General features: G+C 55.3%; 217 protein-coding genes, 3 tRNA genes, 4 pseudogenes and 1 riboswitch (2 of these 225 only partly in view). Of the genes and pseudogenes, 147 read left to right on the top strand and 77 right to left on the bottom strand.

All coding sequences use genetic code 11. The annotated features are described in order from the left end of the window. The 9 genes from fliN to fliF form a co-directional block, all read right to left on the bottom strand. Positions 1-315: the 5' portion of a flagellar motor switch protein FliN gene (gene fliN / locus KGP25_RS14875; protein ID WP_008500318.1), read on the bottom strand. Its footprint begins 99 nt before the window's first position; only the first 315 of its 414 coding nucleotides appear in the window; the start codon lies at positions 313-315; its stop codon lies beyond the left edge, outside the window. After that, positions 312-1,316, bottom strand: coding sequence for a flagellar motor switch protein FliM (fliM, locus tag KGP25_RS14870; RefSeq protein ID WP_008500320.1), 1,005 nt, complete (start codon positions 1,314-1,316; stop codon positions 312-314). The genes fliN and fliM overlap by 4 nt, the downstream gene beginning before the upstream one ends. A gap of 4 nt (positions 1,317-1,320) precedes the next feature. Then, entirely contained in the window at positions 1,321-1,791 is a 471-nt protein-coding gene (gene fliL, locus KGP25_RS14865; protein ID WP_021241388.1) for a flagellar basal body-associated protein FliL, read from the bottom strand. Positions 1,792-1,897: 106 nt separating this feature from the next. After that, positions 1,898-3,130 carry a flagellar hook length control protein FliK gene (fliK, locus tag KGP25_RS14860; protein ID WP_223539204.1) on the bottom strand — a complete coding sequence of 411 codons (1,233 nt, stop codon included), beginning with the start codon at positions 3,128-3,130 and terminating at the stop codon, positions 1,898-1,900. Next, on the bottom strand, positions 3,127-3,570 hold the full coding sequence (gene fliJ / locus KGP25_RS14855; protein ID WP_021241386.1) for a flagellar export protein FliJ: 444 nt from the start codon (positions 3,568-3,570) through the stop codon (positions 3,127-3,129). Before fliJ ends, fliK begins: the two co-directional genes overlap by 4 nt. Before the next feature lie 21 nt (positions 3,571-3,591). Continuing rightward, complete coding sequence (gene fliI, locus KGP25_RS14850; protein ID WP_045908161.1) at positions 3,592-4,962, bottom strand: flagellar protein export ATPase FliI; 1,371 nt, start codon at positions 4,960-4,962, stop codon at positions 3,592-3,594. Continuing rightward, entirely contained in the window at positions 4,962-5,669 is a 708-nt protein-coding gene (gene fliH / locus KGP25_RS14845) for a flagellar assembly protein FliH (RefSeq protein WP_045908162.1), read from the bottom strand. The genes fliI and fliH overlap by 1 nt, the downstream gene beginning before the upstream one ends. Further along, positions 5,662-6,660: a flagellar motor switch protein FliG gene (fliG, locus tag KGP25_RS14840; RefSeq protein WP_008500327.1), complete on the bottom strand. Its 999-nt coding sequence runs from the start codon at positions 6,658-6,660 to the stop codon at positions 5,662-5,664. Before fliG ends, fliH begins: the two co-directional genes overlap by 8 nt. After that, the gene (gene fliF, locus KGP25_RS14835; RefSeq protein ID WP_048029395.1) at positions 6,653-8,332 is read right to left on the bottom strand and encodes a flagellar basal-body MS-ring/collar protein FliF; all 1,680 of its coding nucleotides are present in this window, start codon (positions 8,330-8,332) and stop codon (positions 6,653-6,655) included. The genes fliG and fliF overlap by 8 nt, the downstream gene beginning before the upstream one ends. Before the next feature lie 228 nt (positions 8,333-8,560). Between fliF and fliE the strand changes: the two genes are divergently transcribed. Further along, on the top strand, positions 8,561-8,875 hold the full coding sequence (gene fliE / locus KGP25_RS14830; protein WP_008500329.1) for a flagellar hook-basal body complex protein FliE: 315 nt from the start codon (positions 8,561-8,563) through the stop codon (positions 8,873-8,875). A gap of 74 nt (positions 8,876-8,949) precedes the next feature. Beyond that, positions 8,950-9,363: a lipoprotein YedD gene (gene yedD, locus KGP25_RS14825; protein ID WP_223539203.1), complete on the top strand. Its 414-nt coding sequence runs from the start codon at positions 8,950-8,952 to the stop codon at positions 9,361-9,363. A gap of 94 nt (positions 9,364-9,457) precedes the next feature. Here the strand turns inward: yedD and amyA are convergent, their stop codons facing one another. The 4 genes from amyA to fliD are packed head-to-tail and all read right to left on the bottom strand — an operon-like array spanning position 9,458 to position 13,227. After that, entirely contained in the window at positions 9,458-10,945 is a 1,488-nt protein-coding gene (gene amyA / locus KGP25_RS14820; protein WP_223540570.1) for an alpha-amylase, read from the bottom strand. Between the two features lie 51 nt (positions 10,946-10,996). Then, a complete protein-coding gene (gene fliT / locus KGP25_RS14815; RefSeq protein WP_045908165.1) occupies positions 10,997-11,371 on the bottom strand; it encodes a flagella biosynthesis regulatory protein FliT in 375 nt (124 codons plus the stop codon). 5 nt (positions 11,372-11,376) lie between these two features. Then, positions 11,377-11,781: a flagellar export chaperone FliS gene (fliS, locus tag KGP25_RS14810; protein ID WP_023312296.1), complete on the bottom strand. Its 405-nt coding sequence runs from the start codon at positions 11,779-11,781 to the stop codon at positions 11,377-11,379. Between the two features lie 21 nt (positions 11,782-11,802). Beyond that, positions 11,803-13,227 (bottom strand): flagellar filament capping protein FliD, encoded by a 1,425-nt coding sequence (gene fliD, locus KGP25_RS14805; protein WP_045908166.1) that lies wholly within the window; start codon positions 13,225-13,227, stop codon positions 11,803-11,805. A 401-nt stretch (positions 13,228-13,628) separates the two neighbouring features. Between fliD and KGP25_RS14800 the strand changes: the two genes are divergently transcribed. From KGP25_RS14800 to sdiA, 9 genes are all read left to right on the top strand, one after another. Next, positions 13,629-14,453 (top strand): flagellin, encoded by an 825-nt coding sequence (locus tag KGP25_RS14800; protein ID WP_045908167.1) that lies wholly within the window; start codon positions 13,629-13,631, stop codon positions 14,451-14,453. Positions 14,454-14,515: 62 nt separating this feature from the next. Next, complete coding sequence (gene fliB / locus KGP25_RS14795; protein WP_223539202.1) at positions 14,516-15,721, top strand: flagellin lysine-N-methylase; 1,206 nt, start codon at positions 14,516-14,518, stop codon at positions 15,719-15,721. Between the two features lie 129 nt (positions 15,722-15,850). Beyond that, a complete protein-coding gene (locus KGP25_RS14790) occupies positions 15,851-16,570 on the top strand; it encodes an RNA polymerase sigma factor FliA (protein WP_008500338.1) in 720 nt (239 codons plus the stop codon). A gap of 54 nt (positions 16,571-16,624) precedes the next feature. Next, positions 16,625-17,176: a flagella biosynthesis regulatory protein FliZ gene (fliZ, locus tag KGP25_RS14785; RefSeq protein ID WP_008500339.1), complete on the top strand. Its 552-nt coding sequence runs from the start codon at positions 16,625-16,627 to the stop codon at positions 17,174-17,176. An 86-nt stretch (positions 17,177-17,262) separates the two neighbouring features. Beyond that, on the top strand, positions 17,263-18,063 hold the full coding sequence (tcyJ, locus tag KGP25_RS14780; protein ID WP_045908169.1) for a cystine ABC transporter substrate-binding protein: 801 nt from the start codon (positions 17,263-17,265) through the stop codon (positions 18,061-18,063). Between the two features lie 106 nt (positions 18,064-18,169). Further along, positions 18,170-19,156: a D-cysteine desulfhydrase gene (dcyD, locus tag KGP25_RS14775; protein WP_045326856.1), complete on the top strand. Its 987-nt coding sequence runs from the start codon at positions 18,170-18,172 to the stop codon at positions 19,154-19,156. A 21-nt stretch (positions 19,157-19,177) separates the two neighbouring features. Further along, on the top strand, positions 19,178-19,846 hold the full coding sequence (tcyL, locus tag KGP25_RS14770) for a cystine ABC transporter permease (RefSeq protein ID WP_014884380.1): 669 nt from the start codon (positions 19,178-19,180) through the stop codon (positions 19,844-19,846). Further along, a complete protein-coding gene (gene tcyN / locus KGP25_RS14765; RefSeq protein ID WP_008500343.1) occupies positions 19,843-20,595 on the top strand; it encodes an L-cystine ABC transporter ATP-binding protein TcyN in 753 nt (250 codons plus the stop codon). The genes tcyL and tcyN overlap by 4 nt, the downstream gene beginning before the upstream one ends. Before the next feature lie 221 nt (positions 20,596-20,816). After that, positions 20,817-21,539 (top strand): transcriptional regulator SdiA, encoded by a 723-nt coding sequence (sdiA, locus tag KGP25_RS14760; protein WP_045908171.1) that lies wholly within the window; start codon positions 20,817-20,819, stop codon positions 21,537-21,539. A gap of 66 nt (positions 21,540-21,605) precedes the next feature. On the opposite strand, the gene KGP25_RS14755 is transcribed toward sdiA, so the two are convergent. After that, a complete protein-coding gene (locus tag KGP25_RS14755; protein WP_008500345.1) occupies positions 21,606-21,830 on the bottom strand; it encodes a DUF2594 family protein in 225 nt (74 codons plus the stop codon). 466 nt (positions 21,831-22,296) lie between these two features. Between KGP25_RS14755 and uvrY the strand changes: the two genes are divergently transcribed. The 17 genes from uvrY to KGP25_RS14670 all read left to right on the top strand — a co-directional run bounded on the left by uvrY (position 22,297) and on the right by KGP25_RS14670 (position 40,774). Then, positions 22,297-22,953 (top strand): UvrY/SirA/GacA family response regulator transcription factor, encoded by a 657-nt coding sequence (gene uvrY / locus KGP25_RS14750; RefSeq protein ID WP_126533631.1) that lies wholly within the window; start codon positions 22,297-22,299, stop codon positions 22,951-22,953. Then, positions 22,950-24,782 (top strand): excinuclease ABC subunit UvrC, encoded by a 1,833-nt coding sequence (uvrC, locus tag KGP25_RS14745; RefSeq protein ID WP_223539201.1) that lies wholly within the window; start codon positions 22,950-22,952, stop codon positions 24,780-24,782. Before uvrY ends, uvrC begins: the two co-directional genes overlap by 4 nt. Before the next feature lie 56 nt (positions 24,783-24,838). Further along, complete coding sequence (gene pgsA, locus KGP25_RS14740) at positions 24,839-25,387, top strand: CDP-diacylglycerol--glycerol-3-phosphate 3-phosphatidyltransferase (RefSeq protein ID WP_008500348.1); 549 nt, start codon at positions 24,839-24,841, stop codon at positions 25,385-25,387. A gap of 152 nt (positions 25,388-25,539) precedes the next feature. Next, positions 25,540-25,615, top strand: a tRNA-Gly gene (locus tag KGP25_RS14735). A gap of 46 nt (positions 25,616-25,661) precedes the next feature. Further along, positions 25,662-25,735 (top strand) — tRNA-Cys (locus KGP25_RS14730). Positions 25,736-25,746: 11 nt separating this feature from the next. After that, a tRNA-Leu gene (locus KGP25_RS14725) sits at positions 25,747-25,833 on the top strand. A 260-nt stretch (positions 25,834-26,093) separates the two neighbouring features. Continuing rightward, complete coding sequence (locus KGP25_RS14720; RefSeq protein ID WP_223539200.1) at positions 26,094-27,617, top strand: type I restriction-modification system subunit M; 1,524 nt, start codon at positions 26,094-26,096, stop codon at positions 27,615-27,617. Beyond that, the gene (locus KGP25_RS14715) at positions 27,607-28,791 is read left to right on the top strand and encodes a restriction endonuclease subunit S (protein ID WP_223539199.1); all 1,185 of its coding nucleotides are present in this window, start codon (positions 27,607-27,609) and stop codon (positions 28,789-28,791) included. The genes KGP25_RS14720 and KGP25_RS14715 overlap by 11 nt, the downstream gene beginning before the upstream one ends. Beyond that, complete coding sequence (locus tag KGP25_RS14710; RefSeq protein WP_223539198.1) at positions 28,788-29,471, top strand: YecA family protein; 684 nt, start codon at positions 28,788-28,790, stop codon at positions 29,469-29,471. Before KGP25_RS14715 ends, KGP25_RS14710 begins: the two co-directional genes overlap by 4 nt. Positions 29,472-29,493: 22 nt before the next feature. Continuing rightward, the gene (locus tag KGP25_RS14705) at positions 29,494-31,278 is read left to right on the top strand and encodes a cold shock domain-containing protein (protein ID WP_223539197.1); all 1,785 of its coding nucleotides are present in this window, start codon (positions 29,494-29,496) and stop codon (positions 31,276-31,278) included. A gap of 70 nt (positions 31,279-31,348) precedes the next feature. Beyond that, positions 31,349-34,633, top strand: a complete 3,285-nt coding sequence (locus KGP25_RS14700) for a type I restriction endonuclease subunit R (RefSeq protein ID WP_223539196.1) — start codon at positions 31,349-31,351, stop codon at positions 34,631-34,633. After that, the gene (locus KGP25_RS14695) at positions 34,630-35,385 is read left to right on the top strand and encodes a SprT family zinc-dependent metalloprotease (RefSeq protein WP_223539195.1); all 756 of its coding nucleotides are present in this window, start codon (positions 34,630-34,632) and stop codon (positions 35,383-35,385) included. Before KGP25_RS14700 ends, KGP25_RS14695 begins: the two co-directional genes overlap by 4 nt. A gap of 41 nt (positions 35,386-35,426) precedes the next feature. Beyond that, positions 35,427-35,810, top strand: coding sequence for a hypothetical protein (locus KGP25_RS14690; RefSeq protein WP_223539194.1), 384 nt, complete (start codon positions 35,427-35,429; stop codon positions 35,808-35,810). Positions 35,811-36,022: 212 nt separating this feature from the next. Then, complete coding sequence (locus KGP25_RS14685; protein ID WP_223539193.1) at positions 36,023-37,168, top strand: PD-(D/E)XK nuclease family protein; 1,146 nt, start codon at positions 36,023-36,025, stop codon at positions 37,166-37,168. Positions 37,169-37,253: 85 nt separating this feature from the next. Beyond that, positions 37,254-38,435, top strand: a complete 1,182-nt coding sequence (locus tag KGP25_RS14680) for a restriction endonuclease (protein ID WP_223539192.1) — start codon at positions 37,254-37,256, stop codon at positions 38,433-38,435. A 48-nt stretch (positions 38,436-38,483) separates the two neighbouring features. Further along, positions 38,484-39,344 (top strand): HNH endonuclease signature motif containing protein, encoded by an 861-nt coding sequence (locus KGP25_RS14675; protein ID WP_223539191.1) that lies wholly within the window; start codon positions 38,484-38,486, stop codon positions 39,342-39,344. A 275-nt stretch (positions 39,345-39,619) separates the two neighbouring features. After that, a complete protein-coding gene (locus tag KGP25_RS14670) occupies positions 39,620-40,774 on the top strand; it encodes a hypothetical protein (RefSeq protein WP_223539190.1) in 1,155 nt (384 codons plus the stop codon). A gap of 737 nt (positions 40,775-41,511) precedes the next feature. On the opposite strand, the pseudogene KGP25_RS26730 reads toward KGP25_RS14670, so the two are convergent. From KGP25_RS26730 to KGP25_RS14640, 6 genes and pseudogenes are all read right to left on the bottom strand, one after another. After that, a pseudogene (locus KGP25_RS26730) lies at positions 41,512-41,613 on the bottom strand (hypothetical protein); the annotation flags it as partial. 202 nt (positions 41,614-41,815) lie between these two features. Beyond that, positions 41,816-42,532 carry an ABC transporter ATP-binding protein gene (locus tag KGP25_RS14660; protein WP_223539189.1) on the bottom strand — a complete coding sequence of 239 codons (717 nt, stop codon included), beginning with the start codon at positions 42,530-42,532 and terminating at the stop codon, positions 41,816-41,818. Next, on the bottom strand, positions 42,529-43,404 hold the full coding sequence (locus KGP25_RS14655) for an ATP-binding cassette domain-containing protein (protein WP_223539188.1): 876 nt from the start codon (positions 43,402-43,404) through the stop codon (positions 42,529-42,531). The genes KGP25_RS14660 and KGP25_RS14655 overlap by 4 nt, the downstream gene beginning before the upstream one ends. Next, positions 43,401-44,675 (bottom strand): high-affinity branched-chain amino acid ABC transporter permease LivM, encoded by a 1,275-nt coding sequence (livM, locus tag KGP25_RS14650; RefSeq protein WP_063622006.1) that lies wholly within the window; start codon positions 44,673-44,675, stop codon positions 43,401-43,403. The genes KGP25_RS14655 and livM overlap by 4 nt, the downstream gene beginning before the upstream one ends. 11 nt (positions 44,676-44,686) lie before the next feature. Then, a complete protein-coding gene (locus KGP25_RS14645) occupies positions 44,687-45,601 on the bottom strand; it encodes a branched-chain amino acid ABC transporter permease (RefSeq protein ID WP_032646250.1) in 915 nt (304 codons plus the stop codon). A 99-nt stretch (positions 45,602-45,700) separates the two neighbouring features. Then, entirely contained in the window at positions 45,701-46,822 is a 1,122-nt protein-coding gene (locus tag KGP25_RS14640) for a branched-chain amino acid ABC transporter substrate-binding protein (protein WP_023312277.1), read from the bottom strand. A gap of 423 nt (positions 46,823-47,245) precedes the next feature. Here KGP25_RS14640 and KGP25_RS14635 point away from each other — a divergent pair, with 423 nt between their 5' ends. Further along, the gene (locus KGP25_RS14635; RefSeq protein WP_069718972.1) at positions 47,246-47,914 is read left to right on the top strand and encodes a YecA family protein; all 669 of its coding nucleotides are present in this window, start codon (positions 47,246-47,248) and stop codon (positions 47,912-47,914) included. 180 nt (positions 47,915-48,094) lie between these two features. Here the strand turns inward: KGP25_RS14635 and tyrP are convergent, their stop codons facing one another. After that, positions 48,095-49,306, bottom strand: a complete 1,212-nt coding sequence (tyrP, locus tag KGP25_RS14630; protein WP_223539187.1) for a tyrosine transporter TyrP — start codon at positions 49,304-49,306, stop codon at positions 48,095-48,097. Between the two features lie 228 nt (positions 49,307-49,534). Here tyrP and KGP25_RS14625 point away from each other — a divergent pair, with 228 nt between their 5' ends. Then, entirely contained in the window at positions 49,535-49,876 is a 342-nt protein-coding gene (locus tag KGP25_RS14625; RefSeq protein WP_045908177.1) for a hypothetical protein, read from the top strand. 36 nt (positions 49,877-49,912) lie between these two features. On the opposite strand, the gene ftnA is transcribed toward KGP25_RS14625, so the two are convergent. Both ftnA and yecR read right to left on the bottom strand, forming a co-directional pair. Further along, a complete protein-coding gene (gene ftnA, locus KGP25_RS14620) occupies positions 49,913-50,410 on the bottom strand; it encodes a non-heme ferritin (RefSeq protein WP_014884366.1) in 498 nt (165 codons plus the stop codon). A 202-nt stretch (positions 50,411-50,612) separates the two neighbouring features. Then, positions 50,613-50,951: a YecR family lipoprotein gene (yecR, locus tag KGP25_RS14615; protein ID WP_045908178.1), complete on the bottom strand. Its 339-nt coding sequence runs from the start codon at positions 50,949-50,951 to the stop codon at positions 50,613-50,615. 234 nt (positions 50,952-51,185) lie between these two features. Between yecR and azuC the strand changes: the two genes are divergently transcribed. Continuing rightward, on the top strand, positions 51,186-51,269 hold the full coding sequence (gene azuC / locus KGP25_RS14610) for a stress response protein AzuC (RefSeq protein WP_014884364.1): 84 nt from the start codon (positions 51,186-51,188) through the stop codon (positions 51,267-51,269). Positions 51,270-51,378: 109 nt separating this feature from the next. Then, a complete protein-coding gene (locus KGP25_RS14605; RefSeq protein ID WP_008500405.1) occupies positions 51,379-51,630 on the top strand; it encodes a DUF2766 family protein in 252 nt (83 codons plus the stop codon). Positions 51,631-51,672: 42 nt separating this feature from the next. On the opposite strand, the gene KGP25_RS14600 is transcribed toward KGP25_RS14605, so the two are convergent. Further along, positions 51,673-53,016: an anaerobic C4-dicarboxylate transporter gene (locus KGP25_RS14600; protein WP_223539186.1), complete on the bottom strand. Its 1,344-nt coding sequence runs from the start codon at positions 53,014-53,016 to the stop codon at positions 51,673-51,675. Positions 53,017-53,172: 156 nt separating this feature from the next. Continuing rightward, positions 53,173-53,676 (bottom strand): non-heme ferritin-like protein, encoded by a 504-nt coding sequence (locus KGP25_RS14595; RefSeq protein ID WP_045908180.1) that lies wholly within the window; start codon positions 53,674-53,676, stop codon positions 53,173-53,175. Between the two features lie 788 nt (positions 53,677-54,464). Here KGP25_RS14595 and araF point away from each other — a divergent pair. The 5 genes from araF (at position 54,465) to otsA (ending at position 60,420) form a co-directional block, all read left to right on the top strand. Then, positions 54,465-55,454, top strand: a complete 990-nt coding sequence (araF, locus tag KGP25_RS14590; protein WP_008500409.1) for an arabinose ABC transporter substrate-binding protein AraF — start codon at positions 54,465-54,467, stop codon at positions 55,452-55,454. 71 nt (positions 55,455-55,525) lie between these two features. Next, complete coding sequence (gene araG / locus KGP25_RS14585) at positions 55,526-57,040, top strand: L-arabinose ABC transporter ATP-binding protein AraG (RefSeq protein ID WP_045908182.1); 1,515 nt, start codon at positions 55,526-55,528, stop codon at positions 57,038-57,040. A gap of 11 nt (positions 57,041-57,051) precedes the next feature. Further along, a complete protein-coding gene (gene araH, locus KGP25_RS14580; RefSeq protein ID WP_175430159.1) occupies positions 57,052-58,041 on the top strand; it encodes an L-arabinose ABC transporter permease AraH in 990 nt (329 codons plus the stop codon). Between the two features lie 176 nt (positions 58,042-58,217). Then, positions 58,218-59,021, top strand: coding sequence for a trehalose-phosphatase (gene otsB, locus KGP25_RS14575; protein WP_126533662.1), 804 nt, complete (start codon positions 58,218-58,220; stop codon positions 59,019-59,021). Continuing rightward, positions 58,996-60,420 carry an alpha,alpha-trehalose-phosphate synthase gene (gene otsA, locus KGP25_RS14570; protein ID WP_223539185.1) on the top strand — a complete coding sequence of 475 codons (1,425 nt, stop codon included), beginning with the start codon at positions 58,996-58,998 and terminating at the stop codon, positions 60,418-60,420. Before otsB ends, otsA begins: the two co-directional genes overlap by 26 nt. Positions 60,421-60,435: 15 nt before the next feature. On the opposite strand, the gene uspC is transcribed toward otsA, so the two are convergent. Beyond that, positions 60,436-60,864: a universal stress protein UspC gene (gene uspC, locus KGP25_RS14565; protein ID WP_045908186.1), complete on the bottom strand. Its 429-nt coding sequence runs from the start codon at positions 60,862-60,864 to the stop codon at positions 60,436-60,438. Positions 60,865-61,659: 795 nt separating this feature from the next. On the opposite strand from uspC, the gene flhD reads away from it, so the two are divergent. The 6 genes from flhD (at position 61,660) to cheW (ending at position 67,092) form a co-directional block, all read left to right on the top strand. Further along, a complete protein-coding gene (flhD, locus tag KGP25_RS14560) occupies positions 61,660-62,010 on the top strand; it encodes a flagellar transcriptional regulator FlhD (RefSeq protein WP_008500415.1) in 351 nt (116 codons plus the stop codon). 2 nt (positions 62,011-62,012) lie between these two features. Then, positions 62,013-62,591, top strand: coding sequence for a flagellar transcriptional regulator FlhC (gene flhC, locus KGP25_RS14555; protein WP_008500416.1), 579 nt, complete (start codon positions 62,013-62,015; stop codon positions 62,589-62,591). Positions 62,592-62,714: 123 nt separating this feature from the next. Further along, positions 62,715-63,602, top strand: a complete 888-nt coding sequence (gene motA / locus KGP25_RS14550; protein WP_008500417.1) for a flagellar motor stator protein MotA — start codon at positions 62,715-62,717, stop codon at positions 63,600-63,602. Continuing rightward, positions 63,599-64,528 carry a flagellar motor protein MotB gene (motB, locus tag KGP25_RS14545; RefSeq protein ID WP_032658606.1) on the top strand — a complete coding sequence of 310 codons (930 nt, stop codon included), beginning with the start codon at positions 63,599-63,601 and terminating at the stop codon, positions 64,526-64,528. Before motA ends, motB begins: the two co-directional genes overlap by 4 nt. 4 nt (positions 64,529-64,532) lie before the next feature. After that, positions 64,533-66,569, top strand: a complete 2,037-nt coding sequence (cheA, locus tag KGP25_RS14540; RefSeq protein ID WP_069718977.1) for a chemotaxis protein CheA — start codon at positions 64,533-64,535, stop codon at positions 66,567-66,569. Between the two features lie 19 nt (positions 66,570-66,588). Further along, entirely contained in the window at positions 66,589-67,092 is a 504-nt protein-coding gene (cheW, locus tag KGP25_RS14535; protein ID WP_008500420.1) for a chemotaxis protein CheW, read from the top strand. A 96-nt stretch (positions 67,093-67,188) separates the two neighbouring features. Here cheW and KGP25_RS14530 read toward each other — a convergent pair whose 3' ends face one another. After that, positions 67,189-68,454 (bottom strand): dicarboxylate/amino acid:cation symporter, encoded by a 1,266-nt coding sequence (locus KGP25_RS14530; protein ID WP_111964836.1) that lies wholly within the window; start codon positions 68,452-68,454, stop codon positions 67,189-67,191. A gap of 430 nt (positions 68,455-68,884) precedes the next feature. On the opposite strand from KGP25_RS14530, the gene KGP25_RS14525 reads away from it, so the two are divergent. From KGP25_RS14525 to KGP25_RS14450, 16 genes are all read left to right on the top strand, one after another. Further along, a complete protein-coding gene (locus KGP25_RS14525) occupies positions 68,885-69,457 on the top strand; it encodes a spore coat protein U domain-containing protein (RefSeq protein ID WP_008500422.1) in 573 nt (190 codons plus the stop codon). A gap of 12 nt (positions 69,458-69,469) precedes the next feature. Continuing rightward, positions 69,470-70,018: a spore coat U domain-containing protein gene (locus KGP25_RS14520; RefSeq protein ID WP_045908190.1), complete on the top strand. Its 549-nt coding sequence runs from the start codon at positions 69,470-69,472 to the stop codon at positions 70,016-70,018. Between the two features lie 16 nt (positions 70,019-70,034). After that, positions 70,035-70,793 (top strand): molecular chaperone, encoded by a 759-nt coding sequence (locus KGP25_RS14515; RefSeq protein WP_196347193.1) that lies wholly within the window; start codon positions 70,035-70,037, stop codon positions 70,791-70,793. Further along, the gene (locus KGP25_RS14510) at positions 70,769-73,153 is read left to right on the top strand and encodes a fimbria/pilus outer membrane usher protein (protein WP_223539184.1); all 2,385 of its coding nucleotides are present in this window, start codon (positions 70,769-70,771) and stop codon (positions 73,151-73,153) included. Before KGP25_RS14515 ends, KGP25_RS14510 begins: the two co-directional genes overlap by 25 nt. Then, a complete protein-coding gene (locus KGP25_RS14505) occupies positions 73,150-74,112 on the top strand; it encodes a spore coat U domain-containing protein (RefSeq protein ID WP_045372554.1) in 963 nt (320 codons plus the stop codon). Before KGP25_RS14510 ends, KGP25_RS14505 begins: the two co-directional genes overlap by 4 nt. A gap of 84 nt (positions 74,113-74,196) precedes the next feature. Next, positions 74,197-75,864, top strand: coding sequence for a methyl-accepting chemotaxis protein II (gene tar / locus KGP25_RS14500; protein WP_063621994.1), 1,668 nt, complete (start codon positions 74,197-74,199; stop codon positions 75,862-75,864). A 44-nt stretch (positions 75,865-75,908) separates the two neighbouring features. Continuing rightward, complete coding sequence (tap, locus tag KGP25_RS14495) at positions 75,909-77,510, top strand: methyl-accepting chemotaxis protein IV (protein ID WP_223539183.1); 1,602 nt, start codon at positions 75,909-75,911, stop codon at positions 77,508-77,510. Between the two features lie 19 nt (positions 77,511-77,529). Then, on the top strand, positions 77,530-78,396 hold the full coding sequence (gene cheR, locus KGP25_RS14490) for a protein-glutamate O-methyltransferase CheR (RefSeq protein ID WP_008500429.1): 867 nt from the start codon (positions 77,530-77,532) through the stop codon (positions 78,394-78,396). Further along, the gene (locus KGP25_RS14485; protein ID WP_090392328.1) at positions 78,393-79,442 is read left to right on the top strand and encodes a chemotaxis response regulator protein-glutamate methylesterase; all 1,050 of its coding nucleotides are present in this window, start codon (positions 78,393-78,395) and stop codon (positions 79,440-79,442) included. Before cheR ends, KGP25_RS14485 begins: the two co-directional genes overlap by 4 nt. 17 nt (positions 79,443-79,459) lie before the next feature. Next, complete coding sequence (gene cheY, locus KGP25_RS14480; protein ID WP_008500431.1) at positions 79,460-79,849, top strand: chemotaxis response regulator CheY; 390 nt, start codon at positions 79,460-79,462, stop codon at positions 79,847-79,849. 10 nt (positions 79,850-79,859) lie between these two features. Then, a complete protein-coding gene (gene cheZ / locus KGP25_RS14475; protein WP_008500432.1) occupies positions 79,860-80,504 on the top strand; it encodes a protein phosphatase CheZ in 645 nt (214 codons plus the stop codon). 148 nt (positions 80,505-80,652) lie between these two features. Beyond that, positions 80,653-81,801, top strand: a complete 1,149-nt coding sequence (gene flhB / locus KGP25_RS14470; protein ID WP_021240449.1) for a flagellar biosynthesis protein FlhB — start codon at positions 80,653-80,655, stop codon at positions 81,799-81,801. Continuing rightward, on the top strand, positions 81,794-83,872 hold the full coding sequence (gene flhA, locus KGP25_RS14465) for a flagellar biosynthesis protein FlhA (protein WP_045908197.1): 2,079 nt from the start codon (positions 81,794-81,796) through the stop codon (positions 83,870-83,872). The genes flhB and flhA overlap by 8 nt, the downstream gene beginning before the upstream one ends. Further along, on the top strand, positions 83,872-84,264 hold the full coding sequence (locus tag KGP25_RS14460) for a flagellar protein FlhE (RefSeq protein WP_045908198.1): 393 nt from the start codon (positions 83,872-83,874) through the stop codon (positions 84,262-84,264). The genes flhA and KGP25_RS14460 overlap by 1 nt, the downstream gene beginning before the upstream one ends. A 262-nt stretch (positions 84,265-84,526) precedes the next feature. Continuing rightward, complete coding sequence (locus KGP25_RS14455; RefSeq protein WP_223539182.1) at positions 84,527-86,110, top strand: MFS transporter; 1,584 nt, start codon at positions 84,527-84,529, stop codon at positions 86,108-86,110. A gap of 4 nt (positions 86,111-86,114) precedes the next feature. Beyond that, complete coding sequence (locus KGP25_RS14450; protein WP_223540569.1) at positions 86,115-87,254, top strand: glycoside hydrolase family 88 protein; 1,140 nt, start codon at positions 86,115-86,117, stop codon at positions 87,252-87,254. A 76-nt stretch (positions 87,255-87,330) separates the two neighbouring features. On the opposite strand, the gene argS is transcribed toward KGP25_RS14450, so the two are convergent. Continuing rightward, positions 87,331-89,064 (bottom strand): arginine--tRNA ligase, encoded by a 1,734-nt coding sequence (gene argS / locus KGP25_RS14445; RefSeq protein WP_008500436.1) that lies wholly within the window; start codon positions 89,062-89,064, stop codon positions 87,331-87,333. Positions 89,065-89,303: 239 nt separating this feature from the next. Between argS and KGP25_RS14440 the strand changes: the two genes are divergently transcribed. Further along, a complete protein-coding gene (locus KGP25_RS14440; protein WP_223539181.1) occupies positions 89,304-89,873 on the top strand; it encodes a VOC family protein in 570 nt (189 codons plus the stop codon). 69 nt (positions 89,874-89,942) lie between these two features. Continuing rightward, positions 89,943-90,686, top strand: a complete 744-nt coding sequence (gene cutC / locus KGP25_RS14435) for a copper homeostasis protein CutC (RefSeq protein ID WP_045908202.1) — start codon at positions 89,943-89,945, stop codon at positions 90,684-90,686. A gap of 262 nt (positions 90,687-90,948) precedes the next feature. On the opposite strand, the gene cmoB is transcribed toward cutC, so the two are convergent. Genes cmoB through KGP25_RS14410 form a run of 5 tightly spaced genes read right to left on the bottom strand, consistent with a single transcriptional unit; the run spans position 90,949 to position 94,529 of the window. Beyond that, the gene (gene cmoB / locus KGP25_RS14430; RefSeq protein WP_045908203.1) at positions 90,949-91,920 is read right to left on the bottom strand and encodes a tRNA 5-methoxyuridine(34)/uridine 5-oxyacetic acid(34) synthase CmoB; all 972 of its coding nucleotides are present in this window, start codon (positions 91,918-91,920) and stop codon (positions 90,949-90,951) included. Further along, positions 91,917-92,660, bottom strand: a complete 744-nt coding sequence (gene cmoA, locus KGP25_RS14425) for a carboxy-S-adenosyl-L-methionine synthase CmoA (RefSeq protein ID WP_045908204.1) — start codon at positions 92,658-92,660, stop codon at positions 91,917-91,919. Before cmoA ends, cmoB begins: the two co-directional genes overlap by 4 nt. A gap of 40 nt (positions 92,661-92,700) precedes the next feature. Beyond that, positions 92,701-93,096 carry an MAPEG family protein gene (locus KGP25_RS14420; RefSeq protein WP_021240443.1) on the bottom strand — a complete coding sequence of 132 codons (396 nt, stop codon included), beginning with the start codon at positions 93,094-93,096 and terminating at the stop codon, positions 92,701-92,703. Positions 93,097-93,147: 51 nt separating this feature from the next. Beyond that, a complete protein-coding gene (locus tag KGP25_RS14415) occupies positions 93,148-93,966 on the bottom strand; it encodes a DUF72 domain-containing protein (protein ID WP_045908205.1) in 819 nt (272 codons plus the stop codon). After that, a complete protein-coding gene (locus KGP25_RS14410) occupies positions 93,963-94,529 on the bottom strand; it encodes a hydrolase (protein ID WP_045908206.1) in 567 nt (188 codons plus the stop codon). Before KGP25_RS14410 ends, KGP25_RS14415 begins: the two co-directional genes overlap by 4 nt. Positions 94,530-94,792: 263 nt before the next feature. On the opposite strand from KGP25_RS14410, the gene aspS reads away from it, so the two are divergent. From aspS to ruvB, 6 genes are all read left to right on the top strand, one after another. Beyond that, positions 94,793-96,565 (top strand): aspartate--tRNA ligase, encoded by a 1,773-nt coding sequence (gene aspS / locus KGP25_RS14405; protein WP_032675040.1) that lies wholly within the window; start codon positions 94,793-94,795, stop codon positions 96,563-96,565. A 1-nt stretch (position 96,566) separates the two neighbouring features. Next, positions 96,567-97,010: a dihydroneopterin triphosphate diphosphatase gene (gene nudB / locus KGP25_RS14400; RefSeq protein ID WP_008500446.1), complete on the top strand. Its 444-nt coding sequence runs from the start codon at positions 96,567-96,569 to the stop codon at positions 97,008-97,010. Positions 97,011-97,037: 27 nt separating this feature from the next. Then, the gene (locus KGP25_RS14395) at positions 97,038-97,778 is read left to right on the top strand and encodes a YebC/PmpR family DNA-binding transcriptional regulator (RefSeq protein ID WP_008500447.1); all 741 of its coding nucleotides are present in this window, start codon (positions 97,038-97,040) and stop codon (positions 97,776-97,778) included. 34 nt (positions 97,779-97,812) lie between these two features. Continuing rightward, a complete protein-coding gene (gene ruvC / locus KGP25_RS14390; protein ID WP_003859749.1) occupies positions 97,813-98,334 on the top strand; it encodes a crossover junction endodeoxyribonuclease RuvC in 522 nt (173 codons plus the stop codon). A gap of 80 nt (positions 98,335-98,414) precedes the next feature. After that, positions 98,415-99,029 carry a Holliday junction branch migration protein RuvA gene (gene ruvA / locus KGP25_RS14385; RefSeq protein ID WP_023617042.1) on the top strand — a complete coding sequence of 205 codons (615 nt, stop codon included), beginning with the start codon at positions 98,415-98,417 and terminating at the stop codon, positions 99,027-99,029. 8 nt (positions 99,030-99,037) lie between these two features. Then, positions 99,038-100,048, top strand: coding sequence for a Holliday junction branch migration DNA helicase RuvB (ruvB, locus tag KGP25_RS14380; RefSeq protein WP_223539180.1), 1,011 nt, complete (start codon positions 99,038-99,040; stop codon positions 100,046-100,048). A gap of 52 nt (positions 100,049-100,100) precedes the next feature. Here the strand turns inward: ruvB and znuB are convergent, their stop codons facing one another. Beyond that, positions 100,101-100,886, bottom strand: coding sequence for a zinc ABC transporter permease subunit ZnuB (gene znuB / locus KGP25_RS14375; protein ID WP_223539179.1), 786 nt, complete (start codon positions 100,884-100,886; stop codon positions 100,101-100,103). Continuing rightward, complete coding sequence (znuC, locus tag KGP25_RS14370) at positions 100,883-101,638, bottom strand: zinc ABC transporter ATP-binding protein ZnuC (protein ID WP_048029425.1); 756 nt, start codon at positions 101,636-101,638, stop codon at positions 100,883-100,885. The genes znuB and znuC overlap by 4 nt, the downstream gene beginning before the upstream one ends. 77 nt (positions 101,639-101,715) lie before the next feature. Between znuC and znuA the strand changes: the two genes are divergently transcribed. From znuA to lpxM, 3 genes are all read left to right on the top strand, one after another. Beyond that, the gene (gene znuA, locus KGP25_RS14365; RefSeq protein WP_223540568.1) at positions 101,716-102,660 is read left to right on the top strand and encodes a zinc ABC transporter substrate-binding protein ZnuA; all 945 of its coding nucleotides are present in this window, start codon (positions 101,716-101,718) and stop codon (positions 102,658-102,660) included. Between the two features lie 15 nt (positions 102,661-102,675). Further along, complete coding sequence (gene mepM, locus KGP25_RS14360; RefSeq protein ID WP_048029426.1) at positions 102,676-103,995, top strand: murein DD-endopeptidase MepM; 1,320 nt, start codon at positions 102,676-102,678, stop codon at positions 103,993-103,995. A 121-nt stretch (positions 103,996-104,116) separates the two neighbouring features. Further along, positions 104,117-105,088: a lauroyl-Kdo(2)-lipid IV(A) myristoyltransferase gene (gene lpxM, locus KGP25_RS14355; RefSeq protein WP_045908211.1), complete on the top strand. Its 972-nt coding sequence runs from the start codon at positions 104,117-104,119 to the stop codon at positions 105,086-105,088. 45 nt (positions 105,089-105,133) lie between these two features. On the opposite strand, the gene pyk is transcribed toward lpxM, so the two are convergent. Together pyk and KGP25_RS14345 are read right to left on the bottom strand one after the other, a co-directional pair. Continuing rightward, complete coding sequence (pyk, locus tag KGP25_RS14350) at positions 105,134-106,576, bottom strand: pyruvate kinase (RefSeq protein WP_008500455.1); 1,443 nt, start codon at positions 106,574-106,576, stop codon at positions 105,134-105,136. A 140-nt stretch (positions 106,577-106,716) separates the two neighbouring features. After that, positions 106,717-107,586, bottom strand: coding sequence for a MurR/RpiR family transcriptional regulator (locus KGP25_RS14345; RefSeq protein WP_023312229.1), 870 nt, complete (start codon positions 107,584-107,586; stop codon positions 106,717-106,719). A gap of 356 nt (positions 107,587-107,942) precedes the next feature. Here KGP25_RS14345 and zwf point away from each other — a divergent pair, with 356 nt between their 5' ends. The 3 genes from zwf to kdgA all read left to right on the top strand — a co-directional run bounded on the left by zwf (position 107,943) and on the right by kdgA (position 112,144). Beyond that, the gene (gene zwf, locus KGP25_RS14340; protein ID WP_023312228.1) at positions 107,943-109,418 is read left to right on the top strand and encodes a glucose-6-phosphate dehydrogenase; all 1,476 of its coding nucleotides are present in this window, start codon (positions 107,943-107,945) and stop codon (positions 109,416-109,418) included. Between the two features lie 233 nt (positions 109,419-109,651). Next, complete coding sequence (gene edd / locus KGP25_RS14335) at positions 109,652-111,463, top strand: phosphogluconate dehydratase (protein ID WP_223539178.1); 1,812 nt, start codon at positions 109,652-109,654, stop codon at positions 111,461-111,463. 39 nt (positions 111,464-111,502) lie between these two features. Further along, the gene (gene kdgA, locus KGP25_RS14330) at positions 111,503-112,144 is read left to right on the top strand and encodes a bifunctional 4-hydroxy-2-oxoglutarate aldolase/2-dehydro-3-deoxy-phosphogluconate aldolase (RefSeq protein WP_008500459.1); all 642 of its coding nucleotides are present in this window, start codon (positions 111,503-111,505) and stop codon (positions 112,142-112,144) included. Positions 112,145-112,185: 41 nt separating this feature from the next. On the opposite strand, the gene purT is transcribed toward kdgA, so the two are convergent. Continuing rightward, positions 112,186-113,364 (bottom strand): formate-dependent phosphoribosylglycinamide formyltransferase, encoded by a 1,179-nt coding sequence (gene purT, locus KGP25_RS14325; RefSeq protein WP_223539177.1) that lies wholly within the window; start codon positions 113,362-113,364, stop codon positions 112,186-112,188. 171 nt (positions 113,365-113,535) lie between these two features. Between purT and KGP25_RS14320 the strand changes: the two genes are divergently transcribed. Both KGP25_RS14320 and ptrB read left to right on the top strand, forming a co-directional pair. Further along, positions 113,536-114,186, top strand: coding sequence for a DUF533 domain-containing protein (locus KGP25_RS14320; protein WP_008500461.1), 651 nt, complete (start codon positions 113,536-113,538; stop codon positions 114,184-114,186). 85 nt (positions 114,187-114,271) lie between these two features. Beyond that, complete coding sequence (gene ptrB, locus KGP25_RS14315) at positions 114,272-116,332, top strand: oligopeptidase B (RefSeq protein WP_045908214.1); 2,061 nt, start codon at positions 114,272-114,274, stop codon at positions 116,330-116,332. Here ptrB and exoX read toward each other — a convergent pair. From exoX to KGP25_RS14300, 3 genes are all read right to left on the bottom strand, one after another. Beyond that, entirely contained in the window at positions 116,329-116,991 is a 663-nt protein-coding gene (gene exoX, locus KGP25_RS14310; protein WP_008500463.1) for an exodeoxyribonuclease X, read from the bottom strand. The genes ptrB and exoX overlap by 4 nt on opposite strands. A gap of 24 nt (positions 116,992-117,015) precedes the next feature. Beyond that, positions 117,016-117,666 carry a carbon-nitrogen hydrolase family protein gene (locus KGP25_RS14305; protein ID WP_223539176.1) on the bottom strand — a complete coding sequence of 217 codons (651 nt, stop codon included), beginning with the start codon at positions 117,664-117,666 and terminating at the stop codon, positions 117,016-117,018. A 110-nt stretch (positions 117,667-117,776) separates the two neighbouring features. After that, positions 117,777-118,007 (bottom strand): DNA polymerase III subunit theta, encoded by a 231-nt coding sequence (locus tag KGP25_RS14300; RefSeq protein WP_008500465.1) that lies wholly within the window; start codon positions 118,005-118,007, stop codon positions 117,777-117,779. Between the two features lie 137 nt (positions 118,008-118,144). Here KGP25_RS14300 and yobA point away from each other — a divergent pair, with 137 nt between their 5' ends. Genes yobA through KGP25_RS14285 form a run of 3 tightly spaced genes read left to right on the top strand, consistent with a single transcriptional unit; the run spans position 118,145 to position 119,742 of the window. Then, the gene (yobA, locus tag KGP25_RS14295) at positions 118,145-118,516 is read left to right on the top strand and encodes a CopC domain-containing protein YobA (RefSeq protein WP_048029432.1); all 372 of its coding nucleotides are present in this window, start codon (positions 118,145-118,147) and stop codon (positions 118,514-118,516) included. A gap of 1 nt (position 118,517) precedes the next feature. Further along, positions 118,518-119,387 (top strand): copper homeostasis membrane protein CopD, encoded by an 870-nt coding sequence (copD, locus tag KGP25_RS14290; RefSeq protein WP_223539175.1) that lies wholly within the window; start codon positions 118,518-118,520, stop codon positions 119,385-119,387. 16 nt (positions 119,388-119,403) lie between these two features. Beyond that, positions 119,404-119,742, top strand: a complete 339-nt coding sequence (locus KGP25_RS14285) for a YebY family protein (protein ID WP_048029434.1) — start codon at positions 119,404-119,406, stop codon at positions 119,740-119,742. Between the two features lie 376 nt (positions 119,743-120,118). Here the strand turns inward: KGP25_RS14285 and KGP25_RS14280 are convergent. From KGP25_RS14280 to KGP25_RS14270, 3 genes and pseudogenes are all read right to left on the bottom strand, one after another. Next, positions 120,119-120,436: pseudogene (locus KGP25_RS14280) on the bottom strand (integrase); the annotation flags it as partial. Positions 120,437-120,507: 71 nt separating this feature from the next. Then, positions 120,508-120,960, bottom strand: a complete 453-nt coding sequence (locus KGP25_RS14275) for a DUF3828 domain-containing protein (RefSeq protein ID WP_045908220.1) — start codon at positions 120,958-120,960, stop codon at positions 120,508-120,510. Position 120,961: 1 nt separating this feature from the next. Beyond that, positions 120,962-121,321, bottom strand: coding sequence for a hypothetical protein (locus KGP25_RS14270; protein WP_048223729.1), 360 nt, complete (start codon positions 121,319-121,321; stop codon positions 120,962-120,964). Between the two features lie 181 nt (positions 121,322-121,502). Between KGP25_RS14270 and KGP25_RS14265 the strand changes: the two genes are divergently transcribed. Together KGP25_RS14265 and KGP25_RS14260 are read left to right on the top strand one after the other, a co-directional pair. After that, positions 121,503-121,757, top strand: coding sequence for a hypothetical protein (locus KGP25_RS14265; protein ID WP_223539174.1), 255 nt, complete (start codon positions 121,503-121,505; stop codon positions 121,755-121,757). After that, positions 121,758-122,078 (top strand): hypothetical protein, encoded by a 321-nt coding sequence (locus KGP25_RS14260; RefSeq protein WP_223539173.1) that lies wholly within the window; start codon positions 121,758-121,760, stop codon positions 122,076-122,078. 76 nt (positions 122,079-122,154) lie between these two features. Here the strand turns inward: KGP25_RS14260 and KGP25_RS14255 are convergent, their stop codons facing one another. Further along, on the bottom strand, positions 122,155-123,096 hold the full coding sequence (locus KGP25_RS14255) for a VirK/YbjX family protein (protein WP_223539172.1): 942 nt from the start codon (positions 123,094-123,096) through the stop codon (positions 122,155-122,157). A 166-nt stretch (positions 123,097-123,262) separates the two neighbouring features. On the opposite strand from KGP25_RS14255, the pseudogene pphA reads away from it, so the two are divergent. From pphA to KGP25_RS14230, 5 genes and pseudogenes are all read left to right on the top strand, one after another. Then, a pseudogene (gene pphA, locus KGP25_RS14250) lies at positions 123,263-123,904 on the top strand (protein-serine/threonine phosphatase); the annotation flags it as partial. Positions 123,905-123,981: 77 nt separating this feature from the next. Next, a complete protein-coding gene (locus tag KGP25_RS14245) occupies positions 123,982-124,563 on the top strand; it encodes an adhesin (protein ID WP_223539170.1) in 582 nt (193 codons plus the stop codon). Then, the gene (locus KGP25_RS14240) at positions 124,553-124,816 is read left to right on the top strand and encodes a hypothetical protein (protein WP_223539169.1); all 264 of its coding nucleotides are present in this window, start codon (positions 124,553-124,555) and stop codon (positions 124,814-124,816) included. The genes KGP25_RS14245 and KGP25_RS14240 overlap by 11 nt, the downstream gene beginning before the upstream one ends. Continuing rightward, positions 124,813-125,484, top strand: a complete 672-nt coding sequence (locus KGP25_RS14235; RefSeq protein ID WP_223539168.1) for an adhesin — start codon at positions 124,813-124,815, stop codon at positions 125,482-125,484. The genes KGP25_RS14240 and KGP25_RS14235 overlap by 4 nt, the downstream gene beginning before the upstream one ends. Further along, positions 125,481-125,735 carry a hypothetical protein gene (locus KGP25_RS14230; protein WP_223539167.1) on the top strand — a complete coding sequence of 85 codons (255 nt, stop codon included), beginning with the start codon at positions 125,481-125,483 and terminating at the stop codon, positions 125,733-125,735. The genes KGP25_RS14235 and KGP25_RS14230 overlap by 4 nt, the downstream gene beginning before the upstream one ends. A gap of 1,002 nt (positions 125,736-126,737) precedes the next feature. Here KGP25_RS14230 and KGP25_RS14225 read toward each other — a convergent pair. Further along, entirely contained in the window at positions 126,738-127,079 is a 342-nt protein-coding gene (locus KGP25_RS14225; RefSeq protein ID WP_345790654.1) for a helix-turn-helix transcriptional regulator, read from the bottom strand. A gap of 132 nt (positions 127,080-127,211) precedes the next feature. Here KGP25_RS14225 and KGP25_RS14220 point away from each other — a divergent pair, with 132 nt between their 5' ends. Genes KGP25_RS14220 through KGP25_RS14205 form a run of 4 tightly spaced genes read left to right on the top strand, consistent with a single transcriptional unit; the run spans position 127,212 to position 131,976 of the window. After that, entirely contained in the window at positions 127,212-130,316 is a 3,105-nt protein-coding gene (locus KGP25_RS14220) for a CHC2 zinc finger domain-containing protein (RefSeq protein WP_223539165.1), read from the top strand. Next, the gene (gene xerC, locus KGP25_RS14215) at positions 130,309-131,376 is read left to right on the top strand and encodes a site-specific tyrosine recombinase XerC (RefSeq protein ID WP_223539164.1); all 1,068 of its coding nucleotides are present in this window, start codon (positions 130,309-130,311) and stop codon (positions 131,374-131,376) included. The genes KGP25_RS14220 and xerC overlap by 8 nt, the downstream gene beginning before the upstream one ends. 10 nt (positions 131,377-131,386) lie before the next feature. Further along, complete coding sequence (locus KGP25_RS14210; RefSeq protein WP_223540567.1) at positions 131,387-131,674, top strand: damage-inducible protein J; 288 nt, start codon at positions 131,387-131,389, stop codon at positions 131,672-131,674. Continuing rightward, positions 131,671-131,976, top strand: coding sequence for a type II toxin-antitoxin system RelE/ParE family toxin (locus KGP25_RS14205; RefSeq protein WP_223539163.1), 306 nt, complete (start codon positions 131,671-131,673; stop codon positions 131,974-131,976). The genes KGP25_RS14210 and KGP25_RS14205 overlap by 4 nt, the downstream gene beginning before the upstream one ends. 359 nt (positions 131,977-132,335) lie before the next feature. Here the strand turns inward: KGP25_RS14205 and KGP25_RS14200 are convergent, their stop codons facing one another. From KGP25_RS14200 to yebS, 4 genes are all read right to left on the bottom strand, one after another. Continuing rightward, positions 132,336-132,575 carry a YebV family protein gene (locus KGP25_RS14200; protein ID WP_008500472.1) on the bottom strand — a complete coding sequence of 80 codons (240 nt, stop codon included), beginning with the start codon at positions 132,573-132,575 and terminating at the stop codon, positions 132,336-132,338. A gap of 106 nt (positions 132,576-132,681) precedes the next feature. Continuing rightward, positions 132,682-134,124 (bottom strand): 16S rRNA (cytosine(1407)-C(5))-methyltransferase RsmF, encoded by a 1,443-nt coding sequence (gene rsmF / locus KGP25_RS14195; protein WP_223539162.1) that lies wholly within the window; start codon positions 134,122-134,124, stop codon positions 132,682-132,684. Between the two features lie 77 nt (positions 134,125-134,201). Further along, positions 134,202-136,835 carry a PqiB family protein gene (locus KGP25_RS14190; protein ID WP_069718998.1) on the bottom strand — a complete coding sequence of 878 codons (2,634 nt, stop codon included), beginning with the start codon at positions 136,833-136,835 and terminating at the stop codon, positions 134,202-134,204. After that, entirely contained in the window at positions 136,804-138,087 is a 1,284-nt protein-coding gene (gene yebS, locus KGP25_RS14185; protein WP_045908227.1) for a membrane integrity lipid transport subunit YebS, read from the bottom strand. The genes KGP25_RS14190 and yebS overlap by 32 nt, the downstream gene beginning before the upstream one ends. 132 nt (positions 138,088-138,219) lie before the next feature. Between yebS and KGP25_RS14180 the strand changes: the two genes are divergently transcribed. The 4 genes from KGP25_RS14180 (at position 138,220) to htpX (ending at position 142,643) form a co-directional block, all read left to right on the top strand. Next, positions 138,220-138,717, top strand: coding sequence for a GAF domain-containing protein (locus KGP25_RS14180; RefSeq protein ID WP_008500476.1), 498 nt, complete (start codon positions 138,220-138,222; stop codon positions 138,715-138,717). Between the two features lie 96 nt (positions 138,718-138,813). Next, a complete protein-coding gene (gene proQ, locus KGP25_RS14175) occupies positions 138,814-139,500 on the top strand; it encodes an RNA chaperone ProQ (RefSeq protein WP_223539161.1) in 687 nt (228 codons plus the stop codon). 19 nt (positions 139,501-139,519) lie between these two features. Continuing rightward, positions 139,520-141,568, top strand: a complete 2,049-nt coding sequence (prc, locus tag KGP25_RS14170; RefSeq protein WP_025910096.1) for a carboxy terminal-processing peptidase — start codon at positions 139,520-139,522, stop codon at positions 141,566-141,568. 193 nt (positions 141,569-141,761) lie between these two features. Next, positions 141,762-142,643, top strand: coding sequence for a protease HtpX (gene htpX, locus KGP25_RS14165; RefSeq protein WP_014884290.1), 882 nt, complete (start codon positions 141,762-141,764; stop codon positions 142,641-142,643). A gap of 50 nt (positions 142,644-142,693) precedes the next feature. On the opposite strand, the gene KGP25_RS14160 is transcribed toward htpX, so the two are convergent. Next, on the bottom strand, positions 142,694-144,067 hold the full coding sequence (locus KGP25_RS14160) for an MFS transporter (RefSeq protein ID WP_223539160.1): 1,374 nt from the start codon (positions 144,065-144,067) through the stop codon (positions 142,694-142,696). Between the two features lie 178 nt (positions 144,068-144,245). Here KGP25_RS14160 and kdgR point away from each other — a divergent pair, with 178 nt between their 5' ends. Next, positions 144,246-145,037, top strand: coding sequence for a DNA-binding transcriptional regulator KdgR (kdgR, locus tag KGP25_RS14155; protein ID WP_023312208.1), 792 nt, complete (start codon positions 144,246-144,248; stop codon positions 145,035-145,037). A gap of 66 nt (positions 145,038-145,103) precedes the next feature. On the opposite strand, the gene KGP25_RS14150 is transcribed toward kdgR, so the two are convergent. Beyond that, a complete protein-coding gene (locus KGP25_RS14150) occupies positions 145,104-145,343 on the bottom strand; it encodes a YobH family protein (protein WP_045908230.1) in 240 nt (79 codons plus the stop codon). A 161-nt stretch (positions 145,344-145,504) separates the two neighbouring features. On the opposite strand from KGP25_RS14150, the gene mgrB reads away from it, so the two are divergent. The 7 genes and pseudogenes from mgrB (at position 145,505) to rlmA (ending at position 150,738) form a co-directional block, all read left to right on the top strand. Beyond that, complete coding sequence (gene mgrB, locus KGP25_RS14145) at positions 145,505-145,648, top strand: PhoP/PhoQ regulator MgrB (protein WP_006175995.1); 144 nt, start codon at positions 145,505-145,507, stop codon at positions 145,646-145,648. A gap of 74 nt (positions 145,649-145,722) precedes the next feature. Beyond that, on the top strand, positions 145,723-146,013 hold the full coding sequence (locus tag KGP25_RS14140; RefSeq protein WP_024909723.1) for a YebO family protein: 291 nt from the start codon (positions 145,723-145,725) through the stop codon (positions 146,011-146,013). Between the two features lie 23 nt (positions 146,014-146,036). After that, positions 146,037-147,026 carry an MBL fold metallo-hydrolase gene (locus KGP25_RS14135; RefSeq protein WP_045908231.1) on the top strand — a complete coding sequence of 330 codons (990 nt, stop codon included), beginning with the start codon at positions 146,037-146,039 and terminating at the stop codon, positions 147,024-147,026. Positions 147,027-147,551: 525 nt separating this feature from the next. Continuing rightward, positions 147,552-147,696: pseudogene (locus KGP25_RS14130) on the top strand (DUF2627 domain-containing protein). Positions 147,697-147,709: 13 nt separating this feature from the next. Beyond that, a complete protein-coding gene (cspE, locus tag KGP25_RS14125; protein WP_001062678.1) occupies positions 147,710-147,919 on the top strand; it encodes a transcription antiterminator/RNA stability regulator CspE in 210 nt (69 codons plus the stop codon). A 219-nt stretch (positions 147,920-148,138) separates the two neighbouring features. Beyond that, positions 148,139-149,857, top strand: a complete 1,719-nt coding sequence (ftsI, locus tag KGP25_RS14120; RefSeq protein ID WP_223539159.1) for a peptidoglycan glycosyltransferase FtsI — start codon at positions 148,139-148,141, stop codon at positions 149,855-149,857. A 65-nt stretch (positions 149,858-149,922) separates the two neighbouring features. After that, entirely contained in the window at positions 149,923-150,738 is an 816-nt protein-coding gene (gene rlmA, locus KGP25_RS14115) for a 23S rRNA (guanine(745)-N(1))-methyltransferase (RefSeq protein WP_045908233.1), read from the top strand. Here the strand turns inward: rlmA and mntP are convergent. The 5 genes from mntP to manX form a co-directional block, all read right to left on the bottom strand. Then, complete coding sequence (gene mntP / locus KGP25_RS14110) at positions 150,735-151,301, bottom strand: manganese efflux pump MntP (protein ID WP_045908281.1); 567 nt, start codon at positions 151,299-151,301, stop codon at positions 150,735-150,737. The genes rlmA and mntP overlap by 4 nt on opposite strands. Positions 151,302-151,311: 10 nt before the next feature. Next, positions 151,312-151,501, bottom strand: a riboswitch (yybP-ykoY riboswitch). 198 nt (positions 151,502-151,699) lie between these two features. Beyond that, on the bottom strand, positions 151,700-152,158 hold the full coding sequence (locus tag KGP25_RS14105; RefSeq protein WP_048029444.1) for a DUF986 family protein: 459 nt from the start codon (positions 152,156-152,158) through the stop codon (positions 151,700-151,702). A 54-nt stretch (positions 152,159-152,212) separates the two neighbouring features. Beyond that, positions 152,213-153,064 (bottom strand): PTS mannose transporter subunit IID, encoded by an 852-nt coding sequence (locus KGP25_RS14100; protein ID WP_006810994.1) that lies wholly within the window; start codon positions 153,062-153,064, stop codon positions 152,213-152,215. 12 nt (positions 153,065-153,076) lie between these two features. After that, on the bottom strand, positions 153,077-153,877 hold the full coding sequence (gene manY, locus KGP25_RS14095) for a PTS mannose transporter subunit IIC (protein ID WP_024909729.1): 801 nt from the start codon (positions 153,875-153,877) through the stop codon (positions 153,077-153,079). 47 nt (positions 153,878-153,924) lie between these two features. After that, entirely contained in the window at positions 153,925-154,890 is a 966-nt protein-coding gene (gene manX / locus KGP25_RS14090) for a PTS mannose transporter subunit IIAB (RefSeq protein ID WP_045908235.1), read from the bottom strand. Between the two features lie 462 nt (positions 154,891-155,352). Between manX and yoaE the strand changes: the two genes are divergently transcribed. Continuing rightward, positions 155,353-156,912, top strand: coding sequence for a CNNM family cation transport protein YoaE (gene yoaE, locus KGP25_RS14085; protein WP_223539158.1), 1,560 nt, complete (start codon positions 155,353-155,355; stop codon positions 156,910-156,912). A gap of 6 nt (positions 156,913-156,918) precedes the next feature. On the opposite strand, the gene KGP25_RS14080 is transcribed toward yoaE, so the two are convergent. The 4 genes from KGP25_RS14080 to pabB form a co-directional block, all read right to left on the bottom strand. Then, on the bottom strand, positions 156,919-158,517 hold the full coding sequence (locus KGP25_RS14080) for a cyclic diguanylate phosphodiesterase (RefSeq protein WP_048029448.1): 1,599 nt from the start codon (positions 158,515-158,517) through the stop codon (positions 156,919-156,921). A gap of 130 nt (positions 158,518-158,647) precedes the next feature. Further along, positions 158,648-160,012, bottom strand: coding sequence for an L-serine ammonia-lyase (gene sdaA / locus KGP25_RS14075; RefSeq protein ID WP_008500494.1), 1,365 nt, complete (start codon positions 160,010-160,012; stop codon positions 158,648-158,650). Between the two features lie 185 nt (positions 160,013-160,197). Further along, positions 160,198-160,776 carry a CoA pyrophosphatase gene (locus KGP25_RS14070; protein WP_223539157.1) on the bottom strand — a complete coding sequence of 193 codons (579 nt, stop codon included), beginning with the start codon at positions 160,774-160,776 and terminating at the stop codon, positions 160,198-160,200. A 6-nt stretch (positions 160,777-160,782) separates the two neighbouring features. After that, complete coding sequence (gene pabB / locus KGP25_RS14065; protein WP_223540566.1) at positions 160,783-162,108, bottom strand: aminodeoxychorismate synthase component 1; 1,326 nt, start codon at positions 162,106-162,108, stop codon at positions 160,783-160,785. Between the two features lie 61 nt (positions 162,109-162,169). Here pabB and KGP25_RS14060 point away from each other — a divergent pair, with 61 nt between their 5' ends. Then, a complete protein-coding gene (locus tag KGP25_RS14060) occupies positions 162,170-162,352 on the top strand; it encodes a YoaH family protein (RefSeq protein ID WP_008500497.1) in 183 nt (60 codons plus the stop codon). A 6-nt stretch (positions 162,353-162,358) separates the two neighbouring features. On the opposite strand, the gene KGP25_RS14055 is transcribed toward KGP25_RS14060, so the two are convergent. Continuing rightward, entirely contained in the window at positions 162,359-162,703 is a 345-nt protein-coding gene (locus tag KGP25_RS14055; protein ID WP_008500498.1) for a RidA family protein, read from the bottom strand. Positions 162,704-162,836: 133 nt separating this feature from the next. Here KGP25_RS14055 and KGP25_RS14050 point away from each other — a divergent pair, with 133 nt between their 5' ends. From KGP25_RS14050 to rnd, 5 genes are all read left to right on the top strand, one after another. Beyond that, positions 162,837-164,747, top strand: a complete 1,911-nt coding sequence (locus tag KGP25_RS14050) for an ATP-dependent DNA helicase (RefSeq protein ID WP_023325496.1) — start codon at positions 162,837-162,839, stop codon at positions 164,745-164,747. A gap of 66 nt (positions 164,748-164,813) precedes the next feature. After that, positions 164,814-165,509, top strand: a complete 696-nt coding sequence (gene tsaB / locus KGP25_RS14045; RefSeq protein WP_045908240.1) for a tRNA (adenosine(37)-N6)-threonylcarbamoyltransferase complex dimerization subunit type 1 TsaB — start codon at positions 164,814-164,816, stop codon at positions 165,507-165,509. A gap of 37 nt (positions 165,510-165,546) precedes the next feature. Beyond that, entirely contained in the window at positions 165,547-166,128 is a 582-nt protein-coding gene (locus KGP25_RS14040; protein WP_028018678.1) for a Slp family lipoprotein, read from the top strand. Between the two features lie 203 nt (positions 166,129-166,331). Continuing rightward, a complete protein-coding gene (gene fadD / locus KGP25_RS14035; RefSeq protein ID WP_074180385.1) occupies positions 166,332-168,017 on the top strand; it encodes a long-chain-fatty-acid--CoA ligase FadD in 1,686 nt (561 codons plus the stop codon). A gap of 71 nt (positions 168,018-168,088) precedes the next feature. Beyond that, positions 168,089-169,216: a ribonuclease D gene (rnd, locus tag KGP25_RS14030; protein ID WP_111967062.1), complete on the top strand. Its 1,128-nt coding sequence runs from the start codon at positions 168,089-168,091 to the stop codon at positions 169,214-169,216. Between the two features lie 73 nt (positions 169,217-169,289). Here the strand turns inward: rnd and minE are convergent, their stop codons facing one another. From minE to minC, 3 genes are read right to left on the bottom strand one after another with little or no spacing between them, the layout of a single operon-like run. Beyond that, entirely contained in the window at positions 169,290-169,559 is a 270-nt protein-coding gene (gene minE / locus KGP25_RS14025) for a cell division topological specificity factor MinE (protein WP_008500504.1), read from the bottom strand. 3 nt (positions 169,560-169,562) lie between these two features. Continuing rightward, positions 169,563-170,375 carry a septum site-determining protein MinD gene (gene minD, locus KGP25_RS14020; protein ID WP_008500505.1) on the bottom strand — a complete coding sequence of 271 codons (813 nt, stop codon included), beginning with the start codon at positions 170,373-170,375 and terminating at the stop codon, positions 169,563-169,565. A gap of 23 nt (positions 170,376-170,398) precedes the next feature. Beyond that, a complete protein-coding gene (gene minC, locus KGP25_RS14015; RefSeq protein WP_045908243.1) occupies positions 170,399-171,106 on the bottom strand; it encodes a septum site-determining protein MinC in 708 nt (235 codons plus the stop codon). A 123-nt stretch (positions 171,107-171,229) separates the two neighbouring features. Here minC and KGP25_RS14010 point away from each other — a divergent pair, with 123 nt between their 5' ends. The 3 genes from KGP25_RS14010 (at position 171,230) to KGP25_RS14000 (ending at position 172,746) form a co-directional block, all read left to right on the top strand. Beyond that, positions 171,230-171,505: a YcgL domain-containing protein gene (locus KGP25_RS14010; protein ID WP_008500507.1), complete on the top strand. Its 276-nt coding sequence runs from the start codon at positions 171,230-171,232 to the stop codon at positions 171,503-171,505. Positions 171,506-171,552: 47 nt separating this feature from the next. Beyond that, positions 171,553-172,212, top strand: coding sequence for a fumarylacetoacetate hydrolase family protein (locus KGP25_RS14005; protein WP_024909871.1), 660 nt, complete (start codon positions 171,553-171,555; stop codon positions 172,210-172,212). A gap of 93 nt (positions 172,213-172,305) precedes the next feature. Beyond that, positions 172,306-172,746, top strand: a complete 441-nt coding sequence (locus KGP25_RS14000) for a YcgN family cysteine cluster protein (RefSeq protein WP_045908282.1) — start codon at positions 172,306-172,308, stop codon at positions 172,744-172,746. Between the two features lie 105 nt (positions 172,747-172,851). Here the strand turns inward: KGP25_RS14000 and dsbB are convergent, their stop codons facing one another. Further along, entirely contained in the window at positions 172,852-173,382 is a 531-nt protein-coding gene (dsbB, locus tag KGP25_RS13995; RefSeq protein WP_045908244.1) for a disulfide bond formation protein DsbB, read from the bottom strand. A 143-nt stretch (positions 173,383-173,525) separates the two neighbouring features. Next, positions 173,526-175,064 carry a Na(+)/H(+) antiporter NhaB gene (gene nhaB, locus KGP25_RS13990; protein WP_223539156.1) on the bottom strand — a complete coding sequence of 513 codons (1,539 nt, stop codon included), beginning with the start codon at positions 175,062-175,064 and terminating at the stop codon, positions 173,526-173,528. 201 nt (positions 175,065-175,265) lie between these two features. Here nhaB and fadR point away from each other — a divergent pair, with 201 nt between their 5' ends. Then, a complete protein-coding gene (fadR, locus tag KGP25_RS13985; RefSeq protein ID WP_008500512.1) occupies positions 175,266-175,985 on the top strand; it encodes a fatty acid metabolism transcriptional regulator FadR in 720 nt (239 codons plus the stop codon). Positions 175,986-176,101: 116 nt separating this feature from the next. On the opposite strand, the gene KGP25_RS13980 is transcribed toward fadR, so the two are convergent. Continuing rightward, complete coding sequence (locus tag KGP25_RS13980; RefSeq protein WP_023293929.1) at positions 176,102-177,634, bottom strand: SpoVR family protein; 1,533 nt, start codon at positions 177,632-177,634, stop codon at positions 176,102-176,104. A 321-nt stretch (positions 177,635-177,955) separates the two neighbouring features. Between KGP25_RS13980 and KGP25_RS13975 the strand changes: the two genes are divergently transcribed. Continuing rightward, complete coding sequence (locus KGP25_RS13975) at positions 177,956-179,254, top strand: D-amino acid dehydrogenase (protein WP_223539155.1); 1,299 nt, start codon at positions 177,956-177,958, stop codon at positions 179,252-179,254. Positions 179,255-179,263: 9 nt separating this feature from the next. Next, entirely contained in the window at positions 179,264-180,334 is a 1,071-nt protein-coding gene (gene dadX / locus KGP25_RS13970) for a catabolic alanine racemase DadX (RefSeq protein WP_223539154.1), read from the top strand. 97 nt (positions 180,335-180,431) lie between these two features. Here the strand turns inward: dadX and KGP25_RS13965 are convergent, their stop codons facing one another. Then, a complete protein-coding gene (locus tag KGP25_RS13965) occupies positions 180,432-182,165 on the bottom strand; it encodes a potassium/proton antiporter (protein WP_223539153.1) in 1,734 nt (577 codons plus the stop codon). A 97-nt stretch (positions 182,166-182,262) separates the two neighbouring features. Beyond that, the gene (gene ldcA, locus KGP25_RS13960; protein WP_223539152.1) at positions 182,263-183,177 is read right to left on the bottom strand and encodes a muramoyltetrapeptide carboxypeptidase; all 915 of its coding nucleotides are present in this window, start codon (positions 183,175-183,177) and stop codon (positions 182,263-182,265) included. A 106-nt stretch (positions 183,178-183,283) separates the two neighbouring features. On the opposite strand from ldcA, the gene emtA reads away from it, so the two are divergent. Then, on the top strand, positions 183,284-183,895 hold the full coding sequence (gene emtA / locus KGP25_RS13955; protein ID WP_024909815.1) for a membrane-bound lytic murein transglycosylase EmtA: 612 nt from the start codon (positions 183,284-183,286) through the stop codon (positions 183,893-183,895). A 38-nt stretch (positions 183,896-183,933) separates the two neighbouring features. Here the strand turns inward: emtA and KGP25_RS13950 are convergent, their stop codons facing one another. Further along, entirely contained in the window at positions 183,934-184,665 is a 732-nt protein-coding gene (locus tag KGP25_RS13950; RefSeq protein ID WP_048029456.1) for a flagellar brake protein, read from the bottom strand. A gap of 208 nt (positions 184,666-184,873) precedes the next feature. On the opposite strand from KGP25_RS13950, the gene KGP25_RS13945 reads away from it, so the two are divergent. Together KGP25_RS13945 and KGP25_RS13940 are read left to right on the top strand one after the other, a co-directional pair. After that, positions 184,874-185,128: a GlsB/YeaQ/YmgE family stress response membrane protein gene (locus KGP25_RS13945; protein WP_008502662.1), complete on the top strand. Its 255-nt coding sequence runs from the start codon at positions 184,874-184,876 to the stop codon at positions 185,126-185,128. Positions 185,129-185,240: 112 nt separating this feature from the next. After that, positions 185,241-187,343, top strand: a complete 2,103-nt coding sequence (locus KGP25_RS13940) for a TonB-dependent siderophore receptor (RefSeq protein ID WP_223539151.1) — start codon at positions 185,241-185,243, stop codon at positions 187,341-187,343. Between the two features lie 64 nt (positions 187,344-187,407). Here the strand turns inward: KGP25_RS13940 and KGP25_RS13935 are convergent, their stop codons facing one another. Next, positions 187,408-189,093, bottom strand: a complete 1,686-nt coding sequence (locus tag KGP25_RS13935; protein ID WP_223539150.1) for an alpha,alpha-trehalase — start codon at positions 189,091-189,093, stop codon at positions 187,408-187,410. A gap of 425 nt (positions 189,094-189,518) precedes the next feature. Between KGP25_RS13935 and KGP25_RS13930 the strand changes: the two genes are divergently transcribed. Next, positions 189,519-190,856, top strand: coding sequence for a carbohydrate porin (locus tag KGP25_RS13930; RefSeq protein ID WP_223539149.1), 1,338 nt, complete (start codon positions 189,519-189,521; stop codon positions 190,854-190,856). Between the two features lie 13 nt (positions 190,857-190,869). Here the strand turns inward: KGP25_RS13930 and KGP25_RS13925 are convergent, their stop codons facing one another. Further along, complete coding sequence (locus KGP25_RS13925; protein ID WP_048029460.1) at positions 190,870-191,826, bottom strand: AraC family transcriptional regulator; 957 nt, start codon at positions 191,824-191,826, stop codon at positions 190,870-190,872. Between the two features lie 115 nt (positions 191,827-191,941). Between KGP25_RS13925 and KGP25_RS13920 the strand changes: the two genes are divergently transcribed. Next, positions 191,942-193,129, top strand: coding sequence for an MFS transporter (locus KGP25_RS13920; RefSeq protein WP_032675011.1), 1,188 nt, complete (start codon positions 191,942-191,944; stop codon positions 193,127-193,129). Positions 193,130-193,169: 40 nt separating this feature from the next. Here the strand turns inward: KGP25_RS13920 and gap are convergent, their stop codons facing one another. Beyond that, complete coding sequence (gene gap, locus KGP25_RS13915) at positions 193,170-194,180, bottom strand: type I glyceraldehyde-3-phosphate dehydrogenase (protein WP_045908256.1); 1,011 nt, start codon at positions 194,178-194,180, stop codon at positions 193,170-193,172. A gap of 79 nt (positions 194,181-194,259) precedes the next feature. Continuing rightward, positions 194,260-195,240, bottom strand: coding sequence for a GlxA family transcriptional regulator (locus KGP25_RS13910; RefSeq protein WP_223539148.1), 981 nt, complete (start codon positions 195,238-195,240; stop codon positions 194,260-194,262). 149 nt (positions 195,241-195,389) lie between these two features. Here KGP25_RS13910 and KGP25_RS13905 point away from each other — a divergent pair, with 149 nt between their 5' ends. Both KGP25_RS13905 and KGP25_RS13900 read left to right on the top strand, forming a co-directional pair. Continuing rightward, a complete protein-coding gene (locus KGP25_RS13905) occupies positions 195,390-196,361 on the top strand; it encodes a fatty acid desaturase (RefSeq protein ID WP_223539147.1) in 972 nt (323 codons plus the stop codon). Then, on the top strand, positions 196,354-197,112 hold the full coding sequence (locus tag KGP25_RS13900) for a PhnD/SsuA/transferrin family substrate-binding protein (RefSeq protein WP_223539146.1): 759 nt from the start codon (positions 196,354-196,356) through the stop codon (positions 197,110-197,112). Before KGP25_RS13905 ends, KGP25_RS13900 begins: the two co-directional genes overlap by 8 nt. Here KGP25_RS13900 and KGP25_RS13895 read toward each other — a convergent pair. After that, positions 197,091-197,987, bottom strand: a complete 897-nt coding sequence (locus tag KGP25_RS13895; protein ID WP_048223686.1) for a LysR family transcriptional regulator — start codon at positions 197,985-197,987, stop codon at positions 197,091-197,093. The two genes, KGP25_RS13900 and KGP25_RS13895, sit on opposite strands and share 22 nt — an antisense overlap. A 22-nt stretch (positions 197,988-198,009) precedes the next feature. Beyond that, positions 198,010-200,298, bottom strand: coding sequence for an FdhF/YdeP family oxidoreductase (locus tag KGP25_RS13890; RefSeq protein ID WP_223539145.1), 2,289 nt, complete (start codon positions 200,296-200,298; stop codon positions 198,010-198,012). Between the two features lie 1,004 nt (positions 200,299-201,302). Between KGP25_RS13890 and KGP25_RS13885 the strand changes: the two genes are divergently transcribed. The 26 genes from KGP25_RS13885 to KGP25_RS13760 form a co-directional block, all read left to right on the top strand. Beyond that, positions 201,303-201,797: a hypothetical protein gene (locus tag KGP25_RS13885; protein ID WP_045908262.1), complete on the top strand. Its 495-nt coding sequence runs from the start codon at positions 201,303-201,305 to the stop codon at positions 201,795-201,797. A 23-nt stretch (positions 201,798-201,820) separates the two neighbouring features. Next, positions 201,821-202,324: a type VI secretion system lipoprotein TssJ gene (gene tssJ, locus KGP25_RS13880; RefSeq protein WP_223539144.1), complete on the top strand. Its 504-nt coding sequence runs from the start codon at positions 201,821-201,823 to the stop codon at positions 202,322-202,324. Between the two features lie 28 nt (positions 202,325-202,352). Beyond that, a complete protein-coding gene (gene tssK / locus KGP25_RS13875) occupies positions 202,353-203,696 on the top strand; it encodes a type VI secretion system baseplate subunit TssK (RefSeq protein WP_029740099.1) in 1,344 nt (447 codons plus the stop codon). A gap of 17 nt (positions 203,697-203,713) precedes the next feature. After that, a complete protein-coding gene (locus KGP25_RS13870) occupies positions 203,714-204,952 on the top strand; it encodes a DotU family type VI secretion system protein (RefSeq protein ID WP_045908263.1) in 1,239 nt (412 codons plus the stop codon). A gap of 3 nt (positions 204,953-204,955) precedes the next feature. Continuing rightward, positions 204,956-208,576, top strand: coding sequence for a type VI secretion system membrane subunit TssM (tssM, locus tag KGP25_RS13865; protein ID WP_223539143.1), 3,621 nt, complete (start codon positions 204,956-204,958; stop codon positions 208,574-208,576). Between the two features lie 16 nt (positions 208,577-208,592). Continuing rightward, positions 208,593-209,309 carry a type VI secretion system-associated protein TagF gene (gene tagF / locus KGP25_RS13860; protein ID WP_045908265.1) on the top strand — a complete coding sequence of 239 codons (717 nt, stop codon included), beginning with the start codon at positions 208,593-208,595 and terminating at the stop codon, positions 209,307-209,309. Between the two features lie 11 nt (positions 209,310-209,320). Beyond that, entirely contained in the window at positions 209,321-210,337 is a 1,017-nt protein-coding gene (gene tssA, locus KGP25_RS13855; protein WP_223539142.1) for a type VI secretion system protein TssA, read from the top strand. A gap of 75 nt (positions 210,338-210,412) precedes the next feature. After that, complete coding sequence (gene tssB / locus KGP25_RS13850; RefSeq protein ID WP_008502644.1) at positions 210,413-210,937, top strand: type VI secretion system contractile sheath small subunit; 525 nt, start codon at positions 210,413-210,415, stop codon at positions 210,935-210,937. A gap of 3 nt (positions 210,938-210,940) precedes the next feature. Then, complete coding sequence (gene tssC / locus KGP25_RS13845; RefSeq protein WP_021240385.1) at positions 210,941-212,440, top strand: type VI secretion system contractile sheath large subunit; 1,500 nt, start codon at positions 210,941-210,943, stop codon at positions 212,438-212,440. A 321-nt stretch (positions 212,441-212,761) separates the two neighbouring features. Continuing rightward, positions 212,762-213,199, top strand: coding sequence for a T6SS amidase immunity protein Tai4 family protein (locus KGP25_RS13840; RefSeq protein WP_223539141.1), 438 nt, complete (start codon positions 212,762-212,764; stop codon positions 213,197-213,199). Positions 213,200-213,379: 180 nt separating this feature from the next. After that, positions 213,380-213,862 carry a type VI secretion system tube protein Hcp gene (locus tag KGP25_RS13835; protein ID WP_008502640.1) on the top strand — a complete coding sequence of 161 codons (483 nt, stop codon included), beginning with the start codon at positions 213,380-213,382 and terminating at the stop codon, positions 213,860-213,862. A gap of 57 nt (positions 213,863-213,919) precedes the next feature. Further along, positions 213,920-214,462, top strand: coding sequence for a hypothetical protein (locus tag KGP25_RS13830; protein ID WP_023293798.1), 543 nt, complete (start codon positions 213,920-213,922; stop codon positions 214,460-214,462). Further along, positions 214,453-214,860, top strand: a complete 408-nt coding sequence (locus KGP25_RS13825; protein ID WP_348984746.1) for a putative T6SS immunity periplasmic lipoprotein — start codon at positions 214,453-214,455, stop codon at positions 214,858-214,860. The genes KGP25_RS13830 and KGP25_RS13825 overlap by 10 nt, the downstream gene beginning before the upstream one ends. Before the next feature lie 81 nt (positions 214,861-214,941). Further along, the gene (gene tagH / locus KGP25_RS13820) at positions 214,942-216,705 is read left to right on the top strand and encodes a type VI secretion system-associated FHA domain protein TagH (protein ID WP_223539139.1); all 1,764 of its coding nucleotides are present in this window, start codon (positions 214,942-214,944) and stop codon (positions 216,703-216,705) included. Continuing rightward, positions 216,702-217,499: a protein phosphatase 2C domain-containing protein gene (locus tag KGP25_RS13815; protein WP_008502637.1), complete on the top strand. Its 798-nt coding sequence runs from the start codon at positions 216,702-216,704 to the stop codon at positions 217,497-217,499. The genes tagH and KGP25_RS13815 overlap by 4 nt, the downstream gene beginning before the upstream one ends. Positions 217,500-217,515: 16 nt before the next feature. Then, positions 217,516-218,514, top strand: a complete 999-nt coding sequence (locus KGP25_RS13810; protein WP_048029471.1) for a hypothetical protein — start codon at positions 217,516-217,518, stop codon at positions 218,512-218,514. Positions 218,515-218,523: 9 nt separating this feature from the next. After that, on the top strand, positions 218,524-219,336 hold the full coding sequence (locus KGP25_RS13805; RefSeq protein ID WP_223539138.1) for a type VI secretion system accessory protein TagJ: 813 nt from the start codon (positions 218,524-218,526) through the stop codon (positions 219,334-219,336). Next, positions 219,329-219,892: a type VI secretion system baseplate subunit TssE gene (gene tssE / locus KGP25_RS13800; RefSeq protein ID WP_024909842.1), complete on the top strand. Its 564-nt coding sequence runs from the start codon at positions 219,329-219,331 to the stop codon at positions 219,890-219,892. The genes KGP25_RS13805 and tssE overlap by 8 nt, the downstream gene beginning before the upstream one ends. Before the next feature lie 2 nt (positions 219,893-219,894). Continuing rightward, the gene (tssF, locus tag KGP25_RS13795) at positions 219,895-221,766 is read left to right on the top strand and encodes a type VI secretion system baseplate subunit TssF (protein ID WP_223539137.1); all 1,872 of its coding nucleotides are present in this window, start codon (positions 219,895-219,897) and stop codon (positions 221,764-221,766) included. After that, complete coding sequence (tssG, locus tag KGP25_RS13790) at positions 221,763-222,806, top strand: type VI secretion system baseplate subunit TssG (RefSeq protein WP_223539136.1); 1,044 nt, start codon at positions 221,763-221,765, stop codon at positions 222,804-222,806. The genes tssF and tssG overlap by 4 nt, the downstream gene beginning before the upstream one ends. A gap of 38 nt (positions 222,807-222,844) precedes the next feature. Beyond that, on the top strand, positions 222,845-225,460 hold the full coding sequence (gene tssH / locus KGP25_RS13785; RefSeq protein ID WP_223539135.1) for a type VI secretion system ATPase TssH: 2,616 nt from the start codon (positions 222,845-222,847) through the stop codon (positions 225,458-225,460). 24 nt (positions 225,461-225,484) lie between these two features. Continuing rightward, a complete protein-coding gene (locus tag KGP25_RS13780) occupies positions 225,485-226,903 on the top strand; it encodes a serine/threonine-protein kinase (protein WP_223539134.1) in 1,419 nt (472 codons plus the stop codon). Between the two features lie 233 nt (positions 226,904-227,136). Then, positions 227,137-227,547 (top strand): hypothetical protein, encoded by a 411-nt coding sequence (locus tag KGP25_RS13775; protein ID WP_223539133.1) that lies wholly within the window; start codon positions 227,137-227,139, stop codon positions 227,545-227,547. Positions 227,548-227,611: 64 nt separating this feature from the next. Further along, positions 227,612-229,540 carry a type VI secretion system tip protein TssI/VgrG gene (gene tssI / locus KGP25_RS13770; protein ID WP_223539132.1) on the top strand — a complete coding sequence of 643 codons (1,929 nt, stop codon included), beginning with the start codon at positions 227,612-227,614 and terminating at the stop codon, positions 229,538-229,540. Between the two features lie 11 nt (positions 229,541-229,551). Beyond that, positions 229,552-230,346: a DcrB-related protein gene (locus KGP25_RS13765; RefSeq protein ID WP_223539131.1), complete on the top strand. Its 795-nt coding sequence runs from the start codon at positions 229,552-229,554 to the stop codon at positions 230,344-230,346. A gap of 2 nt (positions 230,347-230,348) precedes the next feature. Further along, positions 230,349-230,686, top strand: the 5' portion of a protein-coding gene (locus KGP25_RS13760; RefSeq protein ID WP_223539130.1) for a PAAR domain-containing protein. Its footprint extends 997 nt past the window's final position; only the first 338 of its 1,335 coding nucleotides appear in the window; its start codon is at positions 230,349-230,351; its stop codon lies off the right edge, out of view.

Below are 230,686 nucleotides of genomic sequence, written 5' to 3'. Positions count from 1 at the left end.
CAGATAGCCGTTGATCAGAATATCCAGCGGCTCACCGGCCAGGCCGTCAAGGGCCACCACGGAACCCTGCGTCAGACGCAGCAGCTCTTTAATGGTCATACGGGTGCGTCCCAGCTCAACGGTCAGCTTAACCGGGATATCCATAATCAGGTCGATGTCCTGCAGCGTGCCGCTGACGTCACCGCCACCGAGCTGCTGGAATACGGCATCCGCAGCACTTTTGGCCGGGGTCGCTTTTTGCTCGTTTAACGCGTCAGCCCACAGATCGTCCAGTGCTCCGCTGTTTTCATCGGACGGATTGTTCATGTCACTCATTTGGGCTGTTCCTCATTCAGCGAATTCAAAATCGGGTTGATCAAGTGCTCAACGCGTAACGCATACTGACCGTTAATCGTGCCGTACTGGCTTGTCAGCACGGGGACACCATCCACATGGGCAATAATGCGGTCGGGTTTTTCTATCGGCAAAACATCACCGGGTTGTAATTTCAGGATCTGAGATAACCGCAGCGGGATATCGGCGAAGCTCGCCACCAGCTCAAGCTGCGAATGCTGGACCTGGCGGACCAGGTTTTCACGCCAGTTCTGGTCTTCGTTGCGGGAGTTCTCCAGCGGCGGGTTAACCAGCAGCTCGCGCAGCGGTTCGATCATGCTGAACGGCAGGCAGATGTTGAACTCGCCGGTCAGGTTACCGATCTCCACGTGGAACGGGGTGTTAACGACGATATCGTTCGGGGAGGTGGTGATATTGGTAAATTTCACCTGCATCTCAGAACGGACGTACTCCACTTCCAGCGGGTTAATCGCTTTCCACGCGTCGCTGTAGGACTCCAGCGCCAGCTTCAGCATGCGGTTAATGACGCGCTGTTCGGTGTGGGTGAATTCACGACCTTCTACTTTGGTCGGGAAACGCCCGTCGCCGCCGAACAGGTTATCCACCGCAATGAACACCAGGCTTGGGGAAAACACCACCAGACCGGTGCCGCGCAGCGGCTTCAGATGAATCAGGTTAAGGTTGGTTGGCACCGGCAGGTTGCGGGCAAACTCATGATACGGCTGAATGCGGATCGCACCGACCGTGATATCCGGGCTACGACGCAGCAGGTTAAACAGCCCCATACGGAACTGACGTGCAAAACGTTCGTTAATGATCTCCAGCGCCTGCAGACGTTCACGTACCACGCGACGCTGGGTATTCGGGTCATAGGGACGAATATCGCTATCGCCGCCGATACCCGGTTGCGGATCATCACTTTTATCGCTGTCGCCGTTGAGCAGCGCATCGATTTCTGCCTGAGAAAGAATACTGTCGCCCATGTCGTTACCGCAGAATGAAGGCTGTATACAGAACGTCAGTGACTTCCTGCTTAGGTTGGCCGTTTACCAGCGGGGTCGCCAGCGTTTGTTTAATGGCGTCGACTAGCTTTTGCTTACCCACATCGGTGGCCAGCGCCGAAGCGTCCTGACGAGAGAACAGCAGCAGAAGGCGGCTACGCACCTCCGGAAGATAATCATTCAGACGCGCGCGCGTGGCTTCATCCTTCAGGCGCAGCGTAATACCGACGTACAGCACACGATCCGCGTCACCGAGATTCACGGTGAAGGTGTCCAGAGGGAAAAATACCGGCGCCGGTGGCGGTGCAGGTTCGGCTTTGGCCGCAGCGGTCGAAGGTTCCTGCTGCATACGCCAGTAACTATAGCCCGCGGTGGCGCAGGCGGCGAGCGTGATCAACACCAGCAGCGGGATCCAGATGGAACGCTTACTTTTTTTGGTGATAGCGGAGTCAGTCATCTGATACGAGCTTCCTGTTTCGGTACAGCTTAATAAGGTGATTATCCCGTGTCCTGCTGTCGTCAAAGCGTGGAAAAGACGGGGATAATCACGCTACCTCTGGCGTTTAGGCGAAGATGTCTACGGCACTGTTACCGCGCGCGGCGGATTGCAGGGCGGCAGGAACGGGCAGTAGTTCATCGCTCTCTTCATTAAAACCGCCGGTGTTGCCGGAACGCGAAGCCTGGTGCTGCTGCTGGGATGAGGACTGCTGCTGCCCGGCTAAGCTCTCGCTGCTGACGCTGCTCTGCGCAAGCTGAATGCCGTTTTCTGCCAGCGAGGTTCGCAGTACCGGCAGCGCGGCTTCCAGCGCCGCACGGACATGGCTGTGCGCAGAGACCATCTGCAACTGCGCCTGGTTATCATCCAGCTTAAGCGAAATTTGTACCTGACCCAGATCTTCCGGGTGCAGACGCAGCTCGGCCGTCTGCTGGCCCTGTTTGGTGAACAGGGTGATGTGCTGGCTCAGGGACTGCTGCCATTCATGCGTGCCCAGAGGCTGGCTTAACACCGGCGCGGGAGCAACGGTGGCGGCCGTCTGACTGGTTGCATGGCTGGACATAATTGGTGCCAGGGTAGCCGTCGGCGATGATGAAGAGGAGGCGCTGGCGAGCTCCTGCTTCTCTGCGGTTGCAGCCACGACCGGCGTGGCCGGCGCGTTGCCCGACAGGGCCGGGTCGCTGTTTTTCGCCTGGCTCTGATAAGGCGCAGCACTCTGCGCTTTATCATGGCTTCCCGGAAGCGCGTTCAGGGACGGTTGGCCCGCGCCGTTTTGCGCAAGCGCCGCTGTACTCAGCGTTGCGGTGGCGGAAACGCCGTCACTGCCAGCTACGCGAGAGGCGGTAGTTTGCTGGTGCGGCAGCATCGCCATCAGGGCGCTCAATCCGGCCAGCTCCTCTTCGCTCAGCTCGCTTTTACCGTCATCTTTGCTGTTCGCGGCATTGATCGTCTTCAGTGCGTCACCTTTAGACAGCGGTACCAGTCCGGAAACCAGCGTATCAAGCGAGGTGACGGGCGCCGTTTCGTCGCCATTCAGCGCGGTTTGGCGCGAGAGCAGGTCGGCAATTTTGGCCTGCAGGGTGGTATCCCCTTTGGCGTCCTGAGCAACGTGGGACAGCTTGCTGCCGGCGGCTTTCAGGTCAGCCAGGGTCAGTGGCGCATCTTTGCCCTTGCCCGTCGCGTCCGACAGGGCGCCCGCGAGCAGCGCGAGAAAGTCCTGTGCACCGTCGGTGCCTTTCCCCGTCTGCGTACCGCCTGACAGGTCGCTGTCGCTCATCAGCAGTTGTTGCAGTGTGATCATTCCGGTTTCCTCATTGATGCGCGCTGGGCAAACTCATCCATTTTTTTCTGATCCAGACGGTTTTCCGCCAGGGTCGTTGCCGCAATCTGTCGGTCCTGTAAGGTCTGCCAGGCCTGCAGTCGCTGCTTCTTCTCGCGCCAGAAATTCAGCGCGGTATCGACTTTCTGGGTCCACTGGTGAAGCTGCTGGCGATGCTGATCTATCGCCTTCTCCAGCGTCTGGATAAACTGCTGATAGTTAATCCAGCGCTGGCTTCCAATGCCCTGTGTCATATCGGTATTGAGGTTGGTGCGATATTCATGCTGATAGTCGATTAACATCTTCAACTGTTCTTCAGCCTGCTGGCACCCGCGTCGCATTGCGCCAAGCTGCAATGCGGCATCATCAACTTCTTTTTCAGCCAGATCTTTCAGCGTTGATAACGCGCTGTTTTGCGCCATGACCTTCGCCCTCCACCTGTGTTACACCTGCGGGAAAATCAGCTCCAGTGCCTGAATTGAATCTTCCCAGTTGGCACGTTCAAAAATGCCTTGTTGTAAAAATGCCTCCAGCTGCGGCCACAGGGTAATCGCTTTGTCGAGCATCGGGTCGCTGCCTTTGGCATACGCCCCCACGCTGACCAGATCGCGGTTGCGCTGGAAGCTGGAGAGGAGTTGTTTAAAGTTACGCACGCGGGCGTAGTGCTTCTCGGTTATCAGCGCCGTCATTGCGCGGCTGATAGAGGCTTCAATATCAATTGCCGGATAGTGTCCGGCTTCGGCGAGACGACGCGACAGCACAATATGGCCGTCAAGGATCGCGCGCGCAGAGTCGGCAATCGGATCCTGCTGGTCATCGCCTTCGGTCAGCACCGTATAGAACGCGGTGATGGAGCCGCCGCCGCTGATGCCGTTCCCCGCACGTTCCACCAGGGCAGGGAGTTTGGCGAAGACCGAAGGTGGGTAGCCTTTGGTCGCCGGTGGCTCACCGATAGCCAGCGCAATTTCACGCTGCGCCATCGCGTAGCGGGTCAGCGAATCCATGATCAGCAGCACGTGCTTGCCGCGGTCACGAAAATCTTCGGCGATGCGGGTGGCATACGCTGCCCCCTGCATACGCAGTAACGGTGACACGTCCGCCGGTGCGGCAATGACCACCGAGCGGGCACGGCCTTCCGCACCCAGAATGTTTTCAATGAAATCTTTAACTTCGCGACCACGTTCGCCGATCAGGCCCACAACGATAACGTCGGCCTGGGTATAGCGCGCCATCATGCCGAGCAGAACGGATTTACCCACGCCTGACCCGGCGAACAGGCCCATACGTTGCCCACGTCCCACGGTCAGCAGGGCGTTAATCGGGCGTACGCCGGTATCGAGCACATGCTCGATAGGGGTTCGCTGCAGGGGGTTAAACGGCTGGGTGATTAATGCGCCGGTTTCGGTGGTGTCCGGCGAGGGCAGCCCGTCGAGCGGCTTCCCGCTGCCGTCCAGCACGCGCCCCAGCAGGGCAGGACCAAGTGGCAGCTGTTTCCCGCTTTGCAGCCCATCGCCAGACGTGTTTTTGGCATACACGCGCGCGCCGGGCAGAATGCCTTCCACCTCTTCAAGCGGCATCAGGAACAGGCGCTGGCCGTTGAACCCGACCACTTCGCTTTCCACTTCACGCGTTTCCAGACCGTCCTGACGCTCGATCACGCAGGTCGCGCCCAGCGGCAGTTGCAGGCCGGTGGCCTCCAGTACCAAACCGGTGGCGCGCGTCAGTCGCCCATAACGACGAACAGAGGGCAGTTGCGCCATCTTCGTCTCAAAATTGTCGAGCGTGGTGAGCCAGCGGGTGAGGCGTGCGGTCATCAGACGACTCCCGGTGCCGCCAGGCGGCACAGTTCCTGCCAGCGGGTGGCGACGCTGGCATCCAGATCGCCTTCATCGGCTGAGACTTTGCAGCCGCCGTGATGTAACGACGGATCGCCGCGCAGACGCCAGCCGTGCAGGTTTAGCGTCGCGCCCAGGCTCTCTTCCACGCGCTGCAGGTCGTCCGGATGGACGCGCAGCTGCGGCTTACCGCTGAACAGCGGCTCCTGCTGCAGCAGGCCCTGAATTTGTTTGATCAGCGCCGTGTTATCCACGACGGGCGTCTGGCCGATCACCTGACGCGCGGCTTCCAGCGCCATCTGCATCAGTCGCGAGGCAATCACGCTGTCCAGCGCGTCCAGCGTGTGCTGAAACTCGCTGACCAGCTGCTGCATGCGGGCATGGATCGGCGCCTGCTGCTGGCGCGCCTGATCGATACCGTGCTCTAACCCTTTTGACAGGCCTTCCTGATACCCCAGCTCGTGGCCTTTCTGCCGGCCTTCGTTCAGACCGGCATTGTAGCCCTGCTCGTGCGCCTGCATTTGCAGCTGAGCCAGCATCTGTGCTTGCTGCTCTTCTTCGCTTAGCTCAGGCTGTTCGACGTCCGGGTCAAGCTCCTCGGTCGGGATCACGGCTGGCGTGAACTCGGAGAGGGGAGGGGCCAAATCGTCCGGCGTCCAACGCTTCCACGGCAGCTCATTAGACATAGGTGTCGTCTCCGCTGCCAATCACCATCTCGCCGGTTTCCGCCAGACGACGAACAATAAGCAGAATGGCTTTCTGTTCGTTTTCCACCTGAGACAGACGAACCGGGCCGCGGTTGGCAAGGTCGTCGCGCAGGATATCGGCCGCACGCTGAGACATGTTGCGCAGGAACTTCTCGCGCAGCGGCTGCTCGGCGCCTTTGAGGGCGATAAGCAGCGACTCGGAATCCACTTCCTGGAGCAGGCGCTGGATGCTGCGGTCGTCCACTTCGACGAGGTTTTCGAACAGGAACATCTCGTCGATGATTTTCTGTGCCAGCTCGCCGTCGAATTCGCGAACCGCCGTAATGACGGCCTCTTCCTGCTGCGTTTTCATCAGGTTGATGATTTCCGCCGCCGTTCTCACGCCGCCCATTTTGCTGCGCTTGAGGTTCTGGCCGTCGAGCAGGTTGTTCAGCACCTCGGTCAGCTCCGCCAACGCGGCTGGCTGGACGCCGCCGAAGGTGGCGATACGCAGCATCACATCGTGACGCAGGCGCTCTTCGAACAGCGCCAGAATATCGGCCGCCTGACCACGTTTGAGGTGGACAAGGATGGTGGCGATAATCTGCGGGTGCTCGTCGCGAATAAGGTCGGCGGCACTCTGCGGTTCCATAAAGTTGAGCGTTTCGATACCGCTGGCGGTATCGCGCGTTTCCAGAATATCTTCCAGCAGGCTGGCGGCACGCTCTTCGCCCAGCGCCTTGACCAGCACGGAACGCAGGTAGTCGTTGGCGTTGACGTTCAGCGCGGCAAACTGTTCGGCTTCCTGCTCAAACTCCGACAGCACTTCGGTCAGCTGTTTATTGGAGATTTGACGCACGTTGGCCATGGCCGCACTGAGAATCTGTACCTCTCGCTGGGAGAGGTGTTTAAACACCTCTGCCGCGCGATCTTCGCCAATGGTCATCAACAGGATGACGCTTTTATCGGTGCCCGTAAGCGTATTACTCATGTTCGTTACCCATCCACTGGCGGATGACCAGCGCCACGACGCGCGGATCGTTATCTGACATTTCGCGAATGCGCTGGCTCATCACCTCGGCACCCATGCGCTGGTTAGCACGGCGTTGCTGCATCTGTTCATCTTTACTGAGGCGAACTTCAACCGCTTCTTCCGTTTCCTGACGCGCATTCATCTGCTCGCGAGCCGCTTTTTCAGCTTCGGCACGGCGCTGGAGCTGTGGACGAACGCCCTTACGCCACAGCAGCCACGCAACAATCAGCACCAGCAGCCAGCGTCCTGCGGACATCAGCTGGTCGATAAACGCCTGCTGTTGCCAGAACGGCAGTTCACCGCCGGTCTCTTCAACCGAGTTGAACGGTGAGTTCACCACGTTGAGGGTATCGCCGCGCTTCTCGGAGTAACCCATCGCTTCGCGGGTCAGGTTTTCAATCTGCTTCATCTGCTCGGCGGTCAACGGCAACGGTTTGCCATCCGCCAGCGTTTTGTAGTTCACCACTACCGCAACAGAGAGACGCTGAATATCGCCCACGTTCAGTTTAGTGTGACGAATCGTTCTATCCACTTCGTAGTTCGTGGTTTCGTTACGGCTGGTGTTTCGTGGGCCGCTGTTATTCGCCGTAGAGGTGGTCTGCTGATTATTTTGCTGACCGTTCTGCTGATTGGCCGGCGGCGTAGAGATCGGCGCCGCGTTTGCCGGGGCAGGCTGGTTAGACAGCGCGCCCGGCACGCCGCCCGGGTAGGCACCGCCAACCTGCTCGCTGGAGTTGATTTGACGCGAACGCATGACCGCCTGAGCCGCATCGCCGTTCGGGCTGTACTGCTCTTCGGTTTGTTCTTTATTCGAGAAGTCGATCTGCGCGGTGACTTGCGCGTGCACGTTGCTGTTGCCCACAACCGGGCCGAGGATCGCTTCGATACGACGCTGGAGACGGCTTTCGACATCGGCGGCATATTTCAGCTGCGCGTCATTCAGATCGCGACCGGCGGTATTGGATTGCGTCAGCAGGTGACCGCTCTGGTCAACCAGCGTCACGTTACCCGGCGGCAGACCGGCCACGGCGCTGGAGACGAGATGCGTCACCGCGCTGATTTGCCCTTCGTCCAGCGCGCGGCCAGGCTCAAGGTTCACGGTCACGGAAGCCGAAGGTGATTTCTGTTCGCGGACAAATAAGGAAGGTTTAGGCATCGCCAGGTGCACGCGGGCGCTCTTCACCGGGCCTAATGTTTCAATGGTGCGGGCCAGTTCACCTTCCAGCGCACGCTGGTAGTTCACCTGCTCGCTGAACTGGCTGATACCGAATTTTTCCTGATCCAGCAGCTCAAAGCCTACCGCGCCGCCTTTTGGCAGCCCCTGCTGGGCCAGGCGCAGACGCAGTTCGTGCACCTTATCTGCCGGGACCTCCAGCGCACCGCCATTATCGGCAAAGCGATAAGGGATGTTCATCTGGGTCAGCTGGGTGACGATGGCGCCGCCATCCTGATCGGAAAGGTTACTGTAGAGCGTCCGGTAATCAGGGCTTTTCGCCCACAGGACCATCGCTACAAGGATCGCAATTGCGGCAGCGCCTGCCACGATCAACGGGATTTTAGGATTCGCGCGAAGGCGGTTCATCCACTCGAGTGATTTATTCTGCGGCGCTGTCGATGCTGTTGCACTCATTGCGCACCTCTTAAATCCTGGTGGTTTACGTTATTCGTGTAGAGAAACAAAACTGACTCCCGGGTCGGCAAACACGACAAAAGTTCCATATTGATGGCCCTGCCATTATTTGATGATTCGTGATTTTCTATGCGTCAAATAACCTGGTTTTTTCATGCTATTTACCGCCATTATCTTATTGACAAGCTGTTAGTCTTGACCGCGTAAAAAACCATCCAGGGGAGAGTCATGGCTATACAGGGCATTGAAGGGGTAATCAGTCAGTTGCAGGCAACGGCGATGACGGCCCGTAACCAGAATGTGGCAGATCAGCAGCCGAGCATCAGCTTTGCAGGGCAACTGCATGCCGCTCTTGACCGTATCAGTGATACCCAGACCGCAGCGCGCACTCAGGCTGAGAAGTTCACTCTCGGCGAGCCGGGCGTGGCGCTGAATGATGTGATGACCGATTTGCAAAAAGCCTCGGTTTCTCTGCAGATGGGGATCCAGGTGCGTAACAAGCTGGTGTCGGCCTATCAAGAGGTCATGGGGATGCAGGTCTAAGACCTGTCGATCTTCGCTGGCAGCCGCAGCGCTTTAATGCCACAATATTTTTTTCTTCGAATGCAGGAAAGATGATGAAAAAAATAGCAATTGCTGGCGCACTGCTGGCACTGACCGGGTGCGTTCAGGTCGATAATTATAACGACGTGATCAAGCATCCTGTCCCGGCGCATCTGGCGGGATACTGGCAGTCGAAAGGGCCGCAGAGCAACATGGTCAGCCCTGAAGCGATTGCCACGCTGGTGGTGACGGAAGAGGGCGATACGCTGGACTGCCGTCAGTGGCAGCGCGTGATTGCCGTGCCGGGTAAAATCATGCTGCGTTCAGACAGTTATTACAACGTGACGCATAAGCAGGATATCTATCCGCTGGAGCGCGATGGCTCGACGCTTGAGTACGACGGGCTGGAGCTGCAGAAGGTCGATCGCCCAACGGTTGAGTGTGCCGATTACCTGAGCAAGAATCCGCTGGCGAGTAAACTACCGTAGCCGTTTTTTTGCCGGGTGGCGGCTTCGCCTGACCCGGCCTACAAAAGTACCGTCCCGTAGGCCGGGTAAGCGTCAGCGCCACCCGGCATTGTTTCTACAACGCATCCTCAATCACCCACACGCTGACGCTTCCGCCTTTGCAGGTAAACGTTCCTTCGCCATCCGCCGCCGTGGTGACCGTTTCTTCGCGATTGCCGAGAAAATCACGCCACGTTTTGTTGCCGTAGTTTTCCCCCAGGCAAATTATCTTCTCGCCGTCGTCGCCGTTCGACATCACCACCACGCAGCCGGGATCGTCTTCCGTGCCGCTGCGGCTGAAGGCGATGCAGTTAGGATGGTCAAAAAACAGCGTCTGCACGCCGTGGGCAAAACGCTGGCGCGCGAGGATCAGCTCGTGGAGCTGCTCAATCACAGGCATATCAATATGGTACGTTTCTCCGTCTCCACCCGTATCGTCATAGCTGGCACCAAAGAGGTCCGGATAAAAGACGCTCGGCACGCCATTTTCCCGCAGCAGGATCAGCGCATACGCCAGCGGTTTAAACCAGGCTTCGACCGGGGCTTCCAGCGCCTGCAAAGGCTGGGTGTCATGGTTCGCGACGAGGGTCACCGCATGAAACGGATCGGCTTCCACCAGCGTGCCGGTGAAGATTTGGCTCATGTCGTAATCCCGACCCTGACGTGACGCCTCGTGGAATTTCATCTGCAGGGGGGCATCAAACAGCATGGTTTTGCCTTCAACCTGGTCAATATAGGCCTGAAGCTTATCCACCTCGTGGGACCAGTATTCCGCCACGATAAACAGCGGCTGGTCGGCGACTTCCTGGACGTGCTCAATCCACTCTTTGTAGAACCAGGCGGGAATATGCTTGACGGCGTCCAGACGAAAACCGTCGCAGCCCGTCTGTTCCATGACCCAGCGGGCCCAGTATTTGATCTCCTCGGTGACGGCGTGATTGCGAAAGTCGATATTTTCGCCCATCAGATAGTCGAAGTTACCCATCTCATCATCAACCTGATCGTTCCAGCCTTCGCCGGTGTAGTCGTTGACGATTTTAAAAATGCCGTCTTCATTGGGGTTTTCAATGTGGTCGACGCCGCTGAAGCATTTGTAGTCCCAGATGAACTGGGAATATTGCCCGGCGCGGGCAGGGAAGGTATAGCGGGTCCAGGCTTCACACTCGATGACCTCATCATCGATTTGCGTGCGATCCTGCTCGTTCACGCGCTGAACGCGCACAGGCTCTTTTTCATCGGCGCCCATTTTGTGGTTGACCACCACGTCCAGCAGCACGGCAATGTCGTTGCGCTTGAGGGCGTCGATGGCCTCCAGCAGTTGCGCTTTGTCACCGTATTTGGTGGCGATACTGCCTTTCTGGTCAAACTCGCCCAGATCGAACAGGTCATAGGAGTCATAGCCGACAGAATACCCGCCTGACGCGCCTTTATAGGCGGGCGGTAGCCAGATCATGTTGATGCCGATTTCGTTAAGATTGGGTGCTAACGCCGTGACCTCTCGCCACAATTCACCGCCAGCAGGGTAGTACCAGTGAAAACATTGTAACAGGGTGGGGTTTTTCATCATCCTTGCTCCAGAAGCCATTGGCAGACTTCTGGAGTATGGATGAAGAAATCATAGTTGTGTGTCGCGGGTAAAACTTTCTGGATAAAGAATATTCCCTGACAGCTTTCCATAGGTAGACGTGATGGATTGCTGTTTGCCGGTTTGATCGATCAGACTGCGCAGTTCGTCCATGCGGACTTTCAGCAGCGCCTTAAGCGCATTTTCATTTTCAAGGATCATTTCCAGCAGCGCACGCGCTTGCTCAACCTGAGCCGGAGGGCATGACATGATGGGCGTTTGAGAAATCCTTTCCACCAGTTGTACGTAATGCATTTCCTGCTCGATAAGCGCATCCCATTGACCAGAATGTGCGAGATTTAGCATAGCAATGCTCTGAGCATGTAACGCCTGCCAGTGGCTAAGCGCTGCGCTGGGATTATTCATCAAAATTATCCTGAAATAGAGGACGCATTGGGGCCGATTTGCTTCCACGCATCCGCAATGTTGTTTAATAAACCCTCGACTTCAACAATTGCGTCTACGTCATTACTGACATTCGCCAGTAACAAACGTCGAACCATATATTCGTACAAGGAGGCAAGGTTACCGGACAACTCGCTCTCAACCTCCATGTTCAGTCCTGCTTTTAAACCGTTGTCGATGATGTTGATGGCTTTGGATAACGCTTCGCCTTTCTCACGAATTTGTCCGGCTTCCATGAACAAACGCGCGCGAACAAGGGCGCTATGCGCCCCGTCGAACAACATGACAATCAGCTGGTGTGGACTGGCATTCATCACTGCGCTTTCGACTCCTATCTGCTGATAGGATTGAACACCAGAGGTCTTATACATTTCCACTCCTCAATGCGACGACTATTTTTGTGAGAACTGTTGGGTCAGGTAGTTGGCTGTACTGGTCATTTTGGTGACTAATACGTCCAGGCTGGTGAACTGGGTTTTGTAACGCGCCATGGTGGCTTCAATTTGGGCATCCATGGCATCGTAGCGTTCGCCCAGGGTTTTCAGCGTTTTGTTGATCCCGTCTTTCGCGTTCTGGATCACCCCGGCGCTACCGGTACTGGTGCTGAGCATGGCGGTCAGCGTGTTGTTCATCTGCGTGGCCATACCGGTTTTCTTTCCGTCACCGACAAAGTACTGCTGCACGGCGTTCGGGTTGTCGGTCAGCGCTTTTTTCAGCTTGTCGGTATCGACCTTCAGGTTACCGACGGTGCCGTCTGAGCCTTTAACCGGGTCCTGGGTAATCCCCAGTTGGGCCATGATCTGAACCGAGCCGGCCTGCACTTCGGTCAGCAGACCGCGCAGCTGAGACTGAACTCCGCGCACGTTCGCATCACCGACCAGCGCGCCGTTGCTGGTAGACTGGCTGCCGGAGCCTGCATCGACTGGCACATATTTCGTCAGGCTGTTAATGGTGGACTGCAGCGAGTTGTACGCCGTGACCCAGTCCGTAATCGCCTTCTGGTTTGCATCCGTTGCGCGCGAAACCTCAAGGGTTTCATCGGCTTTGCTTTCGGCCTTCACCGAGAAGGTGACGCCAGGCAGCGCATCGGTAATGGTATTCGACTGGCGCTCGATAGAGATGTTGTTCACCACCACAATCGCGTTCTGCGCGTCGGTGTTCACCGTCAGCGCGCCCGTTTTAGTGGTTGAGTCGTAGCCAATGGCGCTTTGCAGCTTGGCGTCGCCAGTGACGCTGACGGTCATCGCACCATCGGTACCGGTGGTTTTTGATGACAGCATCAGGCGGTAATCACCGTCTTTCGCTTTAATGACGCTGGCGGTAACGTTGCCGTTCGCTTTATTAATGGCGCTCGCGATCCCGGCCAGAGACGTATCGCCATCGGCCAGCGTGACCTCTAAAGGCGTTTTCGTGCCCGGCTGGGTGATGGTGATTTTACGCGTTGTACCTGTCGTATCGCCGAGCAGATCCGTGTTGTTTGCATAGGAGCCGGTAGTGAGCGCCTGTGCTTTTGCAACCTGGTTGACGTTAACCACAAAGGAACCCACGGACGCATCAGCCGTCGTCGTGGCGGTAAAGGCCGTGTTGGTGCTGCTCACGGACGTTGAGTTCCAGGTGGTGGCTTTACCCAGTGCAGCGGTGGCAGTCTGCAGCGATGTCATGGCGCTCTGCAGCTTGCCGTAAGCGCTTAACTGTGCGTTATACGTTGATTGCTGGGAAGTAATCGTCGTCAGCTTGGTTTTCTCTGCCGCTTCCAACTGATTATATAAATCCCCGAGTCCTGCAGAACCTATCCCGAGGTTACTGATAGTAGCCATGCATATTTTCCTTAAAATACGAAAGTAGTTCAGGACTCTTATCGGCCTCTTAACGTAAAAGTTTACGATGGTGAGAAAAAAATAATCCAAAGAATAGGCACGTCCTGGCGGGGTAAATGAAAGGATTGCACTTTAGGATCATTATCCGCGCATTGAAAACACGAATAAGTGTGTGCCTTTTTTGTCATCTTTTTGCGCGTTAAAAAAGCGTAAATAATAACACGTTGACGGACCTTAATTGATTTTTTAAAAATAAATACGTTAATAATCAGTTGCTTGTAATTTTCTCAAAATTGATTCTAAAGTCTTTTGGGGACCCGTCGATAACCTTGTTGACGGTGAGAGACGCTGTGAGTGTTAGGCACCGGACCTAAAACCCAATTTTTGAAGGAAAGAAAATTATGGCAGTTATCAATACTAACCTGTTGTCCCTGACCACTCAGAACAACCTGAACAAATCTCAGTCTTCTCTGGGCACTGCTATCGAGCGTCTGTCTTCCGGTCTGCGTATTAACAGCGCGAAAGACGATGCTGCTGGCCAGGCGATTGCAAACCGCATGACCGCTCAGATCAAAGGGATGACCCAGGCAGCACGTAACGCCAACGACGGTATCTCCATGGCGCAGACTGCTGAAGGTTCTCTGAACGAAATCAACAACAACCTGCAGCGTGTACGTGAACTGGCTGTTCAGGCAAGCAACGGCACCAACAGCGCATCTGACCTGGCTTCTCTGCAGGATGAAGTTACCGCTCGTCTGGCTGAAATCAACCGTGTTGCGGGCAAAACTGACTTCAACGGCATCAAACTGCTGGACGGCACTGCAGGTACTGCGGGCGTTGTTAAAATTCAGGTTGGCGTGAACGACGGCGACACCATCGATCTGGACCTGAGCGGCGCTAAAGCTGACACCACGACTCTGGGCGTGAACGCAATCGACCTGAAAGCTATGGGTGCTACCGATCTGGACACCATCGACAAAGCTATCGCTACCGTTGATAAAGCACGTTCAGGCCTGGGTGCTGTGCAGAACCGCTTCACTTCTGCAATCAACAACCTGAACAACACCTCTAACAACCTGTCTGCTGCTCAGTCCCGTATCCAGGACGCTGACTACGCAACTGAAGTTTCCAACATGTCTCGCGCGCAGATCCTGCAGCAGGCTGGTACTTCTGTTCTGTCTCAGGCAAACCAGGTTCCACAGACCGTTCTGTCTCTGCTGCGTTAATTTTACGCACGAAACCCCGCTTCGGCGGGGTTTTTTTATCTCTGCTATTTGAGAATCCGCCTGTGAAACAAATCAGTGTCACTCAACCAAAGCTGGTCGCAGATTTTTCATGTGTCGGTGGGGAATGCCGTGAACATTGTTGTCAGGGCTGGACCATCGCATTTGATAAATCCTCCGTTAATCGCTATCTGAACAGTAAAAATGCTGCCATTCGTCACACGGCGAAAACGGCGATAAAAGTTACCAAAAAACAGTATGGCCACTGGGGCGAAGTGATTTTCCATACGGAAAGTAAAAACTGTCCGTTTATGGATACGGAAAAACTCTGTTCTATTCACAGCGCCATGGGCGCGCAGGCCTTAAGCCCAACATGTTCTTCGTTTCCACGGACAAACCGGGTCTATAAAAATGAAATCGAAAAATCATTGAATCTCTCGTGTCCGGAAGTCACCCGACTTCTGTTGAACGATCGGGAGTCTATGTCGATGATGGAATCGGTCATTGTCCAGCAGGACGTCAATACTGCGCCGATGATTGATTTAAAGGCAAAAGTCATCAATCTCTTCTGCCAGAATATATTCAGCGTTGAGGACGTTAGCGTTGAAGAACAGGTTTACGCCGTGGTGAAGTTCCTCATGGTGGCTGAAAAAATCGAAAACCTGGAAGAAAATATCGGCACGCTCGAAACGGTTTATTTCTCGCTGGTTAACGAACTGGTGAGCGGTAAAATCAAGACGGAGTTGGGCGGATTTAATCAGAACTACAGCCTGAAATTCGCGTTAATTTCGCTCATCCAGAGTTACTTTACGAAGAAAGCGACGGCACGCGGTGGTGCGGTGTTAAACCACTATTTTACCCAGCTTTATCAACAATTCGAATCTGTCGGTGATGCCGTATCGGCAGAGAAGGTCATGGAGAACATCGAGTCCGTCTGGCGCGATGTGGCGGGCAGTTACCTGGCGACCAATGACCACTTATTTAAGAACTTTTTTAAATACAAACTCTGGGAGCAGGGCTTCCCGCAGAGCAACGGTCGCAGCATGTTGAATAATCTTTATTTAATCGTTGCGGAGTACTATTTCCTTAAAACGTTACTTGCCGGTCAGGCTATCGTGGCGGGGAAAATTGAACAAGATAATATCATTGATGTTATTTACAGCTTCCACTCGCTAAGCCAGCATAATCAGGAAGCGGGAAAGCTCTTTCATCAACATATAGATAGCGTCAAACTGGGCGACGATCTTTCATTGTTGCAACTGTTAATTTAGGTAGAAAAGTTGCCCCGGTTGAGGGCAACCTCAGAATAACCTCACTTTATCCCCCTTTTTCATCCAATTGAACGCCCTGCAGAATCGGATAATCATGCCGATAACTCAACTAACGCAGGGCTGTTTATCGTGAATTCACTCTATACCGCTGAAGGTGTAATGGATAAACACTCGCTGTGGCAGCGTTATGTCCCGCTGGTGCGTCACGAAGCATTGCGCCTCCAGGTGCGCTTGCCGGCGAGCGTGGAACTCGACGATCTGCTACAGGCGGGCGGTATCGGGTTATTGAATGCAGTTGACCGATACGACGCTCTGCAAGGAACGGCATTTACGACTTACGCAGTTCAGCGTATTCGTGGTGCGATGCTGGACGAGCTGCGCAGCCGTGACTGGGTACCGCGCAGTGTTCGCCGCAACGCACGCGAAGTGGCGCATGCGATGGGGCAGCTGGAACAGGAACTGGGACGCAACGCAACGGAAACTGAAGTGGCGGATCGTCTTGGCATTGCTGTTGAAGAGTATCGTCAGATGTTGCTCGATACCAATAATAGCCAACTCTTCTCTTATGACGAGTGGCGAGAAGAGCATGGCGATAGCATCGAGCTGGTGACGGATGAGCATCAGCAAGAAAACCCGTTACACCATTTAATGGAAGGGAATTTACGCCAGCGCGTCATGGAAGCTATTGAAGCTCTGCCTGAACGCGAACAGCTGGTATTGACCCTTTATTACCAGGAAGAGCTTAACCTCAAAGAGATTGGCGCTGTTCTGGAGGTGGGAGAGTCTCGGGTGAGCCAGCTGCACAGCCAGGCCATTAAACGCTTACGAACCAAGCTGGGTAAGTTATAGGTGATTGATTCACCTTAAAAATGCCGCACAACGTATTGACAACCAGGAGTTATCATGACGGTGCAGCAATCTAAAAGACGGCCTTTAAGCCGCTACCTGAAAGACTTTAAACACAGCCAGACGCATTGCGCCCACTGTAACAAGTTACTCGATCGTATCACGCTGGTTCGCCGTGGCGAAATCGTCAATAAGATCGCGATTTCGCGCCTCGACACGTTGATGGACGAAGCAGCATGGCTCGAAGAGCAAAAAGAGTGGGTGGCGCTTTGCCGTTTCTGTGGCGATCTCCACTGCAAAGAGCAAAGCGACTTCTTCGACATTATCGGCTTCAAGCAATTCCTGTTTGAACAAACGGAGATGAGCCACGGCACCGTTCGCGAATATGTGGTTCGCCTGCGTCGCCTCGGACAACATCTGACCGTGAACAACATTTCCCGCGATCTGCTGAAAACCGGTTATCTGGACGAGAACCTGGAGCCGTGGCTGCCTGCGACCAGCACCAACAACTACCGAATTGCGCTGCGCAAGTATGCACAATATAAGGTACAAATGCCGGGTGCGATAAAGCAGAAAGCCCACGCCGGAACAACTTCTGATATATATTAAAAAAGAATAAGATGTAGCGCAGTCGCCTTTGACGTTGCAGGCGATTTCTCTACACTACGTAAAAATTCCACTATATCGGGGTATTTATGAAATTTGCACTTCTGGGTCGTCAGGCGCTGATGGGTGTTATGGCCGTTGCGCTGGTTGCAGGCATGAGCGTGAAAACGTTCGCCGCAGAAAACCTGCTGAATAAAGTGAAAGAGCGCGGTACGCTGCTGGTCGGGCTGGAAGGGACCTATCCTCCGTTCAGCTTCCAGGGCGATGACGGTAAGCTGACCGGTTTTGAAGTGGAGTTTGCTGAAGAGCTGGCGAAACACCTCGGCGTGAAAGCGTCCCTGAAACCGACCAAATGGGACGGTATGCTGGCGTCGCTGGATTCGAAACGTATTGATGTGGTCATCAACCAGGTCACCATTTCTGACGAGCGTAAGAAGAAGTATGACTTCTCCACCCCGTATACCGTATCCGGTATTCAGGCGCTGGTGAAGAAAGGCAACGAAGGTGGGATTAAAACTGCCGCGGACCTGAAAGGGAAGAAAGTCGGTGTCGGTCTGGGAACCAACTACGAAGAGTGGCTGCGCCAGAACGTGCAGGGCGTAGATATCCGTACCTATGATGATGACCCGACGAAGTACCAGGATCTGCGCGTGGGCCGTATCGACGCCATTCTGGTTGACCGCCTGGCGGCGCTGGATCTGGTGAAGAAAACCAACAACACCCTGGCGGTCGCGGGTGATGCGTTCTCTCGTCAGGAATCCGGTGTGGCTGTTCGTAAAGGTAACGAAGACCTGGTGAAAGCGATTGATGCGGCGATTGCGGATATGCAAAAAGACGGCAGCCTGAAAGCGCTTTCCGAGAAGTGGTTCGGGGCAGACGTCACGAAATAAGTTTCGGACGTAAAAAAAGGCGCTTTTAAAAGCGCCTTTTTTATTTCTTACGCGTCTGCGTGCATAATGAAAAATATCACATTTTGTCAGAGTTACCGGAGCATCCATGTCACTACAGAATTTAACGCGCTTTCCTCGCCTGGAGTTTATCGGCGCGCCGACGCCGCTGGAGTATCTGCCGCGATTTTCTGATTATTTAGGGCGCGATATTTTTATTAAGCGTGATGACGTGACGCCCATGGCGATGGGGGGCAACAAGCTGCGCAAGCTGGAGTTTCTGGCGGCGGACGCCCTGCGTGAAGGCGCGGATACGCTCATTACTGCCGGGGCCATCCAGTCCAACCACGTTCGCCAGACGGCGGCCGTAGCGGCGAAACTTGGGCTCCACTGCGTGGCGTTGCTGGAAAATCCGATTGGCACGCGGGCTGAAAACTATCTCACCAACGGTAACCGCCTGCTGCTGGATCTGTTTAACGTGCAGGTTGAGATGGTTGACGCGCTGACCGACCCGACCGCCCAGCTCGATGAGCTGGCGACGCGTCTGGAAGCGCAGGGGTTCCGCCCCTACGTTATCCCCGTCGGCGGGTCGAATGCGCTGGGTGCGCTGGGGTATGTGGAAAGCGCGCTGGAGATCGCGCAGCAGTGCGAGGGCGCGGTGAGTCTTTCCTCCGTGGTGGTCGCGTCCGGCAGTGCGGGTACCCATGCCGGGCTGGCGGTGGGGCTGGAGCAACTGCTGCCGGACGTCGAACTGATTGGCGTGACGGTGTCCCGCAGCGTCGCGGATCAGAAGCCAAAAGTGGTTACGTTACAGCAGGCGGTTGCAGAGCAGCTGGAGCTGAAGGCAAAGGCCGATATTCTGCTCTGGGATGACTATTTTGCGCCGGGTTACGGCACGCCGAACGAAGAGGGAATGGAAGCGGTGAAACTGCTGGCGCGCCTCGAGGGCATACTGCTCGATCCGGTCTATACCGGCAAAGCGATGGCCGGACTGATCGACGGCATTGCGCAAAAACGCTTTAAGGATGAAGGGCCGATTTTATTTGTCCATACCGGCGGAGCGCCTGCGCTGTTTGCCTACCATCCTCATGTCTAAAAATCAGGTCGAAAAATAATAATGCAAGAAAGTATTCAACTGGTTATTGATTCTCTGCCGTATCTGCTGAAAGGTGCGGTATTTACGTTACAGCTTAGTATCGGCGGGATGTTCTTTGGGCTGGTTCTGGGTTTTGTGCTGGCCTTGATGCGCATGTCGCCCATCCTGCCGGTGCGCTGGCTGGCGCGCTTTTATATCTCCGTGTTTCGCGGTACGCCGCTTATTGCGCAGCTCTTTATGATTTACTACGGCTTACCGCAGTTTGGTATCGAGCTGGATCCGATCCCGGCGGCGATGATTGGCCTGTCGCTCAATACCGCGGCGTACACCTCCGAAACCCTGCGTGCGGCCATCTCCTCCATTGACAAAGGGCAGTGGGAAGCGGCGGCCAGTATCGGGATGACGCCCTGGCAGACGCTGCGCCGCGCCATTCTGCCGCAGGCGGCGCGCGTGGCGCTTCCGCCGCTCAGCAATAGCTTTATCAGCCTGGTGAAAGATACCTCCCTGGCGGCAACGATTCAGGTTCCGGAGCTTTTCCGTCAGGCACAGCTCATCACCTCCCGTACGCTCGAGGTCTTTACCATGTATCTGGCCGCCTCGCTGATTTACTGGGTGATGGCGACAGTGCTCTCTGCTCTGCAAAACTATTTCGAAAACCAGCTTAACCGCCAGGAGCGTGATCCAAAATGAGTGCAATTGACGTCAAAAACCTGGTGAAAAAATTCCACGGTCAAACGGTGCTCCACGGGATCGATCTGGAGGTCGAGCAGGGCGAAGTGGTGGCGATTATCGGACCGAGCGGTTCGGGAAAGACGACGCTGCTGCGCAGCATTAACCTGCTTGAACAGCCGGAAGGCGGCACCATCCGGGTCGGGGAGATAACGATTGATACCGGGAAATCCATCAGCCAGCAGAAAGGGTTGATTCGCCGCCTGCGCCAGCATGTCGGCTTTGTTTTCCAGAACTTCAATCTTTTCCCACATCGTACGGTGCTGGAGAACATCATTGAAGGGCCGGTTATCGTTAAAGGTGAGCCTAAAGAGGAAGCGACGGCGCGCGCTCGTGAACTGCTCGCCAAAGTTGGGCTGGCGGGAAAAGAGACCAGCTATCCGCGTCGCCTCTCTGGTGGCCAGCAGCAGCGCGTGGCGATAGCGCGTGCGCTGGCGATGCGCCCGGACGTGATCCTGTTTGATGAACCGACCTCTGCGCTCGATCCGGAACTGGTGGGCGAGGTGCTGAACACCATTCGCCAGCTGGCACAGGAGAAACGTACGATGGTAATCGTGACCCATGAAATGAGCTTTGCGCGCGATGTCGCTGACAGAGCCATCTTCATGGATCAGGGGCGGATTGTGGAGCAGGGGCCAGCGAAAAGCCTGTTCGCTAACCCTCAACAGCCGCGAACCCGTCAATTCCTTGAAAAATTCCTTATGCAGTAGCATTTTTGCACGCATTTGCTCCAGAAATTTACTCTGGAGCAAATTATTCTCCCTCTGCACGAGGTCCCCTGTTTTTTTATTCCATCCGGCTCGGATAAACCTTATCGATAGTAAAGTTAATTGTGCTATTGCCGATATTTTGTGGTTAGAAAAAAGTTTTCTGTGTTAGCTTATATTCACCATAATAATGATTATCTGTTCAGAGGCTTCATTTAGTAAGTATGAAGGATTTAGACTTTTTCACCTGGCGACGGGAATGCTCCCTCCGGTTTCAGGAATTGACCTGTGCCGCCGAGGTATATCAGGAGCTGGAGCGACAAACTCAGGCGCTGGAATTCGATTATTATGCGCTCTGTGTGCGCCATCCCGTGCCATTTACGCGCCCTAAGATCTCCCTGCATACCACTTACCCAAAACTGTGGATGGCGCAATATCAATCCGCGAACTATTTCGCAATCGATCCGGTTTTAAAACCGGAGAATTTCATTCAGGGGCATCTCCCCTGGACAGACGCATTATTCGCTGAGGCGCAGGAATTATGGCATAGCGCCCAGGACCACGGTTTACGCGCCGGAATAACGCAGTGCCTGATGCTGCCGAATCATGCGCTCGGCTTCCTGTCTGTTTCTCGTAGTCGCGTACAGGAAGGGCCATTAGCCCATGAGGAAATAGAGCTGCGGTTGCAAATGCTGGTGCAAATGGCTTTGACCTCCCTGATGCGTTTTGACCATGAGATGGTCATGCCGCCCGAAATGAAATTCAGCAAGCGCGAGCGTGAAATTCTGAAATGGACTGCGGAAGGGAAGACGTCAGCGGAAATAGCGATCATTCTCTCGATCTCAGAGAATACCGTTAACTTCCATCAGAAGAATATGCAGAAGAAATTTAACGCGCCCAATAAGACTCAGATCGCGTGCTACGCGGCGGCAACGGGACTGATCTGACTCCGTAAAACGTTCTGCGTGACAGACGAGCGAACGGCTGAATGCACTGCATCCAGCCGTTTTTTGTTACTGGCGGTAGGCTTGCTTGATTTGCTTAACGGTGTTAGCAAATACCGCTGATTCAGCCTGGTCTTCCATCTCCGCGATTTGTTTTTCCATTTTAATGATCACACGGCCGGCATCAGCCTGGCCCATCGCCTGCAGCATCAGCGTCAGCAGTGCCTTCAGGCAGTTTACTTCCTGTGCCAGTTCCTGGTTATTCTCCGCAGTGGCAAATTCAGGTGTGCTCATTTATTTTCCTCATTATTAAACGGCGCTAGAGCGCGACGACGAAAGTCAAGGCGGCGGAGTATACCACAAGCTAACGCAAAAAATGCAGCGGTTGTTTTTCGTACTTTTACGCGGGTGTTTAATTGCGTAAACAGATCGTACCGGTAAACTCAACCGGGTTAATGACTATTAATTGTTTAGGTCGGGTCCGCTTGCCGTTAATTATTGTTACAAAAAGTTGATCCCTGTTTTTGTGCAGGTTAAGCCAGCACGTTTTTTTGTAACTTTTTGAATACAGATGATTAAAAAAAGCCGCAAGAGCCCTAAAAACACGGGCTCTCTTTCCACCGCCTGTACAGGCTAATTTCCAAAAACGAGAGCAAAATCGAATAGCCGGTTTTTTAACGTTTTAATCTTGTCATGAAAACCGTTAATATAAACCAAATTATCACTCAGTAGCGTTATCCCTATTCTGGAGACATTTCCTTTGATCAACGTCCTTCTTGTTGATGACCACGAACTGGTGCGCGCAGGGATACGACGCATTCTTGAAGATATTAAAGGTATTAAAGTTGCCGGTGAGGCATGCTGTGGTGAAGATGCGGTAAAATGGTGCCGTACTCACTCCGCCGATGTGGTGCTGATGGATATGAACATGCCCGGTATCGGTGGTCTTGAGGCAACACGCAAAATCGCGCGTACCTTTGTAGACACCAAAGTCATCATGCTGACCGTGCATACCGAAAATCCGCTGCCCGCGAAAGTGATGCAGGCGGGGGCCGCGGGTTACCTGAGTAAAGGTGCTGCACCGCAGGAAGTCGTCAATGCTATCCGTTCCGTGTTTGCCGGACAGCGTTATATTGCGTCCGACATCGCTCAGCAGATGGCGCTGAGTCAGATCGAGCCCGATAAAACCGAATCACCGTTTGCCAGTTTGTCCGAGCGTGAATTGCAGATTATGCTGATGATCACCAAAGGTCAGAAGGTGAATGAGATCTCGGAACAGCTGAATCTCAGCCCGAAAACGGTAAACAGCTATCGTTATCGGATGTTCAGTAAACTGAACATTCATGGTGACGTCGAACTGACGCATCTGGCCATCCGACATGGTTTGTGTAATGCGGAGACGTTGTTAAGTCAGTGAGTGATGTGTTCGATTCAAAAGCATTTCTGAAAACCGTAACCAGCCAGCCTGGCGTCTATCGCATGTATGACGCTGGCGGTACGGTTATCTATGTGGGGAAGGCAAAAGATCTTAAAAAACGCCTTTCCAGCTATTTTCGTAGCAACCTGGCCTCCCGTAAGACCGAAGCGCTGGTCTCACTCATCCAGAATATTGATGTCACCGTCACGCACACGGAGACAGAAGCGCTGCTGCTTGAGCACAACTATATTAAGCTGTACCAGCCGCGCTATAACGTCCTGTTGCGCGATGATAAATCCTATCCGTTTATCTTTCTGAGCGGTGACACCCATCCGCGCCTCGCCATGCACCGTGGTGCAAAACATGCGAAGGGTGAATATTTCGGACCGTTCCCCAACGGCTATGCCGTACGTGAAACGCTGGCGCTGCTGCAAAAAATCTTCCCGATCCGCCAGTGTGAAAACAGCGTTTACCGTAACCGCTCGTGCCCGTGCCTGCAGTACCAGATTGGACGCTGCCTGGGGCCGTGCGTGGCCGGGCTGGTGAGTGAAGAAGAGTATGCCCAGCAGGTGGAGTATGTGCGCCTGTTCCTGGCCGGTAAAGACGATCAGGTGTTAACGCAGCTGATTGCGCGGATGGAAAAAGCCAGCGCCGCACTCGAGTTCGAAGAGGCCGCGCGGATCCGCGATCAAATCCAGGCGGTGCGCAGAGTCACGGAGAAACAGTTTGTCTCGAATACCGGTGACGATCTCGACGTGATCGGCGTGGCCTTTGACGCCGGGATGGCCTGCGTGCATGTGCTGTTCATACGCCAGGGCAAAGTGCTCGGCAGCCGCAGCTATTTCCCGAAAGTGCCTGGCGGTACCGAACTGGGCGAAGTGGTGGAAACCTTTGTCGGCCAGTTCTATCTGCAGGGGAGCCAGATGCGCACGCTGCCTTCTGAGATCCTGCTCGATTTTAATCTTGACGATAAAACCCTGCTGGCCGATTCGCTCTCTGAACTGGCGGGGCGCCGGGTCAATGTACAAACCAAACCGCGCGGCGATCGTGCGCGCTATCTGAAGCTGGCGCGGACCAACGCGGCAACGGCGCTGAGCACGAAGCTGTCGCAGCAGTCGACGGTGCACCAGCGTTTAACGGCCCTGGCGGCGCTGCTGAAGCTACCGGAAGTGAAACGGATGGAGTGTTTCGACATCAGCCATACGATGGGGGAACAGACGGTCGCCTCCTGCGTGGTGTTTGATGCTAACGGCCCGCTGCGCGCCGAGTATCGCCGCTATAACATCACCGGCATCACGCCGGGCGATGACTATGCGGCGATGAATCAGGTGCTGCGTCGTCGCTATGGTAAAGCCATAGAAGAGAGCAAGATCCCGGATGTGATCCTGATTGACGGCGGGAAAGGGCAGCTCGGCCAGGCGAAAGCGGTATTTGAATCGCTTGATGTCAGCTGGGATAAACACCATCCGCTGCTGCTGGGCGTCGCAAAAGGGGCCGATCGTAAGGCCGGTCTGGAGACACTGTTCTTCGAGCCGGAAGGTGAGGGCTTCAGCCTGCCGCCGGACTCTCCGGCGCTGCACGTCATTCAGCATATTCGCGATGAATCACACGATCACGCCATCAGCGGTCACCGTAAAAAACGGGCGAAGGTGAAAAACACCAGTTCACTCGAGACGATCGAAGGCGTGGGGCCAAAACGTCGCCAGATGCTGCTGAAGTATATGGGCGGATTGCAAGGATTACTCAACGCCAGCATGGAGGAAATTGCAAAAGTGCCGGGTATTTCGCAAGGGCTGGCAGAAAAGATCTACTACTCGTTGAAACATTGAGGGCTCTGTAGCAACATAGAGCTAAATTTTACTGACAACAAATAGTTACCGTCACTATGCAATATAACATCCCTACGTTGCTCACTCTTTTTCGTGTCGTACTCATCCCGTTCTTTGTGCTGGCGTTTTACCTGCCGGTTGTCTGGGCACCCTTTGCCTGTGCATTGATCTTCCTTATTGCAGCGGTCACAGACTGGTTTGATGGCTACCTGGCGCGCCGCTGGAATCAAAGCACCCGTTTCGGCGCCTTCCTCGATCCGGTGGCGGATAAGGTGATGGTCGCGATTGCGATGGTGCTGGTGGCCGAGCACTATCATACCTGGTGGGTGACGCTGCCTGCGGCAACCATGATCGGCCGTGAGATTATTATCTCTGCGCTGCGCGAGTGGATGGCGGAACTGGGGAAACGCAGCAGCGTGGCGGTCTCCTGGATTGGTAAAGTGAAAACGACGGCGCAGATGGCGGCGCTGGTCTGGATGCTCTGGCGTCCGAACGCCTGGGTTGAGTGGGCGGGGATTGGCCTCCTGTGGGTGGCGGCAGTGCTGACGTTGTGGTCAATGCTGCAATATTTGAACGCTGCGCGCGGGGATTTGCTTGATCAGTGATCGTTTCGCCGTAATTTTCAGCAAACGATCCGGGGATGCAAAAAATAACGTTGACTCATAACGTCATATCAGTAGAATGCAACGCATCGAACGGCGGCACAGTCAGCCGGACGATAATGAAATCAAGTGGTTAGACATTTACTTGATGACATGCGGGAATAGCTCAGTTGGTAGAGCACGACCTTGCCAAGGTCGGGGTCGCGAGTTCGAGTCTCGTTTCCCGCTCCAGATTAAAGACATGCGCAGTAGCGGGTGTCAGTTTGAAAAGTTTTACGGCGCGTTAGCAAAGCGGTTATGTAGCGGATTGCAAATCCGTCTAGTCCGGTTCGACTCCGGAACGCGCCTCCACTTTCTTCCCTGGCCGGATGGTGGAATCGGTAGACACAAGGGATTTAAAATCCCTCGGCGTTCGCGCTGTGTGGGTTCAAGTCCCACTCCGGCTACCATGGGAAACAAAGAATAATCAAAGCAATAAGCAGTGTCGTGAAACCACCGAAAGGTGGTTTTTTTGTATCTGCGATTCACGTATTAACTGCACATATTCCCCGGATGACCTCGATTTAATTAACTCATTATGCGTGCGCGTTTTGGGTCAAAACATAGTGACTTAACGTGTCCGATTGCGTGTTTTCAGGTATTATCAAAACCCTATTTCCTTCTATAATTTCCGGCATTTCGGGCTGGCATTCTCATACCAGGATGATTCATGAACGACAAAATCAGTCAGGATACGATCAATAAAGCCCTGTGGGCCGCGTGTGATACGTTCCGTGGCACCATCAGTGCTGATACCTATAAAGACTTTATTCTTACCATGCTGTTCCTCAAGTACATTTCTGATGTCTGGCAGGATCACTATGATGAATATAAAGAACATTATGGCGATGCGCCGGAGCTGATTGAAGCCATGATGGCAAACGAGCGTTTTGTGTTACCGAAAAGCGCCAGCTTTTATGCGCTGTATGAACGCCGTCATGAGCCGGGTAACGGTGAGCGTATCGATCAGGCATTGCATGCTATCGAAGAAGCCAACGGTACCAAACTGAAAGATGCCGGGAAAAGCGTGTTCCAGGATATCTCGTTTAACACTGACCGTCTGGGTGAAGAGAAACAGAAGAACACCATCCTGCGTCAGCTGCTGGAAGACTTTGCCGGTGAAGATCTTAACCTGAAGCCAAGCCGTGTCGGTACGCTGGACGTTATCGGTAATGCCTATGAATATCTTATCAAAAATTTTGCCGCCAGCGGTGGGCAGAAAGCTGGGGAATTCTATACCCCGCCGGAAGTCTCGGACCTGATTGCTGAACTGCTCGATCCGCAGCCCGGTGATACCATCTGCGATCCGGCCTGCGGTTCTGGTTCGTTGTTAATGAAGTGCGGACGTAAAATTGTCTCTGGGCATGATAGTCGTAACTATGCCTTGTTCGGTCAGGAGGCGATTGGATCTACATGGTCGTTGGCGAAAATGAACATGTTCCTTCACGGCGAAGACAACCATAAAATCGAGTGGGGCGATACCATTCGTAACCCGAAGCTGCTCGATAAGAATGGCGATCTGATGCTGTTTGATATCGTGACCGCTAACCCGCCGTTTAGTCTGGACAAGTGGGGCCATGATGAGGCCGAGAACGATAAGTTTGGTCGTTTCCGTCGCGGTGTACCGCCGAAGACCAAAGGCGATTACGCCTTTATCTCGCATATGATAGAAACCCTGAAACCGGGAACGGGTCGTATGGGGGTGGTCGTGCCACACGGTGTGCTGTTCCGTGGCTCCAGCGAAGGTAAGATTCGCCAGAAATTGATCGACGAAAACCTGCTGGATGCGGTGATTGGCCTGCCCGAAAAGCTTTTCTACGGTACGAGTATTCCTGCTGCGATTCTGATTTTCAAAAAGCAGAAAGTGGATGACAAGGTGCTGTTTATCGATGCCAGCCGTGAATTCAAGGCAGGTAAAAACCAGAACCAGCTTAGCGAAGAAAACATTAAGAAAATCGTCAAGATCTACCGTGATGGCGATAACGTCGAAAAATACGCCTATCTTGCCAGCCTGAAGGAGATTCAGGACAACGATTACAACCTCAATATTCCGCGCTATGTCGATACCTTTGAAGAAGAGGATGAGATTGACCTGGTGGCGGTGCGAGCAGAGCGGGAGCAATTGAAGGTGGAACTGACGAAGCTGGAAGTTGAGATGGTGGGTTATCTGAAGGAGTTGGGTTATGGTGCCTAAGGGGTGGGAGAAGCGTGATCTACACGGGTTAATTACGATTAAACATGGATTTGCATTCAAAAGTGAATATTTCTCAAATGATGGGAAATATGTACTTTTAACTCCTGGAAGTTTTAATGAGTCAGGTGGATTCCGGAACCAAGGCCCTAAAACTAAGTTCTATAATGGGCCTATACCTAATGGTTACCTTTTAAGCAAGGGTGACTTACTTTTAGCAATGACTGAACAGGCTGAAGGTTTGTTGGGTAGTCCTTTGTTTGTTCCTGAAGATAATAAATATTTACATAATCAACGTCTAGGACTAGTTGAGATTAATTGTCCAGATAAGATTTGCTCTGATTTTCTTTATCTTTTTTTTAATCATGAAGATAGTCGTAAGCAAATTACTGAACAATCTACGGGGACAAAAGTAAAGCATACTTCACCTGACAGATTGTGTTCTGTTATTGGTTTAGTTCCTTCGTTTTTGGAGCAAAAGAAAATCGCCCAAACCCTGTCAACCTGGGATAAGGCGATTTCGATGACGGAAAACCTTCTCACCAACAGTCAGCAGCAGAAAAAAGCCCTGATGCAGCAATTGCTTACCGGGAATAAACGGTTGCTGGATGAGAATGGGGTGAGGTTTAATGGTAAATGGGAGAAAAAACATCTTTCAGATGTAGCTGATGTTTATCAACCAAAAACAATATCCCAGTCTATGATGTCTGATTCGGGGTATCCAGTTTATGGCGCAAATGGAGTTATTGGATTTTATCAAGAGTTTAACCACGAAACTGAACAAATAGCTGTAACTTGCCGGGGTAGCACATGTGGCATAGTCAATTGGACTCAAGCAAAATCGTGGATTACCGGAAATGCAATGGTTATCAATACGGATAACTATTCCTACGTGAGTAAAAAATTTCTGTTCTATACTCTGAATGGCAGTGATCTGAAGTATTTAATATCCGGATCCGGTCAACCACAAATAACCGGAAACATTAAAACGCATATCATTAATTTACCCTGTATCGAAGAGCAACAAAAGATCGCCGCCGTGCTGTCCGCAGCCGACGCCGAAATCTCCACGCTGGAGAAAAAAATCGCTTGTCTGAAAGATGAGAAAAAAGCCCTGATGCAGCAGTTACTGACCGGCAAACGTCGTGTTAAGGTCGATGAAGCGGTTGCCGCATGAAACTGACGAAAAGCGGGCCGCTGATTGACCGGGAAATCGACTGGCTGGAAGAGGTGTTGCTGAAATACGGCAATGATGACTCTGTGCTCTGTTTTTCTGAGCTGGATGGCTTCCTGACGGCGGTTGTCTCTGGCCCGAATATGATCCCCCCTAATACCTGGCTTAGTGCTATCTGGGGTCGTGGTGACTACCACCCTCACTGGACCACTGAAAAAGAGATGACGCGTTTTGTGGGGCTGTGTTTTCAGCATATAAACGATATCGCTGGCTGCCTGTATGAGGCCCCTGAACAGTTTGAACCGATTTTCAATGGACGTGAGGTGAAGGGGAAGACATATACCATCGTCGAAGAGTGGTGTTTCGGGTATATGAAAGGCCGGTCTCTGGATGACTGGTCAGCCTTGCCAGAGGCCTTACGTCCCTCGCTGGAGGCGATAGCCCTTCATGGTATCGAAAAGAACTTTACGGTGGTTGGGAAAATGTCACCTGTTCAATTTGAACAGAGTATTACTCTCATTCAGCCGGCGGCAATGGCGCTTTATCAGCACTGGTTGTCGGTGAGAATGTCAGAGGCATCATCCCGGCCTGTTCCCGTGAAGGGGGCAGAAAAACTGCCCGGTCGTAATGACCCGTGTCAGTGTGGCAGCGGTAAAAAATTTAAAAAGTGCTGCCTGCACTGACAAAGCGGAAGGAGGCTTGCTCATGGCAGTGAACAGTCTGGGTCGTTCCCGGTGGTACCTGGGAAATGTTCTCTGGTTCGGAGGCTATAACAGCAAAACGGATCGAGAGAATAACTTTGGGTTTATCTCGTCTGAGAACGGTAATGAGCTGTTTTTTCATAAGAATGAGATAAGACGGAGCCATACACCCGCTGACAATACACCGGTGCTGTTCAGGGAAGGTATAGGTAAAAATGGTAAGCCTACGGCTTTTAACGTTCACATTCTTGATAAAACAGATGCGGAGACGGCTGAGCTCTTTATTGAATATCTCCGGGCTATTATTGAGGAGAACGTTGATTTCGCTCGTTGGCGTTATCGTGACTGCGTTATTAATTTCCTCACTCAGTCCTTTGGCGAAAAGGCTATAATTCGTTTGGTTACCAGTGATATAGCTGCTACAAAAGTATTGCCACTATTTTTAAAATCACGTAACTACGATAACCAGTTTGCACTTTTCGCCTCTGATAAGAATTTTAATGATTTGACCGCACAACAAATATCTCCTGCGGTCATGCCTTCGTCATTTATCGATAATAACATTGATCAGTTCGCTGTTTGGGTGAAAAGTTGTTCTGCGGCTACGGATTGCCAAGTGGCTTCAACATCGGATATCATCAATGAATTACTCAGCCATTTATCTATAAGTGCTATTCTCTACCTGGCATTTTACGATTGTATAAGCAGTGAGCGGATTCTTGAGCATCGGCATGATGATATAGAGAGTTTTGTTCGACGTAGTTTCACGAAAAATAAAATGGATATACAACCATTTGTCCGTGATGCCTATCAGCAGAAATTCTCATCGAGAGAGCAATTTTATAAACATTCCGTGATTAGTCCTTTTATCAATACGTATTTGATTAAACAGAAGATGTTCAGGAAAGATTTCAGTTTTGTTAATGATATCGAATCGAATACTGAAATTTCTTCTGATCCTGAATACTTCATTCTGAGTAAATTGTTACCGTTGCTTGGGCGCAACGATGAACAGTCCGTTCTGAGTATTATTCTGCATGAGATATGGCACGGAGTCTTGTCGGGTAAAATTCCGGTAAATCATCCTTCTGTTTTCAAATTGTTCCCACAATGTAGTTCATTACAAATTCGTTTCCCAAATTTAAAATTATCTTGTGAGGCGTTTCACTGGAATGCAAAACAGCCTGATGGAACGATAGAAAAAAAATTCCTTTGTCGTTCGAAAGTCTGCCATGATCCGCAGGTACTACCCGGCCTCAGTCGGGATTACATCGACTTCACTATTTATGACTGGCTTGCCCACTATGGCATGACCTATCTGATTGCTGGCGAACCTTCTAAGCGGGATTTCCCAATTAAACTGGCTGGGTATTTCAACCGTATCAGAGAATTACATTCCCGCTTGCATTGCCGCAGTTGTGGGGTACTGATGGTTCCTGATATGAAATATGCTCGTGTAGAGGCCAGTGTCTGGGATGCGAAGTTGAAAGGATTTGTGAAAAAACCGTTCCAGGCCGCGTATCGCCTGACCGTCTTTAAATGTGCCAGTCATTCCTGCGAACAGTTTGGTATCGGGCATTACATTAATCACTGTATTGGTTACAAATGCAGCGAAATAATTGACGCCAGAGATTTGCATGAAAAGTGTGCAGAAGGACGATTTATTTGTGCATCGTGTGGTTCCTGCTGTACGACGCATCAGGAGAAATTTGGTAATGTAAACAAGGGTGAAACAGAACAGGCCAAGTATGATCGCCTTTACCGGGACTCGCCGTTCTTTTCATCATAAGTCTTCGCTCATTTTTGAGTATGCCCGTACAGACATACAGTTTCACCTCTTAGCCAAGAAGGATTACCGGGTGGATAAGCACTACCAACCTAAATTTCAGGAAGAATACAGCGCCAAAATTCCGGCACTGACGTTACTGACCAGCCTCGGCTGGACGTTTTTACCCCCAAAACAGATTATGGATTACCGGGGCTATCAACAGGATGAGGTGGTGCTGCGTCCGGTTCTTCGTGAAGAATTGTCGAAGCGTTCCTATATGGCGAGTGGCAAAACATGCCAGCTATCGGAAAAAGCGCTGGATAACCTGATATCTCAGGTCTGTTCTCCGGCGCTCAATGAAGGGCTGCTGAAAGCCAATGAGCGGATGTATAACCATCTGCTCTACGGGATCGCCGTGACCGAGTTTGTCGATGGTAAGAAGGTCAACCCCACCATTGCGCTGATTGACTGGGAACATCCGGAAAATAACCAGTTCCACTTTACTGAAGAATTTAAGGTATTGCGGTCAGGCGGTGTTGAAACCCGCAGACCGGATATTGTCTGTTTTGTGAATGGTATCCCGCTGGCCGTCATTGAAGCGAAAAGCCCGGCAGGTCACGGCAAGAAAGGGCCAACCATTGACGAAGGAATATCCCAGAGTATCCGCAATCAGCTCAACGATGAAATCCCGCAGCTGTTTGCCTACAGCCAGCTATTGCTGTCGATTAACGGGCATGACGGGCGCTACGGCACCTGTCATACACCAATGAAATTCTGGGCGTCATGGCGCGAAGAAGATATTACTGACGCGCAGATGTATGCGCTCCGCAACCATAAGTTATCGACTGAACAAATTCATGCGTTGTTTGATCATCGTCCTTCAGCCGATCTCGACTGGTACCAACAGTTAATCGCCGCTGGTGAACTGGCCGTCAGCGGGCAGGATAAGCTGCTTATCAGCCTGCTTTCACCGGAACGTCTGCTGGAGATGACCCGCTTTTTCACCCTGTTTGATAAAAAGACCGGGAAAATTGTCGCCCGCTATCAGCAGGTGTTCGGGATTAAAAGGCTGTTGGAACGCATCAGCACCCGCAGACCGGACGGGGGCAGGGAAGGTGGTGTGATCTGGCATACCACGGGGTCCGGTAAATCGTACACCATGGTGTTCCTCAGTAAGGCGATGATTCTTCATGACAGCCTGAAGCAGTGTCGCATTGTGGTGGTGACGGACCGTGTCGATCTTGAAGGGCAGCTCAGCGGTACTTTTGCTTCTGGTGGAGAACTGGCCGGGAAGGATGATAAAGCCAAAGCAATGGCAACCTCTGGCCAGAAACTGGCACAGCAGATTGGTTCCGGTAAAGAACGCATTATCTTCACCCTTATCCAGAAATTTAATTCAGCGACAAAACTTCCTGAATGCGTCAATACCAGCCCCGACATCATCGTTTTGATTGATGAGGGTCACCGCAGCCAGGGTGGTGAGAACCATGTGCGAATGAAACTGGCTCTTCCGAATGCCGCCTTTGTCGCATTCACCGGTACGCCGTTGCTGAAAGAAGATAAGACCACCAATAAATTCGGGCCGATTGTTCACGCTTATACCATGCAGAGGGCGGTAGAAGATCAGGCCGTGACGCCTCTGCTTTATGAGGAACGTATTCCTGATCTTGAGGTAAACGACCGGGCAATAGATGCCTGGTTTGATCGTATTACCGATGGGTTAAGCGAAGCGCAAAAAGCCGACCTTAAGCGTAAATATGCCCGTAAAGGTGAGGTTTATAGTGCAGATGATCGCATCCGTCTGATCGCACTCGATATCGCCACGCACTTCTCGAAGAATATTGATGAGGGACTGAAAGGCCAGCTTGCCTGCGACAGCAAGATTTCCGCCATCAAATATAAAAAGTATCTTGATGAAGCCGGGTTGTTTGAGTCAGCAGTAGTTATCAGCCCGCCGGATACCCGGGAAGGGAATACCGAAGTGGATGAAAGCAAACTGCCGGAAGTGACGAAATGGTGGAAGGATAATGTCGGCACGCAGGATGAGTCTGTGTATACCCGTAATGTCATCAGTCGTTTCGATACCGATGAGAAGCTCAAATTGCTGATCGTCGTTGATAAACTGCTCACCGGGTTTGATGAACCGAAAAATACCGTGCTGTATATCGACAAGCCGCTTAAGTCCCACAACCTTATCCAGGCGATTGCCAGGGTAAACCGTCTGCATCCACTGAAAAAGTTTGGCCTGCTGATTGATTATCGCGGCATTCTGGCTGAACTGGACACGACGATCGGTAAATATCAGGATCTCGCCTCCCGCACCCAGGGAGGATACGACATCAAGGATATTGACGGGTTGTACAGCGCCATGAGTTCTGAATATAAACGTCTGCCGCATCTGTATAACCAGTTGTGGGCCATATTTGCTGGTGTTAAAAACAAAAATGATACTGAGCAGTTACGTGCAGTACTGGTGCCTAAAATGGAAGAACGTGACGGAGAGATGGTCGATATCCATCAGAAAACCCGTGATGATTTCTTCGAGGCGTTAACGGCCTTTGCCGGATGCCTGAAAGTGGCACTGCAGTCCGCTACCTTCTTCACCGATAAGAGCTTTACGGAACAAGACCGAAATCTCTATAAAGAAACCGTAAAACAGATGTCCAGTCTGCGCCAGTGGGCAATGCAGGTCAGCGGCGAGCAGGTCAATTATGACGACTACGCGGAGCAGGTGAAAAAATTGCTGGATAAGCATGTCACCGGCGTTGAGGTTCGTGAACCGGATGGCGTGTATGAAGTCGGTAAAATGGGCAAGAGCGAAAAACCCGAAGAGTGGGACAACAATAAAACCCGTAATGAAACCGACATCATTAAAACCCGTGTAACGAAGATGATTGAGCAGGAGCTGCGTGATGACCCGTACGCTCAGGAGGCATTTTCCAAACTCCTGCGCATGGCTATCGAAGAAGCAGAAAAACTGTTCGACCACCCACTGAAACAATACCTCCTATTCCGTGAGTTTGAAGAAAAAGTTGAAGCCCGTAAGCTCGGCGATATCCCGGATGCACTGGCGGTAAACAAGCATGCTCAGGCGTATTACGGTGTATTTAAAAAAGAGCTGCCTGAGGTTTTTGCGGTAAACGACGTTCAGGTGCAGGAGAAATGGACCAAGCTGGCCTTTGAGGTGGACAGCATTATCGTCAAAGCAGTGGCAGAAAATTCCCTTAACCCTCAGGATATTGAGAAGGTCGTTAAGACGAGTCTGTTACCATTGCTTTTTACGGCCTGCCGGGAAATTGGTGCCGGAATGAATCAGGTTAACCGTATCGTGGAAACCATTATCCAGATCCTGCGCGTTGGTTTGATGAAATCATGAGTGAAAAAGAATCGCCAGCAATGAAAGCGTTACGCATTGTGTATGGTGATGAGGTCATCACCATACACTGTGTTCCGCGTCAGGTCGTTAAGGGCAGGGTGCTCATCAAGGTACATCCCGACTGTCGGGTTGTGGCCTCTGTACCGCCAGAAACACCGGAGCACGAGGTGTTATCTGCGCTGAAAAAACGAGGGCGCTGGATATATCAGCAACTGCGTGATTTCAGGGAGCAACAGACACACATTGTCCCGCGTCAGTATGTCAGTGGAGAAAGCCATTACTATCTTGGCAAGCAATATCAGTTGAAAGTGACAGAAGACGCTACTGTGCCGCAACGAGTGAAAATGTTGCGTGGGCGTCTGGAAGTGACGATCAGACACAAATCGGCAGAAAAGGTCAAAGCGTTGCTGGCCGAATGGTATCGGGAACGCGCCAGAGATGTCTTTCAGCGCAGGCTTGATTTATTGATACCGCAGACCCTTTGGGTTAGTGAGCGTCCGCCGATACGTTTGCGGGCGATGCAAACGCAATGGGGTAACTGTTCTGCGAAAGGCTGTCTGACCCTGAATCCATGGCTGGTTAAGGCATCCTCAGAATGTATCGACTATGTCTTGCTACATGAGTTATGCCATGTTGCTGAGCACAACCACAGCGAGGAGTTTTACCGTCTGATGGGGCAGGTGATGCCGGGCTGGGAAAAGGTTAAGAAACGGCTCGACGGGATGGCTGAGATGTTGTTGGCTGATATGTGATTTTGGGGCTTATTCTAATTTAGAAACTAATCGGGGAAGTTATGTATTCAGTATCAAAGTATATTTTTTATACCACTCTGATTCTTTATGTCCTGACATTACTAACTGTCAGCTATGTTGGTGTCTATTTAACTTATGTGGCTATTCCGGTGATTGTTGTTTCTGGATTATTAATGAAACTTCTCGGTAAAAGAAAGAGTAAATCAGGAGAAGTATCAAATGTTGTAGCCAGGGTGCTAAATGATACAAATGCCGGGCTGGAACGTTTTAATGAAGGCATGCACTGGTTCAATGAGAAAAACAGAATCATAAATGAAAAAACAAAACCTCTTAACGAACAAATTCATGCAATAAGAATGAAAATGATTGAGCCGGAGGTAAAATTAAAATATGAAAGTGACCCTGAAAAAAGAAAAAAAACTTAATACTTTAATTGAAAGTATGGAAAAAGATATCAGGATTATAGAATCCCAGAAAGATGAAATTAAAATGGCGATAGAGATAGATATTGCCCGCAAGAGGATTAATGAATAATGTTTGAGTTTTCTGCATGGATATTGATTAACAGTGACAGTTTTCAATAACTAAAATATCAAACAAATGGCATAGTAAACATGATTGTTAAAGGGAGGTTGAATTGCATTCTGAAGCGTTGGCTATCGAATTTATTGAACAACTGAAAGGCATCTCGGTTGAGGATGATGTTGAATTCAATTTTTTTGAATTGGGAGGTTCCGGATATCTCGAAAACCCAACAACGGATTTGATGGCTTTGTTTATGGGAGCCCAGAAAATGGTGCCGCCATGGTTGCTAAAAGCATTGTTATGTTGCCTGGATGATTCCCTCGATGTTGATGAAATTGATTTCACCTCTCTGGAGTTAATGAGAGAAGCCAGAACAGAGGATGGGAAATATCTTGATATTCTTATCAGACATGATGAATTCATCATAGGTATTGAGCATAAAGTTTTGGCTGATACATATAATCCTTTTCCCAGCTATGTAAGTCTCATTGATAGCTACGGCGGCAACAATCAAAATCTTTTTCGTTGTATATTAAAGCCTGATGGTAACTGTGCTAAAGGCGTAGACGGTTGGCGACTGATCAATTATTCACTGCTGCTGGAAAGCGCCATCCGACGTCTGGGGTTAGAGATGATGAATCAAGATTTCAGCAAGTGGACAGTTTTTTATCAGGAGTTTTTAAGTCATCTTAAAAAATTGAGTGAGGCTGGTATGGATAATGTATCTGATAAAAATGTTGAGTTTGTTACTGAAAATTTCTCGGCTTTGATAAAGTCGGTTAAATTGCTGGAAATGTACCAAAATGCAATCACGGAGGAAGCGAAATCGGTTGTCTCAGAAGTACTGCCTGATATTCATATAGCAACAGGAATTAATAACTGGAAGGGTTACTATAAAGCAATTCATCTTATGCCAGGATGCTGGGGGCAAGGTAAAACAGGAGTTACACTAGTTTACCGCCCTAATGAAGATGGAAGAGGTGAAGCAGAATTCTACGTAAATGGTTGGATACATTCAGATGATTATTCTGAAGTTAATGCACTAAAAGAAGAAATACGAGTTGCTTTAAGTACTGGTGATTTCATTCCAGCAGCTAACCCTGAGGACTACGAAGTATCAATTACTGGGAAGGGGCAAGTGCTTGAACTGAGCTTTTGGGGGAATACGAGAAGTAAAAAAGATGCACTGGTACTTCTTAAGGATATGACTGAGTGGATGGACTCAAAAATAAGAACATACAGTAATATCACTGAGTGATAACATTCTGTTTAAATGGTGGATTATTAGGCTGGTAATTGAAGCGTCGAATAGACAGATATTGGAATAAAAGGAGAATATTCAAATGATTTATCAGTGTGATACTTGCAGTAGAACGACTTTTGAGGTTAATTGTCCCTGGTGTAGTGGAGTTTCGCCTGTAAAAACGTCTGCATGGGGTTCAGCATCATCGACCGCACAAGCAATAGATATACAACGTATGACACCATTGAATCCATCGTTTTATCCCGAATTTCAGTATCGTTCAAAGGGTGTTCTAAAAGATCTATTTGGGAAAAAGAAAGAGCAAACTCAGCTTAATCAATTGCTTGAAAATGTTCTCGAAAAATACTCCAGTTTAAAAGATCCATATTTTACTAACTTCATTTACACTTCCAGATTCTCACATAATAATAAATCGGAAGCAGATTACTCAACAGATAATGGTACATACTCCGAATTACAACTTTTCCGTGAGGTGTTGGTCAGAAAAGGGTTCAATGAGCTTGAGCAGTTACCTGAGCTATTAGATAAATTACTCCTTACCACATCATTTAACGCTCTTTATTATGGTTTCGCTAAGGAAGTTAAACGGCATATTAAATCCACACTTACTGAATCCTTGAAATCATGGATTGAGGAAGCGGGTACCACTTTTAGGGCAGATCTTTCATTGTTTCTATTCTATATATGGAGCAATAAAATAGAGTTCTCATCAGTAGAGTTCAATGAAAAAGCGGAGGCTACGCCTGGTGTTCCTTTAGTTTCATTTGATGAAGTTAAAAAATATTTAGCTGTGTGCGAACATATTTATTTTGATATTCTGGTTGATAGATTAGCTACACGGCTCGAACATTTTAACCCTAACAAATTCGTCACCATGTATTTAGTTGATGCAATGGACGGTTTTCAGTTTGAAGATTTCCTTGTGGAAGTATTCCAGACTATGGGCTATGACGTCAAAGAAACCAAGAGAACGCAAGATCAGGGTGCAGATCTCTTCGTCACTCGATTTGATAAGGATATGGTTATTCAGGCGAAAAATTATTCTGGTTCTGTAGGTAACTCGGCGGTGCAGCAGGTGATCTCTGCTAAAACGTTCTATGGTTGTGATGAGGCGATGGTTGTGACTAATTCCTACTTCACACGCTCCGCCAAAGAGTTAGCTGAGTCAGCCTTGGTACGTCTGATCGACAGGGATGAACTGCAAAAGTATCTGGATGATTATAACCAGAAGATAATCGAAGATTTCCAGTCAAATTCATAACTTTGTCTTGTGAACAATGGAAAATGGCTTGACCTTTGAGTAACTCTGATGAATTTGACGAATAAAAAGCTTGGAGCCCGGAAATACCTCCCAGTGATCCATGATCTTTTAGATTTGGGATTGCCAGGAGAAATTTTATCAATTCGTACTACAGGTAAGAAGGGAACCTTGATACCTGATCTGACTGTTGGGTTAGGTAAAGCCAGGCGAGTCAAAACTGGCGATTGGGACATCGCAGATACAAGAACGTTTGACTATGTTGTTTTGCGTGTTGAGCGACCCGATAGTTATCATGATGTCTACACCGGTCAGTTCGTTCGACTCTATCGGTCAGAAAGAAGCGGCGGACAAATCGTCGAAATGAGTAATCCCAGGCTTGCGGGCATGACGAGATCCATTTCGAAAGTTTTTAATGGTGGAAAGGTCAGTGGTAGAGGGACCGCGTATGTCTCAATCTCACCAGGCGTGAGCAACACTGTGATTTTCCCTACTCGCGTGTATAAAGAAGGGCAGGAATGCAATACAACTTACAGCTCCGATCAGTCACCCTTTTCCCAAGATGTCAGGAAGAATTGTTTTGACCGCTGTGTCATTACTGGGGTCCAATCGCGTTGGAGGACCGAGGCGGCTCACATTATGCCGCGACACGAAGAAGGTATTCCAGACGTTACGAACGGCCTTCTATTACGTAGGGATATCCACACCTTATTTGACCATAACCATTGTGCGATTGATCCCCACAATATGAAAGTTTACTTCAGTCCTCAGGTTTGCGCGATGGATGAAGACCTCTTAGATTGGCATGGAAGCACTATCATAGCATCGCGTATGCAGACACACATTAATATTGAGTATCTGCGTCCACGATGGGCTAAGTTCATTAAAATTCATGGAAAAATTAAGGCCTGAACTGACGAGCATGTATGACAGTTTCATGACGCATATAATCACGAAAGCCTGCATATGGCACTAAATGGCTTAACGCCGATGTAGTATATTAAGCGCATGACCGGTTTCTACTTACATCTGCGTTAAAAATGGGGAATTACCTGGGTGAGACATCAGAGTCGTACTTTTCTCTAAAGATAGTAACGATTTAGCAGGTAATAACAGTTTGAAAATATAAAACTATTTGGTAATCTGTTTTTCGAAAGAAAAGATCTGCATTCTTGTTAAGGGTAATTATGAATAATGAAAATGATGAAATATGTACACTCTTTGATGAGAGAGGTGTACCAGTTGTTTATGCAGCAATCTGCGATAGCTTACCCGATGATGCCTTATACCCAGTAACGCATCCTAGTGATTTAAAAAAAGTAAGCTCGCTTGTTGCGCAGGCGTGCCAGGGAGCTATCAATACTCATGGTCGTACAGTTGAACTGGTGTTCAAGCCTGAAATTCAGCAGGGCCTTAAAGATGGCTCACTTACCATGATGAAAACAACGGCAGGCGAAACTCTTGCTGATGCTGTGCATGCAAGTGGCAAAAATGTTAATAAGATCGCAGGGAAGGGAAGAATAGTTGAGGCGGGTAGGTTGAAACAACTAGCTACTGGTTGTTTCCAGCTAATAAGCCTTATGGTAGCTCAGGCTCACTTAGCGGACATCAATAAAAACCTTACTGATATTAAATCTTCTGTAGACCTACTTCATAAAAAGCTAGAAGCTAATCAATTAGCTAAAATTGAAGGTAGGATATTGTACCTTGAAGGCATTGTTGAAAAACTTCGTACAGGCGATTTCGATTATGAAATTTCGCTGCAAATCAAAAATAAAATTGAAGATACTGTTGCCGATGCGTATGAATGGCAATCAATTTTATTTTCTGAATTAAAAATACTAATTACAAGTGTTAGTAACTTACAAGACTCAGACCGGTTTGGAACTGGGGATACCTACAATAATCTTAAATCTATTGTAGAAAATACAGCACCTCTGATTCAGAGACGGAATCTATTGCTAAAAGTTGCATCTCTACTTGCATATATACAAGCCTGTATCGATCCAACAAAAAAAGAGTTTAGCATCTTTGACCTTCAGACATCAAAATGGGAAAGTCAAATTTATGAATTAGTAAATATTGTAAGCACAAAAACAAATACATTTCTCACAAATGCTAGGTTCAATAGTCAAGAAATTTTAGATCATAGAAAATATTATATAACTCATTCTATTGGAGCGATGAAAAACATATCTGATCTTAATCAGCAATGCTTTGAAAGTAGTCGCCTTAAGTTAAAGGATAACCAGCGTAAGATACTTTCATCTAATGGGAAATTGCGACTCGTAGTTACTTTGGATGAACAAGGTAATGCACAGAAGGCCGCAGTCGTTGATTGATTTAAAACGATAGCAAGATTGGATTCTTGCTATCGTTTTAATTGCGCAATGCTCTGGCATATAGGAAATCGGTAGGTGAGTATCCCTGCCTGTGCTGTTTCTGAGTTCAAGGCTATCCATGACTATCTATTTTTTTACTAACTATTGCAAAGATGGATAGTCACTTTCTGCAAAGTCTTGCAATGAGTTGCTATGTAGGGCGTTGATCCTTCATAAAATTTAATACTCCTCGGTGTTCGTGCTGTGTGGATTCCTATCCCACTCCCGCTACCATGGGAAAGTTAGAATAAATCAATGAAAAGCAGTGTCGTGTGACCACCTAAAAAGCGGTTTTTTTATTACATTCGCTTAACTAAAAATTTCCGCTTTTCATACCCGTGTAATTGGTAAAAACAGACTTCGAGGCTACGCCTGAAGGCTCATGAATTACATTCTTTTTACTACTTTTCTTACTAACAAACCTGTAAGAATTGCCGGAAGCAATCCAAACAAAGAGGCGATATCGACTAACGTATCCTCCAGTTCTTATATCCCGTATGTGCCGAAATGATCCATCACTGCATAAGCCCATTCGGCAGGTATCAAAATAAAAAGCCAGTGCGTGTATAAAAGAAAACTGATAAGACCGATTACAAGGCTTAAGGTGATTTCTATAAAAGTCCTCATGTTACTGTTATTGTCCCGTAAGCTTTAAAACTCGTGTAAGATACCGGCATCATAGTTGTTTACATAAGAGCTTAGTACAAGTAATCAAAGTCACTCAGATGAAGAAGGGTTATACAGCCTTCGCTTAACCCTCTTGGTCCTGTCGGATGGAGGTGGAAATGGCCAAGCCGGACACCTTCAACAAAAACTTGATCGTCTAACTGCCAGTCATTTTTGTATAAGGCAAACCATTCTTTTCAGCGAGTTTGACGTTATTTTTAGAGACTAATAAATCAACAAACTCAGGCCTTCTCAAGGCATTGCGTGCTATACTTTTCGTGAATATCTCATTGTTATTTATATGAAAATATTTCTAATGGTTCCTTAGGTATCACATCACACCCCGCCCAAATACGCCTTCCTCACGTCCTGATTGCCCAGCAATTCCTCACCGCTGCCGCTCAGCCGGATCTGTCCGTTCACCATCACATACCCCCGGTCAGACAGCTTCAACGCATGGTGCGCATTCTGCTCCACCAGAAAAATGGTCATACCGCTGCGGGCCAGCTCTCGCAGCGTCTGGAAGATCTGCTTCACCACAATCGGGGCTAAGCCCAGGCTGGGCTCATCCAGCAGCAGCAACTTCGGACGGCTCATCAGCGCCCTGGCGATCGCCAGCATCTGCTGCTCACCGCCGGACATGGTCATCGCGCGCTGTTTACGTCGCTCTTTAAGGCGAGGGAAAAGGTCAAACATGGTTTGCATATCTTCAGCCGCAGACTGATTGCCGATGGGAATGGTCCCCATCAGCAGATTCTCTTCAACGGTCATATCCGGGAAGATTCGTCTGCCTTCCGGTGCCTGCGCAATGCCGCCGGACGCAACGTAGTGGGTGGATTGATGGCTGATATCTTCACCACAGAAGAGGATCTGCCCGCTGCGGATACGGGGTTGACCAAAGATGGACATCAGCAATGTCGATTTACCCGCGCCGTTTGCGCCAATCAGCGCCACGGTTTCCCCCTTATTCACCTCAAGAGAGACCTGCTTCAGCGCCTGAATGACGCCGTAAAACACATCCACCTCGCGAAAAGCCAGCAGCGGTTCGCTCATAGGGAGACCTCGCTTTCATCCGTGCCCAGGTAGGCGGCAATGACCTTTTCATCATGCTGGATCTGCTCGGGTTTCCCCCTGGCAATCACATCGCCGTGGTCGAGCACGATAATGTCGTCCGAAATTTCCATCACCATCCCCATATCATGCTCAATCAGCAATACCGTGATGCCATGATGATCCCGCAGAAAGCGAATAATCCCGCTCAGCTTGTGCGTTTCAACCGGGTTCAGCCCTGCGGCGGGTTCATCCAGACAGATCATTTCCGGCCCGGTACACATTGCCCGGGCGATTTCCAGTCGCCGCTGCTGGCCGTAGGACATTTCTCCCGCCAGTCGATTGGCGCACTCCACCAGATCCACCACTTCAAGCCAGTAAAAGGCTCTGTCCAGGGCGTCGCTTTCCGCCCGCCGGTAGGACGGCGTATTCAGGATCCCGGCGAGCAGATTGCGGTTCACCCGCATATGCTGCGCTACCAGCAGATTTTCCACGACCGACATCTCGCGAAAAAGACGGATATTTTGAAACGTGCGCGCCAGCCCGGCACGGTTGACCAGATGGGTTCCGCCGAACATTTTGTAGAACAGACGCTGCCCGAACTGCGCGGGGTTAATCCAGTCGCCGGGCTGGAATTTTTGCCCGAGAACCTGAATAACATTGGTCGTTTTATGGCGGGCATTAAATAAAATGTTGCCGCCGGAGGCTTTGTAGAAGCCCGTCAGGCAGTTAAAGACGGTGGTTTTTCCCGCCCCGTTTGGCCCAATCAGGGCGGTAATGGAGCCACGCTGCACGTCCAGGTTGACGTCGTTTAGCGCCTTAATCCCGCCAAAATGCATCATCAGATGCTCAACGCGTAATATCGTTTCGTTCATGGTGCGACGCCCTTACGCACGGCAAACCCGCTGCGGTTAATGCGGATCAAACCGCGTGGACGCCAGATCATCATCACCACCATCAGCATGCCAAACAGCAGGACGCGGTACTCGGCAAAACTGCGCAGCAGCTCCGGCGTTACCGTGAGCACAAAGGCGGCCAGCACTACGCCCAGCGTCGAGCCCATCCCGCCCAGCACCACAATGGCGAGGATCAATGCCGATTCAAAGAAGGTAAAGGAGGTCGGATTCACGAACCCCTGATAGGTGGCGAAGAACACCCCGGCAATGCCCGCGGTCGACGCACCCAGCGTAAAGGCGGAAAGCTTCACCAGAACATGGTTCAACCCCATTGAGCGGCAGGCAATTTCGTCTTCACGCAGGGCTTCCCATGCCCGGCCAATCGGCATGCGCGTCAGGCGGTGCTTGATGTAGAGCACCAGCATCACCACCAGAAAGAGCACCGCGTAGATAAAGATAAACTTCATGTTCGGGTTGTAGGTCAGGTGGAAAAACTCGTGGAAGGGCACGCCGCCTTCTTTCGCGCGTCGTCCAAATTCCAGACCGAAAAAGGTCGGGGGAGGGGCAGACACGCCGTTGGGTCCGCCGGTGAAGGTCAGCCAGTTGTTCAGTATCAGGCGAATGATCTCCCCGAATCCGAGGGTGACGATGGCCAGATAGTCACCGTGCATGCGCAGCACCGGGAAGCCGAGCAGGGCGCCTGCGGCGGCAGCCATGATTGCCGCGAGCGGCAGCATGCTCCAGAACCCTAAACCGAGATACTGGTATCCCAGCGCCAGACCGTACGCACCAATCGCATAGAACGCGACATACCCCAGATCCAGCAGACCGGCCAGGCCCACGACGATGTTCAGTCCCAGGCCAAGAAGCACGTAGATCAGCCCGAGGATGGCGACGGTTAGCACATACTTTGTGGCGACAAACGGGAAGCAAACCGCAAGAGCAATCACCAGGGGAATGATCCAGCGCATGCGGCTTTTGTAATCCGGAGGTCGGACATAAACGCCCGCGCTGTCGGCCTCGAAGCGCGCCTGAAAACGGGCCCCGGCAGCGGTACCTAAAAAAGCGCTCAACAGAAAACGCCCGAACATGACGATGCCCACCATCCAGGCCAGGCGCTGCCCGGCGAAGGTAAAGCTATACCCGTCCAGCACTACGCCCGCGATGGGGCCGAAGATAATCAGCGCAATCAGCCCGGAAAAAATCGCGTCCAGAATGCAGCGTTTAAGTGAAAAACCGTGTGATGTCATCATTCTCTCCCTCACACTTTGGCCACTATTGGGCGCCCGAGCAGTCCCTGGGGACGGAAAATAAGGATCATGACCAGCAGGCCGAACGAGAAGACGTCTTTATAGTCCGAGTTCACCATGCCCGAGAACTGCGCTTCCGCCACGCCCAGGATAAGGCCACCTAGCATGGCGCCGGGGAGGGAGCCGATGCCGCCAAGTACTGCCGCCGTGAAGGCTTTAATACCGATCACAAACCCGACGTAGAAATCAAAGGTGCCGTAGTTCATGGTGATCAGCACCCCCGCCAGGCCCGCCATCGCCGCGCCGATGACAAAAACCAGCGAAATAATCCGGTCGGTGTTAATGCCCAGAATGGAGGCCATTTTGCGATCCTGCTGGACCGCACGGCACATCCGCCCCAGCCGGGTACGGTTGATTATCCAGGTGAGCACCAGCATGCCGGCAAACGAGGCAACCAGGATAAACACTTTGGTGTAGGTTATCTGCACGAACCCTTCGCCCAGATGCAGGCGAATAACGCCGTCCAGCATGGTCGGTACCCCTTGCTGGCGCGGGCCCTGGCTCAGCTGCGCGTAATTCTGCAGGATAAGCGACATCCCGATGGCGGAGATCAGCGGCGCCAGGCGCGTAGAGTTGCGTAGCGGTTTGTAGGCGATACGCTCGATTGTCCAGCCGTACACCCCGGTAACCACAATGGTGAACACCAGCGTGCCGAGGATCAGCAGCGGGAACGACTGCAGGCCGAAGAACGAGAGCAGCGCCAGGCCAATAGCGCAGAGATAGGCGGAAATCATATACACTTCGCCATGGGCGAAATTAATCATGCCGATAATGCCGTACACCATGGTGTAGCCGATGGCGATCAGGCCGTAGACGGAACCCAGCGTTAAACCATTGATTAACTGTTGCAGGAAGAATGTACTCATCTTAGCGCGCTCGTTTTATAGGCTGCTCGAGCCGCGCAGCCTGATGTTTATTACGCGCCGACGGGAGAGCCCGTCGGCGTTGAGCGTGACTCCGTCCCGTTACTGCACTTCCTTATACTTTCCTTTGTCGTCCCACTGGTAAACCACGTAGTCAGAGACCTTCAGATCGCCTTTGCTGTCCCAGGCTTTTTTGCCCATCACCGTGTCGACGGAATTGGCCTTCAGCCACTCGCTGGCTTTGGCAGAATCCTTGCCGCCGGTGGCCTTGAAGGCCGCGGCAATCGCCTGTACGGAGGCATAGGAGTAAAGCGTGTAACCTTCCGGCTCGAATTTACCGGCGCGGAATTTCTCGATAACCGCTTTGCCGTCCGGGATCAGGCGCGGGTCTTTACCGAAGGTCATGTAAATGCCGTTGGTATATTGCGGGCCGCCCGCGGCGGTCACCATCTCCTCGTTGACGATGCAGTCCCCGGAGAAGAATTTTGCCTGTACACCCTGTTCACGCATCTGGCGAACCAGCGGACCGGCTTCCGGGTGACAGCCACCGAAGAACACGACGTCCGGTTTTTGCGCGCCGATTTTGGTGACCAGCGCGTTAAAGTCTTTTTCACCGCGGGATAACCCCTCGTACATCACATCCTGAACCCCGCGTTTCGCCAGCGCCGCTTTGGTGGCGTCAGCCAGACCCTGACCATAGGTGTCTTTGTCGTGAATGATCACCACGCGTTTAGCTTTCAGTTTGTCGATGATGAAGTCGCTGGCAACCTGACCCTGCTGGTCGTCGCGGCCGCACATGCGGAACATATCGCTCATGCCGCGTTCGGTAATCAGCGGGTTGGTTGAACCGGGGGTAATGGCGATGATCCCCGCATCGCTATACACCTCGGAGGCGGGCATGGTGGAAGAGGAGCAGAAATGGCCGACCACGGCGTTGACTTTATCCTGGTCAACTAAACGGTTGGCAACGGCGACGGCCTGCTTCGGCTCGCAGGCGTCATCTCCCTGAACCAGTTTGATCTTCTCACCATTAATGCCGCCGGCGGCATTAATGTCTTCAGCAGCCTGCGTTGCGCCGTGCCAGTATTGATCACCATAGGTCGCATTGGGACCCGTAAACGGCCCGGCCACGCCAATCACAATATCTGCCCGGGCGGAAAACGCCGTCACCAGACAACCGGCCAGCACAAGAGAAAGAGGAGTTCTGATAAATTTCAGCGACATTATTATGTTCCTTAGCAAAGAGGTTTTTGCACCACGGCGTAAACCCGAACGCCCGACGGCGCAGCCAATCCGAAACACGAGCAAGAACAAAATGCACTAAACGAACAAGATACAGACGGCATCCTGCATATACGGCGAGGTATCCCTGCGCAGCGTCGCGCGAAGAACATTAAGCAAAAACGTTGCCAGAATGGTTAACCCATTGACGGGCTTGTGACATGTTTGAGTATAGAGCGCCGCGTTATGCCGCCTTGCGGGAGGAGAAGAAATTACAGCGGAGATCACATATCGTTAACAATAAAGCCCATAAGTTGTGCAAAGGTCACGGTTTGCACGTTTTTGCAGCAATAAAGACCTAAACTTCAGCCCGGAGAGGCGTGAGATATGTGTTAGGATCGTTTCCTTTTTGCAGGAGTGTCAGCGATGACTGAAGGCCCATTGAATGAAAGCGAGATGGCGTGGCTTGAAGAGACGTTAATGTCTTACGGTCATGATGACGCGTCCGTGATTGACGTGTCCGAACTGGACGGCATGCTTACCGCAGTACTTTCCGGTCCTGTTGTCGTTGAGCCAGATGCCTGGCTGGTGGCGGTATGGGGCGGCGAGAAATATATCCCGCGCTGGAAAAACGATCGTGAGATGAACCGTTTTATCGATCTCTGCTTTAAGCACATGAACGATATTGCTGAGCGCCTGAGCGAATACCCGGATCAGTTCGAACCGATGTTTGGCTATAACGACGTGGACGGTGAGAGTTATACCGTGGTGGAAGAGTGGTGCTACGGCTATATGCGCGGCGTGGCGCTGACGGACTGGTCAGCCTTGCCGGAAGCCCTGAAGGCCGATCTTGATACAATTGCGCTGCACGGTACAGAAGAGAACAGCGACAAGCTGGATGAACTGTCCGAAGAGGAGTATATCGCCAGTATCGAGAGCATCCAGCCTGCGGCACTGCGTTTATATCAATACTGGGTAAACAACCCGCAACAGCCGGAAGTGAAGAAGCCGATTGTGAACGGCACGAAGGTCGGGCGTAACGATCCGTGTCCTTGCGGCAGCGGGAAGAAGTTTAAGAGCTGCTGTTTGCACTGATAAAGCTGACAACGGGCATGTTGTGAGTTTCGCCCGGCGGCGCTACGCTTGCACAGGCCTGGATTGAAATGAGCAGGTAGGCCGGGTAAGCGCAGCGCCACCCGGCAAGAAAGACGGTATCAATATAAATGATGGGGTTTGTCATCAATCTCAAGGGGCTGATGACAGCCCCTTTTTTATTTAACCCACTTCCGGCAGCATCCCGGCTGCAATCAACACCTGCACCAGAATAATCACTACCCCGCAGCCAAACACAACGCACAGCAGCGGTTTTCCCCCCGCCACGCGGTAACCCTGCTGCGGATGCTGCTGGCGGCTCTTCCAGGCCAGCAGGGAGGGGAGGAGCAGAGCAAGGATCGAGAGCGCCACTCCCGCGTAGCCCAGCGCCATCACAAACCCGCGTGGATAAAACAGCGCGAACGCCAGCGGCGGCAGGAAGGTGATCGCCCCCGTCTGTAACCGTCCTGCCGCAGTATTGCGACGCTGGAACAGGTCGGCCAGATAATCAAACAGGCCAAGCGCCACGCCCAGGAACGAGGTTGCCAGCGCCAGGTCGGCAAACAGGTGTACCGCCAGCTCCACATGCGGCGAGGTGACAACCTCACGCAGTACCAACAGAAAACCGTTCAGTCCAGCGTGTTGCGCCATCAGCCCAATAAAGGTTGAAGAGTCGATGCTGCCCAGGGTCACCAGCTGCCAGAAAATATAGGCGATCAGCGGGATCGCGCTGCCGATCACAAAGACGCGGCGCAGCTTGCGAATATCGCCGTTCATATAGCTGACGATACTCGGCACGCTGCCGTGGAAGCCAAACGAGGTGAAAATGACCGGGATCGCTGAAAGCGCCAGACCTTTTTCCAGCGGCAACGTCAGCAGGTTGACCTTATGCACGTGCGGCGCCAGCAGGACCAGCATGACAATCAGGAAAAGAATTTTGGCGCTGAATAGAAAACGGTTAAACAGATCGACCAGCGACGTCCCGACGCAGACCACGCCGCCGCCGATGAGCGCAAAGAAGATGGCGCCCGTCGCAGGGGTAATGTCAGAGCCAAACCAGTCGTTGACGCTGGAGGCGATCAATTCCCCGGCGCCGCTGATATAGGCGGCGGTCAGGGCGTACATCAGGAACATCATACTAAAGCCGGTTATCCATTGGCCATAGCGTCCCAGATAGCGCGCCGCAAGCGAACCCAGACCGGTATCGGCGGGTACGTGCTGGTAAACCTCAAGCAGCAGCAGGGCGGTGTAACACATCAGCGCCCAGAGCGTTCCCAGCAGCAGCAGGGTCATGCCAAACCCCACGCCCGCGGCTGCCAGAGGCATTGCCAGCATTCCTGCGCCAATTGTCGTTCCGGCGACGATAAAAATACTTCCCAGAGTTCTATTTTTCACGCTTTCCTCTACAACGCTTCTTAACCGCGACAAAATCTGCGGCGCAGAGTAAGGGAAAAGCCGTAACTCGTCAAATCACCGTTACAAGTGGTGTAAAAAATGGTTTACGTATTGATGACCCTCCGATCCTTTTTGGCCTATGCCTACCTCATAAGGGCAATACTGCTGCACGACATTCCGGCGTAACGTAAACAATAAATATAAATTATCAAATAAAGTGAGGGTGTTATGGCGGGGGAGAATCCTTTTACCGCGGCATGGAGCCGGGGAGGCAACCTGTTGTGCCATGGCCACTGGATAATCAGCTGGCAGAACCAGCCCCTGAATCTTCCCGAGTCCCGTCGCGAAAAGGATATGGGCACCTGGGGGATCTATTCGGTTATTGATCCTGAAGATGAGACCTTTGCACAAGGCTTACAGGAAGATGAGTGGATTATCGAGAATGTCGACTGGTTGACGGATTTGTTCTACGAGAAGGGGATTCCGCTGGAGACGTCCAGCTACCGCTATTTTTACCAGGCCGTGAATCCCCACGACTGGCGCTGCACCAGCTGTGCCGGTTGTATGTAAATTAACGCGGTACCGGAAACCGGCACCGCGCTAAAATTAATTCTGCGTATCAAGCGTGGAAAGTTCTTTATCAATAAAGTAAAGACCTTCACCGGATTTACCCACCAGCGATAATTTATCCAGCACGGATTTAAACAGCTTCTCTTCTTCATGCTGTTCGGCTACATACCACTGCAGGAAATTAAAGGTTGGATAATCCTGGCTGGTCATCGCGGCATGAACCAGTTCGTTAATTTTCTGCGTGATCAGCTGCTCGTGCTCGTAGGTGGCGCGGAACAGTTCATCGAGAGAATTATATTCAGCAAAAGGGGAAGCCACGGTTTCAATGCGCGGCAGGCTGCCGGTATCCGTCAGATAATCAAACAGACGCTGCATATGGGTCATCTCTTCCTGCGCGTGACGACGCAGAAACGCGGCCGCGCCTTCGAAACTGTGGTAGCTGCACCAGGCGCTCATCTGCTGGTAGAGCAGGGACGAAAACAGCTCAAGGTTCATTTGCGCGTTGAGCTTGTCGATCATTTCAGTTTTCAGCATGGTGACGCTCCGGGTTATTATTTCTGGTTCACAATGAGCGACACTATAATTTGTTATTTAATTATTTGCAAAACGTAAAAACTTTATTTTATTTATTAAAAATACGAATGGGAATAAAACGCATTGGCGATTTATTATTTATTAATGAGAATTGTTTTTGTTCGTAATGAAATAAACTGCCAGCACAGGCTGGCAGTCTGGATTAATACCACGGATTATTTGACTTAGGGTTAACGGCGTAACCCAGGCATTTATACTGGATAGTCACGCTCTCGTTCAGACACAACGAACCGCTAATGAGGGTGCAGGTTTTGATGGGCTGACCATAGGCCGAGGCAGTGGCATACCCCATATTTTGACAGGCTTTTACCGCCGTGCCGTTGTTCACATACTCATCGGAATACGCATTTTGCAGCGCTGCCTGGCCGTAATCGAGGCGGACGATGCCGTTTGGCGCGTCGAGGCTGCTGACTTCAGCCTGGCGGTTAATACTGCACCCCGCGAGCAGCAGGAGTGTGCCGGCTACAATGACTCTTTTCATGGTTCGCTCTGAGTGGATGGAAATACGTTATCGTACCCGCAGATGCCCGCCGCAATGGCTGGAATAGCCGGACAATCTGCCCTCACTCTTCGCAACGGGTCAGAGGTGAACGCCATCAGGCCACTGGCTGATTAAATTGTGATGTTTGTCATAAAAGTATTGATTTTTGTGATGGCGGTCATATTATAAGCAGGTTGACGATAAAGTTGTATAACAAGTTAATGGAGCATCATCGTGAAACTGCGCAAAATCCTGAAAAGTATGTGGGCCAATTACTGCCGCACCTTCAAAGACGTGCCGCCGGGCGCCATGTTCTGATAAAAAAACCTGCTTCGGCGGGTTTTTTTGTACCTGCAGCCGATGAAGGGAAGATGTCAGGGGGCGTGTTTTGGTACTATGGCGGCCTTTAAATAAGGAGAAAGCCCCCATGTCACAAAACCTGAGCGCCGATCAGGAACTGGTCTCTGACGTTGTCGCCTGCCAGCTGGTTATCAAACAAATTCTTGATGTTCTGGACGTGATTGCGCCGGTTGAAGTGCGCGAGAAGATGTCTACGCAGCTGAAAAACATCGACTTCGCCAGCCATCCTGCTGCCGCTGACCCGGTAACGCTGCGTGCGATCCAGAAAGCCATCGCGCTGATCGAGCTGCGATTCACGCCGCAGGGTGAATCTCACTAAAGCACGGAAATGGGCGACGGCATGTGTCGCCCTTTGATGTTGTCAGAAGAACGTCTGAACCAGCAGGTAGCTCGCCGCACAGGCGCAGCTCACCCCAATCAGCCCTGGCAAAATGAAGCTGTGGTTGATGATAAATTTCCCGATGCGGGTCGTGCCTGACCGGTCAAAGCCGATGCAGGCCAAATCGCTGGGATAGGTCGGCAGGACAAAATAACCGTATGATGCCGGGAAAAAGGCGATCAGCATTTTCGGATCGATGCCCAGCATCAGCCCCATCGGCGCAACCGCCGTCAGCGCCGCCGCCTGGCTGTTCACCAGTTTTGACACCAGAAACAGCACAATCGCATATGTCCACGGGTGGCTTTTCACCACGCCTTCCAGGGCCAGCTTTAACTCGTCCAGATGCGCCTGGAAAAAAGTATCGCTCATCCACGCCACGCCAAAGACCGAGAAGATCGCGACCATACCGGCCTTGAACACCGCGCCGTTAGAAATCGCGGAGGCATTGACCTTACAGACCATCAGCATCACGGCACCCGCAATTAACATCATCATCTGGATGACAAGGTTCATCGACAGGGCCGTCATTTTGCCTTTCAGTTCAAAGGCAGGGCGCAGCTCAGGGATGGCCCCCAGCAGAACGACCACGGCAATACCGGCAAAGAAAATCCACGTGGACCAGTATGCCTGTTTTGGGAAACGCTGATTCATTAACGTCTCCGTTCCGCCATAGATAAATTCACGTTGTTTAGGATCGTTCAGCTTTTCCTGGAACTCCGTGTCGTCGGCCAAATCTTTCCCACGGCGTAAACTCCACAGGGCCGCAATGGCCACCCCGAAAAGTGACGCGGGAACCGACACGGCGAGAATTTCCAGAATTCCCCACGCGTGGCCGATCCCATGCTGGGCCGCCAGGATGGAGACCAGCGACACGACGGCAACCGAAACGGGGGAGGCCGTGATCGCCATCTGCGATGCCACCGATGCCACGGCCATGGGGCGCTCCGGGCGGATCCCTTTTTTCAACGCAATATCCGCAATGATGGGGAACATGGTGTAGACCACATGGCCGGTGCCGCACAGAAAGGTCAGCATCCAGGTGGTAAACGGAGCGAGCAGGGTGATGTGCTGCGGGTGTTTGCGCAGCAGGCGTTCCGCAAACTGCATCATGACGTTGAGGCCCCCCGCCGTTTGCAGGGTAGCGGCACAACCAATCACCGCGAGAATGGTCAGCATGACGTCAACCGGGGGTTTACCCGGCTGCAGACCAAAGACGAAACATAAAATAAAAAGACCAATACCGCTGATTAACCCAAGCCCCATCCCGCCGAAACGCGTACCCGTCAGCAGGCAGAGGAGAATGACAACAAACTCAATGGTGATCATGATGCTCCCTCGTCAATGATTATGTAATTAAATAAATCATCACACGTTGTGTGGTTAATCATTGGGAGCCAGATCTGATTTGTTAAATTTCAGCAAAAGCAGAAGGTTGGAGAGGGGAAGGGGACCTGCTCCCCGGGACGGAAGCAGGCCAAAAACTCAATGGTGCTGCACCGCTACAATGTCGAGCAGGTGACGGTCGGTTTGCTCAGGACATAAACCTGCCTGCTGCGCATTATGGATCTCATCCGCCAGCGTCTTCAGCAGCAGGCCATCCTGCTGCTGCTCTTTGTCCATATCGCGTAAGAATCTGAGCGTCGTAATATCCTGCTGCGCTTTGGCTTCATCAGCCAGTTTGTTGAGGGTGCTGCAGCGTTGTTCATACTCTTCAAGCGTCTTCTGAAACAGTTCTTCCAGGCAAGAATAGCTCTCGTTGATCCCATCAAGGGCTTTAACGACAGGATTCGCCCCTGAGGCCTTCAGGAAGTTAAAGACCCGCATCATATGGGTGACGTTACTTTGCGCCTGAGAGCGAAAGAAGGTGGCAGACCCCGTGAGACTATTCTCAGCGCACCACGCACTTAAGTGCAGGTGCAGATTGGAGGCATAGAACTCAAGGTTCATCTGCGCGTTAAGTTTTTGCATCATCGTTTGGGTAGCCATACTCATATCCTTATTGACGGTGGGACGTGATGTCCGTTGCTTAACCTGAGCGTCAGGCAAATACGAAGAAAAAGAGCAGAAATACGTTTTCTGCAGTAAACGAAGTCGACCGAAATTCACTTCCTGTGTTCGATATAAATAAGCATACCCTTGTCTGCGGTCTAAGAAAACTCTTAAATAGGCTGTGTTTACCATACATTACAAACTTTAATATAGTACAGAAATACAATTAGCTCCCCATCAATTTTCCTCTCATTAATCCATTGATAATTAACGATTTTTACCGAGAAGATATACTGTTACTCTTTTGGGGATATTAAGCCGGAATAATGCTCCGTAAAAGAATGAATTACAGATTAATGATTTCGAATATATGATGCATTAATAAAATTGCGCCAAATCAAATTCTACGAAATAAATAACGCTCCGGACGTGCTGCGTTTTTGATGAAAAACATGCTGCAGCGTTCTGACGTCTGGGGTCCTCACGCCTGTTAAAAGGCATCAGGGATATCTTAGCTAATCTTATGGATAATCCTGCTTACCCTCGTTTCATTTGTCTGACAAATACTGCCTTTTTTATGTCATTTTTCGCTGAATTTATGTACGCAATTACTGTAATTCTGCGGTGTGATGGGGCTCTCTTATGGATGATTAATTTCCCGCTAAAACTATCACCAGCAATAACGCTTATGACGAGGTAAGCGCTAATGCCTTGTTTTAAGTCCGATTAAATAAGAAGCACGCAAATATTCCCTACAGAAAAGAAAGCTAAAGCTGGAGTTTACCATGCACAAATTTACTAAAGCGCTGGCGGCCATCGGTCTGGCTGCCGTTATGTCACAATCCGCTATTGCTGAGAATTTAAAACTCGGTTTTTTGGTAAAACAGCCTGAAGAGCCCTGGTTCCAGACGGAGTGGAAATTCGCCGATAAGGCCGGGAAAGACTTAGGTTTTGAAGTGATTAAAATCGCCGTGCCTGACGGTGAGAAAACCCTGAACGCCATCGACAGCCTGGCAGCCAGCGGCGCGAAAGGTTTTGTGATCTGCACGCCGGATCCCAAGCTGGGCTCGGCCATCGCGGCCAAGGCCCGGGGCTATGACATGAAGGTCATCGCCGTTGACGATCAGTTCGTTAACGCCAAAGGCAAACCGATGGACAGCGTCCCGCTGGTGATGATGGCGGCGACCAAAATCGGTGAGCGTCAGGGCCAGGAACTCTATAAAGAGATGCAAAAACGCGGCTGGGATGTCAAAGAGACCGCGGTGATGGCCATTACTGCGGATGAGCTGGACACGGCACGTCGTCGTACGACCGGGTCAATGGACGCGCTGAAAGCAGCCGGCTTCCCGGAAAAACAGATCTATAAAGTCCCAACCAAATCCAACGATATCCCGGGCGCATTCGACGCCGCGAACTCCATGCTGGTGCAGCATCCAGAAGTCAAACACTGGCTGGTGGTCGGCATGAACGACAACACCGTGCTGGGCGGGGTGCGCGCGACGGAAGGTCAGGGCTTCAAAGCGCCTGACGTGATCGGGATTGGCATCAACGGCGTTGACGCCGTCAGCGAGCTGTCCAAAGCGCAGGCCACCGGCTTCTACGGCTCACTGCTGCCAAGCCCGGACGTTCACGGCTACAAATCCAGCGAGATGCTCTACAACTGGGTCACCAAAGGGGCTGAACCGCCGAAATTTACCGAAGTGACCGACGTGGTGCTGATCACCCGCGACAACTTCAAAGAGGAGCTGGCGAAAAAAGGACTGGGCGGGAAGTAATACGCGGTGATTGTGCCCCTCATCCTTCGTGAGGGGCCTGACGTACACACTACAGGAATCACGGAGACGTTATGCGACAGTCTGATCCGTATCTCTCTTTTCGTGGCATCGGGAAAACCTTCCCCGGTGTTAACGCGCTGACCGATATCAGCTTCGACTGCTATGCCGGCCAGGTTCATGCCCTGATGGGGGAAAACGGTGCGGGAAAATCGACGCTGCTGAAAATCCTCAGCGGCAACTACTCGCCCACGACCGGCACGCTGGCGATCCGCGGCGAAGAGGTCGCTTTTGCCGATACCACGGCGGCGCTCAATGCCGGGGTAGCCATTATCTATCAGGAGCTGCACCTTATCCCTGAGATGACCGTGGCGGAAAATATCTATTTAGGACAGCTCCCGCACAAAGGCGGCGTGGTGAATCGTTCGCTACTTAATTATGAAGCGGGGCTGCAGCTTAAACACCTGGGTCTGGACGTCGATCCCCAGACGCCGCTGAAATATCTCTCCATCGGCCAGTGGCAGATGGTTGAAATTGCCAAGGCGCTGGCGCGTAACGCCAGAATTATTGCCTTCGATGAACCCACCAGTTCGCTCTCAAAGCGGGAAATCGAAAATCTGTTCCGCGTGATCCGCGAATTGCGTCAGGAAGGCCGGACGATTCTGTACGTTTCGCACCGCATGGAAGAGATATTTGCCCTGAGCGATGCCATCACCGTGTTTAAAGATGGACGCTATGTGCGCACCTTTACCGACATGGCGCAGGTGAACCATGACCAGCTGGTCCAGGCGATGGTCGGACGCGATCTGGGTGATATCTATCACTGGCAGCCGCGCCAGTACGGCCCGGAACGCCTGCGCCTGGATAGCGTAAAAGCGCCGGGCGTCAGAACGCCGATTTCGTTATCCGTACGCAGCGGTGAAATCGTCGGCCTGTTTGGTCTGGTGGGCGCGGGGCGTAGCGAGTTGATGAAAGGTCTGTTCGGCGGTACCCGTATTACCGATGGGCAGGTCTCCATTGACGGCGAGCGGATAGATATTCAGAAACCAGCCCACGCGATCAGGGCGGGGATGATGCTCTGTCCGGAAGACCGGAAAGCGGAGGGCATTATTCCGGTGCACTCGGTGCGCGACAACATCAATATTTCCGCCCGGCGTAAGTTTATTCGCGCCGGTTGCCTGATAAACGATAGCTGGGAATCGAGTAACGCCGACCACCATATTCGTTCACTGAATATCAAAACGCCGGGTCCGGAACAGCTGATCATGAATCTGTCAGGCGGAAACCAGCAAAAGGCTATTCTGGGCCGCTGGCTGTCAGAGGATATGAAGGTCATCTTACTGGATGAGCCGACGCGCGGTATCGACGTGGGGGCAAAACACGAGATTTATAACGTGATCTATGAGCTGGCAAAACGCGGCGTGGCGGTGCTTTTCGCCTCCAGCGATTTGCCTGAGGTGCTTGGCGTGGCCGACCGCATTGTGGTGATGCGTGAAGGCGAAATTGCCGGCGAATTACTTCATGAACAGGCGAATGAACAACAGGCGTTGAACCTCGCCATGCCTAAAGTTAGCCAGGCCGTCGCCTGAGTAAGGAGTTAATGATGTCCTCTGTTACTACATCCGGAGTGCCGAAGTCGAAGTCGGCGTTGAGCGTTGGGCGTATCTGGGATCAGTACGGCATGCTGGTGGTCTTTGCCGCACTGTTCGTCGCCTGCGCGATCTTTGTTCCCAATTTTGCCACCTTCATTAATATGAAGGGGCTGGGTCTCGCCATCTCCATGTCCGGGATGGTGGCCTGCGGGATGCTGTTCTGCCTGGCCTCCGGCGATTTTGACCTGTCGGTGGCGTCGGTGATTGCCTGCGCAGGCGTCACGACGGCCGTGGTGATCAACATGACGGAGAGCCTGTGGATTGGCGTCCTTGCTGGTCTGTTACTCGGCGTCATCAGCGGTCTGGTGAACGGTTTTGTCATTGCGCGCCTGAAGATTAACGCCCTGATCACGACGCTTGCGACAATGCAAATTGTCCGCGGGCTGGCCTATATCATCTCCGACGGTAAAGCGGTAGGGATTGAAGACGAACGCTTCTTCACGCTGGGGTACGCCAACTGGCTGGGTCTGCCTGCGCCTATCTGGCTGACGGTGGCCTGCCTGATCCTGTTCGGCTTCCTGCTTAACCGGACCACCTTTGGCCGTAATACGCTGGCGATTGGCGGTAATGAAGAGGCCGCCCGTCTGGCCGGGGTACCGGTGGTGCGCACCAAGATTATTATCTTTGTGCTTTCAGGACTGGTTTCTGCCGCGGCGGGGATTATTCTGGCGTCGCGTATGACCAGCGGCCAGCCAATGACCTCTATCGGTTATGAGCTGATCGTTATTTCAGCCTGCGTGTTAGGGGGCGTTTCCCTTAAGGGCGGCATCGGAAAAATCTCATATGTGGTGGCCGGTATCCTGATTTTAGGGACGGTAGAGAACGCCATGAACCTGTTGAATATTTCGCCGTTCTCGCAGTACGTGGTGCGTGGTCTGATCCTGCTGGCAGCGGTGATTTTCGACCGTTACAAGCAAAAAGCGAAGCGTACCGTGTAACCGTTTTGCACCTCTTTTATTGCTCAACTTATAACCATAGTTGACCCCTTCACCGCCCCGCCAGTTTTACTGGCGGGGCGGTTGTCAAATGGCGAGCGACGTCACACTGTCTATACTTACATGGCTATGAAAGAGGTAAAGGCGTTTGCCTCTCGTCAACCGTAAGGAGGAAAAGGGTGGCTGACTTGTTAACCGCACCGCCTGTACTGCCCGGACACTATGCTTTCTTTTTTGATCTCGACGGCACGCTCGCCGGGATAAAACCGCACCCCGATCAGGTGTCTATTCCGGAGGCGGTGTTACAGGATTTGCATCAGCTCTCGCTCATGAATGAGGGAGCACTGGCATTGATATCAGGGCGCTCAATGGCCGAGCTGGATCTGCTCGCCAGTCCATACCACTTTCCGCTGGCCGGTGTACACGGAGCGGAGCGCCGCGACATCCATGATCAAACGCATATCGTTTCACTCCCCGACGCACTCACGCAAACGCTCCAGAAGCAGCTCTCTGCTGCGCTGGCAGACCTGCCTGGCACCGAGCTGGAAGCCAAAGGCATGGCCTTTGCCCTGCATTATCGCCAGGCGCCGCAGCATGAAGCTGCCGTGCTTGCGCTTGCTCAGACGGTTGCGGATGAACATCCACAGCTGGCGCTGCAGCCGGGCAAATGCGTGGTGGAGGTAAAGCCGAAGGGGATTAATAAAGGCGCAGCCATCGCCGCATTTATGGCGGAGGCACCTTTTAAGGGCCGGACGCCTGTTTTCTTTGGGGATGACCTGACCGACGAGGCCGGGTTCCGTGTGGTTAATCAGGCCGGAGGGATCGCCGTTAAGGTAGGGCCTGGTGATACTGTCGCCGAATGGCGGCTGGCGGATGTCGCCAGCGTCTGGCAGTGGGTATCTGATATCGCTAACCAGCAACAACAACAAATAGCGCAAAACAAAGGGGGAAACCATTATGGGTCGCTTAGTCGTCGTCTCTAACCGAATCGCACCGCCTGATGATAAAAAAGCCAGTGCGGGTGGCCTGGCGGTAGGGGTGTTAGGTGCCTTGAAAGCCGCTGGCGGGCTGTGGTTTGGCTGGAGCGGAGAAATCAGTGAAGAAGAGAAACCGCTCAAAAAAGTGACGCGCGGGAACATCACGTGGGCCTCGTTTGCACTGAAAGAGAAAGACTACGACGAGTATTACTCGCAGTTCTCGAATGCCGTCCTGTGGCCGGCGTTTCACTATCGTCTTGACCTGGTCAAATTCCAGCGTGAATCCTTCGAAGGCTACGCGCGCGTGAATGCGCTGCTGGCGGATAAACTGCTGCCTTTAATAGAAGAAGACGATATTTTATGGATCCACGATTATCACCTGCTGCCGTTCGCCAGAGAGCTGCGAAAGAGGGGAGTGAATAACCGGATTGGCTTCTTCCTGCACATCCCGTTCCCGACGCCGGAAATTTTTACCGCGCTGCCGCCGCATGAAGAGCTGCTGGAGGCGCTGTGTGACTACGATTTGCTGGGCTTCCAGACGGAAAATGACCGACTGGCATTCCTTGACTCCGTGTCAGGGAAAGCGCGTCTGGTGACCAAAGGCGGGAAAACCCATACGGCGTGGGGAAAAACGTTCCACACCGAAGTGTATCCAATAGGGATTGAACCTGACGAAATCGCGGAGCAGGCCGCTGGCCCGCTGCCGCCAAAGCTGGCGCAGCTTAAGAATGAACTCAAGCACGTGAAAAATATCTTCTCAGTCGAGCGTCTTGATTATTCCAAAGGCCTGCCGGAGCGCTTCCTTGCATATGAAACGCTGCTGGATAAATATCCGGAGCATCACGGTAAAATCCGTTATACCCAGATTGCGCCGACGTCGCGCGGTGAGGTTCAGGCCTATCAGGACATTCGCCATCAGCTGGAGACAGAAGCAGGGCGGATTAATGGCCGCTACGGGCAGCTGGGCTGGACGCCGCTGTTTTATCTGAACCAGCACTTTGACCGTAAGATCCTGATGAAGGTCTTCCGCTACGCGGACGTCGGCCTGGTGACGCCGCTGCGCGATGGGATGAACCTGGTTGCGAAAGAATACGTGGCGGCGCAGGACCCCGCCGATCCGGGTGTGCTGGTGCTCTCCCAGTTTGCCGGGGCCGCAAATGAGCTCACGTCGGCGCTGATCGTGAACCCTTACGATCGCGATGACGTGGCTAACGCCCTGAACCGCGCGCTGACCATGCCGCTCTCGGAGCGTATTTCCCGCCATGCTGAAATGATGGAGACGATCCGGAAAAACGATATTAACCACTGGCAGGCGCGTTTTATTCAGGATCTCCGCGATATCGCCCCACAAAGCCATGAAGGCGATTTACAAAAAAAGATCGCAACCTTCCCTAAACTTGCCTGATATTTCCCTGGGGGGTTAACGCCCCCCAAGCGGTACTAACAGCACATCAACCTGGCTTGACGCGACAATAGATTTCGCCGCGCAGGCTGCGCGCGATAAAAAGCTGTGGTTATGATTCCCGCATATCACTAAATCAATATTCTGTTTACGACACATATCGAGAATATGGGCATTAAGTTCTCCTGTCGCAATAACGGTCTCAAAGACGGGATAATCTGCCTTTTCTACCAGCTCGCGCAGGAATTGCTGCGTTTCCTCCTGAAGTACCTCACGAATATCCTCCAGCATAGGGGCAGCCAGCTGATTATACATCTCCGGTTCGGCCGCAAGCGTGATGAGGCTGATGCGGGCATTGTGGGGTCTGGCAATGGACACCGCCCGGGCGACGAGTTGATGGCTTTCTGGGGAAACAGCAACAGAAACAAGTAGATGGGAGTAACTCATGGCGCACTCCTTGGGTGTCTGACTGACAGCGTTTGATCACCTTTACCGCGAATTTCCGGGTTCTGCAAGGGCTGATTACGACATTAGTGTGAAGCTTATCATAATTATTCATTAATTATTCTTATAAGAAGAATAACTGAAAAATGGGCCTAAATGAAAAAAATTAACAACTTAACGTAAATCACACAAATTTATGCCTTGACTGTTGAATCGTTTTTACGCGTTACAAAATCATTTCGAATGATCACGGACTGAAACATCTTTTTTAGGCTCCCTGCATAACTCTATGTTTTTTCACGGTAAGAAAAATGTTTCCCGAAGGGGGGTTTGATGTAAATGTTTCCGCGCCACGCTCCCCGATGGAAAAGCACATTGCATGCCAGTTCTGATCCCCCTTCTGCATGAGTATTCGTCAATTAAGAATACAAAACAGTGCCGATTGGTCAATAAGTGAACAAATTACAAGTCATACTGATGGATTTATGGGTCATATTCACTTAAATTGTGTGACGTGGATCACATTTTTTTTAAATTTGAGGATGGCTGGATTGTATGTGTCAAAACTGACGAGTAGAGTTTGCGTCGAATTAGGAAAAATCTTAGTTATTTGTAAGAAATGATAAAACATGTAAGAGACGCATTCGCGTTTCCTCTCTTACGCGTTTCGATGAATACAAACCTAAATTCAACTATGCATTTAGCCTTTTCTTTTTTATACCGGGTGATTTCCCGGCGACATCACGGGGTGCGGTCTTTCCGCATAAAAATAATAGTTGGTTATTCGGGATGGGAACAATGCATACATCCGAGTTGCTAAAACATATCTATGACATCAATTTGTCGTATTTACTGCTCGCGCAGCGTTTGATTAGTCAGGACAAGGCGTCCGCGATGTTTCGTCTGGGTATTAACGAAGAAATGGCAACCATGCTGGGCGGCTTAACCCTCCCGCAGATGGTTAAACTGGCTGAAACGAATCAACTGGTTTGCCAGTTCCGTTTCGATGATTCACAGACAATAACGCGTCTGACGCAGGAGTCCCGTGTAGACGATCTTCAACAGATCCATACCGGTATTCTTCTTTCCACTCGCTTGCTTAACGAAATCAGCCAGCCTGATGACGTAGCCCGTAAGAAAAGGGCCTAGCAATGAGCGAGAAAAGCATTGTTCAGGAAGCGCGTGACATACAGTTAGCCATGGAGCTGATTACACTGGGTGCTCGTTTACAAATGCTGGAAAGCGAGACGCAGTTGAGCCGTGGCCGTCTGATCAAACTGTACAAAGAGTTACGTGGTAGTCCCCCGCCGAAAGGCATGCTGCCGTTTTCTACCGACTGGTTTATGACGTGGGAGCAGAATATTCACGCTTCCATGTTCTGTAATGCCTGGCAGTATCTTCTCAAAACCGGTTTGTGTAGCGGCGTTGACGCCGTGATCAAAGCCTACAAACTTTACCTTGAACAATGCCCACAGCAGGAAGAAGGTCCTCTGCTGGCGCTGACCCGCGCATGGACGCTGGTGCGTTTTGTTGAGAGCGGAATGCTTGAGTTGTCGCGCTGCAACTGCTGCAACGGCAATTTTATTACCCATGCTCATCAGCCTGCAGGCAGCTTCGCCTGTAGTTTATGTCAGCCTCCATCCCGCGCAGTAAAAAGACGTAAACTTTCCCGGGATGCTGCCGATATTATTCCACAACTGCTGGATGAACAGATCGAACAAGCTGTTTAACCCGAACGTGTGGGAAAGATTCCAGCAGCGGTAAGCGATTACCGCTGCTTTTTTTTACCCCGTAAACGGTCAACGCTGCGAGCTGGACGTCCTTGCCATAGTCACTAGCGGAAGGATGATGTCGTGCTTATCTTATTAGGTTACCTGGTAGTTCTCGGTACAGTTTTCGGCGGTTACATGATGACCGGCGGGCACCTTGGAGCACTCTATCAACCGGCTGAACTTATTATCATCGGCGGCGCAGGGGTAGGGGCTTTTATCGTTGGTAACAACGGGAAATCGATCAAGGGCACGCTGAAGGCAATTCCATTGCTGTTCCGTCGCTCGAAATACACCAAAAGCATGTATATGGATCTGCTGGCACTGCTCTATCGCCTGATGGCGAAGTCGCGTCAGCAGGGCATGTTCTCGCTTGAGCGGGATATTGAAAACCCGAAAGAGAGCGAAATTTTTGCCAGCTATCCGCGCATTCTTGCTGATGCCATGATGCTGGATTTCATCGTCGACTATCTGCGACTGATCATCAGCGGCAACATGAATACCTTCGAAATCGAAGCGCTGATGGATGAAGAAATTGAAACCCATGAAAGCGAATCTGAAGTACCGGCCAACAGCCTGGCGCTGGTCGGCGACTCGCTTCCGGCCTTCGGTATCGTTGCCGCGGTGATGGGGGTGGTTCACGCGCTGGCCTCAGCAGACCGTCCGGCAGCGGAGCTCGGTGCGCTGATTGCCCATGCGATGGTGGGAACCTTCCTCGGTATTTTGCTGGCGTATGGCTTTATCTCTCCGCTGGCCAGCGTGCTGCGCCAGAAGAGCGCGGAAACCACCAAAATGATGCAGTGCGTGAAGATCACGCTGCTCTCTAACCTCAACGGTTATGCGCCACCGATCGCGGTTGAGTTTGGCCGTAAAACGCTTTACTCCAGCGAGCGTCCGTCGTTTATCGAGCTTGAAGAACACGTGCGTGCGGTGAAAAACCCAAACCAACAGACGACAACTGAGGACGCATGAAAAACCAGTCCCATCCGATCGTCATCGTAAAAAAACGCAAGCACAAGGGCGGTGGGCATGGCGCGCACGGCTCGTGGAAAATCGCGTACGCCGATTTTATGACCGCAATGATGGCGTTCTTTCTGGTGATGTGGCTGATCTCCATCTCCAGCCCAAAAGAACTGATCCAGATTGCCGAGTATTTCCGCACACCGCTGGCAACGGCGGTGGCTGGCGGACCGCGTATCTCTAACAGCGAAAGCCCGATCCCGGGCGGCGGCGATGATTACACCCAGCAGAAGGGTGAGGTGAAAAAAGAGCCGAACATCGACGAGCTGAAGAGAAAGATGGAACAGGCGCGCCTGAAGAAACTGCGTGGCGATCTCGACCAGCTGATTGAAGCGGATCCGAAGCTGCGCGCGCTGCGACCGCATCTGAAGATTGATCTGGTGCAGGAAGGGCTGCGTATCCAGATTATCGACAGCCAGAACCGCCCGATGTTTAAAACCGGGAGTGCGGAAGTTGAACCGTACATGCGCGATATTCTCCGCGCCATTGCACCGGTGCTGAACGGCATTCCTAACCGAATCAGCCTGTCAGGACACACGGACGATTTCCCGTACGCCAGTGGGGAGAAGGGATACAGCAACTGGGAACTTTCTGCCGATCGTGCCAACGCCTCGCGTCGCGAGCTGGTGGTAGGTGGGCTTGATGATGGCAAGGTACTGCGCGTAGTCGGCATGGCCGCAACCATGCGCGTTTCCGACCGCGGGCCGGATGATGCCATCAACCGTCGTATCAGTCTTTTAGTGCTGAACCAGCAGGCGGAGCAGGCCATCCTGCATGAAAACGCCGAAAGTCAGAATGAGTCACTGGACGATTTAAAACAGCCTGGGGCCGTTCCTTCGGCTGCCGTTCCAACATCGCCACCAGCCAATCCGAGGTGATAGCGTGAGCATGGATATTAGCGATTTTTACCAGACATTCTTTGATGAAGCCGACGAATTGTTGGCCGATATGGAGCAACACTTGCTCGATTTGGTGCCCGAAGCACCGGATTCCGAGCAGCTCAATGCCATCTTCCGTGCGGCGCATTCCATTAAAGGCGGAGCCGGAACGTTTGGATTTACCATCCTGCAGGAAACGACCCATTTAATGGAAAACCTGCTTGATGAAGCACGACGCGGTGAGATGCAGCTCAATACCGACATTATCAACCTGTTTTTGGAAACCAAAGATATTATGCAGGAACAGCTCGACGCCTATAAAAGTTCGGCAGAGCCTGATGCCGCCAGCTTTGAATACATCTGCAATGCGCTGCGCCAGCTCGCGCTGGAAGCAAAAGGTGAGGTTGCCGCAGCCGTGGTTCCTGCCGCAAAACTGAGCGTTGTGGATACGGTTGCCGCGCAGGCGTCTGCCCCTGCTGACGCACCGGCAGGCAAGCTGCGCGTTGTGCTGTCTCGCCTGAAAGAGAATGAAGTTAACCTGCTGGAAGAAGAGCTGGGTAACCTGGCGAAATTAAGCAACGTGGTAAAAGGCAAAGACAGCCTGGCCGCGACGCTTGATGACGGTATTGGCCAGGACGATATCGTGGCGGTGCTGTGCTTTGTGATTGAAGCCGATCAAATCGCCTTCGAAACCGAAACTGTCGCGGTTGACGCCCCTGTGGCTGCGGAAGAGGTGGCTGTTGTCGCCCAGGCCGCCGCACCGGCTGTGGCCCCTGCGGCCCCGGCGCTGAAGGCGGTGCCAAAAGAAGCTGCTGCACCGGGCCGTGGTGAAAAACCTGCCGCGCGCTCCAGCGAGTCGACCAGCATCCGTGTTGCCGTTGAGAAGGTTGACCAGCTGATTAACCTGGTGGGCGAACTGGTGATCACCCAGTCGATGCTGGCGCAACGTTCAAACGAACTCGACCCGGTCACCCACGGGGATTTGATTACCAGCATGGGCCAGCTGCAGCGTAACGCCCGCGACCTGCAGGAATCGGTCATGTCCATCCGTATGATGCCGATGGAATATGTCTTCAGCCGCTTCCCGCGTCTGGTCCGCGACCTTGCCAGCAAGCTGAACAAGCAGATTGAACTGACCCTGATGGGCAGCTCAACCGAACTGGATAAGAGCCTGATCGAGCGCATCATTGATCCGTTAACGCACCTGGTGCGTAACAGCCTCGACCACGGTATCGAACTGCCGGAAAACCGCATTGCCGCCGGGAAATCGCCGGTCGGCAACCTGATTCTCTCTGCGGAACACCAGGGCGGGAACATTTGTATCGAAGTGACCGATGATGGCGCCGGTCTGAACCGCGAGCGCATCCTGGCAAAAGCGATTTCGCAGGGGATGGCGGTCAATGAAAACATGACCGACGAAGAAGTGGGCATGCTGATCTTCGCGCCGGGCTTCTCTACCGCAGAGCAGGTGACCGACGTCTCCGGGCGCGGCGTGGGCATGGACGTGGTGAAACGTAACATCCAGGAGATGGGCGGCCACGTTGAAATCCAGTCTAAACAGGGGTCCGGCACCACCATTCGCATCCTGCTCCCGCTGACGCTGGCGATCCTCGACGGCATGTCCGTCAAAGTGGCGGACGAAGTCTTTATCCTGCCGCTGAACGCGGTGATGGAATCCCTGCAGCCGCGTGAGGAAGATCTGCATCCGCTGGCGGGCGGCGAGCGCGTGCTCGAGGTTCGCGGTGAGTACCTGCCGCTGGTGGAACTGTGGAAAGTGTTCGAAGTGGACGGGGCGAAGACCGAGGCCACGCAGGGTATCGTGGTGATCCTGCAAAGCGCGGGCCGCCGCTATGCGCTGCTGGTCGATCAGCTGATTGGCCAGCACCAGGTGGTGGTGAAGAACCTCGAAAGCAACTACCGCAAAGTGCCGGGTATTTCTGCCGCCACCATTCTGGGTGATGGTAGCGTGGCGCTGATCGTCGACGTGTCGGCGCTTCAGGGATTAAATCGTGAACAACGTGTGGCGTACACAGCCGCCTGATTAAGTAGAAGGTAATAACATGACCGGTATGAGTAATGTAACGAAACTGGCGGGCGAGCCATCAGGACAGGAATTTCTGGTATTCACTTTAGGCGATGAAGAGTACGGCATCGATATCCTGAAAGTGCAGGAAATCCGTGGTTACGACCAGGTTACCCGCATCGCTAACACGCCTGCGTTTATTAAAGGTGTCACCAACCTGCGTGGCGTCATTGTGCCCATCGTGGACCTGCGCGTGAAGTTCAGCCAGGGCGACGTTGACTACAACGACAACACCGTGGTGATCGTTCTGAACCTGGGGCAGCGCGTGGTAGGTATCGTGGTGGATGGCGTGTCTGACGTGCTTTCCCTGACCTCTGACCAGATTCGTCCTGCGCCGGAGTTTGCGGTCACGCTGTCGACCGAATACCTGACCGGTCTGGGCGCGCTCGGCGAGCGTATGCTGATTCTGGTGAACATTGAGAAGCTGCTGAACAGCGATGAGATGGCGCTGCTGGATATCGCCGCGAGTCACGTAGCCTAAAACAAAGCCGGGTGGCGCTGACGCTTACCCGGCCTACGTGTTCGAGCCATTTGTAGGCCGGGTAAGGCGAAGCCGCCATCCGGCTTTTTCATGCCATTACGCTTCCTGCTTTACCAGCTCAGCTTCAGCGTCCGCTTCCCGCGCACCTTCATTCTGCGAAAGCATCGCGGTCGCAATACCATTCCCCAACACGTTAATCGCGGAACGGCCCATGTCCAGGAAGTGGTCGATCCCCATCAGCAGCAAAATACCAGCGACCGGAATGTTGAAGCTTGGGATCGTCGCGGCCAGCACCACCAGCGAGGAGCGCGGTACGCCCGCAATCCCTTTTGAGGCCAGCATCAGGGTCAGCATCAGCACCGTCACTTCAGAGAAGCTCAGGTGAATGTTGTAAGCCTGAGCGATAAACATTGAGGCGAAAGAGCAGTACACCATCGACCCCACCAGGTTGAAGGAGTAGCCAATCGGCAGCACGAAAGAGGCGATGTTGCGCGAGCAGCCAAAACGCTCCAGCTGCTCCAGCGTTTTAGGGTAGGCCGCTTCAGAACTGCTGGTGGTAAACGCCACCAGCACCGGATCTTTCAGCATGCTGACCAGGCGGAATACCTCTTTTTTCAGCACCATGTAACCCACGGCCAGCAGCACCATGCAGGTGAGAAGAATGGCAACATAGTAGCCGCCAATAAAGGAGGCATAGTTCAACAGAATACCCAGACCCTGCGTGGCGATAACGGAGGAGATTGCCGCGAAAATGGCCAGCGGCGCAACGTACATCACATAACCCGTGACCTTCAGCATGATATGGGAAACCACGTCCAGCGCAGCCACCAGTGGGGCATTGAATTTCTGCCCAAGCGACGCGCCGCCAATGCCGAAGAACATGGAGAACACCACAATCTGCAGGATCTCATTGTTCGACATCGCCCCCGCGATGCTGGTTGGAATGGTGTGTGACAGGAACGCTTTCAGCGTCATGCCCCCAACGGCCAGACCGGTATCCACCGCCTCGGTCGGGATGGTCAGGTTCAGCCCACTTCCCGGATGCTCCAGCGTGACGATAAACAGGCCGACCAGAATAGAGAGCACGGATGAGCTGATAAACCATACCATCGCTTTGCCGCCCACGCGGCCAATGGTAGAGGTTTCGCCCAGCTTCATAATGCCGACGGTGAGCGTACTGAACACCAGGGGGGCAATGACCATTTTGATCAGTCGGAGGAAAATATCGGTCAGAAGGGTAATATTATCCGACCAGGCTTTGATGGCATCCGCAGATGCATATTCATGAATTGCTGCCCCTGAAAGAATACCCGCCAGCATGAATATCACGATGAAGAGTGTGAGTTTGTTTGCACTTGCCACGAAAAAAGACCCTCTATGCGCTTCAGATGTAGCCCGCGGCGATACATATAAATTTTTTATTACGACGCGGGAAATTATTCGGCACATAAATTGACGCAAAGCGTAGGGGGATACAACTCCTTTTTAAGTTTTATTAATTTTGTTGTTATTGCCATGACGATATATTGTGATCTACATCACACTTTAATGGATATATTCTCAGAAAATAAATTAAAAAAGCGGAAAAAATGATTTTAACTACATGTTATTTAAGGAAATAAGAAGTCAATAAGACAAAGTGCTTATGCGTTAAGGGGCAGGTGGTCGAAGCGATATCCGTAAACTAAATTCTCAATAACCCCCCTCAGAGGAACATTAAGCGGGGCTAACATCTTGAACGAAATAAATAAAATGTGGCAAGGGAACGGAGACGTCTTCTGGAGGGTGGTAAATGAAAAGAAAACTCCTTTTGATCTGCGCAGGCACCTTACTGACTGCGACAACGGTCCATCAGGCGCTGGCCGTCACCAGTAGCGGCACCATCGGCGCGACGCTGACACTCACGAACGGCTGTCTGATAAACGGATCGCCCACGCAAAACGGCATTAACTTCGGGACACTGGATTTCGGCACCCATCCCGCAACGTTTTCCACTCTGACCACCCAGCTCACCGGCGCCAGCGGCGGAAACACCTTCACCATTCAATGTACGACCGCCAGCTATACGGTGGCGATCACCGGCAACACCAACTCCACCGCTCCCGGTACCGTTGTTGGCACCCCGGGAACACCTGCCCGCTATCTGGTTAACACCGCCAACGCGGCACAGGGCGTGGCGTACAGCCTGTACAGCGATAGCGGGTTTAACAGCGTGATTGCCAATAACACCGCGTTGCCGATCGCCTCTACGGCGGGAGGGGTGGACAGTTACACCCTCTACGGACGTATTACCGGCGGCGGTAACAGCGTAACGGTCGTACCCGGAACCTACACCGACACGATTAACGTCAGCGTCACCTATTAGTTCTGCACCGCCATGAAGGCAACTCTCACAGGTCTGCGCATATGCGCAGAGGGACACGTGCAGCCTTTTTTCGCGCTGATCGTCGGATTGCTGATGACGCCTGCGGCGAATGCGGTGACATCACAGTCCTTTAAAGTCAGCGCGACCATCGTCCCGGGATGTGTGGTGACGACCGGCAGCGGAGGGCTTCTCGGGACGCTGGATTTTGGCACCCATAACGGCGTCGAGAGCGCACCGGTCAGCACCAGTTTTGTGCCAAACGGGGCCTTATCTATCGCCTGCACGCCAGGCGTGGCGCTGAGCATGAGCATTAATGGCGGCCAGAATTATTCAACCGTTCGCCGCATGAAACGCTCGAACGGCGCCGACGTGGTGGGATACCGGCTTTACAGCAGCAGCTCACTGGCCGCGAACAGCGAAATTGGCGTCAACCAGGCGATACCGGTGACCTATAGCAACAGCAATAACATCGCGCTGCCGCTTTTTGGCGTGGCGCTACTGACCGGATTTAGCCCGGCAGGAACGTATTCCGATCAGCTCACCGTGACCTTGTCATGGTAATAAAGGGAGAGTGTTGATGAAGCCAATTTTCAGACCTGTTTGTCTGGCGGGCGCGTTGGGAATGGCTGTGGCAACCGGTCAGGCGCAGGCGGCAGCCACCATTCTGCTCTGGCCGATCGACCCGTGGCTTGCGGCAGACGCCAACGCCACGGAACTGTGGATCCAGAACCAGGGAAACAGCGCCACAACGATGCAGGTGCGCATTGTGCGCTGGAAACAGGAGGACGGACACGAGCGCTACACCGCACAGCAGGATGTGGTCGCCAGCCCGCCCATCGTCACGATTGGCACAGGCAGCAAGCAGCTTATCCGCCTTATTAAGCAAGCTCCCGTTCCCGCAGGCATCGAACAAGCCTACCGCATTATCGTGGATGAAATTCCTCAGCCTGATGCCAAAGCAGAACCCACCATCGGCCTCAAATTGCAGATGCGTTACTCCATTCCGCTGTTTGTGTATGGTCAGGGGATCCCGACCATAAAAGAGGGGGCGCATCACGCGCTGGTGGAGACCCGGAACCTGAGCTGGCGGGTGACGCGAACGGATGGGCAGCCGGCACTGGAGGTCCGGAATCGGGGGGATGTGCATGTCAGGCTGAGCCAGGTGGCGCTGGAGCAGGGAGGACAGAAACGCACGGTTGCGGAGGGATTGCTGGGTTACGTACTTCCCGGCAGCACCCGTAGCTGGCCGGTACCCGCGGGCGTTCGTCAGCCGGAGCGGATGAGCGCGCAGATTAATGCCAGGGACGCACAATGGCAGTCGACGCCCGTCAACTGAAGCCGGCGATGATGATACTGCTTTGCGTCAGTTCCGCGACCTGGGCTGAGCCCGGCGATGACAGCCTGCCGCCGCCGCCCCAGGCACAGGCGATACATGATGAAGCGGTCTTCCAGCTTGCCCTCGTGCTTAACCACTACGACACCGGTCTGGTCGTGCCCGTGACGCAGCGTAAAGGCGCTTTCTTTATCTCCAGCGCCGACCTGCTGCGCGCGGGGCTGCCACCGGAACATGTTCCTGCCGGAGAGGTAAATCTCTCTTCGCTTTCTCAGGTGAGGGTCGAGTACGACAGCGCCGCGCAGCGCCTGCTGCTGACCGTTCCCCGCGACTGGGTCGCGTCCCGTGTGACGCCGTTCAGCGCGCAAGTGACGCAGGCCAAACCGCACTTCGGACGCGGCGCGCTGCTCAATTACGATCTTTACACCAACCACACGGAGCATATCGGCGGACAGGCGTCTCTCTGGCATGAGTTCCGCTACTTTAACGAGAACGGTTCGTTTTCCTCCACCGGCTATGCCCGGGAAAATTTCACCGGCAACGAGGGGCAGCAGGAGGGATATGTCCGCTATGACACGACCCTGCTGTTCACCAATGAGGATGACGCGATGAGCTGGAGCGTCGGGGACGTGATCAGCGATGCGCTGAGCTGGAGTTCCAGCGTGCGGATGGGGGGGATCAGCGTCGGGCGGGATTTCTCCCTGCGGCCTGACCTGGTGACGTGGCCCCTGCCCGAATTCGCCGGGGAAGCGGCGGTACCCACCTCGGTCGATCTTTTTATCAACGGGTATCGCTCCGGCTCAACCCAGCTTCAGCCGGGCCCCTTCACCCTGACCAATCTGCCCTATATCAACGGCGCCGGGGATGCGGTGCTGGTCACGACGGATGCGCTGGGGCGACAGGTCAGCACCACGCTGCCGTTTTACGTCACCAGCGACTTGCTTAAAAAAGGGCTGAGCGACGGCGCCGCGACGCTGGGTAGCCTGCGGCGTAATTACGGTATCAGGAATTTTGACTACGGCTCCGCGGCAGGCAGCGGCTCGTATCGCTACGGGGTGACGGACTGGCTGACCCTGGAAGGGCATGCGGAAGGGGCGCAGGAGCTGGCGCTGGGCGGGGCAGGGACGGTGATAAAACTCGGCCAGTTTGGTGTGGTGAATACCGCTTACTCGCAGAGCCGCATGCGCGGGGATACGGGCGGGCAAATCAACTGGGGTTACCAGTACAGCACCAGCGAGTTCAGCGTCGCCACCCAGCACACGCGCCGTGACCGCGGTTTTGGCAATCTGGCCCTTTACGACCAGCCGACGGTGTATGACGAGAACAATAAACCCATCGCCAGCTTCAGCCGCAACACGGACCAGTATTCTCTGACCTTCAACCTGGGACAGTACGGCAACATCGGCGCGGCCTGGATCGGCGTGGAAAGTTTTGACAGTCAAAAAACCGAGCTGCTTAATCTCTCATGGAGCCGCAATCTGTGGGGGGCGAGCAGTATTTATCTCGCCGGGAGCCGGGACCAGCAGCGGGGAGACTGGACGGTCGCGCTGTCGCTGCAGGTGCCGCTGGGGGCACGCGACAGCGCCGCGTTCACCGTTGAAAACACCCCGGATGCCGGCAGTACCCAGCGCATCAACTACAACCACGCTATGCCGTCTGACGGCGGCTTTAGCTGGAACATGGCCTGGGCCAACCAGTCAAAATCCAGTGACTATCAACAGGGCACGCTGGGCTGGCGTAATAACAATATTGAACTGCAGGGCGGCGGCTACGGCGAAAGGGACATGATGACCTGGTGGGGCGAGGCGATGGGCGCGATTGTTCTGATGGACGGCGAGCTGTTTGCCGCGAATAAGATCAACGATGCGTTTGTCGTCATCAGTACCGACGGTCATCCGGACGTGCCCGTCAGCTATGAGAATCAGCCCGTCGGTAAAACGAATAACAACGGTTACCTGCTGGTCAGCGGGGTGTCGGCGTATTATCCGGCTAGCTACCGCATTGATACCCTGAACCTGCCGGCGGATACCCGTCTGAAAGAGACCGAGCGGCGGATCGCGATCCGGCGTCACAGCGGCTATCTGGTTGATTTCCCAATGGAGCAGGAGCGGGTGGCAAGCGTCATTCTGCACGATGTACGCGGCCAGGCGCTGCCGGTGGGAAGCCAGGTCCGACGCGCTTCGCGCAGCAATGCGGTGGTGGGGTATGACGGCATCGCCTGGCTGGAAAATCTTAGCGATGTGAACCCGCTGGAGGTGATCGCGCCTGATGGAAAACGCTGCAGGGCTACCCTGACCGTGGGAGCCAACCCGGAGCACAAGCTGCAAACCTACGGTCCGCTGGTGTGCCGGGAGGCGCCATGAAGCGCCTGCTGCTGTTGATACTGCTGCTGTTTTCCGGCGGCGGCTGGGCGGCGTGTACCGTCAGTACGGTCAACGCCTCGTTTGGCAGCGTCACGTCGTTTGCGCTCAGCGGAACCGGGGAGGTGGAAACCACCGGCACGCTGGTGGTGGCGTGCGATGCCATACTGAATCTGTTGACCAGCGACTCGGTGACGCTGACCTATACCGCGGCATCGGTCTCGGGCAGCAGTCGGGCCACCATGAAACGCACGGACAACGCGGCCATCACGGACGTGATCCCCACCCGGCTGTGCGGACTCGCGGGCTGCGCGAGCAGCAGTGAGGTACAGATAAGTAAATCGTATACCTGGAGCGGGAATACGCTGCTGGGGTTGCTGGGTTCAAAGCAGTACAACATCCCGCTCTATTTCCGTACCGTCGCCGGACAGAACGTTTCTGCCGGGCCGTATCAGGTGCAGTTAACCTTCAGCGTTAACTACAGCGTCTGCTCCGTGGGCGCGCTCGGTATTTGCACAATCAATCAGACGGGCACGGCGACGACCACCATTCTCCTTAACCTGACCGTGACCAACGACTGCAGCGCCATGACCACGCCGGACGTCAACTTCAACAGCGCGCCGCTGGTGCAAAGTTTCCCTACCGTCTCGCAGGCGATTGCCGTCACCTGTACCAAAGGCAGTACGTATACCATCGGCATTAACAACGGTGCTAACGCGCTGAATAACGTGCGCCGGATGGTAAGCGGCAGTAACTACCTGAGTTATGACATCTATAAAGAAGCCACGGGTAACCGCTGGGGCGGCAGCGGCAGCGAACGCTGGACCAGCGCGACGTCGTCGCAGGTCAGTACCGATGGTCTCCTGCGTACCTACAACTACACCGCGAAAGTGCTGACCAATCAGGCCACGCCACCCGCCGGAACCTACACCGATACGCTGATTGTCGACGTGGCTTTCTAACCCCGCGCTTTTCCCTTTCGCAAATGTAAAGTTCCTGTTGGCTGTGCCGATAACACCGTTAATAAATCTATGAGAAGGTGTTGTATGTTGAACCGTATCCGCGTTGTCACAATGCTCATGATGGTGCTGGTCATTTTCGCACTTCTTCAGCTCATCTCCGGCGGGCTTTTTTTCTCGTCATTAAAACAGAACCAGGACAGCTTTGCGGCCTCGAACGATCTCCGCCTGCAGCAGAGTGAGCTCACCTCAACGTGGGATCTGATGCTGCAAACTCGTATCAACCTGAGCCGCTCGTCCGCGCGCATGATGATGGATCCCAACAATCAGCAGAGCAGCGCGAAAACCGATCTGTTGAAAAATGCCCGTGCCACCCTCGCTGACGCCGCAAAACATTACGACGCCTTCAAAAAGATTACCCCGCAGCCTGCGATGGAGCAGGTGAGCCAGAACATTGACGAAAAATACAACGCCTATCATGCCGGTCTGGCAGAGCTGATTCAGTTCCTTGAGAGCGGCAACATGGACGCCTATTTCGCGCAGCCGACGCAGGGGATGCAAAACGCCCTCGGCGCGGCGCTGGGGGAGTACGCGAAGGTCAGTGGCGATCTGTATCACTCCGCGTTTGCTGAAAGCCAGAATGACTACCGCTTTGCGAAATGGCAGATGGCGGTGTTGGCGCTGGCGCTGGTCATTGTGCTGATTGCGGTCTGGTACGGCATTCGCCATATCCTGCTGAACCCTCTCGGTCGCGTCATTGCCCACATTCGTGACATTGCCGGCGGTGACCTGACCAAAACGCTGACCGTGTCCGGGCGCAATGAGATCACCGAGCTGGCAAACAGCGTTGACCATATGCAGCGTTCTCTTATCGATACCGTCGCCAACGTGCGTAGCGGCACGGATGCCATCTATACCGGCACCAGCGAAATTGCGATGGGCAATAACGACCTTTCTTCGCGCACCGAACAGCAGGCGTCCGCCCTGGAAGAGACGGCGGCCAGCATGGAGCAGCTCACCGCGACCGTGAAGCAGAACGCCGATAACGCCCGCCAGGCGTCTCAGTTGGCGGAAAGCGCCTCCGAGACGGCACAGCGTGGCGGCCGCGTGGTGGATGGTGTGGTGAAAACCATGCACGACATCGCCGAGAGCTCGAAGAAAATCGCCGACATCATCAGCGTCATCGACGGCATTGCCTTCCAGACCAACATTCTGGCGCTGAACGCCGCCGTGGAAGCGGCGCGTGCGGGCGAGCAGGGACGCGGGTTTGCCGTGGTGGCCGGGGAAGTGCGCAACCTGGCCAGCCGCAGCGCCAATGCGGCAAAAGAGATCAAGTCGCTGATAGAAGATTCCGTCTCCCGCGTGGATACCGGCTCCGTGCTGGTGGAAAGCGCCGGGGAGACCATGAATGACATCGTGAATGCTGTCACCCGCGTGACGGACATCATGGGTGAAATCGCCTCTGCGTCTGATGAGCAGAGTCGTGGTATCGACCAGGTTGCTCTGGCGGTATCGGAAATGGATCGCGTGACACAGCAAAACGCCGCGCTGGTGCAGGAGTCCGCTGCGGCGGCCGCTGCGCTGGAAGACCAGGCAAGCCGTCTGAAGATGGCGGTCTCGGCGTTTCGTCTCGCTTCACTCGCTGGAAACACGGTCACCCCGCAGGCGACGTACCGCGCGCCAGCCGCTGAACCGGCTGCAAACCGTACGCGTACCGCGACGACCGGACAAGATGAAAACTGGGAAACATTTTGACTGACAATTAAACCGCGGCTGCTTGCCGCTTGATGGGAGCGTGGATGTTAAATCGTATTCGTATCTCGACCACACTGTTTTTGATTCTGATCCTTTGCGGTGTGTTGCAGGTTGGCAGTAACGGGTTGTCTTTTTGGGCGTTTCGCGATGGCTATCAGAATTTGCAGGACGTTGAGGCGAGTAATCAGCAGCGCTCCGCACTGGCACAAACCCGTGCCGTGCTGTTGCAGGCAAGCACTGCGCTGAACAAGGCGGGAACCTTAACCGCGCTAAGTTATCCGCCGGATGACATTAAGGCGCTGATGGCCACCGCGCGCGACAGCCTGAAACAGGCTGACGCACAGTTTAAGGCCTTTACGGCACAGGCCACCGGTAGCGAGAAAGAGAAAGCGCTGAAGGCCGCCATGAAGACCCATTTTGAACAGTGGTACAGCGATCTGGACCATCAGGCGACGTGGCTTGAGAACAACCAGCTGTCGGACTTTATGACCGCGCCGGTTCAGGCCTCGCAGGCCGCGTTTGACGGCAGCTTTAACGCGTGGCAGCAGGATATTAACCAGTCTGTACAGCGTGCCGGTGACCAGAGCCGTCAAAGCTATCACATGTCGGGCGTCATCTTTGCCGTGGTGGTGATTCTGGCAGGGTTGCTGACCGGTGCCGCGCTGCTCTGGTCGCGCAGGATGATTGTGCAGCCGCTGGCGATTATCAGCAGCCACTTCGACAGTATTGCGAAAGGCGACCTGGCGCGTCCGGTGGCGGTGTTCGGCAAGAACGAAATTTCGGCAATTTTTGCCAGCCTGAAGGCGATGCAGGAATCGCTGCGGGAAACGGTATCCGACGTGCGTCAGGGCAGTTATGCCATGCACACCGGGATCTCAGAGATTGCGGCGGGTAACAACGATCTCTCGTCCCGCACCGAGCAGCAGGCGGCCTCGCTGGCGCAGACGGCAGCCAGTATGGAGCAGCTGACCGCGACGGTAAGCCAGAACGCCGATAACGCGCGTCAGGCGTCTGACCTGTCAAAACAGGCGGCGATGACGGCGAAGAAGGGCGGCGACCAGGCGTCCCACGTCGCCAGTACCATGCAGGAGATCGCCACCAGTTCACAGAAAATTGGTGACATCATCAGCGTGATTGACGGTATCGCGTTCCAGACCAACATTCTGGCGCTGAATGCCGCTGTGGAAGCCGCGCGTGCCGGGGAGCAGGGGCGCGGGTTTGCGGTGGTGGCGGGTGAAGTGCGTAACCTGGCGAGCCGCAGCGCCAACGCGGCGAAAGAAATTAAGGTGCTGATCGAAGAGTCGGTCTCACGCGTTCAGCAGGGCTCAACGCTTGTGGATACTGCGGCGAAAACCATGCACGAAATCGTCACCTCCGTGACGCGGGTGAACGACATCATGGGCGAGATTGCCTCGGCGTCGGATGAACAGCGTCGCGGCATTGAGCAGGTTGCCCAGGCGGTGAGCCAGATGGATCAGGTGACGCAACAGAACGCCTCGTTAGTTGAGAAAGCGGCAGCGGCAACCGATCAGCTGGCCAGCCAGGCGGATCGTCTGACCGGGCTGGTCGCGGTATTTAATGTGAAAGAGCACGTTGAAGCAGTAACAGAAGTCGGGCGGTCGCAGGCCGTGCCAGTTGTATCCTGAATGTAATTAAGAAGGCGCTATGACATCACCAATGCCCCCTGGGCAAACGTCATTATTGTTGCAGATGACACAGCGCCTCGCGCTGTCCGACGCGCATTTTCGTCGGATATGTCAGTTAATCTACCAGCGTGCGGGGATCGTGCTTGCGGATCATAAGCGGGACATGGTCTACAACCGTCTGGTGCGGCGCTTGCGTACGCTGGGACTGGATGATTTTGGCCGCTATCTGAGCATGCTCGAGGCGAACCAGAACAGCGCAGAGTGGCAGGCTTTTATTAACTCGTTAACTACCAACCTGACGGCGTTTTTCCGCGAGGCTCACCACTTCCCGGTTCTGGCCGAGCATGCGCGCCGTCGCACCGGGGAGTATCGCGTCTGGAGTGCGGCCGCCTCGACGGGTGAAGAGCCGTACTCGCTGGCGATCACCCTTGCCGATACGCTGGGGATGGCACCCGGCCGCTGGAAGGTCTACGCCAGCGATATCGATACCGAAGTGCTGGAGAAGGCGCGTAACGGCGTTTATCGCCAGGATGAACTGAAAACGCTGTCGCCGCAGCAGCTGCAGCGTTATTTCATGCGCGGGACGGGCCCGCATGAAGGCCTGGTACGCGTACGCCAGGAGCTGGCGAACTGCGTCGAATTCGCGCCCGTTAACCTGCTGGATAAGCAGTACAACGTGCCGGGGCCTTTCGACGCCATTTTTTGCCGTAACGTCATGATCTATTTTGATAAAACGACGCAACAGGACATTTTGCGTCGGTTTGTTCCGTTGCTCAAGCCTGACGGTTTACTGTTTGCCGGGCACTCGGAAAACTTCAGCAACCTCGTGCGTGAGTTTAGCCTGCGTGGGCAAACGGTATATGCGCTGAGTAAGGAAAAAGCATGAGTAAAATCAGGGTATTGTCTGTCGATGATTCAGCGCTGATGCGTCAGATCATGACTGAAATTATCAATAGCCACAGCGACATGGAGATGGTGGCAACCGCGCCTGATCCGCTGGTAGCGCGGGATTTAATTAAAAAATATAACCCCGACGTGCTAACGCTGGATGTCGAGATGCCGCGCATGGATGGCATAGATTTCCTCGAAAAATTAATGCGGCTGCGGCCCATGCCAGTGGTGATGGTCTCCTCCCTGACCGGGAAAGGATCGGAAATCACCCTGCGCGCGCTGGAGCTGGGGGCGGTGGATTTTGTCACCAAGCCGCAGCTCGGCATCCGTGAAGGGATGCTGGCCTACAGCGAGATGATCGCCGAGAAGATCCGCACCGCGTCGCGGGCGAAGCTTGCCGCCCACACGCCGATGGCCGCGCCGACGACCCTGAAGGCCGGTCCCTTACTCAGCTCGGAAAAACTGCTGGTCATTGGGGCGTCAACCGGAGGAACAGAGGCAATTCGTCATGTACTCCAGCCATTGCCGCTCTCAAGTCCGGGTATTCTGATCACTCAGCATATGCCGCCAGGCTTTACCCGTTCGTTCGCAGAACGCCTGAACAAGCTGTGCCAGATCAGCGTGAAAGAGGCGGAAGACGGCGAGCGCGTGCTCCCGGGGCATGCCTATATCGCGCCGGGCGACAAGCATATGGAGCTGGCGCGCAGCGGCGCTAACTATCAAATCAAAATTCATGACGGACCGCCGGTCAACCGGCACCGTCCGTCGGTGGATGTGCTGTTTCATTCGGTGGCGAAACATGCGGGGCGCAACGCCGTGGGGGTGATCCTGACGGGGATGGGCAACGACGGTGCCGCCGGAATGCTTGCAATGCACCAGGCTGGCGCCTGGACGATTGCGCAGAATGAAGCAAGTTGTGTGGTGTTCGGCATGCCGCGCGAGGCCATCAATATGGGTGGCGTGAGCGAAGTGGTCGATCTTAGCCAGGTAAGCCAGCAGATGCTGGCGAAAATCAGTGCCGGACAGGCAATACGTATTTGACTCAGGAGTATTATTTTATGGCGGATAAAGAGCTTAAGTTTTTGGTTGTGGATGACTTTTCCACCATGCGTCGCATTGTGCGCAACCTGCTGAAAGAGCTGGGCTTCAACAACGTTGAAGAAGCAGAAGACGGCGTTGATGCGCTGAACAAACTGCAGGCTGGCGGGTTTGGTTTTGTGATCTCCGACTGGAACATGCCAAACATGGACGGTCTGGAACTGTTAAAAACCATTCGTGCTGATGCGGGAATGGCGTCCATGCCGGTTCTGATGGTCACGGCAGAAGCGAAGAAAGAGAACATCATTGCCGCTGCACAGGCGGGCGCAAGCGGCTATGTGGTGAAACCATTCACCGCGGCGACCCTGGAAGAGAAGCTCGGTAAGATCTTCGAGAAACTCGGCATGTGAGGTGTTGGTTATGATGCAACCTGCTATGAAACCCGTTGAAGAACACTCGCCGAGCGACATCATCGTCCGCATCGGCAGCCTGACGCGCATGCTGCGTGACAGCCTGCGTGAGCTGGGTCTGGATCAGGCGATTGCCGAAGCGGCGGAAGCGATTCCTGATGCCCGCGATCGTCTGGACTACGTCGTGCAGATGACCGCTCAGGCCGCTGAACGTGCGCTGAACAGCGTTGAAGCGTCGCAGCCGCACCAGGATGCGATGGAAAAGGGGGCGAAAGCGCTGACCAAACGCTGGGACGAGTGGTTTGAGAACCCTATCGAGCTGGCGGATGCCCGCGAACTGGTGACCGATACCCGCCAGTTCCTGGGGGATGTGCCGGGTCACACCAGCTTCACCAATGCCCAGCTGCTGGACATCATGATGGCGCAGGATTTCCAGGACCTGACCGGTCAGGTTATCAAGCGCATGATGGATGTGATCCAGGAGATTGAGCGCCAGCTGCTGATGGTGCTGCTGGAGAACATCCCGGAACCGGCAGCCCGTCCAAAACGCGAGAACGAAAGCCTGCTCAATGGTCCACAGCTCGACGCCAGCAAGGCGGGCGTGGTGGCAAGCCAGGATCAGGTGGACGACCTGCTGGACAGCCTCGGCTTCTGATGGTCCATCCCGCCTCAGGGGATGGACATCCTCTGAGGCGGTTTGCGACAAAATCACCGAAAAGAGCCCGAATAAACGGGCTTTTCCCGCCATTGGATTTCCGCTGCGCTGGCATGATACCCGTGACGTAATGGGCTGAGCGTGCACAGTGGCAGAAGAGAACGACGACAAAACGGAAGCCCCCACACCCCACCGACTAGAAAAGGCGCGTGAGGAAGGGCAAATCCCCCGATCCCGAGAATTGACCTCCCTGCTGATCCTTATCGTAGGCGTGTGCATTATCTGGTGGGGCGGGGAGTCGCTCGCCCGCAAGCTGGCGGGCATGCTGTCGACCGGCTTACGTTTTGACCACAGTATGGTCAACGATCCGAATCTGATCCTCAGCCAGATTATCCAGCTGATTAAAGGGGCCATGGTTGCGCTGCTGCCCCTGATCACCGGGGTTGTGCTGGTCGCGCTGGTCTCGCCGGTGATGCTCGGCGGTCTGGTCTTCAGCGCCAAATCGCTGCAGCCGAAATTTTCCAAACTGAACCCGCTGCCGGGCATTGCGAAAATGTTCTCTGCACAGACCGGGGCCGAGTTGCTCAAAGCCATTCTCAAATCGGTGTTGATGGGCAGCTCCGCGGGGTTTTACCTCTGGTACCACTGGCCGGAAATGATGCGTCTCATCAGCGAATCGCCTCTCACCGCGATGAGCAATGCCCTGAATCTGGTCGGACTCTGCGCGCTGCTGGTGGTGCTCAGCATTATCCCGATGGTGGGTTTTGACGTGATCTTCCAGCTCTATACCCACTTCAAGAAACTGCGGATGTCACGTCAGGATATCCGTGACGAATATAAGCAGATGGAAGGTGACCCACACGTGAAGGGGCGTATCCGCCAGATGCAACGTGCCGCCGCCCGTCGCCGCATGATGGACGATGTGCCCAAGGCCGACGTCATCGTCACCAACCCGACACACTACTCCGTTGCGCTGCGCTATGACGAAAACAAAATGAGCGCGCCGAAAGTGGTGGCAAAAGGGGCGGGGCTGATCGCTTTGCGTATCCGGGAAATTGGCACCGAACACCGCGTGCCGATCCTGGAAGCGCCTCCGCTGGCGCGTGCCCTGTACCGCCATGCGGATATTGGACAACAGATCCCGGGACAACTCTACGCCGCCGTGGCGGAAGTGCTGGCCTGGGTGTGGCAATTGAAGCGCTGGCGTCTGGCCGGCGGTCAACGGCCTGTGAAACCTGAGAACCTTCCGGTGCCTGCCGCGCTGGATTTTATGAACGAGAAGGACACTGATGGCTAATCTGGTGGCAATGTTGCGCCTGCCCGGCAACCTGAAATCGACCCAATGGCAGATCCTGGCCGGGCCGATTCTGATCCTGCTAATTCTGTCGATGATGGTACTGCCGCTCCCGGCGTTCATCCTCGACCTGCTTTTCACTTTCAATATCGCGCTGTCCATTATGGTGCTGCTGGTGGCGATGTTCACCCAGCGTACCCTGGAGTTCGCCGCGTTCCCGACCATCCTGCTGTTTACCACTCTCCTGCGACTGGCGCTGAACGTGGCGTCCACGCGTATCATCCTGATGGAAGGTCACACCGGGGCGGCAGCGGCAGGTAAAGTGGTGGAAGCGTTCGGCCACTTCCTGGTGGGCGGTAATTTCGCTATCGGTATCGTGGTGTTCGTCATCCTCGTGATCATCAACTTTATGGTCATCACCAAAGGTGCAGGGCGTATTGCGGAAGTGGGCGCGCGCTTTGTGCTCGACGGGATGCCCGGCAAGCAGATGGCGATCGACGCCGATCTGAACGCCGGCCTTATCGCTGAAGATGAAGCTAAAAAGCGCCGTGCGGAAGTGACGCAGGAGGCGGACTTCTACGGCTCCATGGACGGTGCGAGTAAGTTTGTCCGCGGTGACGCCATCGCGGGCATTCTGATCATGGTGATTAACGTGGTCGGCGGCCTGCTGGTGGGCGTGTTGCAGCACGGGATGGACATGGGCCACGCGGCGGAAAGCTATACGCTGCTGACCATCGGTGACGGTCTGGTCGCGCAGATCCCGGCGCTGGTGATTTCCACTGCGGCGGGTGTCATCGTGACCCGCGTGAGCACCGATCAGGACGTTGGCGAGCAGATGGTTGGCCAGCTGTTCAGTAACCCGCGCGTGATGCTGCTGGCCGCGGCGGTTCTCGGGTTGCTCGGCCTGGTGCCGGGTATGCCAAACCTCGTTTTCCTGCTGTTTACGGCGGCGCTGCTGGGCCTTGCCTGGTGGATGCGTGGCCGTGAAACCAAACCGGCAGCGGAACCTGTGCCGGTCAAAATGCCGGAGAATAACCAGGCCGTTGAAGCGACCTGGAACGACGTTCAGCTCGAAGATTCCCTGGGAATGGAAGTCGGGTATCGCCTGATCCCGATGGTCGATTTCCAGCAGGACGGCGAGCTGCTCGGTCGTATCCGCAGTATCCGTAAAAAATTCGCCCAGGACATGGGCTTCCTGCCGCCGGTCGTTCACATCCGCGACAATATGGACCTGCCACCCGCGCGCTACCGCATCCTGATGAAAGGCGTTGAAATCGGCAGCGGTGATGCCTATCCGGGCCGCTGGCTGGCGATTAACCCCGGCACCGCCGCAGGCACGCTGCCGGGCGAGCAAACTATCGACCCGGCCTTTGGTCTGGCCGCGATCTGGATTGAAAGCGCGCTGAAAGAGCAGGCGCAGATCCAGGGTTATACGGTTGTGGAAGCCAGTACCGTGGTGGCGACCCATCTTAATCACCTGATTGGGCAATTCTCGGCGGAGCTGTTTGGCCGTCAGGAAGCGCAGCAGCTGCTTGACCGCGTCACGCAGGAGATGCCGAAGCTGACGGAAGATCTGGTCCCCGGCGTGCTGACCTTAACCACGCTGCATAAGGTGCTGCAAAACCTGCTCGACGAGAAGGTGCCGATCCGCGATATGCGCACCATTCTGGAAACCCTTGCCGAGCACGCGCCGATACAAAGCGATCCGCACGAGCTGACGGCGGTGGTGCGCGTGGCGCTGGGACGGGCAATCACCCAGCAGTGGTTCCCGGGAACCGGAGAAGTGCAGGTCATCGGCCTCGATACGCCGCTTGAGCGTCTGCTGCTGCAGGCTCTGCAAGGCGGGGGCGGCCTGGAGCCGGGCCTGGCGGACCGTCTGCTGGCGCAAACCCAGGAGGCGCTGGCGCGTCAGGAGATGCTGGGGGCGCCGCCGGTGCTGCTGGTGAACCACGCGCTGCGTCCGCTGCTGTCGCGCTTCCTGCGTCGCAGCCTGAACCAGCTGGTCGTGCTGTCGAATCTGGAGCTGTCGGATAACCGTCATATCCGCATGACCGCGACGATTGGAGGAAAATAATGCGTAAGTGGCTTTGGATAGTGCTCTTCCCACTGGCAGCGCAGGCTGCCGGGGGAGGTACCTGGCAGGCGAGCAGCATGGGGGTGACCCTCAGCAACCGCGGTGTTGCTATGTCGTCTAACCCGCTGTCGGCTTCGGAAGAGGTTTCCGGTCAGATGGGCCTTGTGGTCTGGAACTACCGGCTGATTGGCCCTACGCCAGCGGGCTTGCGGGTGCGCCTCTGCTCTCAGACGCGCTGTACCGAAATCGACGGCGAAAATGGAACAACGCAGGCGTTCAACGGCGTGCCAGCTATTGAGCCGTTGCGTTTCATCTGGGAAGTGCCGGGCGGAGGACGTTTGATCCCGGCGCTGAAGGTGCAGAGCAATTCTGTCATCGTGAACTACCGCTAACACCCTGCCTTTTCACCAGCCATCAGGCAATTTTGATGGCTGGCTCTCAAAACTGACCTCGCCTTTTGATCAAAAAGAAACGCTGTTTTATAAATCAGTGACGCGCGTAACCATACTCTTTGTATTTTTGCCATTCCCCCTCTTTGCAATGGCAGAAACAGAAAGGTATCAACAAGCCGATGCAATTACTGTAGCCGTATTAAAGCTCCCGGACGAGGCTTGCTTGCAGGGAGTCTCCCAAAACTGATTAGGGTTGACGGCAATGAAAACACGTAAAATTGGACTCGCGAATTATCTTGCGTACGGATCAGGTGATTTCCTTGGGGCGGGTACCACCGCCCTGACGGCGGCCTGGCTTTTATATTTTTATACCACCTTCTGTGGGCTCACACCGATCGAAGCAACGTTCATCTTTGCCGCGGCAAGGGTGCTGGATGCCGTGGTTAGCCCGTTAATGGGCTTTTTAACCGATAACTTTGGTACGACCTGGCTCGGTAAGCGCTTTGGCCGTCGTAAATTCTTTATCCTGCTGGGTATTCCGTGCGTGTTCAGCTACTCGCTGATGTGGGTTGGGGACATGAGCTTCTGGTATTACCTGCTGACCTATCTGGTGTTTGATATTGTCTACACCATGATTCTGGTGCCGTACGAAACGCTGGTGCCGGAAATGACTGACGACTTTAAACAGAAAACGAAGTTCTCCGGGGCGCGCATCTCTATGGCGCAGATGTCCGCCATTCTCGCCTCCTTCCTCCCGGGGATCCTGTTGACCCACTTCGGGAAAGACAACGCGGTTTCCTTCTTCTACGCAAGCCTGGTCTTCTCTGTGCTCTGCGCGCTGATGCTGACCTTCGTCTGGTGCTTCACCTGGGAGCGCCCGCGCGAAGAGTGGTCTGAAGCGGCGCTGCGTGCTGAAGAAGAGAAGAAAAAACTGACGCTGGGGCAGAGCCTCAACCGGCTGATCGTAGAGTTAAGCTCCACGCTGCGCATCAAAATTTTCCGTCAGCATCTGGGCATGTACCTCGGCGGCTATATCGCGCAGGACGTGTTTAACGCGGTATTCACCTACTATGTGGTGTTCGTGCTGATGCAGGAAGCGTCAATGGCGTCCAGTCTGCTGGGCACGATGGCTATCTTCCAGTTCCTTGCGGTTATCGCCATGATCCCGCTGTGTATCCGCTTCGGGCCTGCACCGTCCTACCGCATGGTTGTGGTGCTGTTTGGCCTGGCGTCTCTCTCATACGCCGTACTCTATTATGCTGGCCTGAGCGACGTCTACGCTCTGCTGTTGCTGATCTCTGCGGTCGCAGGGCTGGGTCGTGGCGGTATCAACTACGTGCCATGGAATACCTACACCTACATTGCTGACGTGGATGAAGTGATCACCGGCCAGCGCCGCGAAGGGATTTTCGCGGGCATCATGACCCTGACCCGCAAGGCGTCGCAGGCCGGTGCGGTGATGCTGGTGGGCATCGTGATGCAGATGTCCGGCTTTGTCAGTGGTCAGAAAGTGCAGCCTGCGGAAGTGAGCCACACCATTTTGATGATCCTGAGCGTGGGCACCATCCTGGTGCTGTTCTGCGGCTTCCTTGTTTCCCTGCGCTTCAAACTCAATTTGCAAACCCACAGCACGCTGCGCGAGGAGACCGCGAAAATGCGTGAGAGTGGTCATGCGATGCCTGAGTCAGCGACGCCACACGCCCGCGCCACCGTCGAGATGCTGGCTGGCATGCCTTATGAGTCACTGTGGGGCAATAACAACATCGGTTATCTGAATCGCAATAAGCCAGCGGCACCTTCTCTCAAGGATCGCGCGGTACTGAATTCGACATACAACAGAGGTTAAGATGATGAAAGTTTGGCCTGTCAAACATAGCCCGTTATTACGTCAGCCAGAGCGCTTTATCGCCCGGGACGAGCTGAAATCGCTGATTCAAAAGGTGACGCATAATCTGGTCAATATCCGCGACAAAACGGGTGAATTTTTGCTGCGGCTGGACGACGGGCGCGTGATCGACACCAAAGGCTGGGCCGGATGGGAGTGGACGCACGGCGTCGGCCTGTATGGTATCTGGCAGTATTACTGCCAGACCAGCGACGAAGGTATGCGCGAGATCATCGACAGCTGGTTTGCCGACCGCTTTGCGGAAGGCGCAACCACCAAAAACGTGAATACCATGTCGCCGTTCCTGACGCTCGCTTATCGTTACGAAGAGACCCAAAATCAGGCCTGGCTGCCGTGGCTGGAAAGCTGGGCGGAATGGGCGATGGCGGAGATGCCGCGCACTGAACACGGCGGGATGCAGCACATCACCCTGGCGGAAGAGAACCATCAGCAGATGTGGGACGACACGCTAATGATGACGGTGCTGCCGCTGGCGAAAATCGGCAAGCTGCTCAACAAACCGGAGTACGTTGAAGAGGCGGTGTATCAATTCCTGCTGCACGTGCAGAACCTGATGGACCGGGAGACCGGACTGTGGTTCCACGGCTGGAGCTATGACGGTAATCATAACTTTGCCCGTGCCCGCTGGGCGCGCGGCAACAGCTGGCTCACCATCGTGATCCCGGACTTCCTCGAACTGGTGGATCTGCCGGAAAACAACGCCGTGCGCCGCTACCTGGTGCAGGTATTGAACGCGCAGATTGCCGCGCTGGCGAAGTGTCAGGACGGGAGTGGTTTGTGGCACACGCTGCTTGACGATCCACATTCTTATCTTGAGGCGTCCGCCACGGCAGGGTTTGCCTACGGCATTCTGAAAGCCGTGCGCAAGCGCTATGTTGGCGCGGAGTATGCCGAAGTGGCAGAAAAAGCAATTCGCGGTATCGTCAGGAATATCTCGCCGGAAGGCGAGCTGTTGCAAACGTCGTTCGGCACGGGCATGGGGAGCGATCTTGAGTTTTATCGTCAGATCCCGCTGACCTCAATGCCGTATGGGCAGGCGATGGCGATACTGTGTCTGACGGAGTATTTGCGGAAATACTTCTGAACCTGTGGATATCCCCGGTGGCGCTGCGTTTACCGGGGCTACAAAACAAAACCCGGCTTGCGCCGGGTTTTTTGCATTACATACGTTCTACGGTTTCGATACCCAGGGTATCCAGACCCAGCTTCAGGGTCTTCGCCGTCAGCTGCGCCAGCTTCAGGCGGCTGTTGCGGACAGATTCATTTTCCGCGGAGAGAATAGGGCAGTGCTCGTAGAAACCGGAGAACAGACCCGCCAGATCGTACAGGTAAGCACACATCACGTGCGGCGTGCCATCACGTGCGACCACGGTCAGCGTCTCTTCGAACTGCAGCAGACGCGCTGCCAGCTGTGCTTCACGATCTTCCGTGATGGTCACGGTGGCATTCGCCAGCACGCTTTCGTCGATATTGGCTTTACGGAAGACCGACAGCACGCGGGTATAGGCGTACTGCATGTATGGCGCCGTGTTGCCTTCAAACGCCAGCATGTTATCCCAGTCGAAGATATAGTCGGTGGTACGGTTTTTGGACAGGTCAGCATATTTCACCGCACCGATACCCACAGCGTTGGCCAGTTTTTCCAGCTCGTCGGCCGGCATGTCCGGATTCTTCTCGGCCACCAGACGACGGGCGCGTTCCAGCGCTTCGTCCAGCAGGTCGGACAGCTTCACGGTCCCGCCCGCACGGGTTTTGAACGGCTTGCCGTCTTTACCCAGCATCATGCCGAACATGTGGTGTTCCAGCGGAACGCTGTCCGGCACGTAACCGGCTTTACGCACGATCGTCCACGCCTGCATCAGGTGCTGGTGCTGACGGGAGTCGATGTAGTACAGCACGCGGTCGGCATGCAGCGTTTCGTAACGGTATTTCGCACAGGCGATGTCGGTCGTGGTGTAGAGATAGCCGCCATCCTTTTTCTGGATGATCACGCCCATCGGTTCGCCTTCCTTGTTTTTGTACTCATCAAGGAACACAACCGTTGCGCCTTCGCTCTCAACCGCCAGGTTTTTCGCTTTCAGGTCAGCCACAATGCCGGGCAGCATTGGGTTATACAGGCTTTCACCCATCACGTCGTCACGGGTCAGGGTGACGTTCAGACGGTTATAGGTCAGCTGGTTCTGAGACATAGTGATGTCAACCAGCTTGCGCCACATCTCGAGGAAGTATTGATCGCCGCCCTGCAGTTTTACCACGTAGCTGCGCGCGCGCTCGGCAAAGGCTTCGTCTTCGTCGTAGTGTTTTTTGGCTTCACGATAGAACCCTTCCAGGTCCGCCAGCGCCATTTCGCCCGCGTTTTCCTGCTGCTGTTTTTCCAGGTAAGCAATCAGCATCCCGAACTGGGTACCCCAGTCGCCCACGTGGTTCGCGCGGATCACCTTGTGACCGAGGAACTCGAGCGTACGCACCGCGGCATCACCGATGATGGTGGAGCGCAGGTGGCCAACGTGCATCTCTTTCGCCACGTTCGGGGCAGAGTAGTCGATCACGACGGTCTGCGCTTCCGGCTGGGAAACACCCAGACGGTCAGATTTCAGTGCCGCGTCAACGTGGCTTGCCAGGAAGGCAGGCTCAAGGAAGATGTTGATAAAGCCCGGGCCGGCGATTTCGGTTTTGCTGGCAATGCCGGCGAGATCCAGATGCGTCAGTACCTGCTCAGCGAGCTGTCGCGGCGGCATGCCCAGTTTTTTAGCCACAGCCATCACGCCATTAGCCTGATAGTCGCCAAACTGTACTTTTGCTGACTGACGAACCTGCGGTTCGCAATCCGCAGGCGCACCTGCGGCAATCAGTGCCTGACTGACTTTTTCGGAGAGAAGAGCCTGAATATTCACCTGGATACCTTACTTTTTTGATGCGGGCTCACAACCACCCGCGCCAGTTAGAGAATTTAGGGCGGGAGTATACTGCAAATGCCTTCTGCCGTCAGCATCGCGGGGCCTGAAGATTGCTCAGAATCCAGGCTAAGAAGGTGTGCATAAACATGCAGTCATAAAAAGCGGGATTCTGCGGTTGGTCAAAACAGGGCAACAGAGTAAATTAGCGGCTTTGCGACACGAAAAGAGAGTGACTTATGTCGAACTGGCAATCCATTGATGAACTGCATGATATTTCCGCAGATTTACCGCGCTTCACCCAGGCGTTCACAGAACTTGCCACCCGTCTGGGTCTGGATATTGCGCCGCTTGAGGCCGATCACATCTCTTTGCGCTGCCATCAGAATGCCACCGCAGAGCGCTGGCGTCGTGGGTTCGAACAGTGCGGCGAGTTACTGTCCGAGAACATCATTAACGGTCGGCCTATTTGCCTGTTCAGGCTGCGTGAGCCGGTGAACGTGGCCCACTGGCAATTCACCGTGGTTGAACTGCCGTGGCCGGGCGAGAAGCGCTATCCGCTCGAAGGGTGGGAGCACATTGAAATTGTCCTGCCGGGTGAGCCGGAGACATTAAACGCGCGTGCGCTGGCCCTGTTAGCTGACGAAGGCTTAAGCCAGCCAGGGATTTTTGTGAAGACCAGTTCACCCAAAGGTGAGCGCGAGCGATTACCGAATCCGACGCTGGCCGTCACGGACGGGAAGGTCACGGTGAAGTTTCATCCCTGGACCATTGAGCAGATCGTTGCCAGTGAAGCGCAAGAGATGTGAGTTCCCGCCGGGACTGAAATCGGACGGCATGTCATGATGGCGCGTTTGGTGGGAGTAAAGGAGGATTAAATGGCGCTGCTGGAGATTTGCTGTTACAGCGTGGAGTGCGCCGTCACCGCGCAAAAACACGGGGCTGACCGCATTGAACTGTGTGCGGCACCCAAAGAGGGCGGGCTGACGCCTTCTTACGGTGTGCTGAGGGCAGCCCGTCAGGCCGTCACCATTCCCGTTCACCCGATTATTCGTCCGCGCGGCGGTGATTTTTGCTACACGGCGGGCGAGTTCGGTGCCATGCTTGAAGACATCGCCCTCGTTCGCGACCTGGGGTTCCCGGGGCTGGTCACTGGCCTGCTGGATGAGGACGGCAATATTGATATCCCGCGCATGCGTCAGGTCATGAGTGCCGCGAAGGGGCTGGCCGTCACGTTTCATCGCGCATTTGATATGTGTAAAGATCCGCTTCAGGCCTTTGAAACGCTTGGAGAACTTGGCGTGGCGCGCGTTCTGACCTCGGGTCAACAGGCGTCCGCAGAAAAAGGAATGCAATTAATTACGGAACTAAACGCACATTCCCGCGTTCCAATAATAATGGCGGGTGCGGGAGTCCGTGCCAGCAATCTGGAACTGTTTTTAAACGCCGGGGTAAAAGAGCTGCACAGCTCGGCAGGCAAATGGATGCCGTCACCCATGCGTTATCGCAATACAGGATTGTCTATGTCGACGGATGCTGAAGCGGATGAGTATTCACGCTACGGTGTCGAGGGAGAGTCGGTTGCGGAAATGAAGTCGCTGATTGAGCGCCATCACGTGTAGCAACGTACCGATTTTTACCGCGCATCATGTCGCCCAATATGATGCTTGCTTGTACCAGGCCCCTGCAAATTACACAGGGGCCTTTTTTTCTCCTTCATATTTCAAGCCGCAGCCGCGTTGGCCGCCTCGCTCACCCCGGTCACTTACTGATGTAAGCTCCCGGGGATTCGCTGCGTTGCCGCCTTGCTGCAACTTGAACTATTTTGGAGAAAACGTGCGACGCGTAGGCCGGGTAAGGCGCAGCCGCCACCCGGCTAACAGGTTACGGCTTTGTCGCTATCAGCACCGCACGCATCGGCGCCGGATAGCCTTCAATGGTTTTGCTGTGATCGGTCGGGTCGAGGAACTGCTCCAGGGATTCGGTGATCATCCAGTCGGTGCGGCGCTGCTCTTCGATTGAGGTCACGCTGACATCGGCAATCCGCACGTCCACAAACCCGCATTTCTCCAGCCAGTTCTTCAGCGCCAGCGCGGAAGGGATGAAGTAAACGTTGCGCATCTGCGCGTAGCGATCGCCCGGCACCAGAACGGCATGTTCATCGCCTTCGATGACCAGCGTTTCCAGCACCAACTCGCCGCCGCTGACCAGCTGATCTTTCAGTTGCCACAGGTGCTCCAGCGGGGAACGACGGTGGTACAGCACGCCCATGGAGAACACGGTATCAAACGCTTTCAGAGCGGGCAGTTGCTCAATACCCAGCGGCAGCAGGTGTGCGCGCTGGTCGTTACCCAGCAGCTTACGTACCGCTTCAAACTGGCACAGGAACAGCTGCATCGGGTCAATACCTACCGCCAGATGCGCACCCGCGCCAATCATGCGCCACATGTGGTAACCGCTGCCGCAGCCCACGTCCAGAATGGTGCGCCCGGTCAGGTCGGAAAGGTGGGGCAGAACGCGATCCCATTTCCAGTCTGAGCGCCATTCGGTATTGATGTTCACGCCGTACAGCGAGAACGGCCCTTTGCGCCACGGCATCAGGTTGCGCATCAGCGTTTCGATGCGGTTGATCTGTCCTGGCGGAAGCGGTTCTTCACTCTCTGCGGTGACGCTGTGCAGGAGATCCAGACGATGCGGGGTCAGCTCGGGCAGAAACTCCACCGCATTCGCCCACTGCTTTAACAGGCCGTGCTGCTGATCGCGCTGCCAGGCGGCAATCTGCGCAGGCAGCGTCTCAAGCCAGTGTGAGAGCTGATTTTTGGCAATCAGCTGATAGAAGTTACTGAACTCGATCATGCCGGTTTCCCCGCTTTCAGCGCCACCAGCGAACCAAAGTTGAAGCACTGGAACCACAGTTCGCTATGCTCAAATCCGGCCTGACGCAGACGCGCCTTGTGGGTTTCTACGGAGTCCGTCAGCATCACGTTTTCGAGCATGCTACGCTTCTGGCTGATCTCCAGCTCGCTGTAGCCGTTCGCACGCTTGAAATCGTGGTGCATATTGAACAGTAGCTCGCCAACCTCGGCATCTTCAAAACTGAATTTCTCTGAGAGCACCAGCGCGCCGCCAGGATTCAGCCCCTGATAAATTTTGTCCAGCAGCAGCTGGCGGTCTTCCGGCACCAGGAACTGCAGCGTGAAATTCAGTACTACCATCGACGCGTTAGTGATCTCAATCTCGCGGATATCGCCTTCCACCACGTCCACTGGCACAGGGGCTTTGTAGGCGTCAATATGACGACGGCAGCGTTCAACCATCGCCGGGGAGTTATCGACGGCTATGATTCGGCAGCCTTCGTGGTGAACGTTACGACGAACCGACAGCGTTGCCGCGCCGAGCGAGCAGCCCAGGTCATAGACCTGCGTGCCGGGTTGAACGAAGCGCTCAGCCAGCATGCCGATCATAGAGATAATATTGGAATAACCGGGAACAGAGCGCTGGATCATATCCGGGAAGACTTCGGCTACCCGTTCATCGAAGGTCCAGTCGCCCAGGCTGGCGATAGGCGCGGAAAAAAGCGTGTCGCGATCTGACATAACGTAAAAATCCGGGAAAAATAAAGTGGCGTATTGTGCGCTAATGGAGGGAGAAAACCAACTCCCACGGCATATACCACAGGTTAGCCAGCACCATCAGCAAAAGTGAACACCAGGTCGCACTCATGCCGGAACGACGCCAGCGGATTAAGCGGTGGTGAAAACCGTAATAGTGCATCAGGCGGCCAGCGATAAGCAGCAGGCCACAGATGTGCACCATCCAGGTTTCTGCGCCATTCATCTCCATAAACAGCAGCAGGATTAAGGCCGCGGGGATGTATTCGACCGCATTGCCGTGAATGCGGATTGCGCTTTGCAGCTCGGAAAATCCGCCGTCACCGTAGGAGACGCGGTAGAGCGTTCTGAGGCGCACAACATCAAATGAAAATTTAATCAGCAGTAATGCACCTAACACCGCATACAGCGCGCTGACCATACAAACTCCCTGTTTTTGGCAGATGGCACTTCACTATGATAGGGGGTGATATCAGAAAAGAGAAGATTGTTGTGGGATGGAAGGGGCGCTGCCCACGGACGGCACCGCAGTCTGCAAGGCCTGCCACAGAGCATCGACCAGTTCGGGAGCCTGGGCAATATCCGGCGTGTGCAAAAAGAGATACGGCGTGGTGGTGTGTTCCCACGAGGCCAGTTTTTCCAGCCAGACGGCGAACAGCGCCTGATTTTGCGGCATGTTATCGCTGCCGATAAACCTGACCATGGGGTTCTGCGCGGTCACCACGGCATGAACGGGCACTTTTGGCTTTTTACGCTGCGCCTCAATGATGGCCTCACTGTGCGGTATCGCGCTGTGCACCGGACGGCTATCGAGGATCACCCGGTTAACGGAGCGCTCGAGAAGGCCGCGGTTGAGCGCTTTTTCTGCTTCGCCCTTCGCAAAGAAGTCCTGGTGTCGAACTTCCACGCCGTAGGTAAACTCCCGGGGCAGGGCGTCCAGAAACGTCCACAGTGCGGGCAGGTCGCGGGGGCCAAAGACGGCCGGAAGCTGCAGCCAGTACTGGCCAATGCGGTTTGCCAGAGGCGCCATCCGGGCAAAGAATTCGTCGGTCAACTCACCGCAGTTTCGCAGCGCGGCCTGGTGAGAAATGGTCGCCGGAAACTTGAAGCAGAAGCGAAAGTCGTCGGTCGTTTGTTCCCGCCAGCGCGCAACAATCTCGGCTTTCGGGAGCGCATAAAGGGTAGTGTTACCCTCGACGCAGTTGAAGTGTCGGGCATACTCTTCAAGGCTGGTGATGCCAAGGCGCACCCATTTCGGGTGCGACCACTGGGGTAAACCGACATACATCATAGCGCGCTGACAATCTCATCCGTGCTGCGCACGCGGCCGATGCGCGGGAAGATATGGGTCATGCTGCCCTGGTGCTGTTCCGCGGAGGCCGCGCTGCAGGCATCTTCGGCGATCACCAGATTAAAGCCGAGCTCCCACGCGTTGCGGGCAGTCGACTCCACGCCGATGTTGGTGGAAATACCGCACAGGATAATGGTGTCAATGCCGCGACGGCGGAGCTGCAGCTCAAGATCGGTGCCGTAGAAGGCGCCCCACTGGCGTTTGGTGACTTCAATGTCGCTGTCGCGTTTGCCAAGCGAGACCGGGTACGTCCACCAGTTTTCCGGCAGGGCTCGCGCGGGTGCCTGCGCATCAACGGGCTGTTTTAACGCTTCGGCATAATCCGCAGACCAGCCGACGCGCACCATGACAACCGGGGCACCGCTGGCGCGGCATTTTTCCGCCAGGCGGGCGGCGCGGCTGACTACATCGTCCGCGGTATGCGGGCCACCGGCGAAGGGCAAAATGCCTTCCTGTAAATCAATGACTACAAGCGCGGTTTTTCTGGCATCAAGGGTTAACATCGTTACTCCCGTTAAATTAATCACTTCCAGACACCATACGACGTGATGGCCTGTTATTGGTCGCATAATTTTGTTAATTTTTGTGAGAATGCGCAATAAGAGTGCAGCAAACGACCGCCAGGCCGTGGTTCGCTCTTATCGTCCGGCGGAATTTCCAGTATAATAGCCGCCTTTTTTCATCCAGTTGTGACATACAGAAAGCTGCGACATAGTAGCCTGCATACCAGGCGACATTTAGCCTGCGGCTAATTAAGGGATATCTCATGCGTACAGAATATTGCGGGCAGCTGCGTCAGTCCCACGTCGGACAGCAGGTCACCCTGTGTGGTTGGGTCAATCGTCGTCGTGATCTTGGTAGCCTTATCTTCATCGATATGCGCGACCGCGAAGGTATCGTTCAGGTGTTCTTCGATCCGGATCGCGCAGATGCGTTGAAGCTGGCCTCTGAGCTGCGTAATGAGTTCTGCATTCAGGTCACCGGCACCGTACGTGCGCGTGACGAGAAAAACGTTAACGCCGATATGGCGACGGGTGCCATTGAAGTGCTGGCGTCCGATCTGACGATCATCAACCGTGCTGAAGCGCTACCGCTGGACTCCAACCACGTCAACACCGAAGAAGCGCGTCTGAAATACCGCTACCTGGATCTGCGTCGCCCGGAAATGGCTCAGCGCCTGAAAACCCGCGCGAAAATCACCAGCCTGGTGCGTCGCTTTATGGATGACCATGGTTTCCTGGATATCGAAACCCCGATGCTGACCAAAGCCACGCCGGAAGGCGCGCGCGATTACCTGGTGCCATCCCGCGTTCATAAAGGCAAGTTCTACGCGCTGCCGCAGTCTCCACAGCTGTTCAAACAGCTGCTGATGATGTCCGGATTCGATCGCTACTATCAGATCGTGAAATGCTTCCGCGACGAAGACCTGCGTGCTGACCGCCAGCCTGAATTTACCCAGATCGATGTGGAAACCTCCTTCATGACCGCCGAGCAGGTGCGTGAAGTGATGGAAGCTCTGGTGCGTAGCCTGTGGAATGACGTGAAAGGCGTTGAACTGGGCGATTTCCCAATCATGACCTTCGCGGAAGCCGAGCGTCGCTATGGCTCTGACAAACCAGACCTGCGTAACCCAATGGAGCTGGTAGACGTAGCTGATCTGGTTAAAAACGTGGAGTTCGCGGTATTCGCGGGCCCGGCTAACGACGCCAAAGGCCGCGTAGCAGCGCTGCGTGTACCGGGCGGCGCGGCTCTGAGCCGTAAGCAGATCGACGACTACGGTAACTTCATCAAGATCTACGGCGCGAAAGGTCTGGCCTATATTAAAGTGACCGAGCGTGCGAAAGGTCTGGAAGGTATCACCAGCCCGGTCGCGAAATTCCTGAACGCAGACATCGTGGAAGCGATCCTGGAGCGCACCGGCGCGCAGGACGGCGACATGATCTTCTTCGGTGCAGACAACAAGAAAGTCGTTGCGGATGCGATGGGCGCGCTGCGTCTGAAGCTCGGCAAAGACCTGAACCTGACCGACGAGAGCAAATGGGCGCCGCTGTGGGTTATCGACTTCCCAATGTTTGAAGACGACGGTGAGGGCGGCCTGACCGCGATGCACCACCCGTTCACTTCGCCTAAAGAGATGACGGCGGCAGAGCTGAAAGCGGCACCGGAAGAGGCGGTCGCCAACGCCTACGATATGGTCATTAACGGCTACGAAGTGGGCGGCGGTTCCGTGCGTATTCACAGCGGTGAAATGCAGCAGACCGTGTTCGGCATCCTGGGCATCAACGAGCAGGAGCAGCGTGAGAAATTCGGCTTCCTGCTGGACGCGCTGAAATACGGTACGCCTCCGCACGCGGGTCTGGCTTTCGGTCTTGACCGTCTGACCATGCTGCTGACCGGCACCGATAACATCCGTGATGTGATCGCCTTCCCGAAAACCACTGCCGCCGCGTGTCTGATGACCGAAGCGCCAAGCTTTGCCAACCCGGCCGCACTGGCTGAGCTGGGCATTGAGGTGGTGAAGAAGGAAGAGAAAAACTGATATGACATATAAGCTCCCCGTTTCGGTCCTGGTGGTCATTTATGCAGAAGACACGAAGCGGGTGCTGATGTTGCAGCGGCGCGATGACCCTGAATTCTGGCAGTCGGTTACCGGCAGTCTGGAAGAGGGGGAAACCGCGCCGCAGGCCGCCGCGCGTGAAGTAAAGGAAGAGGTCGCCATTGACGTTGCCCGCGAGCAACTGACCCTGAAGGACTGTCAGCGCACGGTGGAGTTTGAAATTTTTAGCCATTTACGTCATCGCTACGCGCCGGGTACCGAGCGCAATACGGAATCGTGGTTCTGTCTCGCGCTCCCCCATGAACGGGAGATCGTGTTTACCGAACACCTGACCTACCGCTGGGTGAATGCGGCGGATGCCGCCGCACTGACCAAGTCGTGGAGCAACCGGCAGGCGATTGAAGAATTTGTAATTAACGCAGCCTGAAAAGGCGCGATTTTTGGAGAACTTTTTATGGCAGGTCATAGTAAGTGGGCCAACACCAAACACCGCAAAGCGGCACAGGATGCCAAGCGCGGTAAGATCTTTACCAAAATCATTCGCGAGCTGGTGACGGCAGCGCGTCTGGGTGGCGGCGACCCGGCGTCTAACCCGCGTCTGCGTGCGGCGGTAGATAAAGCGCTGTCCAACAACATGACGCGTGACACCCTGAATCGTGCTATCGCACGTGGCGTGGGCGGCGATGAAGACGCGAACATGGAAACCATCATCTATGAAGGTTACGGTCCTGGCGGTACGGCGGTAATGGTTGAGTGCCTGTCCGACAACCGTAACCGTACCGTTGCGGAAGTGCGCCACGCGTTCACCAAAACCGGTGGCAACCTGGGCACTGACGGTTCCGTTGCGTACCTGTTCAGCAAAAAAGGCGTCATCTCCTTCGAGAAAGGCGACGAAGATGCGATCATGGAAGCGGCGCTCGAAGCCGGTGCGGAAGACGTGGTGACCTTTGACGACGGTGCTATCGACGTTTACACCGCGTGGGAAGAGATGGGTGCCGTGCGCGATGCGCTGGAAGCGGCTGGCCTGAAAGCGGACAACGCTGAAGTCTCCATGATCCCGTCCACCAAAGCGGACATGGATGCGGAAACTGCACCAAAACTGCTGCGTCTGATCGACATGCTCGAAGACTGCGACGACGTACAGGAAGTGTACCACAACGGTGAAATCTCTGATGAGGTTGCAGCGACTCTCTGATGAGAGCGTGTAGATCCGTTACAGGAGACGCGTGATGTCGATTATTCTCGGGATTGACCCAGGCTCACGCGTCACCGGGTATGGCGTTATCCGTCAGGTGGGACGCCAGTTAACCTACCTCGGCAGCGGCTGTATTCGCACCAAAGTGGACGATCTGCCGTCGCGCCTGAAGCTCATTTATGCGGGCGTGTCGGAGATCATCACCCAGTTTCAGCCGGACTATTTCGCCATCGAGCAGGTCTTTATGGCGAAAAACGCCGATTCGGCGCTAAAGCTCGGTCAGGCGCGTGGAGTGGCCATCGTGGCTGCGGTAAACCAGGATTTGCCGGTATTTGAATACGCGGCACGTCAGGTCAAGCAGACGGTGGTGGGCATCGGTAGCGCGGAGAAAAGTCAGGTGCAGCACATGGTGCGTACCCTGCTGAAGCTCCCTGCAAACCCGCAGGCTGACGCCGCGGATGCGCTGGCGATTGCAATTACCCACTGTCACGTCAGCCAGAACGCGATGCAAATGAGCGAGTCGCGGCTCAATCTGGCGCGAGGCAGGTTACGATAATGACAAATCAGGCTGGATGTTTATCCAGCCTTTTTTTATTATGTCGGCAGTTAATTTCTTCCAGAACGCAGGAGCGTCACGTGATAGGCAGACTCAGAGGCATCATCATTGAAAAACAACCCCCGTTAGTGCTGCTGGAAGTGGGTGGCGTGGGCTATGAAGTCCATATGCCGATGACCTGCTTCTACGAGCTGCCGGACGCGGGCAAAGAGGCGATTGTCTTTACTCAGTTTGTGGTGCGTGAAGATGCTCAGCTGCTGTACGGCTTCAACAACAAACAGGAACGCACGCTGTTCCGCGAGCTGATTAAAACCAACGGCGTCGGGCCAAAGTTGGCGCTGGCGATCTTATCCGGCATGTCCGCGCCACAGTTTGTGAATGCCGTTGAGCGTGAAGATCCTGCTGCGTTGATTAAGCTTCCGGGCATCGGCAAGAAAACGGCAGAGCGCCTGATTGTCGAGATGAAAGACCGCTTCAAAGGCCTGCATGGCGATCTCTTCACGCCGGCGGCCGATCTGGTGCTGACCTCCCCAGGCGCGCCTGCGACGGATGATGACGCCGAGCAGGAAGCGGTTGCCGCGCTGGTGGCGCTAGGCTATAAACCTCAGGAGGCCAGCCGCATGGTAAGTAAAATTGCCAAACCGGATGCCAGCAGTGAAACCCTGATTCGTGAAGCGCTGCGCGCTGCATTGTGAGGTAAAGGATGATTGAAGCAGACCGCCTGGTTTCGGCAGGCACTGTTCAGGCAGAGGATGTGGTGGATCGCGCGATTCGCCCAAAACTGCTTGATGAGTACATTGGCCAGCCGCAGGTTCGTTCCCAGATGGAGATTTTTATCCAGGCGGCAAAACTGCGCGGCGATGCGCTCGATCACCTGCTGATTTTTGGCCCTCCGGGGTTGGGCAAAACCACGCTCGCGAATATCGTCGCTAATGAAATGGGCGTAAACCTGCGCACCACCTCCGGCCCGGTGCTGGAGAAGGCGGGCGATTTGGCGGCCATGCTGACCAACCTCGAACCGCATGACGTGCTGTTTATCGATGAGATCCACCGTCTGTCACCGGTGGTGGAAGAAGTGCTCTATCCGGCGATGGAAGATTATCAGCTGGATATTATGATTGGTGAAGGTCCGGCGGCACGCTCCATCAAAATCGATCTGCCGCCGTTTACCCTGATTGGCGCAACAACGCGAGCCGGGTCGTTGACCTCTCCACTGCGCGACCGTTTCGGGATCGTGCAGCGTCTGGAGTTTTACCAGGTGGCCGACCTCCAGCACATCGTTGGCCGCAGCGCCCGCTATATGGGGCTGGAGATGAGCGAAGAGGGGGCGTATGAAGTGGCGAAACGTTCCCGTGGTACGCCGCGTATCGCCAACCGTCTGCTGCGCCGCGTGCGTGACTTTGCTGAGGTGAAGCACAACGGTTCGATCTCCGCAGAGATCGCCGCGCAGGCGCTGGATATGCTGAACGTCGATGCCGAAGGTTTTGACTACATGGACCGCAAGCTGCTGCTGGCGGTGCTGGACAAGTTCTTTGGTGGCCCGGTCGGGCTGGATAACCTGGCGGCGGCAATCGGGGAAGAGCGTGAAACCATTGAGGATGTGCTTGAACCGTATCTGATCCAGCAGGGTTTTCTGCAGCGCACACCGCGTGGCCGCATGGCGACGGTGCGGGCGTGGAATCATTTCGGCATTACGCCACCGGCAATGCCGTAAGCAGCGATAATTTGTAGCCCCGGTAAGCGAAGCGCCACCGGGGACATGTCCACTACTGCGCGGTCTTCTTCATCATACTGAAGATAAACAGCACCGCCGCACTCAGCACCACGGACGGCCCGGCAGGCGTGTCATAGAACGCCGAGAAGGTGAGTCCAGCCGTTACCGCAATCATTCCGACAATCACGGCCACACCGGCCATCTGCTCCGGCGTACGGGCAAAACGACGCGCCGTAGCCGCAGGGATGATCAGCAGTGACGTAATAATCAGCGCGCCGACAAACTTCATCGCCACGCCAATGGTTAACGCTGTTACCAGCATCAGCAGCAGCTTAACGCGCTGCAGCTTCACGCCGTCGACAAACGCCAGGTCCGGGCTGACGGTCATCGCCAGCAGGTTACGCCACTGCCAGAGCAGAATGCCGAGCACCACCACAACGCCAATCGCGATAGCGATGAGATCGTCTGGCGTGACGGCCAGCAGGTCACCGAACAGGTAAGCCATCAGATCCACGCGGATATTCGACATCAGGCTGACGACCACCAGGCCCAGCGACAGGGCACTGTGCGCCATGATGCCAAGCAGGGTATCGATGGCGAGGTGAGGGCGCTTTTCCAGCCAGACCAGACCGGCCGCCAGCAGCAGCGTGACCACAATCACCGCGTAGAATGGGTTGACGTTCAGCAGCAGGCCAAAAGCCACGCCCAGCAGGGACGCGTGCGCCAGGGTATCACCGAAGTAAGACATTCTGCGCCACACCACAAACGAGCCGAGCGGGCCCGCGGCGCAGGCAAGCATAATCCCGGCCAGCCAGCCGGGCAGTAACAGTTCAATCATGAGTGTCCATTTCCCCGACGCAGAACGATTCGTCCCTGCAAATCATGGCGATGATTATGATGATGGCGATAGATGCCGAGCTGTTCAGCGCCGCGAGGGCCGAACATGGAAATAAATTCCGGATGCATGGAGACCACTTCAGGCGTGCCGGAGCAGCAGATATGGTGGTTAAGACATAGCACTTCATCAGTCTTTGCCATCACCAGATGCAGGTCGTGGGATACCATCAGCACCGCGCAGTTCAGTTCCCGGCGCAGCTGGTCAATGAGGTCGTATAGCGCGACCTGGCCGTTGACGTCTACACCCTGCGTTGGCTCATCCAGTACCAGCAGCTGCGGGCTGCTGAGCAACGCACGGGCAAGTAAAACGCGCTGCGTTTCTCCACCGGACAGTTTTTGCAGCGGCGCATCGACAAGATGGCCCGCCTGCACGCGCTTCAGCGCCGGGAGAATATCGGCTTTACGCGTGCCGGGACGCAGGCGCAGGAAACGGCTCACCGTCAGCGGCAGTGTGGCGTCGAGGTGCAGTTTTTGCGGCACATAGCCGATGCGCAATTTTTCCTCGCGCGTGATCACGCCTTCATCGGGTGCGACCAGACCCAGCACCACGCGCACCAGAGTGGATTTGCCTGCGCCATTGGGGCCGAGCAGCGTCAGAATTTTGCCGGGCTTCAGATCGAGCGACACGTCAGAGAGGACGCGGCGCTGGCCAAATGAGACCGAAATATTTTCAAGGGAAACCAATGTCGTCATGTCATTTTAAGCTTGAAGAAGTCAACGAATGTTATAGTATCACATTCCACGCATTCACTACGATGATTAGTCGCATTATGTTACATAAAAATACGCTTCTTTTCGCAGCATTATCCGCTGCCCTTTGGGGTACAACCGCACAAGATGTTAACGCTGCGGTTGTCGCTTCGCTTAAACCACTCGGGTTCATCGCGTCAGCCATTGCTGACGGGGTAACAGAAACCCAGGTTCTGCTCCCGGATGGTGCATCGGAGCATGATTATTCCCTGCGCCCTTCCGATGTAAAACGCTTACAAAACGCGGACTTAGTTGTCTGGATCGGTCCGGAGATGGAAGCGTTTATGCAGAAGTCAGCAAAACAGGTGGCGGGTGAAAAACAGGTCGCGATTGCCGACCTCCCCGGCGTGAAACCGTTACTCATGAAAGGGGCGGATGACGACGACGACGAACATGACCATCATGCTGCCGACGGTGTAAAAGGTGATGGAGATCACCATCACGGCGAGTACAACATGCATCTTTGGTTATCCCCAGAGATAGCGCGGCTTTCAGCGGTTGCAATCCATGACAAATTAGTGGAACTTATGCCGCAAAGTCGAGCCAAACTAGACGCCAACCTGAAGGATTTTGAGGCACAATTAGCCGCAACCGATAAGCAGGTTGGTAATGAGCTCGCACCGTTGAAAGGAAAAGGGTATTTCGTTTTTCATGACGCCTACGGCTATTACGAAAAACACTACGGTTTGACCCCGCTGGGTCATTTTACCGTCAACCCTGAAATTCAACCTGGTGCGCAGTGTTTACATGAAATCAGAACACAGCTGGTTGAGCAAAAAGCGACATGCGTTTTTGCTGAGCCACAGTTCAGGCCAGCGGTCGTAGAAGCCGTGGCCAGGGGGACATCCGTGCGCATGGGGACCCTTGACCCGCTAGGAACGAATATCCAGTTGAGCAAAGCGAGCTATTCGCAGTTCCTCAGCCAACTGGCGAACCAGTATGCGAGCTGCCTGAAAGGAGATTAACGAGGAAGTGAATACGTGCAACAGATAGCCCGCTCTGTCGCCCTGGCATTTAACAATCTGCCTCGACCCCACCGCGTCATGCTGGGGTCGCTTACAGTACTCACCTTAGCGGTCGCCGTCTGGCGGCCCTATGTTTACCACCCGAGTTCTGCCCCTATCATCAAAACCATCGAGCTTGAAAAGAGCGAAATCCGCTCTTTGCTGCCTGAAGCCAGCGAGCCTATCGACCAGTCGGCTCAGGAAGATGAAGCTATTCCACAGGATGAACTGGACGATAAAACCGAGAACGAAGCGGGTATTCACGAATATGTTGTTTCTACCGGGGACACGCTGAGCAGCGTGCTGAACCAGTACGGCATCGACATGGGGAATATCAGCCAGCTGGCGGCGGCAGATAAAGATCTTCGCAACCTGAAAATTGGGCAACAGCTCTCCTGGACGTTAACGGCCGATGGCGATCTGCAGCGTCTGACCTGGGAAATGTCCCGCCGCGAAACCCGCACCTACGATCGCACGGCGACGGGCTTTAAAATGACCAGCGAAATGCAGAAGGGCGACTGGGTTAACAGCGTTCTGAAAGGCACCGTGGGGGCAAGCTTTGTTTCCAGCGCGCGTGATGCAGGGTTGACCAGCGCTGAAATCAGTTCGGTGATCAAAGCCATGCAGTGGCAGATGGATTTCCGCAAACTGAAGAAGGGCGATGAGTTCTCCGTTCTGATGTCCCGCGAAATGCTGGACGGCAAGCGCGAGCAAAGCCAGCTGCTGGGCGTGCGTCTGCGCTCCGAGGGCAAAGATTACTACGCGATCCGTGCCGAAGACGGTAAGTTCTACGACCGCAGCGGTACGGGCCTTGCAAAAGGCTTCCTGCGCTTCCCGACGGCTAAACAGTTCCGCGTCTCCTCGAACTTTAACCCGCGTCGTCTGAACCCGGTAACCGGGCGTGTCGCACCGCACCGTGGCGTTGACTTTGCCATGCCGCAGGGCACACCGGTTCTGGCGGTAGGGGATGGTGAAGTGGTGGTGGCCAAACGTAGCGGTGCAGCCGGGTATTACGTCGCGGTACGTCATGGCCGTACGTATACGACCCGCTACATGCACCTGCGTAAGCTGCTGGTTAAACCGGGCCAGAAGGTGAAACGTGGCGATCGTATTGCGATCTCCGGTAATACCGGACGCTCTACCGGCCCGCACCTGCACTATGAAGTGTGGATTAACCAACAGGCAGTGAACCCGCTGACGGCGAAACTGCCGCGCACCGAAGGCCTGACAGGTAAAGATCGTACTGATTATCTGGCGCAGGTGAAAGAGGTATTGCCGCAGCTGAGCTTAGACTAAGCCCTCTGTTTTTGTTAATAAAGCCGGCGCACACTGACGCCGGCTTTTTCTTTTGTGCGCGGACGACTGCCTCGCTACACTATCTGAATAATTTTTTGCGTCATCAGACCCTGGATCCAGCATGGAAACCCAAAAAAACAATATTGAATACATTCCTGAGTTTGAAAAATCCTTTCGTCATCCGCGCAACTGGGGCGCCTGGCTTGGCGTTTATGCCTTTGCGGGGATAGCGATGCTGCCGGCTTCCGTCCGCGATCCTGTCCTGGGTAAAATTGGCCGTCTGGCCGGGCGTTTTGGCAAGAGTGCCCGCCGTCGCGCGCAGATCAACCTCTATTACTGTTTTCCGGAAAAGAGTGATGCCGAGCGCGAGGCAATCATTGATGAGATGTATACCACCGCACCGCAGGCCATGGCGATGATGGCGGAGCTGGCACTGAAAGGGCCGGATAAAATTGTCGATCGCGTTGACTGGAAAGGGCTGGAAATCATCGAGGAGATGCGTCGCAATGACGAGAAAGTCATTTTCCTTGTCCCACACGGCTGGGGCGTTGATATTCCGGCGATGCTGATGGCCTCTCAGGGCCAGAAGATGGCGGCAATGTTCCACAATCAGGGCAATAAGATTTTCGATTTTGTCTGGAATACGGTGCGTCGTCGTTTTGGCGGGCGCCTGCATGCCCGTAACGATGGCATTAAGCCCTTCATTCAGTCGGTACGTCAGGGATACTGGGGCTACTATCTGCCGGATCAGGACCACGGCCCCGAGCACAGCGAGTTTGTCGATTTCTTTGCGACCTATAAAGCGACGCTCCCCGCGATTGGTCGCCTGATGAAAGTTTGTCGTGCCCGGGTGATCCCGCTGTTCCCGGTCTATGACGGCAAAACGCATCGCCTGAGTATTGAGGTTCGTCCGCCGATGGACGATCTGCTCACCGCCGATGACCACACCATTGCGCGTCGGATGAACGAAGAGGTGGAGATTCTGGTGGGACCGCATGCCGAACAGTACACGTGGATTTTGAAGCTGCTTAAAACGCGCAAACCGGGCGAAACAGAGCCGTATAAACGCAAAGAGCTGTATCCAACGAAATAAAAAAAGCCCTCTCCATCTGGAGAGGGCTTTTTAACAGAGACGTTATTACTCGACGGTCATAACGCGGGTGGTGTTGGTTGAGCCGATGGTGCTCATCACATCGCCCTGGGTCACAATGACGATATCACCAGAGACCAGATAGCCTTTGTCACGCAGCAGGTTTACGGCATCGTGCGCGGCGGCCACGCCGTCATTGGTGCTGTCGAAGTGAACCGGCGTCACGCCGCGGTAGAGCGCCGTCAGGTTCAGCGTACGTTCGTGACGGGACATGGCGAAGATCGGCAGACCTGAGCTGATACGTGAGGTCATCAGCGCGGTACGGCCAGATTCGGTCATGGTGATGATCGCGGTAACGCCCTTCAGATGGTTTGCCGCATACATTGCTGACATCGCAATCGCTTCTTCCACGTTGTCGAACTGCACGTCCAGACGGTGTTTAGAGACGTTGATGCTTGGGATCTTTTCAGCTCCCAGGCAGACGCGCGCCATGGCGGCCACGGTTTCTGCCGGATACTGGCCCGCTGCGGTTTCTGCGGAGAGCATCACCGCATCGGTTCCGTCCAGCACGGCGTTTGCCACGTCCATGACTTCTGCACGGGTTGGCATCGGGTTAGTGATCATCGATTCCATCATCTGAGTCGCGGTGATCACCGCGCGGTTCAGCTGACGTGCGCGACGAATCAGGGCTTTCTGAATACCGACCAGCTCAGGGTCGCCGATTTCCACACCCAGGTCGCCGCGCGCAACCATCACCACGTCAGACGCTAGGATCACGTCGTCCATGGCATCCTGATCGCAAACGGCTTCCGCACGCTCAACTTTGGCGACGATTTTGGCATCGCAGCCTGCATCGCGTGCCAGGCGACGCGCATAGTTCAGATCTTCGCCGCAGCGCGGGAAGGAGACAGCCAGGTAATCAACGCCGATCAGCGCAGCCGTCACGATGTCCGCTTTGTCTTTATCGGTGAGCGCCTCTGCAGAGAGGCCGCCGCCCAGTTTGTTGATGCCTTTATTGTTGGAGAGCGGGCCGCCGACGGTAACTTCGGTGAACACTTTCATGCCCTGAACTTCCAGCACTTTCAGCTGTACGCGGCCGTCATCAAGCAGCAGGATATCGCCAGGTACGACGTCAGCCGGGAGGCCTTTATAGTCGATACCGACTTTTTCTTTATCGCCTTCGCCTTTGCCCAGGTTGGCATCCAGCAGAAATTTGTCGCCGATATTGAGGAAAACTTTCCCCTCTTTAAAGGTGGAGACACGAATTTTAGGACCCTGCAAATCGCCGAGGATAGCAACGTGGCGGCCCAGTTTAGCTGCGATTTCACGCACTTTATCGGCACGTAATTTATGGTCTTCTGGCGTACCGTGAGAGAAGTTCATACGCACCACGTTGGCACCGGCGGCGATAATTTTTTCGAGATTATTATCGCGATCGGTGGCCGGGCCTAAGGTGGTTACGATCTTGGTTCTGCGAAGCCTTCTGGACATGTAATACTCCGTTGACTGAAACAACTTTGGTGTTGCGTGAACATTGAATCGGCCTTCATCTGCTGCAAGGCAGCGGCGAGGGGACCGAATGCCGTAAATCGTTACATCGTCATTATTCGTGACGTCTTCGTTATCAACTATCAGGGAACATCGCTCTTTATAAGCAATTCTTTATCAAAACGCGATTCCTTCAGCGCTTCCTTGACCCGCTTCAAGTTATCCCGGAATTTTGCCCCCCGACGTAAGGTAAAACCGGTCGCGAGCACGTCAATCACGGTGAGCTGGGCCAGGCGGGAGACCATCGGCATATAAATGTCGGTGTCTTCCGGCACGTCGAGGGTGATCGCCAGCGTTGCCTCACGCGCCAGCGGCGTGCCTGCCGTTGTGAGGGCAATCACCATGGCATCGTTTTCACGGGCCAGCTGCGCCAGCTCTACCTGACTCTTGGTGCGGCCGGTATGCGAAATCAGTACCACGACGTCATCTTCACTGCAATTCATACAGCTCATGCGTTGCAGGACAATGTCATCGGAATAAATCACCGGGACGTTAAAGCGGAAAAATTTGTTCATGGCGTCATGCGCGACGGCTGCCGACGACCCGAGCCCAAAGAACGCAATTCGCTTGGCCTGGGTGAGTAAATCCACCGCGCGATTCACGGAGCTCATGTCCAGTGACTGACGGACGTGGTCGAGTGAAGCCATGGCCGACTCAAAAATTTTCGCGGTATAGGCATCAACGCTGTCGTCTTCATCCACATTACGATTAACATAAGGGGTGCCGTTAGCCAGACTTTGCGCCAGATGCAGTTTAAAATCAGGAAAGCCGCGCGTTTCCAGGCTGCGGCAAAAGCGATTGACCGTGGGTTCGCTAACACCCGCTTCCTGTGCCAGAGCGGCGATGCTTGAATGAATCGCCTGAGCGGGAGAGGCGAGAATGACCTCGGCCACTTTTCGCTCGGATTTGCTAAGGTGTTCCAGTTGAAACTGGATTTTTTCCAGCATGTTCATGTTAACAGGATGCTCATGGGTGTAAACGATTTCATAAATTGATGAAATCGTGATTCGATTTAGCCGATATTACCCTTGTGGCTTCCATTAAGGGTAACAATCGACAAGATAATGTTGTTGTTTTTTTTCATTACTTGATCGGTGTCGGGTTTTGCTATGACCCTGTTGCGCAAAGAAACGACGGTTGTTGCGTCATTAAGCCGTCGAAATCATCCGAAGGGTGAAAAATCGCGGTATCGCACGCGACGATAAGCGCTAATGGTTTCGGGAATGACGTAAAAGCAGTACAGTGCATTGTAATAAAATTACAACGATACCTGGCAGAAGTACCAGGTGATCCAACTGAGGAGAATGACATGGCGGTAACGCAAACAGCCCAGGCATGTGACCTGGTCATTTTCGGCGCGAAAGGCGATCTTGCACGCCGAAAATTGCTGCCTTCCCTGTATCAACTGGAGAAAGCGGGCCAAATTCATCCGGATACCCGTATTCTGGGTGTAGGGCGCGCCGACTGGGACAAGGACGCTTATACCAAAGTTGTCCGCGAGGCGCTCGAAACTTTCATGAAGGAAAAAATTGATGAAAGTTTGTGGGATACCCTGAGTGGACGTCTCGATTTCTGCAACCTGGACGTTAATGATGTCAGCGCGTTTACCCGCTTAGGCGCGATGCTGGATCAGAAAAACCGTGTCACGATTAACTATTTCGCCATGCCGCCAAGCACCTTCGGCGCCATCTGCAAAGGCCTGGGCGAAGCCAAACTGAACGCCAAACCGGCGCGCGTCGTGATGGAGAAGCCGCTGGGTACGTCGCTGGCAACCTCGCGTGAAATCAACGACCAGGTGGGCGAGTTCTTTGAAGAGTGCCAGGTCTACCGTATCGACCACTATCTCGGTAAAGAGACGGTACTGAACCTACTGGCACTGCGTTTTGCCAACTCGCTGTTTGTGAATAACTGGGACAACCGCACTATCGACCACGTGGAAATCACCGTGGCAGAAGAGGTGGGTATTGAAGGCCGCTGGGGTTACTTTGACCAGGCCGGCCAGATGCGCGACATGATCCAGAACCACCTGCTACAGATTCTGTGCATGATTGCCATGTCTCCACCGTCTGACCTGACGGCGGACAGCATCCGTGACGCAAAAGTGAAAGTGCTGAAATCGCTGCGCCGCATCGACCGCTCCAACGTGCGTGAGAAGACCGTTCGCGGCCAGTACACCGCCGGGTTTGCGCAGGGCAAAAAAGTGCCGGGCTACCTGGAAGAAGAGGGCGCGAACAAGTCCAGCAACACCGAGACGTTCGTGGCGATCCGCGTGGATATCGACGACTGGCGCTGGGCGGGTGTTCCGTTCTACCTGCGCACCGGTAAGCGTCTGCCTGCGAAATGTTCCGAAGTGGTTGTCTACTTTAAGAACCCGGAACTGAACCTGTTCAAAGAGTCCTGGCAGGAGCTGCCGCAGAACAAGCTGACCATTCGTCTGCAGCCGGACGAGGGCGTGGATATCCAGATCCTGAACAAAGTGCCGGGCCTGGATCATAAACACAACCTGCAGACCACCAAGCTGGATCTGAGCTACTCCGAAACCTTCAACCAGACGCACCTGGCCGATGCGTACGAGCGTCTGCTGCTGGAAACCATGCGCGGTATTCAGGCGTTGTTCGTGCGTCGCGATGAAGTGGAAGAGGCGTGGAAATGGGTCGACTCCATCACCGAAGCCTGGGCTGCCGATCAGGATGCGCCAAAACCGTATCAGGCGGGTACCTGGGGGCCTGTCGCGTCGGTGGCGATGATCACCCGCGATGGCCGCTCCTGGAATGAGTTTGAGTAAGATAATCCGCTAGCCCGAAAGTGTTATTTTACCGGTAACATGATCTAACACAGCTCGTGGCACAATTTTCAACTTTTAAGCTCCGCGTGGATTCACCCGCGGAGCTTTTTTTATTACACTGCCGGAAGTGATTTTGCCCCTGAGCTCCGGACAGCAAGCGTTTCAGCGTTGTTAACAACTGCCAGCGACTTTGTAAACTCCCGAGCCCGGACAGATAAATGAGAGGAGCTTTTATGAATCCGACATTGTTACGCGTAACAAAGCGCGTTATTGAGCGCTCGAAAGAGACCCGTTCGGCCTACCTCGCCCGGATTGAGCAGGCAAAGAGTAACACCGTCCACCGATCTCAACTGGCCTGCGGTAACCTGGCGCACGGCTTCGCCGCCTGCCAGCCTGACGATAAAGCGTCGCTGAAAAGCATGTTGCGTAACAATATCGCTATCATTACCGCCTATAACGATATGCTCTCTGCGCACCAGCCCTATGAGGTTTATCCGGATATCATCCGTAAAGCGCTGCACAGCGTGAATGCGGTCGGCCAGGTGGCGGGTGGGGTACCCGCCATGTGCGACGGCGTAACGCAGGGTCAGGACGGTATGGAGCTCTCCCTGCTGAGCCGCGAAGTGATTGCCATGTCCGCGGCGGTGGGCCTGTCACACAACATGTTTGATGGCGCGCTCTATCTCGGCGTGTGCGACAAGATTGTTCCGGGCCTGGTGATGGCCGCGCTGTCGTTTGGTCATCTGCCTGCGATCTTCGTGCCCTCGGGCCCAATGGCAAGCGGACTGCCGAACAAAGAAAAAGTCCGTATCCGCCAGCTGTACGCGGAAGGGAAAGCAGACCGTCAGGCGCTGCTGGAGGCGGAAGCCGCGTCCTACCATGCGCCGGGCACCTGTACGTTCTACGGTACCGCGAACACGAACCAGATGGTGGTGGAGTTTATGGGGATGCAGCTTCCGGGCTCATCCTTTATCCAGCCGGACGCGCCGCTGCGCAAAGCGCTGACCGAGGCTGCGGCCCGTCAGGTCACGCGTCTGACCGGCAACGGCAACGAATGGATGCCGATGGGCAAAATGGTCGACGAAAAGGTCATCGTCAACGGGATTGTCGCGCTGCTGGCAACCGGTGGGTCAACCAACCACACCATGCACCTGGTGGCCATGGCGCGTGCTGCGGGCATTCTGATTAACTGGGATGACTTTTCCGAGATCTCTTCCGTGGTGCCGTTGATGGCGCGCCTGTACCCGAATGGCCCGGCGGACATTAACCACTTCCAGGCCGCGGGCGGCGTACCGCTGCTGATGCGCGAGCTGCTGAAAGGCGGTCTGCTGCACGAAGATGTCAACACCGTGGCGGGCTTTGGCCTGCAGCGCTACACCCAGGAGCCATGGCTGAACAACGGCGAGCTGGACTGGCGTGATGGGGCGAGCGCGTCTCTTGATGCGCAGGTTATCGCCACCATCGACAAACCGTTCTCTCCTCACGGTGGCACCAAAGTGCTCAGCGGTAACCTCGGTCGCGCGGTGATGAAGACCTCTGCCGTACCGGAAGAGAACCAGATTATCGAAGCGCCGGCGGTGGTATTTGAAAGCCAGCACGACGTATTACCTGCCTTTGACGCCGGTATGCTCGATAAAGACTGCGTGGTAGTGGTGCGTCATCAGGGGCCTAAAGCCAACGGGATGCCAGAATTACATAAACTTATGCCACCACTTGGTGTATTATTGGACCGCCGTTTCAAAATTGCACTGGTGACCGATGGACGCCTCTCTGGCGCCTCAGGTAAAGTGCCTTCAGCCATCCACGTGACGCCGGAAGCGTACGACGGTGGCCTGCTGGCGAAAGTGCGTGACGGTGACATGATCCGCGTTAACGGTCAGACAGGCGAGTTAACCCTGCTGGTGGATGATGCCGAACTGGCGGCACGTCAGCCCCATATTCCTGACCTGAGCGCGTCGCGCGTGGGAACAGGACGCGAAATGTTTGGCGCGCTGCGTGAGAAACTCTCCGGTGCTGAGCAGGGCGCAACCTGTATTACGTTTTAAGACGACTTGATTTTAACGATCTGGCGAGAGAAAACTCTGATGAAAAACTGGAAAACAAGTGCAGAAGCAATCCTGACCACGGGCCCTGTCGTGCCGGTTATCGTGGTAAACAAGCTGGAGCACGCTGTACCGATGGCGAAAGCGCTGGTTGCGGGCGGCGTTCGCGTTCTGGAAGTGACCCTGCGTACCGCCTGCGCGATGGACGCCATTCGCGCCATTGCTAAAGAAGTGCCGGATGCCATCATCGGTGCGGGTACCGTGACGAACGCAAAACAGCTGGCTGAAGTGACCGAAGCGGGCGCACAGTTTGCCATCAGCCCGGGCCTGACCGAGTCGCTGCTGAAGGCCGCGACCGAAGGCACTATTCCGCTGATCCCGGGTATCAGCACCGTCTCTGAACTGATGCTGGGCATGGACTACGGTCTGAAAGAGTTTAAATTCTTCCCGGCGGAAGCGAACGGCGGCACCAAAGCGCTGCAGGCGATTGCGGGTCCATTCTCTCAGGTACGCTTCTGCCCGACAGGCGGTATCTCTCCTGCCAACTACCGTGACTACCTGGCGCTGAAAAGCGTGCTGTGCATCGGTGGCTCATGGCTGGTTCCGGCGGATGCGCTGGAAGCGGGCGACTGGGATCGCATCACCAAACTGGCTCGCGAAGCGGTGGAAGGCGCGAAGCAGTAAGTCATTCGTCGCATGAAAAACGGGCCTTTCGGCCCGTTTTTTTATCCCTCTACCTTAACGCTTGCTGCGGCCGCTTTCGCTCTTGCCACGGCGTCGTCAACGTTATCCGCGGTGGCTAATGCCACGCCGAGACGACGGGTTCCGTCGATCTCCGGCTTACCGAATAAACGTACCTGCAACCCGGCACCCACCGCCGCGTCGACGTTATCAAACGTAACGTTCTGGCTGGTTAACTGCGGCAGGATCACCGCCGAGGCGGCCGGGCCGTACTGACGGATACCGCCGACGGGCAGGCCGAGGAAGGCGCGCACGTGCAGAGCGAACTCGGAAAGATCCTGCGAAATGAGCGTGACCATGCCGGTGTCATGCGGGCGAGGGGAGACTTCGCTGAAGATCACCTCATCGCCGCAAACAAACAGCTCCACGCCAAACAGGCCATAGCCGCCCAGCGCCAGGACGGTTTTACGGGCGATCGCCTGCGCACGTTCCAGTGCCAGAGCGCTCATCTGCTGCGGCTGCCAGGATTCGCGGTAATCGCCATCCTCCTGGCGGTGGCCAATCGGGTCGCAGAAATGGACGCCGTCAACGGCGCTGACGGTCAGCAGCGTGATCTCGAAATCAAATTTCACCACGCCTTCGACGATGACGCGACCGGCACCGGCGCGGCCACCCTGCTGGGCGTAATCCCACGCCTTATCGAGCGTGCTGCTGTCGCGAATGAAGCTCTGTCCTTTACCGGAAGAGCTCATCACCGGCTTAACGATGCACGGGTAACCAATCTCCTCTATGGCCTGCAGGAATGCGGCCTTATCGCCAGCAAAACGATAGCTCGAGGTGGGCAATTCCAGCTCTTCCGCCGCCAGGCGACGAATGCCTTCGCGGTTCATGGTCAGCTTTGCGGCTTTCGCGCAGGGCACCACGCGCTGGCCTTCCTGCTCAAGCGCAATCAGCGTATCGGTGGCGATGGCTTCAATTTCCGGTACAACGAAATCGGGTTTCTCGCGCGTAATCAGCTCGCGAAGGGCATCGCCATCCAGCATGTTAATCACATAAGAACGATGGGCGACGTGCATGGCGGGCGCATCGGCGTAACGGTCTACGGCGATGACTTCCACGCCTAAACGCTGGCACTCAATAGCGACCTCTTTTCCCAGCTCGCCCGATCCCAACAGCATCACTCGCGTCGCCGCAGGTCGCAGCGCGGTTCCTAAACGAATCATAACAATCCCCCTGAAAAAGTTGCGGGCAGTATAAACGAAAACGTTTGCGTCTGTCTTGTGCACCGCTAAGCGCGAGAGGAAGAAATTTGCGCTTCTTTAGCCCGGCCAGACATTTCCTGACGCCTGCTCGCTTACGCTGTGGAACATATTCACCGTTAAGTGAGGGAAACCATGTCTGGCTGGCTAAATCAATTGCAATCACTGTTAGGGCAGAAAACATCGTCTTCCGGCGAGCGGGACCTCAGTAAACTGCTGGTACCCGGGGCGCTCGGCGGCTTGGCTGGCCTGCTGGTCGCGAATAAATCCTCGCGCAAGCTGCTGGCAAAGTACGGGACAGGCGCGCTGCTGGCCGGTGGGGGCGCCATTGCGGGCACCGTCCTGTGGAATAAATACAAGGACAGGGTCCGGACCGCGCACAGCGACGAACCGCATTATGGCGAGCATACTTCGCCGCTGGATCTGCGTACTGAACGGCTGATCCTGGCGCTGGTTTTTGCCGCGAAAAGTGACGGGCATATTGACGATAAGGAACGACTGGCGATTGAACAGCAGCTGCGTGAAGCTGGCGTTGAAGAGAAGGGCAGAGCGCTGGTGGCGCAGGCTATTGAACAGCCTCTGGAGCCGCAGCGTCTGGCGCAAAGCGTGAAAAATGAGGAAGAGGCGCTTGAACTCTATTTCCTCAGCTGTGCCGCCATCGATATCGATCACTTTATGGAACGCAGCTACCTGAATGCGCTTGGAGACGCGCTGAAGATCCCCCAGGACGTGCGTGAGGGCATTGAGCGGGATATCCGGGAACAAAAACAGGCGTTACAGGGATAGTGCTCGCCGTTGCGATCCGGTTTCGCTTGCATCATGCGTGGGTTTTGCCAACCTTATAGGGTGTAAAACTAAAAAGAATGATGACATGCCACCGAAAGCCCGACGTATACCTTATGCGATCACCACGCATGGCGATACGCGTATAGACAACTATTACTGGCTACGGGACGATTCGCGCTCCCGGCCAGAGGTGCTCGACTATCTGCACGAGGAAAATGACTACGGCCGCAAGGTCATGTCCAGCCAGCAGACGCTTCAGGACCAGCTGCTGAATGAGATGGTGCAGCGCATTCCTCAGCGCGATATCTCGGCGCCCTGGACCAAAAACGGCTATCGCTACCGCCATATTTACGAGCCCGGCAACGAGTATCCCATCTACCAGCGTCAGTCGGTGCTGAGCGCCGAATGGGATGCGTGGGATATTCTGCTGGATGCCAACCAGCGCGCCGCCCACAGCGAGTTTTATACTCTGGGCGGCATGTCCATTTCACCGGATAACGCGGTAATGGCGCTGGCGGAGGATTATCTCTCGCGTCGCCAGTACGGCCTGCGTTTTCGCAATCTGGACACCGGCAACTGGTATCCTGAAATGCTGGAAAACGTCTCCCCGGATTTTGTCTGGGCGAATGATTCCGAGACGGTTTACTACGTCAAAAAGCATGCCTCTACGCTGCTGCCCTATCAGGTATGGCGACATACCGTGGGAACGGACTCTGCAGACGACGAGCTGGTCTATGAAGAGAAAGACGAAACGTTCTATGTCAGCCTGCATAAAACCTCCTCGCGCCATTATGTGATTATCTTCCTGGCCAGCGCCACGACGTCGGAAGTCCTGCTGCTGGATGCCGAACTGCCCGATGCCCAGCCGCTCTGTTTCCTGCCGCGCCGGAAGGATCATGAGTACAGCCTGGATCACTTTCAGCACAGCTTTTATCTGCGCTCGAATCGCGAGGGTAAAAACTTTGGTCTCTATAAAACCAAAGTGCGCGATGAGCGCAAGTGGGAGGTGCTTATTCCCGCGCGGGATCAGGTGATGCTGGAAGGGTTCACCCTGTTCACCGACTGGCTGGTGGTGGAGGAGCGTCAGCGCGGGTTGACCAGCATCCGGCAAATCAACCGTAAAACGCGGGAAGTGGTGGGGATCGCGTTCGATGACCCGGCCTATGTGACGTGGATTGGTTTCAACCCGGAACCTGAATCCTCGCGGCTGCGCTACGGCTACTCATCGATGACCACACCGGACACCCTGTTTGAGCTGGACATGGATACGGGGCAGCGCCAGGTGATTAAACAGACCGAGGTCAAAGGGTTTGAGTCTGAAAACTACCGCAGCGAGCACCTGTGGGTCACCGCCCGGGATGGCGTCGAGGTCCCCGTCTCGCTCGTCTATCACAAAGCCCACTTCCAGAAAGGCAAAAACCCGATCCTGGTGTACGGCTACGGCTCCTACGGCTCAAGCATGGATGCCGATTTCAGCAGCAGCCGATTAAGCCTGCTCGATCGCGGCTTTGTTTTCGCCATCGCCCATATTCGCGGCGGCGGTGAGCTGGGGCAGCACTGGTATGAGGACGGGAAATTCCTGAAAAAGAAAAACACCTTCAATGACTACCTCGACGTCTGCGATGCGCTGATTGAGCAGGGCTATGGCGATCCGCAGCTCTGCTTTGGCATGGGCGGCAGCGCGGGAGGCATGCTGATGGGGGCGGTGATCAACCAGCGCCCCGAGCGCTTTAAGGGGATTGTCGCGCAGGTGCCGTTTGTCGATGTGGTGACGACCATGCTCGATGAATCCATCCCGCTTACAACAGGGGAGTTTGAAGAGTGGGGCAATCCGCAGGATGAGATTTACTACCGCTATATGAAAACGTACAGCCCGTACGATAACGTGGAAGCGAAAGCCTATCCCCACATGCTGGTCACCACCGGTCTGCATGATTCTCAGGTGCAGTACTGGGAGCCGGCAAAATGGGTGGCGAAACTGCGGGAGCTGAAAACCGACGACAACCTGCTGCTGCTGTGTACCGATATGGACTCCGGTCACGGCGGGAAATCGGGTCGATTTAAATCCTACGAAGGGGTTGCTCTGGAATATGCCTTCCTGATTGGCCTGGCGCAGGAGACGCTGCCAGGCCGTGCGGAGCGTTAAGCTTCGCCCAGATAATGTTTCAGCGTCAGGCGCAGTTCCGGGCTCATTTTGTCGAGGTTGTTATACAGCCAGCGTAAATAGCCCGGGTCTTTATCCGCAATATCCGACACCGCTCTGCCCCGGTATTTACCAAAGGTAAACGTGGTCAGCAGTGCGGGGCGTCCGGTAATCGTCGCCATATCGTCCGGCGTCCAGCCCGAGGTGTTCATAATATCGATGAGTAGCGCGGCGGTGATATAGCAGTCATACAGGGCCCGGTGATGGTGAAGCCCTTCAGGCGTGCGGACGCTGAGCTTGCGGGACTTGTACAGCGCCATATTGCTGTATTTAATGCCCGGCCAGAGGCGACGCGCCAGCTTCATGGTACAAATCCATTCCCCCGGCATCTCAGGTAGCACCCGGCGGTCAAAACTGGCGTTATGCGCGACGTACCAGGGGCTACCGTAATAGTGGGGAATGATCTCTTCGATCCACGGCTTGTCCGCCACCATCGATTCGGTAATGCGATGGATAGCCATCGCCTGAGGGCTGATGGGGCGATCGGGACGCACCAGATGGCTCATAGGGTTGACGATTTTACCATCAACCACGTCGACAGAGGCCACTTCCACAATTCCGCCCTGAAGATCGCAAGTTTCGGTATCGATGACGCGCAGCATTGAACACTCCTGAGCTTAAAACGCCTAGCCTAAAGGAATGATATCGCCTTGCCAACCCTCTCCGCCGAGCGAGCCGGTCAACAGCAGCTCGCCCCGATCGGCGCGGACGATCAACTGACCTTTTTCATCCCACAGCGCGCTACCGCCGCAGGCGTTCGCCATCAGCACCGCAATGGCATATTTATGCGCGAAGCGCTGCAGGGTACTGATGGACTGCCGCCAGCGGTGATCCTCCACGGACTGGCTGCTGGTAAACAGCGACGCTCTGGGATCGAGATTGGGGGAATCGGCATGCGCATCAATAATGCTGAGCTGTTTCTCCCCCGGCACCAGGCTGGCACCGCTACCTTGCGGGTAGCGCAGGATGCGGTGACGGGCGGGCGTGAAGAGCGCGAGGCCTTTCTGGCGCTGACCGTTCCGTTCCAGGGGGAGCCCGGCAATCACGGTAATCCGGTAAAAATGCGCCGCGTCCAGCAGCGGTTCCAGCTGCGCGTCATCGGGTGGGGGAGGTAGCGTAGTGTTACCCGAGCCTGTTAATGAGAGTTCAGGGAACACCAGCAGATCGCACCGCTGCCGTGCTGCTTCGGCGATGAAGCGCAGGTGGTGCGTGATATGGTCATCGACACTCTGATGCTGCCCACCATACTGGGCTGCCGCTATATTCCAATCTGACATCGTGACTTCCTTATACACTGAGTCGCAGAGATTTAAGAATACACCTAAATTTATCAGGGTTTTCTTATCCTGCCAGATTCAGCGTAAGGAAGTGTAACGGCTCGTTAAGCTTATTTAACTTTAGGTTCGTACGGTAAACGGGAGAGGTTAACCGAGGCGAGACGGTGGGCGATGAGTCTTTCGCGAAACCAGTCGCGCAGATGGGCGGGCTGTTCCCGTTCAACGACTTCAGCCACGACAGGCATGTTGTAACGCTCTTTGAACGCGACGCCAGCGGCAGCGAGATCGACATTCACTTTATCCATCTCGTCCTGTGGAAGGGCGGCCAGATTGATCTTCATTACCTTCTCCTTTTTCTGCGGCGGCAACGTTACCGCGATTGCACGACGATGACAAGCGGAGGCAGGATGTTCCTCGACTCGTTTATTATACAGCGTTATTCTTTAGCATACAGACATAACAAAAAGGAATGATTGCGATGGGTTTCTCCGCTTCCCGCGCGGTATGCGCACTGGTTTTTCTGACCTCTACAATGATGACCTCCTCCGCGCTGGCGCATGCGCATCTTAAGCAGCCGATCCCGGCAGCGGACAGCGTGGTGAGCGCTCCGCAGGCACTTACACTGCATTTTTCAGAAGGCATCGAACCGGGATTTAGCGGTGTGGTGGTGACGGACGCACAAAAGCAGGTCATCAAAACGGGTACCGCTACGCGAGACGAAAAGAACAAGGCGCAACTCACGGTTCCGCTGGAACAAACGCTGACGTCAGGGACGTACCAGGTGGACTGGCATGTCGTCTCTGTAGACGGTCATAAAACCAAAGGCAGCTATCACTTTAGCGTGAAATAGCATGCTGGCGCTGTGTTATATCGGGTTGCGCTTTATCCATTTCGGGGCGCTGATGCTGGTTTTTGGCAACGCGCTTTACAGCGTCTGGTTTGCGCCTTCCTCTCTCCAGCGGCTGATGTCCCGGCGTTTCCAGCTGCAGCAGAAAGTGGCGGCCTTAGTGAGCCTGACGGCTGCACTCCTGATGTTTATGCTTCAGGGCGGCTTGATGGGTAACGGCTGGGGAGATGTGTTTGCCCCGCAGGTCTGGTTCGGCGTGATGAGGACACAGTTTGGCGGCGTCTGGCTGTGGCAAATGATTCTCGCTGCGATGACGGTCGCTGCAGCATGGCTCGCGCCGCTGAAAGGTTCGCGGCTGCTGCTGCTCGCCATGGGCCAGCTTATCCTGCTGGCGGGAGTAGGGCACGCGGCGATGAACGACGGTCCGATGGGGGCGTTGCAGCGCCTTAATCACGCTTTTCACCTGATCTGTGCTGCTACCTGGCTTGGCGGATTACTGCCCCTGCTATTCTGCATGCGTCTGGCGAAAGGGCGCTGGCAGAATGCCGCCATCTATACCATGATGCGCTTCTCGCGCGTGGGCCATTATGCCGTCGCGGGCGTGCTGCTCAGCGGAGCGATCAATGCGCTCATGATACTGGGCGTCCATATTCCCTGGCAGGCTGGCTACGTGCAGTTTTTGTTGTTCAAATGTGCGCTGGTGGCGTTGATGGTGGTAATTGCGCTGGCAAATCGGTATTTTCTGGTGCCACGGTTTCGTCCGGAGACCGGGCGAGCACAACAGATTTTTATCAGGATGACACAGGCAGAAGTGGTGCTGGGGGTGCTGGTACTGGCAACGGTCAGTCTGTTCGCCACCTGGGAACCCTTCTGACAAGGTTAAATATCATATGAAAAAGACAGTACTTTCTCTCATATTGCTGGCCTGCACGGGGAGCGCGTTAGCCGCACCGCAGGTTATCACCGTCAGCCGTTTTGAAGTGGGCAAGGATAAATGGGCGTTCAACCGCGAAGAGGTGATGCTGACCTGCCGTCCGGGCCATGCGCTGTATGCCATCAACCCGAGCACGCTGGTGCAATACCCGTTAAATGAAACCGCCGAGCAGCAGGTGGCCAGCGGAAAGAGCAGCGGCCAGCCGATTAGCATTATTCAGATCGATGACCCGGCGAATCCTGGCCAGAAAATGAGTCTGGCCCCGTTTATCGAGCGCGCCGACAAGCTCTGCTAACTGTTCAGGTTTCCAATAAAAAACCGCAAATGCTTGCGAAAGCACTGCGGTTTTTCACATTTTATGATGCTCTGGCGCTTTTTTTCCGACCGCTTTAGCTGTGGACTGGAAAACCTGGCGTCGTCATCTATTCTTAAAAGGCAAGGCGACTTAGCCTGCATTAATGCCAACTTTTAGCGCACGGCTCTCTCCCAAGAGCCATTTCCCTGGACCGAATACAGGAATCGTATTCGGTCTCTTTTTATTTGCATTCTATTTCAGTCACTTACGGCGCTCCGTCCGAAAATGTCCTGAAATTGTCCGAACTTCAATATCCGGCATTTCTCGTTATACCATACCGTTTTTAACATTCACAATTCATTTACACGCAAATTTATCAAATCATCATGAATGCTTTTTTCCTGCTGTCCAGGTACTTTGTGGTCATTTTTTCTGACTTGTGACCGAACAGCCGCTGAACAAACTCCTTCTCGTACCTCCTCCCCGACAGGCTTCGGATCTCATGAAATGACGGTGGTCTGTCTGTAAACTCAAGCCCTGAATAATTCCTCGTCTTTACAAACCCTTTCGTAAGACTATCCAGATTTATACTGCCGTCATGGCTGTTTTTTCGGATCCCTGAGCTTACCAAAAAATCGCACCGGCTAACCAGGCGGCAGCAATCGCTCACTGTAGATAGCCGCAGGCCCGGTGCTGCTTTCCGGCGATACGGCAGGGGAATTTGCGAAGATGCATTGCATCAGTACCCCTGTCATATGGTCGTTATCATTTAGTGCTTAAATTGTCTGGTACGTCCGCGCCTGCAACGGACTGTATTTTCCAGGTTCCATCCTCTTTCACCATGCAATCAATCACGGTGTGATCTTTCTTTTTGCCGAAAGAAATATAAACCTGCATGCATGCTGCATCGAAATCGAGTCCCACGGCGCTGACAACACCCCAGTCATCGTAATAATCCTGAGACTTAATGAACATATCAACATCGGGAACGTCGTATTCATTGGGATCAAGCTTATCCATGGCTTCGAGTTTGTGGATGGTGTCGCGGGTTACGTACTTACCCAGTGCGGCATAATCGGCCTCTGGCTGCTTGTCGCTCATAATCTGCGAGATGTACCATTTATTAAACTGCAACGCTGCATCCACTTCTGGTGGTAACTTCCCCGCAGCTGACGCTATCAAGGGAAGTAACAAGGCTGTCAGGATAATTTTTCTCATATTAGTTATGCCTGTAAATTTCGTATGCGGGTTGTATTTCTCTGTACCCCTTTCCTGGGTACATCGAAGACTGAACAAAATCAGAATACCAGACACCGCTTCCGCTATAGATGCACGCATGGCCCCAGGGGTGTCCGGGGATAGGCTGAATAACTGCCACGTCACCTTTAATGGGTGTCCCGTAAACGAGATGGAAACCGGCAGCAATCAAATTGCTTTTCATATCCTTAGCGTAATGCGTGTTGTGAATATTCGCACCGCCTGCGCGAATGGCCTTCGAGACAAATTCGGCACATCTTTTTTGACTATGAGCGCCGGCATGCTGGCGAGCATACGAAACGGCGCTATTTGCATTCCACATAATGTTTTCCTTGTCAATTGAATGAGTAACTGGAAAAAACATTACGCCAATAAGTTAGGCATTTATGTAAGGAATGGTGACTTGCGATTAACCACTATCGGTATGATTTATGGGAATAAATTAAATAATAAACCAGCCTGATGCCCGCCGTTAAGTAGGATTTTTTTATGGGCGAAATCCCATGCCCTACAAACACACTTTGTCTGAAGTGCTGATGTTCTACGGTATCAAGCCGTTCATTCCGGTCATGCAGACAATCTTTAGTATGCAGGTGCCGCGTGGCACGATTGCAATCGCCATTTCGTTACTGGGTGCGCATATGGTCAATGGAATCATTAAATTTTTCGTTAAACGCAAGGCAGGGTTAGGCCTGCAGGAGATAAGTAAAAATGGGTCATGTATCCCCGCATTTCAGCCTAAAAGAGTTTGCCTGTAAATGTGGCGGCGGCTTTACCGCCGTGGCGATTCACAAACAAATGAAACGGTTCCTGTGGACGTTTTGATGAGTCTTCCGGGGTTTAATGCTCACAGCGGTGCGGTATCAAAATATCCGCTGACCAACACCAGTCGCGGACATATTATTCATGCCCCGAAAGAGGCCATTTTCAACCGCAGGTCAACGCTCGATTTTCAGATGAAAAAGCCAGTCGTTGAGAAGAGGGTAAAAGAACCCGGTTCGACATGGCGCGAACTTGTGACATTAATATTCGATACGGAAATCGAACAATGTGCCTTTTTATTGCCAGAACGAACCTGACGATAATAACGTGTTCAGATTTGAAGAACGTAACAGCCCTTTCAGGGCAGTTACGTTGTCAGTCGTTATTTATGACTTAAAAGTGAGACCGAACCGATGCCTCGATTTCATCAAGCAGCTCAAAGCGACGGCGGTATTCAGCGCGTTTTTTACTGGCGATCTCTTCAAGGGATTTGCGTGCCATTTGCAGCGGCAGCTGCCAGCAGAAAGCGGAGAGTTTTTTACCGTCCAGAGATGCCCAGAATTCATCATAGCTGGCGTGGAAATGGCGGCCTTTGCTGAGGCGATAGCGCAACGCGCGGAACACGTGGCCCTCATCGCTGACGGCAAAAATCGCCCGGACAGAGGACTGTGCAGCCAGCTGGAAAAGCACTTCCATCAACACGCGCTTTGGGAACAAGCCGTGGCAGGCGCGGGTGGCCTGTTTAATCACGTCACGCGTTACGCTGCGACGGGGACCCTGAAGCCCGCCAATGACCATGACTTGCTGACCGTTGCTGCGTGCGACGCTAAAGGTCAGGCTGGCCAGCAGCGTATCCTCGTTGTCGCGAAGCCACAGCGTGCTTTCACCTTCACGCTCGGCTTTCCCCGCAGAGGACGCATTGACCGTATAGATAACACCGTCTTTTGCATGGAACTGCGCAACGGGTTGCTCCTGCGGGCTGGTCAGGGCCTGGGCGAGGCAGCTCTCTTTCAGGCTATCAATCCAGTAATAATGGCTAACGATCGCGTCGGCGCGATCGTTAGCCGTCAAACCGCGCATCAGGTACTGCCGGTGGGTTTTGCTTGGCAATGTAATTTGAGAGGCCAGCAGTTTGTCGAAATCATCGCGACCAGAAAGCGCCTCCAGCATTCGATGGGTAGAAGACCAGAACACCAGCGAACGTAACAGGAACTTCAGGCGATATTCGCGTTTGCGCCAGATCGGTCCCGGGACGCGTTTGCCGTTCACCAGCTCGGAAATAATATTTGTGCGATGCGGATAGAAAACATCGTTATGCAGGTGCGTATTAGACACGTGAAGACCCCTCTTTTTTTCTCCCTTTATTCTAAAGAGCCAGGAAAAAGGGATTAATAGCGCGAGGATCTTTATTTCTGTTTGGTTTACCGTTTGTTTCACTTCGTGAGGACCACGCCCGTCTGTTGCATTTTCTGCGGCGGCTATACTGTTAACAGGAGGGGCTATGTATCAGCGAATTGAAGGTGGGATGTGGCGTCACGTCTGGGTTGTCAGCGATATACATGGCTGTTATCAGTGGCTTATGGAGGAGCTTAAACGCCGTCATTTTAACCCGTATGAGGATTTGCTTATTTCCGTTGGGGATATGATCGATCGTGGGCCTGATAGCGTGAAATGCCTGCAGTTAATTCATGAAAAATGGTTTCGTGCCGTCCGGGGCAACCATGAGCAAATGGCGCTCGACGGTCTGGATAATAACGATTTTTCTCTCTGGATGATGAATGGCGGAATGTGGTTTGCGCAACTTGAACGCGACCAGCAACAGCTTGCGCTGTCGTTGCTCGAGGCCTGTCGCGATTTACCGCATATCATTGAGATAACCTGTGCGAACGGTCTGAACGTGATTGCCCATGCGGATTATCCGGCAGCGGAATACTGCTGGCAAAAACCGGTCAGTGCCCATCGCGTTTTATGGGACCGCGATCGGTTGATGGGGTTTATGGTGGGCAAAGGGCAGGGCATCAGCGGTGCGGATCATTTCTGGTTCGGACATACGCCTGTCGACAGAAGGTATGATTTTGACAATCTTCACTACATTGATACGGGCGCCGTATTTGACGGTTACTTTACGCTGGCGCAGCTGCAGTTGAGAATAACTCGCTCAGCTTTGGTGATGGTTTTGAAAGCAATGCTGCGGCGGCTACATCATGGAACAAGTACGCGGTGGACAATAATCTGACACCGGAACAAAAGCAGGCCGGGCTGGATAAGATAGCGAAAGGTGATATGCCGGACAGCACCAATATCACGAAAGTGATCGTGGATGGCTACCAGGATGGTGTGATGATTGCCGGTGCATGGTATCTGGGGCCTGCTGCGTCAGCAGGTAAAGTTCTTAGTGGCGGGCTTCTTGGACTGGCGGCCAATAGTGGTTATCAGGTCTATGATTTAAACCAGCCGCAGAATGCGAATAAGTCGTGGGACTATCTGGGAAGCGCGACCTCATTTACAACAGGCATGATGGCTCCCGGTCGTGGTGTCCTTGCGAACACAGGTATCGCAATGGGGGGGGCATTCTTTACTGATGGTCCAAATACAGTGTCACTTGCCGGAGCTGCACTCGGCGGGCTGGCCGGTGGTTCATTCGGGAAATTTGCGCCAGTTATTGTGGATAAACAGATTGGTAAAGAGCTTCCCGGATTTGCTTATGACATTGGTGGTTCATTTATATCTGAGTTTACTGGCGGTGCAATAAAAGATGCATTAAAGCCATCTGAAAACAAAGGAGATAAAAATGCTAAGTAACTTATTGAAATCATTTGTTTTGTTTATCTACTGCTTTGTTTTTTTTATGGTGATGGGTTTTTTATTCAGAGCGGCGGTAGCACTATTATCTTATTACAATAATGGATACTTTAACTTTCCTTTATCCGAGGTTCAGAGAGGGGTTGTTTTTTCTTTAATCGCAAGTTGTGCTGTCTGGCTGTATGCTTTATTAAGCAAAATTATTGATTGGTACAACGCCAGAAAAAAAACATCTGACGAGCCGGATAGATGATTTTTGTTGTTGAGAATAACGCGCTCAGCTTTGGTGATGGTTTTGAAAGCAATGCTGCGGCGGCTACATCATGGAACAAGTACGCGGTGGACAATAATCTGACACCGGAACAAAAGCAGGCCGGGCTGGATAAGATAGCGAAAGGAGATATGCCGGACAGCACCAATATCACGAAAGTGATCGTGGATGGCTACCAGGATGGTGTGATGATTGCCGGGGCATGGTATCTGGGGCCTGCTGCGTCAGCAGGTAAAGTTCTTGGTGGCGGGCTTCTTGGACTGGTGGCCAATAGTGGTTATCAGGTCTATGATTTAAACCAGCCGCAGAATGCGAATAAGTCGTGGGACTATCTGGGAAGCGCGACCTCATTTACAACAGGCATGATGGCTCCCGGTCGTGGTGTCCTTGCGAACACAGGTATCGCAATGGGGGGGGCATTCTTTACTGATGGTCCAAATACAGTGTCACTGGCCGGGGCTGGTATTGGTGCTGGTCTGGGTGGGGCATTTGGGAAGTATGCCCCCACAGCCGTGGGGAAAATCTTAGGGAGTGACCCTGTGCCGGGCTTTATTTATGAGCTTGGCGGTGGTGCTGTCTCTGAGTTTACCAATGGAATTATCAAGGATCTCAATAATCCTCAAACTCCTGAAAAAAAGGAGAATAAATGAGAATTTTGTGGAATTATTTAACTCTCCTTCTGTACTGCTGCCTGTTTTTTACAATAGCGTTACTTGGAGTCGGTTTGGTTGTATCTCTGTTTTTTTCTCTCAAAAATGATGGTTTTTTATTCCCAATCAATCAAATAAAAAGGGCTTTTTATTTTGGTGCTATTACCGGGTTTACTGCATGGGTTGGGATTGTTTTTTCTAAATTGATAGCCAGATATAAATCAAAGAAAACACCGCCTAACTCTGAGTGACTTTTGACATAACGCAGACAGTACAGTTGCAGGCATCTGTAGGGTTCCAGACATAACGCAAATTATGCGTGGTTCGTTGTTCTGAACTATGCATAATGTCTGGCATTATATTGAACCGTTGGAGGCTGTTTGCCTGTAGGTGAATGAAAAGAATAATATAATTAAAATTTCCTTCTCCCGGTAATACCTGAACCCATCCCGGCAGGCTATTTCACAATAGCCTGCTTCTCACCTCAAAATCCCCACACCCGTCGCAAGATTGTATCTTGCCTGATTTGTCATTAAAAAAAATGGTTTATGAAACTTTTAAAGTGGTATTTTTTAACCTGGGATGAATTTATGAATCGCTTACGAATCGTACATGAATCGTATCCGATTCGAATCTAGATTCACATGTGATTCACTTCATTTAAATCAGTGACTTAATGCGATTCGAATCCAGATTCGAATCGCCATTTACGTTATATGTGAATCGTCATTCTGGAGCCTGTGAATCGTTAGTGAATCACCATATTTAATTGTGTGAATCGTTTCTGAATCACCACTTCCACGAGGTAAATAAATTTTAAATAAAAGCAAGCACCTACAAAAATAAATTATTTTGTGTAAGTGTGACATGTGTAAATATAATTCATGCGACATGGTGCCTTAAGGTGCTAATCACACCTGCAAGTAACAGGGGAAGCTGCCGAATAAATTTCGGGGGCAACGGGTAAGTAAATAAGCTATGCTGGACATATTACCTGACGCCTCGCGTTGCTCGTTGTCCAACGCTTCACACCGCCAGATTAAAATCTGTCAGTGTTCGTCGTTTTTATTATTGGATATCAGATGTAGCAGGGGAGGGATAAATAGCGGAAGGATCATACTGATGCAGAAGGTTTAAAAGTATTGTTTTTATTACTGTATTAAAAATAAAAAAAGGCACCCCAAACCATGCACAGATCGCGCATGGTTATTTTTTATTAACTGTCTTGTGTGACGGCCTTTTTTAACCGTCGGTCACTTCACTCTTGAAGACCAGCGTTCTGCTTCGTACTTGATGATCATTCCTTCCAGAAGCTGCTTGATAACCTGTTGCTGCTCCGGGGCCATATGCGAAATGGCCTGAAACTGTAACGCCAAATCAGCATCCGGAGCCAGCTCATCAGACTCGAATATCAACGAATCAGTGGTGACGCGTAAGGTCTGTGCAATCTTCTTAATCGCATCCAGCGAAGGCTGGGAGCTTCCAGCCTCATAACGTTTTATCTGTGTGACATGCAGGCCTATAGCATCCGCCAGTGCCTGCTGAGTCAGACCCTTACTCTTGCGGAGATGAATCAGACGATCGGCAACACTCATTGAATTTAACCAATAAGAAAACAATGCAGTCATCATATCCCCCTAAAAATAATCATCTTGACATTGGTAGCATATGGGATACTAAAATAAACCACAACAGAATCTTGACGCATTTTTGCAAGGAGTACGCTTATGGCCCGGATCCCGAAGCATGAACTGGATGAGCTGAAACGCCACGTCTCGCTGCTCACACTGGCCCAGTCGCAGGGCCATAAGCTGAAAAAACATGGGGCAGACAGCTACGTCTGCCTGTGCCCGTTCCATGACGAGAAAACGCCGTCCTGCGTGATCACCCCGGCAAAGGGGCTGTACCACTGCTTCGGCTGCGGGGCCAAAGGCTCGGTTATCGACTGGCAGATGAGCACCACCGGGCAGGGGCTTCGGGAGGCGGTGGCGTTCCTGAAAGCCCGGCTGGCGGGGACTGACGGTAACGCTTCTTCCTTAGCTGTCCCGTCTGTGGAGCCAAAAGCGACGCCAGCGCGTCAGCTGCTCGTCGATCTGGACGTGGACGGTCAGGCACTGTTGCGTCAGGTAACGGACTTCTATCACCGCAATCTGCTGGACAGCCCGGAAGCGCAGGCATGGCTGGCGCACCGTGGCCTGACGCATCCCGAACTGGTGAGTCACTTCCGGCTGGGGTTCGCGGGTACGCACGGTATCAGCGGCGATACGGGGCTGTTGCCTTCAACGACGAGCAAAGAGGGCCGTCGTCTGCGGGAACGTCTGGCCGCGCTGGGTGTGTTGCGTGAGCAGACCCGACAGGATCACTTCCGTGGCTGCGTGACAATGCCTGTAGAGGGATGGTCTGAATCTGCCATCGTGGCGCACCGTGGCAGAATGCTGCAAGTGTACGGACGGCGAACAATGGCCGATAACCAGATCAAGAAAGGATCTTCGCGTCACCTGTATCTGCCGTCGCCGCTGTGTGGCGTATGGAACGAAGCGGCGATGCGGGGTTCCTCAGACATCATCCTGTGTGAATCCCTGATCGACGCGATGACCTTCTGGTGTGCCGGGCTGCGCAACGTCACCACGGCTTACGGGGTGAACGGCTTCACCCCCGACCACCTGACGGCCCTGCGCTACCACGGCGTGAAGCGGGTGCTTATCGCGTATGACCGTGACGAGGCGGGCGACCGTGGCGCAGAGCGTGTGGCAACTGAACTGCTGGCATGTGGGCTGGAGGCGTGGCGGGTGCCGTTCCCGGCGGGGATGGATGCGAATGAATATGCGCTGAAAAGCGGCAGCCCGGAGTCGGCGCTGGGTCTGGCCCTGCAGCAGGCGAAGTGGCTGGGAACGGGTAATGGCCCCGGCGTGGTGTTCAGCCATGAATCCCCGTCTTCGTCAGTAACGGCGGGCATACCGGACAACAGCCCTTCCTTAGCCGTCTCAGCCCCCGCACCGTCAGCGGCCACGACAGACACGGTGGCGCACGAGGTGAGCGCGTCCGGCGACCTGCTGCTGACCTGCGGCCCGCGCGCGTGGCGGGTACGGGGCTGGCAGAAACAGCGTCAGCCGGAGGTGATGAAAGTTAACGTGCAGGTGCGCGACAGCCTGAGCGGGGCGGTCCATGTGGACAGCCTGGATATGTACCATGCCCGGAGCCGGCAGAACTACGTCAGCACGGCGGCAACAGAGCTGGCCTGTGAGCAATCGGTTATCAAACGCGAATGCGGCCGCCTGCTGCTGTTGCTGGAGCAGAAACAGGACGAGGCGCGACAGTCTGAAGCCACCGACAACAGGACCGCCATCACGATGAACGCTGACGATGAAGCGGCGGCGCTGGCACTCCTGAAATCCCCGGACCTTGCGGCGCGTATCACCGATGACCTGGCGGCCTGCGGTGTGGTGGGTGAGTCCACCAATCTGCTGACCGGGTATCTTGCGGCGGTATCGCGCAAGCTGGATAAACCGCTGGCAGTACTTATCCAGTCCTCGTCGGCGGCGGGGAAGTCTTCGCTGATGGATGCGGTGCTGGGGCTGATGCCGGATGAAGAACGGGTGCAGTACAGCGCGATGACGGGCCAGAGCCTGTACTACCTGGGTGAAACCTCGCTGCAACACAAGATACTGGCCATCGCCGAGGAAGAAGGTGTGCGGCAGGCGGCGTATGCGCTGAAGCTGCTGCAGTCAGACGGGTCGCTGACCATCGCCAGCACGGGGAAGAACGAGCAGAGCGGCGAACTGGTGACGCGGGAATACAGCGTTCAGGGTCCGGTGATGCTGATGCTGACGACCACGGCCATCGACGTGGACGAAGAGCTGCTGAACCGCTGCCTGGTGCTGACGGTGAACGAGAGCCGGGAGCAGACGCAGGCGATACACGCGATGCAGCGCCACGGGCAGACGCTGGAGGGTCTGCTGGCGCAGAGTGAGAAACAGTACCTGACGACCCTGCATCAGAACGCCCAGCGGCTGCTGCGGCCGCTGAAAGTAGTGAACCCGTATGCGCACCAGTTAACGTTCCTCAGCGACAAAACCCGCACCCGGCGCGACCATATGAAATACCTGACGCTGATACAGGCGGTGGCGCTGCTGCACCAGTACCAGCGGGAGGTGAAACGTGCGACCCATCGCGGGCAGGTCATCGAGTATACCGAGGTGACAAAAGCCGATATCGCGCTGGCAACCCGGCTGGCGCACGAGGTGCTGGGCCGGACGCTGGATGAAATGCCGCCACAGACGCGCAAACTGCTGTTGCTGATACAGGCGATGGTCAGGGAGATGGCGGGTCGTCAGCAGTGTCTGCCGGGCGAGGTTCGCTTCACCCGCCGTGATATCCGGGCCAGTACCGGGTGGAGCGACAGCCAGCTTAAAAACCACTGTGTGCGCCTGGTGGAAATGGAATACCTGCTGCTGCACGGCGGGAGTCGGGGCCACCTGCTGCACTACGAGCTGCTGTGGGACGGCGACAACACACAGGCCCCGCACCTGTGCGGTCTGCCGGATGTGGGCGAGCTGATAAACGCGGCCTCAAAAACAGAGGGCAGCGAGCGCAAGTCTGCCTCTGATGGCGTAAGGTCTGGTTCAGGTCAGGGTCAGGTCTGCCCGTTGTCTGGTACAGAGCAGACAGCTCCAGGCCTCACGGTGCAAGGCCCGGAGCCACAACCGGACGGGCTGAACGAAAACGCAGTAAAGAGTGATAACCCGCAAGCGCCGCATCACACTACTGCCCCCCATCATCACAGCGATAATCACCACAACAGCGCCTTCGCAGCGGCGGTAACGCATGGCTAACCGAAAACGGCGTGGCAGTCTGCTGACGGTCGATGACGTGTACCGTCAGCCTGTCGGCCCGGCCTCAGACCCGAAGAGCCTGTACGCGCTGCTGCTGCGGTTCGTGGCGTGGCGGCGGGAGCGCAACTGGTCAGAGACGACGCTGAAGGTGCAGACGCACCACAGCTACCGGTTCGTCCAGTGGGCGGCAGAGCGCGGGCTGCACCATCCGGCAGAGGTGACGCGTCCGGTGCTGGAACGCTACCAGCGCCACCTGTACCAGTACCGCAAGCGCAACGGCGAGCCGCTGACCACCCGGACCCAGCGCACGGCGGTGCAGCCCATCCAGGTGTGGTTCCGCTGGATGACGCAGCAGAACCTGATACTGGCGAACCCGGCGGCCGACCTTGAGCTGCCGAGGCTGGAAAAACGCCTGCCGCGCTATATCCTGAGCGTGGACGAGGTGGAGCAGGTGCTGGCGCTGCCTGACCTGAGCACGCCCGGCGGCATCCGTGACCGTGCGCTGATGGAGGTGCTGTGGTCAACGGGCATACGGCGCAGCGAAGCCGCAGGGCTTGAGGTGTTCAGCGTGGATGCAAACCGCCGCATCCTGACCATCGTTCAGGGCAAGGGAAAGCAGGACAGGGTGGTGCCGGTGGGCGAGCGTGCGCTGTGGTGGGTGCAGCGTTACCTGCACCACGTCCGGCCACAGTTACTGGTTAACCCGCACTGTAAGGCGCTGTTCGTGGCCCTTGATGGTGTGGAGGGGCTGACGCCCAACGGGATCACTAACATCGTCAGCCACCATATGAGAGCCTCCGGGCTGGTTGCGCAGGGAAGCTGTCACCTGTTCCGGCACGCGATGGCGACCCAGATGCTGGAAAACGGCGCAGATCTGCGGTGGATACAGGCGATGCTGGGCCATGTCAGCGTGGAATCGACGCAGATATACACGCAGGTGTCGGTGCGGGCGTTACAGGCGGTTCATGCCTCAACCCATCCGGCAGAGCGGGAAGCACGAATCCTGGATGACAACCTTGAGGACAATCATCATAATGACAACACAACTGACACCACGTGAGGTTATGGCGATGAGCAGCACTATCCACTTCCGAATCGACGAAGAAACCAAACGCCTGGCGATGCAGGCCGCAGAGCGCCAGCAGATGAGCCTTACAGAGCTGATGCGCCAGCGGGCCGAAGAGCTGGCCGCAGAAGAACGTCGCCATCAGAGCAGCGAGCATGAAGGCTGGCTGGAAACACAGATAGCCCAGGCGTTCAGCCGCCATGATGCAGGTGAAGGCGAGTACATCAGCAACGATGAAATGGAAAAGCGAATGAAGGCGCTGAAACAACAGGCCATGCGGGGTAAGCTGTGAGCATCAGGGTTGAGTGGGAAAAACGCGCACAGCATGACAGAGAAAACCTCTTCCGGTACCTGAACCGCGAGGCGGGGGCAATGGTGGCTATCGCGGCTGACGACCGTCTGGCGGGTATGGTCACTATCCTTGCGGAAAACCCGCTTGCCGGAGTGAAAGCCGGAGGCTCAGAGAAGCAGCGTAAACTGGTGGTGCCGCACTTCCCGTTCATCGTAGTGTATGTGGCAGAAAGCGCTCGTGTGCGCATCCTGCGAGTACTTCACACCTCCCGCAAGATAGCCGGGCAATACAGCCAGAGCTGAGGCCCGCAGAGGCCTCTCCGGCCTTATCCCGGCTGTCCCCGTATAATCCCGCTAACTCCCTGAATAGAATCTCAAAACGGCATAACTCATTACAGCAAAGATGGGTTATGATGCTGCATGCCAAAAAAGCTGACACGTCTGATGAGCCTGTTACTGTGCCTGGTGATCTTCACCGGGGCGGTAGGGTGTTCGGGCGAAAAAGGCGCGTCGGGGCAAAAAGTTGCAGTGCCGGAAGTACAGCGTGCAAAAGCGGCTGTAACTCACGGAAAGGACAGGGAAAAAACGTGTTCATCGCAGCAATGTGTACCGGAACGAGTTGTTGTAATAAATAACCCGCCTTCGGGCGGGTTCTCTTTAGGTCAGGCAAGACGCATGACCCAGGCATCGGTTTTACTATCGTAATGCTCACGGTAAAGGACTGAGTGTTCGCCATCAAGTATTGCCGGGACGCTGGTGTCTGCATCCCATGCATCGAGCTGCATGCACAAATCCGGGTCGGATTTGCAGGGAATACTTAACGTTCGATCGCCTTGTGCTTCGCCGCGCAGCTCTGCGTCGTCGATTTCAAAAGCGCCAATACGCACGCTGGTTTTCGTCATAGTGCTCTCCGGGTCGGTTGTCAAAATCTGGTATGACCAGTGCGGCCACCCATTTTTGATCGTAGACAAGGAGAGCAAAATCGCCAGTAAAAAAATGCGCTTTTTTTCAGGCCGTGCGATCGTTACCGGTAAACAGCCGTCCATCGCGAACCAGCTCGCGCGGGTAGCTGTTTTTCAGTCGTGAACCGACTTTTTTTGCCAGCCCGAGCGGGTATCCCTGATACGTCACGATCACTTCATCGCCTGTTGGCGTGCTGTCCGGATAGACATCGCGACCACGATACCACTCTTCGGCTTCCTGATGCGTCAGGGCAAAGGTATTCTCGCGTCCGGCAAGGGCGATGACGGCCTCATGCTGCCAGCGATAGCCTTTATTATGCACTTCCGCCAGGCGGACCCCGATTCGGGAAAAACGGACCTTTCCGATGAGCGGCTCTATCTCAGCCGGGAATAGCCATACCTCTTTATCACGCATCCAGAGGTGCAGGCTCTCATCCCAGGCCAGGCCAACTTTTTCGGCGGCGGCGATAAGCTGTGCTGCATCGCGCCCTTTGAGGGGGGCAAACGGGAAGTTGCCGACCTTGAATTTAGGTGCGGGCAGGGGAGCAACCGCCTGTGTTTTACGCAGACGCGCCACAAAGAAGCCTTCGCAGTCGTAAATCTGTGGGAACACATGAAGGAAACCCTCAGGGGTGGCCGCCTCCTGTGCTGAGGCAAACAGATCGTCGAGCGGCAGGAACTCGACCGCATCCGGGTATTGCGCTTTCAGCCACAAGCAGACGTCTTCGTTTTCATCGCGGTTTAAGGTGCACGTTGAATAGACCAGCGTGCCGCCAGGGCGCAGGGCATGGAATGCGCTCTCGATCAGCTCCCGCTGCGTGGCGGCGATCTCAAGGTTGCTTTCCACGGACCAGTTCTTTAACGCATCGGGATCTTTACGCACCACCCCTTCGCCGGAGCAGGGGGCGTCCAGCAGGATGGCGTCGAAGGCTTCCGGCAAGGCGGCGCCAAACACGCGCCCGTCGAAGTGCGTCAGGGCAACATTATGAATACCGCAGCGGCTGATGTTGGCATGCAATACCTTCACGCGGCTGGCGGAAAACTCGTTGGCGAGGATCGCGCCCCGATTACCCATACGGGCGGCAATCTGCGTGGTTTTTGAGCCAGGCGCCGCGGCCACATCCATTACGCGTTCAGGCGAATTGCCATCGGCGAACAGGGCTGCCACCGGCAGCATCGAGCTGGCTTCCTGGATATAGAACAGGCCGCTCAGATGTTCAGCGGTGCTTCCCAGCGGCACGGCGTCTTCGTCATCGCGCTCGATCCAGAACCCCTCAGCGCACCACGGTACCGGCGTAAGCTGCCAGCTGTAGGGCGCGACCAGCGCCAGAAAATCTTCGACGCTGATTTTCAGCGTATTGACGCGAATACTCCGGCGTAACGGACGCTGGCAGGCGGCGATAAAATCGTCTAACGACAGGTGAGAAGGAAGCGCCTCGCGCATCTGCGCCAGGAATTGTTCAGGAAGAAATACGGAGTTTTGAGCCACGGGCACACCACAGGGAAAAGTTCAGGTGCGCAGTGTAGCATAAAGGCTCCGGTGCGTTGACACCGGAGCCTTGCAGATTAACGTGGCAGGGCGGTTCCCCATTCGCGCCACTCTTTCGGTTCGCTTTCGAGCAGCAGGAAGTGTTTACCCGGCTGCGCTTTCGGTGCCAGCGGCGTTCCCGGCGGCGTGGCAAAAGCAATGCCACCGCGAATGAACTGGTTGAAGGTGCCGGTTTTCACCACGCCTCCCGTCAGGCCAAAGTCCAGCGAATAGCCGGATGCCAGCCAGAATACCGAGTTATTACGTACCAGGTGCTGGTAGCGTTCACTGATGCGCAACGCCACCATTACGCGGTCGGAGAGCGTACCGAGCGTCAGGCCCGTGACCGTACCTACTTCAATACCGCGGAACAGCACAGGGGTGCCGATGCTCAGCGAGCCCGCTTCCGGCACTTCCACCACGATGCTCAGGCCGCCAAGGTAGCGCGAGTCGGTGATCGTGGCTTCCTGCAGCTCGAAATCACGACGGGCCTTGCCCTGGCCTGGCTCCACGTTGATGTACGGCTGCAAAATGGTATCGAGATGCTCAACGCCTGCGGCCGAGATCTGCGGCGTGACCACCGAGAAGCGCGTACCCGTACGGGCAAAGGTTTGTACATATTCCGGGTAAAGTACGGCAGTGGCCTGCACCTCGTTACGCGAGGTGATCAGCGTCAGCTTCTGGATCTGCCCGATATCAATACCCAGATAGCGGATGGGCATGCCTTCCGCCAGCTTACCGGCGTCAAACGCATGGAGGGTAATCTGCCCCCCCACGGCGCGGGCGGCGGTCTCGGACGGGAAGAGAATACGTTTATCGCCCTTGCGCAGATTCGCGCCCGCACCGCTGAGGTTATCGAAGCTAATCGCCCCCCGCAGCGCGCGTGACAGCGGAGAGGCCTGCACGGTCAGTCCGTTGCCGTTAAGCTGAACTTTCGCGCCGCCTTCGGCCCAGAAGACGCTGTTTGGCGTCAGCAGCTTGCGGTACTCCGGCTTGATGTGCAGTTCGATATCAAAGGCGTCGGCACGCGGGCGTACGGTAATCACTTCCCCGACTTCAAACTTGCGATACAGCACCACGGAGCCCGCCTGAACGTCCGGCAGGGTCTCGGCGCTTAACGTCAGCGTGGTGGTAGGAAGATCGCTCAGGCTGTTTTCAATCGCTTTCTCCAGGTTAGCATACAGCGGGTAGCTGTCGCGCACGGGGCCTTTATCCCCCGGTAAAATGCGGATACCGCCGTTGACCCATTCGCTGGCGCTGGCACCGAGAAACTCCACGCCGTCCAGACCCACTTTCACGTCGACGCGACTGTTCACCACGAATTTACTGTCACCGTGCACCAGGTCTCTGTATTGCGGGTCGATGGCGACGGAGAATTGCACCCCATCCGCGGAGAGCTTGCGCTCCAGCACCTGTCCCACCTGCACGCCGTGTAAAATCAACGGCTGACCGGCTTCAATCCCATAGCTTTCAGGCGCATTCAGGGTAACCGTCACCACGCCCGGTTTTTGCAACAGAGCTTTATCCGCCGGAGCAATCACGAAGCTGTTGCTGGGCTGACCTTCACCCGGGATCAGCTCAAAGGTATTGCCGGTCAGCAGCGTGCTGAGGCTGGTATCGTTCAGCGAGATCTTTGGACTGCGCATTTCGATGCGCGTTTTCTCGCGCAGGAGATCGACCACGCTCGGATCGACCGTCATTTCGCCGGTGACCGACCCGCCCGGGTTGAGCGTCATTTTGGTGAGCTGGCCGACCTGCAGACCCTGATACATCAGCGGCGTTGAACCCGCTTTTAGCCCCTTAGCATCGGGCAGGGCAAGTTTGACGATCACGCCGCGCTGGCTGTGCGCCAGGTCGGCGTACAATCCGAACGTGTCATCAGCGGTGGCAGGGCTCGAGTTTTCCGGGGAGTCAAAGGCAATGGCGCCGTTCACCAGGGCGGCCAGACTTTCCAGCTTCACTTTGGCGCCGCTCAGGCTGAGGTCGGCATCCACGCCGGACACGTTCCAGAAGCGGCTGCCCTTTTTCACCAGATTGGTGAAGCGACGCTCGATCAGCACATCAATAGTGACGCCCTGTTTGTTCGGGTTAATCGAGTAATCGTACACGCGGCCAACCGGGATCTTACGGAAATAGACCAGGGAGCCACTGTTCAGGGAACCGAGGTCCGGCGCCTGGAGATGAATCATCAAATCGCCGTTATTAAGACGGTATTTGGGCTGCGTATCCAGCGCAACAAAGTGATCCTGCGGCTCGCCTTTGCCCGGCATCATGCCAATATAGTTCCCGCCCACGAGCGCATCCAGCCCGGAGACACCGGCCAGAGAGGCTTTTGGCGTCACCAGCCAGAACTGTGTTTCGCTGCGCAGGGCATCCTGCATGTCAGATTTGATACTGACCCGCACCTGAATCTTATTCAGCCCTTTTCCAAGGGAGATATCCTGAACCGTACCGACCTCAACCCCCTGGAAGCGAACGGGCGTTCGTCCGGCGACGATGCCGTCGGCGGTCTGGAAATCAATGGTGACCGTACTCCCGCGATCTTCATAGCTTGTCCAGATAAGCCAGCCTGCAATCATCAGGGCGATGACGGGCAGCAACCAGAATGGCGAAATGCGGCGTTTTGTTTTAATTCTCGCTTCAGTCGGCGAAGCGGGGGTTTCCTGACTCATGTGCATCCCAAAGTAAGCGGCTATCCAGCCATTCCACAGCAAGAATAGTCAATATCACCGCAGAGCCGAAATAAAAAGCCGCGGGTCCCATTGTAAAAGCAAGTAACTGATCGCGATTGATGAGCGACATCATCAGCGAAATCACGAACAAATCTAACATTGACCAGCGGCCAATCCAGGTGACGAATCGCAGAAGCAGAATGCGTGTCCGTAAACCTTGTTCACACTTTAAGTGAATGCTGATGAGCAGGGTAATCATCACCACCACTTTGGTAAAGGGAACCAGGATACTGGCAATAAAGACGATCGCCGCCACTCCGACATTGCTGTGCGCAAGGGAGATAATCCCGGAGAGGATAGTATCCTCCTGACGTCCGCCATTCACGTAAATGATGGAAATCGGCAGCATATTGGCGGGGATCAGGAACACCAGGGAGGCGATCAGCGCGGCCCAGCATTTTTGCAGGCTGTTGTTGCGCCGCAGCCGTAATGGAATGTGGCACCGCGGGCAGCGTCCGCGCGGGTCGGGCAACCCGGTATAGTGGCATCCCAGACAGACGCGCAGATTTTCATCGGGGCGCGTGGCGGGGCGCTGAGGGTAAAAACGCTCCCAGAGCTGCTCAACGTTCAGGTGGATCAGCGTCAGGATGCTCAGCAACACCAGACAGATGAAAGCGAAGAGTCCAATGCCGGGCTGCAAAAAGGCGTAGTCCTGGACTTTTATGGACGCAACGCCCACGCCGACCAGATAAATATCCAGCATGACCCACTCTTTGAGCTTATCCAGCATCAGCAGCACCGGGCGAAGGTTCATGCCAAGAATATTGCCAAACCAGAGATAGGCAATGGCGGCAACCAGCACCAGCGGTGCGCCAACGGTGCAGAACAGCACCATGGCGGCGGTAATCGGATCGCCCTGACGGGTCATCTGCCAGATACCCTGCAGCACGTTGGCATCAATGCGCACGCCAAGCAGGTAGAGCTTCAGCAGCGGTTCGCTCCAGGCGAAGGGCATCAGCAGCAGCATGGTGACGGCCATGGCGGCGAGGCGGGTCAACGACCAGTCGCGGCCATCGCGAATTTTGGCGTCGCAGCGGGGACAGAAGGCACTTTGGTGCGATTTCATCTTCGGCAACATAAAAAGCGTATCGCACTGGGGGCAACGCTGATAATGTGCACGAGGCAAAGCTTCGCTTACCGTATGGACAGTTATCTTTCTCGTCGGCGTAATTTTGGTTGTTTTTAAGGCCATCAGCTGCGCACAAATAAGTATTGTTGAAAGTTATAATAACTCATGAACGGATTCATCTTGAGCATGAGCGCATTTAATGCTTATTTTAATAGGCTATGCGGTAATTTTGTAAGACAACTAAGTGATTGAATAATGAACAAAACAGAATTCTACGCGGATCTGAACCGCGATTTTAAGGCATTGATGGCGGGTGAGACCAGCTTCTTAGCCACTCTGGCAAATACTAGCGCATTGCTGTTTGAACGTCTCTCTGACGTAAACTGGGCGGGCTTTTACCTTCTGGAAGGTGAAACGCTGGTGCTCGGTCCGTTCCAGGGAAAGCTGGCGTGCGTGCGTATCCCGGTTGGGCGTGGCGTATGCGGCACGGCGGTGGCCGAGAATCAGGTCCAGCGTGTGGAAGACGTTCATGCGTTTGACGGACACATTGCCTGTGATGCTGCCAGTAATTCTGAAATCGTTCTGCCGCTGGTGGTCAAAAATCAGATTATTGGCGTTCTGGACATCGACAGTACGGTCTTCAGTCGCTTTACAACCGAGGACGAACAGGGGCTGCGCGAGCTGGTGGCGAATCTGGAAAACGTACTCGCAGCAACCGATTATCAAAAATTCTTTGCGAGCGTCGCAGGATAATCAACGGATAACGTAGCATTTACTGATAGCGTCATTATAATGACGCCTGTTCATGCCTGCGCTTGTTGGCAACGTCCGTTGTAATCAGGAAATTTCATGGAAAATCAACCTAAGTTGAATAGCAGTAAAGAAGTTATCGCATTTCTGGCCGAGCGTTTCCCGCAGTGCTTCAGCGCGGAAGGCGAAGCTCGTCCCCTGAAAGTCGGTATTTTTCAGGATCTGGTGGCACGTGTTGAAGGGGAAATGAACCTCAGCAAAACTCAGCTGCGTTCCGCCTTACGTCTTTATACTTCGAGCTGGCGTTACCTGTACGGTATCAAACCTGGCGCGACTCGCGTGGATCTCGACGGCAACCCTTGCGGTGAGCTTGACGAGCAGCACGTTGAGCATGCGCGCAAGCAGCTGGAAGAAGCCAAAGCACGCGTTCAGGCACAACGTGCAGAACAGCAAGCGAAAAAACGCGAAGCCGCCGCGGCAAACGGCCAGGAAGAAGCGCCTCGTCGTGAGCGTAAACCACGCCCTGCGCCGCGTCGTCACGATAATAACGATCGCAAACCGCGTGCAGACAAACCAGTAGCAAAAGCCCCACGTGCGCCTCGTGAAGAGCCGCGCCATACTCCGGTTTCTGACATTAACGCCCTGAGCGTCGGTCAGGCACTGAAGGTAAAAGCGGGTAACAATGCTATGGACGCCACCGTACTGGAAATCACCAAAGATGGCGTTCGTGTACAGCTGACTTCTGGTATGTCAATGATTGTACGCGCAGAACACTTGTTGTTCTGAAACGGAGGCCAAGCCTGGCATGAACACTTTTTTTAAGCTCACCGCGCTGGCGGGTCTGTTTGCTATAACAGGTCACGCTTTTGCAGTGGACGATATCACGCGTGTTGATCAAATTCCGGTACTCAAGGAAGAGACGCAGCACGCGACGGTGAGCGAGCGCGTGACCTCACGTTTCACCCGTTCGCACTATCGTCAGTTCGATCTCGATCAGGCCTTTTCGGCCAAAATCTTTGACCGCTATCTGAACTTGCTGGATTACAGCCATAACGTTTTGCTCGCCAGCGATGTCGAGCAGTTCGCTAAGCGAAAATCCGAGGTGGGTGATGAGTTGCGTTCAGGCAAGCTGGATCTGTTCTACGATCTCTACAACCTGTCGCAAAAGCGCCGCTTCGAACGCTATCAGTACGCGCTGAAAGTGCTGGAACGTCCAATGGACTTCACCGGCAACGACACCTTCAATCTGGACCGCAGCAAAGCGCCCTGGCCAAAAGATGAAGCCGAGCTGAATGCGCTGTGGGACGGCAAAGTTAAATACGACGAACTGAGCCTTAAGCTCACCGGCAAAGACGAAAAAGAGATCCGTGACACGCTGACGCGTCGTTACAAATTTGCCATTCGTCGCCTGGCCCAGACCAACAGTGAGGATGTCTTCTCGCTGGCCATGACGGCCTTTGCGCACGAAATCGATCCGCACACCAACTACCTCTCACCACGCAACACCGAACAGTTCAATACCGAAATGAGCCTGTCTCTGGAAGGTATCGGCGCGGTGCTGCAGATGGACGATGATTACACGGTGATCAATTCGATGGTCGCGGGTGGCCCGGCATCTAAAAGCAAAGCGATTAGCGTTGGCGATCGTATTGTGGGTGTGGGACAAACCGGCCAGAACATGGTCGACGTGATCGGCTGGCGTCTTGATGACGTGGTTGCGCTGATCAAAGGTCCGAAAGGCAGCAAGGTTCGTCTGGAAATTCTGCCAGCCGGAAAAGGCACCAAAACCCGTATCGTTACCCTGACCCGTGAGCGTATCCGTCTGGAAGACCGCGCGGTGAAAATGTCGGTGAAAACCGTGGGTAAAGAGAAGGTGGGCGTCCTGGATATTCCTGGCTTCTACGTCGGGCTGACTGACGATGTGAAAGTTCAGCTGCAGAAGCTTGAAAAGCAGAACGTCAGCAGCATCATCATCGACCTGCGCAGTAACGGCGGCGGGGCGCTGACGGAAGCGGTTTCTCTCTCTGGCCTGTTCATCCCATCTGGCCCGGTGGTTCAGGTGCGCGATAACAACGGTAAAGTGCGCGAAGATGCGGACAATGACGGTGTGGTCTACTACAAAGGTCCGCTGGTTGTTCTCGTTGACCGCTTCAGCGCTTCCGCGTCTGAGATCTTTGCCGCAGCCATGCAGGACTACGGCCGTGCGCTGATCGTCGGTGAGCCAACCTTCGGGAAAGGCACTGTTCAGCAGTACCGCTCTCTGAATCGTATTTACGATCAGATGCTGCGTCCGGAATGGCCTGCGCTGGGCTCGGTTCAGTACACCATTCAGAAATTCTACCGCGTAAACGGCGGCAGTACGCAGCGTAAGGGCGTCACGCCGGACATCATCATGCCGACTGGCACCCAGGAGACGGAAACCGGCGAGAAGTTTGAAGATAACGCGTTGCCGTGGGACAGCATCAATGCCGCGACCTACGTGAAAGCGGGTGATATGACGCAGTTTGGCCCTGAGTTGCTGAAGGCGCATAACGACCGCATCGCGAAAGATCCGGAGTTCCAGTACATCATGAAGGACATTGCGCGATTCAATGCTCTGAAGGATAAGCGGAATATTGTTTCTCTGAACTACGCTCAGCGTGAAAAAGAGAACAATGAAGACGATGCAACCCGCCTGGCGCGTATCAACGATCGCTTCAAGCGTGAAGGCAAGCCTCTGCTCAAGAAACTGGACGATCTGCCAAAAGATTACCAGGAGCCGGATCCGTATCTCGACGAGACGGTACATATCGCTCTCGACCTGGCGAATCAGGAAAAAGAGAAACCTGCCGTACAGCCCGCTCCGGCAAAATAACCTCCCAACAGGCACAAGACATTGTGCCTGTTTCTTTTTGTACTTTATCCTTCCGTCAGTCAGGTTTTCAATTGTGTAAAGTTGTGTCTTTCTGGTGACTTACGCCCGCCGGATGCTTGAAAATAGCCGCAATACCCATACGATGTGGGTAATCGCATAGTGCGTTTTGTTAAACTGAGGTAAAAAGAAAATTATGATGCGAATCGCGCTCTTCCTGCTCACCAACCTGGCGGTGATGGTGGTTTTCGGGCTCGTGCTAAGCCTGACAGGAATACAGTCGAGCAGCGTTCAGGGTCTGTTGATTATGGCGCTGCTGTTTGGTTTTGGTGGCTCGTTCATCTCCCTGCTGATGTCGAAGTGGATGGCACTGAAATCGGTAGGGGGTGAGGTCATTGAGCAACCCCGTAACGATATGGAACAGTGGCTGATGAATACGGTGGCTCAGCAGTCCCGTCAGGCCGGGATCGCCATGCCGCAGGTGGCCATTTACCATGCTCCGGATATCAACGCGTTCGCCACGGGGGCCCGTCGCGATGCGTCACTGGTTGCTGTCAGCACCGGACTGCTGCAGAACATGAGCCGTGACGAAGCCGAAGCGGTTATCGCCCACGAAATTAGCCATATCGCCAACGGTGACATGGTGACCATGACCCTGATTCAGGGCGTGGTAAACACCTTCGTGATCTTTATCTCCCGTATTCTGGCGCAGATTGCCGCGGGCTTCATGGGCGGCAACCGCGACGAAGGTGAAGAGAGCAACGGCAACCCGCTGATCTATTTTGCTGTGTCGATGGTTCTGGAACTGGTATTCGGTATTCTGGCCAGCATCATCACCATGTGGTTCTCTCGTCACCGTGAATTCCACGCGGATGCCGGCTCTGCGAAGCTGGTTGGTCGTGAGAAGATGATTGCCGCGCTGCAGCGTCTGAAAACCTCCTACGAGCCGCAGGAAGCGAACAGCATGATGGCCTTCTGCATTAACGGTAAATCCAAATCGCTGAGCGAGCTGTTTATGTCTCACCCACCGCTGGATAAACGTATTGAAGCGCTGCGCAGTGGGGAATACCTGAAGTAACGCAACAAAACATAAAAAGCCGGGCGGGAGAACACTCCGCCCGGCTTTTTTTATGCCTGAACCCTGGGCTGGGTCACCCGCAGGCCACTGACGACCGCCGCGAGGGTGGCAAGGGCGCCTGCTGTGAGGAGCGCAAGGTGGTTACCGTTTTGTCCGGCAAGGTTAAACATCAGGGCGACCAGTGCCGCACCGCTGCTTTGGCCCAGCAGACGCGCGGTTCCCAGCATACCGCTTGCCCCACCGCTGCGATGCCGTGGTGCTGAGGTGATAATGGTGTGATTATTGGGGGACTGGAACAGGCCAAACCCTGCGCCGCAGAGGATCATGCGCCAGATGATGTCCAGATCCGAAGGCGACGAGGGCAACAATGCTAACGCGAAAAGGCCTGTCACCATCACCGCCAGCCCCAAAGCGCCCAATAAACCGGCATGAACACGTTCAATTAAATAACCTGCCAGCGGTGCCATCACCATCGTCGCCAGCGGCCAGGGGGTGAGCAGCAGCCCGGTTTCCACTTCTGAACGGCCAACTACGCTCTGCAGAAAGAAGGGCAGGGAGACCAGAGCCAGCATCTGGGCGCAGAACGAGCAGACAGACGTGCAGATGGAGAGCGAAAAGAGGGGAATACGCATCAGGTCAACGGGCAGCAAAGGAACTGGCAGGGTGAGCTGGCGGCGGACAAAGAAGAAGCCGATCGCCAGCAGGGCGATGAGCTCCGCGGCGGTAAGCACCAGAGATTGTCCCTGCGCAAAGCCGCTCAGCGCCGTAATCAACAGGCCGAAGGTCAGGGCATTCATCACCGCACTTGCCACGTCGAAGCGCGGCATGCTGCTTTTGGGACCATTAGCGGGAAGAAAGCGCAGAGCAAAAAAGATGGCGACGATACCCAGCGGCACGTTAATGGCGAACAGCCATTGCCATGACGCAACGGAGAGGATCGCCGCCGCAATTGTTGGTCCGGCGGCAGAAGAGACGGCGACAATAAACGAGTTTATCCCCATTCCGCGCCCCAGATGACGCTGCGGATAAATCAAGCGGATCAGCGCCGTGTTTACGCTCATGAGCGCCGCGCCGCCAAAACCCTGCGCAATACGCGCAAGCGTCAGGGTATGCAGTGAATCTGAAAGGGCACAGAGCAGGGAGGTAAAAGTGAAAACCACCAGGCCGCACTGATATACCCGGCGGTAGCAGAACATATCGCCGAGGAAAGAGAACGAGAGCAGTGACACCACAATCGCAATCTGGTAGGCGTTAACAATCCAAATCGAACTGGCGGGTGAGGCATGCAGGTCGCTGGCGATGGTTGGCAGGGCAACGTTTGCAATCGCGCCGTCAAGGACGGCCATTGAGATACCGATAATGATGGTCGCTATTGCGCCATACCGCTGGGGTAATGGCAGGCCATCAGAAAGATTCTTTTCCATCAGGAGTAAAAAGCTCAGCGTGAAATTATTCTCAGGGTAACTATTTTAGCATTGTTACAGCCGCGATATGTCGCAGATTTGTAACGAAGTAAACGCGGATTGATTGCAGGTGACATGACGGGAACTTATAATAAAAACCGGTTCTGATTTTTATAAAACACTCGCTATGAGGTGGTAAATGGCTATTGCGGATTTGGATAAACAGCCAGATTCTGTTTCTTCCGTGCTGAAGGTGTTTGGCATCTTACAGGCGCTTGGAGAAGAGCGTGAAATAGGTATTACAGAGCTGTCGCAGCGCGTGATGATGTCAAAAAGCACCGTTTATCGCTTTTTGCAAACCATGAAGTCCCTGGGTTACGTTGCGCAGGAAGGCGAATCTGAAAAGTATTCTCTGACGCTTAAGCTGTTTGAATTGGGTGCGCGTGCGCTACAAAATGTTGACCTGATCCGCAGCGCTGACATTCAGATGCGTGAAATCTCTCGCCTGACCAAAGAGACCATTCATCTCGGTGCGCTGGATGAAGACAGCATCGTTTACATCCATAAAATCGACTCCATGTACAATCTGCGCATGTATTCGCGCATTGGTCGACGCAACCCGCTCTACAGTACCGCCATTGGTAAAGTTCTGCTGGCGTGGCGCGATCGCGAGGAAGTGAAGCAGATCCTTGAAGGCGTGGAATACAAGCAAAGTACCTCACGAACCATTACCAGCACGGATGCGCTGCTGACGGTGCTTGACCGCGTGCGCGAGCAGGGATATGGCGAAGATAACGAAGAGCAGGAAGAGGGGCTGCGCTGCATCGGCGTTCCGGTATTTGACCGCTTTGGCGTGGTGATCGCGGGCTTGAGTATCTCCTTCCCAACCTTACGCTTCTCCGAAGAGCGTCTGCATGAGTATGTGGCTATTCTGCACACTGCGGCACGGAAAATTTCTGAACAGATGGGATATCACGACTACCCGTTTTAATCCCTGCTGGTAGAAAAAAACGCCGCATCTGATGCGGCGTTTTTTGTATGTCATTCACCTGGCTGATTAGCCATTATCAATCACGACGGATGTTTTACGCAGTACAGGGCAGTGGGTTAAGCCAACGATCCCGCTGTCAGTATGCAGATACTGGGCAGTGCTCATTCCCTGTGCTGTGAGGTATTTACACTGAATGCCTAGCCCGGCTGCGTTTTCGGTGCTCCCCACGAGCACGCCATAGCCCGTTAACAGAAGGCCAATCCAGACAAGGGCCAGTGCAATAATTGTTCGAATGATGAATCGCATCATTACCTCTTTTATCGTTGTTATCGTAATGCTAGCGTAAAGCGTTTACGTGATGAAACAAGTGCAGGATTCTGAAAAAAAACGCGATGGAGGCACAGTTAGTCCTTGTTTAAGATAAGCGTGATAATCTCGTTACATCAGGTCCTTAGACGGAGTGTGGAGTGAAAAAAATACGCTGGGTAATTCTGATTATCGTGCTGATAGCGTGCGTGGTGTTATGGACGCAGACGATCAATGTGATGTGCGATCAGGATGTACAGTTTTTTAGCGGCGTTTGCGCAATAAACAAGTTTATTCCGTGGTAATAGACATTTTTTCTCAACGTGATTTCCTTCCTTCGCGCCAGTGGTAAAATAGACGTTTTTATTGAGGTGGTGAAATGGGTGAGTTACTGAATTCAGGGCTGCTGAATATAGCATCCCTGATGATTTCTTTGGTGGTTCTACTTGTGGGGCTGGTCATCTGGTTTTTCGTGAACCGCGCCAGTTCCCGTACTAACGAGCAGATCGAACTGCTGGAAGCGCTGCTCGATCAGCAAAAACGTCAGAATGCGCTGCTACGCCGTCTGTGTGAGGCTAACGAACCGGAAGAGAAAGACGCGCCGAAAGACGCGGTCGCGGAAGATAACAAAGACGAAGACGACTTTATCCGCCTGGTGGCTGAGCGTTAATCTTTTTGTCCTGGGAGGTGGCTGTGGTCTGGAAAAATCCCTGGTATGACCCCTCCCTGAAACATCACACCCCAAACGGTTTTTGTAATACCGATCCTGTCGGACATCAACCCGGCGACCTTGACCGTTGGCGTAAAGCGCGTAAAGAGGCTGGATTACCGAAGCCGCCCGCGCTGGGTTATGAAGACTTTATCCGCCAGTGGTGGCAACCGGTTGAGCTTACGCAACCTCAGGAAGATGGGGTATGGTGGCTCGGACACGCGAGCGTGTTGCTGCAGCTGGACGGCAATATCATCCTTACCGATCCGGTGTTTTCTCGACGCGCTTCTCCGCTTCCTTTCCTTGGACCCCAGCGTAAGACACCCCCCGTACTGTCTGTCGAGCAACTTCATCAGCTGGATGCGGTCGTCATTTCCCATAATCATTACGATCATCTTGATGACGCAACCCTTCGCCGAATCCTCAAACGCTTTCCCGACGTCAGTATTTTTGTTCCGTTGGGCCTCGCCGACTGGTTTCGTCGCCGGGGAGCAAAACGCGTGGTCGAACTCGACTGGTGGCAGAGTTTCACCTGGCAGGGGATGACGCTGACCGCCGTACCGGCACAGCACTGGAGCATGCGCACGCCATGGAACCGCAATCGTTCCTTATGGTGCGGCTGGGTGATGGAAGGACGGCATCACCGCTTCTGGTTCAGCGGTGATACCGGTTATTCACCTGAGCTGCTGTTGATTCCTGAACGCCTGGGCCAGATAGATGCCGCCGCGTTACCGATTGGTGCCTATGCCCCACGATGGTTCATGGCTGTCCATCATATGGATCCGCAATCTGCGGTGGCATTGTGGCAGCAACTGGGCTCACCTCTGGCGTTCCCTATTCACTGGGGCGTGTTTGAACTGGCAGATGAATCCTTAGATGAACCTGTGCAGGAGTTAACTCACGCACTCGATAATTTAGCACCAGTTAACCATTCTTTTAGGATACTGAAAATTGGTGAATATTTATCCTTATAAACGAAGCGATAAATTGTTGCATATATTGTTGATGTAAACGCGCGCAGGAATGTTTTATTTTTATCGAAACGTTTTGCTTGCCTTCTTTTGATGCAGAGTCATAAAAATTTCATTATTTTGGTGCATAACGCTGTTTATTCGCTGCTGCATTTTAATACAGCTGGGCGCGGGTTATTAACACTGTTTTTTCTCTGAAACAATTTGGTCGCGTTACAATGATTTAAGCATAAGTTTTCACAAATTGTTCTAACTCAATCAAGACGTAAGATTTCTTTTCCCGTTTGCTGGACGGTTCGTAATGATTGAGCTATGTTAAAAAAGTCTTAGATTACAGCGGTTGTGAAAGCAACGCTGGGTCTTTGTTACGCAGCAGGGCTGTCTGTACGTGATGCGCATAATTGTGCAAAACCTGACAGGCACTGTTCGAATTTGTGCGGCGGATCGAGACATGTTTAAAAATGGCTTGCCATATTAAACATAGTGTGTGATAACACGTTTTGGGTCAAACGAGGTACAGTTCTGTTTATGTGTGGCATTTTCAGTAAAGAAGTCCTGAGTAAACACGTTGTCGTTGAATACCGCTTCTCTGCCGAACCTTATATTAGTGCCTCATGCAGTAATGTCTCAGTTTTATCTCAGTTAATGCCTGCGGGCTAAGAAAACACTCTAAGGAATTTTGCAAAATGGCAAAGATTAAAGGTCAAGTTAAGTGGTTCAACGAGTCTAAAGGTTTTGGTTTCATTACTCCTGCTGACGGCAGCAAAGACGTGTTCGTACACTTCTCTGCAATCCAGGGTAACGGCTTCAAAACTCTGGCTGAAGGCCAGAACGTTGAGTTCGAAATTCAGGACGGCCAGAAAGGCCCAGCTGCAGTTAACGTAACTGCTATCTGATCGAACCGCTGCTGACTGAAGTGCCCGGCACTTCACTCTCAGACATAAAGCCTCGCCTGTCGCGGGGCTTTTTTATGTCCCTTATCTTTCAAAATATTACCATCCGCGGTCTTGTTAGTAACTTGTTGCAAAGCTGCGAGGTTAGTAGCACTGTTTCGCCACCTTCTCGCCGTCTTTTCCCGTTAAATCAGGGCGTTGTTTTACAGCCCTGGGGTTCAGGTGAAGAAGACATTGATAACAGCAACTGGAAATTTGACGCCGGCGCGTTTTGCTCTGCTCTGTTTAGCTATTTTTTGTAGTCTGGCTTTTCTGCTGGGCCGCGTTGCCTGGCTGCAAATCATCAAGCCTGACAATCTGGTGAAGCAGGAGGATATGCGATCCCTCCGTCAACTGGCGATTGATGCGCCGCGCGGCATGATAATGGATCGTGAGGGGCGCCCCCTGGCGGTGAGTGTGCCTGTCCAGGCCGTTTGGGCCGATCCTAAAACGGTGCTGGCAAAAGGGGGCGTTGGGCTTGATGAGCGCTGGCAGGCGCTGGCCAGCGCGCTGCATCTCTCCCTCGGCACACTCTCGGCACGCATCAACGCCAACCCACAGGGCCGTTTTATTTACCTTGCCCGTCAGGTCGATCCTGTGCAGGCAAAGTGGATCGACAAACTGAATCTGCCCGGCATCAATTTGCGCGATGAGTCCCGCCGTTTTTATCCTGCTGGCCATGTGGCAGCGAACCTGATTGGCTTCACCAATATTGACGGGCAGGGCATCGAAGGTGTGGAAAAGAGCTTCAACGCGCAACTCACCGGCAAGCCAGGTGTGCGTCAGGTAAGGGAAGATCGCTATGGACGTGTGGTTGAAAACCTGACCGAAATTGCGCCCGCACCGGCGCATAACATCCAGTTAAGTATTGACGAGCGGCTACAAACCATCACCGAAGATGCGCTCGACAATGCCGTGGCCTGGAACAAGGCCGAGTCGGGGGCGTCGGTGCTCATTAATATCCCAACCGGGGAAATCCTCGCCATGGCGAGCTACCCGGATTTTAACCCCAATAATCGTGAAGGGGCGACGATAAACGATTTTCGCAACCGCGCAATCAGCGATACGTTCGAACCTGGTTCGACCGTCAAGCCGCTGGTGCTGATGACGGCCCTGCAGCAGGGGCTGGTCCAGCCGGACAGTGTGATTGACACCCACCCGTATACCCTTGACGGACATCGCATTCGCGACGTGGGCTTTTACCCTGAGCTGACGATGACCGGGATCCTGCAAAAATCGAGCGACACCGGCGTTTCCCGACTTTCGCTGGCGATGCCTGTCCAGCATCTCATCGACACCTATCGAAACTTTGGTTTTGGCACTAATACGGGGCTTGGCTTAACGGGGGAAAGCTCGGGGCTGTTGCCACAGCGTAAATACTGGAGCCAGCTCGATCGCGCGACCTTTGCCTTCGGCTACGGGCTGATGGTTACGCCGCTCCAGCTGGCCCACGTCTACGCCACGATTGGTGGGTACGGGCTTGAGCGTCCGCTCTCGATCACCCGCATCGATCCCCCCGTTATCGGGCATCGCGTCATGCCGGAAGAGATTGCCCATGAAGTGGAGCACATGATGGAGAGCGTTGCGCTGCCGGGCGGCGGAGGCGTTAAGGCTGCCGTGCGTGATTACCGGGTGGCGGTGAAAACCGGTACGGCGAAGAAAATTGATGATAGCGGGAAGTATGTCGATAAATACGTCGCCTACACGGCGGGGGTTGCCCCTGCCAGCAATCCGCGTTTTGCCCTGGTGGTGGTGATTAACGATCCGCAAAACGGAGCTTACTACGGCGGGGCCGTCTCTGCCCCTGTCTTCAGTGAGATTATGGGTAACGTGCTGCGTCTGGAGAATATCAAACCTGACGGGTTACCGGCGGGATCCGATCACCTTATCGTCATGCGCTAACCGGGCGTTTATAACAGGGGCGAATAGCGGTACACTTCGCCCTTTGATTATGCTCCGGAGTTGCCATGTCCTTCAGCTGTCCCCTTTGCCACGCCCCCCTGACGCACTCAGATAAACGGTATACCTGCCCGCAGGGGCATCAGTTTGACCGGGCAAAAGAAGGCTACGTGAATCTTCTGCCGGTACAGCATAAGCGTTCCCGCGATCCTGGCGACAGTGCTGAGATGATGCGGGCGCGCCGCGCGTTTCTCGATGCCGGACACTATCTGCCGCTGCGGGAGGCCGTCACGCAGATGCTCAATGACATTCTGCCTGCTTCAGCCACCGCCATGCTCGATATCGGCTGTGGGGAAGGATACTACACCGCACGGTTTGCGGAGGTTGCTCGTGAGAAGGGTGCGCAGACATTCGGTCTGGACGTGTCGAAAGTGGCCATACGCGCGGCGGCAAAGCGTTATACCGACGTGACGTTCTGCGTGGCCTCCAGCCACCGGCTGCCGTTTGACGATGCCAGCATGGACGCGGTTATCCGTATCTACGCGCCGTGTAAGGCAGAGGAGCTGGCGCGCGTGGTGAAGCCGGGCGGATGGGTGGTCACCGTGACCCCAGGCCCGCGTCATCTGATGGAGCTGAAAGGGCTGATCTACGACGAAGTGCGTCTGCATGCCCCGCATTCAGAGCAGCTGGGCGGTTTTACCCTGAAGCAAGCGGAATCAGTGGCGTACGAAATGACGCTCAAAGGGGAAGAGGCCGTCGCGTTATTGCAGATGACGCCGTTCGCGTGGCGGGCAAAACCGGAGGTGTGGGAAACGCTGGCGGCACATTCAACATTTCGCTGCCAGACGGACTTCAGCATCCACATCTGGCAGCGCGAAGATTAACCGGCGAAGTGTGCCCAGAGGATCTGGGCGCCAATGCCAATCAGCACAATCCCCCCGAGGATCTCGGCGCGTTTACCCAGCAGCGGGCCGATAAACCGTCCGACCATCATGCCCAGCGTGGACATAATCAGGGTTGCACAGCCAATAGCCAGCGCGGTGGCGATAATATTGACCTGCAGAAATGCCAGACCTACACCAACGGCCATCGCATCAAGGCTGGTGGCAATTGCGGTGGTGACCAGCAGCCAGAAGCCGTGGCGATGCTGCGGCTCCTCGTGTTCATCATCACCGCCGCGAAAACCTTCAATGACCATTCGGCCTCCGAGGAACACCAGCAGGACGAAGGCAATCCAGTGGTTCCACTCCAGCACGAACTGGCTGGCGAGCATGCCAAGTCCCCAGCCGATAAGCGGGGTTAGCGTTTCGATAGCGCCAAAAATCAGGCCGGTACGCAGGGCTTCTGAGAATTTAGGTTTGTGTAGCGTGGCGCCTTTTCCGATGGAAGCAGCGAATGCGTCCATGGACATGCCAAAAGCGAGAAGGATCGTAGCGGAGATATTCATAACAGCGTCCAGACCGGGGATATCCATATGACACATCACTGCCCCCAGTAAACAGCAGTTGATGTATCTATGGTCTCGCCTGATCGCAATGCACATAAGATGTGCGGTAAGCGATCCGTACGTGCCACGTTTTTCAACGAGTATGTTGACACGTACATTTCCTGTGAACAGGAAATCGGCTACTCCCCAACGACGGGCGCAACCTTAACATATTTTGAGAATATAAAACAACAATGGAAAGGCATTATTTAAAATGTTTGTTGATAACGATTTTCATTTGTCTTTAATCGTGAAAATATCGTTAACAAATAGCGTTCAAATTAGCGGTGGGGATATAGCTTCGGCTATATTTCTTGCGCAAAATAAACACAGGATATAGCCGTTGCTATATATCTAACTCATTGAGTTTTAACGAGTAACTTGTATATCTTTTCCAGGTCATCAATATTCTTCACCCGAATAAGCAGGCGGCGTTGTTCTAATTGCATCACCAGCACGCCGTCTTCGGATAAATTCATCTCTTTAATACGGTTATATTCTATCCATACATTGGCGAAGAAGAATCCGTGGGATTTAAAAATGATTTTTGGCGTGCGGATCCAGAACAGATAAATCGCCATTAATGCCAGCGCACATAATAACCATGTGGTTAATAATGCACCATGGCTGGTGACGTTATTGTAAATAAGAATGGCGATGAGACCCACGAAGATAAAGGCATCCACGCGGCCGCGTCGTAGCAGGGGAAGGGAGAGCAGCGTCTCGCCGTGACGGCGGGGCATAATGAACTCGTCATAGATCGCGTAAGCCAGAAGGGCAACAACAAATAAAACCAGTACGATGTCCGTGACAGTCATTCATCCTCCAGATAAAAAAACCGGGGGCAAGCCCCCGGCCTATAGCATTGATACTTACAGACCCAGCAGGCCGACGGCGTAGCCCGCAATACCGATGACGAAGAAGCCAACGATGATCCACAGCGGGTTCACTTTCTTACGCAGCAGCCACATACAGGCGAAGGTCAACAGCAGCGGGACCAGGCCCGGCATCAGCTGATCCAGAATCGTCTGCACGGTGGTGACGCGGGTCTGACCATCCTGTCCGGTGATGGTCGATACCACCAGCGGGATGTTCACGTGCGTCCACTTGTTTACCAGCGCGCCCATGACAAACAGGCCGAGGATTGACGCCCCCTCAGTCAGTTTCTGCAGGAAGCCGCCACCCATGTCCTTAACGATGTCCACCCCTTTACGGTAGCCGTAGGCCACGCCGTAGTAACGGGTCAGCAGACGCACGGCGTTGAACAGGATGAAAAACAGCAGCGGGCCAAGCAGACTGCCGCTCATCGCGATACCGGCACCCAGTGCCGCGAAGACCGGACGCACGGTACCCCAGAAGATAGGGTCACCGACACCGGCCAGCGGACCCATCAGACCGACTTTGATACCGTTGATGGCACCATCGTCAATCTCTGCGCCGTTTGCACGCTGCTCTTCCATCGCCAGCGTTACGCCCAGAACGGGGGCCGCAACGTAAGGATGAGTGTTAAAGAATTCCAGGTGACGCTTGATGGCCTGACGGCGCGCTTCGTTGTTTTCCGGGTACAGGCGCTTGATCGCCGGTACCATGGAGAAGCAGAAACCCAGCGCCTGCATACGTTCGAAGTTCCATGAACCCTGAAACAGGTTAGAACGGATGAACACGCCACGAATATCACCCGGAGTGAGTTTTTTCTCGGTGGTAGTTTTTGTCATATCAACCATTTCGCTCACCTGTTAGTCCAGTTCGTTATCGAGATCGTTGTTACCAGCAGCCTGCGCTGGGGCACCCGCAACGCGGTTATATTTCGGGCTGAGCTGGATGTAGAGAATCGCCATCACCGCACCGATCACACCCAGTGCAACCAGGTTGAAGTTGGTGAAGGCCGCGGTCACGAAGCCGAGGTAGAAGAACGGCATCAGGTAGCCTGCGCGCATCATGTTGATGACCATCGCATAACCAACGACCACGATCATACCGCCCGCGATGTTCAGGCCGCCGGTGACCACTTCAGGAATGGCGTTCAGCATGCTCTGGACTTCACTGGTACCCACAGAGATCGCGACGATAACCGCCGGGATTGCGATACGCATCGCCTGCAGGAACAGGGATGAAACGTGGATCCATGACAGGGCCGTGAGGTTGCCGTTGTCGGCCGCCTTATCCGCCGCGTGCTGGAAGGCAACGGTGATCGTACGAACGATGATGGTCAGAACCTGGCCTGCGGCTGCCAGCGGGATTGCCAGGGCGATACCTGCACCAATACTCTGGTGACCGGCAATAACCAGAACGGTAGAAATGATAGAGGCCAGAGCGGCATCGGGCGCAACCGCCGCACCGATGTTCATCCAGCCCAGGGCGATCATTTCCAGGGTACCACCGATGATGATACCGGTTTTCATGTCACCCAGAACGGCCCCAATCAGCGTACAGGCCACCAGAGGACGGTGGAACTGAAATTCATCAAGTACGGATTCCATACCCGCAATACATGCGACCACGAACACCAGCACAATCTGAAGAGTGGTAATCTCCATTGTACTTCTCCTATTACATAAGCATTATGTGAAAAACCGGCGCGGGCTTATTTCCCAACTTTGCCGATCAAATCCATCATTTTCAGTTTCTGGTCCGTGGAAACCTTACGGGCTTCCAGCTCAATACCACGTGCATTCAGCTTGTTGAATGCTTCGATATCTTTCGCATCGACTGAAATGGCGTTGTTGACCTGCGTTTTGCCCTGACGGAATGCCATACCACCAATGTTAACGGAGGTGATTTTCACGCCGCCTTCAACAATGCGCTCAACGTCTGTCGGGTTAGTGAACAGGAGCATCACGCGTTCGCCCGCATATTTCGGGTTGTTGTATACGCGAATCATCTTGGCGACATCCACAACGTGCGCGGTAACGCCAGGAGGAGCAACCTGAGTCAGAAGGGTTTTACGTACGGTATCAGCGGCCACTTCGTCGCTGACCACGATAATGCGTCGAACGTTGGTCTCTTTGGTCCAGCGCGTGGCTACCTGACCGTGGATTAAGCGGTCATCAATACGCGCAAGGCCGATCACCATGTAATCATTCGGGCCCATCGGTTTTGCCGGTGCCGCCGCTTTCGGTGCCGCTGCAGGCGCAGGGGCAGGTTTTTCAACCGGCTGTGCCTTCAGGGCCTTAACCCCTTCGCGGCCGGTTTCAACGGCCAGTGCAACCAGCTCATCGAAGGACGGATTGTCGTCGCGTGCCATAAGGGTTTCCACCAGCATGGGAATATTTACCCCGGCGACAACTTCATAGTGCTCTTTATCGACGACAATGCGGCTGGCAGCATTGAACGGGCTGCCGCCCCATGTATCAACGAGAAACAGCACGCCTTTGCTGGTATCCAGCTTCTCGAGCTGAGCGTTATACTTCTCTATCAGCGTCTCGGCGTTTTCACCGGGAACGAAATCGATCCAGCCGACGTTTTCCTGCTCGCCCAACAGCATCTCTGCCGTTTTGAGTAGCTGCTCAGCAGCCCAACCATGTGTGCCTATGACAATAGCAATGGTCACTTGCTACCTCCTTTTATTATCATTAATACGCCTGCCAGGCAGTCGTACTGAGAATCGTATTGGCGAACCGAATCGATTCAGATAAGGGTTAGAGTTCAAAAAACTAAGACTTCCGCGAATTATTTTAGATAGTGAAAAAATAATTTATGTGATGAAGATCCGTAATTTAGCCACGCGTTACAGAATTATCTGTAGCATATAGCCGCTGTGTTACAGAACTTTGCAAAGGAACGTAAATCTTTGCTAAAAACACAGTCTCTCTGATATGTTTAGCCTCCGTTTAATTGTTCAGGAGTATAGGGCTCCAGCCCACTATATGGACCGTCACCGACGTCAGTCATCTTCCAGGCCATTTCGCGCCTTTTTCACCGGCGATCCTCGCCACGTATCGACTCTGTCTGCCTCTGTTTTGCCCACATTGAGTGGGGCACCGTTTCGTCATTCCTTTAGCAGGAGCTTGTCATGGAATTCTTAATGGACCCGTCAATCTGGGTGGGATTGCTCACGCTGGTCGTGCTGGAGATCGTTCTCGGCATTGATAACCTGGTGTTTATCGCCATCCTTGCGGATAAGCTGCCGCCAAAACAACGTGATAAAGCGCGTCTGATTGGACTCTCGCTGGCGCTGGTCATGCGACTGGGGCTGCTCTCCGTCATCTCGTGGATGGTCACGCTGACCAAACCGCTGTTCTCCGTCATGGATTACACCTTCTCCGGCCGTGATTTAATCATGCTGATCGGGGGGATATTCCTGCTCTTCAAAGCGACGACAGAACTTCATGAGCGGCTGGAAAACCGTCAGCACGATGATGGGCACGGTAAAGGCTATGCCAGTTTCTGGGTGGTGGTGCTGCAGATCGTGGTGCTGGATGCGGTCTTCTCGCTGGATGCGGTGATCACGGCGGTCGGCATGGTGAACCATCTGCCGGTCATGATGGCAGCGGTGGTTATTGCGATGACGGTCATGCTGCTGGCGTCGAAACCGCTGACGCGTTTTGTGAACCAGCATCCAACGGTGGTGGTACTGTGTCTGAGCTTCCTGCTGATGATTGGTCTGAGCCTGGTGGCGGAAGGTTTTGGCTTCCATATTCCGAAAGGCTACCTGTACGCCGCGATTGGCTTCTCGATCCTGATCGAGCTGTTCAACCAGATTGCGCGCCGTAACTTTATCAAGCAGCAGTCAAATCAGCCGCTGCGCGCCCGTACCGCAGATGCCATTCTGCGCCTGATGGGCGGCCGTCGTCAGGTGAACGTGCAGTCTGATTCCGAAAACCACAACCCGGTTCCGGTCCCGGAAGGGGCGTTTGTGGAACAGGAACGCTACATGATTAACGGCGTGCTCTCTCTGGCCTCCCGTTCGCTGCGCGGCATCATGACGCCGCGCGGGGAGATCAGCTGGGTCGATGCTAACCTGAGCGTCGATGAAATTCGCCAGCAGCTGCTTTCTTCACCGCACAGCCTGTTCCCGGTATGTCGTGGTGAACTGGATGAAATCATCGGCGTGGTGCGGGCGAAAGAGATGCTGGTCGCCCTGGAAGAGGGCGTTAACGTCGAAGCCGTTGCTGCTGCATCGCCTGCGATTGTGGTGCCGGAAACGCTGGATCCGATCAACCTGCTCGGGGTGCTGCGCCGCGCTCGCGGTAGCTTTGTTATTGTCACCAACGAGTTTGGCGTGGTGCAGGGGCTGGTGACGCCGCTGGACGTGCTGGAAGCGATCGCCGGTGAATTCCCGGATGAAGACGAAACGCCGGAAATTGTTGCCGATGGCGAAGGCTGGCTGGTTAAAGGTACCACCGACCTGCACGCGCTCTCGCACACGCTGGGGCTGGAAAACGTGGTCAACGATGAAGAAGACATCGCGACCGTTGCCGGTCTGGTTATCGCCGTAAATGGCCAGATCCCGCGTGTTGGCGATGTGATCGAGCTGCCGCCGCTGCACATTACCATTGTCGAAGCCAACGACTATCGCGTTGATATGGTTCGTATTGTTAAAGAACAATCTGCCCACGACGAAGATGAGTAAGTCTGCTTAACGCAGCGGCATTAAGGGTACGATGTGCCCGTTATGACGCGCTGGCGGGGGAGCACTTCCCGCCAGCCAGTCTGGAAAGTCCCGTAGCGGCATCGGCCGCGCATAGAAAAAGCCCTGCAGGACTGGAACGCCATGACGGCGTAAATAGCGCGCCTGCTCTTCCGTTTCGACCCCTTCCGCAACCAGCTCGATATTCAGCCGCTGGCCCAGCGCAATGATCATGTCCGTCACCGTTGAATTCACGGCATCCGTGCCAATGGCGGTGGTAAAGGACTGGTCAATTTTCAGGACGTCCGGATGCAGCTTTTCAAGCCAGGAGAGGGAGCTGTTCCCGGTGCCAAAATCGTCGATAGCGAGCTTCACCCCTTTGCGATGCAGTTCGCGCACGATGCGATAATCCGCGTCCAGCAGCGCATCCCGTTCCGTGAGTTCAATCACCAGCTGCTGTCGCGGATTGGCGCTGAACCAGAGACGGTTCAGGTCCTGTACCAGTACAGCGTGACGGAAATGGCTGGCGGCAACGTTAATGCCGATGTGGAAACCGGCGCTGGACGGGAAGTAGCCTATCTGGCGCACCGTTTCGGCGATGACATAGCGGGTCAGGGGGACAATCTGGTTATGTTCTTCTGCCAGAGGGATAAACACCTCCGGGGTGATCCAACCCTGACGGGGGTTATTCCAGCGCAGCAGGATCTCAACGCCCGTGCACGCCTGGGTGCGGGCATTCACCAGCGGCTGGCAGAAAAGCTCAAATTCCCGCGCCGCAATGCCCATATCAATCTCCCACGTAAAGCTCATCCGGTTTGCCGTCGCCAGCCAGGCGAGGTAGCCCAGCAGCAGGCTGAGCATCAGCCCCAGCGGCAGCTGGGCGGGCAGGCTTTTTAAAGCTAACTCACCGGGGCCAGGTCCGCTGACCGTAATGGTGAAAGGATTTCGGGTTGATGATTGCTGGAAAAGGGCGCTCTCCTCATCAAACGTCAGGCTGTCGGTGACGCGCTGACCGTAGCGTAAAAAACGATCGCCGACTGTCAGCACCACGTCATTGATGAGCGGACGCTGGGGCTCGAGGATCATTCTGGCGATCAGGTCGATATTAATAATCTCGACGACGCCTTCTTCACCGTCCTGGGAGACGGGATACCACTGGATCAAAATAGGGCTGCCCTTAAGCAGCCACTGGTCGGTCGATAAAATCAGCTTCGCCGTGCTGGCGGGGAGTTCCTGAAGGAAGTCACGGACAGGCTCGCTGCGGCTGCCGAAAATACTCGAACAATACAGGATTCCGTCTTTAATCAGGGCGATAGAACGTACCGTCTGCAAAATGGCTGCCTGCTGTCGCAGCGCCAGCTGCACCTGCGGGCAGGGCTGTCCCACCAGCGGCTGCAGCACGTTGCGGTGGTTTTCCAGGGAAAGCAAAACGTTATCAAGGGCGCGAACGGTATGGCTGGTAAAATCGAGGATCCGCTGTTGGTTAACGTTGCGCTGGGAAATAAAGCGAATGCCCAGCGTCAGGATGAGCGTGAGGAGCGCAACCGTCACACAGACGATAACGCGTTTTCGGCGATAGTTTTTAATGATCGTTTGTGCAGTTTGCATGAACGGTCGCCTGATAAGCCACCAGCCACAAAAGCCGGACGCAACAGTGAAAGTGTAGTGGGGAAAGCAGAAGGAGACGAGGAAGAAGAGGGAAATTCGCCCATCCGTTGCAGATGGGCGAAAGGCAGTATTAGTCGCACTGCACCTTAATGGCCAGGCCACCACGGGACGTCTCGCGGTATTTCGCGTTCATGTCTTTGCCCGTTTCGTACATGGTTTCAATCACCTTATCCAGCGATACGCGAGGTTCGCTGGTACGGCGCATCGCCATACGTGAGGCGTTGATGGCTTTCACCGAGGCAATCGCGTTACGCTCAATGCACGGCACCTGCACCTGGCCCGCGACCGGATCGCAGGTCAGACCGAGGTTATGTTCCATACCGATTTCAGCCGCCACGCAGACCTGCTCAGGGCTTGCACCCAACAGCTCAGCCAGACCTGCTGCCGCCATGGAGCAAGCCACGCCGACTTCACCCTGACAGCCCACTTCCGCACCGGAAATGGAGGCATTCATCTTGTACAGCGCGCCGATGGCACCTGCTGCCAGGAAATAACGGATATAGATGTCCGGCGTCACGGGCTCAATAAAGTGGTCGTAATACGCCAGCACCGCAGGAACAATGCCGCACGCGCCGTTGGTTGGCGCCGTCACGACGCGGCCACCGGCGGCGTTCTCTTCGTTAACCGCAAGTGCAAACATATTCACCCAGTCGACTACGTTCATCGGGTCGTTGGAGAATTTGTCCGTGGTCACCAGCATACGGCGCAGAGCAGAGGCACGACGCGGCACGCGCAGCGGACCCGGCAGAACCCCTTCAGTGTTCATCCCGCGATCGATACAGGCGCGCATGGTTTGCCAGACGTTGGCAAAATAGTCTTCAATCTCTTGTTTGCTGTGCAGCGCCAGTTCGTTCTGCATCACCATGCCGGACAGGGAAAGACCGGTCTGTTTGCAGTAACCCAACATCTCGGTCGCCGATTTGAACGGGTACGGTACGCTGACGTCGCCGACGCTGTCTTTGCCAAAATGCTCTTCATCCACGATGAAACCACCGCCGATGGAGTAGTACGTTTTGCTGTAGATCTCTTTTTCACCGCTATAAGCGTGAATGGTCATGCCGTTTTCATGCAGCGGCAGGTTGTCGCTACGGAAACGCATGCCGTCATCCTGCGGAAAATCGACTTCCTGCTGGCCGTTTGCCAGCAGCAGGCGGCCGCGTGTTTCCACGTCGCGGATGAATGCCGGGATGGCATCAATATCAACGGTATCTGGCATATTGCCTGCCAGACCCATAATAATGGCGATATCGGTGTGGTGGCCTTTACCCGTTAATGACAGCGAGCCGTAAACATCCACGGCGACACGGGTAACGCTTTCCAGTAATCCTTTTTCGACCAGATCATCGACGAACTGTTTACCGGCCTTCATCGGGCCAACAGTATGGGAAGACGAAGGGCCAATTCCCACTTTGAACATGTCGAATATACTAATCACTTTCACACTCCTGACAGGGTTACCGGGGTTCCAGTAACGATGTTATAACTGCGCATAGTGTAAGAGGGAACACCGACCTCGGCTTAACTATTCACATGAATTAAACTAATGGTTAACGATGGGTTTTGCTAATAGCGCGACGCAGATCGCAAACCTGGCAGAAGAGGGCGGAATGTAAAGTATAGTCAAGGCTTCAGGCCGATTTGCAACGCCAGCTCACGAATAATGCCCGCCGTCATGCCCCAGACAAAATAATGCTGATACCAGGACAACCAGACCCGATGGTCATGCCCACGACGCTGAATATCCAGCGGGTGATAACGACTCAGTCGGAGGGCTTCATCCAGCGGCATTTCAAACACCGCGGAGACTTCATCGACGCTGGCGTGATACTGCAGGCCCGGTGGGATAATGCCGACCACCGGCGTGACCTGAAAACCGGTGACGCTGTCGACGGGCGGCAGCACGCCGATGACCTCAACGGCCTCCGGCGGAATGGCAACCTCTTCCTGCGCTTCGCGCAGCGCGGCGGCAATCAGCGAGGCGTCGGTGCTGTCTACCGCGCCCCCCGGAAAAGCGACCTGACCCGCGTGCTTGCGTAAATGGGCGGAACGCTGGGTGAGCAGCAGGCCCGGCTGCGCGCGACGCACGACCGGGATCAGCACGGCCGCCTGACGTTGATTCAGCGCTTCGCGGTTGACCTGCGGTCTCAGTAGCTGAAAGCGAGATAAAAAGTCATCCAGCGTCAGATTCTCTTTTTCCACCCGTGTTTACTCCAGTTGTTTCAGGATACGGTTAACTTTATCAAAGGTTTCCTGATATTCCGCATTGACCTGGCTGTCGGCAACAATGCCGCCCCCGGCCGAACAGTAAAGGTTTCCGTTGCAGGCGGTCAGCGTACGGATGGTAATGCTGGTATCCAGCGTGCCGCACAGGCTGATATAGCCGATGCTACCGCACCAGGCATTACGGCGGTGGGGTTCCAGCTCATCAATGATCTCCATTGCCCGCACCTTCGGCGCGCCGGTGATGGAGCCGCCCGGGAACGCGGCGCGCAGCAGGTCGCAGGCCGTGCGCGAGTCAGGCAGCCGCGCGGTAATGGTGCTGACCAGATGATGCACCGCCGGGAAAGGCTCAACGACAAACAGTTCCGGCACGCGGACGCTGCCCGGCAAGGCCACCCGGCCAATGTCGTTACGCATCAGATCGACAATCATCAGGTTTTCGGCGCGGTCTTTTGGCGAGGCGGCCAGTTTTTCCGCCTGCTGGCGATCGGCATCAGGATCGGCAAGGCGTGGAAGCGTGCCCTTAATCGGGCGGGTTTGGATCGTGCCCTCGGCCAGATGAATAAAACGCTCGGGCGACAGGCTGAGGATCGCCCCCTGTTCCAGACGCACAAAGGCGCTGAACGGTGCCTTATTGCTGGCATTAAGGCGGGTAAACGCCTGCCACTCATCTCCCCGATAGGTCGCCTCGAAGCGCTGGGCGAGGTTAACCTGATAGCAGTCGCCGCTTTGCAGATACGCCTGAACGCGCGCGAATTTTTCGCCATACTCCGCGGCGCTCATGTTGGAGCGCCAGCCGGAGGTCAGCGTGAACGTCTCTGCGGGTGCAGTCTGTTGCGCCTCAAGCCAGGCCAGACGCGCCTGCACGTCACGATGGCTCAGCAGGGAAACCGTTTTTTTCTGGTGATCGACAATTAACGCCCAGTCATACAGCCCCACGGCCATGTCGGGCAGGGGGATATCAGCCTGCGCATGCTCGGGCAGCGTTTCGAAACGGCGACCCAAATCGTAGCCAAACAGGCCCAGCGCGCCCCCCTGAAAAGGAAGATCCGGGTTGGGGGTGGCAGATAAGCCCAGCGCGTTAATGTCGTGCTGAAGCTGCGCCAGCGGATCGTCCGTTAACGACAGAACATCGGTTGTCAGCGTCTTCAGCGGATCGGCGACCAGAATATCAAAGCGGCTATAGGGATGGTCCGCATGGCCGGAGTGCAGCAGCATCGCAAACGGAAGATGGCTCAGGCGGGCAAACCAGTATTCAGCGGCGTCTGTCCGCCAGGGCAGGGTAATAACAGTGGGGAAGCGCATGTTCATGTGTGGCATACTACCGGGCAGCGTGAAATAATTAGCGCGAATAATTTAGCAGGAGTTGACGATGTTTGCAGGTTTACCTTCTCTGAGCCATGAACAGCAGCAGAAAGCGGTTGAGCGAATTCAGGAACTGATGTCCCAGGGGATGAGCAGCGGACAGGCGATTTCCCAGGTGGCGGAAGAACTGCGCGCCACGCATACCGGCGAGCGGATCGTGGCGCGTTTCGAGGATGAAGATGAAGAGTGATCGGGCTTAAACCGCCGCGATAATCTTAATCTCTACCTTGTATTCCGGCTTCATCAGCGTGGCCTGTACGGTGCAACGTACAGGCGCGTGACCCGCCACCACCCACGCGTCCCAGGCTTTGTTCATTGCCGCGAAGTCATCTTTGTTTGCCAGGAAAATCGTCGCATCCAGAATGCGGGATTTGTCGCTGCCCTGTTTTTCCAGCACCGCGTCAATCTGCGCCAGGGTATTGGCCGTCTGCTCGAACGCATCCGCGTCCAGGTTAGCCGGGACGCCGGTGTAGTAGAGCGTCTGGTTATGGATCACCACATCAGACCAGCGGGCTTCGGCATCAATGCGCACAATTGTCATAAACGTTTCCTCGTTATTTTTCGTCGTCAGGCGGCAAGACTGCCATATTGTTCATCTGTCGTCACTATTTGGGGTGGCACATGAGAGGATGGGCTGACATAATCCCTGTGCAAAAATACAGTGAGAGAGCACCGTGGCAGACGATTTTTCCCCTGAAGGTCAATTAGCGCAGGCTATCCCCGGCTTCAAACCCCGTGAGCCTCAGCGACAGATGGCGCACGCCGTTGCACGCGCCATCGATAAGGCTCAGCCGCTGGTGGTCGAAGCCGGTACCGGCACGGGTAAAACCTATGCTTACCTGGCGCCGGCTCTGCGGGCGAAAAAGAAGGTGATTATTTCCACCGGTTCGAAGGCGCTGCAGGATCAGCTCTACAGCCGTGATTTGCCCACCGTGGCAAAGGCACTGAAATATAAAGGCCGTCTGGCCCTGCTGAAGGGGCGCTCCAACTATCTCTGCCTGGAACGCCTTGAGCAGCAGGCGCTGGCGGGCGGCGACCTGCCGGTGCAAACCCTGAGCGACGTCATTATCCTTCGCGCCTGGGCGAACCAGACCGAAGAGGGCGATATCAGCACCTGCGCGAGCGTGCCGGAAGACTCTCCCGCCTGGCCGCTGGTGACCAGCACCAACGACAACTGCCTCGGCAGCGACTGCCCGCTGTATAAAGACTGCTTCGTGGTGAAAGCGCGCAAAACGGCGATGGATGCGGATGTGGTGGTGGTGAACCACCATCTGTTCCTCGCGGATATGGTCGTCAAGGATAGCGGTTTCGGCGAGCTGATCCCGGAAGCGGACGTGATGATCTTCGACGAAGCCCACCAGCTGCCGGACATCGCCAGCCAGTACTTTGGTCAGTCGCTCTCCAGCCGTCAGCTGCAGGATCTGGCGAAAGATTTCACCATTGCTTACCGGACCGAACTCAAAGATACCCAGCAGCTGCAGAAGTGCGCCGACCGTCTGGCGCAGAGCGCGCAGGATTTCCGTTTACAGCTCGGCGAGCCGGGCTATCGTGGTAACCTGCGCGAGCTGCTGGCGGACAAAAACATCCAGCGCGCGCTGCTGCTGCTCGATGATGCGCTTGAGCTCTGCTACGACGTGGCAAAACTGTCACTCGGCCGCTCCGCGCTGCTGGATGCGGCCTTCGAGCGCGCCACGCTCTATCGCGGGCGGCTCAAACGGCTGAAAGAGATTAACCAGCCGGGTTACAGCTACTGGTACGAGTGCACTTCGCGCCACTTTACCCTGGCGCTGACGCCGCTGACTGTGGCGGATAAATTTAAAGAGGTGATGGCGCAGAAGCCGGGCAGCTGGATCTTTACGTCGGCAACCCTGTCGGTGAATGACGATCTGCACCACTTCACCGAGCGCCTCGGCATTGAGCAGGCGGAATCGCTGCTTCTGCCCAGCCCGTTCGATTACGAAAAGCAGGCGCTGCTCTGCGTGCCGCGCAATTTGCCGCTTCCCAACCAGCCGGGTGCGGCCCGTCTGTTGGCGGCGATGCTGAAGCCAATGATCGAGGCCAATAACGGCCGCTGCTTTATGCTCTGCACCTCCCACGCCATGATGCGCGACCTCGCCGAGCAGTTTCGCGCTACGATGACGTTGCCGGTGCTGTTGCAGGGCGAAACCAGCAAAGGCCAGCTTCTGCAGCAGTTCGTGAGTGCCGGTAATGCCCTGCTGGTCGCAACCAGCAGCTTCTGGGAGGGGGTGGACGTGCGCGGCGACACGCTTTCGCTGGTGATCATTGATAAGCTACCGTTTACCTCCCCGGACGATCCGCTGCTGAAGGCGCGGATGGAAGACTGTCGTCTGCGCGGCGGCGATCCGTTTGACGAGGTTCAACTGCCGGATGCGGTCATTACGCTTAAGCAAGGGGTAGGGCGCCTAATCCGTGACGTCACAGACCGCGGCGTGCTGGTCATCTGCGATAACCGGTTGGTGATGCGTCCTTACGGTGCGACTTTCCTTGCAAGCCTTCCGCCCGCGCCGCGGACGCGGGACATAAAACGCGCGGTGCGTTTCCTGGCAAACCCAACGGCGGAGTAATTTACCCCGGAGTGTGCTAAGATGCGCGCCATTTTGTGACTGACCCTTGCGAGAGCGCGACGACCGATGCGAATTCTGGCTATTGATACCGCGACAGAGGCTTGCTCTGTTGCCCTGTTGAACGACGGTGCTGTTTCTGCCCATTTCGAAGAGTGCCCCCGGGAACACACCCAACGCATTCTGCCCCTGGTAAAAGCCATTTTAACCCAGGGAAACACCTCCTTAACCGACCTCGACGCGCTGGCCTTTGGCCGCGGCCCCGGCAGCTTTACGGGCGTACGTATCGGGATTGGCATTGCGCAGGGGCTGGCGCTGGGCGCCGAACTGCCGATGATCGGTGTCTCTACCCTCGCCACCATGGCGCAGGGCGCATGGCGCACGACCGGGGCAACGCGCGTCCTGGCAGCGATTGATGCCCGCATGGGCGAAGTCTACTGGGCCGAATACACCCGTGACGAGCAGGGCGTGTGGCACGGTGAAGAGACGGAGGCCGTGCTTAAGCCAGAAGCGGTGACAGAACGACTGAAACAGCTGTCCGGCGAGTGGGCGACCGTCGGCACGGGCTGGCCAGCGTGGCCTGAGATGGCGAACGACACCGGGTTGACGCTGGTGGACGGCAACATGCTTTTGCCGGCTGCGGAAGATATGCTTCCGATTGCCAGCCAGTTGCTCGCAGCAGGCAAAACCGTGGCTGTTGAACAGGCGGAACCGGTTTATTTGCGAAACACCGTCGCGTGGAAGAAACTTCCGGGCCGCGAGTGAATCTCAGTAACAGGAACTGAGAAAAAGGAGTCGCATCATGGCGGTTCAGACTAAAGTAGTACGCCTTATTATGGCAGGCGCGGTTGCCATAGCACTGAGCGGATGCGTTTCCGTTCCTGATGCGATTAAGGGCAGCAGCCCGACGCCACAGCAGGATCTGGTTCGGGTGATGAATGCGCCTGAGCTGTACGTGGGCCAGGAAGCGCGCTTTGGCGGTAAGGTGATTGACGTACAAAACCAGCAGGGGAAAACCCGCCTGGAGATCGCCACCGTTCCGCTGGACAGCGGCGCGCGGCCTGTACTGGGCGAGGCCTCCCGGGGACGTATCTATGCGGACGTCAGCGGGTTCCTCGATCCGGTCGATTTTCGCGGACAGCTGGTGACCGTCGTCGGGCCGATTACCGGCGCCGTGCAGGGCAAAATCGGCAACACGCCGTATAAATTTATGACCATGCAGGTCAACGGATACAAGCGCTGGCGGCTGGCCCAGCAGGTGATCATGCCGCCGCAGCCGATCGATCCGTGGATGTGGGGTCCGCATCCTTATCGCTATGGCTACCCGGGCTGGGGCTGGTATAACCCGGGACCTGCACAGGTACAGACGATCGTTACTGAGTAACTTACTGTTATTGTTAGAAAAGAGACAGCGGCTCAGCCGCTGTCTCTGTTTTTTTACGGATAAAACGAAAAAAAAGAGTGACGCGCTTCGCAACCTTAAATCTGAACAATTAATAAACTGGTACGCTGAGTTAATATAATGTTAACAAACTGTTTATTATCGGGGTTGTGATGACGACGAACACTCATTTCAGAGGTGATGCATTGAAGAAGGTTTGGCTTAACCGTTATCCCGCAGATGTTCCTGCTGAGATCAATCCTGACCGTTATCAATCCCTGGTGGAATTATTTGAACACTCGGTAAGGCGCTACGCGGACCAGCCCGCATTTGTGAATATGGGCGAGGTGATGACGTTCCGTAAGCTGGAGGAGCGCAGCCGGGCGTTTGCGGCGTATCTGCAGGAAGGGCTGGGGCTGCAAAAAGGGGATCGCGTCGCGCTGATGATGCCGAACCTGCTGCAATACCCGGTGGCGCTGTTCGGTATCCTGCGTGCCGGGATGATCGTCGTCAACGTCAACCCGCTGTATACCCCGCGCGAGCTGGAGCATCAGCTGAACGACAGCGGCGCGGTTGCGATTGTCATTGTGTCCAACTTTGCCCATACGCTGGAAAAAGTGGTCGACAAAACCCAGGTGAAACACGTCATCCTGACGCGCATGGGGGACCAGCTCTCTACCGCCAAAGGCACGCTGGTTAACTTTGTCGTCAAATACGTCAAACGTCTGGTGCCAAAATACCATCTGCCGGACGCTATCTCCTTCCGCCGCGCGCTGCATGCGGGCTATCGGATGCAGTACGTCAAGCCGGAAGTGGTCTCAGAAGATCTCGCCTTCCTGCAGTATACCGGTGGTACCACCGGCGTGGCGAAAGGCGCAATGCTGACCCACCGCAACATGCTGGCGAACCTTGAGCAGGTCAACGCAACCTACGGGCCGCTGCTGCATCCCGGCAAAGAGCTGGTCATCACGGCGCTGCCGCTGTACCACATTTTCGCACTGACCATGAACTGCCTGCTGTTTATTGAGCTCGGCGGTCAAAACGTGCTGATTACCAACCCGCGTGATATCCCGGGGCTGGTCAAAGAGCTGGCAAAATACCCGTTCACCGCCATGACCGGGGTAAATACCCTTTTCAACGCTCTGCTTAATAACAAAGAGTTCCAGCAGCTGGACTTCTCCACGCTGCACCTCTCTGCGGGCGGCGGTATGCCGGTTCAGCAGGCGGTGGCCGAGCGCTGGGTGAAGCTCACCGGCCAGTATCTGCTCGAGGGCTATGGCCTGACGGAATGCGCGCCGCTGGTCAGCGTTAACCCGCATGACATCGACTACCACAGCGGAAGCATTGGTCTGCCCGTTCCTTCCACTGAAGCGAAACTGGTCGATGATAACGATAATGAAGTTGCGCCGGGTGAGCCGGGTGAGCTGTGCGTCAAAGGTCCACAGGTGATGCTGGGCTACTGGCAGCGTCCCGACGCGACTGACGAAATCATCAAAGATGGCTGGCTGCATACCGGTGACATCGCGGTGATGGATGACGAGGGCTTCCTGCGCATTGTCGATCGCAAGAAAGATATGATCCTGGTCTCCGGCTTCAACGTCTATCCGAATGAGATCGAAGACGTAGTCATGCAGCACAGCGGCGTACTCGAAGTGGCAGCGGTCGGCGTGCCTTCCGGCAGCAGCGGTGAAGCGGTGAAGATATTTGTGGTCAAGAAAGATCCTTCTCTCACCGAGGAAGCGCTGGTAACGTTTTGTCGTCGTCAGCTGACGGGCTATAAAGTGCCGAAGCTGGTGGAATTCCGCGATGAGCTGCCGAAATCCAACGTCGGGAAGATATTACGACGAGAATTACGTGACGAAGCCCGTGCCAAAGTAGACAATAAGGCCTGAGCTACACGTTAATCGCCCAGACGCCGGTTAAGCCGGCGTTTTTTATGGGCGCAAACAAAAGAGAATCCGATTTGAATTACCAGATGATCACGACCAACGACGAGCTGGCTTCGCTGTGCGAAGTGACGCGCGACTTTCCTGCCATTGCCCTGGATACCGAGTTTGTCCGTACCCGGACGTACTATCCGCAGCTGGGGTTGATTCAGATGTACGACGGTAAAAACGTGTCGCTGATCGACCCTCTCGGCATTACCGACTGGACGCCGATGCGCGACCTGCTGCTCGATACCGCCGTCACGAAATACCTGCATGCAGGCAGTGAAGATCTGGAAGTCTTTCTGAATACCTTTGGCATCATGCCTCAGCCGCTGATTGATACGCAGATCCTCGCGGCGTTCAGCGGTCGCCCGCTCTCATGGGGCTTTGCCGCCATGGTGGAGGAGTATACGGGCCTGACCCTGGATAAAAGCGAATCCCGTACCGACTGGCTGGCGCGTCCGCTTACCGCCCGCCAGCTGGAGTATGCGGCGGCTGACGTGTTTTACCTGCTGCCGATCGCCGGACAGCTGATGAAAGAGGCGGAAGCCTCCGGATGGCTCCCGGCTGCGCTGGATGAGTGCCGTATGACCCAGCAGCGTCGTCAGGAAGTGGTGGATCCGAAAGAGGCCTGGCGCGACATCAGCAACGCCTGGCAGCTGCGCACGCGTCAGCTGGCATGCCTGCAGCTGCTGGCAGACTGGCGCTTGCGTAAAGCGCGCGAGCGCGATCTGGCCGTTAACTTTGTCGTCCGCGAAGAGCATCTCTGGGCGGTGGCGCGCTATATGCCGGGCAGCCTTGGCGAGCTGGACAGCATTGGGCTTTCGGGCAGTGAGATCCGTTTCCACGGCAAAACCCTGCTGGCGCTGGTCGCAAAAGCGCAAGAATTACCCGACGACGCGCTGCCGGAACCGCTGCTGAACCTGATGGACATGCCGGGCTATCGCAAAGCGTTTAAAGATATCAAAGCGCTGGTGCAGACTGTGGCAACGGAAAGCAAGCTGAGCGCGGAACTGCTTGCCTCACGCCGTCAGATTAACCAGCTACTGAACTGGCACTGGAAGCTGAAGCCGCAGAATGGCGTACCGGAAATGATGGCGGGATGGCGCGGGGAATTGATGGCCGATCGCCTGAATACGTTGCTGGAAGGTTATCCGCGATAAAAAATATGCCGGGGGATAACCCGGCATATTCCCCCGGTGGCGCTGCGCTTACCGGGGCTACGAAATCACAAACCTACGGACGCGACTCTTCCGCTTCCGGGAGCGTCACGTTCAGCTCCAGAATCGAAATATCCCCGTCTTTTTGTTCCAGCTGCACCGTCACCATCTCCGGGTCAATCTGCACGTACTTACAGATCACTTCCAGGATGTCCTTACGCAGCTGCGGCAGGTAGTGAGGCTCGGCGTCGCTACGACGACGCTCCGCAACGATAATTTGCAGACGTTCTTTTGCGATGTTGGCGGTGTTCTTTTTCCGCGAGAGAAAAAAGTCCAGTAATGCCATAACTTATCCTCCGAACAGGCGTTTGAGGAAACCTTTCTTCTCTTCTTCAATGAAGCGGAAAGGACGTTCTTCTCCCAGCAGACGGTCAACGGTATCGGCGTAAGCTTTACCTGCATCTGCCATTGTATCCAGGATCACTGGCTCGCCCTGGTTAGAGGCGCGTAACACGGACTGATCTTCCGGGATAACGCCCACCAGCTTAATGCGCAGGATCTCCAGCACGTCTTCCATGCTCAGCATGTCACCTTTATTCACGCGGCCCGGGTTGTAGCGGGTGAGCAGCAGGTGTTCTTTAATCGGGTCTTCGCCATTTTCCGCACGACGGGATTTAGAGGCGAGGATCCCGAGAATACGGTCTGAGTCACGCACGGATGAAACTTCAGGGTTGGTGGTGATGATCGCTTCATCAGCGAAGTAGAGCGCCATCAGGGCACCGGTTTCGATGCCGGCAGGGGAGTCACAGACGATGAAGTCGAACTCCATTTTTTTCAGCTCGTCGAGCACCTTTTCTACCCCTTCACGGGTCAGGGCGTCTTTGTCACGCGTCTGAGAGGCCGGGAGAATGTAGAGGTTCTCGGTGCGCTTGTCTTTAATCAGCGCCTGGTTCAGCGTGGCATCGCCCTGAATGACGTTCACGAAGTCATACACGACGCGACGCTCACATCCCATGATGAGGTCGAGGTTACGCAGGCCGATATCGAAGTCGATAACGACGGTTTTCTTTCCCTTCTGGGCCAAACCAGTAGCGATGGCCGCGCTGGAGGTGGTCTTGCCAACGCCTCCTTTACCCGAAGTAACAACAATAATGCGTGCCATAGAAATTCCTTGTTAAAAAGGGATCAATTCAACGGTTGAACGGTCAACGCGTCGTCTGCCAGAAGCAGGCGAGCCGCTTTGCCATAAAATTCGGCTGGGATCTTGTCGCTCAGCCAATATTCACCTGCGATGGACACCAGTTCCGCCGTCAGGTGAGTACAAAATATTTGCGCGTCCCGATCGCCACTTGCACCCGCGAGCGCACGTCCACGCATCATACCGTATACGTGAATATTGCCATCTGCAATCAGCTCAGCGCCAGCGCTGACGTGGCTTGTAACAATCAGATCACAGTTTGGTGCATAAATGCGCTGACCGGAACGAACCGGCACATCAATCATTCGCGTTTTTGTGATGGTTGTAACGTTTTGCGCCGCAGGAGGGGGCGTTTCGACGGCAACGGGGGCCGCACGGGGGGCTTTTTCTTTGCCTTCATTCAGAAGCGGCAGCCCCGCACGGTCGATTTCCGCTTTCAGTTCAGTATCTTTGCAGCCGCTGATGCCGACAATACGCAGTCCGGTGGAGGAGACGGCCTGCTGGAGAAGTTTCCAGTTAACCGGCGCCTCAAGACCGCTGACGTTGATCACAACAGGGGCGTGCTTCAGAAAGGCGGGAGCCTGGGCGATTTTGTCTTCTAACGCCTGACGAATAACCTCGGGTTTTGCATCATGCAAATGTACCACTGATAAGGTGAAGCTACTGCCTTTAAGCTCGATGGGCGTGTTTGACATCCTGGCCTTACTCAATTTGCTATTAACCGCAACCACTCGCTGCGATATTCCGAAGAGTATCAGGCATGTTATAGTCAGGAGTATATTGAGGCAAGCAACCACCCATTAATTCAGAGTAAAAACATGTTTTGTGTGATCTACAGAAGTACAACCCGTGACCAGACCTATCTTTATGTCGAAAAGAAAGACGATTTTTCACGCGTGCCTGAAGAATTAATGAAGAGCTTTGGCCGACCGCAGATGGCGATGCTGCTGCCGCTTGATGGTCGCAAGAAACTGGTGAATGCCGATCTGGAGAAAGTGAAAACGGCATTAGCCGAGCAGGGCTATTATTTACAGCTACCGCCGCCACCGGAGAATTTATTAAAACAGCATCTTGAGGCGAACGGAAAAAAATAGTCTCAACTGTTTTTGAGCACAACACATCAACCGTTTAGGGGTCGACCATGTATCAACATCATAACTGGCAAGGTGCATTACTGGATTATCCCGTCAGCAAAGTGGTTTGCGTGGGCAGCAACTATGCAAAACATATTCAGGAGATGGGCAGTGCGACGCCAGAGGAGCCGGTTCTGTTTATTAAGCCTGAAACGGCGCTTTGCGATATCCGCCAGCCGCTGGCCCTGCCGCAGGGGCTCGGCTCGGTGCATCACGAGGTTGAACTCGCCGTACTGATTGGTGCGACGCTGCGTCAGGCTTCCGAAGAGCATGTTCAGAAAGCGATTGCCGGATACGGCGTGGCGCTGGATCTGACGCTACGCGACGTGCAGGGCAAAATGAAGAAAGCCGGACAGCCGTGGGAAAAAGCCAAAGGGTTTGATAATTCCTGCCCGATTTCGGCGTTTGTGCCGGTGAGCGAATTTACCGGCGATCCGCAGGATACCCCGCTCAGCCTGAAGGTTAACGGTGAAATCCGCCAGCAGGGCACCACGGCAGACATGATCCATAAGATTGTGCCGCTGATCGCCTACATGAGCCGCTTCTTTACCCTGAAGCCGGGTGATGTGATCCTGACCGGCACGCCGGAAGGCGTTGGTCCGCTCGTGAGCGGTGATGAACTGGAGGTCGGTTTTAACGGCCTGTCGCTGAAAACCCGCGTGCTGTAACTTCCTCTTGCCGCCTGAAAAGGGCGGCAAAACTTGCAACGACGTGCCAGACTCGTTATAAGGTGCGCTTTCTTTTGACGTGTGGACATACTGATGAACGACATCCCTTTCTGGCAAAGCAAAACTCTCGACGACATGACGGACGCGGAATGGGAATCCTTATGCGACGGCTGCGGTCAGTGCTGCCTGCACAAGCTGATGGATGAAGACACGGATGAAATCTACTTCACCAACGTTGCCTGCAAGCAGCTCAACATTAAGACCTGCCAGTGCCGCAACTATGAGCGCCGCTTTGAGTTCGAGCCGGACTGCATCAAGTTAACCCGGGATAATCTGCCCACCTTCGAATGGCTGCCGCATACCTGCGCGTATCGCCTGCTGGCGGAAGGGAAAGACCTGCCGGCCTGGCATCCGCTGCTGACCGGTTCAAAAGCGGCGATGCACGGCGAGCGTATCTCCGTGCGCCATATTGCGGTGAAAGAGTCCGAGGTGCGTGACTGGGAAGACCACATCATGAACCACCCGACCCGCTGAGATTAAAAAACCCGCCGAGGCGGGTTTTTTATTATATCGGGTGGCGCTGTGCTTACCCGACCTACAAAACCGTAGGCCCGCGCAAGCGAAGCGCCGCCGGGCGAATTAGCGCCCAAATAGATCGCGTTTCTTCGGTTTGAACGGCTGGGCGATCAGCACCAGCAGCGCCACGACGAAGTAGGCGGCAAAAATGCCCACCAGCCACTGCGGCATCTCGAGGGTCAGGAATTCCCACTGGCGAACGGAGCAGTCACCGGATGCAACAAACACCTGCGGCAGCCATTTATCCAGCGGCAGCCAGCTCGGGAAGCGGGCGGCGAAATCACAGGTCATAAACGGTGACGGATGCAGCTGCATCATGGTGTGCTGCCAGGAGAGTTCAATGCCTTTCCAGGCGCTGTACAGCCAGATCGCGATAGCGGCGTAGCGAAGCGGCGATTTCGGGGCAATCGCGCCCACCAGGCCCGCACCCATAATGCCGAACAGGGCGCAGCGTTCGTAAATACAGAGTACGCAAGGTTTCAGTCCCATCACGTGCTGGAACCATAGCGCCACCATTTCCAGCGCAAAGGCGGTCAGGGCCATTAACAACCACGCTCCGCGACCGCGGGAGCACTGGTTTAAAAATCTCAACATAATCATTTCCCTGGAACATGCTTAGAAATCGCAGTGTAAACGAATTCGTTTTTCGCGCCACCTGTACCTGGCGAAATAAAACGTAATTGGATGTTTATCGTGCGAAAAGGCAAACGGGCAGCGAACTGCCCGAGTTGCAGTATTTACTGCGCCGCAAGTATACCCGCTTGTATCAACCATTGCGTACAGGGAATGAGGGTAATTTTGACGCAAAGCAATCCCACGATCGTGAGCACCAGCGTGTAGGGCAGCGCCATCCACACCATCCGGCCATAAGAAAGACGTATGAGGGGGGCGAGGGCGGAGGTCAGCAGGAACAGGAAGGCGGCCTGTCCGTTTGGCGTCGCCACCGACGGCAGGTTGGTACCGGTGTTGATCGCCACGGCCAGCAGCTCAAACTGTCCGGCGCTAATCACGCCTTGCTCCATGGCCGCTTTGGCCTCGTTGATGTAGACCGTCCCGACAAAGACGTTATCTGAGATCGACGAGAGCAGGCCATTAAACAGGTAAAACAGCGACAGTTGAGCATCCGGCGACGCCTTTAAGACAAAGGCAATAATCGGCGCGAACAGATGCTGGTCGATAATCACCGCCACGACAACAAAGAAGACCGCCAGCAGGGCGGTAAACGGCAGGGCTTCGGTAAAGGCTTTGCCGATGGCATGCTCATCCGTTACGCCGGTAAAGGTGGTGGCGAGAATAATGACCGACAGGCCAATCAGCCCCACTTCAGCCAGATGGAGCGCCAGCGCGGCGATCAGCCAGACGCCGATGATCCCCTGTGCAATCAGGCGCAGCGTCTCCTGGCGCGTCCGCTGGCGTCGGCTCTGCAGATCAAATTTATGCAGCTCCTGGCGCACCGGCTCCGGAAGTTGTGCTCCGTACCCAAAGAGGCGAAACTTCTCCACCAGCAGACAGGTCGCCAGACCGCAGATCAGCACCGGCACGCTCACCGGCGCCATTCTCAGGAAGAAATCACCGAAGTGCCAGCCCGCCGCTTTGGCAATGATCAGGTTTTGCGGCTCGCCCACCATCGTCATCACGCCCCCCAGAGCGGTACCGACGCCGGCATGCATCATCAGGCTGCGCAGGAAGGCACGAAACTGCTCCAGTACCTCACGGTTATGCGCATCGACGTGGCTGTCATCCTGCAAATCCTCGCCCGGACGAGAGGAGGCCACGCGGTGATAAATACCGTAAAACCCCACCGCTACGCTTATCACCACCGCGACGACCGTCAGCGCGTCCAGGAAGGCCGACAGGAAGGCAGCCGCAAGGCAAAACGCCAGCGAGAGGAACATTTTCGACGGAATGCTGAGCAGCAGACGCGTGAAGATAAACAGCAGCAGCTGTTTCATAAAGTAGATGCCCGCCACCATAAACATCAGCAGCAGAAGCACTTCAAGATTGGATGCCAGCTCGGCCTTGACGTGCTCAGCGCGGGTCATGCCGATGACGACGGCCTCAAACGCCAGCAGTCCGCCCGGCAGAAGGGGATAACATTTCAGCGCCATCGCCAGGGTGAAGATAAATTCCGCCACCAACAGCCACCCGGCCATAAACGGGTTCACGCTAAAGAGGAGGGGGTTTACGACCAGGAACACCAGAAGTATAAGTTTGTACCAGTCAGGAGACTGGCCTAAAAAATTGCGCCACAGCGCGCGCCCAAATGAAATTTCCACGACAGACGTCCTTCCCCGTCAAGTAAGACAAAACATCAGTATACGCAAAAATCGCGGGCCGGAGGCGGATAACGCTGCAGTGTAAATTTCACAAAAATGAAACGGCGATCCCTCTTTTCTCTCTTTGCCGCGCTACCTGCCACTGCGTGCCTCTGGTATGATGAGTCCAATTTGCTAAAGCTGTGTAATGGAAATCTCACTATGGTCATTAAGGCGCAGAGCCCGGCGGGTTTCGCGGAAGAGTACATCATTGAAAGCATCTGGAATAATCGTTTCCCTGCGGGGTCCATCCTTCCGGCTGAACGCGAACTCTCTGAACTGATTGGCGTCACTCGCACCACGCTGCGTGAAGTGCTTCAGCGACTGGCGCGCGATGGCTGGTTGACGATCCAGCACGGCAAGCCAACAAAAGTGAACAACTTCTGGGAAACCTCCGGGCTGAACATTCTTGAAACGCTGGCGCGTCTCGATCATGAAAGCGTGCCGCAGCTCATTGATAATCTGCTCTCCGTTCGCACCAACATCGCGACGATCTTCATTCGTACGGCTTTCCGTCAGCATCCGGAAGATGCGCTTGCGGTACTGGCCAGTGCCAACGAAGTGGAAGATCACGCCGACGCGTTTGCCACCCTCGATTACAACGTCTTCCGTGGGCTGGCGTTTGCCTCCGGCAACCCGGTGTACGGTCTGATCCTCAACGGCATGAAAGGGCTCTACACCCGCATTGGCCGCCACTACTTTGCCAATCCAGAAGCCCGCAGCCTGGCGCTGGGCTTCTACCATAAGCTGAGCAAGCTGTGCTCTGAAGGCCTGCACGATCAGGTTTATGAGACGGTGCGCCGCTACGGTCACGATTCCGGTGAAATCTGGCACCGTATGCAGAAAACGCTGCCGGGCGATTTGGCGATTCAGAGCCGCTGAAATAAAAAACCTCTCGTATGAGAGGTTTTTTTTCGTCGGGTGGCGGCTACGCCTTACCCGACCTACGGGTCTTGTAGGCCCGGTAAGCGTAGCGCCACCGGGCAAAAAAGGCTGCACTACAGCGTATTCAACCGCGCCGGGCAGCGTTCCAGCAGCTCGACGCTCCCGTCTTCATTCTGCTGCTCCAGCTGCACGTCAAAGCCCCACAGGCGATGCACATGCTTCAGTACCTCTTTACGCCCTTTATCCAGCGGCGCGCGATTGTGCGGGATATAGCGCAGCGTCAGGGAGCGGTCACCGCGTAAATCCACGTTCCAGACCTGGATATTCGGTTCAAGGTTGCTCAGGTTGTACTGGGAAGAGAGGCGAGAGCGGATCTCACGGTATCCCTCCTCGTTGTGGATTGCGGAGATCTCCAGATAGTTGTTGCGGTCGTCGTCCAGCACGGTGAAGAAGCGGAAGTCACGCATGATCTTCGGCGACATAAACTGGCTGATGAAGCTCTCATCCTTAAAGTCGCGCATCGCAAAGTGCAGCGTTTCCAGCCAGTCAGACCCGGCGATATCCGGGAACCAGTACTTGTCTTCTTCCGTCGGCGACTGGCAGATACGCTTGATGTCCTGGAACATGGCAAAGCCAAGCGCGTACGGGTTAATGCCGCTGTACCACGGGCTGTTGTAAGGCGGCTGGAACACCACGTTGGTATGGCTGTGGAGAAATTCCATCATGAACCGCTCGGTAACTTTCCCCTCGTCATACAGGTGGTTGAGAATGGTGTAGTGCCAGAATGTCGCCCAGCCTTCGTTCATCACCTGCGTCTGCTTTTGCGGATAGAAATACTGGCTGACTTTGCGCACGATACGCAGGATCTCACGCTGCCATGGCTCCAGCAGCGGGGCGTTCTTCTCCATAAAATAGAGCAGGTTTTCCTGTGGCTCGGACGGATAGCGACGCGCTTCGGCGATCGTTTTTTCCTCCTCACGCTTCGGCAGGGTGCGCCACAGCATGTTCACCTGGCTCTGGAGATACTCTTCGCGGCTTTTCTGCCGTGCTTTCTCCTCCTGCAGGGAGATTTTCTGCGGACGTTTGTAGCGATCAACGCCGTAGTTCATCAGCGCGTGGCAGGAGTCGAGCAGTTTTTCCACTTCGTCCACGCCGTAGCGCTCTTCGCAGTCGGTAATGTATTTACGGGCGAAGATCAGGTAATCGACGATGGAGCTGGCATCCGTCCAGCTGCGGAAGAGATAGTTATTCTTGAAAAAAGAGTTATGCCCGTAGCAGGCGTGCGCCATCACCAGCGCCTGCATGGTAATGGTGTTCTCTTCCATTAAATAGGCGATACACGGATTGGAGTTGATGACGATTTCATACGCCAGACCCTGCTGGCCGTGCTTATACAGCCGCTCCGTTTCAATAAATTTCTTACCAAACGACCAGTGCGGGTAGTTGATCGGCATCCCGACGCTGGAGTAGGCGTCCATCATCTGTTCGGACGTAATGACTTCAATCTGATGGGGGTAGGTATCCAGGCGATACAGTTTTGCGACCCGGTCGATCTCGGCGAGGTAAACATCCAGCAGCTCGAAGGTCCAGTCGGGTCCATCGCTCAGACGTGTGTTGTCCTTGTTCAGGGAATCAATAGTAGCCATTAGCGCGCCCTCGTTGTGGGTGCTCTCTCTGTCTGGAGAGCCTCCTTTCAAGCATAGATCAACGTGTTAAAAAGCGTGCTGAGGCAGAAATTTTTTCTTTGCGATTTCGCGTTTTTGATACGGCAAAAAAAGGGCGTCCCTCAGCATATTATGCTGGTTAAAAATAACGCGCAGCAGGAGATCCCAAATTAGCACTATCCCCTGATGCTGGGGGATGTGTGAGGTAAGTCACCATAAAAAAGTCGTATGTTGAATAATATTTTCAACTAGGTTATCAATCTGTAATTAGAAGATTGTTCTTTTGCACATAATGGAGTGGCTATGCGTGTTGTCATACTGGGAAGTGGTGTCGTTGGGGTAACCAGCGCCTGGTATTTAAGTCAGGCGGGACATGACGTCACCGTTATCGATCGTGAGTCAGGCCCAGCGCTGGAAACCAGCGCGGCGAACGCCGGGCAAATCTCTCCCGGCTATGCGGCACCATGGGCAGCGCCGGGCGTTCCGCTGAAAGCGATTAAATGGATGTTCCAGCGCCACACGCCGCTGGCCATCAGCCTTGACGGCACGCAGTTTCAGCTGAAGTGGATGTGGCAGATGCTGCGCAACTGCGACACCCGCCACTACATGGAGAATAAAGGGCGCATGGTGCGCCTGGCGGAATACAGCCGCGACTGCCTGAAAGCGCTGCGCGCGTCGACGGGGATTGAGTACGAAGGCCGTCAGGGCGGAACGCTGCAGCTGTTCCGCACGGCGCAGCAGTACGAAAATGCCACCCGCGATATCGCCGTGCTGGAAGATGCCGGCGTACCGTACCAGCTCCTGGAAGCCAGCCAGCTTGGTCAGGTTGAACCGGCGCTGGCGGAAGTAGCGCATAAGCTGACGGGCGGCCTGCGCCTGCCGAATGACGAAACCGGCGACTGCCAGCTCTTTACGCAGCGTCTGGCGCAGATGTGCGAGCAGGCGGGGGTGAAGTTCCGCTTTAACACCGCTGTCGACAAGCTGCTGTCGGAAGGGGAAAAAATTTACGGCGTGAAGTGTGGCGAAGAGGTGATCAAAGCGGATGCTTACGTCATGGCGTTTGGCTCGTACTCCACCGCCATGCTGAAGGGCATTCTCGATATTCCGGTCTACCCGCTAAAAGGCTACTCGCTGACCATTCCGGTAAAAGAGGAGAGCGGCGCACCGGTTTCTACCATTCTGGATGAAACCTACAAAATCGCCATTACCCGCTTCGATAACCGCATCCGCGTAGGCGGCATGGCGGAGATCGTTGGCTTCAATACCGAGCTGCTGAAACCGCGTCGTGAAACGCTGGAGATGGTGGTAGGGGATCTCTTCCCGCGCGGTGGCTTTGTCGAGCAGGCGACGTTCTGGACCGGCCTGCGTCCGATGACGCCGGACGGTACGCCGATTGTGGGGCGTACGCCGTTCAAAAACCTGTGGACCAATACCGGACACGGCACGCTTGGCTGGACGATGGCCTGTGGCTCCGGCCAACTGCTGAGTGACCTGATTTCCGGACGCACGCCAGCCATTCCGTTTGACGATTTAAGCGCCGCGCGCTATCAATCGGGGTTTACGCCGTCGCGTCCACAGCACCTGCACGGCGCGCATAACTAAGGAGTTGTCATGTCCCGTCCTGTTCTGGCTCAGCTGAACCTGCAGGCCCTGAAGGATAACCTGCAGATTGTTCGCCGGGCGGCACCTGGCACACGCGTGTGGTCGGTCGTGAAAGCGAATGCCTACGGCCACGGCATTGACCGTATCTGGAGCGCGCTGAGCGCCACCGATGGCTTTGCGTTACTTAATCTGGAAGAGGCTATTCTGCTGCGCGAGCGCGGCTGGAAAGGGCCCATACTGCTGCTCGAGGGCTTCTTCCACGCCGACGATCTGCCGCTGCTGGATAAGTACCGGCTGACCACCAGCGTTCACAGCAACTGGCAGATCAAAGCGATTCAGGATGCGAAGCTTCACGCGCCGCTGGATATCTATCTCAAGGTGAACAGCGGCATGAACCGCCTGGGCTTCCAGCCTGAGCGGGTGCATACGGTCTGGCAGCAGCTGCGCGCGCTGAAGAACGTAGGTGAAATGACGCTGATGGCGCATTTTGCCGACGCGGAAAAACCGGACGGCATTGCCGATGCCATGGTCCGCATTGAGCAGGCGGCAGAAGGGCTGGACTGTCCGCGCTCGCTGTCCAACTCGGCGGCCACGCTCTGGCATCCCGAGGCGCACTACAACTGGGTGCGTCCGGGGATCGTTCTGTACGGCGCGTCGCCCTCGGGCCAGTGGCAGGATATCGCCAACAGCGGCCTGAAGCCGGTAATGACCCTGCGCAGCGAAATCATTGGTGTGCAAACCCTGAAGGCTGGCGACACGGTGGGCTACGGTAGCCGCTATCGGGCAAAGGGCGAGCAGCGGATTGGTATCGCGGCGGGCGGCTATGCCGACGGCTACCCACGCATTGCGCCGACCGGCACGCCTGTGTGGGTTGATGGGGTCCGCACGGGAACGGTAGGCACTGTATCAATGGATATGCTGGCCGTTGACCTGACGCCCTGCCCGCAGGCGGGTATCGGTTCGCCGGTTGAGCTGTGGGGTAACGAAATCAAAATTGATGACGTTGCGGCCGCAGCAGGGACGGTAGGGTATGAACTGATGTGTGCTCTGGCACCAAGGGTGCCGGTTGTGACAGTGTAACAAATGTTTGTGTCGGGTGGCGGCTTCGCCTTACCCGACCTACAAAACCCTCGAGTGTAGGCCGGGTAAGCGTTAGCGCCACCCGGCAAAAAAACCGCTACTCCGCTTCCTCTTCCATCGGCCTCAAACCGACTTTCCTCACAGCGTTATCTTCTTTCCCTGCTACCGTCCAGATCATCCCGGCAAACTCGACCTGATCGCCCACGACCGGGGCAGCGCCAAGCCGCTGCTGGATGATTTCGCCCAGCGTTTGCTGGCTATCTCCGTCTTCAGCACCTTCATCCAGGCCGTAAATCAGCGCCACATCGGCAAACCTGGCGCTGGCTTCCAGAATGAAATCGCCGAAGAAACGCTGGTCCAGCGCCACCGGAGGCGACTGGCTGAACAGCTTGCCCAGTGCGGGCAGGTCGCGCTCGCGGCCAATCACGCAGAGAATGTCCCCTTCGCGCAGGCGGGTGCTGCCGGTAGGGTGCAGCAGAACATTGTCGCGGAACAGGGCGGCAATGCGCGTTTCGGCCGGCATGTGCAAATCGCGCAGCGAAGCCCCCACGCACCATTTGTCGGCGCTCAGCTGATAAACGAACTGTTCCCACGGGTTCTCCGGATGGATGTCGAGCCCCACGCGGGAAACCGGCCAGCCCACGGGAGGCACCACCACTTTGGCTTTTTTCGCCGCCCACCCGAGGGACGTTCCCTGGAACAGCAGCGAAATCAGCACCACGAAGAACGCCACGTTAAAGAACAGCCGGGCGTTATCCAGACCCGCCATCATCGGGAAGACGGCAAGGATAATCGGCACAGCGCCGCGCAGGCCCACCCAACTGATGAATATCCGCTCACGCAGGTTGAAGCCGCGAAACGGCAGCAGGCCTGCAAATACCGACAGCGGACGGGCGAAGAAGATCATCCACGCGGACAGCAGCAGCGCTGGAACCGCGATGGGCAGCAGGTCTGAGGGGGTGACCAGAAGCCCCAGCACCAGGAACATGCCGATCTGCGCCAGCCAGGCCAGACCGTCGAAGTTCTGCAAAATGGCATGCCGGTTGCGAATAGGGCGGTTGCCCATCAGGAACCCGCAGAGGTAGACGGCGAGAATGCCGCTGCCGTCCAGCGCCGTGGTAACGGCAAAAATGAGGATGCCGCCGCTCAGCGCCAGCAACGGGTAAAGCCCCAACGGTAGCGATATGCGGTTGATTGTCTGCTGAAGCAGATAGCCGCCCGCCAGGCCGATAACAATCCCCAGGCCAAATTGCTGCAGGATATGCCACGCAAACGTCCAGCTCAGCCCGCTTTCGTGCTGCTGAATCATCTCGATAAGCGTAATGGTGAGAAACACCGCCATCGGGTCGTTACTGCCGGATTCAATCTCAAGCGTGGAGCCAACGCGTTCGTTGAGCCCTTTTCCACCAAGCAGAGAAAACACCGCTGCCGCATCGGTTGAGCCGACAATCGCGCCAATCAGCAAACCTTCCATGATATTGAGATGGAAGAGCCACGCGGCCATCATTCCGGTGAGGCCGGAGGTTATCAACACGCCAACCGTCGCGAGCGACAGCGCGGGCCCTAAGGCCACGCGGAAGGAGCTCGCCTGGGTGCGCATGCCGCCGTCCAGCAGGATCACCGCCAGCGCCAGGTTACTCACCATGTAGGCGAAAGGATAGTTATCGAATGGGATACCGCCAATGCCATCAATGCCGGCCAGCATGCCGATGGCGAGGAAAATAACAAGAATAGGTATGCCGAGACGCGATGAAAATGAACTTAATAAAATACTGCTGGTTACAAGGACCGAACCCAGAATGAAAAGGCTGATTATCGCTGCGGCATCCAATGTTCTCTTACTCCCACCTCAATGTTAACGCTGTTACTAAAACCCTAACATATTAACGACGGCAACAGCGTTTTATTAAGGGGGTATAACGGCTTTTTTATGCCTTTATGACAGGATGGCCGCTGATGGTCAGCCGGGAGCCGGAATCATTATGGATCAGGGAGGCGTGCGCCCCCAGCGCCAGGGTCACGGTGCGCTGCTCATGGCCAAAATCCAGACCGGCGATCACCGGAACATCCAGCCGCGAGCGAATGAACTCAATCATGGTTTCCAGGGAGTAACCCGCGTCATAGTCATTCGGGGCAGAGCCGCTGAAGCTGCCCAGCACGATCGCGGACTGGCGCTCAAGAATACCGGCATGATAGAGCTGCAACAGCATGCGCTCGACGCGGAACGGATGTTCGTTGATATCTTCCAGCACCAGAATGCCGTCCTCGATGTGCGGCATCCACGGCGTGCCGATAAGCGAAACCAGCATCGCCAGGTTGCCGCCCCAGAGCTGGCCTTCACATTCCCAGTGCGGTCCATTCCCCTGCCACTCCACGCTGTAGGTGGGATTGCGCAGCGCGCGCCAGAAGTGTTCCACGGTGAACGCATTCAGCTCCGGGGCGCCGAAATTACCGGCCAGCATCGGGCCGCTGAAGGTGATAACGTTATGCAGCGCCAGCAGCCCAAGCTGGATGACGCTGAAATCGCTGTGGCCGCATATCAGCAGCGGATCCTGCTGCTGGCGCTGCGCCAGGCCCTGCCAGTCAATGCTCTCCAGCAGCCTGCTCGCGCCATATCCGCCGCGCACCGCCAGCACTATGCTATTTTCACCCTTCAGGCTGACCAGGCTGTTGATATCATTCAGCCGCTGCGCTTCGGTACCGGCAAAACGCTGCTGGCGGCGGGGGATAATCGTCTGATTTTCTACCCGGTGGCCCGACTCCAGCAAACGCTGAACGCCCCGCTGCGCCGCGTCCTGGTTAATGCAGTAGCCCGACGGCGCGATGAGATGAAACTGAGACATGGCAATTCCTTGCTGAATGAGAAACTAATTGTCTATATCATGCCGCTTATACGCCGCCTGCTTCAAGAGCGGCGCACCGCGATGACCGGCTATAAGGATAGATGACGTGAAATTGAGATGGTTTGCTTTTTTGATTGTGTTGCTCGCTGGCTGTAGTTCAAAACATGATTATCAAAACCCGCCCTGGAACCCGGAAGTGCCGGTGAAGCGCGCGATGCAGTGGATGCCGATCAGTGAACAAGCCGGGAAAGCCTGGGGCGTCAGTCCGCGTCTCATCACGGCGATCATTGCGGTGGAGTCCGGCGGTAATCCCACGCTTGTCAGCAAATCCAACGCGGTGGGGCTGATGCAGCTTAAAGCGTCAACGGCGGGGAAAGAAGTTTACCGCTATATGGGCTGGAGCGGTCAGCCGTCGACCAGCGAGCTGAAGAATCCGGAACGCAACATTTCAATGGGCACGGCCTATCTGAGCATCATGGAGCACGGCGTGCTGAAGGGCATTAAGGATCCGGAGGTGATGCAGTACGCGCTGGTGGTCTCTTACGTTAATGGTGCCGGCGCGTTGCTGAGAACCTTCTCCTCTGACCGCAAAGAGGCGATAGAAGAGATTAACGGCATGGACAAAGACGAATTCTTTGAGCATGTGGCGAAAAATCACCCGGCACCACAGGCGCCTCGTTATATCTGGAAAGTACAGAAAGCGATGGATGCCATGTAATGCCGCAGACGGGCGGCGGTCACGCTGCCCGATGTTCCTTACAGAACTTTATTTGCGCGTTCCCGCGCCTCGCGCTCCAGGGAGTAGATAATACGCTGCAGCTCGCGCTCTGCGCCGGGCCCGACATTCAGGAAACGGAAGCTCAGACGCGGCGTGGTGATGGTTTCATTTTTGCTGTCCACGACGGTGCGGTCGCTGATGGCAATCAGCTGTGCATCGAAATAAAAGCGCCCCCAGCCCCCCATATCCAGTTCAATTTGCGTGAAACGCATGCCCTCTACCAGTCCGTCAGGCTTCGGCGTATCCATTAGCGCGCCCATACCGCCCAGCGACAGATCGAAGAGACGGAAGCGGATCTCTTTTTTGTCCGGCATTTTGGCCTTGCAGAAGTAAGCGGGATGAAGCGGGGCGTTGATGCGGAAATATTCGCGACGCTGGACAAACCAGAGATTGCCAGGAAGGGGGGTCACAAAGGCCGGAAGCCCCTGATATTCGCTCAGTTCCAGTCGCGACAGGACAAACTCCACTTTGGCGCCCTGCGTTTCGGCCATCACGGCGATATTCTCCGCCTTCAGCGCCGCGCGGTTTTCATACTCCTGACTGCCCAAATCAATCACCAGTCGCTCCTGCGAGGCGTCAAGGATCTTGCTGATGAACTGATTATTCGACCAGCTGATGCGCAGCGGCACTTCACCTTTTTGCAGGTCGCGTAATACCCCTAATACAGCCAGCGGATTTTGCTTGAGGAACTGCTCACTGTAATGACTCACGCCGGATGGCTCCTTGATAGATGACAGACTGTCTTAGCGTTATCGGCAATCTGCGATGAAACTTAATACAAACCGGTGAGTTTTTTTTGCCTGTTTAGGCAAAGATAAGTCGGTGAGAAGAAAATGATTTTCCGGCGATGACCTATACTTATGTTAGCTGTGCAGAAGGTTTTCTGCGCATGCGTTAAACCTGCAAGAGGGCATCGCTATGGGTATCATCGCCTGGATTATCTTTGGTCTTATTGCTGGCGCTATCGCGAAATTGATCATGCCTGGAAACGATGGCGGCGGCTTTATTTTGACCTGTGTACTCGGGGTCGTTGGTGCGGTTGTGGGCGGCTGGCTGGCGACGATGTTTGGCTTCGGAGGCAACATAAGTGGTTTTGACCTGCACAGTTTTCTGGTCGCTGTCGTGGGCGCCATTGTGGTGCTGGGCATATTCAGGTTACTGCGACGAGCATAACATGACGTAAACGGCTCTCTGCGGAGGGCCGTTTTTTTGCCTGCGTATTGATTTTTTAATCTAAATGATAATAATTGTCGTTCCGTATTGCATCTAACAACAAGACGACATTATGACTCCTTCACGTTTTACGCTATGCGCCCTGGCAGGCGCCGTCTCGCTCGCACTGCACGTTCCGGCATTCGCCGAAGAATCCACTATCGTCGTCACCGGCGCAGAGCAGGGCAGCGCGCTGCCGGCCTGGACGAACAGCGCCACGAAATCGGCCGTTGCTGAAAGTAAAACGCCGCAGGTCATCACGACCCTCTCTGCGCCGGAAATTGATAAGCGCCATGCGAATTCCGTGAATGAAATCCTGCGCTATGCGCCAGGGGTCTCAACCGAGGTGCGGGGAAATACCTCCTACATGAGCGAATATAAAATTCGTGGCTTTACCGTCGACCAGGAGTTCTACAACGGGCTGCAGCTGCCCTATAACGTCACCGGCAATACCAAAGCCCGCATCGATCCGCTGTTGATTGACAGCGTTGATATCCTGAAAGGCCCCTCATCGGTTCTCTACGGCGGCGGCTCGCCGGGCGGGCTGGTGAATATCCAGAGTAAAAAGCCACAGCGAGAAGCGCGAACCGAATTCGGATTTAACACCGGTAACCGCAACCTGAAAGAGGGCTATCTCGACTCAACCGGGCAGATCGCCGATAGCGACTGGAACTATCGCCTGCTGGGTAAAGCGACGGAAAATGACGATCAGCCGCACACCACCCGTTATGAAAACTACCTGGTTGCCCCGTCCGTCACCTGGCAACCCGACAGCAAAACCCGCCTGACTCTGGATGCGCTGGCGCAGAACTCCCCGAGCCTGACGCCGTCGAACCCGCTGCCGCTCGCCTACCTGCGCTCGAAATACGCGGGCAAGCGCGACTACGCCGGTGATGAGTGGAACGGATTTAAGCAGCGCCAGTGGATGCTGGGCTACAGCTTTGAACATGCGTTCGACAGCGGCTGGGGCTTTAACCAGAAGGCGCGCTATTTCGACGTTGATACGCATCAGCGCAGCGTCTATGCGACGGGCACGGGAAGCGAGGTCTATCAGCTCAACCGCTTTGCCTACACCACCGATGAAGATCTGCAGAGCTTCAACATCGATAACCAGGTGACGAAAACCGTGGCGCTGGGCGACTGGCAACACCATCTGCTGGCCGGGTTTGACTACCAGAAGCTGAACTCCCATTTCCACTACCGTTACGCGTCGGCCACGCCGGGCATGGATATGCGTCATCCTGACTATTCGCAGATCGGCGAAAGCGCGCTGGGCCTGTATACCGCCCAGAAAAACCGTCTGAGCTATCAGCAGAACGGCTACTACCTGCAGGATCAGGTGGAGTGGGGGGGCTTAAATCTGCTGGGCAGCCTGCGCTACGACGATTATCGCTCCGTGACCACCAATTATCTGCAAAACGGTGATAAGGACTGGGTCTCTCAGGATCGCGTCACCAAACGCCTGGGCGCGCTTTACGCTTTTGATAATGGTCTGTCACCGTTTATCAGCTATTCCGAAGGCTTTGCACCGGTGTCGCCGAAGGGAACGCTCGCGGCGAAAGACGTCAAACCGACCACCAGCAAGCAGGTGGAGGGCGGCGTGAAATATCTGCTGGCCGACTACGCCACTACCTTTACCGCCTCGGTGTTCAACATCCGTCAGAAAAATGTCGTCACCTCCGATCCGGGCTTCCTGAACTATCGTCAGACCGGGGAGGTGGAATCCAAAGGGGCTGAGCTGTCTGCCATCAGCCGCCCGACGGACAACCTGACGCTGATTGCTAACTATGCCTACACCCACGCGATCAATACGGAAGATGATAAGTACAAAGGGAAACGTCCAACGCAGGTGCCGGAGAATGCCTTCAATCTCTGGGGGGATTACACCTTTGAGAACACGCCGCTGAAAGGGCTGATGCTGGGGGCGGGGGCGCGCTATACCGGCCCGATGGAAATCTCACCGGCTAACGATGCGGGTAAGCTGGGCGGTACCACCCAGTACGATCTGTCGGCATCCTACCGGATGGGCGAAATCCTGCCTTCGCTGGCAGGGCTGACGCTTAAGGCCAGTGCGCAGAACATCACCAACAAAGAGACGCTGACCTGCTATGACGCGACCAACTGCTGGATTGGGCGCGACAGAACGTATCAGTTAGGGGCGAGTTACAGTTTCTAAGCCAAGCCCTGTGAGTTTAAAAAGTAGGCCGGGTAAGGCGTAGCCGCCACCCGGCAATACTCACTTACTGCGCCGTCGCCTTCACCGGCGCCACCTCATCATTCGCGGCAGGCCGATTCTCCGGCACGCTGTCGCACGGTTTCTCTTTCGGGCAGACCCGATCCAGCATCTTCAGCGTCACGCCGTTGCTCCAGCCGAAGCCGTCCTGCAGCGGATACTCGCCGCCGCCGCCGCCCGTACCGGTTGACGACACATCATACTTCTCGACCAGTTTCTTTTCCCGATCATAAGTGTGCTGAACGTTTTTCAGGAAGCGCCAGGTCACATCCATCGAGACCTTCTCTTGCCCGTAATTCTGCAACCCTTCCGCCGCGACCCATTGCAGCGGGGCCCAGCCGTTTGGCGCATCCCACTGCTGACCGCTGTTGACGGTGGTGGTCGCTATTCCGCCCGGCTGCAGCAGACGTGAGGAGGTTGCCGCAGCGACTTTATCGGCACGATCCTGCGCCGCCGCCTTCACGTAAAGCGGGAACAGGGCCGCAGCCGTGAGCTGATTGCGTACCTTCTTACTCTTCAGATCGTAATCGGCGTACCAGCCCTCTTTATCATTCCACAGGTGGCTCTCGATGGCTTTCTGGCGCGCGGTGGCCAGCGCCTCATACTTGTTTGCGCTGGCGGCATCGCCGCTTTCCTGGCTTGCCCGGGCCAGCAGTTTTTCCATCTTGAACATCAGAGCATTCAGGTCCACGGGCACAATGCTGGTGGTCCGGATGGTGCCGAGTTTTTGCGGATCGTCCATCCAGCGGGAGCTAAAGTCCCATCCCGAGGCCGCGGCGGAACGCAAATCACGGTAGATCTCGGTTGCCGGTCGGTTAGGGTTACTTTTCGCGGTATTCACATCGTCAAGCCAGGACTCCGGGCGCGGGGTGTCGCGATCGTCCCAGTAGCGGTTGAGGATCGCGCCGTCATCCAGTTTCACCACGCGTTTGCTGGCCTGGCCCGGCTGCAGGGCATCGACGCCTTCCATCCAGTAGGCATACTCTTTCTCCATCTGCGGACGATATTTCTTCAGCGCGTCGCTGTCATGGGTCGCCAGCAGTTCAACCATCAGTGAGAAAAACGGCGGCTGGGAGCGGCTCAGGTAATAGCTGCGGTTGCCGTTGGGAATGTGGCCGAAGGTGTCGATCTCATACGCAAAGTTATCCACCATGTCGCTGATTTTGTCCCAATGATCGCTCTCAGCCAGGCCCAGCATGGTGAAATAGCTGTCCCAGTAGTAGACTTCGCGGAAACGACCGCCGGGCACAACGTAAGGCTTCGGTAACGGCAGGAGGGAATCCCATTTGTTGCTGGCTTTATCGGTGGTGCGCGTCAGTACGGGCCAGAGATCGTCAATGTGCTCACGTAACGATTGCCCCGCCGGTGGAACATACTTTTCTCCCTCTTCGGGCAGGGTGAAATTCATCTCGACAAAATGGCGCAGGTCAAAGCTGGACTGCGAGTGCTGCATCCTGTAATCCGCCAGAATCATCAGCGGGTCACTTTTGGGGACTGCATCCGCAAAGGTTTTTTGATCGGGAAACAGTTTAGCGCTTTGCACATCATTGAAGAGGGGCCCCAGTAAAATATCGGGCGGGGTTGTCTGAGCCGCAGGCTGTTCGTTGGCATAGCCAAACGTTGCGACACCGAGCAGCGCGCCTCCCAGCGCGAGATGTAAACAAGCGGGGCGCAATGTACGAGGTTTTATCATCTTTTCGTCTCCTGTCTTTACCGGGCAGCGTGACCGCTGTTGTCAATCACCTGAAAACCTTAGACGAATATTGCCCGCTTCGCGTGTTGAATATCCCATTTTGCGCAGAACCAGACAAATTACCGCGTTCTCAGGCAGGCTGCAGGACGTTTGATAATTTGTTGTGGGAATGAAACCGGTCTAATTATTATCTTAAATAATTATATTTGTATTTTATATAATTAACGTCGGGCAAGTCGATGAAATAATAATGTGAGGCGGGTTGTGTTTCTCTCGTTAATAATAAAGGAATTATTCTGCCCGGTTCACACAAGTTAAAATTCGTAATTCAGTTATCAAAAAACATAATAGCGTTCCTGACTGTATTTGTACGAAATGGCGAAACTCAATCTTTGGGTATTTCCTTTTTAATCAGGACGGAATCTATGAAATTAAAGAAAATGGTTATATTGACAGGTGCGCTCTATTCCGGGGCGCTTTTAGCCGCCCAGTCCTCAGCAAGCGTGGAGGAAAAGCTGGCGCAGCTGGAAGCGCAAATCGAAGTGCTTAAGCAGCAACAGGCGACGGTACAGCAGGCAGCGACGGTCACCGTGCAGTCAGAGGAGCCGGTCAACAACGAGGCGCCACCGAAACTGACGCTGTCAGGTTTTGGCGATATTAAATTTTATGGTGACGTTGAGCTTAATATGGATGCCGCCAGTAAAACGGGTAGCCTGACGTCTGTTAAGCAAAGCGCTAATAACGACTGGGCACCCGGGGATAAAGAACGCTGGGATATTAATGGCCGTATTCTGCTGGGTTTTGATGGTTATCGTAAAATGAATAACGGCAATTATGCCGGATTCTCCGTTCAGCCGCTCGGCGATCTTGCTGGGCAAATGTATCTGGATGACGCCGTATTTTTCTTCGGCTCTGAAAAAGACTGGGAAATTAAGGTTGGCCGCTTCGAAGCGTATGATATGTTTCCGCTCAATCAGGATACCTTTGTGGAATACTCGGGCAATACGGCAGACGACCTTTACAGCGACGGCTACGGCTATATCTATATGCTGAAAGAGGGACGTGGCCGAACCGACAGCGGCGGTAACTTCCTGGTGAGCAAGACGCTGGACAACTGGTATTTCGAACTGAATACCCTGTTTAAGGACGGCAGCGATCTGTACGTCGATCAGCGTTATCACGGCGCGGAGCTTGAGAACGATAAAAACGTCGCCTACGTACGCCCGGTTGTCTCATGGCAGAGCGGACCGTTTTCAACCGCGTTCGCTATGGAGACCAACCTGGTAAACAACGCTTACGGCTATCGTGACGATGCCGGGCGCTGGGTCGATCAGTCAGACCGGACCGGCTACGGGTTTACTATGACCTGGGACGGACTTAAAACCAATCCGGAAAACGGGGTGGTCATGAACTTCAACACGGCTTACCTGGACGCGACGGGCGAAACCGACTTTACCTCAGGCATCAATGCCCTTTGGCGTAATTTTGAGCTGGGCTATATTTATGCTCATAACGAAATCGACGAGTTTAATACCTCAACCTTTGACGCCGAGTGTGAAAACGACTGCTGGATCAGCGACCCGGGCGAGTACGACATTCATACCATCCATACGTCGTACCTCATTCCGAACGTCATGAAGATGAAAAACTTCAACATCTATCTGGGCGCGTATGCGTCCTGGGTCAACGCCTCTCCAAAAGAGGGTGACAATAAAAACGACGATCGCTACGGCGGACGCGTACGCTTTAAATACTATTTCTGATGCCGTACGCCAGTCAGGCTTCTTCCGGAGTCTGGCTGGCTTCCCGCAGCGTGCCCGGCGCATGGCCAATGATGCGCTTAAATGCCCGGCTAAAAGCCGCCAGCGATCCGTAACCCAGCCGCAGCGCGACGGTTTCGATCGGCTGGTTTTCATGACGAATATACTGAATGGCCAGCCGCATTCTCAGCTCGCTGAGATATTTTGCCGGGGTCGTTCCCGTCGCCGCGAGAAACCGTTCCGCGAAAACGGATCGGGAAGTCCCGGCTTCTTTTGCCAGATCGGCGACGCTCCAGTTCAGGCCTGGCTGCTGGTGCATAGCGTAAATGGCCCGGCTCAGGCGCGGGTCGCGTAGCACCTGCACCCAGCCGGTGGCTTTGCCACAGCCGCCTTCAACCCAGCCCCGCACAATTAACGCCGCCACCACATCGGCCAGCCGCGCAAGGATCCCGGCATACCCGGCCTGACGCGCCGCGGATTCCCGCTCCATCGCCGCCAGCAGCGGATGAATTTCCGGCCAGGTGGACATCAGCCGGCTGACCATCATCACTTCCGGCATCGCCTTGATCAGCGGCTGCATGCCGCCCAGCTCAAAATCCATGCATCCGCTAAAGATAAGGGTGTTCTCGCTCTCCGGGCAGGGCTCGCAGGTGATAGCACAGACCGAGCTGCAGATAGGCTCGCTCGGAAAGGCGTTGACAGGGGTAAGGGTGGCCTGTTCGTCAGAGAGCAGGGCATGAGAATTTCCGCCGGGAATAAAGAGGGCGTCGCCACCGCTCAGTTCGAACGTTGCACCGCTCTCCATGCGCAACAGGGCGCTACCGTGGCTCACAAAATGAAACTGCGCCCTGCCGGGAGCCTGATGAAACGCGACGCCAAATGGCGCACTGGCTTCAATCCGCCGGTATTTCACGCCTGACAGGCGCATGCCGCGTAAAAGTTCGCTGATCAAATCGGGTGACTGTACGGTCATGGCGCAACTCCGGACGAATAATCAATAAGTGGAGATTATATGTCATAGATCGTCCTGGGTGAACCTTCTATTCTTTTGCGACACTAGTCACATTTTTATAACGGGAGATCAACAGATGAGTTCATGTGTCGCGGCGAGCGAGGCGGTAGCGCCTGCAAAACCCGCCTGGCGGGCCGTCTATTCACTGGGGCTGGGGGTATTTGGTTTGATTACGGCCGAATTTCTGCCCGCCAGCTTGTTAACCCCCATGGCCGCGAGCCTGGGCGTTACCGAGGGGATGGCTGGACAAGCTGTCACCGCCACCGCGCTGGTGGCGCTGGTCACCGGATTGCTGATCACCCCGGCAACCAAGAGTATCGACCGCCGCTGGGTTCTGATGTTTTTCTCGGTGCTGCAAATTATCTCCAGCCTGCTGGTGGCCTTTGCGCCCAACCTGCACGTCCTGCTAATGGGGCGCCTGCTTCTGGGGATAGCGATCGGGGGATTCTGGGCGATGTCGACGGCCACGACGATGCGTCTGGTTCCGGCAGATAAAGTGCCGAAAGCGCTGGCGGTGATCTTCTCCAGCGTATCGATTGCCACGGTAGTCGCGGCGCCGCTGGGCAGCTATCTGGGCAGCCTGATCGGCTGGCGCAACGTCTTTGTACTCTGCATTCTGCCGAGCATGCTGGCGCTGCTGTGGCAGCTCTGGGTGCTGCCGTCCATGAAGCCGGAGAGCAGCGGTAGCCTGAGTACGCTGTTCCGCGTGCTGCGCCGTCCGGGGATGATCGGCGGCATGCTGGCAACCATCCTGATCTTCAGCGGCCATTTCGCTTTCTTTACCTACCTGCGTCCGTTCCTGGAGACGGTGGGCCAGGCGAGCGTGGAGACCATTTCACTGATCCTGCTGGGCTTTGGTATCGCCAACTTTGTGGGCACCTCCGTGGCCGGGCATCTGCTGGCACGTAATCTGCGCCTGACGCTGGCGCTGGTGCCGTTTGCGATGGGCGTTCTCGCGCTCATGATGGTCGCCTTTGGTCATCTGGCCATGCTGGACGGGCTGCTGGTTGCGCTGTGGGGCTTTGCATTTGGCTTGGTTCCGGTGGGCTGGTCCACCTGGCTTGCGACCACCGTTCCGGATGAAGCCGAAAGTGCAGGGGGGCTGCTGGTGGCCTCAATCCAGCTGGCGATAAGCGCCGGTGCGGCCGGAGGTGGGGCAGTGTTTGATCTTAATGGCGCCAGCGGCGTGTTCGCGGGCAGCGGTTTCCTGCTGGTGACGGCGATGGTGATTGTGTTTATGGGTGTGAAAGTGAAAGCGGAGTGATTTTTTGCCGGGTGAGCGTTCGCGCCACCCGGCCTCAGGCTTACAGCCCTTTCTTATCCATCAGCACCGCCAGATCCACCAGGCGGTTAGAGAAGCCCCACTCGTTGTCATACCACGCCAGGATCTTCACCATGTTTCCGCCAATGACCAGCGTGGAAAGCCCGTCGATAATTGACGATCGCGGGTCTCCCTGGTAATCGCTGGACACCAGCGGTTCATCGCTATAACCCAGGATATCTTTCAGGGGGCCGCTGGCGGCCGCGTTGCGGAACGCGTCATTCACCTCTTCGGCGGTCACGTTGCGGCTCAGCGTCACGGTTAAATCGACAATCGATACCACCGGCACCGGCACGCGCAGGGAGTACCCGGTCAGCTTGCCGTCCAGGGAGGGAATCACTTTCCCCAGCGCTTTCGCCGCGCCGCTGGAGTAGGGCACAATCGACAGCGCCGCCGCGCGTGCACCGCGCAGATCTTTTTCCGGCTGATCGTGCAGCGCCTGGCTGTTGGTGTAGGCGTGCGTCGTGTTCATCAGGCCATGCTCAATCCCGAACTGCTGGTGCAGCACCTGAGCGGCTGGTGCCAGACCGTTCGTGGTGCAACTCCCGTTGCTTACCACCGTGTGCCGGTCGGGATCGTACTGATCATGGTTGACGCCCATCACAATCGTCAGGTCGTCGTTTTTCGCGGGAGCGGAAATGATGACGCGCTTAGCGCCGCCGTGGGTGATATGCACCGCCGCTTTCTCCCGTTCAGTGAAGAAGCCGGTGGCTTCAATCACCACGTCTACCCCGGCATCACGCCACGGGATATTCGCCGGATCGCGTTCGCTAAATACGGCGATCCGCTGGCCGTCTACCTGCAGCGCGCCGTCAGCCGCTTCAACGGGCGCGGGCAGCTTGCCCAGAAGGGAATCATGTTTCAGCAGATGGGCGAGGGTTTTACTGTCTGTCAGATCGTTGATGGCCACAATCTGAAGCGCCGGGTTGCCCAGCGCCGCGCGCAGGACATTACGTCCGATACGGCCGAAACCGTTAATACCGACCTTAACCATGGTGCACTCCTTATCTTCTGTTGTCTGGAGTCACTGTAGGCGTCGGGCCGGTTGGCGTAAACGACAAAAAAGGATCAGATTACGCCATCTTGCGGCAATGAAAGCGCTGGCGGTATTCTCCGGGCGTGAGGTGAAGCTGTTTCTCAAAGATGCGGCGCAAGTTAATGCTGGTGCCAAAGCCGCTTTGCTCAGCAACGCGTTCAAGGGGATCGCGGGTCTGTTCAAGCAGTTGGCGGGCGGCGGCCAGACGCGCTTCGGTCACGTAGCGGGCAGGCGAGACCCCGGCCTCGCGGGTAAACACGCGGGTGAAGTTACGCGGGCTCATCGCCGCTTTCTCGGCCAAGTTCTCCACGCACAGATCGGCGGTGAGGTTCTGCAGGATCCAGCTTTGCACCTCGCCTATCGGCCCTGCTGTGCCGGGCTGCTGCAGGCTGTAGCGGCTGAACTGCAGCTGTCCGCCGGGACGTCGCAGATACATCACCATATCCTGCGCCACGTCGCGGGCGAGGGTAAATCCGTAGTCGTCCTCCACCAGCGCCAGGGTCAGGTCGAACCCGGAACTCACGCCGCCGGAGGTCCAGATGGGGCCGTCCTGAATGTAGAGTGGGCCGCCTTCAACCTGGATTGACGGGTACTGGGCTTGCATGGTCTCCAGCATCCGCCAGTGGGTGGTGGCGCGACGACCGTCCAGCAAGCCGGTCTGGGCCAGCAGCATCGCGCCGCCGCAGATAGAGGCGATCCGTCGGGCGTGCGGCGCAGCGAGGTGCAGCCAGTCGACTACGGCGGTGCTTTCCTGTTCGTTCATACCGCGTCCGGTGATGATAATGGTGTCCAGCGGTTCGCGCGGATCCAGCTCCGGAAGCCGATAGTCCGCCAGCAGGTTCAGACCGGACTGGCCGTGGATCACCTGGTGAGGCTGCGTGGTGGCGATGATAATCCGGTAGCGGGGCTGCGCAAGCCCTTCCGGATGCAGCCGGTTGGCCTGCATCAGAATGTCGGCGATACCGGCGGCTTCAAACAGCATGCCGCCGTCGGGAACGATAATCAGGATCTTCTTCATGTCCTGAAAAGTACCTTTAATACAGAATAAGTCAAGCGACGCGTGCGCTCTGTGTTTCTGGCAAAGCAAAGCGATTTAAGTTCTTTGTTATTTCAGGCGTTATCCCCGATCTTCAGGGCTCTGTCTCTGGCGAAACGGCGTCTGAAGGAATGAGTAAACGAAGCTCCCTCTATTTACATCCACAACAACGCAATCAAATCCACCGCCTCGCGTCGGGTTTCTTGTGGCGAAGCGAACTGCCCACCTGGCTGGTAATGTTCACGATTTATGCGGGCTGGTTTGCCACGCTGGCGTTCTGGCAAACGCTCGGCCTGCTGCCCGCCACGCTGCTGCTCATCGGGTTTACCGCCTGGTATATGTCGTTGCAGCATGAGCTGATCCACGGGCATCCCACCCGTTTTGCCTGGCTTAACCAGCTGTTCGGCACGCTCCCGCTGGCGGTCTGGTACCCGTACGGCCTGTACCGGGATTCCCATCTGGCCCACCATCGGTACGATAGCCTGACCCATCCGGTGGATGACCCGGAGTCGTACTATTTTACCGAGGCGAGCTGGGCGCGCTTTTCTCCCTGGCAGAAGCGCCTGATCCGGGCCCGAAATACCTTTGCCGGGCGGCTTCTGCTGGCGCCGCTGCTGGATATCGTCCAGACGCTGGGCAGCGGCGTGGCGGCGTTTCGTCATCTTCACCTGCGGGCGATCACGATGTGGCTGGTTCACATCACGCTGCTGGCGGCACTCTTCGCCTGGATGACATACGTCGGTTTTTCACCCGTCTGGTTTGTGCTGGCGGTCAGTTATCCGGCGCTGGCGCTGACCAAGGTACGATCGTTTTTCGAACATCGTGCGGCGGACGATCCGCTGGCGCGCTCCGTCATTAACGAGGCCGGGCTGTTCTGGCGGATACTGTTTTTGAATCTCAACTATCATTCAGTACATCATGATCTACCGGGGGTGCCGTGGTACGGACTGAAGGCGATCTACCAGCAAAACCGGGAGGCGTACCGGGAGCGAAACCGCGGTTTTCTGGTCAGGGGCTACGGTGAATGGCTGCGCCGGTTCTGGTTCAGTCCCGTCGACGTCACCGTTCACCCCGGAAAGCAACAGGGAGAAGGGTATGAGTAACCTGCTGGCGTTTCCCATGTATGCGGTGGATCGCGCCGACACGCGTGCGCTCTGGCTGGCGGTAAAGGGGCTGCTGGCCGCACGCGGTGTGCCCGTCGATGATCTCCCCGACGGGCCGGAGTCCGATCTGCTCACGCACTGGCAACAGCCCGGGCTTATCCTCAGCCAGACCTGCGGTTACCCGCTGGTCACGCAGCTTCCGGACGTGCAGGTTGTCGGCTGTTTTCACTACGCGGCCCCGGGCTGCGAAGGGATCCAGTACCGCAGCTTTCTGGTGGTGCGCGAGGAGGATCGGCATCTCACGCTGGCGGATTTTCGCGGCCGACGAGCGGTCTGTAACTCTGCGGACTCGCAGTCCGGCTACAATGCGCTGCGAAAAAAAGTAGCGCCTCTGGCGGCGGACGGTCCGTTTTTCGCGCAAACGTCCTTTAGCGGCAGCCATCGCCAGTCGCTGAAGGATGTCAAACGCGGAGCAGGGGATATCGCGGCCATCGACTGTGTCACCTGGGCACTGCTGCAGCGTCACGAACCGGAAAGTCTGACGGGGCTGGCGGTCATTGACCGTACCCCGCTGACGCCAGGGCTGCCGCTCATTACCTCGCCCCACACTTCGCCTGACACCCTGAACGCCCTTCGCGATGCGCTCCACGCGCTGGTGAGTTTGCCGGAACACCGGGCCGTTTGCGACGCGGTACTGATTGAGGGGTTTAGCGTCGTGACGCGTCAGGCCTACGCCTCATTGCTGGCGTAATAAATCTCCTGCGCGTCGGTAAAGCAGCGCAGCGCCAGCGAGGAGACCGGTTTTTGCCTGCGCATAATCAGGCCGACAGGGGCCTCAATGTTCGCATCGGCGATGGGGACAATCCTGAAATGGCTGTTCAGATCTTCCAGTCCGTTGTTCAGCGGCATCACGGCGCAGCATACGCCGCTTTGCACCGCCTGAATGATCTGGAACGTGGAGTCGCTCTCGAAAACGGACCTCGGTTCAATGCCAGCAGACTGAAAGCTGGCCTCCATATGCGCCCGGTAATGCATCCCTTTGGTCAGAAACCCCAGCGGAAAATCCGTCAGGTCGCGCCAGGTCAATTTCTCCTGGCCGAGCTGGAAATGGCGGACGTCGTGCAGCAGGCCCATCTTCGTTTTGGGAAGCTGGATAATATCGAACTGGCTGGTGTCGATGCTGTTGAGATAGCAAATCCCCAGCTCAAGCTGATTGCGGCTGACGCCGTCGGCAATCTGCGCGGAGGACATGGAATAGAGGCTATAGGTCAGCTCCGGGTATTTTTGCGTCAGCAGGCGAATAAAGATCATCGGATCCACACTCGCCAGCGGCACCATCCCCAGACGGAGTTCCCCCACCACCTGGCCTTTGCACAGCGCGGCTTCCGCCTGTAGCCCGTCATGCGCGGCCAGCAGCGCGCGGGCCCATGCGAGGATGCGTTCACCCTCCGGCGTAAACCCTTCAAAGCGCTGCCCGCGCACAATCAGCACCAGCCCCAGTTCCTCTTCCAGGCTGCGGATGCGCATGGAGAGGGTCGGCTGGGTGATGTTGCACTGCGAGGCCGCCTTGCCAAAATGGCGGGTCTCGTCGAGCGCGATTAAATATTTTAACTGTTTAATATCCATCTTTTTCTCTGCGCGAACAGCCTTACAGCATGCGGATCTCTTTTGAGCGCAGGGTGATGCGAACCGGAACGGATTTATACGACGGCGTACCGCTGTCCTTATCCAGATAATCAAGCGGTACCAGCACGTTGGCCTCCGGATAATAGGCCCCGACGGTCCCCGGCGCGATGTTGTACGCCACCACGGTAATATCTTCCAGACGCTGTCCGTTGCCGGGCAGGGCGGTTTCGATATCCACGCGGTCGCCGTGTTCCAGCCCTGACTGCGCCATATCGTCTTCGTTCATAAACAGCACGTCGCGACGGCCAAACACGCCACGGTAGCGGTCATCCAGCGCGTAAATGGTGGTGTTGTACTGGTCGTGGCTGCGCAGCGTGATCAGGCGCAGAACGTGCTCTCCTTCACCGCTGGCGTTCTCATGTACGCCGTCGAAGACCGAGAACATCGCTTTTCCCGTCGCCGTTGGCCAGAGACGTTGCGTTGGCGGCAGCGGCATACGGAAGCCGCCGGGAACGCGGATCCGCGCGTTGTAGTTCTCAAAGCCCGGAATGGTCTGCTCGATCAGATCGCGGATCCGGTCGTAATCCTCAACCAGCGTCAGCCAGTCCACGCGGGTATCCGGCAGGGTGGCTTTTGCCATGCCCGCGACGATAGCGGGTTCTGACCGAAGCAACGGCGAGGCGGGTTTTAGCTTGCCGGATGAGGCGTGCACCATCGACATCGAGTCTTCGACGGTAATGGACTGGCGGCCGGTGGCCTGAATATCCAGCTCGGTACGGCCAAGACACGGGAAAATAAAGGTCTCTTTGCCCACCAGCAAATGGGTACGGTTCAACTTGGTCCCGACGTGAACGCTCAAATCGAGGGAGCCCATGGCCGGAAAGCCGCGTTCATGATCGGGCATCGCTACCGCAAAATTACCGCCGAGGCAAATGAGCGCTTTTGCGCGGCCGTCGATCATCGCCTGCGTGGCCTGCACCGCGTCATGGCCGTGGTGAGACGGTGGCTCAAAGCCGAATACATCCTTCAGACTGTTCAGGAAGGCCGGCGTGGGTTTCTCGCTAATCCCGACGGTACGGTTCCCCTGCACGTTTGAGTGACCGCGCAGCGGGCATATTCCCGCGCCGGGCTTGCCGATATTCCCGCGCATCAGCAGCACGTCAGCGATCAGGCGGACGTTGGCCGTCCCTTTATTGTGCTGGGTAATGCCCATCCCGTAGGTAATGATGGTGGCATTCGATTTCGCATAGGCCTCAGCCACCTGTTTGAGTGCCGCCTGGCTCAGACCCGACTCGCGCTCAATGTCGTTCCAGCGGGTTTGCGCGATATCGTCGGCAAAGTCCTCAAAGCCCTGGGTGTGTTCGGCAATAAACGTGCGATCGAGCACGTCCCCGCGTTCGGCCTCCATTTCCAGCAGGTGTTTGGCAATCCCTTTCAGCGCGGCGGCATCGCCTCCGGCCTTCACCTGGAAATAGGTCGAGGCGATATCCGTGGAGCTGTAGGTCGCCATTTCAATCACGCTCTGCGGATCCGCAAAACGTTCCAGGGCGCGCTCGCGCAGCGGGTTAAAGACGATAATCGGCACGTTGCGGCGGGCCAGCTCGTGGAGGGTCCCCATCATGCGCGGATGGTTAGTGCCGGGGTTATGGCCGATGGAGATCACCAGTTCAGTCTTATCAAAGTCATCCAGCGAGACGGTCCCTTTCCCAATCCCGATCGAACGGGGCAAACCGACGCTGGTGGCCTCGTGACACATATTCGAGCAGTCGGGGAAGTTGTTGGTGCCGTATTCGCGAGCAAACAGCTGGAACAGATAAGCTGCTTCGTTAGAGGCGCGTCCGGAGGTATAGAACTCGACCTGGTCCGGCTCGAGCCCGCGCAATACTTCGCCGATGCGTTGAAACGCCGCGTCCCAGTCGACGGGGCGGAAGGTGTCGCTCGCCCGATCATAGCGCAGGGGGTGCGTGAGTCGACCGTAGCCTTCCAGCTCAAAGTCCGATTTTGCCAGCAGCGAGGAGACGCTGTTTTCGGCCAGAAACGCGGGGGTGACGCGTTTGCTGGTTGCTTCCCAGGTCACCGCTTTGGCGCCGTTCTCGCAGAACTGGAACGTCGATTTGTGTTCTTTATCAGGCCACGCGCAGCCCGGGCAGTCGAAGCCGTCAGGTTGGTTGGTGCGGAGCAGCGTCGCGGGGGCGTCAAGGGTATCCATTTGGGTGCGTACCGCAATGGCCGTTGCTTTCAATGCGCCCCAGCCGCCAGCAGGGCCGTCATAGTGTCTGATGCCTGGCACCGAGCGTCTTTTCTTGTTCATACCCACTCCTGATTTGTTCGATCACACAACGCCTGAGCTCAAAAAATCACTGACGAGAGCAATAGGTGAAAGCAATGACGACCGAATGGCAACGCACATACGGAACGGAAAAGTGCCTTAACGCAAACTCTTTTTATTACAGTAATTTATCTGGTCTGGTGTTTAAATATTTAAAGAAATTATAACGAATTTTTATCATTTTAATAATAAATCTTATCTATCGTCCGGTAGGCGAGATAGATGGCGGTGAGCAGGAAAGTATGTAGCGCCAGTAAAACTTCGAATGAAGCTGATGCGCTGGAGATATCGCCGCGATTCGCGGCTGGTGGGCTGCTGGAGGCATTTTTCAATTGAGAGAATGGCAGGAAGGTTTACTCACGCTTAATGAATAATAGATATAAGGTACACCTGACAGTGGAATTATTACGGCCGAAAATATACGCTTTTTTTGCGGCATGAAATTAACATCTTGCTGCATAAGTGAAATATTCTCACCCAGGCGATGAAGCGTCTTCAATATTAAAGATACCCTGTTAGTGCAACAAATAATTCATCAGAGATATATTCCTTTGACATCAAAAAAACGCGAATTCTACTAATTATGGTAGTGGCGATAATAGCGTGATTGCGTTAATGAAAGTGGTTCTCCTTTGTGTTTTTTAATAGATAAAACATAAAGTTATGTAGTTTTGTGGTGAAGAAATAAGAAAGGGTGGGCCATATCGTTTTTTATCATAGGATTAATCCTATAATTTTCCGACTGCTTCATTTACCAACAGTTGCGCGGCGGTAAATATTGAATTGATACGAAGCTCATGTAAACTTGTTTACCGTTTGTCAAAATATGTCAGGAAGACACTGGGCCTTATTCTGAAAGGCTCGTGCGGTAGCTATGCCCTTAAAGTAGTAACGCCCCGAAAATATCCTGGCTATTTTAACAATAGCACTTAAGTCAAACTTCATCCCCTTATCTCCATCATCGAAATATCGCTACGGAAAAGCATATGAAAATGCGCGTACTGTTTTCACTTCTGTTTGTAATGGCGGTGGCGGGCTGTAAAGCACCGCAGAAACCTGTGATCAACGACGATACGATCGAGACCAGCCAGGTCAACGGCGTCACCTTAACCCACCGTCACGCTGTGACGGCGCCGACGGAGTTCAACCCGGTTAACGAGCCGTATCGTGCCATGTATCCGGCCTCCCTGATGAGCCGTCCTGACTTTGGCGGTAAAGTTATCCGCACTCTCGAGACCGGAAAAACGTACGTGGTGCTGGGGCAGGTTGAACACTACTGGATGGCGCTTGCCGATGAAGGTAACGAACAGCTGATTGGTTACGTTCCGATGCGCGCCGTTATCAAGGCCGATCAGTATGAAGCCACCGTGCGTAAACAGGCTATTCGTCCAAAGGTGCGTAAAAAAGCGACCTGTGTTGATGTCGACGGTAACAGCAAAGCCTGCAAAGACAGCGCTAACGGTACCTGGATCCTGAACTAAACGGCTTTCATGAGCGCATTTTTATGAATAATAAAAATTTTCATAAGCTGTGGTTACCCTTTTACGCGATGATTTTCGCGCTGGTCAGTGGTTGTACGTCGTCTTCACACAGCGACCCCTCCCGCTACAATCTGCAGTTTCAGGCTCATCCACAAATCAATGAATCTGCGCCGCTTAAGGTCCGGGTACTGTTGCTGAAATCCGATGCGGATTTCATGTCCAGCGACTTCTACTCCCTGCAGAACAACGCGTCAGCTACGCTTGGCGCGAATCTGCTGAACAGCGATGTGTTCTTCCTGATGCCGGGACTGCTGTCAAAAACCCTCAGCGGGCAAAGCTCGCCGGAGGCTCGCTACATCGGCGTGATGGCGGAGTATCAGGTGCTGGATGGCAAAAAATGGCGCGTTTCACTCCCTCTGCCCGTGCCTGGCGAAAATCATATCTACCAGTTCTGGAAATGGTCCGCAGATGAACTTCAGGCCAACGTTTTTCTCGACGTGAACGGCATTCGGGTCATCAGCCAGTAACGCGCTTCAAAACAGGAAACACATCATCATGACGAAAGCAGAAAAGGTCGTCTGGACCGAAGGCATGTTCCTGCGTCCACACCATTTTCAGCGGACTGAAAGCTATCTGCTCAACCATGTTCGTGAATGGGGCGCGCTGCAGCGATCGTATCTCTGGGGCTTTCTCGACGTTGAACTGGATGAAGCGATGCTTCGTCAGGGATGCATAGCCCTGAGCTACTGCAGTGGGCTGCTGCCGGACGGCACCTTTTTCCAGGTCCGTAACGGGCGCAACGGTCCTGTACCGTTGAAAATTCCTGACAATCTCACCAACGAAAAAGTGGTGCTCGCACTGCCGGTTCGTCGTGGTGAGAGAGAAGAGGTGATTTTCAGCGAAGAGCCGGCCTCGCTGGCGCGCTTTATCGCGTTTGAGCAAGAGGTGGAAGACGATAACGCCATGTCGGTGGGGGATGCCACCGTTCAGTTTGGCCGCCTGCGTCTGACCCTGATGCTCGAAAAAGACCTCACGGCAGAGTGGACCGCCATCGGCGTGGCGTTTGTGACCGAGAAGCGTAACGACAACCACGTGCGGCTCGACAACAGCTACATCCCGCCGATGCTGAATGCCAATAACAGCCCGCAGATCTACAGCATGATCAACGATCTGCACGGCTTGCTGGTGCAGCGCAGCCAGCAAATTGGCGGCCGTTTGCGCCAGCCCGGCCGCTTTAACACCTCTGAACTGATCGAGTTCACGCTGCTGTCGCTGGTTAACCGTCACCTTGGCGAGGTGTCTCATTTAAAAACCCTTCCGCTGCTGCACCCGGAAACGCTCTGGCGCAGCTGGCTGCCGTTCGCGACCGAACTTGCCACCTGGACATCGCAGCGGACCGCTGAAAGCGTGCTGCCGATTTACGATCATGACGATCTGGCAAACTGCTTCAGCAAGCTGATGCTGATGCTGCGTCAGGGGCTGTCGCTGGTGATGGAAGACCACGCGATCCAGCTGCCGCTTAACGAACGCTCTCACGGCCTCAACATCGCCACGGTGCCTGAAACCAGCATGGTGCGTGAGTTCGGCTTCGTGCTGGCGGTCAAAGCCAATGTGCCGGGCGAACACCTGCAAACCCATTTCCCGGCGCAGATGAAGGTCGCACCGGTGTCGAAAATCCGCGATCTGGTTCAGCTTCAGCTGCCGGGCATTATGCTGCGCGCCATGCCGGTCGCACCGCCGCAGATCCCGTGGCATGCCGGCTACAGCTACTTCGAGCTCGAGAAGGGCAGCGAGCTGTGGCACGAGATGGATAAGTCCGGCGCATTCGCCCTGCACCTTGCAGGGGAGTTCCCGGGGCTGGATATGGAGTTTTGGGCCATCCGTAGCCCGACAGAATAATAAAGCGAGCGCTTAATATGCAGGAACGACAGGATACCGGCAGCGATGCCGCGTTCACCGGGGCTAGTAGCAACAATCAGCTGGTGGCGGCCGCCAATCCGCTGCTCAATGCGATTCCGCAGATCCGTCATTCGGTATCGCATGACGATCAGGTGGCGCTACGCCAGCGCCTGATCGATGAAATTCGCCGTTTCGAAGTCCGTTGCCAGCAGGCGGGGCTGCCCTACGAAGTGATCGTCGGGGCACGCTACTGCCTGTGTACGGCACTCGATGAGGCTGCCGCGCTCACCCCCTGGGGCAGCAGCGGGGTCTGGTCAAGCAATGGCCTGCTGGTGACGTTCCATAACGAAACCTGGGGCGGCGAGAAGTTCTTCCAGCTGCTGGCGCGCCTGTCGCAAAACCCGCGCGAGCACATTCTGCTGCTGGAGATGATTAACTACTGTCTGCTGCTCGGTTTCGAAGGGCGCTATCGGGTGCTGGACAATGGCCGCACCCAGCTTGAGACCATCAAGCAGAGGCTGTGGCAGATGATCCGCGGCGTGCGCGGCAGCTATCCGCCGCCGCTTTCTCCCCATCCGGAAGATCGTCCGGTGCTGCGCAAGCTCTGGCGGCCCATGGTCCCCCTGTGGGCCTGTGTGGCGCTGGCCGGGTTTATTGCCTGCCTGTTTTATATCGTGCTTAACTGGCGTCTTGGCGACAGCACCAACCCTGTGCTGGCGAAGATTTACCAGTCACAGCTGCCGGAAACCACTATTCAGCAGCCGGCGCGTCAGCTTCCGGCGGTGCTGAACCTGCGCGGCTTCCTGAAACCGGAAATCGAGGCTGGCCTCGTTGCGGTGAAAGACGAAGCGGATCGCAGCGTGGTTATCCTGAAAGGCGACGGGCTGTTTGCCTCTGCCTCGACCGTCGTGCGTGACCGCTATGAACCGGTCATCCACCGCATCGCGCAGGCGATGAATAACGTGAGCGGCAAAATTCTGGTGGTGGGCTACAGCGACAACGTGCCGATCCGCAGCGCGCGCTTTGCCTCTAACTATGAACTCTCTCTGGAACGCGCTCGCTCGGTACAGAAAATGCTGCAGGGAAGCCTCTCTCAGCCTGGCCGCGTGAAAGCGGAAGGGCGGGGCGAGATTAACCCGGTAGCGCCGAACACGACGCCTGAAAACCGCGCCCGTAACCGCCGTGTGGAAATTACTCTGCTGGTGTCGCCTGAAAATACCCAGGCCGAGCTGAACGGATTGCCGCAAGGAAACTAAGGAATGCTGACGACTCTTCTTTCCATACTGACTAACCGCATTCTGTGGAGCTTCCTCGGCGTCACGGCGCTGGCGGCGGTGATCTGGATGATTGGACCGCTGCTGTCCATCGTGGACACCCGACCGCTTGAATCGGAACAGAACCGCATCATCAGTATCGCCGTGGTCTATCTGCTCTGGGCGCAGGGCCATATTCTGCCGCGCCTGTACAACGCCTGGCTGAACCGTAAGCTGATGGACAAGCTCAAAGAGAATACCGCCAGCCCGGAAGCGGCGGATCCGCAGAAGCGACTGAACAGCGAGGAGCAGATCCTCGCCAGCCGTTTTGATGAAGCTGCGCAGGTGCTGAAAAAAGCGCACTTCAGCAAGGCGGGACAGGGCGCCCAGTGGACGCAGCGCTTCAGCACGCAGTACCTCTATCAGCTGCCGTGGTACGTCATTATCGGCGCGCCGGGATCCGGTAAAACCACTGCGCTGGTCAACTCCGGGCTGCAGTTCCCGCTGGCCGACCGTTTCGGTAAGACCGCCCTGCGGGGTATTGGCGGCACGCGTAATTGCGACTGGTGGTTCACCAACGAGGCCGTGCTGCTGGATACCGCGGGTCGCTATACCACCCAGGAGAGCGAGCAGGTGCAGGACGCCGGGGAATGGCTGCAGTTTATGGGGTTACTGCGTAAGTATCGCCGCCGCCAGCCGATCAACGGCGTGATCGTCACCATCAGCATTTCTGACCTGCTCACCCAGTCAGCCGAGGCGTCCCGCCAGCAGGCGGTGAATCTGCGTCAGCGTCTGTCCGAGCTGCATGAACAGCTGGGTATCCGCTTCCCGGTCTACGTGATGGTGACCAAGGCCGACCTGCTTAAAGGCTTCCGCGCCTGGTTTGCCGACTACGACAAAGCGCAGCGCGACCAGATCTGGGGCTTTACGCTGCCGTGGGAACAAACTAAACACGCCGATTATGACCTGATGGGCAACTTCCAGCAGGAGTTTTCGCTGCTGCAGCAGCGCCTCGACGCCGGGCTGCCGGAAACCATGCTCAAAGAGCATGACGCGAAAACCCGCGCAGAAGCGTATCTCTTCCCGCAGGAGTTCGCCGCGCTGCGTCCGCTGCTGGCGGATTACCTGAGCACCGTTTTCGCCCGCTCCAACTTCGAAACCGAATTCTCCCCGCGCGGGATCTACTTCGCCAGCGGGACGCAGGAAGGCATGCCGTTCGACCGCGTGATGGGCGAACTGAACCGCGCGCTGTCGCTGCCGGAAGGGGCAGAGAGCGATAACTGGGATTCGGTCAGCAAAGAAGCGCCAATCCCGGGCGCAAAAGGCCAGAGTTTCTTCATCAAGAACCTGCTGCAAAACGTTATCTTCCAGGAAGCCGGGATCGCCGGGGAAAACCGCTGGTGGGAGCTGCGCAACCGGGCGGTGATCTGGTCAGGCTATGCGGCGCTGCTGGCTCTGCTCGCGATCCTGGGCGGGCTGTGGCTCACCAGCTATGCCAAAAACAAGGCCTATCTGGAAGAAGTGGATGCGAAGGTTCCGCTGCTCGACCAGCAGAGCAAAGCCCTACAGAACCAGACTCAGCGTGACCTGTTCGAATTGCTGCCACTGCTGAATAGCCTGGTGGATCTGCCGAAAAGCGACGCCTTTGATGTGAACGATCCGCCGATCTCCCGCCGCATGGGGCTTTATCGCGGGGATGACGTCAGCAACGCCTCCCAGTCCCTGTACCAGAAAGCGCTGGATCAGATGCTGCTCCCTGCCGTCGCCATGCACATCACCACCTGGCTGCGCAACGACAACGGCAGCGATGTGGAATACAGCTATGAAGCGCTGAAAGCCTATCAGATGCTGTATCAGCCGAAACACTATGACGGCAAATTCCTGCATTCATGGGTGATGCTCAACCTGCAGCGTAACCTGCCGCAGAACGTCACGAAGGCGCAGCTGCAGCAGCTTGAATGGCATCTGACGCAGCTGCTGGAACCGAAAATTCAGGCCTCGCCGTACGCGCAGGACGAATCCCTGGTCGCACGCGAAAGAGCGATGATTAACCAGCAGCCGCTTTCCACGCGCGTCTATGGCCGCCTCAAGCGCCTGCTGGAACATGATGACAACCTGAAGCCGGTTTCCCTTTCCGACCTCGGCGGACCGCAGAGCGAGCTGGTGTTTTCGCGCAAAAGCGGCAAGCCGGTGAGCGAGGGCGTACCGGGTCTCTATACGCCGGACGGCTACTGGAAAAGCTTTAACGGCCAGATTGACAGCGTCACTACGGCGCTGCACGAGGACGACGCCTGGGTGCTGGGGGCCGCCACGGCGCAGGAAGATAAACAGCAGATCGATAACGCCGTGCGCCAGCTCTATATGCGCGACTTTATCGCCAACTGGGATCGCTTCCTCGCCGACATCCAGCTCAATAACAGCGCCGACCTTTCCCAGCGCATCAACACCGCGCGCCTGCTCTCCGGCGCCAACTCGCCGCTGCGCCGTCTGGTGCAGAACCTGAGCCAGGTCCTGACGCTATCACGCAATGCGCCAGCGCCGGAAGATGCGGGTAAAGCGCAGGATCAAAGCAACCGCGCCACCCGTACGCTGGAAGCCCTGTTCAGCAACAACGACGCTGCACCGACGCAGGCCGCGGTGGTCACGCAGGCACCGGAACAGCTGGTGACCGACCACTATGCGCCGATGATTGAGCTGGCGCAGCCGCTGGAGAAGGGCGGGAAGACCATCGTGTTTGATGATTTTCTCAAGCAGGTGGATGAACTCTATCGCTACCTGACCGCCGTGCAGGATGCGGCCAACAGCGGCATGCCTGCGCCGGGCGGGGAGGCGATCAGCCGTCTGCAGGCCAGCGCCGGTCGTCTGCCAGGCGGGCTGCAAACCATGTTCAGCAACATGGCGGTAGGCGCCAGCAGCGACACCCAGCGCCGTGACCTGGAAAACGTACGTAAGCGAATTAACGTCGAAGTGGGCGGATTTTGCCGCCAGGCAATTGCCGGTCGCTACCCGCTGGTGCGCAGCGCCAGCACCGAGGTGACGCCGGACGATCTCGCGCGCATGTTTGCGCCGGGAACCGGGCTGATGGACGCCTTCTTCCGCGACAATCTGACCAACAAGGTGGATACCACGCAGGCCAACTGGCGCTTTATGCCGGGCATTGACGGGAAAACGCTGCCGGGAAGTGAAGGGCTGCTGAGACCGTTCCAGCAGGCCCAGTCGATTCGCGACGCCTTCTTTGCTAACGGCGCAACCACGCCGTCTTTCAAGGTGACGGTTCGCACCGTGCGAATGGATAACACCATTCTGAACCTGACCCTGGACGTTGACGGTCAGCTGCTGCGCTACAGCCACGGCCCGCAGGCCGTGCAGATCATGAACTGGCCGGGGCCGGGTGGCACCAACCAGGTCCGTATGCAGCTGGGGCTGGCGAACGGCAGTACGGCGACGCTGGTCACCAACGACGCCTGGGCGCTGAACCGCTTTTTCGATAAAGCGAGCACCAGCCCGGGCACGGGTAGCCTGAGCCGTCAGGCCACCTTCAACGTCGACGGACATCAGGTCACGCTGGAGTTTGCGCCGAACAGCATTCGTAACCCGTTCCAGCTTCCTCGTTTCTCATGCCCATAACCGCAAGGACAGCCGTATGACGAATACCCCTGCGATGAACCGCTACAGCTGGTATGGCAAGTTACCCAGCGCCGGAGATTTTTTGCAGCGTCGCTTTCCTGACACCTTACAGCGCCAGTGGTCGCACTGGTTCCAGGTCGGTCTGCTGGCCTGGCAGCAGGAAGAGCAGCGCAGCGGCGAGCGCCCGTTTCAGAAAGCGCCAGTCTGGAATTTTGTGGTACCGCCCATGCTGGGCAGCCAGATGATCCAGATGGGCTGTCTGCTGCCCGGCCGCGACAGCGTTGGCCGACAATACCCGGTTTGCCTTCAGCTGAGCTTCGCGCCGTCCGAATGGTCGACCAGCCTGCTCAGCCAGGCCGAAAGCTGGTATCAGCAGATTGGGCGCCTGGGGCTGCACGCGGTGCGCAACAGTTTTTCCGCCTCACAGCTGGATGAGATGTTGATGACCATTCCGGCGCCGCAGCCGGTCGAGCCGCAAAAGCGCTCCGACATCCTGGATGTGATTGGCTATGACGAGGATGGTCAGAGCACGCTGGGCTGGCCGCAGGCGGCAGAGTGTTTTGATCCGCTGCGTCAGACCAGCTACTGGTGGACCAACCGCTGCGATGGTTACCCGCTGTACACCCACGTTCACAGCGGTAACTTCACCGGGCAGCTTTTCACCCTGCTGTTCGATCCGGCAGGGGGGGCCCGTCCGGGCCGTCACGGTCTCTATCCGCCTATGTTTGAATAAGCAGGGATCACATGAATATCGAAGAATTTCTCGCGCCGATAAGCGACGACAAGCCCTGCGGCGAAAACCTGGAGTACGACGCTGACTTCCAGGCGATGAACCAGGCAAGCCTCGGAAAAGCGGAACAGCAGTTTGGCGACACCATTATCCCGGCGGAGCCTGCTGACTGGAACACGGTCGAAAAATACGCCACCAGCCTGCTGACCCGCACCAAAGATCTTCGCGTCCTGCTGGCGTTAACCCATGCCTGGACCCGCCGTCGCGGGCTGGCGGGCTACGCGGACGGATTGCTGCTGGTGCAGGAGGCGATCGCCCGTTACTGGGAGCCGCTCTATCCGCTGCTGGAAGAGTATGGCGAAACCGATCCGTTCTACCGCATTAACGCCCTGGCAGGGCTGAGCGATAAGTCTGACCTCACCGTCGCCGTGCGTAACGCCTCGCTGCTGCGTTCAAACGGCGATGAAATTTCGCTTAGGGATGCCCAGGCCCTGCTGGACGGCAGTAAGACGGAGTGTCCCGACTATCCCGGCGGCCGTCCACGGCTGATTGACGAGCTGGCCCGCGGCGACCAGCCGGGAACCGCAGCGGTTATCGTCATTAACGAACGGCTGCTGGCGATTCGCGAGCTGCTCACCGGGCATCTCGGTGAAAGCGGCGTGCCCGAGATGGAGCAGTTGCTGAAAACCGTGGGGCTGGTGGCCAGCGCCTGTCAGGTGACCGACATCAGCAAGCTGCTGCCGAACCGTGAGGCGCAGGCGGACCCACAGGCGGAGCAGCCATCAGCGGCAACGCAGCCCGTTCAGCCGGTCACCGACTGGCGCAGCGTGCAGGTCACCAGCCGCGCCGATGCCCAGCTGATGCTGGAAAAAGCGAAGCAGTATTTTGCACAGTACGAACCGAGTCACCCCGCGCCGCTGATGATTGAACGGGTGCAGCGGCTGTCAGAACTTAACTTTATGGACATTATTCGCGACCTGGCGCCAGACGGCGTTAACCAACTGGAAAACATCTTTGGGCGCCGCGAATAGCGCGTCCAGGCATTATGACGTCAGGCATGGAGCCTGGCGTTTCACCTTCACCGCGCATCTTTGATGGAGAACATCATGGCAATGAGTAACAGTGGGCAGAAATTCATCGCACGTAACCGTGCCCCCCGCGTGCAGATCGAGTATGACGTAGAGATCTACGGTGCAGAACGTAAAATTCAGCTGCCGTTTGTGATGGGCGTTATGGCCGATCTGGTCGGCAAACCGGTGGAAAACCTGCCGGCCGTCGACGAGCGTAAATTCCTCGAAATTGACATCGACAACTTTGACGAACGCATGAAGGCGCTGAAGCCGCGTGTGGCGTTCCAGGTGGATAACACCCTGACGGGCGAAGGTAAGCTCAACGTGGATCTGACCTTCGACAGCATGGACGACTTCCTGCCGGACGCGGTAGCCCGCAAGGTTGAGCCGCTGAACAAGCTGCTGGAAGCGCGCACCCAGCTCTCCAACCTGCTGACCTATATGGACGGTAAAAACGGTGCGGAAGAGCTGATCGCAAAAATTCTGCAGGATCCGACGCTGCTCAAATCCCTGAGCCAGTTGCCGAAAAATGACGAAAGTGCGAAAGGTAGCGAGGAATAATCGATGAGCAACCAGACTCAACAACACGAGCAGCAGGCGGGTCAGGCGTTCAGCCAGGATGAATTCAGCGCGCTGCTGAACAAAGAGTTCCGCCCGAAAACCGACCAGGCCCGCTCCGCCGTAGAAAGCGCGGTTAAAACCCTGGCGCAGCAGGCGCTGGAAAATACCGTCACCTTCTCGAACGATACCTACCGCACCATTCAGAACCTGATTGCCGGTATCGATGAGCAACTGTCGCAGCAGGTGAACCAGATCATTCACCACGAAGAGTTTCAGAAGCTGGAGAGCGCCTGGCGCGGTCTGAGCTACCTGGTGAACAACACTGAAACCGACGAGATGCTGAAGATCCGCTTTATGAGCATCTCCAAGCAGGAGCTGGGCCGCACCCTGAAGCGCTACAAGGGCGTGGGCTGGGACCAGAGCCCGATCTTCAAGAAAATCTACGAGCAGGAGTACGGTCAGTTCGGCGGCGAGCCGTTTGGCTGCATCGTCGGCGACTACTACTTCGACCACAGCCCGCAGGACGTTGAGCTGCTGGGCGAAATGGCGCGCATCGGTTCTGCAGCGCACTGTCCGTTCATTACCGGTACCGCACCGGGCGTGATGCAGATGGAGTCCTGGCAGGAGCTGGCCAACCCGCGCGACCTGACCAAGATCTTCCAGAACACCGAATACGCCGCCTGGCGTTCACTGCGTGAATCGGAAGATGCCCGCTATCTGGGCCTGGTGATGCCGCGCTTCCTGTCGCGCCTGCCGTATGGCATTCGCACCAACCCGGTCGACAGCTTTGACTTTGAAGAGCAGACCGACGGCGCGAACCACAACAGCTACTCGTGGGCGAACGCCGCGTACGCGATGGCCGCCAACATCAACCGCTCCTTCAAAGAGTACGGCTGGTGCACCTCGATTCGCGGCGTGGAGTCCGGCGGGGCGGTGGAAAACCTGCCGTGCCACACCTTCCCGAGCGATGACGGCGGCGTGGATATGAAATGCCCGACCGAGATCGCCATCAGCGATCGTCGTGAAGCCGAGCTGGCGAAAAACGGCTTTATGCCGCTGGTTCACCGCAAAAACTCCGACTTTGCCGCCTTCATCGGCGCGCAGTCCCTGCAGAAACCGGCGGAGTACCACGATCCGGATGCGACAGCTAACGCGCGCCTGGCATCACGCCTGCCGTACCTGTTCGCCTGCTGCCGTTTTGCTCACTACCTGAAGTGCATCGTGCGCGACAAAATCGGCTCCTTCCGCGAGCGCGAAGAGATGGAACGCTGGCTGAACGACTGGGTCATGAACTACGTCGACGGTGACCCGGCGAACTCCTCTCAGGAGACCAAGTCCCGTAAACCGCTGGCAGCTGCGGAAGTGCAGGTGCAGGAGATTGAGGACAACCCAGGCTACTACGCCGCGAAGTTCTTCCTGCGTCCTCACTACCAGCTGGAAGGTCTGACCGTTTCCCTGCGTCTGGTATCTAAACTGCCGTCGCTGAAGACGAAAGACGCGTGATGATGAGTGCCGGCCCTGGAGGGCCGGCTACATTTCGGTGAATATGAGATAGCTAATGAATTTGACTATGACAGCGTTAATACGAAAATTCATCAGCTATTTAGCCATTTATACATTGCTAATAATTTCATTCATGCTGTTTGTGACGGTATCTGGCTACTATTTGTTTATCTTTGACTGGCCGGCAGATTTCCCGCGAATCGCAATGCATGCATTTCTATGCGCTGGACTTAATGCATTAGCGATAGGGATATACGTTGTCGCAGAAAAACGGAAAGAGAAAAATTAGTATTTTACGCGGACTGATGCGCTGCGGATCCTATGGCAAAGGATATTAAGGTGAAACGTTTCTGTTTTTTCCTCGTATTTATGACCTCTTATGTGTGTGCCGGAAATAACTATCCTGATTTTTATCATCAGCAAACATACCGGCAGGTTTTAAAAGATTTAGTTCTGGCGCGATGCCTTGCGCAGGTGGCAGATAAAGGCAGCCAGTTTTCTGCTGATGCGGCCCGCAGTGCAAGTGCATTCATTGAGTGGATACCTTTTGATGCCGAAAATGGCACTGATAAAGTGGATGCCCTCATCGGAAAATATAAAAATCAAATTAATGGTTTTCATTCAGAGCGAAAACCCGATGTCAAAGGTGTAACCTTAAACTGTTTACGTCTTTATCATAGCGATGAGCTGAACAAACTGGTTCCGCAGGTCATCATAGGCGATCCTGATCGTACCTGGATTCAGGATAACCCGCAGTAGTAAAAGACTTCACATTCTTTCCGTTCATTCAGGGGGAATGTAAGACTGTCAAATGACACGGGTCATTTGATGTGAGGCAGAGGTAAAATATGGACGGTTTTATTCAGCCCCATGCTTTCCTGTTTGCCATATAAGTGCTTTTTCGAAAGCAATATTGTTCATCCACGAAGAGTAGATATTATGGCTATTGATATGTTTCTGAAGGTCGAGGGTGTTACGGGCGAATCTAAAGATTCTAACCACACCGGCTGGACTGATATTACCTCCTTCTCCTGGGGCGCTTCCCAGCCAGGTAATATGAGCGTTGGCGGTGGCGGCGGTGCCGGTAAAGTTAACTTTAACGACCTGCACGTTAACGCGCTGATCGACAAATCCACCACCGCTATCCTGAAACACTGCGCAAGCGGTAAACACCTGACTAAAGTTGAGCTGTCCGTTTGTAAAGCGGGCGGCCAGCAGGTGGAATACTCCCGCATCACGCTGGAAGATGTGCTGGTGACCTCTGTTCAGTATACCGGTGCTGACAACGGCGATACCGTTGGTGTGACCTATGCATTCCAGGCTGCGAAAGTGAAACAGCAGTACTGGGAGCAGACCACGTCGGGTGGTAAGGGTGCTGAAAGCAGCGCTGGCTGGAACATCAAAGAAAACAAAGAAGCGTAATTGCGTATGTGGCCGGGGAGTTTTCCCCGGTCATTATCAACCGGGAAGGAAGATAGCATGGCAAGTTTGCAGGAAGGAGGCGCCCGTCCTCTCACCATTGGCGAAATAGCACTGGCGCGCTCGGTTTTTAGTGACGCAATAAAGTATTCAGAAGTTAAAGTCCATAATAAAAGCTATTTGCCGTTTAATATGCAGTCGACAGATGTCGCGATGACCCCCAATGGTGAGCTCTATTTTCGCGAGCCGCATTATCGGGATGACTTCTCAATAGAGGTTCCGCGATATAAACACTGGTTTATTCACGAAATGGTGCATGTATTGCAGCATCAGATTGGAATGAATGTTCGAACCCGAGGTGCATTCAGTTGGGCAGCAAGTTATAATTATTCTCTGCCCCCCGATAAAAAACTATCGGACTTTGGTATGGAGCAGCAGGCTTCTATCATTTCAGATTTTTATTATTTGATAAATTACGGCCTGGGTGATTTCCGGAACATTGCTGGGTTTGAGGGAATAATCGGCCCCGACCTGAAGGATAAATACCTGCAGGTATTATCGTTGTTTATTCAAAATCCTAAAGACCGGCGGGTATGGTTATGAAACAGTTACTCAGTGTTGTAGCAATCGCATTAACGGTGAGTGCCTGCGTATCTCATCCTGCACAATATCAGTCGCTTTCGGTTACGCTAAAGAACAACGAACCCTGCTTTGCTATTCCCGCTAACTCCGGGTTAGACGCGCCTGTCACCAGCTATTCGCCCACCATAATGAAACGCGCGGGAAATGAATGGAAAGCGGTATCGCCGCCGTCAACGTTTAGCCCTGAAGTGACGTTAACGACCCAACAGTGTCACCAGTGGCAGGGGATTGCGTGGCAAGCCGGAGAATATGATGTTGCTCTGAAGGTGTCAGGGAAAAACGATTCTATTCGCTATGCGGCCCGCTTCACCTTACAAGAAGGTCCCTCAGGCCAGTTTAAGCTTACGCAGACTGAATAGAATGTGTTAACCCCAAACGCCGCCGTTCTCGCCCCGAGAGCGGCAGCGTTTGAGCGCTAATCATACCAGCAGGAATACGCCATGCGATTCACGATTATTTCTACGAAACCCGGTCATCAGCCGCCGCAAAGCAGCTGTGATTTTTACGCCCCGGGCGGCACCATTGGGCGCGGTACGGATAACAATCTGGTATTGCCGGACAATGACCGCACCATCTCTCGTCTGCAGGCCATTGTTCACGTTGACGCTCAGGGCGAATGCCGCGTCACCAACCGTGGCAGCGTCACCCGCGTAGTATTAAATGACATTCCGCTGGAGCGAGGGCGTCAGGTTGAGCTGCAGGATGGCGACATTCTCGGTATTGATGACTACCGTATCGAAGTGACCGAACTGATCCACGATACCCAGCCCGTGAGCCGCATGGCGGCCAGCCTGCACCAGCAGGCGCGTCCGACGGTGGCTCCTGCGCCCGCGCAGCAGCCGAAACCGGCGAGTGCCGCACCCCGTGGGAAAGCCGAGCCGACCGCCGTGCCAACGGAGATCTGGGATAGCCTGATGCAGGAGTTTTCCATCTCCGACAGCATCTCCAGTAACCGCACAAAGCCGCAGCCTACGGCATCGCACGATCCGTTCTCCCAGCCTGCGGCTCCGGAGCGTAACGCCGAAGATCCGCTGGCGATGTTCAACGACAGCGATCCGACGCTCGAGCGTAAGCATGTCGATCCGGATACGCTGTTCAGCGATGAAGCGTTGTTCAAAAAAGAGAGTATTTTTGACGACGTCACCCCGTCAACCCTGGTGCCGCCGGGCGAGACGAGCCCCGTTAAGCCAGAAGAAGAGGCAACGGATGAGCTCGATCCGCTGGCCCTGTTTGGCGGTAAAGCCAGCGCGCCAGCCGCGCGCAATGACGACCCGCTCGGGCTGATGGGCGGTGCGCCGTTAACCCATCCGGATGACATTATCAGCGAGAAGCCTGCCCCCGTGCCGGAACCTGAGCAGGAAGAGGACGTCCTGGCCGATTCCCCGCTGTTCGCCCCTGAGCCGCAGGAAGAACCGCGTGCTGAAGAAGAACCCGCGCGACCGGATTACGCAGGCTTCACCATGCCAACGCCGCAGGCCGTTGCGCGCAGCAGCGCGCAGGCCCCGAAGGGCCGCCTGCGCATCGACCCGGTCAATAACGCTGCCGCCCCAACCGCCACGGCAAACAGCGGTGAGAAGGGTGAAGTGCTGCAGGGCGAGCTGCTGGAGGCGCTGCTAGAGGGGATGGGGCTGAGCGAAATGCAGCCCGTTCCGCAGTTTGACCGTGAAAATATGCGTCAGCTGGGGCAGATCCTCGGTATGTTCTCTCAGGGGACCGTGGCGCTGCTCTCCTCGCGCTCTATCCTCAAGCGCGGCGTAAAAGCCGACATGACCATGGTGCTGGACGATGCCAACAACCCGTTCAAGCTGTTGCCGACCGGCAAAACCGTGTTAATCCAAATGTTCGGCACCCCGATGCCGGGCTTTATGCCACCAACCAAATCCGTGCGCGATGCGCTGATCGATCTGCAGGCGCACCAGCTGGGTATGATCTCCGGCATCCGCGCCATCATTGCCGCGATGCTGCAGTCCTTTAACCCGGAGCAGCTGGAAGAGCAGGCGAAGCAGAACGGCATGACCTCGCGTCTGGCGCTGCCGGGCAGCCGCAAAGCCGCCCTGTGGGACTACTTTGTTCGCAGCTATGGCGAGACGGCGGGCGAGATTGAGGACGACTTCCACACCCTGTTCGGCGAGGCCTTCCTTCATGCCTATGACATGGAGGTAAATCAGTACAAAGACTCACAGAGCGGATCGGAAGACAAATGAATATCGCAACGGCTTCTCTCTCCCGCCAGGGGACGCGCGCCAGCAACCAGGATCAGACGGGAGAAACCATAGGGGAACGTTCAGCCTGCTTTGTCGTCTGCGACGGCATCGCGGGGCTGCCGGGCGGCGAGGTGGCCGCAGCGCTGGCCCGCAATAGCATTATCTCCCGCTTCGATGGCGACAAACATCTTAATGCGCAGCACATCCGCGACTACGTGCAGACGGCGAATCGCACCATTCTCAGCGAACAGCAGGCCGTTCAGGACTATCGCCGGATGGGCACGACGCTGGTCAGCCTGTTCATTGACCGTGATTACGGGCTCGCCTACTGGGCGCATGCCGGAGACAGCCGCCTGTACCTGTTCCGCCGCGGATGGCTGTGGCATGTGACCACTGACCACAGCCTGGTGCAGCAGATGAAAGATGCCGGGCACCAGACCGACAACCTGAACAGTAATCTGCTCTATCTGGCGCTCGGGATTGAAAACGGCGGGCCGGAAGCGAGCTACAGCGACGTGGTGCAGGTTGAAGACGGCGATGCATTCTTACTCTGCACCGACGGATTCTGGCACGGCGTCAGCGAAGAGCAAATGAAGCAGTCGCTGCACATGGTGAATACGCCGCAGGAGTGGCTGACCTTAATGAACCAAATCATTCAAAAGAATGGCGAGCAGGAGGGGAATGCTCAGGATAACTATACTGCCCTGGCGGTATGGATGGGCAACCCTCAGGACACCACTTTGCTGCACACCCTCTCTGACGCAGCACAATTTCTTCCCTGCGGAACTGATTAGACACACAAGGAACGATATGAAACTTTGGCTATCGGGTTTGGCACTTCTGGCGGCGACCTCCACCGCGCAGGCTGAAAATTTCCGCATCGTGCAGTCTCCTGCGCAGAAGCTGGATATCTGGATCGACAACATCAAAGACAACACGCCGCAGAGCTGGTGTAAGCCTGAGGTGGCGCTGCGTATTGTGGCGAACGGCAAGAAAGACGTCTCCGTGCTGGAGAACTTTGTGCCGCGTCTTGGCTCACTGCTGGAACACCAGTGCAGCAAAGTGAATAAACTCAGCTGGACGCTCAACGATCCGGCGGGTACCACGCTGGCGCAGGGCACGGCTGGCAAAGCGCAGGACTGGGCGTTGGTAGTGAAACAGGAGCAGGCCGCGTCTGCCGCGACCGTCACCGCCACCCCAGCCAGCGGCGCGCTACTGCCGCCCGATCAGAACGTGGCTTCCCGCACCGTTGCTGCCGACCGTACGCCGTGGCAGGAGTTTACGCTTCAGGACGGCTGCCACCTGCGCACCTTCTGGGAAGGGGGCGCTTCTGCACCGGCGCTCTTTATTCCCGATTCTGACACCACCCGCTGCGGGAACGGCAGCTGGCTGAGCGGACACACCGTTGTGTCGCAGTCCCGCAACGGCGGGCAGAAAGAGATGGCGGTAACATACATTCATGGCTTCCCGGTCACCGGGCTGAATCAAAGCGCCGACCCGGAAAACGCGCTGATCACCTCCGTCAACAAAGAGCGCATGGTATTCAGCACCCCAAACAGCGACCAGAGCTGGATGATCCTGCCTTACGACAATGCCCTGAACAGCTGGAAGAGCAACGGCACGGTCGCGGTGGAGATTTCCCGTGAAACCGCCAGCGATGATGCAAAACTGCAGGCGCGTATCGCGGCGGTGAAAAAAACCTGGAGCGCCTGGGTGGCACCCGGCACTCCGCTGAATATCGTTCTGATTGACACCCTGCGTCCTCAGCTGCGCGATCCGGCCGTCGGCGCATGGCGCGCGGCAAATTAAGGAATGGCAATGAATACGCTCTATCAACACCTGGCGGGTGAGTCGCTTAACGACGCGCTCGCGCGTCTGGAAGCAGAAATCAAAGCCCGTCCGGCAGATGCCGACCTCCGCGCCGCGTTCGTGCAGTTTTTAACCCTTAGCGGCAACTGGACGCGTGCCCTGACCCAGCTGAAAAGCTGGCTGGCGTTGAAGCCGCAGGCGAAGCCCACCGTCACGCTGCTGGAGCAGTCCATTCAGGGCGAGCTGCAGCGCGCGCAGGTGATGGCGGGACAGGCGCGTCCGGCGATGCCTGAAACCCAGTGGCCGTGGCTGACCACCCTTGCCGCGGCGCTGAGCGAGGAGGGCGAGCGCGCGCAGGCGCTGCGTCTGGAAGCCCTTGAACAGGCGCAGGCAAACCCTGGTAGTGTCACCCTTGAAAACGAGGAGACGCAGGCCTTTGAGTGGCTGATGGACGGCGATGCCCGTCTCGGCCCGTTGTGCGAAACCATCGTCAACGGCCGCTATTTCTGGCTGCCGTTTAACGCCATCGCGGAGATCCGTTTCCAGGCGCCTGCCAGCGTCACCGATCTGGTCTGGCGTCACGCGCTGGTGCGCCTGACCGACGGAACGGAGCAGGTGTGTCAGATCCCGGCGCGTTACCCGTTTGCAGCCGATGCCTCTGATGCGGTCAAACTGGGGCGCACCACCGACTGGCACCCGCTCGATACTGACGGCACGCTGTATGAAGGCCAGGGCCAGAAGGCCTGGCTGAGCGAGCAAAGCGAAAGCCCGCTGCTGTCCTTGAGCCTCGTGACGTTCGCGACGGATGGAGCCGATGAGTAATCCCGCTGGCGAAGGCGATCTGCTGCGCAGCGGCTGGCAAGCCCGCAGCAAGCAGGAGAAGGTGGGGGCGCGCGACAAAATGCAGCCCTCGCTGCTCGATCGCCTCACCGATAACGATCCGGAAAAAAAGCGCGAGTCGGCCAACAGCAATCTGATCACCCACGCCGCCCTGCGTCGCAATGTGCTGCGGGATCTGCAGTGGCTGTTTAATACCATCAACCACGATGCCTCCGGTGATTTGAGCGCGTTACCGCACGTGAGCCGCTCGGTGGTTAACTTCGGCGTCGCGCCGCTGGCCGGGAAAAGAATGTCGGACATCGAATGGCACGACATTCAGCGCAAGCTCACCGAGGCCATCATTAATTTTGAACCACGCATTTTGCCGCAGGGGCTGCAGGTCCGCTGCGTGTCGGATACCTCCTCGCTGGATCTGCACAACGTGCTCTCCATCGAGATAAAAGGGCGTTTATGGTGTGTGCCGTACCCGCTGGAGTTTCTGTTTCGTACCGATGTCGATCTGGAAAACGGCCATTTTGAACTGAAAGATGCGGGGTAATCATGGAAAGTAAACTGCTCGAATACTACAACCGTGAGCTGGCCTACCTGCGCGAAATGGGGGCCGAGTTTGCCGAACGCTACCCTAAAGTCGCCGGACGGCTGGGCATGCGCGGCATCGATGTGGCGGACCCGTATACCGAACGCCTGATGGAAGGGTTCGCCTTCCTGACCTCCCGCGTGCAGATGAAAATGGACGCGGAGTTTCCGCGCTTCTCCCAGCGTCTGCTGGAGATGATTGCGCCGAACTATCTTGCGCCCACGCCGTCGATGGCGATTGCGGAGATTCAGCCCGACAGCAGCCGGGGCGACCTGAGCAAGGGATTCATTGTGCCGCGCGGTACCATGATGGACAGCCTGGCGCTGAAAAAAACCGGCGTGACCTGCAGCTATACCACGGCGCACGAGGTCAACCTGCTGCCGCTGAAAATCGACAAGGTCGAGCTGGGCGGTGTCCCCGCCGATTTGCCGCTCGCACAGCTGGGTCTGAGTCAGCGGGGGATCGGCAGCGCCCTGCGGATCCGCATCGCCTGCGACGGCCCGCAAAATCTCGGGCACCTGGATTTCGACCGTCTGGAATTTTTCCTCGCCGGTCCGGATATCGAGGCGCTGAAGCTGCTGGAGCTGGTGATGGAGCACCACGCCGGGATCGTCTGTCAGACGGTCAGCCCGCAGCGACAGCGACAGCTGCTGGCGTCGGACGCGCTGCGTCAGGAGGGCTTTGAGCCTGACCAGGCGCTGCTTCCGGACGATCTGCGCAACTTTGACGGCTATCGTCTGCTGCAGGAGTATTTCGCCTTTCCGGCCCGATTCCGGTTCATTAGCCTCAGCGGCCTGAGCACGCTGATCCAGCGCTGTGAAGGTGAGAAAGCCTTCGACATCTTCATCCTGCTGGATAAGTCGGATGAACAGCTGGAGCGCGTGGTCGATGCCAGCCACCTGGCGCTGCACTGCACCCCGGTCATCAACCTGTTCCCAAAGGTCGCGGCGCGTCAGAAGCTGAATGAAGGCCAGCATGAATACCATCTGGTGGTCGATAACATCCGTCCGCTGGATTATGAGATTTACGCGGTCAAAAAAATCTATGGCAGCGCGGATGGTCAGCGCGATGACCAGACGTTTCGCCCGTTCTGGAGTACCTGGAGCGGCGATGCGGGCAACTACGGAGCCTATTTTTCCCTGCGCCGTGAACAGCGCGTGCTGTCCGAGCATGCCCTGCGCTACGGCACCCGTACCGGCTATATCGGCTCGGAGGTCTTTGTCTCGCTGGTGGATGAACAGCACGCACCCTGGCAGGAAAACCTGCGCTATATCTCTGCCGAGGTGCTCTGCACCAGCCGCGACCTGCCGCTGATGCTGCAGCAGGAGCTCGGGCAGTTCATTATGGCGGACTCCATGCCGGTGAAATCCCTCACCCTGCGTAAAGGCCCGACGCCACCGCGTCCGGCGCTGGCAGAAGGGTTCAGCACCTGGCGGCTTATCAGCCAGTTGCAGATGAATTACCTCAGCCTGATGGACAGTGACAATGAGGAGGGGGCTGCCGCGCTGCGCCAGCTGTTAGGACTGTACGCCAACCTGGCCGAAACGCCCGTTGCGCGTCAGGTGGAAGGCGTTCGTCACTGCGTACTGGAGCCGGTTCACCGCCGCGTGCCTGAACCCGGCCCGGTGGTGTTCGCCCGCGGGATCGGCATTACCCTGACGGTGGATGAGCGAGCCTTTTCGGGGGCCAGTCCGTGGCTCTTCGGCAGCGTGATGGAGCGTCTTTTTGCCCGCCTGGTCTCCATCAACAGCTTCACCGAGTTCTCCCTGAAAAGTCAGCAGCGCGGCGAGATTGGCTACTGGGCGCCGCGCATGGGTAAAAGGGCGCTGATATGAGTGACGCTGCCACTGCACCGCTGCGCGTGCATCGCCTGACGAAGCTGCCGGATGCGTTCTGGCACGGCCTCCGCGAGACGCCCTGGCGCTACGATCTGTTTCAGCTGTTAAGGCGCATTGATGCCCAGGGCGGCGAGCGCTACCCGCTGGGCCGCGCGCCGCTGCCAAAATTTGAACCGCTGCGCATCGGCCAGCAGCCGTCGATGAGTTTTGCCCCGTCGACGCTGGCCAGGGTGCGTCAGCGGGAAGAGAGCGGGCTGCATGAGGTGTCTATCCTCAGCTTCGGCCTGTTTGGCCCGAACGGCCCGCTGCCGGTCCACATGACCGAGTACGCCCGCGAGCGTATTTATCATCATCAGGACACCAGCCTGAGCGCGTTTGCCGATCTGTTCCACCATCGTCTGGCGCTGCTGTTTTACCGCGCCTGGGCGGATGCGCAGCCCACCGTCTCGCTGGACCGCGCCGATAACAAGCGCTTTGAGGGCTATCTGGCGTCGCTGATTGGTATGGGCCAGCCGGGTCAGATGGACAACGGCAGCCTGAGCTCACACGCGCGCTTTACCCACGCCGGGCACCTGACCCGTCATGGGCGGGATCCGGAGGGGCTGGAGAAGATCCTGCGCAGCTATTTTAAGGCGCCGGTCAAACTGGTCAGCAACGTGCCGCAGTGGATGCCGCTCTCCACGCGCGAGCAGGCGCAGCTGGGAGCAGGACGCCGCATGCCGCGCATGGGTGAATCCGCCTTTCTCGGCGTCGCCGTCCGCGACGTTCAGCATAAGTTTCGCATCGAGATTGGCCCGCTGAGCGCGGAGGAGTACAACCGCTTTCTGCCGGGTGAAGCGTGGGTCACCGAGCTGCGCGACTGGGTGCGTCAGTACGCCGGAGTGGAGTTTGAATGGGAAACGCGGGTGATCCTGCGCGCAGACGCGGTGCAGGGCGCCACGCTCGGCAGTCATGCGCGATTAGGCTATAACACCTGGCTGGGCCTTCAGCCGCAGCCTGTCCCGCGCGGCGATCTGGTGTATCGCGCAGAGCGGTAATCCTTCCGTATACCGAATCATTGTTAATGGAAACTAACATGTCAGAAATTAGCCGTGCCGTGCTTTTCGGCAAACTGGATACGCTGTTATTTACCTCTCTGGAAAGCGCCACTGCGTTCTGCAAGCTGCGCGGCAACCCCTATGTTGAGCTGGTGCACTGGCTGCATCAGCTGATGCAGCAGCAGGATGGCGATCTGCAGCAGGTCATCCGCCACTTTGCCCTTGATGAACAGCAGCTGACGCGCGATATCGTTGCCGCGCTAGATGTGCTCCCGCGCGGGGCGAGTTCCGTTTCCGATCTCTCCGAGCATATCGACAGCGCCGTGGAGCGCGCATGGGTCTTTGGCTCACTGAAGTTTGGCGTCAGCCGCATTCGCGGCGGCCATTTGCTGATCGGCATGCTGAAAACCTGGAATCTGGCCAACGTGCTGAAAAGCATTTCGGCGCAGTTTACCCGCCTTAACGTCGAGGTATTGATTGAGCAGTTCGATACCATCTGCGCCAACAGTAAAGAGACGCAGCAGGCCGCTGCTGCCGTCGATGCACCGGCGGGTGCGGTACCGGCTGCGCAGGGGACGCTGGCCCAGTACGGCCAGGACCTGACCGCCCGTGCCCGCGACGGGAAGATTGACCCGGTTGTCGGGCGCGACGAGGAGATCCGCCAGATGGTCGATATCCTGATGCGCCGTCGTCAGAACAACCCGCTGCTGACCGGGGAAGCCGGGGTCGGCAAAACAGCGGTAGTGGAAGGTCTGGCGCTGCGTATCGCCGACGGCGACGTGCCGGAGCCGCTGCAGAACATTCAGCTGTGGCTGCTGGATATCGGCATGCTGCAAGCCGGTGCAGGCATGAAAGGCGAGTTTGAAGCCCGTCTGCAGGCGCTCATTAACGAAGTCCAGTCCAGCGCCACGCCGATCATTCTGTTTATCGATGAGATCCACACCCTGATTGGCGCAGGCGGCCAGCAGGGGACCGGCGATGCGGCGAACCTGCTGAAGCCAGCTCTGGCGCGCGGCCAGCTGCGCACCATCGGCGCCACCACCTGGGCGGAATACAAAAAGTACATTGAGAAAGACCCGGCGCTGACCCGTCGTTTCCAGACGGTGCAGGTGCACGAGCCGGACGAAGCGAAAGCCATTCTGATGCTGCGCAGCACCGTGTCGCCGCTGGAGACGCATCACCAGGTGTTGCTGCTCGACGAAGCGGTCAGCGCGGCGGTGAAGCTGTCTCATCGCTACATTCCGGCGCGTCAGCTGCCGGACAAAGCCGTGGCCCTGCTCGACACAGCCTGCGCCCGCGTCGCGGTCAGCCAGAGCGCACCGCCTGCGCAGCTGGAAGACTGCTTGCGCCATCTTGCCGCGCTGGATGTGGAAATTGAGATTGCCGAACGCGAAGCGCGCGTGGGGGCCGGTGATGCCGATCGCGTCACGGCATTACGCGCCGAACGAGACGCGTATGAGACAAAACGCGAAGCCCTGTCCCGGCGCTGGGAAGAAGAGCGCAGCCTGGTGCAGGAGATTATCCGCCTGCGCGCCGCGCTGTTCGCGGCGGGCGAGGAAGATACCGCTGAGCTGCGCGGCCAGCTGGCGGAACAGCAGCTAGCGCTGAACGCCTTACAGGGTGACGAGCCGCTGCTCTTTGCCGCGGTGGATGAAAACGTGGTTGCTGCGGTGGTCTCTGACTGGACCGGGATCCCGCTGGGCCGGATGGTGAAAAACGAGATCGACGCGGTACTCAACCTTGCCGACACGCTGAACCAGCGTGTTATCGGCCAGCGTCACGGTCTGGATCTGATTGCCCGCCGCGTGAAAACCTCGCGGGCGAAGCTGGACGACCCGAACAAGCCGGTGGGCGTCTTTATGCTGTGCGGCCCGTCCGGCGTTGGTAAAACCGAAACCGCGCTGGCGCTCGCCGAATCTCTGTACGGCGGCGAGCAGAACGTCATCACCATCAACATGAGCGAGTTCCAGGAAGCGCACACCGTCTCCACCTTAAAAGGTGCGCCTCCAGGGTACGTAGGGTATGGTGAAGGCGGGGTATTAACCGAGGCCGTCCGCCGCCGTCCATACAGCGTGGTGCTGCTGGACGAAATTGAGAAAGCGCACCCGGACGTCCACGAGATCTTCTTCCAGGTCTTTGATAAAGGCTGGATGGAGGACGGCGAGGGGCGCCACATTGATTTTCGCAACACCATTATTATTCTGACCTCCAACGTCGGTACCGAGCTGATTAGCGCCATGTGCGCCGATCCGGACCTCATGCCGGAGCCTGAGGCCTTAAGCGGCGCGTTGCGCCAGCCGCTGCTGGAGGTCTTCCCGCCCGCGCTGCTGGGCCGTCTGCTGGTGGTGCCGTATTACCCGCTCAGCGACGAGATGCTGGGGCAGATTGTTCGCCTGCAGCTCAGGCGCATTCAGCGTCGTCTGGAAGAGAATCACAGCATCATTTCTGAGTTTGACGACAGCGTGGTGGAACAGATTGTTCAGCGCTGTACCGAGGTGGAGTCGGGGGGACGCATGGTGGATGCTATTCTGACCAACACCCTGTTGCCCCAGATGAGCCAGATCTTACTTACCGCCAGCCGCAGCGACGAGCAGTACCGACGTCTGCATGTCACCTGCGAGCAGGGCGAGTTTCACTGTCAGTTTGCCGCGTAATAATCATCAAGAGAACTGTAAAAGATGACGGATAATGATAACAATCGGACTGTCCCAAACGCGCTCCCGGTCGGGTACCGCTTCAACGAGTTTGAAATCAAAGAGGTGATCGGCGGCGGCGGTTTTGGCATTGTCTATCGCGCGTGGGATCACCAGCTCGAACGCACTATCGCTATCAAAGAATTTATGCCTTCCTCGCTCGCCGTACGCGGCGACGACATGACCCTGGTGCTCCGCAGCGAGCGCTTTGGCAAAGCGTTCTCCGCGGGCCTGAACAGCTTCATTCAGGAAGCGCGTCTGCTGGCGCGCTTTAACCACCCGAACCTGCTGCACGTCCTGCGCTTCTGGGTGCAAAACGACACGGCCTATATGGGGACGCTGTTTTACAGCGGCACCACGCTGTCACGCCTGCGTGAAGAAAAGCCGGAGCTGATCAACGAAGCCTGGATCCGCCGCACGCTGCCGATGCTGTTCGGTGCGATCAAGACCATCCACGACGAAGGCTATCTGCACCGCGATATCTCTCTGGATAACATCCAGATCCAGGATAACGGCCTGCCGGTGCTGCTCGATTTCGGCTCCGCGCGCCGCACGATTGGTAACCTCTCCGACGAAACGGAAACCATGCTGCGTCCGGGCTTTGCGCCGATTGAGCAGTACACCGACGACAACGAAAGCGAGCAGGGGCCGTGGACTGATATTTACGCCCTCGGCGCCGTGCTGCGTACCCTGATTGTGGGTTCTCCGCCGCCGGTCAGCGTGGTGCGCTCTATTCAGGATACCTGCAAACCGCTGGTGGAAATCATGCCGCAGGGCTATTCCATTCCGCTGCTGCAGGCCATTGACCGCGCGCTGGCGCTGCACATGGAGGACCGTCCGCAGTCCATCGACGAGTTCGCCGCGCTGATTGAAATGCCGGTCGCGGGTATCAACGATGTGCTGACGGCGAAAAAGCCCGGCACGATGCTGGTACCGGTGGAAGACGAAAAACCGGCGTCGCTGCTCGACTGGCGTCGCTACAGGATCCCGGGCATGGTTGCCGCAGGCGTGCTGGTCGGCGTTGTCGCTGGCGCGATGCTGTTCAGCGGTGGTAACGATGCGCCAGAGCAGGCTGCGCACGCACCGGCAGAGACGCGTCCAACCGAAACCGCCGCGAACGCCCCAGACGTGAAGCCAGAAACGGCGAAGGTGAGCGAACCGGCGACGGAACAGCAGACGCCACCGCCTGCCGCGAGCCCTGTTGCGTTGGTCTATATCCGCATCCTCGACGGCGAAACGCTGAAAGTGAACGGCGAGCCAAAAGCGCTGCGCCCGGGAACCAACGGTTATGCATCGCTCAAGCTGCCAGCCGGTGAGGCGAAGATTGAACTGCAGGGCAACGGAAGAACGCGTGGCCAGACGCTGGATATTGCCAAGCCGGGCACCTGGCTGGTGAATCCGTAGGAATATAAACAGGAGATACTATGGAAGTGTACAATCTTCGAAGCCAGAGGCTTCACATCCAAAGGAATGTGAGAAGGTTGTCTCTCCTGTTTATGCGTTTTGAATTTAACCCTAATCTGGAGAGTTGAGTTGAAGCCAACATGTGCCTCCCCATTTTTGTAAATAATAATATCGGGCGTACACAAAACAACCTCGCTCATTTAAATAGCAATCTATGGTATTTCTGGGGAAGCATGGATCTTCTCGCAATGTTACTTTATTGCGTGAATTCAGTTCGCCACGACAGAATTCCATTCATTTCTGATGCAAAAGCGTTTGGTGATTCGTTGCATTATTATGCAGGTGATGGTTTCAGCATTTTGGTCATGCTTTTTTTTGTGCTTGACTTACTTTTATTACTCTCTTTGTTTACTTCGGCCTGGTTATTCTTCAAGCGAAAGATTGGAGCGGTTAAATTTGCCCTTGCTCAGGAATTATTTCGCTTGATTTCATTCAGATGTTCGGTCTCATTGTTCCCTCTTTTAGTAAGTATGTTTGATATTTCAAACATCTGGTTGAATGTAGGTTTATTTGTCACATCAGAGTCACTGAAAATCTACTCTCTTGTTTTTTGGATGATCAAGAGGGAAAAGCCCCTTTCTTGAATGACGCTTTATCACAGATGCGAACCCCTTTTCTGCATCGCATAAGCTAGATGGAATAAAGATTATGCTCAACCGAATTACCGTTCAGCTCCCGGTGGAGGGGCTTCTGTTCTGGAAACTGACGGGCCGCGAGGCGATGTCCGAATCGTTCGCGCTGACGCTGACCGTGCTCGGCACGGACGCACGCATTGACCGCAGTAAGCTGCTGGGCCAGCCGGTCACGGTGGCTATCCCGACGCAGAATCTGCTGACGTCCCGCTATATTAACGGCAAGATTACCCGCGTGGCGGTCAGCGCCGTTGAGCTGACGGGCACCCGTTATGCGGTGTACCAGCTGACGGTGGAGCCGGACCTGTGGCCGATGAAGCGCGACCGTAACCTGCGTATCTTCCAGGGCCAGACGGTGCCGCAGATTGTGAAAACGCTGCTGGGTGAGCATCAGGTCAACGTTGAGGACAAACTCACCGGCAGCTACCGGGTGTGGGACTACTGCGTGCAGTATCAGGAGTCGAGCCTGGACTTCATCAGCCGCCTGATGGAGCTGGAGGGGATTGCGTATCACTTCCGCCATGAGGCGGACAAGCACACCCTGGTGCTCACCGACGCCGCCACGCAGTACCAGCCCTTCAGCGGCTATGAGGTCATTCCTTACCACCAGACGCCGTCAGGCGGCAGTACGGATGAAGAGGGCATCAGCCAGTGGGCGCTTGAGGACAGCGTGACGCCGGGGATTTACAGCCTCGACGACTATGACTTCCGCAAGCCGAACGCATGGCTGTTTCAGGCCCAGCAGAACCCGGCGTCGCCGAAGCCGGGCAGCATCGACGTGTACGACTGGCCGGGTCGCTTTGTGGACAAGGGGCACGGGGAGTTCTATGCCCGCATCCGTCAGGAGCGCTGGCAGGTGGAGCATCAGCAGATTCAGGCCACCGCGACGGCGGCGGGGATTGCGCCCGGGAACACCTTCACCTTAACCAACGCGCCGTTCTTCAGCGACAACGGCGAGTATCTGGTCACGGCGGCGGGTTACCACCTCGAAGAGAACCGCTATGCCAGCGGCGAAGGGGAGACCATTCACCGCACCGATTTCACGGTCATTCCTGCGTCGGTGGCCTACCGTCCGGCGCAGACCACGGCGTGGCCGCGCACCTACGGCCCGCAGACGGCGAAAGTGGTGGGGCCGAAGGGCGAGAGTATCTGGACGGACAAATACGGCCGGGTGAAGGTGAAGTTCCACTGGGACCGTCTGGCGAAGGGCGATGACACCAGTTCCTGCTGGGTGCGCGTGTCGAGCGCGTGGGCGGGCCAGGGCTACGGCGGGGTGCAGATCCCGCGCGTCGGCGATGAGGTGGTGGTGGACTTTATCAACGGGGACCCGGACCGTCCGATCATTACCGGGCGCGTGTACAACGACGCAAGCATGCCGCCGTGGGCGCTGCCGGCAGCGGCGACGCAGATGGGCTTTATGAGCCGCACGAAAGACGGTTCCGTGGACAATGCCAATGCCCTGCGGTTTGAGGATAAAGCGGGCGCAGAGCAGGTGTGGATCCAGGCCGAGCGCAATCTGGATATTAACGTCAAAAACGACGAAACACATTCTACTGAAAAAAATCGAACCCAGTTCGTTGGCGAAGATGAAACCTTACGGGTAGCGAAAAATCAGAAATCAGGGATTAAAGGCGATGTGGTATGCCTGACGGGGAACAGTCGAAACGATAAAGTCGTTAATAATTTTATACTTTCCGCAGGAAATACGCTGAGACTGGAATGTGGTGAAAGCGCCATCGAGCTATCAAAAGACGGCAGCGTCCATATCATTGGTAATAATTTTAACTTTACTGCGAAACAGAATGCGCAAATTAATACGCTTTCCGGCGAATTACACTTGAACCCTGATGATGGACAAAATGTCATCGATCCGCCTGGCGCATCCCTTCAGGGTGAAATCCAGCAGGAATTGGATAGTTTTTTTGTTATTAATGGCAATAAATAAGAGTAACCCGAATGGCTGAATATATTCTTCAGGAAGCATCCCTTGCCTTACCCGATGTATTTAAAGACAGAACCATGAATTTATTTACCCTGAGTGATAACGGAGCCAGCGAGTTTACTTTTGTTGTTTCTCGTGCGAGTGCTAAAAACGAAGATAAAGTCCATGATGCGGCAACCCGTTTGGTACGTGAACTGGAAATTACGGTGCCCGACTTTCGTCTCGAATCCTCGCAGATGACCTCTGTTGATGGTCTCCCGGCGGTTGAGCTTTTTTATCAATTCAAAAATGATAATGCGATCATTTTCCAGAGGCAGACCGTTATTTTGCTCGGTGACCATCCTGGCGGCCAAAAGATGGTGTGTTATATCGGTACTTGCCCGGGCGAGTTTAGCGATTATTATCATAATCAATATCAGGAAATTATCCGCAGTATTAAGTTCCACAAACCGGCTCAGACTGAAACTAGAGAAATGCTCGCTGCCGACAGCCAGGGGCCATTTTTTGCGCTTGATAGTGAGAGTAAGGTACTCAGTGTCTTTGAAAACATTCAGGAACTGTATGGACACCTTTCGCTTCAGCGGGCGAAAGAGGGGCAGTATTTGCTTTTTGAAAAGCGTGGCAAACCACTCAGTATTGCACCCGTTCCGGACAGCCAACCCCTTCGTTACGCGCTCTGGACGACTTTCGCAGACAAATCACATCACCTACTTTCACAGCTTTCCGCATGCCGCCAGGTGTCTGGTTCTGACCCGCTTGATACAGCCGACCGGATCCGTAAGTATCTGATGGCACAGCGAGCCGAATAGCCATGTCCGAATGTCAGGCTGCTCGCGTAGATGATGAGATTGCACATACAGCCTCAAAAGGCTGGATGATTGCAGGATTGGTGGGCGGGGCCATTCTGGGCGCAGCTGCCGTTGTCGTCACTGGAGGGACCGCGCTGGTTGCTGTTTCTGCCGTTGCGGCTGGGGCATGCGCTGCGGGTGGGTTGGGTGAGCTCCTCGGCAGTATGTCATGGGCTCCACGCCATACTACCGGTACGCTAAAAGAAGGTTCACCCAATGTCTTTATCAACAGCCGAAAGGCTATCCGCGCTCATCTGTCAGCCGGAGAGTGTGACGAACACAGCGGTAGTCTGCAACGGGT

It is taken from the genome of Enterobacter sp. JBIWA003 (genome assembly GCF_019968825.1).
GTDB classification, from domain to species: domain Bacteria; phylum Pseudomonadota; class Gammaproteobacteria; order Enterobacterales; family Enterobacteriaceae; genus Enterobacter; species Enterobacter quasiroggenkampii.
Note: the sequence above shows the minus strand (reverse complement) of the source record. Positions and strands in the feature narration are given on the sequence as shown.

Excerpts from the sequence above, each read along its gene's own strand:
- KGP25_RS14695 (WP_223539195.1), top strand. The coding sequence starts at position 34,630 with ATGAGTGAAAAAGAATCGCCAGCAATGAAAGCGTTACGCATTGTGTAT.
- KGP25_RS13945 (WP_008502662.1), top strand. The coding sequence starts at position 184,874 with ATGGGTATCATCGCCTGGATTATCTTTGGTCTTATTGCTGGCGCTATC.
- tssB (WP_008502644.1), top strand. The coding sequence starts at position 210,413 with ATGGCAATGAGTAACAGTGGGCAGAAATTCATCGCACGTAACCGTGCC.
- KGP25_RS14200 (WP_008500472.1), bottom strand. The coding sequence starts at position 132,575 with ATGACGAAAACCAGCGTGCGTATTGGCGCTTTTGAAATCGACGACGCA.
- KGP25_RS13980 (WP_023293929.1), bottom strand. The coding sequence starts at position 177,634 with ATGGCTACTATTGATTCCCTGAACAAGGACAACACACGTCTGAGCGAT.
- KGP25_RS14450 (WP_223540569.1), top strand. The coding sequence starts at position 86,115 with ATGAAAGTTTGGCCTGTCAAACATAGCCCGTTATTACGTCAGCCAGAG.
- tssE (WP_024909842.1), top strand. The coding sequence starts at position 219,329 with ATGAGTAATCCCGCTGGCGAAGGCGATCTGCTGCGCAGCGGCTGGCAA.
- KGP25_RS13895 (WP_048223686.1), bottom strand. The coding sequence starts at position 197,987 with ATGGATATTAAACAGTTAAAATATTTAATCGCGCTCGACGAGACCCGC.
- ruvC (WP_003859749.1), top strand. The coding sequence starts at position 97,813 with ATGTCGATTATTCTCGGGATTGACCCAGGCTCACGCGTCACCGGGTAT.
- fliL (WP_021241388.1), bottom strand. The coding sequence starts at position 1,791 with ATGACTGACTCCGCTATCACCAAAAAAAGTAAGCGTTCCATCTGGATC.
- copD (WP_223539175.1), top strand. The coding sequence starts at position 118,518 with ATGCTGGCGCTGTGTTATATCGGGTTGCGCTTTATCCATTTCGGGGCG.
- KGP25_RS14150 (WP_045908230.1), bottom strand. The coding sequence starts at position 145,343 with ATGCGATTCATCATTCGAACAATTATTGCACTGGCCCTTGTCTGGATT.
- araF (WP_008500409.1), top strand. The coding sequence starts at position 54,465 with ATGCACAAATTTACTAAAGCGCTGGCGGCCATCGGTCTGGCTGCCGTT.
- KGP25_RS13925 (WP_048029460.1), bottom strand. The coding sequence starts at position 191,826 with ATGACCGTACAGTCACCCGATTTGATCAGCGAACTTTTACGCGGCATG.
- pgsA (WP_008500348.1), top strand. The coding sequence starts at position 24,839 with ATGCAATATAACATCCCTACGTTGCTCACTCTTTTTCGTGTCGTACTC.
- minE (WP_008500504.1), bottom strand. The coding sequence starts at position 169,559 with ATGGCATTACTGGACTTTTTTCTCTCGCGGAAAAAGAACACCGCCAAC.
- KGP25_RS13780 (WP_223539134.1), top strand. The coding sequence starts at position 225,485 with ATGACGGATAATGATAACAATCGGACTGTCCCAAACGCGCTCCCGGTC.
- manY (WP_024909729.1), bottom strand. The coding sequence starts at position 153,877 with ATGGAGATTACCACTCTTCAGATTGTGCTGGTGTTCGTGGTCGCATGT.
- tssC (WP_021240385.1), top strand. The coding sequence starts at position 210,941 with ATGAGCAACCAGACTCAACAACACGAGCAGCAGGCGGGTCAGGCGTTC.
- KGP25_RS13900 (WP_223539146.1), top strand. The coding sequence starts at position 196,354 with ATGAGTAACCTGCTGGCGTTTCCCATGTATGCGGTGGATCGCGCCGAC.
- KGP25_RS14105 (WP_048029444.1), bottom strand. The coding sequence starts at position 152,158 with ATGACTGTCACGGACATCGTACTGGTTTTATTTGTTGTTGCCCTTCTG.
- lpxM (WP_045908211.1), top strand. The coding sequence starts at position 104,117 with ATGGAAACCCAAAAAAACAATATTGAATACATTCCTGAGTTTGAAAAA.
- kdgA (WP_008500459.1), top strand. The coding sequence starts at position 111,503 with ATGAAAAACTGGAAAACAAGTGCAGAAGCAATCCTGACCACGGGCCCT.
- KGP25_RS14595 (WP_045908180.1), bottom strand. The coding sequence starts at position 53,676 with ATGGCTACCCAAACGATGATGCAAAAACTTAACGCGCAGATGAACCTT.
- prc (WP_025910096.1), top strand. The coding sequence starts at position 139,520 with ATGAACACTTTTTTTAAGCTCACCGCGCTGGCGGGTCTGTTTGCTATA.
- tar (WP_063621994.1), top strand. The coding sequence starts at position 74,197 with ATGTTGAACCGTATCCGCGTTGTCACAATGCTCATGATGGTGCTGGTC.
- yecR (WP_045908178.1), bottom strand. The coding sequence starts at position 50,951 with ATGAAAAGAGTCATTGTAGCCGGCACACTCCTGCTGCTCGCGGGGTGC.
- rlmA (WP_045908233.1), top strand. The coding sequence starts at position 149,923 with ATGTCCTTCAGCTGTCCCCTTTGCCACGCCCCCCTGACGCACTCAGAT.
- tap (WP_223539183.1), top strand. The coding sequence starts at position 75,909 with ATGTTAAATCGTATTCGTATCTCGACCACACTGTTTTTGATTCTGATC.
- KGP25_RS14305 (WP_223539176.1), bottom strand. The coding sequence starts at position 117,666 with ATGTCAGATTGGAATATAGCGGCAGCCCAGTATGGTGGGCAGCATCAG.
- zwf (WP_023312228.1), top strand. The coding sequence starts at position 107,943 with ATGGCGGTAACGCAAACAGCCCAGGCATGTGACCTGGTCATTTTCGGC.
- KGP25_RS13840 (WP_223539141.1), top strand. The coding sequence starts at position 212,762 with ATGGCAAAGGATATTAAGGTGAAACGTTTCTGTTTTTTCCTCGTATTT.
- cheZ (WP_008500432.1), top strand. The coding sequence starts at position 79,860 with ATGATGCAACCTGCTATGAAACCCGTTGAAGAACACTCGCCGAGCGAC.
- KGP25_RS14190 (WP_069718998.1), bottom strand. The coding sequence starts at position 136,835 with ATGAGTCAGGAAACCCCCGCTTCGCCGACTGAAGCGAGAATTAAAACA.
- htpX (WP_014884290.1), top strand. The coding sequence starts at position 141,762 with ATGATGCGAATCGCGCTCTTCCTGCTCACCAACCTGGCGGTGATGGTG.
- minD (WP_008500505.1), bottom strand. The coding sequence starts at position 170,375 with ATGGCACGCATTATTGTTGTTACTTCGGGTAAAGGAGGCGTTGGCAAG.
- KGP25_RS13920 (WP_032675011.1), top strand. The coding sequence starts at position 191,942 with ATGAGTTCATGTGTCGCGGCGAGCGAGGCGGTAGCGCCTGCAAAACCC.
- fadR (WP_008500512.1), top strand. The coding sequence starts at position 175,266 with ATGGTCATTAAGGCGCAGAGCCCGGCGGGTTTCGCGGAAGAGTACATC.
- yebS (WP_045908227.1), bottom strand. The coding sequence starts at position 138,087 with ATGGCCTTAAAAACAACCAAAATTACGCCGACGAGAAAGATAACTGTC.
- KGP25_RS14000 (WP_045908282.1), top strand. The coding sequence starts at position 172,306 with ATGAACGACATCCCTTTCTGGCAAAGCAAAACTCTCGACGACATGACG.
- tsaB (WP_045908240.1), top strand. The coding sequence starts at position 164,814 with ATGCGAATTCTGGCTATTGATACCGCGACAGAGGCTTGCTCTGTTGCC.
- fliH (WP_045908162.1), bottom strand. The coding sequence starts at position 5,669 with ATGTCTAATGAGCTGCCGTGGAAGCGTTGGACGCCGGACGATTTGGCC.
- cspE (WP_001062678.1), top strand. The coding sequence starts at position 147,710 with ATGGCAAAGATTAAAGGTCAAGTTAAGTGGTTCAACGAGTCTAAAGGT.
- KGP25_RS14345 (WP_023312229.1), bottom strand. The coding sequence starts at position 107,586 with ATGAACATGCTGGAAAAAATCCAGTTTCAACTGGAACACCTTAGCAAA.
- KGP25_RS14080 (WP_048029448.1), bottom strand. The coding sequence starts at position 158,517 with ATGCAAACTGCACAAACGATCATTAAAAACTATCGCCGAAAACGCGTT.
- KGP25_RS14655 (WP_223539188.1), bottom strand. The coding sequence starts at position 43,404 with ATGAACGAAACGATATTACGCGTTGAGCATCTGATGATGCATTTTGGC.
- exoX (WP_008500463.1), bottom strand. The coding sequence starts at position 116,991 with ATGCTGCGCGTCATCGATACCGAAACTTGCGATCTTCAGGGCGGAATT.
- nudB (WP_008500446.1), top strand. The coding sequence starts at position 96,567 with ATGACATATAAGCTCCCCGTTTCGGTCCTGGTGGTCATTTATGCAGAA.
- KGP25_RS14010 (WP_008500507.1), top strand. The coding sequence starts at position 171,230 with ATGTTTTGTGTGATCTACAGAAGTACAACCCGTGACCAGACCTATCTT.
- pabB (WP_223540566.1), bottom strand. The coding sequence starts at position 162,108 with ATGAACATGCGCTTCCCCACTGTTATTACCCTGCCCTGGCGGACAGAC.
- tcyN (WP_008500343.1), top strand. The coding sequence starts at position 19,843 with ATGAGTGCAATTGACGTCAAAAACCTGGTGAAAAAATTCCACGGTCAA.
- tssI (WP_223539132.1), top strand. The coding sequence starts at position 227,612 with ATGCTCAACCGAATTACCGTTCAGCTCCCGGTGGAGGGGCTTCTGTTC.
- znuC (WP_048029425.1), bottom strand. The coding sequence starts at position 101,638 with ATGACGACATTGGTTTCCCTTGAAAATATTTCGGTCTCATTTGGCCAG.
- KGP25_RS13930 (WP_223539149.1), top strand. The coding sequence starts at position 189,519 with ATGAAATTAAAGAAAATGGTTATATTGACAGGTGCGCTCTATTCCGGG.
- KGP25_RS14420 (WP_021240443.1), bottom strand. The coding sequence starts at position 93,096 with ATGGTCAGCGCGCTGTATGCGGTGTTAGGTGCATTACTGCTGATTAAA.
- motB (WP_032658606.1), top strand. The coding sequence starts at position 63,599 with ATGAAAAACCAGTCCCATCCGATCGTCATCGTAAAAAAACGCAAGCAC.
- dcyD (WP_045326856.1), top strand. The coding sequence starts at position 18,170 with ATGTCACTACAGAATTTAACGCGCTTTCCTCGCCTGGAGTTTATCGGC.
- KGP25_RS14260 (WP_223539173.1), top strand. The coding sequence starts at position 121,758 with ATGTGGCGGCGGCTTTACCGCCGTGGCGATTCACAAACAAATGAAACG.
- KGP25_RS14160 (WP_223539160.1), bottom strand. The coding sequence starts at position 144,067 with ATGGAAAAGAATCTTTCTGATGGCCTGCCATTACCCCAGCGGTATGGC.
- KGP25_RS14640 (WP_023312277.1), bottom strand. The coding sequence starts at position 46,822 with ATGTCGCTGAAATTTATCAGAACTCCTCTTTCTCTTGTGCTGGCCGGT.
- otsA (WP_223539185.1), top strand. The coding sequence starts at position 58,996 with ATGGGTCGCTTAGTCGTCGTCTCTAACCGAATCGCACCGCCTGATGAT.
- KGP25_RS14180 (WP_008500476.1), top strand. The coding sequence starts at position 138,220 with ATGAACAAAACAGAATTCTACGCGGATCTGAACCGCGATTTTAAGGCA.
- tssM (WP_223539143.1), top strand. The coding sequence starts at position 204,956 with ATGCTGACGACTCTTCTTTCCATACTGACTAACCGCATTCTGTGGAGC.
- KGP25_RS13910 (WP_223539148.1), bottom strand. The coding sequence starts at position 195,240 with ATGAAGAAGATCCTGATTATCGTTCCCGACGGCGGCATGCTGTTTGAA.
- KGP25_RS14525 (WP_008500422.1), top strand. The coding sequence starts at position 68,885 with ATGAAAAGAAAACTCCTTTTGATCTGCGCAGGCACCTTACTGACTGCG.
- livM (WP_063622006.1), bottom strand. The coding sequence starts at position 44,675 with ATGACATCACACGGTTTTTCACTTAAACGCTGCATTCTGGACGCGATT.
- KGP25_RS14715 (WP_223539199.1), top strand. The coding sequence starts at position 27,607 with ATGGTGCCTAAGGGGTGGGAGAAGCGTGATCTACACGGGTTAATTACG.
- cmoB (WP_045908203.1), bottom strand. The coding sequence starts at position 91,920 with ATGATCGAGTTCAGTAACTTCTATCAGCTGATTGCCAAAAATCAGCTC.
- flhC (WP_008500416.1), top strand. The coding sequence starts at position 62,013 with ATGAGCGAGAAAAGCATTGTTCAGGAAGCGCGTGACATACAGTTAGCC.
- KGP25_RS14460 (WP_045908198.1), top strand. The coding sequence starts at position 83,872 with ATGCGTAAGTGGCTTTGGATAGTGCTCTTCCCACTGGCAGCGCAGGCT.
- KGP25_RS14320 (WP_008500461.1), top strand. The coding sequence starts at position 113,536 with ATGTCTGGCTGGCTAAATCAATTGCAATCACTGTTAGGGCAGAAAACA.
- tssG (WP_223539136.1), top strand. The coding sequence starts at position 221,763 with ATGAGTGACGCTGCCACTGCACCGCTGCGCGTGCATCGCCTGACGAAG.
- tagF (WP_045908265.1), top strand. The coding sequence starts at position 208,593 with ATGACGAATACCCCTGCGATGAACCGCTACAGCTGGTATGGCAAGTTA.
- KGP25_RS14720 (WP_223539200.1), top strand. The coding sequence starts at position 26,094 with ATGAACGACAAAATCAGTCAGGATACGATCAATAAAGCCCTGTGGGCC.
- KGP25_RS14230 (WP_223539167.1), top strand. The coding sequence starts at position 125,481 with ATGAGAATTTTGTGGAATTATTTAACTCTCCTTCTGTACTGCTGCCTG.
- KGP25_RS13810 (WP_048029471.1), top strand. The coding sequence starts at position 217,516 with ATGAAACTTTGGCTATCGGGTTTGGCACTTCTGGCGGCGACCTCCACC.
- flhA (WP_045908197.1), top strand. The coding sequence starts at position 81,794 with ATGGCTAATCTGGTGGCAATGTTGCGCCTGCCCGGCAACCTGAAATCG.
- dsbB (WP_045908244.1), bottom strand. The coding sequence starts at position 173,382 with ATGTTGAGATTTTTAAACCAGTGCTCCCGCGGTCGCGGAGCGTGGTTG.
- KGP25_RS14005 (WP_024909871.1), top strand. The coding sequence starts at position 171,553 with ATGTATCAACATCATAACTGGCAAGGTGCATTACTGGATTATCCCGTC.
- KGP25_RS13870 (WP_045908263.1), top strand. The coding sequence starts at position 203,714 with ATGCAGGAACGACAGGATACCGGCAGCGATGCCGCGTTCACCGGGGCT.
- KGP25_RS14705 (WP_223539197.1), top strand. The coding sequence starts at position 29,494 with ATGGCAGTGAACAGTCTGGGTCGTTCCCGGTGGTACCTGGGAAATGTT.
- KGP25_RS14710 (WP_223539198.1), top strand. The coding sequence starts at position 28,788 with ATGAAACTGACGAAAAGCGGGCCGCTGATTGACCGGGAAATCGACTGG.
- KGP25_RS14625 (WP_045908177.1), top strand. The coding sequence starts at position 49,535 with ATGGCGGGGGAGAATCCTTTTACCGCGGCATGGAGCCGGGGAGGCAAC.
- cutC (WP_045908202.1), top strand. The coding sequence starts at position 89,943 with ATGGCGCTGCTGGAGATTTGCTGTTACAGCGTGGAGTGCGCCGTCACC.
- ftnA (WP_014884366.1), bottom strand. The coding sequence starts at position 50,410 with ATGCTGAAAACTGAAATGATCGACAAGCTCAACGCGCAAATGAACCTT.
- gap (WP_045908256.1), bottom strand. The coding sequence starts at position 194,180 with ATGGTTAAGGTCGGTATTAACGGTTTCGGCCGTATCGGACGTAATGTC.
- ptrB (WP_045908214.1), top strand. The coding sequence starts at position 114,272 with ATGCCACCGAAAGCCCGACGTATACCTTATGCGATCACCACGCATGGC.
- KGP25_RS13815 (WP_008502637.1), top strand. The coding sequence starts at position 216,702 with ATGAATATCGCAACGGCTTCTCTCTCCCGCCAGGGGACGCGCGCCAGC.
- fliK (WP_223539204.1), bottom strand. The coding sequence starts at position 3,130 with ATGATCACACTGCAACAACTGCTGATGAGCGACAGCGACCTGTCAGGC.
- KGP25_RS13940 (WP_223539151.1), top strand. The coding sequence starts at position 185,241 with ATGACTCCTTCACGTTTTACGCTATGCGCCCTGGCAGGCGCCGTCTCG.
- tssH (WP_223539135.1), top strand. The coding sequence starts at position 222,845 with ATGTCAGAAATTAGCCGTGCCGTGCTTTTCGGCAAACTGGATACGCTG.
- KGP25_RS14510 (WP_223539184.1), top strand. The coding sequence starts at position 70,769 with ATGGCAGTCGACGCCCGTCAACTGAAGCCGGCGATGATGATACTGCTT.
- KGP25_RS13905 (WP_223539147.1), top strand. The coding sequence starts at position 195,390 with ATGAGTAAACGAAGCTCCCTCTATTTACATCCACAACAACGCAATCAA.
- fliG (WP_008500327.1), bottom strand. The coding sequence starts at position 6,660 with ATGAGTAATACGCTTACGGGCACCGATAAAAGCGTCATCCTGTTGATG.
- tssK (WP_029740099.1), top strand. The coding sequence starts at position 202,353 with ATGACGAAAGCAGAAAAGGTCGTCTGGACCGAAGGCATGTTCCTGCGT.
- tagH (WP_223539139.1), top strand. The coding sequence starts at position 214,942 with ATGCGATTCACGATTATTTCTACGAAACCCGGTCATCAGCCGCCGCAA.
- pyk (WP_008500455.1), bottom strand. The coding sequence starts at position 106,576 with ATGTCCAGAAGGCTTCGCAGAACCAAGATCGTAACCACCTTAGGCCCG.
- KGP25_RS14505 (WP_045372554.1), top strand. The coding sequence starts at position 73,150 with ATGAAGCGCCTGCTGCTGTTGATACTGCTGCTGTTTTCCGGCGGCGGC.
- edd (WP_223539178.1), top strand. The coding sequence starts at position 109,652 with ATGAATCCGACATTGTTACGCGTAACAAAGCGCGTTATTGAGCGCTCG.
- KGP25_RS14265 (WP_223539174.1), top strand. The coding sequence starts at position 121,503 with ATGCCCTACAAACACACTTTGTCTGAAGTGCTGATGTTCTACGGTATC.
- KGP25_RS14240 (WP_223539169.1), top strand. The coding sequence starts at position 124,553 with ATGCTAAGTAACTTATTGAAATCATTTGTTTTGTTTATCTACTGCTTT.
- KGP25_RS14440 (WP_223539181.1), top strand. The coding sequence starts at position 89,304 with ATGTCGAACTGGCAATCCATTGATGAACTGCATGATATTTCCGCAGAT.
- yoaE (WP_223539158.1), top strand. The coding sequence starts at position 155,353 with ATGGAATTCTTAATGGACCCGTCAATCTGGGTGGGATTGCTCACGCTG.
- KGP25_RS14225 (WP_345790654.1), bottom strand. The coding sequence starts at position 127,079 with ATGAGTGTTGCCGATCGTCTGATTCATCTCCGCAAGAGTAAGGGTCTG.
- KGP25_RS14800 (WP_045908167.1), top strand. The coding sequence starts at position 13,629 with ATGGCAGTTATCAATACTAACCTGTTGTCCCTGACCACTCAGAACAAC.
- proQ (WP_223539161.1), top strand. The coding sequence starts at position 138,814 with ATGGAAAATCAACCTAAGTTGAATAGCAGTAAAGAAGTTATCGCATTT.
- KGP25_RS13890 (WP_223539145.1), bottom strand. The coding sequence starts at position 200,298 with ATGAACAAGAAAAGACGCTCGGTGCCAGGCATCAGACACTATGACGGC.
- KGP25_RS13775 (WP_223539133.1), top strand. The coding sequence starts at position 227,137 with ATGGATCTTCTCGCAATGTTACTTTATTGCGTGAATTCAGTTCGCCAC.
- KGP25_RS14455 (WP_223539182.1), top strand. The coding sequence starts at position 84,527 with ATGAAAACACGTAAAATTGGACTCGCGAATTATCTTGCGTACGGATCA.
- yobA (WP_048029432.1), top strand. The coding sequence starts at position 118,145 with ATGGGTTTCTCCGCTTCCCGCGCGGTATGCGCACTGGTTTTTCTGACC.
- cheR (WP_008500429.1), top strand. The coding sequence starts at position 77,530 with ATGACATCACCAATGCCCCCTGGGCAAACGTCATTATTGTTGCAGATG.
- fliT (WP_045908165.1), bottom strand. The coding sequence starts at position 11,371 with ATGAATAATCCCAGCGCAGCGCTTAGCCACTGGCAGGCGTTACATGCT.
- sdiA (WP_045908171.1), top strand. The coding sequence starts at position 20,817 with ATGAAGGATTTAGACTTTTTCACCTGGCGACGGGAATGCTCCCTCCGG.
- KGP25_RS14270 (WP_048223729.1), bottom strand. The coding sequence starts at position 121,321 with ATGTGGAATGCAAATAGCGCCGTTTCGTATGCTCGCCAGCATGCCGGC.
- KGP25_RS14300 (WP_008500465.1), bottom strand. The coding sequence starts at position 118,007 with ATGAAGATCAATCTGGCCGCCCTTCCACAGGACGAGATGGATAAAGTG.
- KGP25_RS14410 (WP_045908206.1), bottom strand. The coding sequence starts at position 94,529 with ATGTTAACCCTTGATGCCAGAAAAACCGCGCTTGTAGTCATTGATTTA.
- KGP25_RS14680 (WP_223539192.1), top strand. The coding sequence starts at position 37,254 with ATGATTTATCAGTGTGATACTTGCAGTAGAACGACTTTTGAGGTTAAT.
- tcyJ (WP_045908169.1), top strand. The coding sequence starts at position 17,263 with ATGAAATTTGCACTTCTGGGTCGTCAGGCGCTGATGGGTGTTATGGCC.
- KGP25_RS14275 (WP_045908220.1), bottom strand. The coding sequence starts at position 120,960 with ATGAGAAAAATTATCCTGACAGCCTTGTTACTTCCCTTGATAGCGTCA.
- flhD (WP_008500415.1), top strand. The coding sequence starts at position 61,660 with ATGCATACATCCGAGTTGCTAAAACATATCTATGACATCAATTTGTCG.
- yedD (WP_223539203.1), top strand. The coding sequence starts at position 8,950 with ATGAAAAAAATAGCAATTGCTGGCGCACTGCTGGCACTGACCGGGTGC.
- kdgR (WP_023312208.1), top strand. The coding sequence starts at position 144,246 with ATGGCTATTGCGGATTTGGATAAACAGCCAGATTCTGTTTCTTCCGTG.
- araH (WP_175430159.1), top strand. The coding sequence starts at position 57,052 with ATGATGTCCTCTGTTACTACATCCGGAGTGCCGAAGTCGAAGTCGGCG.
- KGP25_RS14515 (WP_196347193.1), top strand. The coding sequence starts at position 70,035 with ATGAAGCCAATTTTCAGACCTGTTTGTCTGGCGGGCGCGTTGGGAATG.
- amyA (WP_223540570.1), bottom strand. The coding sequence starts at position 10,945 with ATGAAAAACCCCACCCTGTTACAATGTTTTCACTGGTACTACCCTGCT.
- uspC (WP_045908186.1), bottom strand. The coding sequence starts at position 60,864 with ATGAGTTACTCCCATCTACTTGTTTCTGTTGCTGTTTCCCCAGAAAGC.
- tssA (WP_223539142.1), top strand. The coding sequence starts at position 209,321 with ATGAATATCGAAGAATTTCTCGCGCCGATAAGCGACGACAAGCCCTGC.
- KGP25_RS14635 (WP_069718972.1), top strand. The coding sequence starts at position 47,246 with ATGACTGAAGGCCCATTGAATGAAAGCGAGATGGCGTGGCTTGAAGAG.
- fliI (WP_045908161.1), bottom strand. The coding sequence starts at position 4,962 with ATGACCGCACGCCTCACCCGCTGGCTCACCACGCTCGACAATTTTGAG.
- KGP25_RS14660 (WP_223539189.1), bottom strand. The coding sequence starts at position 42,532 with ATGAGCGAACCGCTGCTGGCTTTTCGCGAGGTGGATGTGTTTTACGGC.
- KGP25_RS14600 (WP_223539186.1), bottom strand. The coding sequence starts at position 53,016 with ATGATCACCATTGAGTTTGTTGTCATTCTCCTCTGCCTGCTGACGGGT.
- KGP25_RS14485 (WP_090392328.1), top strand. The coding sequence starts at position 78,393 with ATGAGTAAAATCAGGGTATTGTCTGTCGATGATTCAGCGCTGATGCGT.
- tcyL (WP_014884380.1), top strand. The coding sequence starts at position 19,178 with ATGCAAGAAAGTATTCAACTGGTTATTGATTCTCTGCCGTATCTGCTG.
- KGP25_RS14285 (WP_048029434.1), top strand. The coding sequence starts at position 119,404 with ATGAAAAAGACAGTACTTTCTCTCATATTGCTGGCCTGCACGGGGAGC.
- KGP25_RS13825 (WP_348984746.1), top strand. The coding sequence starts at position 214,453 with ATGGTTATGAAACAGTTACTCAGTGTTGTAGCAATCGCATTAACGGTG.
- fliM (WP_008500320.1), bottom strand. The coding sequence starts at position 1,316 with ATGGGCGACAGTATTCTTTCTCAGGCAGAAATCGATGCGCTGCTCAAC.
- KGP25_RS14645 (WP_032646250.1), bottom strand. The coding sequence starts at position 45,601 with ATGAGTACATTCTTCCTGCAACAGTTAATCAATGGTTTAACGCTGGGT.
- tssJ (WP_223539144.1), top strand. The coding sequence starts at position 201,821 with ATGAATAATAAAAATTTTCATAAGCTGTGGTTACCCTTTTACGCGATG.
- KGP25_RS14675 (WP_223539191.1), top strand. The coding sequence starts at position 38,484 with ATGAATTTGACGAATAAAAAGCTTGGAGCCCGGAAATACCTCCCAGTG.
- fliJ (WP_021241386.1), bottom strand. The coding sequence starts at position 3,570 with ATGGCGCAAAACAGCGCGTTATCAACGCTGAAAGATCTGGCTGAAAAA.
- KGP25_RS14055 (WP_008500498.1), bottom strand. The coding sequence starts at position 162,703 with ATGACAATTGTGCGCATTGATGCCGAAGCCCGCTGGTCTGATGTGGTG.
- KGP25_RS13835 (WP_008502640.1), top strand. The coding sequence starts at position 213,380 with ATGGCTATTGATATGTTTCTGAAGGTCGAGGGTGTTACGGGCGAATCT.
- fliD (WP_045908166.1), bottom strand. The coding sequence starts at position 13,227 with ATGGCTACTATCAGTAACCTCGGGATAGGTTCTGCAGGACTCGGGGAT.
- KGP25_RS13885 (WP_045908262.1), top strand. The coding sequence starts at position 201,303 with ATGAAAATGCGCGTACTGTTTTCACTTCTGTTTGTAATGGCGGTGGCG.
- KGP25_RS14690 (WP_223539194.1), top strand. The coding sequence starts at position 35,427 with ATGTATTCAGTATCAAAGTATATTTTTTATACCACTCTGATTCTTTAT.
- KGP25_RS13975 (WP_223539155.1), top strand. The coding sequence starts at position 177,956 with ATGCGTGTTGTCATACTGGGAAGTGGTGTCGTTGGGGTAACCAGCGCC.
- KGP25_RS13830 (WP_023293798.1), top strand. The coding sequence starts at position 213,920 with ATGGCAAGTTTGCAGGAAGGAGGCGCCCGTCCTCTCACCATTGGCGAA.
- ruvB (WP_223539180.1), top strand. The coding sequence starts at position 99,038 with ATGATTGAAGCAGACCGCCTGGTTTCGGCAGGCACTGTTCAGGCAGAG.
- mntP (WP_045908281.1), bottom strand. The coding sequence starts at position 151,301 with ATGAATATCTCCGCTACGATCCTTCTCGCTTTTGGCATGTCCATGGAC.
- KGP25_RS14605 (WP_008500405.1), top strand. The coding sequence starts at position 51,379 with ATGTCACAAAACCTGAGCGCCGATCAGGAACTGGTCTCTGACGTTGTC.
- fliZ (WP_008500339.1), top strand. The coding sequence starts at position 16,625 with ATGACGGTGCAGCAATCTAAAAGACGGCCTTTAAGCCGCTACCTGAAA.
- KGP25_RS14670 (WP_223539190.1), top strand. The coding sequence starts at position 39,620 with ATGAATAATGAAAATGATGAAATATGTACACTCTTTGATGAGAGAGGT.
- fliS (WP_023312296.1), bottom strand. The coding sequence starts at position 11,781 with ATGTATAAGACCTCTGGTGTTCAATCCTATCAGCAGATAGGAGTCGAA.
- KGP25_RS13935 (WP_223539150.1), bottom strand. The coding sequence starts at position 189,093 with ATGATAAAACCTCGTACATTGCGCCCCGCTTGTTTACATCTCGCGCTG.
- tssF (WP_223539137.1), top strand. The coding sequence starts at position 219,895 with ATGGAAAGTAAACTGCTCGAATACTACAACCGTGAGCTGGCCTACCTG.
- KGP25_RS14140 (WP_024909723.1), top strand. The coding sequence starts at position 145,723 with ATGGGTGAGTTACTGAATTCAGGGCTGCTGAATATAGCATCCCTGATG.
- znuA (WP_223540568.1), top strand. The coding sequence starts at position 101,716 with ATGTTACATAAAAATACGCTTCTTTTCGCAGCATTATCCGCTGCCCTT.
- KGP25_RS14060 (WP_008500497.1), top strand. The coding sequence starts at position 162,170 with ATGTTTGCAGGTTTACCTTCTCTGAGCCATGAACAGCAGCAGAAAGCG.
- KGP25_RS13805 (WP_223539138.1), top strand. The coding sequence starts at position 218,524 with ATGAATACGCTCTATCAACACCTGGCGGGTGAGTCGCTTAACGACGCG.
- KGP25_RS14755 (WP_008500345.1), bottom strand. The coding sequence starts at position 21,830 with ATGAGCACACCTGAATTTGCCACTGCGGAGAATAACCAGGAACTGGCA.
- cmoA (WP_045908204.1), bottom strand. The coding sequence starts at position 92,660 with ATGTCAGATCGCGACACGCTTTTTTCCGCGCCTATCGCCAGCCTGGGC.
- KGP25_RS14100 (WP_006810994.1), bottom strand. The coding sequence starts at position 153,064 with ATGGTTGATATGACAAAAACTACCACCGAGAAAAAACTCACTCCGGGT.
- KGP25_RS14235 (WP_223539168.1), top strand. The coding sequence starts at position 124,813 with ATGATTTTTGTTGTTGAGAATAACGCGCTCAGCTTTGGTGATGGTTTT.
- KGP25_RS14220 (WP_223539165.1), top strand. The coding sequence starts at position 127,212 with ATGGCCCGGATCCCGAAGCATGAACTGGATGAGCTGAAACGCCACGTC.
- cheW (WP_008500420.1), top strand. The coding sequence starts at position 66,589 with ATGACCGGTATGAGTAATGTAACGAAACTGGCGGGCGAGCCATCAGGA.
- KGP25_RS14415 (WP_045908205.1), bottom strand. The coding sequence starts at position 93,966 with ATGATGTATGTCGGTTTACCCCAGTGGTCGCACCCGAAATGGGTGCGC.
- KGP25_RS14520 (WP_045908190.1), top strand. The coding sequence starts at position 69,470 with ATGAAGGCAACTCTCACAGGTCTGCGCATATGCGCAGAGGGACACGTG.
- KGP25_RS14395 (WP_008500447.1), top strand. The coding sequence starts at position 97,038 with ATGGCAGGTCATAGTAAGTGGGCCAACACCAAACACCGCAAAGCGGCA.
- dadX (WP_223539154.1), top strand. The coding sequence starts at position 179,264 with ATGTCCCGTCCTGTTCTGGCTCAGCTGAACCTGCAGGCCCTGAAGGAT.
- KGP25_RS14210 (WP_223540567.1), top strand. The coding sequence starts at position 131,387 with ATGAGCAGCACTATCCACTTCCGAATCGACGAAGAAACCAAACGCCTG.
- ldcA (WP_223539152.1), bottom strand. The coding sequence starts at position 183,177 with ATGTCTCAGTTTCATCTCATCGCGCCGTCGGGCTACTGCATTAACCAG.
- znuB (WP_223539179.1), bottom strand. The coding sequence starts at position 100,886 with ATGATTGAACTGTTACTGCCCGGCTGGCTGGCCGGGATTATGCTTGCC.
- purT (WP_223539177.1), bottom strand. The coding sequence starts at position 113,364 with ATGATTCGTTTAGGAACCGCGCTGCGACCTGCGGCGACGCGAGTGATG.
- aspS (WP_032675040.1), top strand. The coding sequence starts at position 94,793 with ATGCGTACAGAATATTGCGGGCAGCTGCGTCAGTCCCACGTCGGACAG.
- araG (WP_045908182.1), top strand. The coding sequence starts at position 55,526 with ATGCGACAGTCTGATCCGTATCTCTCTTTTCGTGGCATCGGGAAAACC.
- fliF (WP_048029395.1), bottom strand. The coding sequence starts at position 8,332 with ATGAGTGCAACAGCATCGACAGCGCCGCAGAATAAATCACTCGAGTGG.
- minC (WP_045908243.1), bottom strand. The coding sequence starts at position 171,106 with ATGTCAAACACGCCCATCGAGCTTAAAGGCAGTAGCTTCACCTTATCA.
- KGP25_RS14040 (WP_028018678.1), top strand. The coding sequence starts at position 165,547 with ATGGCGGTTCAGACTAAAGTAGTACGCCTTATTATGGCAGGCGCGGTT.
- KGP25_RS13765 (WP_223539131.1), top strand. The coding sequence starts at position 229,552 with ATGGCTGAATATATTCTTCAGGAAGCATCCCTTGCCTTACCCGATGTA.
- cheY (WP_008500431.1), top strand. The coding sequence starts at position 79,460 with ATGGCGGATAAAGAGCTTAAGTTTTTGGTTGTGGATGACTTTTCCACC.
- fliE (WP_008500329.1), top strand. The coding sequence starts at position 8,561 with ATGGCTATACAGGGCATTGAAGGGGTAATCAGTCAGTTGCAGGCAACG.
- xerC (WP_223539164.1), top strand. The coding sequence starts at position 130,309 with ATGGCTAACCGAAAACGGCGTGGCAGTCTGCTGACGGTCGATGACGTG.